Source organism: Oceanobacillus sp. FSL K6-0127 (assembly GCF_037983385.1).
GTDB lineage: Bacteria > Bacillota > Bacilli > Bacillales > Amphibacillaceae > Oceanobacillus > Oceanobacillus profundus.
Window position 1 is genome coordinate 4,152,343 of record NZ_CP150287.1, and the last position, 230,686, is coordinate 4,383,028.

Sequence of the window (230,686 nt, forward strand, 5' to 3'; positions counted from 1 at the left end):
CTGCCATTTTCATAGAGTCTAAATGTAACATCATATAAATTCGGTTGTTGCGGTGACCAATGCATTACTTTCCATTCATGTATCTCAGAAAGAAGATCCACTGCAAAACTCATTTTTGAACGATCTGGTGTTATCGAAAATTGCTTAACTCTTTCACCCGAAAAGCTGATTATTGTTTCCACATACCAATCCTCATTAAATGAACCATTCAATGTATAGTCAAAATTAACAGAATGTGTATCCACATCAGGAGTAATTTTTACATTATCAATACTAGCTTCCTCCAGGAATTCCAGCCAAACACTTTGCCAAATCCCTGTAGTCTGTACATACCAGCATCCGAAGTTTTCGTCTTTCCACCGCTGTTTTCCTCTTGGCTGATAGCAGCTCATACTGTCTTCCGCTTTAACAACAAGTTCATTCTTTTCATTATAATCAATCGCATCCGTAATATCGAAATTAAAAGAAGAATTACCACCAACATGATTTCCGATATATTTACCGTTTACCCATACCTTTGTTACATAATCCGATGCTTGAAATCTCAAAATTACCCGTTTTCCTATTTCTTCCTCTGGAATTTCAAACGTTCTTTGATACCAAACATAGGGATGAAAAGCTTCTTCTCCAATTCCGCTCGCTTTTGTTTCATACGTAAACGGTACTTGAATATCTGTTGTAAAGCTTGGCTCATTCGACCATTGCTGTTTCTCGCCAATATTTTTGTCATCAAATGCAAATTTCCATGTTCCATTCAGATTTAACCATGAATCTCTTTGAAATTGCGGACGTGGATATTCTGTCCTCTGATATGTTGCAGTTGTTTGTGTCATTTATATTCTCCTATTCTATGATTTAATATTGTTTTGATTGATAGCGTTTACCTAAAAGTTAATTCTCCAATTTAACGCGGGGGTATACATCGGTCTTCTCAGCCCATTCTTTCCAAGTTGCTTTCATCTTTTCCACGAGCTCGGGATAGTCATTCGCTACATTATTCATCTCTGTCCGGTCGTTATTCATGTTGAATAGCTCCCATTCTCTTTCTTTTATTTTCACAAGCTTCCACTCTCCCTGGCGAATTGCACAATGTTCTTCATGTTCAAAACACAATGTTCGGGTATCTGTTGTCTCTCCCTTGAAAACAGGCAGTAAACTTTCCCCTTCCATCGGCGGTATCTTATTTCCTTGATACTCATCTGGATACTGTGATCCGATAATATCAACAAAAGTTGCCATAAAGTCAATAAAGTGACCTGGACGATGATCAATCTCGCCGTTTCGCTCAACCTCTGCTGGCCAGTGAACAATCAATGGCGTACTAATTCCTCCTTCATGGGAATAATGCTTATACATTCGAAGCGGTGTACTGCATGCATTTGCCCAGCCAGACCCGTAGCTGTGATAGGTTTCTGGACCTCCCATGCGTTCCAAGTCTTCTTTTCGGTGCAAAATGTTTGAAGTTGTTTGCCAGTCATCAAATCCCCAAGGATCCCATTCCGCACATGCCCCATTATCCGAGCAAAACAGTATCAGCGTATTTTCAAGTTCATTATGTTCTCGAAGGTTTTCAATCACCCTGCCGACATTCTGGTCCATACGGTCAACCATGGCGGCATAAATCGCCATTCTTCTTACCAGATCTTTTTTACGATCTGGATCAATCGTTTCCCAAGCTGGATTGACACCGCTAATATTTCGATCTCGATCCCAATATTCTGACCGTGGTGGCAGCTGCATCTCTTCATCAACCTCTTGCAGCTGTTTCATTCGCTCCAATCGTTCTTCCCGTATTTTATCCCAGCCTTTTTCATATAATTTCTCATACTTCTTAATATCTTCTTTCGGTGCCTGAAGCGGAAAATGTGGTGCATTATATGCCAGGTACAGAAAATAAGGCTGTTCCTCACTTCGGGATTCATCTATAAAATCTAATGCGTGATCTGTAATCGCATCTGTAGCATAAAATTCTCCCTCGGAATAACTTCTTTGCGGTCGATTCTCAGGCAAGCGAACATAGTTCTTCTTGTCCCAAAAACTTGCAAAACCTCCCAATAAGCCATAAAAGTCATCAAACCCGCGTTCAATTGGCATATGTTTCCCAACATGCCACTTTCCAGATAAATAGGTGTGATAGCCACCTTCTCTTAACACTTCAGCAAGGGTGACAGATTGTTCTTTCAAATATCCGCGGTATCCTGGTGTTTCCCGATCCTCATCCATTAACCCTATACCAGCCTGATGTGGATATAATCCGGTTAAAAGAGAAGCTCGGCTCGGACAGCAGCGTGCTGAATTATAAAATTGAGTGAAGCGTAACCCATCCTTCGCCAGTTGATCCAGATTTGGTGTATTAATTTCACCCCCATAGCAGCCTAAATCAGAATATCCCAGGTCATCTGTCAAAATCAGTAATATATTTGGCTTGCTTTTTACCATTCCTACCCCTCCAAGTTTGAGGATTGTCACACTGTCTAAATAACCCTCAATTCTTTAATTCATTAAATCACTTGCTATCAAATTCTACTAATCTACCAGCCTTTAGTTATTTCTTTCACTAATCACAATCCCTTTACGAGATTATAAATATTAACTAACACAATAATTAAAATTGTGAAGTTAAAAACGCCCCAAATTGCCTTACTCGAAACCTTAAACAATAAAATATTTCCAATTAATCCTCCAGCAACACCTCCGATAATCATAAATGGAAGCATAGACAGGTCCATCCCCTGATATCTGGTAGTGAATGCTACCAATAATAACGATGCCAGCTGTGAAAAAAATATAATGAACGTCGAATTAATGACAACTTCCTTGCCAGTCATGGAAAATAATAAAACCAATACAGCTACGTTTAAAGGACCGCCTCCGATTCCTAGAAATGCTGAGAGCAAACCCAATATTAGCCCTGTTGAAAAGATAATGGCTTTATTTGCTATCAGATAACTTGGTGTATGGCTATTCCATTTGAAGGATGCATAGATAATAATCAACAGAAAAGCAAGTAATCCTGATTGTATGGCTCCTACAATATCAGCTAACTTCAGGTTAACTACGTAAAAATTAAATACTCCTTTACCAATTAGACCACCCACTATCGATCCAACAGCAATTAGTAAGCTAATCTTGAAATCTATCTTTACTTTGGTTGTTTTTATTCTTACCAGTGTTACAGTGGACATTGCCATAACGGTTGACGCGGATAAGACTCCGATTGTTTCCAAATCATAATGCCCAACATAATCTAGAACCGGCTTGATAATTATTCCTCCACCTAAGCCAGCCATTGCACCAATTACGGAGGAAATAAATCCAATTAAAAAGTATAGAATAATTATTTATATCATCTCCGTTTGGTAGAACAATCCTATTCAATCATTTTCTAAGACGAACCTCTCTCAGTTAGGGATTATTCTCTTGAGACCTTTCTTTGTCTATTTCACACATCACTTACACAGCGAAAACCTATATTCCCTGAAGAGCTGTCCATCGTATTTGAACTCCTTGCAGCTACACGATAGCGATTACAATAAGATTTATGACATAGATAAGATCCACCGCGCATGCTCTTCTGTGTTGAATGTTCGATGTCTTTATTAAACCAATCCGAGCACCATTCCCATACATTTCCGGACATATTATAAAGTCCATAATTATTTGGCGGAAATGACTTTGCTGGGGCTGTTCCTAAATAACCATCTTCTTTTGAATTATATTGTGGAAACTTTCCCTGCCAAATATTGCAGTAATGCTTTTCATCTGGAGTCAGCTCATCTCCCCATGGATATTTCTTCTGTTCAAGCCCTCCGCGAGCAGCAAATTCCCATTCAATCTCTGTCGGCAGACGCTTTCCTGCCCATTCGCAAAAGGTATTGGCATCATGCCAGGATACATGTAATACAGGATGATCCAACCGCTGCTCAATCGTTGATCCGCTCCCTTCAGGCTGATACCAAAAAGCATCTCTAACCGCATACCACCATGGCACGTTCTGTAATTGCTTTTCATTATTCAACTGTTCAAGCGTTAAAAATTCATGAAATACAAAGGACCAGCCAAACTTTTCTGCCACTGTCTGATAATTCGTCTCTTCAACGAACTGTTTAAATTCTTTGTTCGTAACGGTGTGATTATCGATATAGAACGGTTCTACCTTTACATTTCTTACTGGACCTTCTCTGTCAGAGGGGAAGCCTTCCTCATCATCCGTTCCCATCAAAAAATCACCACCGGATATATACACCATTTTGTCTTTAAATCTGATCTTTCCTCCCCAATAATCAGAGGGGGCTATGCTATGATTAGTTTGAGAAATATCTGTTCTGCTTACAGAGCAACATGAACAGGTTTTATTCGTATTCACTCGAATCTGTTCCCCCTTTAATTAAGTGGATTTGTGGGAAATAAGATTTTCTCGACTACCAAAAACCACTGCCTCATTCATCCTTGCTTTCAAAAGAGTCTATTAAGCTTGCAGCATCCGCGTTTAATTCTTCATATACACGTCCAGGTACATCAGCTTTATTTTTCTCCAGGTGCTTCAGAAAATCATTCAGATGTTTACTAGCCTTGTGCAGATCGCCCTTATCCTTATGATGCTGTGATTGCTTTAGTTTGTTATGCAGTTTCATATATAATGAATGACTGATATTACCTGTATCCCTGTTTAATTCGATTGACTTCTGTAAAGAATCCAGACTTGGCTCAATAGGCTTCACAAGGAAATTATCAAATTCAGCATTACTGAAATGACTTCTTACCCCGACACTACCATGAGAGAATGCTGTAACACTGTTATCGGTATAATCAATTTTTGGATTGTCCATATCTCCAACATATACTTTTATGTTCGCATCCTTCACAACTACTTTCATATGCTGCCATTCATCTTCTAACTCTGTCATTTCTGTACCTGCTAAATACTCCCAATTGTAATTTTGCTTTCCAAGATGGACGCCTTCTTCGTTCAAATATGCAACATAGCCCTGCATAAAATCAGGATTATTCTGTGCTCGTTCCATCCCATTTGCTGGATTATTTACTCGAAAGATAAGCCCGCCATCTCCAATTCCATCAACAAGTTTAATATCTGCTTCTACACTATAATTCTTCCAATCTTTTTCACCAATTACGGACTTCCCAAAAGTTCCAACGCTAGAAGTATAGGTTCCATCAGTTTCAATTTCTTCTTCTTCTTCTTCTTCAGTATTCTCATAGAATTCTATACTATGAAAATCAAATTCACCATTTACTGTTTCCACCGTAATTGAATGGTTACCAGCAGGAAGGGAGACGTTTTCCTTCACAACATCGGACCAATTATCCCATCCCCCTGTACGAGGAACATTGATAACTCCAGTAAGGTCTATCTCGTCATTAAGCCACAACCTTACCTGACCACCTTCCAAGTCCGTTGTTACACTCATTTTCATGTTAAAGTTACCACTCTCAGCCATGTTTACATTATATTTATACCATTCCCCTGTCTGATTCCAGCCAATATTATACGTCCCATCTGGATGATTCCTGATGTCGACACCATCCTGTCTGTACACACGTCCAATATTTTCAGGGTTATTATCATGATAAGCAATGCCTTCTCCACCTGTTATATAATCAACTGCCATCACCTTTCCTGGGAGACTTTTATATTCATCAAAGGTATGAAATATCATTTTTGAGAAATCAAACTCTCCTTGAACTGCCTCAACTTTGAGCGTATGCTTACCTTTTGGTAAATGGATGTCTTTTAATGTAATTGTTTCCCAATTATTCTTATCACCAGTGTTTGGAATATCAATAACATCAATCAAATCTGTATCATTCAATACTAGTTTTAACTGAGCATTATCCTGTATGGACGCAACAGCTAAATCAATACCATACTCACCCTCTTCGGCTATATCAACGTCATAGTTGAGCCATTCTTCTGCTTCAAAGCTTTCAACGGCAAATCCATCATCAGGAGTCGAACGAATGTCAACGCCATCATCGCGATACTCTCCACCACTATTTTCTTCCGTTTTATCATGATAAGCTATTCCTTCTCCACCAAGATTATAGTCTTCAGCCTCTATTAATCCAGGCAATGGCTTATGAATATCAAAGGAGCTGAAACTAAATCTTGAGAAATCAAACTCTCCATTAACAATCTCGACTGTGATTGTATGTTCCCCTTCTGGTAAGGTTATACCTTCTTTCGTTACAGGGGTCCAGTTATTCCACCCCCCTGTACTTGGAACATCAATCACTCCTGTTAAATCCGTTTCATCATCCAGCCACAACCTTACTTTCGCATCAGTAAATGTGGTTGAAGCATCTAGTCTTAAGTTATACAGCCCCGTTTCCTTTACATTTACATTGTATTTCAACCATTCACCCGTCTGATTCCATCCAACAGCAGTACCACCCTGAGGCTTATTCCGAATATCAACGGAATCCCCTCTTAGGACACCACCTATATTTTCAGGTGTTGTGTCATGATAGGCTACTCCTTCTCCACCAGAGTTGTAATAAGCGGCTTCTATTACTCCAGGCAATGGCTTATAATTATCAAAAACACTTGGTTCATCTGTATTTGTATCCACCTTCCAGAAACCATCATGTGGTGTCCATCCGTCATCATTACCATCATTAAAGTCATCAAAAAGCACAGATTCAACTTTGTGTTTACTAACTTTCATACTTGCAAAATCAAATTCTCCTTGGACAACTTCCACTTTTATTGTGTGATTACCTTCTGGCAAAGTAATCCCATCAATGGATAAGTTTTCCCATTGATTGCCGTCTCCTGTATTTGGTACATCAACGACACCTGATAAATCCGTCTCATCATCTAACCGTAGCCTGACTTGAGCATTCTTGTCAGATGCTACCCTCAAACTGACATCGTATTTTCCACTATCTTGTATATTGGCATTATATTTCAGCCATTCACCTTCCTGAAAAGAACTTATTTTAAAACCGCCTTCAGAATTAGCTTCAATGTCAACAGCATCCCGTCTGTACTCCTCATTAATTTCATTTGTACTTTCACGGAACCCTTTTCCATCACCACCAGAATTATAATGTACGGCTTCAATAGACCCTGGTAACGGTTTATATGCATCAAATGCATTACTACCGTCTACCTTATTACTCGAAGCAATAAAACCAAATTCTGCATGAACATCGGAAGTGGTATAACCAATTTTTCCACCGTTCAGTCCATCTATTTCCCTAGTCTGTTTTAGCATTCCATCAACATATATGTTAAATTCTCTGTTTGACTTTTCCACTCTTACTTGGTGAAGATTAGAGTAATCATAATCAGACGGAAGTTCAGAAGCCTCCCATTCTTGATCAACTCCATCCACCCGGAAAAATGTTTCCAGTCTATTTTTATCAGGGCTTAATACAGCTAATCCATAGTTATCTTCATCTTTATATGAAAATACAGCACCAAATCTTGGATTGGAACTCGAACCTTGTTCCTTCTTTTTCATGTTAAATTCTGCAGTATAGTTATCATTTGTCTCGTTTTTTGTAACCTGACGATGCCAATTTGTATCACCAAGGGATTCCTGCTCTAACCAATCATTTGAAATACTCCAGTTCCCTCCATTTACCGCTATCCAATCATTACCTACTTCATTACGCTTAAAGCGATCACTGAAATCCGGCATATCGGGATTTTGCTGTTTAAACGTTGTAGGTCCGAGTAATAGCATCTTATCACCGTTCCAAACGATTCTATCAAGGTTCGTTTCACGGCCTGGATTTGCATGACTATGATATACCATGTAATGTGTGTCAAGATCAGGTCCACGGACGATCGAATTATGACCAAGTCCAACATGGGAACCTTCTGTGTTAATTAATATAGGATTTTGTTTTGTTTCATTTGTAAATCCTTCTGTAGGTGAATTACTGCTACCATAATCAACCCGATACGCTTTATTCCAAATATGATTTCCCGTATAGGTCATAAAGTACTTTCCATTTCTTTTCAACAGTGTTGAACCCTCAGTCCAACCATCCATTGATGCTCCTGTATTTATAGCCTCTCCAAATGTATATGGGTCGTCCATAGGTCTTGCCATAATACTGTTGGTGCCAGTACTATAAAAATACCACTGGCCATCATCATCAATAAAAACACTTCCATCTATTCCCATCCCTAGATTGTCCGTCTGCTTAACAAATGGTCCAAGTGGACTAGAACTTTTATAAACGTAATGACCATTTCCACCTGGTGATGTATACATATAGAAAGCACCATTCCAATACGTTACCTCTGGTGCATATGCCGCTTTCGTACTAGGCTCTTCTGTAACTAGCCCACCATAATCCCAATCAATTAAATCCGTTGACGTCCAAACCTTCACTCCACTTTTATCATCCACAGTACTGACATAAAGATAATAGATGCCATTGTACTTTAAAATATATGGATCACCTTCCCCATAAAAATCCCCATGGTCCCACATCCAGGAATCAGGTATATCCAAGGGGTTACTGTATGAAAAAGACGGTTGCGGAGCACTCAACATAACGGCAAATACAGTTGCAAATAACAGTAAAATCAATTTTTTCATAGAAAGTTTCTCCTTATTCTAATAATGGATTCTATCTATGTTACGTTCTTTAAATGTAAGCAATTGCATAACTAAGTAAGCTCAACGTTTCTTAGCCAGTTTCTCTTTGTCTTAACCTTTAAGTCCTGTAAAGCTGATTCCTTTAATAATTTGTTTTTGAAAGATTAAGAACACGATAATAACTGGTATCGATGCAATAGCATTGGCTGTCATTGGCAGTACATAGGCTTGCGAATAGCTGGAATTAAATACTGGCAGACCTACTGGCAATGTATAGAGCTCCTCAGATAATATGGACAGGTATGGCCACAAGAAATTATTCCATGACCCAATAAATGTAAAGATAGCTATTGCGGCTAAAGCTGGTTTAGCTAGAGGTAAAGCGATTTTGTAAAACAGTTTAATATTTGAACATCCATCCATTTTTGCACTTTCGAATAATTCCTTTGGTATTCCATCAAAGAAGCTTTTTAATATGATGACACCTAATGGTGAAGCAATCATCGGTAAAATAAGCCCTGCATAGCTATCAATCAAGTTTAAACTTTTCGCTGTTTCATATAGCGGAATAATCGTTGCTTCTCCAGGTATCATTAAACCTACCAAGAAGAATATAAAAATAGTTCTTTTGAAACGAAATTTCATTTGAGATATTGCAAACGAAGCTAATGATGTCACAATTAACGTTAAAATCGTTGTAATCAGCGCGACGATAAAACTATTAAACGTCCAGCGAAGTATTAACGTGTCAGAAATTATATTCGTGTAGTTCGAGAATGTAAATGGTGGCAAAAACCATTCGATTGGATTAGTTGTGCTGTATCCATCTGGTTTCAAGGAAACAAAGATCATCCAAATGATCGGCAGAATGAACAGAACAGATACTGCAATCGCTACCGTAACTTTAACCGGATGAAAAGGATCGCGACTCCTGTTTAATGCTGCGGATCTTTTCTTTTTACTTTTCGGTCCTTCTCCATTTCTTTTCTCGACTGGTTTTTGTTCCGCTATATTTGGGATTGGATTAGGTTGTCCCATTTTAACTTTCCCCCGTTCTCTGTGGCCTTAGCTGGATTATCGACAAAATTAATAGAATAAAGAATAATGCAAAGGACATTGTAGCAGCATATCCTAAATTATTTTGTGTAAAGCCAGTTTCATAGATATATTGAATGAGAGGTCTAGTCGCACCACCTGGTCCACCGCCAGTGATTAGCATAATTTGTGCAAACACTTTAAATGAGGCAAGAACCTGCAGCAGCAAAATGACTTTGGAAATCGGCTTAAGCTGCGGCAATGTAATGTACCAAAACTGCTGCCAGCGGGTTGCCCCATCTATTTCACTTGCCTCGTATAATGATTCGGGTATGTCCTGTAGTGCGACAAGAAATAGAATCATATTCGTTCCTACCGTCCACCATAAGGTAACAACTACAATCGTAATCCAAGCAAGATATTTATCAGCCAGCCAAAAAGGCTCCCCTTCGATTCCTATGCTATGAAGAATGGTATTAACGAATCCGTTATATGGTTGCAGCATAAAAATTGCTAGAAAGGAAATAACGGCAACGGATAAGATACTTGGGATAAAATAAGCTCCCCTGAAAAAGGTCTGAATCTTCGTATTTAAGTTAGCGAGTAATGCCAGTCCTAGTGCAAGCACCATCATTGTTGGTGTTGTTAAAATAACAAACAGCGTTGTATTTCCAAGACTTCTCCAGAAATAAGAATCACTGAACATGACCTTAAAGTTTTCCAACCCAATAAAGTCCAATTTTCCAATTAATGACCAATCATAGAAGCTCATTTCCAGCCCTTTAATAACGGGAAAAATAGTAAAGATCATGTATACGATAAAAAAGGGAATTAGAAAGGGCACTGCCTTCATATCCTGTAACCATGACTTGTTTTTCATAAAATACCCCTTTTCTATTAAAAGTCAGAAGCTCCTAAAGTATATTAGGAGCTTAGACAGTTCAAATTATCCTCCTATTAACGCCTTTACTTCTTGTTCAATCAATTCAAATGCCTTCTCAGGAGATTCCTCATCTGTCCAGATCAGATCAAGATTGCGAATAAGTATATCCTGGATACCACGTGCATGTACGGTTTGATCTGGAAAATTAACATAGTTTGCTACTTCTGCGTAATCACTCCGATATGGAAGTTCCGCATATTCTTCTGATTCAACAACCGTTGTCTTTGCTGGAATATGTCCTGCTTCTGCCCAAACTACACCTTTATCTGTAGCGTAGTTCATAAATTCAATCGCAGCTTTTTGAACTTCCGGTTCCGCATCTTGACTAGCAGGGATTACGAAGGTGTGCGAATTGCCGAATGCAGCCTCTTTGCCAAATATATTTGGTGCAGGTATTGCTGTAAATTCTAATCCTTCCGTTGCTTCCCAAGTACCAGTTGCCCACACCCCAGTGGACATAGTTGCTGCATTGCCAGATTGGAAATCAGCATAGAAATCCGCTAAATTCAATGGAATAACTTCATGCTCGTACCATAAATCATGCATATAGTTTGCAGCTTCAATTGCTTTATCAACATCAAGTACATATTCAGGATTTTCTAAATCATCCGTTACAATATTTTCTCCACCTAATTGACTATAGAAGGAAAACCATAACCGATAGGAGTCTACACCAGCAGTAGAAAATGCCATCGGAAATTTATCTTTCGGTAATTCTTCTTTAAGCGTTGTCAAGAATTCAACAAACCCTTCTGGTGTCTGTTCCATTTTTACACTGCCATCTTCATTCAGAAGTCCTGCGTCACCGGCAAGCTGATTATTCACGAAAAAGATATGTGGATGTGTGTCGATTGGTATAGCAAAGTGTTGCCCATCAAAAACTGTCGAATCCAGAACGTTTGGATTGAATTCATCCCAGTTAACGCCAACTTCTTCACCATATGTGTCTAATTCCTGCACTAGTCCCTGATTAACCAATTCCGGAAGTACATTCGAATGGGAAATAGCCAAGTCCGGTCCTTTACCTGCGGAGACACTCGTGATCAATTTTGTATAATACTCTTCAAATTCTTGTTGAATATTGTTTATGAAAATCTCATCCTGACTTGCGTTAAATTCGTCAACAATTTCTTTCATAAACGCTGCATCCCCACCACCAAATAAGTTCCACATAACAACCTCTGTAGCACCCTCCGGCACCTTAACTTTCCCACCAGCATCATCTGAACCGCCACTGCATGCTGCAAGTGTGATGGCAGTAATAATTATTCCGATAAGCAACATTAACTTCTTTTTCATCATTGAACCTCCCCTTTATATTTAAGAATTGCAAATGAATAGATACTAACTTTTAGCTGCCTCCTTTCATCGATTACGGTTTTAATGTAAAGTTAAAACACGGCTCATGAATTCGCTTTCAAACAAAAGCAAAAAAATAAGAAACCGCCTAAGAAAAATACTATTATTGCATTAATTAAATTAATTAACTAACATAATAATAAACTCGATCTTTTCACTTGTCAATATCAATTATTCGAATAAACTCAAAATTAATTTATTAAGAATAATGTCTTAATATGTTGCTTATTGGTTTATAATATTCAAGATTCAGATAAGATCTATTAGATTAACGAGCATTATTAACAGGATTTTTGATGTCAAACACATATTATTACCGCAATTAAAGAACTGAATCCTGAACCTATCATCCTCCTATTCATTCTTTTATCTCCAGTCTCTGACTTTAAACATGGCTCTATAAGTGTTCATAGGTGTAACGTCCCTCCATATTTATATCTCATTATATTTCTTCTTGTTTTTTTAAAATAAATATAGTAACATTAACTTAATTAAATTAATTAACTATTATGCATTCTTATTATAATTGCAATATCTTAAGTACTTATCTCTTTTTTAAAGACCACGATACTACAGGAGGTTATTATGAATATAAGGAAACTAACAAAAGAATTCCAGGAGAAATTCAGCACTTTCCAAACACCAAGACCCTTCTTCGCCCCAGGAAGAATCAACCTAATCGGCGAACATACGGATTATAATGGCGGACATGTGCTGCCAGCTTCAATTTCTTTCGGAACATATGCGCTTGGCCTAAAGCGTCAGGATCGAAAGTTACGCTTTTACTCCGTGAATTTCCCTGATGCAGGGATAATGGAATGTGATCTGGATGATTTAATTTATCAGAAAGTACATGAATGGGCGAATTATCCAAAGGGTATGATTCTTTATCTGCAGAAAGCAGGATATCAATTCGACCATGGTATTGATGTTTTATTTTATGGAAACATCCCAAATAGTGCAGGGCTGTCTTCTTCTGCATCAATTGAAATGGCCATGGGTGTCTTATTAGATGGTTTGTTTGAACTGAATATTGACCGGATTGATTTGATTCGCATTGGACAGAAAGTGGAAAATAATTATATTGGTGTTAATAGTGGAATTATGGATCAGTTCGCGATTGGCATGGGAAAGCAGGATCATGCGATTCTCTTAAACTGCCAAACATTGAACTACCAATGTGCACCACTCATTTTAGGGGATCATGTTATCATCATCATGAACACGAATAAACAACGGACATTAGCAGGATCTAAATATAATGAACGCCGGACACAGTGTGAAGCAGCACTCTCTGATTTACAGACTGTACTGCCTATTCAAACACTTGGAAATGTAACAATTGATGCTTTTGAGAACAATCAACGGTTCATTAAAAATGAAATAAACCGGAAACGTGCGAGACATATTGTTTACGAGAATGCCAGAACAATAGAAGCCCTTGAAAGGTTAAAGCAAAATGACCTTATTGCATTTGGAAAACTCATGAACGCCTCCCATATCTCATTAAGAGATAACTATGAGGTTTCAGGAATTGAGCTTGACACGATTGTCGAAGCTGCTTGGAATCAGCCCGGGGTCCTTGGTGCACGTATGACAGGTGCAGGATTTGGCGGCTGTGCGATTGCAATTGTAGCGCGTGATGAAGTGGAGAAGTTCAAGAATATTGTAAGCGCAGTCTACACTGAAAAAATTGGCTATGCACCAACTTTCTATATGGCAGAAATCTGCGATGGAGCAAAAGAAGTCACAGAAGGAGCGTTAAAATGAGTGTATTAGTTTTAGGCGGTGCTGGTTACATTGGGTCACATGCCGTTTATCAATTGATTGATCGAGGGGAAGATGTCGTTGTCATTGATAATCTGCAAACAGGACATCAGGAAGCCGTCCATCCAAGCGCACAGTTTTATCAAGGCGACATTCGGAATGCAGCTTTCCTTCAAGACGTTTTTACCAAAGAAAGCATTGAGGCTGTTATCCATTTTGCTGCAAGCTCCCTTGTTGGGGAGTCAATGGAAAAACCACTCCACTATTTTGACAACAATGTTTATGGAACTCAAGTATTGCTAAAGACTATGGTCGAGCATGAGGTGAAGACTATTGTCTTCTCCTCCACTGCCGCAACTTATGGAGAGCCCGAATCCGTTCCAATTACGGAGACAATACCGACAAAGCCAACCAGCACGTACGGCGAAACAAAATTAACAATGGAAAAGCTGATGAAGTGGACAGAGCGAGCACATGGAATTAAGTATGTATCCTTGCGTTACTTTAATGTTGCTGGCGCCCGGCACTCAGGTGAAATTGGTGAAGACCATCGCCCGGAAACACATCTTGTTCCAATCATTATACAGACAGCACTTGGTCAGCGCGATTATATAACGATCTTCGGTGAGGATTATGATACACCGGACGGAACATGTATACGTGATTATGTTCATGTGGAGGATCTTATTGAAGCACATCTACTAGCACTTGATTATCTAAAGCTTGGCGGTAAAAGTGATGTTTTCAATCTCGGAAGCAACCAAGGCTTTTCTGTAAAAGAAATGATTGATACTGCACGTGAAGTAACCCGTAAGGAAATATATGCAAAGTCAGGAAGGAGACGTGCAGGTGATCCAAGCATACTGGTTGCCAGTTCAAATAAAGCCAAAAGTATGCTTGGCTGGGAACCGAGACGCACTTCTATCAAACAAATTATCAAGGATGCATGGAACTGGCATACATCTCATCCGAATGGATATGGAAAGGACGTGAAGAAGTGATTTTTCAGTATGTTAATGGACTTATTCAACAAGCAATTAAAGCAGAACTAATTGAACAGGCAGATAATATTTATGTTCGCAACCAAGTCATGAATCTATTAAATTTGGAGACTTTTCCTGAAGAGCCTGATTGTGTCACAGATAAATCGATTCCCGACATGCTTGAAAAAATAATCGAATATGCTATTGAACATGAAGTAATCGAGGACGTATTCGACGATAAAGAGATTCTCACAGCTAATATAATGAACTGCTTTGTAGCTCGTCCATCTGTTATTCATGCTGCTTTTAATGAAAAATATGAACAGTCACCGAAAGCTGCAACCGATTATTTTTATAACTTGAGCAAAAACAGCAACTACATTCAGATGAATCGGATTGAAAAAAACATTCACTTCAAATCGGACACAGCATACGGCGAACTAGACATCACGATTAACCTGTCCAAACCTGAAAAAGACCCCGTGCAAATCAAACGAGAACGTGAAATGAAACAAAAGCTGGATTATCCAAAATGTCTATTATGTGTGGATAATGAAGGATATACTGGTAGAACAGGGCATCCCGCACGTGCGAATCATCGTGTCATTCGCGTTCCACTGCTAGGAGAAAATTGGTACCTACAGTACTCTCCATATGTTTATTATAATGAGCACAGTATTTTGCTTTCAGAAGAACACCGGGACATGAAAATTGATAGGAAAGCTTTTGAACGCCTATTAACTTTTACAGAAATATTTCCCCATTACTTCATTGGATCAAATGCAGATTTACCGATTGTTGGAGGTTCCATATTAAGTCATGATCACTATCAGGCGGGACGCTATGATTTTCCAATGACGAATGCAGCGAGTGCTTTTGAATTTATCCTGGAAAAGTTTGATAATGTTTCTGCTTCTGTATTGAAATGGCCTTTATCCGTTATCCGTCTGAATAGTTCTAACAAGGATTTACTGCTTGACGCTGCTAATCATATTTTACAAATCTGGAAAAGTTATTCCGACGAACTTGCAGACGTGAAAGCATTTACTGGTGATACACCTCACAACACGATTACACCAATTGCTCGTTCTCGCGAAGACGTATATGAGCTTGATCTTGTATTACGAAACAACCGTACATCTGCTGAACATCCACTGGGGATTTTTCACCCACATGCAGATGTGCATCATATAAAAAAAGAAAATATCGGGCTGATTGAAGTTATGGGGCTCGCCGTTTTGCCAGCAAGATTGGAGATGGAACTGGCTGAAATCAGGCAGTTTTTAATTGGAAAATCCAGTGATGTAGCTGCATATCACCTGGAATGGGCTGATCAAATCCAAAGTGAGTACGGTGAGATTCTCGATTCTAGGATGGCTGATGAAATTTTAAAGAAAGAGCTTGGCAAAAAATTTGCCAAAGTTCTGGAAGATGCCGGTGTTTTCAAGGAACGGCGAGCATTTGAAAGATTTATCCATACATTAAATAAGCAGGTGGCACAATAATGAAGGTTGAAACAACTGATATTTTAGGAAAATGGAAAGAATACACACTAGTAAATGAACAAGGAATGTCTGTCAGTGTAATAAATTTTGGCGGAATCATTACAGAAATGCTTGTTCCCAATCGAAATGGAAAACTGGAAAATGTCGTAATTGGATTTAAAAATTATGCAGACTATGAAACGAACCCGAATTATTTCGGTGCTTTAATCGGTCGTGTTGCTGGAAGAATTCAAGGTGGGGAGTTTGTGCTTAATGGTAAAACCTATAGTTTAGATCACAATGATGGGGATAATCATCTTCACGGAGGTGCGTCAGGTTTCCATCAGGTAATCTGGAATGTTGATCCTTTTCAAACAAGTGACACAGTCGGGTTGAAGCTGACTCACAAAAGTTTAGATGGTGATGGAGGATATCCTGGCAATTTAGATGTAACTGTTACCTATATTTTGAATAACGATAACCAATTTACAATCGACTATGCTGCAACCAGTGATCAGGTCACTCCAATAACATTGACGAACCATTCTTATTTTAATTTAAGTGGAGACTTGAAAAACACCATTCATCATCACCACATAACGATAGATAGTGAAGAAATTGTCAAACTTGATGAGAAACTTATTCCAACAGGAAAATTAATGAATGTATTCAATACTTCCTTTGATTTTCGTGAAAGCCGGTCATTGCGCGAAGGATTCAATGACAAGTCTGAACAAAATACAGTTGCTGGAAATGGTTATGATCATTATTTTATTTTCAATAAGAAGAAAGAAAATGCTGTTACTGTAAGTGATGAGAAGTCTGGACGCTTGCTGATGATAAAAACAGATCAGCCAGGGATGGTTATGTATACCTCGAACATGCTCGAAGATGGGATGGAACTGAAAGAAGGCTTTTCAGAGAAGTATTTAGGAGTATGCTTTGAAACCCAAGCGTCACCTGCATCATTGCATTATCCAGGATTTCCGTCAGTTATTTTAAAAGCAGGAGAACAGTATAAAAAACAGACCGTATTTTCTTTCAGCGTAGTAAGATAACAAGGGTCTTACTGATACCCTGAGAAATGTTAATAAAAGAGGATAGTTCTCCATGTGTAACACGAAGGAATATCCTCTTTTTTAATGCCAGGAAACTATAAAATTTGAATGCTGTGGATAACTTAGTTACCTAAACGGACACGTCCAGCGCTTGCGCTTTTGTTCTTTTTTCATCAAACTGGATCAAACAATTCCACCAATAATAGCGAGACTGCCCCTAACAGTGTTGCATCTTCACCAAGTTTTGTTACTGTTACTTCGGTTTCTTTTGCAGCCGGACTGAGTACACGCTGTTCAATCGTTTGCTTAATTTTTGGCAAGATGAATTTTTCACTCTTCATCACCCCTCCACCGAGAACAATTTTCCTTGGGTTTATTAGATGTATTAAATTTGTTAAGCCGATACCAATAATCATTCCAGTTTCTTCAAGAATTTCAATATATGCCGTATTACCAGATTCGGCCAATTTGTATACTTCTTCGCCTGTAATTGTTTCTGTTTTCCCCTCTAGCTTTTTTCTGGTTCTCTCAGCAATAGCGACACCACTGGCGAAGGTCTGCAAACAACCGCGGCTTCCACATTCACAAATCTCTCCGTTAATATCTATCGTCATATGGCCTATCTCACCAGCAATATCCTGAGCACCGTGGTACAGCTTTCCATTAATAACAACACCTGAACCGACGCCTCTTCCAATATTTACAGCAACCATACTATCCGCATCGCCGTGTCCTCCAAACCATGACTCGCCAAGTGCCATTGCTCTGGCGTCATTTTCAACGTTGACCACTAAGTTAAATTCTTCCTCAAGTTTTTGCTTGATTGGAATATTTCTTAAATCCAGGTTTGGTGCTACAAGTGAGGTACCAGTTTCTATATCCACAACCCCATGCATTGCTACTCCAATCCCTAGAATTTTATCTTGATACGGTTTTGATGTTTGTAAAATCTTATGTATATTTTCTTTTAAAATACGGATAAACTGATCATTTGTAATTGGAATGTTTAGCTTACTAGAAACACGTTCAACGATCTTCCCAGATAAATCAGCAAGAATACACTCAACCGTTTCTGGACCAGCATCTACGCCAACAACATAGAAGGCATTATTATTAATATGAAGCATCGTCGGTTTTCGCCCACCCTTGGATTCGCCGAGATCACTCTCTCTAACTAATTCCTGTTCGATCAATTCTTTCACAATACTGCTTACCGTTGGTGGGGTGAGCTTTGTATCCTTAGCTATTTGAGCCCTGGAAATAGGTTCCGATGTTCTTATTTTATTGAGAATGATTGATTTATTGACTGATTTCATTAATTGGAATGTGCCCCGCTGCATGAATAGTCCTCCTATATCTCTTGATACTTGTAAATATATTATAACATGATTAATTAAATTAACTAATTAAACACAACCAATTGTAGAAAATATTCCTGCAAAGAGTACAAGATATGTCTAGAAATATGGAGTCCATTATGTCTGATGTTGAGATTGAAGAATAAAACTATCTAAAAATGATAAAACCATTGTACAAGTAAAGATTTGCAGGCATTTGCATTCCGAAGAGGTTATTCCAAAATCTATTACACCTTCATTATGCATCTTTTATACAACGAAAGCCGATGTTTCCTGATGAACGCTCAAGTGTATTAAGCTTTTGATTGTTTCTTTTATGAAGTGCATTTATTCACCTACTCTCTCCTTTAATTTAGCAGAATATTTAAACTCAGACAAGAATTCATTTACTAGTGGCAAGATAATCAAAAATGACACGTTATTAATCGAATAAGACAGAGAACCTATTAAAAAAATGTATAAAAAGAAGCGAGGGAAATATCCCTCGCTTCTCTCACCTACTTTACTTCAATTTCATCGCCTCAGCAATAATTTTAGGAAGATCCGTATTATCATGGAACCCAACAAATTTATGTGTTTGTGGACCATAAGCATAGACTGGAATATCAGCACCGGTATGATTAGTACTTGTCCATCCAATGCTTGCACGGTCGCTTACAATCGTATTAATAGCAAGCGGCGCATTATCAGCTTGTTGAATTTCATTAATTTCTTCTTCTGTTAACTCAAATCCAGTATGTGTTTTCAGAACTTCACTTACATTGGAGCGGTCTTCGTTTAATTGGGTTGCCATGTAATCACCTGTAGCTGTTACATCTGTTAATAGATCAGCATTTAAATCCATTGAACCATTCGAACCAGTTGTCATCCCACCAGTATCATGATCAGCTGCAACAATTACTTGTGTCTTTCCATCTTTCTTAGCAAAATCGATTGCTTCTTCAACTGCCTTTTCAAATGCAGCGACATCAGACATTGCCCAAGCTGCATCATTAGCATGACCTGCCCAGTCAATTTGACTTCCTTCAACTACTAAGAAAAATCCGTCTTTGTCTTCTTCCAAAACATCAATTGCAGATTCAGTCATTTCAGCAAGGCTAGGTTCTTCTGTTTCAGCACGATGAAGCTCTGGAGCAAGTGCATCATCTGCAAATAAGCCTAAAAGCTTTTCGCCTTTCTTAAGTGCAATTTGCTTATTGTCTAGTAATTGACTTCGTGTTTCTACCAATTCATATCCTTGCTCCTCAGCTTGCTCAATTAAATTAAGCTCTTCCTGATTTCCGCCTTGATCGATTGGTAAGAAATTGTTTTTCCCTCCGCCAAGGATAACATCTACTTCATTTTCAAGCATTTGTCTAGCAATCTCCGTTTCATTATTACGATCCTCGACATGTGATGCAAATGATGCTGGTGTAGCATGTGTAATCGTAGAAGTTGCTACAAGTCCAGTTGCCTTTCCGTTTTCTTGAGATGCTTCTAAAATAGTTTCAAGCTCGTTGCCCTCTGTATCCATTCCAATGACACCATTATTCGTTTTTTCACCTGTAGACATCGCAGTACCTGCAGCAGCAGAATCGGTAATATCAGAGTTAGCAGAATGTGTCATGAACATTCCTTTTAGATGATCATCCCATACTGCATCTTCCCCCTTGTACACGCGATAGTTACTTGCATAATCAGCACTAAAGCCGTCTGGAACCATGAAGATAACATTCTCTACCTTCTTATTTCCCTTTCCTTTTCTATCTACAGCATCCGGTTTTGCGTCTACCGTTCCTATACTTAATCCAGACAATACAAGGGACGTACTAAGTACAACAGCACCAATCTTCTTAAACATCCTACACTCTCCTCTCAAATTTTTATTACAATTTAAGCGTAAAGGAAAGATATCTAAATGAAGTTACATGCTAGTAAAAGTCTAGTAAACTTTTTTCACCCTAAATAACTACCTCTTTTTCATAGAGTTATCTGTAACCACTTGTCATTAACCGATAGAACTTGATATAGCTTCATTTAATCCCTTTCACTTAATCCATTATAATCCACCAAAAAAACACTATCACTAGAGAGAATTCCCCTATTAAGATAGTGTTTTTTGCCTATAATATATTCTATTCTTCTACCGTGATTGTTATCGTTTGCTCAACTACTTTGGTTTCATCTTCATCGTTAACGAAATCACCTGCAAGATTTTGACCATTCTCTCCATATACTTCTGTGACATGTGGACCATTATTATGATGGGATGGATCCATTGTAATAACAATATCATACTCGGTTAGATTTTTAATTCGACTGTCTTTTTCAGGATCATGAATATATAAAACTGTTGAGCCATCTGGATCCGTGTAGCTATACCCCTGAAATCCTGATGTAATATAATTTGGAATGTCTGCTCTTGCCAGAATAAATGTATCTTCTATAATGTTACTATTTATTTTTACTACAACATAGTCATCTTGTTTCTCGATTACTGGCTCTATCCATACCTTGGGGTTTCCATAATCCTCCGGCAAATCCCAGCTTGGTTCCGTAATCGAAAAATTATGTTGACCACCATCTATTGTGGCCGACTGTTGGAAGGATACTTTTTGATAGATTTCATTTGATTTCGCATAGTTTCGTACGAAGCTCCCACCCAGTTGGTTTAAATAATGATTTTTTATATCCCCATACTGATTTGCTGGCTCAAATTTCAATTCAATATGTACGATTCCTTCTACTTCGTCTGGAAGAATATATTCCAATTCAAACTCTCCATTTTCGTTAACCTCAGTTCGATCAATTCCTCCAACTAACAATCCATATTCTGATTCAATTGAAAGAACAAGTTTTGACTCAGGCAATAGATTGGTCATGCCTTTTACAGAAACGAGCTTATTATCGATCTGAAATTCCCCTTCCAGCCTTACCTCTGAATCTCCTTGATCTTCTGGAGCCACTTTTACTTGATTGACTTCAAAGGAAACCTCTTCCGTATTATCTACTGCTTCCTTTTCCACTTTCTCCGCCTTTGTACCTTCAGTTTCCCCAGCTTGTATACTTCCACTGCTTTGTATATCTGTTTCACTTTGTTCTTCATTATTACTACTACATGCTGCCAAAAATAAAATCATTAGTGCTAAAAACATAAATAATAAACGTTTACATCTAACCACGAAACTGATTCCTCCTAAATATAGTAAACAATCAATCCTAATGATACCGTTTGCCTTTTTGAATAACAACAGTACCAAGTACCTATAAGAAAAAAACTGGTGACAGTTCACTTTGTACTTTCATTATAGGGTCTTAACATTATGTTATCTGCTTCACAAATTAGACATAATTACTATAAAGATTTCCTTGAAAGTCTTTACATAAATGCGCTTTCATATATAATATAATTAAGTGATATATTTCACAAACAAAATCTAAAGGAGGAATAGCAATGGCTAACCTTGATACAGGTCTTACTTGTGTATATCAAACACAAGGTACGATTGCTCGTGAAAATATTCGTTCGAAATTTGTGGATTACCAAATTGCAGACATAAGCCTTCACCCGGATATACCGCTGCCTACTGAAGGCAATCATCCTATTTCCATAAAAATTGAAGGTACTTGGTACAAAGCAATTGCTTCTGTTGTAAGAACGCTGGCAAACGGTAATAGTAAAGCAGTGAAAGCATATATTCGTAACTTTAATCAGCAACTTCAAGAATGTAACGTACTAATTTCCTGGGATAATTATTTAAGCACTTCGAAAAAGAAAAAGCAACAAGACAAATCATTACCTCTAGCTATGAATTTATAAGAGCATACTACTTTATTAAAAGGCATTTTTAGGAACATTCTCGTAATCCATAAAGTAGTATCGCTATTCCTTATCCAATAATTTTAATCCTCATCTTCCGACCAAGGAATCGAATAATAAAGCTCTCCTAGATAATCATGATATCCCCAGCCAATTCATTTCTGAATTCCTCTGCAATAACTATACAACCGATTATGAAATGTCTTGAAAAGCGCTTCATCTTTTTCACATTCCATCACAACTTTCTGTAGTGGAATTGGCTTATCAGCAATTCATATCGCTTCGTCTAAGCTACTGTCATTGGCGTACACATCAATGACAATAATTTAGAATTAGCAAGGAAGTTTGGTGCTGATGTTTCCGTTGATGCTCTAAGTATTACGGAAACTTGTATGAATGGAATAAGTAGCTAAGAAGAGGTAGACGCCATCACAGGTCAGTGTAATGACGAAAAAGAAGCTGGTTTTATCTGGATTCCATAATCAGAAATCGTTTATTACGACACTCAGTATGCCCGTAGCTCGCTTCACTACACTACCAAGTTGCAAAAGGAAAATTGAAACCAGGGAAAAATGGTAACTCGAGAGATTAAGCTCTCTGAATGTGGAAGGAATTTTTGAAACCACAAGTAATTTTGCAACTTCTGGTACGTTTGTTGTAACGGATTACTCTTAAATAGCGTTAAAGCTGCTTGTGGTTTTATGCAAGCAGCTTGTTTTTCCAATAGTAATCTTATACCTAAATGATTTTGATTATAAAGATGATAAAAGTTCTGCAAAAAATGATTCACGTAACTATAGGACACCCTTATCTACTCAATCAAACAATTACCAAATTATCTGATCGTTCGCCAATTTGTTTAACAACTTCTTTACCTATCTCTAAAGAGGCTGTTGCTGCTGGTGATGGTGCATTACATACATGCAGGCTTTTCTTGCCTTGTATGATTTGGAAGTCATCAACCATTGATCCATCACTATTTAAAGCCTGTGCTCGGACTCCTGCTGGTCCTGGGACTAAGTCTTCACTCTTAATTTCAGGGATAAGCTGCTGTAAGTTTTCCACAAACTTTTTCTTGCTTACAGAACGAACCATTTCATTAATTCCTTCCTTCATATTTTGACTCGCTAATTTCCAAAAGCCTTTGTAGGTTAAAACTTCTGCAAGATCTTTTATGTTGATATCTGACTTTTTATAGCCTTCTCGTTTAAAGCTGAGTACTGCATTCGGTCCTGCTTCAACTTCTCCGTTTATCATTCTCGTAAAATGAACACCTAAAAAAGGAAAATCAGGATTCGGAACAGGGTAAATTAAATTTGTTACTAGATTTCTTTTTTCTGCTTTTAATTTATAATACTCTCCGCGAAACGGTACAATTTTCATATCAATATGATATCCTGCTAGTTTAGCAATTCGGTCACTTTGCAATCCTGCACAATTAATTAAAAATTTGGCTTTATAGCTTTGCTTGTTCGTATCTACTATCACTTCATGTTCAGATTCATTAATTGATAGTACAGTCTCGCCACAATTTATTTCACCATCATGCTGCTCTATAATCTCTGCATACTTGTTTGACACCATTTTATAATCTACAATTCCCGCAGTTGGAACTTGAATAGCTCCAATACCTTTAACATGTGGTTCTATTTCATGTAACTCTTCTTTATTTAGTTGTCTTATAGATAACCCATTCTGTAGTCCGCGTTCATATAGATTATTAAGTAATGGACGCTCCTTTTCATTTGTAGCAACAATTACTTTTCCACAAATATCATGATTAATATCGTATTTACGTGAAAACTCAACCATTGATTTGCTTCCTTGTTTTGCAAAGCGTGCTTTAAAACTACCTGGTTTATAATATATCCCTGAATGGATTACCCCACTATTATGACCTGTTTGATGTGTTGCCAGTTCTTTTTCTTTTTCAAGTACAAGTATTTTTTTGTTTGGATATTTTTCTGTTAAATTCATACCTACAGAAAGCCCTACAATACCACCGCCTACAATGATGTAGTCAAACATGTCCATTCCTCCTCGTATTCAATTCCGCGGTTCCGCTTGTCATCCACCTTGATGTACGACTAGTTGACTTCCAAAATCTGTTGTCGCCTTTATTTCAGGTTTCGGTACAAATCTATCTTAATGAAAGAATCGGCCACCCAACCTGTCCATCTATCTCTTAAAATTACGAGTCTATAAAATATCTTTTCTTAGCTGCAACTAAGTGATTCCACATAGCTGTCTGAGCTTTTAATTCATCTTGTTCTTCGATTGCCTTGTAGATATCGAAATGCTCCGATAAAATTATTTGCCCTTTTCCACTTTTAATACTTTTTTCACGTAGTATATTTACTCCTTGTATGAATGGGTCTGTAAAAAGTTCTACTGCTTTTAACAACATGGGATTTTTAGCCGCTGTTACGACCGAAATATGAAATTCATAATCTTCTTCTGCTGCAACCAAATCATTTGCATAAGCTTTCTCCATTTTAATATAAGCACTTTTTATCTTTTGTAAATCTGTCTCTGAACGTCTAATTGCAGCTAAATAAGCGGCTTGTCCTTCTAATCCCTGTCGGACCTCTATTAACTCAATAAGGTTTAAACCTTGACTATTTAAAAGTTTATCCAATTTGTTTAGTAATTTCGTATTCTCATCATTTATTAAAAAAACACCTTTACCTTGTAAAACTTCTACTAAACCTGCGGATTCCATCACACTTATTGCTTCTCTAACCGAGGTACGAGAAACAGAAAGGTTTTCAGCCATTTCTCGCTCCGAAGGTAATTTATCTCCTGGTTTAAGCTCATTATCTCGAATCAAAAGCTGAATTTGTTCTATAATATCCTGATATAATCGTTTTCTACGTATTGGCTTTAACATCATAACTAATCTCCCTTTTCCATAATATTATCTACTCTTTTTTAAAGGAACATCACTCCCTATTCTACTAGGTTCTCAATAAATATAATTTTTTATTAGCTATTCCATCCTTACCAACGATATTGGTTCGATTTTAATTTTATCACTTTTTATATACCGAATGAATTTACTGCACCAATAGGACATTTACCTTAAGATAACAAACCTTCTAAAGTTTATGGAGTTGTGTTATAACGAATGAAGTGCTCTAATCTTTTAACACCATCTTCAACAATGGATAATACTTATTATATGAATACTTCCTTATTTATTAAACTAGGAGGGATTTCTCCTTGCAAACCTTTAATTAAATTTTCCGCTGCTAACTTAGCCATTTTATACCTAGTTTCCAATGTTGCAGATCCAATATGTGGTAATGTTACGACATTTTTCATATAAAGGAGGGGATTATTTGGTTCCACGGGCTCTTTTTCATAAACATCAAGTCCTGCTGCACAAATTTCTCTTTTTTTTAAAGCCTCAACTAATGCATCTTCATCAACCATTTGTCCTCTAGCACCATTTACAAATATAGCTGTTTTTTTCATGAGAGAAAATTCCTGTTTTCCTATTAGTTGAACCGTTTCGGGCGATAATGGTGCCATTAGGCAAACAAAGTCTGATTGTTGCAATAACTTTTGTAACGATACATATTCTGCTTGTAATTGTTCTTCTGCATTAAGCTTCCTAGAGCGATTATGATATAGAATCTTCATTTTAAAACCAAAGTGAGCCCTTTCAGCAATAGCTTTTCCGATTCTTCCCATTCCAATAATTCCAAGCGTCTTATGATGAATATCTACACCATATAAATCCTCGCCAATTTTTCCCGTCCACTGACCAGACTTTACATACTGATCAAGTTCTGTGATTCTTCTAGCGGTTGCTAACAGTAAACCGAATATCGTATCGGCAGTAGAATCCGTCAAAACATCCGGAGTATTCGTTGCCATTATTCCACGTGCATTGACAGCTTCCATGTCTAAATTGTCATATCCTACAGAGATATTGCAAATGATTTCTAAGTTCGGTGCTTCATCCAAAAGTGTTCGATCTACTTTCAAACCCGATCCAATGATTCCATGTGCATCTTTTAACTCATGAATAAATTCTGGATTCTCTACGTTAGTAAGTTCAACTACTTGAAAATGTTTCTGTAATATTTTTAATAGGTCGCTATAGATTGGATTATAAACGATAATCTTTTTCATCTTGGTCACCCACATTCCTTAATTGGAGTACTTATTTTTCAACTAGACTACCTATGACATGATTTGTAAAATGCTTAAATGATTGGTTAATTAAAGATGTAACGGTAATCCCAACGTAGTCTGCCCCCCAATTTTTCCGCATAAGTGCACCACTTCTATCCTTTGTATGGATACCTACTTTTACTCCGTATGTTTTAGCAGTTTCATAGATATTGTCAATTGTTTTTAACACTTCTGGATGATCAATTGATCCTCCGTATCCTAATGAAACGGACAAATCTGTTGGTCCAATATAAACCATATCAATTTCTTTCACACTAAGAATCTCGTTTAAATGAACCATTGCTTTTTCTGATTCAATATGAATTCCAATCAATGTTTCTTGATTGGCTTTTTCCAAGTATTGTTGAATTGGAATATTGCCATAATCAGCTGCTCTCATCGAAAATGCAGCTCCTCTTTTCCCAAGAGGTGGATATTTCACCGCTTCAACAATTCTTTCTGCCTGTTCCTTAGAATCAACCTGTGGAACGTGTACTCCGTGCGCTCCACGATCCATTACTTTTAATAGTTCAGAAGGGTCGCTAGATGAAGTTCGAACCAAAGGAGTAATCCCTTTATTTTCTGCAGCAATTACCATGTTTTCAATATTTTCATAAGAATGCATTCCATGTTCATTATCGATCACAATGACATCAAACTGACTTAATGCAGCCATTTCTATGATTTGTGTGGAAGGAAATCCAACAAAAACACTAAGTACAGGATTTTCTGTTGGTTCACTCCATCGTCTTTTTAATTGATTATAAAACATGTATCCCTCTCCTCTCTATTCTTCATCTACTTTATAATTGTTTCTATATTCGTATCTTATATCGCATTCATGAGACTTAAATAACTCTTCTAAGGAACTCAGAATGGTTTTTCAACACCTTCTCATTCCATAATTTCTACAATTGCTTCAAAACAGTTATTGTTTTTATCACTTTTGATAAGCACTTAGTTTTTTACTTCCTCTTTTAACATGTTCCAACTTCTTAAAATTCCTCTTACTTCTTCTTTATCAGCTTCATTCAGTGGGCTCACTGGTTCTCTAGTGACACCTGCACGTAATCCCACTTCTTCCATTGCTTCTTTAATAACCACAACATTGTTTCCATCATGATGTTTTGCTCGTAAGTTTTCAAAGCCAATGACTTCATTCCATATGTTCCACACGGTTTCATCATCAGCATCACGAAGCGCAGTAAGCATCTTTTGGGAGCTGGATGGATAAATATTAATCAATCCAGATGTAAATCCTTTCGCTCCTGCATAATAAAAGTATGGTGCCCATTTTTCAGCCGTACCACAAATCCATGCAAGGTTATGTTCTTTAGGAACTTCACGAACCACTTGCGTAAAACGTGGTAAATCATTGATGGCATATTTCACACCTATAAATTTCTTAAGAGATGCTAATTCCTTAATAACATCATCACTTAGATTAGGATTTTTAAAATATATAATGGACGGAATATCTAATGCTTCCATAATTTTTTTGAAGTAAGAAATTGCACCTTCCGTCGTAATGAAGGGATGAATTGGTTGGTGAATCATGACACAATCTGCACCAGCTTCTTGTGCATCTTTTCCTAATTCGATTGCAGTTTCCACCGAGTAACCAACACCAGCAACCACTGTCGCTCTCCCATTAATTTGTTTTGTAACTTTTCTCGCTACTTCCTTTGCTTCATCAAGCGTTAGCGCATAAAACTCACCGGTATTCCCATTTGGAACAATGACCTCTGTATCATTCTCTAATAAAAATTCAATATTTTCTTCTACCCCTTGCCAATCAATTTCTTTCGTACCCTCATTAAAAGGTACAATATTAATTGCACAAATTGTCTCTAATTTTTTTGCAATACTTGTAAAATCCATGTTCAACACTCCTCTTATTATTTTTCATATATTTTGTATAGAACTAAATAAATGCTTATTTACACAATTGACTGGTTCTTTCTCTTGCAATACATTAATAATTTCTTTGGCAGCACCAGATGCCATTTGACCTAAGGATTCTTTGGTATGCGCTGCCATATGCGGTGTTACAATGATATTTTCTAAGTTCCATAGAGTATAATTATCTTCTGGAGGTTCATTCTCAAACACATCTATACCTGCTCCGCGTATTTCATTATATTTTATTGCTTTATATAGTGCTTTTTCATCAACCAAGCCACCTCTAGCACAATTGATTAGAGATGCAGTAGATTTCATTTTTTGCAATTCTTTTTCACCAATAATATGATGAAGTTCTGATGTATATGGTAAATGCAACGATACAAAATCGGATTGTTCTAAAATCGTATCTACGGAATCTACAAATACAACATTTTCTAAAGATCTTTCGTTTTGAATGTAAGGATCATAAACAATGACATTCATATCTAATCCTAAAGCACACTTTTTCGCCGTTAATTGACCAATATTTCCATACCCAATTAAACCTATTGTCTTATCCGTTAATTCATTCCCGATAAAATACTCTCGCACCTCAAAATGATTTTTACGAAGAGCTTTATCTGCTTTAAGAATGTTACGAGACAAAGCTATTATCATCCCGACAACATGCTCTGCTACAGCATTCGAATTTACTCTAGGAACATTACAAACATAAATACCTTTCTCAGCTGCAGCAATAATGTCAATATTGTCATATCCTACACCCGAACGAGCGATTACTTTTAATTTCTTCGCCTTTTCTATCAAAGAGCGCGAAATCACTTTGGTTCGAACTAATATCGCGTCACAATCAACGACAATTTCCTCTAGTACTTCATCCTTGGTCGATTCTGGTTGTATGATTTCAACATTAGCATTTTTTAAGACCTCCATTCCGCTACTAGAAATTGGCTGAACTACTAAAACTTTATACTGGGTCATCAAATTACCTCTTTTCTATTATCAATTGCTATATCCAGTCTTTTTTTTCTCCTTAATTGATTGAAAAAGACTAAAGCTAATATAGCAATTCCAATCGAATCCGTCATGATCCCCCCCTGAATTAATAATAATGAAGCACTAAATAGCAGTACACTTTCAATAATCTGATTTTTAACAAGAAAGAAACCGACAACAGATGTAGCAAGAGCAAATACCCCAATGATTGCTGATACTAATGCTAACCCAGACGCTAAATAATCATTGGATTGTAACAATAGTTCTGGAGAATAAACAAAGGCGAAAGGTACGATAAATCCGGCAATCCCTAATCTAAATCCCGTCCAACCTACTTTGGAAGGACTTTCTCCTGCGATACCTGCAGCCGCATAAGATGCAAGTGCAACCGGTGGTGTTATTGCTGACAAACAAGCAAAATAAAGCACAAAGAAATGAGCAACGATTGGTTCTACACCTAATTGAATTAAGGACGGCGCTGCAACGGTAGCACCCACGATGTAACAAGCAGCAGTAGGAAGTCCCATTCCCAAAACAATCGCTGTTACCATCGTTAGGAATAAAGTTAAGAATAACTGTTCATTTGCTAGGACTAAAATGACATTAGCCAGTTTTAATCCTACACCGGTAAGAGATACTACACCGATAATAAAACCAACAACAGCAGTTGCAATTGCAACCGTAAGACCACCTTTTGCTCCCTCTTCTAAAGTTTTTAATAACGTTTTGAAATCCATACGTGTGGACTTTCTTAGGTAAGAGACTAAGAAAGTTGCGACAATTGCAAAGAAAGCTGCATAGATTGGTGTGTAATCCATGAATAATAAAACCATTAGCAAAATAACCGGTAAAATTAAATGCCCTCTTTCTTTAAAAATTGGCTTAAATGCAGGCAACTGTTCCTTTGGTATCCCCTTTAACCCATTTTTCTTACCTTCATAATGGACCATAATCCAGATCGATAAAAAGTAGAGAATAGCCGGAATAATAGCAGCAATTAATACCGATGTATACGGGATACCTAACATTTCTGCCATTATAAAAGCAGCAGCCCCCATAATCGGAGGGGTAAACTGTCCACCAGTAGACGCAGTCGCTTCTACACCACCTGCAATACGCTTGGAGTACCCTATTTTTTTCATCAAGGGAATGGTGAATACCCCAGTTGTAGCAACATTAGCAGTTGCACTACCATTGATCATTCCTAAACCAGCACTACCAAGTATGGATACTTTTGCAGGTCCTCCTACCCTATGACCTGCAATCGCCATCGCACCATTTGTAAAAAACGACGATAGTCCAGTTCCATTCAAAAAAGCCCCAAACAATATAAATAAGAAGATGTAAGTTGCAGAAGTACCTAGAGCAATTCCGAAAATCCCCTCACTTCCAATATACATATGCTCAATTAACGTAGTAGCAGTATATCCACGATGAGCTAGCGCACCTGGCAAATAAGGACCTAAATAGGCATAGGCTAAAAATAGTAGCGATAAAATTACTAATTCTATTCCTACACTTCTACGGGTTGCTTCAAGAATAACAATCATGGTAATCGCCCCCATGATTAAATCAATTGTCGTTGAAGACATTCCTCTACTTGCAATAGTGTCAAACATAACAAATAAATACCCAACAGAAATTGCAGAGACGGTTGCAAATAAATAATCAAAAATCGTTGGTTTACCTTTATTCGATTTTTTTCTACCCGGGTATAGTAAGAACACAAGTACAAGTGCAAATAAAAGGTGTAGGGCTCTCTGCTTCGTACTTACCATTGGAACAACTGCAGTAAATAAATGGAATGAAGACATGGCAATAGCAATAGTAGCAATTAATAGTCCAGTTTTCCCTTTCATAATTCGTGATTTTGATTCGTTGTCTTGGTTTTTTGACAATTCATCAATATCTATTAATTCTATCGTTTTCTCACCTTTTTGCTCTTCAGATAGTTGTTTTGTCATGTAATCACCTCTTTTTAATTTGGTAATTCCTTCTATAGACAGTGGAGTAGCTTTTTCTACTACCCCACTGTTCATCATTTATTCATCAATTTCTAACCCTTGTTCTTCAAAGTATTTAATGGCACCTGGATGTAATGGGATAGTTTTACCATCTAAAGCATTCTCCAAGTTAATATTTTCTGCAGCGATATGAATGTCAACTAGATCTTGTTTATTTTCATACAATACTGTTAAGAACTCATAAACAAAGTCCTCAGACATTTCAGAGCTACCATGCAACCAGTTTGCTACTGCAAATGTTTCTACTGGTTCTGGTTGATTTGGATACGTATCTGCTGGAATAGTAAATGGATAATATGCAATATTTACTTCTTCCGCAAGCTTTTTTACTATTTCTTCATCAAATTCCAAAATTTCAAAGTCACCGCTACTCATCAAATCCAGCATATTAGAGCTACCTAATGATGCAATCATATTCGCACCATCGGCCTGTCTATTTCTTAATAACTCTACGGATTGTGATTCACTCGTATATTCTGGTGTAATATCTTCATAAGTAATATCTGCCACTTGTAATAATTCTTGTGCATTGATTTCCGTAGCACTTCCAGATGCACCTACAGCAATCCTTTTCCCTACAAAATCTTCTACTGATTTAATACCAGCATCTTTTCTTACTGCAAATTGCATTACATTTGGGAAAAGATACGTTATCTGTGTGATTTTATCCATTTGATTCCCTTCAAATTGACCAGTTCCTTCATAAGCTTCTTTCGCAACACCGGCTTGAGCAACCCCCATTTCCGCATTCCCTTTTTGAATATTTTCTAGGATAACCGGTGATCCCGGGGTAGACTGCGCATTTGCATCAATTTCTGGAAACTCTTCCCCAATTAATTGTGCCATTGCATTTGCAAGTAAGAAGAATGTACCACCACTTGTTGCGCCACCAATTGTGATAAATTGGGGATACTCGGAGGATCCACCTCCACTAGAACTTTCTGAAGTACTATTACCACAAGCAGCTAAAATTGTTGCTAAGCCTAAAATCATCACAACCAAAAATATTTTCATATTTCTCATCGATTAGCCCCCTTTTTTTATCTTCACTGAAATATTTCGTGAGCAAGGATATTTGTCCCAAGATTTTAAACACTATTTAATCTGATATATTAAACATACGAAATTAAAATACTTTCAATGGATGCTTCACATTGTTTCCCTAACATTTTTAACTCATTGAAGATAGCTTCTGTTAAAACTAATCCTTCACTTTGAACTTTTTCGCGCTTATTCTGTTCTATATCACCAGGCATAAATACTCGTTCCACTCCATCTGCTGCAGGACCTTTTACCGTTTGTTCAATACGGTCTTGCATTCGTTCCTTATACACATCAATATCCATAAAACTATTAATATCTATAACGATAAACATATGACCTAATGTTTGCGGTTCATCGCCATCATACATTAACGGAATCTGATCACCAAATAGGGATCCAGTTAATACCCCTGTCATAATATCGATCATAATGGCTAATCCAGAACCTTTAGCACCAAATGGAAGTAAATATCCGTCAAGCGCTTCTTGAGCATCGGTTGTTGGTTTTCCGTCTTTCGTAATCGCCCAGCCTTCCGGAATACTTTGATTATTTTTTGCAGCAAGATTAATCTTTCCACGAGCTACCGTACTTGTTGCCATATCTAGTACAACTGGGTGTTGGTTTGTTGGTGCCGCAATACAAATAGGGTTCGTACCTAAAGTTGGTCGTTTAGAGCCCCAAGCTACCATTAACGGAGAAGCGTTCGTCATTACAATACCAATACAACCTTGCTTAGCTGCCATTCTTGCAAAGTAGGAAGCAGTTCCAAAATGATTCGAATTTTGAACAGCACTAATTGCTGTACCACATTCCTTAGCTTTATCAATTGCTTTTTGCATGGCTACTTTCCCTGCATATTGTCCCCAACCGTTATTGGCATCGTACAAAATAGTTGCTTTGTTCTCTCTAACTACCGAAAGTTCTGTCTTTGGTTCAATTAAGCCTTTTTCCAAACGTTTCATGTAATCGGCTAATCGCGTTACCCCATGGGAGTCAACACCGATTTCATTAGCATCAACTAAACTATCAGCAATGATCTTTGCTTCCTTTTCTGGGATTGAATTTCCTAATAGGACTTTTTCACAATACTCTTTTAGTCTCGAAGAATCTACCGTATACATTTGAACAGCTCCTATGCACTATTTCATAATAATCATAAATCTCGGGAAAAATTTTATACCTCACCACACCTTGAGTAAGCGGTTACAAATCTGTTTTTTTAATACACTCAATCAATACTAATACATGATAATAATCCGACAACAAGTGTCAGGGGTATTCCAAAGCTCTGTCAATCCAAATCATAGAAATACCCTCTGCTTTAAAAATATTACCAAGATGTACCTATCGAGAATGAGAGAATGCACAAATAATCACAGTTCCTGACCACCATTTAATAAACATACTTATATATTTATTCGTAAAAATAAAGTGAATTATTTATGAGTTCAACCTACAAATCTAATTGAAGCGATAAATATTTGTATTCCAGATAATCTTCAATTCCATATTTACCGCCTTCGCGCCCAACACCCGAATCTTTCACACCTCCGAATGGTGCCTGCGCTACGGTAGGTGCTGGATCGTTAATTCCAACAATACCGTATTCAAGTCTTTCACTAACTCGGAAAATACGTGAGGCATCGTTCGTAAAAATATATGAAGCTAACCCGTAAACACTATTATTCGCTTTTTCAATGACCTCATCTTCTGTTTCAAATTCAAAAATTGGAGCTACTGGACCAAACGTTTCTTCATGAGAAATTTTCATTTCATGCGTAGCATTTGTTAATAGAGTAGGTTGATAGAAATAACCGTCCTTAAACTTTCCTTTGTTTAATCTTTCTCCTCCTACTACAACTTTTGCTCCTTTTTCAACAGCATCTTTAATTTGATCTTCAGCTTTTTCAATTGCTCGTTCATTGATCAGCGGGCCAATTGTCACACCAGAATCAAGACCGTTTCCAACCATTAATTCATTTATTTTTTGTGCAAAACGTTCGGAGAATTGTTCAGAAATACCTTTTTGAACATAAATTCTATTTGCGCAAACACAGGTTTGACCTGCATTTCGAAACTTACTTGCGATTGCTCCTTCAACTGCTGCGTCTATATTAGCGTCTTCAAAAACAATCAATGGTGCATGACCACCTAACTCCATGGAAACCTTCTTCATTGTATCTGCCGATTTGCGAACAAGCTGCTTGCCTACTTCTGTTGAACCAGTGAACGTAATCTTTCGAATAACAGGAGATTCCATCATGACATCAACAATATCATTTGCTGAACCATGCACTAAATTTATTACACCTTTCGGAACCTTTGCCTCATGAAACGCTTTTACTACTTCTATTGCCGTTAGCGGAGTTGCCGATGCTGGCTTCAGTACAACCGTGCATCCTGCAGCCAATGCAGGTGCAAGTTTTCTTGTTATCATAGCAATAGGGAAATTCCACGGTGTGATTGCTCCTACTACTCCAACTGGCTGACGAATTACCATAAGTCGTTTGTTCTCTGAAGATGAAGGTATTGTATCACCATATATCCGCTTTCCTTCCTCTGCATACCAATCGATATAATCAATTGCCATCGCAACCTCACCTTTTGCTTCTCCTAGCGGCTTCCCCATTTCCTTCGTAATTAATGAGGCAATTTGGTCTGCTCTTGAACGCAGGATAGTAGCCACTTCCATTAAATATTGATATCTCTTTTTAGCAATAAGTTTCGCCCATGATGGAAAAGCTGCTTTTGCGGATTCAATAGCTTTTTCCGTTTCATTACCTCCGCCTTTTGCTACACTTCCAATAACTTCACCTGTTGCTGGATTCACTACTTGGATAACCTCGCCTGTTTGGGATTCAATCCATTCACCCTCTATATAAAGCATAATACTCCCTCACTTCTTTGTTTTATTTCATTTTATTGTGTAAGCGTTTGTATTTTCACGTTTTTCTCTTGACCTGCTGTAAGAATCTCAGGATTTGTTAAAACTTCTATTAAAGCTGGTTTACCTGCAGACAATGCTCTTTCTAATGCAGGAATAAAATCTGCATTCTTTTCGACCCTTTCACCGTATCCACCAAAGTTTTCAGCTACTTTGGCGAAATTTGGGCTTGTCAATTCAGTTCCAACTACTCTACCTGGGTATTTATTTTCCTGATGTGAACGTATGGTTCCATATATACTATTATTCACTACAATTGCTATAACTGGAATATTATATCTCACTGCTGTTTCAAACTCTTGCATTGTCATCATATAGCCACCGTCGCCTGAAAAAGAAACTACGACTCTTTCAGATTTAGCAAATTTTGCACCAATAGCTGCTGGCAATCCATACCCCATTGCCCCTGACGTTGGTCCAATATAGGTATCTGCTTGATCGAAGCGATAATAACGTGATAGCCAAGTGAAAAAGTTTCCAGCATCATTCGTAATGATAGAGTCTTTCGGAAGTCTCTGAATCAAGTCATGCATCATCCCATCCATATCTACATAATCTTCGCTGTAATCTTCTTTTGTTGTTGAATAGGTATTATATTTTTTATTTATTTCGTTAAGGTTATAAGAACGTTGCTGATTTTTTATTGGTTCAATATTTTTTAATAGTTCCTTTGTAAATTCTTTTACATCAGAAACAATTGGCAATGTCGGTGTATACACTTTTCCTAGAACATCCGGTGAAATATCAACATGGATTAAACGAGTATTTTCATTTAAAAGAGTATAATTATTTGTAGCAAGTTGCGTAAACCTTGTCCCTAAAGCTAGAATTAAATCGCACTCTTTTATATAATCCAGCAAATAAGCTGGCGCTCCCATCCCTAATGATCCTACATAGTTTGGATGCGAATTTGGAAATGCAGTAAAACGTCTAAACGCAGTAACAACTGGTATTTGCAACGTCTCTGCAATTTGGATAAGTTCTGGTTGTGCCTTTGCTAAGTCTACTCCCCCACCTGCAATGATAATCGGTTTTTCCGCTTTTGATAATTCACTTACTGCTTGTTTAACAGATTCGGTATTCGGTTGAATAGAATTCACATGGTAAGGTGTATGTGTGACATCCCCTGTTAAATCCTCCAACATATCCTCAGGTAATGAAACTAACACAGGACCTGGTCTGCCTGAACGTGCTATATGAAAAGCTCTATGCAATAGTTCAGGAACTCTATCCGCTTGATCTATTTCTACTGTCCACTTACATAAATGACTGAAAAAAGGAACAAAATCAACTTCTTGGAATGCTTCTCTATTTTTAAAAGAGCGTTCAACTTGACCTATTAAGGCAACTAAAGGTGTGGAGTCTTGCTGGGCCGTGTGAATACCTATTGATAAATTAGTCGCTCCCGGCCCTCTTGTAGCCATACAAACTCCAACATCTCCCGAGGCTTTTGCATACGCTTCGGCCATAAAGGAGGCTCCTCCCTCCTGTCTTGCTGAAATATATTCAATATCTGAATGATCATAAAAAGCATCCATTACAGCTAAATAACTTTCACCAGGAACACCAAAAACTTTTCTAACTCCTTCTTTCCTTAAAACTTCCACTACACGTTGCCCACCTGTTCTTTTCATGAGTTTGTCCCCTTTATATTTTTTCAAAGTAATTAATTCAATTCATATGAATCCACTCATAGACTTCTTACAAATCTAATAACTGAGTCAATAAGTGTCTGAGTGGTCTAGCCACTTAAAAGATATCATGGTAACGTTTTCATGTCAATGACTATTTTAAATTTTTTATTTATTTTAAATAGATGGTTATTTAATTAAGAGTTAATGTATTCCGTTAGATAATTTGAGGATGTATTCGAAGACAAAGGTTATTTTTATTTACAATAAACAACCAAGATACTTACAAACTTCATGTAAGCAACTTGGTTGTTTTGATTTAACGACTTAATTTACTGCAGCTTCCCTCTACACTCCACAATTACCTCATCCATAACCTCCTCATCCTGGATTAAATATGCCTTTTCATGCAAATTAGACACAGGACAAATATGATTTGGTATAATTTGTACCTTATCCCCTACATTTACCTGTTCACTAAAGGATTTGTTATAAATAATCGCATGCTCGTCAAAAACGCTATCAATAAAAACATCTTCATATTCTTTTATTTTACCCAGACCAGTTGTCGCAGTAATGCCTTTTGTTCGCTTTTGTGCAGTAATTCCTTTAGCTCCTACATCCGTTATGACACGCTCACTTGTTGGTTTACTAATGATAGTGGTAAGAACTGTAGCAGCAGCTTTTTCAAAACTACCAAAAGCATTCGATTGGGATGCATCCATTAAAATGTAGGTGCCGGGTCTTATTTCCGTTACACCTTTTGGAATATCAAAGCCGAATAAAAATGGTGGTGTAGAACCGATACTTACCACTTCAGGTGGAACTCCTAATTCTGTACATATACCTGCAAAATGCAGCGTCCTATCTACACTAGCAGTATATAACTCCTTACAATGCCCCACATTTTCCGCTGCATACGTGTGGCCATCATGCGAAAAAACGCCTTTCAGATTTATATTGCTGCTATTTTTCACTGCGCTCACTAATTCTCTAAATGCTTCTTCTTCAATAACACCGGATCTATTTTCCCCTACTTCAATTTCAATTAATACTTGTGCTTTTTCCGCTGCACCTTCAAAAACTTTCTCTATTTCATTTACGTGATAAATGGAATCAATTCCAAAAGAAATAGCTATTGATTTCGACAGATCTCTGATTTTCTGGATTTTCTGTTCGCCTACAATCTCATTGGCAATAAAGATATTGTCTAGACCATGTGCAGCCATCACTTCTGCTTCTCCTACTTTTGCAACCGTAATACCAGAAGCACCATATTTTTCTTGCATTTTAGCTAGCTTAGGCATTTTATGTGTTTTGGTATGTGGGCGTAATTTTACATTTTGGTTATCCGCATAAACTTGCATGTCTTTCATATTTTTCATAAGAATAGCATAGTCAATCAAAAGTGCAGGTGTGTCTATTTCTTTATAATGCACCTATTTCCCCTCCCCGATCGCTGCCATCGCTTCTATCTCTACTAGACAGCCAAAATGTAAGGCATTGGTAGGTACAATAGCTCTCGCCGGTTTATGATCGCTGAAAAACTGCGCATATACCACATTAATTTCGTCCCAGTATGCAACATCTGGTGTGTAAACTCTGCAGAAAATAACATCCTCTCGCTGTAAGCCACGGGCCTTTAAAACTAATTCTAAATTAGCTAATGCTTGTTCGGCTTCTGCTTTTATACCACCTGTAGGAATCGTACCTGTTTTAGGATCCTTCGATAATTGTCCGGATATATAGAGTACCCCATTATGTTCCATCGCTGGAACGTAATGGGCCCCCTGCTGCTTCGAATAATCTGTATGGATTGGCTTCACTTTAACATCCCCCGCATCACCTTTTATTTACTTAACCGCCTTAATACCCGCTCCACATAAAGGAATAACCATCGTTTGATTTTCCACATTGCTTCCTTCTTGCGCGATATATGCAAGATATCCTGCATAAGTTGAAGCCGATGTTGGTTCGACGAAGAACCCTTGATGTGCTAGCGCTTTTCTTGCACTCTCAATCGTATTTTCTGGGGCAGCTATAATTTCTCCACCAGTTTCTTTTATGACCTGCAAGATTTGGTAATGTCTTGCTGGATTAGCAATTGCAATCCCTTCTGCTTGTGTTCCTACTGTTTCAATGGGTTCTATGTGCTCTGAACCTGCTTGGAATGCCTTAAGTAAAGGTGCACACCCTTCCGCTTGAATGGCAACAAATTTAGGGATACTAGGAATTAATCCTTTATCATATAAATCTTTAAAGCCATAGTACGCCCCTAACAACAGCGTGCCATTTCCAACTGGTACGACAATCACATCCGGAACATTCCCATTCATCTCCTCCCAAATTTCATATGCATAGGTTTTGGTTCCTTGATAGAAAAAAGGGTTGTAAACATGACTTGCATAAAAACTTCCACTTTCTTCTACTTCCTTTACTGCAGCTTCTGCCGTATCTTCTCTCGTTCCAGGGATTAAATGTAATTGTGCTCCATGCGCTTTAATTTGGGTTAATTTATTTGGTGACGTACTAGCTGGAACGAATATGTCACACTTTATACCGGCCTTGGATGCATAAGCAGCAATTGCTGTTCCTGCATTCCCGCTACTATCTGCTACAATTCGCTTTACATGTAACGCTTTCGCCGCTGTAATAAGCATGGATGCACCACGATCCTTGAATGAAAGGGTAGGCATCATATAATCCATTTTAAAGAAAACGTTATTAGAATCATCAGTTGAAACCATTGATGTAAAGCCTTCTCCTAACGTAACCTGCTGAGATTTACTGAACGGAAGTGCTTCCTCATAACGCCACAGAGAAGGTGTTCGTTGTTTAATTTTTTCAAGTGGAAAATCGACATCAAACGGAGTTATATCTAAAAGCCCTCCACATGGACATTTGTGAATAAACGTTTGTGGATCATGAGTTTCACCACATTGGCTGCACTTGTATTTCACCTTCATGCATGATCACTCCTACAACTTGTTATCATGTAATTTTTTATATATAATGAGTTGAAAATATATTATACATATAACTTTATCTATAAAATTAATGCAAGTCAATAAAAAATTATACGTTTTACAACGAAGGAGATTGTGATTTTAGTGTCGATAGAATTTTTTAACCCCTATATTACTGCAGCAAAAATGATTGCTAAAACGTTTGGAAGAAATTGTGAGGTTGTTGTTCACGACTTAACAACTCCTCAAAACTCTGTGATATTCGCTGTAAACAATCATGTTACTGGCAGAAAAGTTGGTCAATCATTTGATCATTTGATTCGAGAAGTACTCTTGTCTGGACAATTTAATGAAGATTTTGTGGCGGGTTACGAGACATCTGACCACAACAAAGAATCTATAAAATCTTCTACGTCTCTGATCCGAGATGGATCTGGAAAAGTCAAAGGAGCACTATGTATTAATTATCGTTTAAATTCTCTTTCCCATGTACAAGAGTTCGTTGAGGATATGATGACATTTGGAGAGGAAACTAAACCAACAGCTGAGGTTCAGAGAGACAATGTCGTCGAGATCGCTGATGAAATCATTGATTCCATTATTAAAGGTTATGATGTTGAACATCTTAAGAGGAAAGACAAAATACAGATTGTAAAATTCATGGATGAAAAGGGGATATTTCTGATTAAAGGAGCTATTGATAAAGTAGCTGAGAAATTGAATACGTCGAGGGTTACGATTTATAGTTATCTGGATGAGATTAAGAAGGGTGAGTGATTTTTTTGAACGCGATAATAGCTGCATCTTTCTCCAGTAAATGCTCTTAGCTTACCAAGGTTCTACTATCAAATTTCGATAATTAAATCCTATCTAAAAAAAGGATAGAGACACGACCCAGCGTATTTCTATCCTTTCTTTGAACATATTGAAGTAACACAGATATCCAACCTTATCTTGCAGTCCAGCTCCACTACTGGTTAGTTCATCAAATCTGGCAATATAGTAACGATCTGGGGAAAAACAACTAGAATCGCTACACATACAATCATTGCGATAATCATCGGAACGACGCCTCTGAAGATCGTCTGCAGCGGAATATTTCTTGCTACGCCCTTAATAACATATACACTTATTCCAAGCGGTGGTGTTAATGCACCGATGTTAATAACCATAATCATAATTACACCAAACCAAATCCCATTAAATCCTAATTCCGTAATAATCGGATAAAGGATAGGCAATGTGATCACGATTAAAGCTAAACTTTCAATAAAACACCCAAGTAAAAGCAATACAACAAGAATACCGATAAGGATAATATATGGGTTCAAATCAAGATTTCCAACATATGTGGTAAGCATGACAGGAATTCTGCTGATTGCCAAAAATTGGCCAAATAAATTAGCACCAATCAAAATAAAGAAAATAAACGCAGTTAATCGAACAGATTCATTTAGTGATCCTTTCAAACTTTCCCACGTAAGTTTTCTGGAAATTAAAGCAAACAAAAGCGCGCCAAACGCCCCCACTCCAGCTGCTTCAGTCGGAGTAAAAACACCTAAATAAATACCGCCAATACTAACTAAAAACAGCCCCATAAATGGCCAAATATTTTTAAGCGTATGTAACCTTTCAGCATTACTTGCTTTCCCCTCTCTCGGCGGTGCAATGGAAGGATCTTTACGAACAAGAACATAAATTGTAATGATAAAAATAACAATCTGTAAAATACCTGGAATGATACCCGAAATTAATAACGCACCAATTGGTTCTCTTGTCAGGATTCCGTATAAAATCAAAATAACACTCGGGGGAATTAAAATGCCAAGTGTTCCGCCTGCAGCAACACTTGAAGTCGATAACCCTGGTTTATATTTGTATTTTTTCATTTCCGGCAAGGCAATTTTTGCTACTGTTGCAGTCGTTGCATTTAGGGAGCCTGAAATAGATGAGAAAATAGCTGCTGTGCCAATTGTCGCCATCGCAAGGCCACCATGTAAGTGCCCAATCCAACTATCCACCATTCTATATAAGTCTTTCCCAATTCCTGTATATGATAAAATCATACCCATCAAAATAAATAATGGAATAACACTTAGTGAATAGTTGCTGGACGTATCAAATGGGGTTCTTCCCAATTGCGCAAAAGCAACATCCCAGCCTCTAATTAAAGTTGTTCCTAGCAAACTGACTATAATTAGGGAAATAGCCACTGGGATTTTCAAAAAAAATAAGATTAGAATCGCAATAATCCCTAAGAAACCAATAAGTTCTGGACTCATTTTCCACCCACCTTTGCAACGTATTTGATAGCTAATAATAATGCAGTTAAGGCAAATACAATTGATCCAATTCCTGACACTGCAGCGAATAAGTAGATTGGAAGGCCTAAGTCTCCTGTGACTGTACCAGAAGTAAGCAAGCGCTCAGCATACCAGAACAGACTTAAAGCCATTAGCACCATCACTGCCATAATAATTAAATTAATAAACCCCTCTACTATCCATTGAGCTTTTTCAGGGAATCGTTCCACCAAGAAGTCAATTGAAATATGTTCTTCTTTTAAATGGGTATAACCAATGCTCAAGAAAATAACCATGGATAGTCCAAGTTCTGTAAGTTCTACGGCTCCCGTTATTGGCTGACTGAACAGCCAGCGGCCAAGCACATCTGCGGTGACTAAGAATACCATAATAATTAAAACAGCTTGGGCAATATAAAGTAGTCCAGCATTTAATTTCGTTATAATCCTCTCCACCTTACTACTCCTCCCTCTCGCTCAGTTCCTCTTTCAATTCCATTGCCCGGTCATAGATTTCCTGAGCAGGATAGCCTTCTTCCGTTCTTTCTTTAATCCACTCATCAACCATTGGCTCCAATGCCTCTTGCCATGGGATTAATGCATCACCTTCTAGTTCAATCACTTCAGCACCACTTTCAATTGCCGTCTCAAGGCCAATTTTTCCGTCCACATCATAGACACTTCCAGCTTTTTTTGCTAACTCTTTACCTATTAAATTATCTAGTATTTGCTGATCCCCTTCGCTGAAATTTTCATACGTTTTCTGACTCATCACACTAAAAAATGGTGTCGCAGAGAAGTCGCCAATAGTAATGTAATTTGTTACTTCATGAAAGCTATAATTGTAAAGGGTTTCAAAAGGTACGACGGCTGCATCAATTACGCCTCTTTCCAACGATTCATAAACATCTCCCATTGGCATGGAAATTGGTGTAGCCCCTAATGCTTCTATAATTTTGTTTGCCATCGGGGATGGAGAACGGACACGCAGACCTTTCATATCGTCTGGTGTTTCAATTTTAAAATCTTTACTTATAATCTGAGCTGGTTCGGCAGAGAAAAGAAATAATGGGTACGTGTCTGCATGTTCTTCCTGCATTTCCGGAAACTCTTCATATAATGTCATTAGTATTTCCGATGCATGTTCGGCGGACTCCGCTAGAAAAGGCAGTTCCATAATTGTCACGAGCGGAAATCTTCCTGGTGAGTAACCATAAACACTTAATGCAATATCCGCTTCTCTTGTTACAGCCATATCATATTGCGACCCGGCATCACCTAATGTATTCGATGGATAAAATTCCATCGTAATTCTTCCGTCTGTCTGTTCATGCAGATCAGAAGCAAGACCATTAAAAATTTTTGTTTGAATAGGGTGATTCCCTGGCTGGAAGTGAGAAACAATTAAATTATGATTTTCCTCTACTGAATTTTCCGGTTTGAAAGCCAGTGTGCTATCACAGGAAGCTAGTGCCAATACAAAAAATAACAACACAATCAGCAGAACTCTATTCCTAATAAAACTGAATTGCATAAGTATTCTCCTCTCTTTCATGCACTAATAACTTTAATTTCTTCGTCTAAGCTTAAAATATAGTCAGACAAAAACCGCCTCGAAGGAAATCGCTTACATTATTAAATATTTAGTTATAATATATTAAATTATATATAATATTATATATAAAAACAATATAAATTTAATATTTTTATATAAATGGTAGGAAGTTTTAAACAGATTAGATTAGAGCATGATATAAAAATATTTTCAATGAGATTAAGGATACTTTGACACCAAACGCAATACTATCGCAACCATTCCATCTCACTATGACACCTAATCCAATATTATCGCAACATGCCATCTCACTATTACACCTAATCCAATACTATCGCAACCATTCCATCCCACTATGACACCTAATCCAATATTATCGCAACATGCCATCCCACTATGACGCCTAATCGCACCTTTCCATCTACTACTAGATAAACAATAAACACTTCCTTCTCACATGAGAAGGAAGTATAAAATTTGGATTTTAAATAAACAGTTTTTGTATTTCCTTATCTGGATTAACCCACGTATCATTTGTCCAACCGTTAAGGTCGTAATCATTCATTGCTCTTTCAACGAATGATTTGTATATATCTGTTTGGCCTGCTGTATTAGCCATCTTCAGTGCATCCAATCGTATTCCTTCGTTGTTGCCGGCATAGTTTATTTCATACAATTCATTACGTCCGCCAAATTCAGTTCCTGTTGCATCCCAAACCATTTTCAAAAGCTTTACTCTTTCTTCTGCGCTTACACCCGTTCCTTTATAATACTGATCGATGTAAGGGCGAAGCTCAGGGTTAAGAAAGTCTTTAGTGCTCGATGGAAGAGATATCAAACCACCTGCTACCACTTCGTTAAATGTATTTTTGATGATTGGCCATACGGTCGGTGCAAATGTACGATATGCAGTTGCATAGGTTGAATTCGGGAGTTTATAACCTTCTGGACCATCTTCTGGATCAAGTGCCATTGCTGTAGAAATAGCCCAAAACATATTGCGATAGGAGATGACCTCACCGATTCTTGCCTGTACACCGCGGAAGTTATTCGTTCCAGCGACTTCAGTTGCTTTAAGCAGCATGCCAACCATAAAGTCAAGCTTCACCGCAAAGCGCGTACAGCCTTGGAATGTGTAACGATTCAGCCAGCCTGTTTGTGGTCTAAACCCATTTGCTATTTCCACATTATTGTAAGTTAAAACGTCTTCCCATGGTATCAGAACATTATCTAAAATAATAATGGCATCGTTTTCGTCAAAACGGCTTGATAATGGATAATCATATGGGCTGCCTTGCTTTGCAGCCATTTCTTCGTAAGATTGACGACTGATTACTTTTACACCAGGCGCATTCATTGGCACAAAAAAGATTAATGCATGGCTTTGGTCACCTTCACCTAAATCTTGCGGGGAGTAGTTCGCAACAAAATTATAATGGGTAAGAGCTGCAGAAGTTCCAACCATCTTGGCACCGCTTACAATAATACCATTATCTCTTTCTCCTACAGCCCGTACGAATACATCTTTATTTTCATGAAGTGGCTTATGTCTGTCCAATTGTGGATTTACAATCGTATGGTTACAGAAAGGAACTTCTTCCTGCCCTTTTTTATACCATCTCCTTGCATTATCTTCAAATCCTTTATAGAAATCTGCATATGGACCAAGCGATCCTAAAAATGCTGCTTTATAATCCGGAGTACGTCCCATAAATCCATAGCTATATCTCGTCCACTCGGCCATTGCATCGCGCGCTTCAAGCAATTCTTTAGCACTTGTAGATGCTTTGAAAAACTTATGTGTACGAAAATCACCAACATCTGATTTCGTTGTGATCGTATCTTTTTTTTCAGGATCATGCATGGCATCATACAGCTGGGCTATCGATCTTGCGGCATTGCGATATGCTGGGTGGGTTGTTACATCATCAATTTTCTCACCGTTCAAATATACGTGACGACCATCGCGCAGACTTTCTAAATACTCCTTACCATTCATCATTGTTATATAACCTCCAAAATAATAGATATTATAATATGGTATAATTTTCCCTTAAGGTAAGATTATCAAGGAGGCAACTATCGTTCTACAACAATTAGTGTTTATCCTCTATGGATAAAACGAACAATTTCTGTTCAATTCCATTTTACTTTAAAATGATTTCTCCCTCTGCATCAAGAACTTGTAACGTGAGTAAAAGTTCATACGTTACAGCAGGCTGGCGAAGATCTTTTCCTAACATTTCTTCTAACCTTCTTATTCGATATCTTAACCCGCTCATCGAAAGACACAGCTCATCCATAGACTTTTCCAGATTTCCTCCGTTTGCGAGAAATACGTATAGCGTTTTAATTAATTCGGCGCTTTCATTTTTCTTCGCATAAATTGGTCCAAGAAGATGTTTTGCCTTTTGTATCACTGCCTGTTTATCTTTGGAATGTATGAGCAGACCTGCGACACTGATGTCTTTAAAAAACATGATTTCCTCTGATGCATCGGTCATTTTCAGCGCTGTCATCGCTTCTTTGTAATACTCACTCGCTTGTTGAATACTTTCAGACAAGGTGCTTGCCCCCATTCGAAAAACACTGGGCGGAAATTCCTTTTTTAAATAATCAAGCAGTGACTGGCAAACTTCCTTCATTGTCTTCTGGTTATGATCTTTTTGAATAAGAAGAACGAGTATGCCTGAACGCTGTCCAATTAACACATTAAACCGGTTTTTAAAGAAATGCTGTACACTTTCAATCACTTGATCATGTATAAACAATTCGTTTTCTGAACCAGCATTTCCATTATCATATTTCAATGCAGCAATACAATATGGAGCATTTAAATCTGTTTGTATATATTTTCCTCTTGTTAGAATTTCTTTTTCTGTGAGATGACCTCCGTCGATAATCTGATCGAGAAAGTGCCCTTTTATCCGTTCTACTGCTTCAAATGTTGTTTTCTCGTTTAAAATGTAAAGCGAACAGACAGAAGCAACTCTTTCTAAAATCATGAGGTCGACTTTAGTAACCGGTTGATTTACTTCGTATATAAACGAACAGAAACCAAAACACTTTCGCTGCAGCATAATTGACGTTGTAAGATATTGGTTTACTCCATCAGAAATTTCCCTTGTCTGATAATCCTTTTCCTTTTGTTGGATATGTACTGCTGACTTAAAATCCAAATAACCATTCGTGAAAAATTCAGAGGAAAATCCCGAACCTGCTAATGGTGACATGTCTGCATTTTCTATTAATATTGGTATACCGATCTCTTCATAGATCGCATCTGCAATCGTTTGTAGATCATTCCCGTTTGTAAATTCTTGTGTAAGACGCTCATGAATGGTAAACGTCTTTTCAAAATTATTCCGTTCCTCCAGCAATTTTTCATAGGTGATCTCAAGTTCCCGAACAATTGGTTCATCATGATAGTACTTTAATTCTTTTTCAATTGAACCGTTCCACTCAGGTATTGTTTTTCCAACATAATAGCAATTATCAGCGCCTATCGCTTTGCATGCCACTTCTTTAAATACAACCGTTTTTTTGCATATTTCGGAGTAGTAGCCACTTGCATAACCAACTAGGGTATAGCATACAGCAGCATCTGAATTGCCAAACTGCTCGATAAATTCCTCTGCTTCATAAGATCCAGACCAGAATCCCTCTACGTGAACACCTTCTATCTGCCCATCTTCATCATAATCCAGTTGTAAATCGACTCGTTTTACTTTTGTAAAACCTCTCATCATGTGTAATTCAGGTCCCTTTTTCAAGAGCTCTTCAATAGAAGATTGATTCTTTTTAAGCACATTTTTCGCATCATTTTTTCCAAGGTTCCATCCATAACGGATTAAAAACCCCTTCATCCTCTCTTCAGATATATTGTCCATCAGATCTTTGCGAAGAATCCCAAAGACAGCCGACGAGGTTAAAATTACCCGCTCATCATCTAAGTAGATTCTTCCCTCGTTATCTGTTTTATTTCGATCTATTTTCTGATCTACACTCATTTTCGTCACCTGCCTGATAACCAATATTCGCTAAGACGTATAGAAACAAAAGGGAGCTGCATTAGCCCCCTTATTAAAATGCAAGTGAAATATATTTCGTTTCAAGAAACTCTTCGATGCCATAGTAACCACCCTCACGACCAAGCCCGCTTTCTTTAAATCCGCCAAATGGGGCTTGTGGTGTGGACGGTGCTCCGTCATTCAATCCGACAATTCCATATTCGAGTGCTTCACTTATTCGGATAGCACGTCCAATATTCTCTGTAAATACATATGCAGCTAATCCAAATGGTGAATTATTTGCTCGCTCGATTACTTCTGCTTCATCTCTGAATGTTGTAACGGGAAGCAGTGGCCCAAATGTTTCTTCATACATACAAAGCATGTCATCTGTTGCATCCATAACAATTGCAGGTTCCACATATAATCCTTCTAAATTCTTTCCACCTAAGGTGACGTTCCCGCCTTTGCTTACTGCGTCTTTAACTTGTTCATTTACCTTATCTACTGCGCTTTGATCAATCAATGGGCCAATATCTGTCCCCTCTTCCAGACCATTTCCAATTTTAAGCTTAGACACAGCCACTGTCAGCTTTGCTTGAAAGTTATCTTTAATCGATTCATGCACATATACTCGGTTTGTACATACACAAGTTTGACCAGCATTACGGAACTTAGATGCGACTACGCCTGTCACTGCTTTATCTAAATCTGCGTCTTCCATCACAACAAATGGGGCATGGCCACCAAGCTCAAGGGAGATCTTTTTCATTGTATCGGCAGCGGCTTTCATCAATATTTTGCCTACCTCCGTTGAGCCAGTGAACGTTAATTTTCTAACTCTGCTATCTTCATTCCACACTTTCCCGATTTGACCTGAGCTGCCAGTTACTATATTAATAACACCTTTTGGAATACCAGCTTTTTCAGCTAACTCAACCAATTTAAATGCCGTTAAAGGGGTTTGAGTAGCAGGCTTAATAACTACGGTACACCCTGCTGCAAGTGCTGGTCCAACTTTACGGGTGATCATTGCGGCAGGGAAGTTCCATGGAGTAATCGCTGCGACAACGCCAACCGGCTGTTTCTGCACGAAAATACGTTTATTCGGATGGGATGCCGGAATAATATCGCCATATACCCGCTTTCCTTCCTCGGCATACCATGATATAAATCCATTTGCATAGTCTACTTCACCAATTGCTTCTTTTAGTGGTTTGCCTTGTTCCTCTGTCATGATTTTCCCTATCGTTTCTCTTTCTTTTTTTATCAGTTCATGCCATTTCACAAGGTAGCTGCTTCTGTCCTCTGCAGTTCTTGCAGCCCATTCTTTTAGTGCACCATACGCGGCATCCACCGCCTGCTTAGCCTCTTCTTTTCCGCCTTTAGGTACTGTTCCAATTGGTTCATTTGTTGCCGGATTAATTACATCAATCTGTTCTAAATCCTTTCCAAACCATTTCCCACCAACAAACATTTCATATTGCTGCATATTCTGATACCTCTCTCATTAGGATGATTAGTAGTGCGACTTACCTTATATTACTTTTTATACCGAGCATGAATGTTATTCTGCTTATAAGTAGGATTTGTAAATTCATGTAATTCCAATGATAATGCTAAATAACGTTTATCATACAAATCCGCAAAGTGTTCTTTTATTGTAGCAAATAGATCATCACAAAGTACCTTTTTATCTTCTTCTGTCCGGCCGCCGCCAAGCTTTAGGGTGGCATGTACAAATGCATCGTCTTCTGTTCCATCCGCTATGCGATAGTCATTTAATTCGATTGCCCTTGTACGGAGACCGCCGATTGGAATGATGGCAGAATAGGAGAGCAGGGAATCATTAACCTTCTTTAAAAGCCCCGGTATATCTGTTTCTTCTTTTAGATTGGCGGTGTATTCAATAATCAGATGTGGCATCGTTAGTCCCCCTTACCTTAATGAAGTTAACTTCAATTAATTTGTTTGAAAGGTTTCTTCCCCAACGATTGTATTGACAAGTCTGCCAATTCCTTCTACTTCTGTTATCACTTCATCGCCAACCTTCGTATCCACAGATCCTTTTGGCGTTCCAGTCAGAATAATATCTCCTGGATTTAATGTCATAAACCCGCTTAAGTATTCAATCAAATGAGGAACAGAGAAGATCATATCTGCGGTACTGCCCTGCTGCGTAATTTCGCCATTTACATAAGTAGTTAACTGCAAATTCATTGGGTCATCAATATCTTCTTTATCGACCAACCACGGTCCGATCGGTGTACATGTATCACGGTTTTTCACACGAAGGTTAGGTCGATAATAGTTTTCTAAATAATCTCGAAGCGCATAGTCATTCGCTACCGTATATCCACGAACATAATCATATGCCTCTTCTTTTTTGACATTTTTAGCCGTTTTGCCGATGACTACCGCTAATTCACACTCATAGTGCATAAATGTTACATCTCCCGGACGAACCGTTTCACCACGGTGGCCGATGAACGTGTTTGGTCCTTTTAAAAATACTAATGGCTCTTTTGGTGCTTCTTTAAACGAAAGTTCAGCAGCATGATCAGCAAAGTTTAAACCAAGCGTAAATACGGTTTTAGGTTCTACTGGTGGGAGCCACGTAACTTCTGATTCCTCGACAATCCGACCATCTTCTAATTGAATACCTTCTTCTGTATCCATTGCATTCTGAATTAAACCATTATACGCTACACGTGCGTGTCTCATACAATACCGCCTCCTACAACTACTTTCTCTTTTACAACCTTATTTGTTAATGTTCCTATACCGTCAATTTCAATTTTAACGCTGTCGTTTTCTTTTGCTAGCGGGGCATTTTCAGGCACACCTACTAATAATATATCCCCTTCATAAAGTGTCATGAAGTCTGTTACCTCTTCCAATAATCGTTCAACTGAACGGATTAAATTTGACGTTGTATTTTCCTGTTTCAATTCACCATTGATCAAGACGCGGATTCCGAGTTCATTCGGATTTCCGATAGCGTCACGGTCAAGTACCCATGGTCCTATTGGGCAGAATCCATCTCTTGCTTTTTCTTTATAGGCAGGACGATAAAAACTTTCATGTGGAATACTTACATCATTTACGATTGTATAACCAGCTACATAATCCAAAGCATTTTCTTTCTTAATTTTTTTAGCTGGCTTACCAATTACGACACCTAAAGCAGCTCCAATCGAAACTTCATCAAACCCTTCTGGTAAAGGAATTGCCGCATCATATCCGATATGTGTATTGATAGGTTTAATGTATAGTATAGGAGCTTTCGGTGGGGCTTTATATGGATCGTCGTTCATCGAAGACTCTAACTTGGCATACTCACCTTTATAATTTAATAGAGTTCCATAAACTGTTCCGGACACAGGTACATCTAGTGATAATTCATTTAGCGGACACTGTTTTCCATCGAATTCTATTCGATTCTGATCCGCTTGATAGATTCCTTCTTTTATCTGCTGAATCCCTTGATGTTTAAATTTCACCTTACTCATAATAACAGCACTCCTTTAACAATATTGGGTCCATAACGATGTTGCCTATGAAGAAAAAGAGACCAGTAGCTTACTGGTCTTGATTCAATTTCTTCCTATAAAGCTATCTATTTAAACCGAAGCTGTTTTTTCTAATTTTCCATATTCAACAAGTGTTTCGCGAATTTCTTCTTGCAGTGCCTCTGAAGGCAAGCCCATTGGTTTACGCAAAACTGGTTCAATCATGCCCATCATGCCAAGTGCTGCTTTAACTGGTGCAGGGTTTGTATCTTTAAACAGCACATCATTCAGGTTCATTAATTCAAAGTGAAGATCCTGTGCCCGTTTGATATCTCCTTCTTCCCAGGCATTATGCATTTCTGCTATCTTCTTAGGCTCCACGTTTGCTGTGGCACTGATGGACCCTGCCCCACCAATTGCCAGCATTGGGTAGCATAACAGTTCAATTCCTGAATACAATAGGAAGTCTCTGCCACAATTAAGCAATACTCGATTCACATGTTCAAAATCTTTATTCGATTCTTTCGCTCCCACAATATTAGGACAATCTTTTACCAAACGTGCCATCGTTCCTACTTCCATATTTTGTGCAGTACGTCCTGGTATATTGTAAATAATAATCGGAATCTCTACAGAATCAGCTACTGTTTTGAAATGATCGTACAATGCTTCCTGGTTTGGTTTGTTATAATAAGGAACAATTACCATTGCAGCATCTGCACCCATTTCTTCAGCTTTCTTTGTTAAGTACATTGTTTCATCATGGTTAGTGGACCCAGTTCCTGGGGCAAATGGAATTCGTCCATTTATTGTTTTGATTGCATTTTCCATTACTTGAACCCGTTCTTCAGTAGTAAGAGAGCTCGGTTCTCCAGAAGTACCGGTTACAGATATGGCATGTGTTCCATTTTCAATCTGGAATTCGATTAATTCAGACTGCTTTTCGAAATCAATATCTCCATTTGCTTTAAATGGCGTAATTACTGGTGCAATGGATCCTCTTAATCTCTTTTTAATAGCCTCGTATCGATTGCTCATTTTATAAAAACCTCCTGTTAGTTTGCTAAATATATAGTTAATTTATATTACTGTTGTGGGCTTTCTTTTTTCTAATGTTGGCTGTTTTGTTTCAACTCTTTCACCTGTATAAACGTTGAGGAATGTTGATGCCTCTTCAAACCAGCTATCTGGCGCTTCATGTCCCCAGAAAGTTTGACGCTGCGGATCATCTAAGTCCCATTCGACTGGATCAAAGTCAGAATCACCAGTGTAATAATCGCCATTATACAATTCGATACGGTGTCCGTCTGGATCTCTTAAATACAAGAAGAATGCGTTAGACAATCCATGACGTCCCGGTCCTCGTTCAATGGATGCAGAAAATCCTTTGGCAGCTAAGTAATCACAGCCATCAATCAAACTCATCGGGTCTTTTAACCAGAAACCAATATGATGAAGGCGTGGTCCTACACTATTCATAAACGCAGTGTCATGTACACCTGGTTTACGGTGTAACCATGCTGCCCAAATATTATCTTCACCTTTTGATGTCGTATATTCAGAGCAAGCAAAGCCAAGTTCTTTTATATAATAGTCATAAGCTTTTTGTACATCAGGAACTGCACAGTTGAAGTGATCGATTCGCTGTACTTTTGCACCTACGTGAATGTCAAAACGCTGCAGCATACGCTCCACTTTATCCATTTCAAAATAAAATTCTACAGGAATTCCTGAAATATCCTGAATCCGAATGGTACGACCAATTCCTTTTTGTGAACCTTTTTCCATCCATTTTACTTCTGTACCTTGGCTTTGAAAGAATAATTCCAGCTTTTCCAGATCATCTTCCGCATTAACGCGATAGCTAACTACTTCAACAGCCGCTTCGGCTTTCTTTTTTAGCCAAAGGCAATGGTGATTATGGTCTTCAATTGCTCGATAGAAAATATTCTCATCATCTGATTCTGTTTCAATTAAGCCAAGTGCATCATAAAACTCTCTCGATTTATCCAGGTCTGTAACATGAAGCACCGCACGCCCTGTACGTTTAATATCAAAGTTCATATTTAGATTCCCCTCTCTCTGTTTTGATCTTATTTTCCAAATTGCGGTATATGATGATCACCAATAGCTACATGGATAATTTTTTGTTCCGTATAGAATTCAAATGCATAGTGTCCGCCTTCACGTCCGATTCCACTGTCTTTTGAACCACCGAATGGCGTTCTTAGATCACGCACATTTTGGGAGTTTACCCATAACATGCCTGACTCAATGGCATGTGCTACCCGGTGACCGCGTTTGATATCGTTTGTCCATACATACCCAGCAAGTCCATATCTTACATCATTTGCTTTTTCAATTACTTCTGCTTCTTCTTTGAATGTCATTACTGCAATTACAGGTCCAAAGATCTCTTCTTGAACGACACGCATTTCATTGGAAGCATTCAACAAAATAGTTGGCGCTACGTAATTGCCTCGGCTTAATTCTGTAGGAATCTCACCACTAATTATTTCACAACCCTCTTCCTCAGCAATCTTAAGATAGTTTTTTACGTTGTTGTAATGCTCTGTTTTAATAAGTGGTCCAACTTGTGTATCGTCTTCCAACGGGTCACCAACTTTGATATTCCAGACTCGTGTTTTTAATTTTTCGATAAATTCATCTGCAATACTTTCGTGTAGATACAGTCTTGAGTTTGCCGTACAACGCTCCCCATTAAATGAGAATATCCCCCAAGTGGCTGCATCAAGTGCTCTATCAAGGTCAGCATCTTCAAATACGATAATCGGTGATTTGCCACCAAGCTCCATGGAGAAACGCTTCAACGCATCTGCGCCATTTTTCATAATCGTAGAACCTGTAGTTGTTTCCCCAGTGAAGGAAATAAGCTGTACATCAGGGTGTTTAACTAATGCATCTCCAGCCGTTTCACCAAAGCCATGTACAATATTGAAAACACCGTCAGGGAGTCCAGCTTGATCGATAATTTCTGCCATCCGGTTAGCTGTCAATGGAGACCATTCAGCAGGTTTCAAAATGACTGTATTACCTGTTGCTAATGCAGGTGCGATTTTCCAAGTTTCTAGCATAAATGGAGCATTCCACGGCGTGATCAATCCCGCAACACCAACTGCAGAATGTACTGTGTAGTTAATGAACTCATCGTCTACTTGGTACACTTCTCCATACATTTGAGATTTCACTGTATCTGCATAAAAACGGAAGTTATTTGCAGAACGTGATACTTGTTTTCTTGTTTGTGCAATCGGAAGACCAGTGTCTAATGATTCTAATAAAGCGATTTCATCTGTATGCTGTTCAATTAGATCACCTATTTTATATACATACTCCAAACGTTCAGCTTGTTTTAAATTTCCCCACTCACCTTTAAATGCTTTCTTGGCACTTTGAACAGCTTTGTCAATATCTGCTGCTTGACCTGATGCAATACTATTAATCTTCTCATTCGTAAAAGGACTGATATTGTCAAACGTTCCTTCATCTTCAGCATCAACGAATTCCCCGTTTATATATAGCTTAATATCATCTAGTTTGTTGGCTAGTTCTTCGTGTTTGCTTACTAATTCTTCATGTTTCACTGACACATGATCCACTCCTTCAATTGAATTTTCTTTCTATTACGATTATATACGAAATAATATATGATTTGAAGTGTTATTCTTTATTTCTTAAAATAAATTTACCGTCCCTCACAAATTTAACGCTTTCATTTCTTCTCATAATACTGTTATACAAAAAACATCAAGGATGGCACCCTATATAAACGTAGTGCCATTTGGCTGTCTTTTTCTTTCATGAAACGATTGAACTGTATTTAACTTATGCGATCTAACTGCTAATTCGATTACTTGAAAATCTGCATTCTCGCTTAGCAGCTGAATAATATGCTCATGTTCATCAATAGACTCTTTAGCTCTTTTTGGATTAAATGTTGACCCCGTCAAACGGATGGAATCCAGCTGCATCCATGTCTTTCGGATAGACTCAATCAAATACTGATTCGGACAGCTACCGTACGTTAAATCGTGAAACTTTCGATTTAGCTCTCCAAATTTCCCAAACTCAAACTCTGTTAACGCCTCCTTCATTTGCTGATTTAAGTCCTTCAAGGTTGTAATTTGATCCCCAGTAAGTGCTGCTTTGCTCAATGCTGTAGCATATCCCTCCATGACAGCCAACGTGGAAAGCGTATCCGTATATTTACTTTCATCAATCGGTGTTACAACTGGACCAATATTTTGCTGGTATTCAATTAAACCTTCTGCTTCTAACGAACGTACAGCCTCTCGAATTGGAATTGCACTTGTTGCTAATTCCTTGACCAGTTGATTAATAACAATCCGTTGCCCGGGGGCATAAAAACCTTCCATAATTCTTGATTTCATATAGTCGTATGCTTTTTGTTTTTTGCTTACTCGTTTAGTATTATTCATAGTGTCTTCATATTATATGAATTGGCGAATTTGGTCAAAGGTTCTCTTTAAGAGGTTGTTCAAAAAGTCCGGTAAAAATGACACATCGAATTTCTTCGTTGGTTTGCTTTTCCGTTCCTCACGTATTAATTGCATACGTTCCGGTACTCAAAGCTTCACCGCCTCGAACTTCTCGGTCCTTTTTATCCTCCTTATTGAACACGTACTTTAAGCGTATTCTTTTTGTCTGTAATCTCCGTATTTGCCACAATAGAAAGTTAATGGATTACCATCTGTTACTTTTACATCTTTTACGCTACCGATAAACAGTGTATGGTCACCAACTACAATTTCTTGTTCGACATCACAAACAACCGAAGCTAAAGATTCTTTAATAACTGGCACACCTTGAATGAAGCCAAAATCAACGCCGTCTTCTTTTTTCTTTTGTCCAGCAAAATTCATGGAGATGTCCTGCTGTTGATCCGAAAGAAAGTTTACTGCATATTGCCCTGAAGCCTTTATTTTTTTGAGCATATTTGCATGATTATCAATTGAAATCGTTATCAATTTTGGTTCTAGTGAAATAGACATAAATGCATTCGCTGTCATTCCATGAGCATCAGTGCCATCATTTGTTGTGATTACCGTTACACCTGTAGCGAATCTCCCCATTGCATTCCGAAATTCTCTGCTATCCATTAAAACTCCTCCTTTAAAATTATACCGAAAGACTCTCTGATACGTTGACCCTACGAATAAATTCAATTGAACAAACATCACCTAACTCGTAAGCCGGTTCATTCAATTTCAATACATTATCTGCTCTTGAATTAGAAAATTGATAAAACTCCCCATGTAAGGTTGTTGTTCCTTGTTTCACTTTCACTACATAAGTTCCAGGTCCCGGAAAAATAGATTTATCACTTGGCTGCACAACTATATTTCCATTGATTTTATACGGAAGAATGTTAACGCTCACCTCATAATTCGAGCCTACATAATAAGGCACCACATTCACATTCCCTTCCATGACCAATCTTCTTATAAGCGTAGAGCTTATTTTTTCCTGCAAGTAGGTTTTTTTAGGGATAACCGATAAACCAAACCCACTTTTTTTCGATTCTTTCTGGAGTAGTTGTGTATTTCCCTGCGCCTTAAAACCAAACGTGAAATCAAAACCGACAACGACGTGTTTCGTGTTTGAATTCAATATATATCTCTGGATGAAGTCAGCCGGAAGGAATGAAGCGAAAGTGCGATCAAATTCCATAACAAATAACTTATCAACTCCCATGGCTTCCATTTTTTTAATTTTTTCAGGTAATGTCATCAAGTACTTACGATTCTTATTCCCTTTTAAAACTTCATCTGGATGTGGGCTAAATGTCATCGCAGTAAATAAGACATTTTGCTTTCTCGCAAGTTCCTTGGCACGGTTTAATAATTCTTGATGACCTAAATGTACCCCATCGAAAAATCCGATTGCCATAATATGAGGTTTCTGAGATATTTGGTCATCCAAGTGAGTCAAGTTAATCACTTCCATTACAGAATTCTCCTTCCTGCTGCATTGTTTCTAGCCTACATTCATATTATTCAATTCCATTCATTACTTCTATGACATTTTTTGTTTAAAATACTTTTATTTTAAAACACTTTCTGTTTGTGTTCCTGATTTTGTTAATATGGATGGTTTCTTAATGTTTTGGCTTTCTAAAAACTCATCGACCATTGCTTTGTATGGTTCTTTATTATAATTGTCAAAGTAAGCCATACCCATTTTTACTGGGTCTCCAAAGAAGTAGTACTCATAATGTGTCTGACGGCTTCCAAATGAACTCATCGTCATGTCCCATGCAAGACGGAATAATTGAACACGTTCGAAACCTTCCACGTTTTTACCTTGCATTGCTCTGTTTAAGATTGGTCCAAGCTCCGCGCTAGCAAAATCATCATACGTCGGAATCCCCATTAATCCAGATGCACCCAGTATTCTTAAGATTTCTGCTAGACGCGGATATACGCGTGGGAACCAGTTTCTTGCAGCATTCAATGCTTCAAAGTCTGGTGTCATCATGCCCCATTTATCAATATTTGCATTGTGTTCAGCTCTGTACAGATGAGACTTCATATTTTCCAGCGTAAGCATGATTTCTGTCCCTTTGTCTTTTACATGCTGGAATCCGTCAATACCGATTGAATCCATCAGCTTAAGCACGACACCAAGCAGAAATTCCACTTTTGCAACATCTTTTGCAATAACCTGATGGGACATGTGCACAACAGCATTTGTTTCAGCAAATGCGCCATTACAAATCTCGGAATCTTCCAGAATGAAAATACGATCCCAAGGAACAAGTACGTTATCAAAGGAAACAATCGCATCGCCTTCTTCGAACTGGGAGGCTACTGGATGATCATACCCATTTTTACCATAATCAAATGATTCACGGCTTAGGTATTTCAATCCTGGCGTATTATTTGGTATTGCAAAAGCAAGTGAATAAGGATCATCTTTTGCTCCTGTTCTAACTACCGTCGATGGGAAAACGAAAATTTCATCTGTGATACCAGCTTGTGTTGCAAGTAACCGAATACCGTCAACAATAACTCCATCATCATTCTTCTCCACTACGTGTAAAGCAACATTAGCATCTTTTTGTTCCGCTTGAATTTTTGCACGGTTTACTTGCGGGTGGATCAATGTATGTGTAAGACTGATGTCATTTTCCCTAGCGTATTCTGCATATTTTCTAGCGTTCTCAGCAAATTGCGGATTTCCTTTGCCGTAATAGTCATATGCTTTTTCCATTGTCATAACTTCTGAATTTAAATAGTCTGGAGAGCGTCCCATTAAACCTTTTGTAATGCCCTGCCACTCCATAATCGCTTCTCGACGTTCGATTAAGTCTTCGATTGTTTCTGGTGCCATAAAGGTCTTCCCTACTTTATCACCGGTTGTTGGAGATGTATAAAGCATTTTTTCAGGTTTCTCATATTGTAAATCATACAATTTTGCCATGGATTGGACTGCACCCTTAAACGCTGGATGTGTTGTCACATCTTCTACTCGCTCCCCATGGATATATACGTTGTTATTTGCTTTCTTTAAATTGTCAATGTACTGCTGTCCTGTTTTAGCTGGCATTACTTTATCCTCCTTTAATTTCGATCTGATTTTCTTCCATTTTTTCAAAGTTGTTTTCTAGACCGTCAAAATGTATTCGTTTTCATAATGTGTTAAAAAAATAAAATGATTACATATCGTTGTGGTCAGAGATCAAACCTTGCATATGCTTTTAAAATATTTAAATAATTCAACCTTGTTTGTATAGTAACATGGAATCAAATATATGAAAAATATCTAAAATATATGATTATCATACATTTTAGATATTCTATTATATATAATTTGCTATAAGATGAATCTGGGATTAGATGAATTAATTTTTTGACTTTTTCGTTATTTGATACTATTATTTCTTTATACATACTTGGTTTACTATCATAAGAGATATCGAGGTGGAGAAAGATGGATATGAGACAACTGCGTTATTTCTATACAATTGCAACAGAGGGACAAATTACACGGGCAGCTAAAATACTTCATATGGCACAGCCTCCTCTTAGTCAAAGTTTAAAAGCATTAGAAAGTGAAATAGGTGTCCCGCTGTTTGAAAGAAATGGCAAGAAAATGGAACTTACTGAAGCTGGTGAAGTTTTATACAAGAAAGCAGATTATTTTTTTAAGTTTTTTGATGAAGCGCTTACAGAGGTAAAGGAAACAGGGGAAGGTCTAAAGGGACAATTGACTGTTGGCTGTGTAAAGACACTTTTTTCTCATGTACCGCAAAGAATAAAATCTTTTCGTGAAAAATATCCAAACGTCACCTTTGAATTAAGAGAAGGGGACTCTTATCTTCTTGCAGAACAGCTTAATAATCGAAACATTGATTTGGCAATCGTTAGGCTCCCTTTAGATATGGAACCTTATTCAAGCCTCTTTCTGCCAGAAGAAAACTATGTAGCTATTATGCCTGAGCAATGGGCAAAATCCTATGAATCCGAAACCATTACCATGAACGAACTTGCCAATTTACCTTTACTATTATTAAGAAGAATTAGTGGTGTTGGTCAATATGAGCTGATTATGGATAAATTTGAAAAACGAGGACTTACTCCCAATATCGTGACAGTTTGTCCAGATGTGGACATGATTCTCGAATTGGTCAATGTGGAAGTCGGAGCTTCGATTTTACCAGCATCCATACTCAAGAAACATTTTAATGCTGGAATAAAAGGGTTTGCCATTGAAGACGAGACGATTATTTCCAAGTCCGCAATCATTTGGCTAAAGGATCGTTATCTTTCCAAAAGCAAGCAACGCTTTATCGAATACTTTGAGGAATCTATCGAAAATTAAAAAAGGCCAATTCCTTCAGATTTGAAGTAATATAAAGAAATTGACCATAAATAAATGTCCCAGTCGAGGCTCTTTGGCCATAATCAAACCTCGAAGAACAACAAATGACTTCAATCCGGAATGTAGATTTTAACGCTTGTTTTAATGCTACAAAACTCAAATACTTTATAAAAAAGGAAAAAACTATCATTCTTCTTTTTTCAATAATACTGTAATAAACAGATTTGTTTAATAGTATTTAAGAATTTTCAGGAAACAGAGCATCCTATTTTACACCAATTTTTGGCATAAACTTAAAATAAAACATGGCCTAAAGATATTCCTACAATAATATATATCAGAAAAACACCTATTGCCCACTTAGCAGCATATTTTTGGACATCTCCTAAATTAACCTTTGTCATCTCTGTTAACAAGTACATTGCTCCAACCAGCGGACCAATGAAACCAAAAGAGGTTCCGTATAACGATGCAATAGCAATCTCCATTTCACTAACCCCATATATGGAAGCAGTCTCCGCTATTACAGGAATAATGCCAAAATAAAAAGCATCGGGGCCTATTAAAAAGAGTCCGGGAATACTAAGAACAGCAATTACAATTGGAAGAAAGGATCCAATTCCGTCTGGGATTATAGTGATTAAACTCTGCGCCATAGCTGCGGACATTTGTGTTTCTTTCAATATACCGGCAAAAACCCCGGCAGCAAGCATGATACTCGTAACAGATAATGCATTGGGAGCATGTTTTTGAACTCTTTCGCGTTGATCAATAATCGATGGATAGTTTATTAATAATGCGATAGCAGTCCCAAGAATAAATAACACTACTGGTGGCAGCCATTCCAAAAGCAATGCTGCCATGATAACAATCGTTAGAATAAAATTTAGCCATCTTAGTTTGGGACGCTTTATTACCACATTTTCTACAGCAGCAGACATCATACTTTCGGTTTGATCGTTCATGTTCAAATAAGGTTTGTGTATTCCGAGTCGAGCCCTTTCTTTCCGGCCAATAATATATGCAACCAAAACAATATATATCATGCTAACAATCATCCCAGGTACCATTGTCCTAAATAGACTTGTAGGATCTAAGTTCAAAACACTTGCAACCCGACCGACAGGGCCACCCCAAGGAACTAGTGTTGTAATACCAATTTGCAATACCGTTATAGATGCTAAAATAATAGGTTTTATCCCCAGTTTTATATAAATTGGAAGAAAGGCGCTCACAACTATAATAATCGTAGTGGAACCATCACCATCTAAGCCTACTATACCTGCTAATATAGCTGTCCCTACAATAACTTTTAATGGATCACCTTTTGCTATCTTTATAATTTTGTTTGTTAGTGGCTCAAACAATCCCGTGTCAATCATGATACCGAAATATAGAATTGCAAACAGGATCAGGAGTGCTGTTGGTGCTGTATTTAAAACACCATCCATCATCATCGGACCCAGTTGAAAACCAAAGCCTCCAATAATCCCGTAGATTACCGGTACGATAATCAGGCCAGTAAAAGGTGTCACACGTTTTGACATAATAAGATACAAAAATGTGATTACCATCAGAAAACCTAAAATAGCTAACATAATTGCCCTTCCCCCTTTATAAAAAAACATTGAAATCGTTTACAATTTTGTAGAGTCTTCATTACTATTTTGTTTTTATTAATAAGTTATTATCCAAGTAGCATGTGATCAATCATCCATTATCAATAGATTAACGAAATCATATATAGATATTTGGGATTATTCCAAAAAATAGAGTTAGATTAAATGTAATAGACTTATAATTTACCCTCTTAAAAAAGTCAATTGAATGAAGTGGTGGTTTGCCTAACGTTATCCACCACTCCCATTGTCACTTAAGCTAAAATAATATCCATATAATTTGTTTATAGCAATTTTTAAGTTTATTGCTTACTTTTTATTTTCGGTAGATATTCTGAGTTATTTTCACCTAATTCAGGTCCAATAGTTCCAATATCGCCAGGTGTTTCGGATAATTTTGGCACAACCCCCGGGACTCTGACACTCTTCCCATCCGGCAATTCAACTGTTTGAAGCATGTCTCGCGCCTGGTATTGTTCATCATTTACGATGTCTTCTATACTATAAATTGGTCCTACTGGTACACGGGCTTCATCAAGAATTTGCTGTACCTCTTTTTGAGTATGCTGCTTTGTCCAGTCTTCTATAATCTTATCAAGATAATCAACATTTTCTGCCCTGCCTTGATTACTCGCGTACACGGGATCTTCCGCAAGTTCAGGACGTCCCATTGCATTCGCAAAACGTTTAAATATACCGTCACTGTTCGCTGCAATCACGATATATTTCCCATCTCCACAAAGATACGTATTCGATGGTGCTATTCCTTCCAGCGTAGCTCCAGTTCTCTCTCGAATGATCCCTTTTAGGTCATATTCAGGAAGCACACCCTCTAATAGAGAAAAAACAGATTCAGTAAGTGCAACATCAACGTATTGACCTTTTCTTGATGGTACATTATCTCGGACTCTCAGTGCCATCAGTGTACCGAGTGCTGCGTATAAAGCAGCGATAGAATCCCCAATAGCTAAACCGACACGAACTGGTGGACGATCAGGAAAACCTGTTAGATAACGCAGGCCGCCCATTGACTCTGCAACACTGCCAAATCCTACTTTATCCCGATATGGACCGGTTTGACCATAACCGGATATTCGAGTCATAATAATGCTTGGATTTACTTGTTTTAAATCTTCATAACCGATTCCCCACCTTTCAAGTGTACCAGGGCGGAAATTTTCAATTACCACATCCACCTCTTTTGCTAATTCCCTTATCATTTCCTGTCCTGCTTCTTCACGGAGGTTAATCGTAATGGATTTTTTATTTCTTGCATGCACATACCACCATACAGATGTATCATGGTGCATGACTCGCCAGTTTCTTAAAGAGTCACCTTTTCCTGGATCCTCTACTTTTATTACTTCAGCACCAAATTCACCAAAGATCTTTCCAACAAAAGGAGCAGCTACAAAGTTTCCTAATTCTAATACTTTAATTCCTTCTAGTGGTTTTTTCATTATGCCCATCCTCTCTTAACTCGATAAACTTATTGAATACTTAATATTCAGATATTGTATACAAATAATTACACACTTGTTTGCTTTTTTACCATATCCTGAAACATCTGATCCGTATTTTTTAACTTATCTATATCTATTCCAGTCTCTATTCCCTGCCTTTCCAAAAAGTTTACTACTTGACTTGCCTGCACATTCCCTGGTGCTCCTGGTGCATATGGACACCCGCCCAATCCTGCCTGTGCTGTATCATAGATATAAACGCCTGATTGAATACCTGCTATAATATTGGCGAGCGCATATCCATAAGTGTCATGAAGATGCAGACTTAATGTCAGGTCAGGATACTTGTCTTTAATACGACTGCAATATTCATATATCATTTTTGGTGTTGCTTTTCCTATGGTGTCTCCCAAACCAACTTCATCCACGCCATTTTCAACCATTGTCGTAACGATTCGTTCAACTTCTTGATAAGGAACCTCTCCTGCATATGGACAAACAAAAGCAGTGGCAACTGCCCCCATTGTTTTTCGGTTATGACTTCTTGTTTTGCTTATTAAATCACTTACATGTACCAGCGATTCATTTGTCGTCCGATTCAAATTGGCTTCATTATGTCTCGTACTGGCTGAAAGGAAGAAAACCGCAGTATCAATATTGGTCTTCAAAAACCGTTCGAGACCCTTTATATTTGGAACCAAAGCATCGTATTGAATACCTGGAATTTTAGGAAGTCTCTTCGCCAGCTCATCAGCATCGCTAAGGGCTGGTACCCACTTTGGATGGACAAAGGAAGTAACTTCAATACGTCTAAATCCAGCATCAATAATCTCATTTAAACCACCAAGCTTATTCTCTGCTCCAATAAAAACGGATTCATTTTGAAGACCGTCTCTTAACGTAACGTCGCGAATGCTTACTTTTTCAGGGAAATTCACGTGTAAATCCACTCCTTTTGATTTATGATAATGAAGTAAATGAATCATTTACCAATTCATTTAGTTGTATCCATATTGTTCCAAGTAATAATTATAATCCTTTTGAATATGGTCTCTCATATGTTTTTCTGCAGATTTAGCATCTCTGTTTAAAATATCGAAGCAGATTGCTTCATGTTCAAAGAAGCCTTCTACCATTCTGCTTGTTTTTGTAAGAATAATGTTTCGGTAGAATAGAATCAAGGAATGAAGCTGATTCATCATTTTGATGAGAAAAGGATTTTCACTGCATTCCAAGATTAAATCATGGAAATTTCTACTTAACTTCTTCATATGCTCAAAATCTTCTGCTTCCATAATGTCCTTCATTTTCCTAAGCAGTTCATTTATTTCTGTTAACTGTATATTATTGCTGCGTTCAGCTGCAAGTGATGCAGCCAGAGGCTCTAAACTTAAACGACACTCATATAAATATTTAAAATCATCACTTGTAGGTCTGAAAACTCTCACTCCACCCCGGGGATGACTTGCTACAAGCGCCTCACTTTTCAATTGCTTTATAGCCTCACGTATGGGACTCCTGCTTACCCCTGTTTCTTCTGCAATTTGTTGCTCCACAACTCGTGTCCCAGGTCCCAGTTTTCCATTTACAATTTTGTCGTGCATATATTCATACACTTGAACTTGAAGTGTCTTGGATGTATCTAGTATGAATGTCAATTACCTCACCCTTTTCATAAAATTCAATTAGTGTATACAATCAACTGCAAATTTATAAATTAATCTTATATTTTATAATATTTCTCAGTATAGATTAAGTTGAGTTTCATTATAAACATGGAATAATCTACAGTCAATATTTTTTGAATACTCAGCCAGTTTTTGCGTGCTTTGCAGAGATGGGAGGAAGCATCAGCTCCCCCCTTCTATTTATTATCTTCCTGAAACCTATTACCCCATCTTACTTTCTTCAATTGATTCAAACTGAACAGGATTTACTGCTGCAGCTTCCGTATATGTCAGCGTTTTCCCAGTAATTCCAAAAATTATCGTCAGTATTGGGCATAACAAACAAAAGAAAGCAAATGGCAAATACGCTAGAGTCGGTACTCCTAAAACACTTGTTATAAAAACACCGCATACACTCCATGGAACTAGTGGATTAACTACGGTTCCGGCGTCCTCTGCAACTCTTGATAGATTTTTATTTGCTAAACCGAGTTTTTGATATTGCGACTGGAACGTTTCTGTTGTTAATAGAATAGATAGATATTGTTCCCCTACCAGCACATTGACTCCGATAGCATTGAGAGCAGAGCCAGTGATTACTGACTTCGCAGATCGTAACATTCTTTCCACGGCTTCAAATAGTCTTGGGACAATCCCTAACTTAAACAATAATCCTCCCATTCCTAATGCTAGCAAAATGATTGCAATCGTAAAAAACATACTTTCCATTCCGCCCCGTGTCAGTAAAGAATCGATTTGTTCAATACCTGTCTCTGACACATAGCCTCCATATAATATTCCCAGCAGCCCACCAATTGAAGGAACAGCATGAAAAAATGATATAAGAATAGCACTTACTGCACCAGCTGTAAGCGATAATAATGCTGGGGCCTTGAAGATAGAGAAAATAACTAAGACAGCAAGTGGAATGACCGCATTATACCAGTGAATCAGCCCTGTCCCCAAAAGCCCTTGCTGATATAACTCCATTTCACTGAAATTTACAGTTGAAATACTCGGTGATATAATTCCGAAAATCACCAGTCCAATCAGGAATGCCGGAACTGTTGTCCACATCATATTTCGTATATGGTCAAACAAATCAACCTTCAGAATACTGGAAGCCATATTCGTTGTATCTGAAATCGGAGACATCTTATCACCGAAAAATGCACCAGATACAATTGCTCCGGCTGTGATTGCCAGTGAAATATCAAGAGCCTGGGATATACCAATAAAAGCTAATCCGACTGTTGCCACCGTTGTTAAAGAGCTCCCCACACAAATTCCAACGACAGAGGTTACGATTAAAACAATGGCATAATAAAAACGTGGTGTCACTAATTCGAATCCAGCATAAATCAAAGTCGGAATAGTTCCACTATAAATCCATGCAGCTATTAAAATACCAATCATAAAGAAAAGAAAAACGGCCCCCATTCCAGATGTAGCCCCTTCTGAAAAACCTTCCTGTAATTTTTCATAAGGGATCTTTTTAATGATTCCATAAATAACTAACATTAACAATGAAATCGTTAAAGGTATATGTGGAGGAGCTTCAAAATAGATAATACTGACACTCATAATAGCGATGATAGCTGAGATTACGAGGATAGCCTCAGGCAACGACGGCATTTGCTCAGATTTAATTCGGAACATAATGAATCTCCTTCATTTTAATTTGTTGTTAGATTAACTGAGTTCTACTAGTAGCAGTTTTGGTTTTTCAAGCAATGCCTTGAACCTATTCGTAAAGGCTATTGCATTTCCTCCGTCTGTAACACGGTGGTCGAATGTGAGCGTCACGTTCATCATTGATCTGATAACGATCTCATCATTTTCGTTTACAACAGGCATTTTTTTCGTTTTATGAAAAGCCATTAATGCGACTTCTGGATAATTGATGATCGGCGTTGCACCGATACTTCCCATTGGTCCAACATTGCTGATCGTAAAGGTGCTTCCGGTCATTTCTTTCGGTGTCAGTCTATTTTCTCTTGCTTTCTTCATCAGTTCTTTCATTTCTTTGTTAATAATGCGGATTGACTTATTATCCGCATTTTTAACGACTGGAACAATTAACCCCTCTTCCGTATCCGTTGCAATGCCCATATGAACCCCTTTTTCCAATCTGATTTCTTCTTTTTTCTCATCAAGTTTGGCATTAAAGATTGGATGTTCTCTCAATGCTATCGTGAGCGCTTTAATAAAAAATGCTGCAACAGATACATCGGCATGAGGCTTAATCTCTTTTCTGAACTGCAGTAACTCAGTCATATCAATTTCTTCCATGTGATGAACATGTGGGATCGTAAAGATGGATGTTGTCATTTTTTTTGCGATTTGTTTGCGCCTGCCTTTAAACGGAATAATATCCGTTTCCTCTTTTTCACTGACCGACTGCTTTTCTGCTGTCCCTTGAAAAAATTGCTTTTTTAACTGTTTAACAGCAGGCTTGACTTTTGTTGCAGCGCTCTCTCTGTTTTGAGCAAACTGCTGAACATCTTCTATGGTAATACGTCCAGATTTCCCCGTTCCTTCTACAAATTCGATATCCACATCAAGTTCTCTCGCAATCTTCCTCGTAAATGGTGCTGCTTTTATTCGTGTTGGCCCGTTTATTTTTTCGGGTTTCGTTTGTTTTTTTGCATTATCACTCGCTGCAAATTGTATAGAATGATTTGATTCTTCTTTTTGTGTTTCTGCAGCCTCTTTTTTCTCAATAGAACCCTCTGCTTCAATCGTCAAAATCGTTGTTCCTACAGGGATAGTCGTTCCCTCAGCAATATATATTTTTTTAACAACCCCTTTGGCTGGCGCTGTTAACTCGGCAACCATTTTTTCTGTCTGCAATTCTACAATTGGCTGATCTTCCTCAACTTGATCTCCTTCCTGAATAAAATAAGCTAGTACATCCCCTTCTGTCATTCCTTCTCCAATATCATGTAATTTTACTTCTACCATTCACTCCACCTCCTTTAAAAATGAATCACTTTATAAATTGCATCCGTTACACGTGCTGGTGTCGGGATATTATGTTCTTCCAGAGCCCAAAAAGGCACATGAACATCCGCACCAGTGACACGCTCAATTGGTGATTTCATATATAAAAATGAAGTATCATTTACAATCGAAATAATGTCATTTCCTAATCCCCCGGTTGCTGGAGCTTCATGAACAACGACACAGCGCCCGGTTTTCTGCACAGATTCGGCTATAATAGCTTTATCAATCGGATACAACGTGCGTAAATCAATGACGTCACAGCTAATCCCTTTATCTGCTGCCTGTTCGGCTGCCTTCATTGCAACGGGTACCATTGCCCCCCAGGCAATCACCGTTGCATCGTCTCCTTCTCGCAAATACTTCCCTTTTCCAATTTCAATTTCATATTTTTCTTCTGGAACGTCTCCTCTGACAGCACGGTATAATCTTAGTGGCTCAAGAAATAGTACCGGATCTGGGTCCTCTATTGCCGAAATAAGAAGTCCTTTTGCATCATGTGGATTAGATGGACAAACGACTTTTATCCCTGGCATATGGGTGAATAATGCTTCCATACTATCCGAATGGATTTCTGGAGCACGTACTCCTGCTCCATATGGTGCACGAATCACAAGTGGTACGGTAAAGGCACCTTTGGTACGGTAGCGCATTCTCGTCGCATGTGTCATAATTTGTTCGTATGCAGGGTAAATAAAACCTAAAAACTGAATTTCTGCTACTGGCAACAGTCCGTTTATTGCCATCCCAATCGAGGATCCGATGATTCCTGCTTCACTCAATGGTGTATCAAAAACCCTCTTTTCTCCAAACTCTTCCTGCAAGCCATCCGTTGCCCGAAAGACACCGCCATTTTTTCCAACATCTTCCCCTAATACCACGACTTCTTCTTTTTCGTTAAGCATGGTACGCATTCCATCAGTGATAGCTTGAATAAGCGTCAATTGTTTCGTTTTCGCTATCGTTATCATCTCATCTCACCCCTCGCAAATGGTTCATATATTCTTCCTTTTGCTGTTCAATCGTCCATGTCGGTTTTTCGAACATGTAATCATAAATATCATTCACATCCGCTGGTGGCATCGTCTCCAACTCTTTTACTGCCCTATCAATTTCTTCCTTTACTTCCTCTTTTAACTGTTCTACGACTGTTTCATCCCAATAACCGTGCGCTTTCATAAATAATTCTAATCTTGTAACCGGATCATTTTGACGGTGTTTTTCATTTTCTTCTTTTTGATTACGGTACTTCGTCGGATCATCTGCAGTGGTATGGGCACCATACCTCCATGTTACGGCTTCAATTAAACTTGGTCCTTCCCCATTTCTCGCTCGTTCTAATGCTTTTTTTGTTTCAAAATAAGCTGCAAAAATGTCATTCCCATCAATTCGAATACCTGGGATTTCATAGGCAATTGACTTCTGAGCAATCGTCTTGGAATTCATTTGTCTCCAGATTGGAGTCGAAATGGCATATTGATTATTCTGATTAAAGAAGACAACAGGTGCTTGAAATACACTAGCAAAGTTTAATCCTTCATGAAAATCACCTTCTGAAGTTGCGCCATCTCCAAAATAAGCAATAACAGCTTGTGAAGAATTTTTATATTTATTTGCCATCGCTATTCCAGCTGCAAGTGGCAGCTGTGTTGCGATTGGAACAGAAGGTGGTAATATATTTTTTCCTTTAGGTGGAAGATTCCCTTCCACTCGTCCATTCCATGAAGATAAAATAGTATAAGATTTTCCAAAGCTAATACTTGCCGCATGATCTCGATATGTTGGCAACATCCAATCATCTTCATCGAGTGCTAGAGCACTTCCCACCTGTGCTGCTTCCTGCCCTTCAAAGCCTGGGTAAGTACCGAGCCTGCCCTGGCGCTGCAGGTTAATTGCCTTTTGGTCAAATGCCCGCATACAGATTAGCTGTCGGTAAAATTGCTGTGCTAATGCATGATCAATTTGATTAAGATATGATTTATCTATTAGTTCTCCATTTTGGTCCATGATTTGCACCATTGGAAATTCTTCCTGGATGTCTCTTTTCATGTCCATCACCTCTTTGACTCTTATTTTTAGATTCTATAAGTAAGCTTTTCGTTCACATAGGGTTTTAGATTATTTATATAAAATTAAATATTTATTCTCTTATATTCCATTTCGGTCTACGCTTGCGAGAATAAAAATTGTTTCGATTTCGCTGTTCATCCAATACGCTGCGTACTTTTCTATTTGCTGCTTCTACTGTTGTAATCGCATCCATTTCTGCTTGCTGATAAATATCATAAAGCGAACGGTAAATTGCTTTTGTCTTTACAAGTACTCGTTTAGAATTCGGACCATATAATTCATCCGCAACCTGAATTAGTCCTCCGGCATTAACAATATAATCCGGGGCATATAAAATTCCTTTTTCGTGAAGTGTTTTTGCGTGATTTAGAGTTTGGAGCTGATTGTTCGCTGAACCAACAATCGCTCTTACTTTTAGCTGACCAATGGTTTGGTCATTAATGATTGCCCCCATTGCACAAGGAATAAAGATATCTGCATTCGTACTATAAATAGCGTTACTCTCTACCTCATGGATTTCACCGTTTGTATCTTTTGCTTTTGTTTTAATCTGTCTCAACACATCTTGATTAAGGTCCGTGACATAGATTTGCGCTCCAGCTTCCAGTAATTGTTCGGCCACCTTATAACCGACTTTTCCTAATCCCTGAATGGCATATGTTCTGGTTCCTAAATCGTTATTTTTAAATAAGTATTCATTGGTTGCCTCTAAGGCATGAATCACTCCACGTGCGGTGGAAATAGAAGAATCTCCGCTGCCTCCATAAGCTTCTGGAATTCCGTTAATAAAATTGGTTTCCTTATATGCCTCCACAAAATCATCGGTTGTTGTTCCCATATCTGTACCTGTATAAAAACGTCCGTTCAAAGAATCAACAAATTGTCCGAATGCGCGGAATAGTGCAGGGGATTTATCTTTTTTGGGATCACCAATAATGACCGCCTTTCCTCCACCAAAATCAAGACCAGATGCTGCACACTTATAGGTCATTCCTTCTGACAATCGGAGAACATCCTCCAGTGCCTCATCAACACTTTCATATGGATACATCCTTGTTCCGCCCAATGCAGGACCGAGTGTCGTATCATGAATGGCTATAATTGCTTGAAGTCCCGTTGCCGGATCATTACAGAACATCACTTGTTCATGATTTGCTATTGTTTCAAATGTATTTTTCTCTATTGGTTTGACTATTTCAAGCTGTTTCAAGAAGACTACCTCCATTTATTTGTTTAACTGCAATTGTTCATTTAATTTGCTTTGCATCGTATTTTTTGGCAGAATTGCCTGCTTTACTTCCCCTTCACCAATGATACCGTTTTCATTTTTAGCAATAACCTTTGTTATCACTTGTTTTTCGGTAATACTTGTTACAACAGCTTCCATCTTAACTTTCGTACCTAGTGCTGATGGGGCGATATGCTTGAGTTTTACAGCTGCTCCTGCACTTTCTTCTTGTCCCCCCAGATAGGGAAGCAACAGATCTCTTGATACCCATTCCATATGATAGACCATGGAAGCGGTGGAATAAGCGGGATGTACTAATTCGTCGCCAAATTGTGCAAACATATCTTCCGTCACTACTATTTCAAGAACGGCCCAATCCCCAACTTTCAATCCTTCCTTCATTTCTTTCACCCTTTCCCCAAAGCCTTGAATGACAGCATATTTGTTTGAATAAGTCCATATAAGGTTAAAAAACATCTAACTTTTTACCATCTTTATTATTTTCAAAATATTACATTTCCAATTATATTCACCCGACAGTTAACTGTCAACCAAAAATAAATAATAAAATAAAAAATCTTAATCCATTTTTGATTGGATTAAGATTTGATATGCATCAAGACACCTTCCAGAGCCTTTTTAATATGGACACTCATTAGATTGGCTGCTTCTTCTTCATTCCCGTTAAGCATCCATTCATAAATTTGTTCATGGTCTTCAATAAAAGAAGGGTAAAACGATCCTCCGACCATACTCTTTCGCATATAATGCGTTTTTACTTTAATAACTTCAAGCAAATTAATCAGTTGGCCGTTGTTAGATGCTTCGGTAATAATTGTATGGAATTGCTGATCCAGCTGACCAAGTTCTGGAGAATCCGGTTTCACTTTTTTCGTTTCCTGTAAATTATGAGCTAAACTTTCCTTCACTTCATCGGTCAGATTCTTAATAGCAAGACGGATCGCTAACACTTCCAGACTTTCCCTGCACTGAAATATATCTACAACATCGTCAACTGTTGGCTCATACACCTTTACGAACCCATCATTATATATTAGTAAGCCATCCTGCGTTAACATACGAATCGCTTCTCTTACGGTTCCCCTGCTAGTCCCTAACGTACTTGCGACCTTAGCTTCTACGACACGTTCAGCAGGCTTTAAATTTCCTTCCATAATTGCTTCTTTAATCAAATGATAGGCTTGTAAATGCAAGGATTCTGACTTAATAATTTTACCCATCGTAACAGCTCCTTCTGCTAAACTACTCTGCATATATAAAATAGTTAATTGTAAGTGTTTACGTCTACTAATATAGCACAAAAATATGCTGGACGGATAGAAGTTGGATGTACACATTATCAGTTTATGATAAAAATTTGAGGACTACTGGAATTACAGACGCTACGTGATTGTATTCTATAAATCACCAAAAATGAGCTACATTCTCAGTAGCCCATTTTTTCACATTTTATCTATCGATTCCCCGATTCGAGATTTTAATTTCCCTCTCCACATCCAGTGTTAAAATGGTGTAGCGAACTAGCTTCTCTTGGATAATAGCAAACTAGCTTTTCTATTAAATTTCACCGACTGATTAGCCTTTTCATTTCTTTAGCTACAATTTTCGGATGAGCTGCCGCTGTTATCGCACTTCCAACAATAATGATATCTGGTTCCTCTTGAACAATTTCAGACAATGATTCCAAATTGATCCCCCCTGCAACCGCTATTTTAAAAGACGATTCCTTTACTAGAGAAAACAAATCAGTTGTAAAACCGCCTTCTGATTGCTTGTCTTTTCCAACATGGAGGCTAACGAGACTTACACCCAGCTGTTCAAGCTCTGTAATTCGGTCCTTTGAACGTACTTCGAGCAAATCAACCATTACCTGAGTCCCCATCTCTTCACCTGCCTGCAGCGTATCTTTTATCGTTAAGTCAGAAGCTAATGCCATAACTGTCATTATATCTGAGCCCGCTTTAAAGGCCTGGTATGCTTCATGCCTGCCCGCATCACATGTTTTCATATCGGAAAGAATCAGCTTATCTGGATAACGCGCTCGCATTTCCTTTACAATCGCCATGCCATATTCTTTGATAACACCCGTCCCTATTTCGATAATATCAATATATTCCTCTACTTCTTCTACCAGACGAAAACATTCATGTTCAGTAAGTCTGTCCAATGCTAATTGCAGTTTCATTATTTGTACCCCATTTCTATCGCTCGATACGTTCAATTTCACCGAGTTTGCCTTGAACATCTTCATAATATGGCAGTCCTTCATTATCGCCAACAACACTGACAACCATCGAACCGATTGTATTTGCAAACTGTAATGTTTTTTCAAGTGGCCACTTATTCAGGATTCCATAAAGCACACCCGCATTGAATCCATCTCCAGCTCCTACCGTATCAGCAACCTTGTTCGCTTTAACAGGAGGTGCTTCCACAATTTCCTCATTGTAATAGCCGACAGATCCATTTTCACCTTGCTTTACAGCTATATAGGAAATTCCCATCTCCTTCGTCTTTTCAATAATTGCTTTGGGATCCTTTTCACCAATAATAATATCCATCTCTTCATCCCCTGCTAACAAGATGTCAACATGGGGGAGGATTTCCGCTAACACACGACTTGCTTCTTCCTTGCTCCACATCCGAAGTCTTATATTTGGATCAAAAGAAATTAATAGATTGTTTTTCTTCGCTAGTTCGATTGCTTTATGGATAACGTCAATATGAATTTCACCAATTGCCGGATAAATCCCTGTTATATGGAGGATCTTTGCCTCTTCAAAATAGCCTTCATCTAAATCTTCCGGATGCATTGCTAATGTTGGAGATTTATCACGATAATAAAACGTTCGGACATTTCCATCTTCCATAATTTCTTTAAAATTTAACGATGTGGGATATCCATCCACTAATTTGACCTGTGACATATCTATTCCTTCGCCACGGGCAAAATTATAAATATATTTGCCAAATTCATCATTGCCTAATCTGCTAATATAACCAGCTTTCAGTCCTAAGCGCGAGCAGCCGATTGCTAGGTTCAGCTCTGCTCCACCAACCTTTTTCTCAAACATATTTACGTACTTCATTGGTCCTGTTGATTGCGGGCTAAATGCAATCATTGCTTCACCAATTGTAATCACATCATTCATTTTTAGCTGCCTCCTCTTGACATTTACCTTTCTAAAATGTCAATCCTTCCTTCTCTTGCAATGATCACATTATGAGCCATTTGTGGAAACAAACCTGTTTCGACGACTCCTGTGATCTGTTTCAATTTCTCATGCAGTGCTTGTGGATCTTCAATACTGGCAAACTTACAATCTACAATATAATTTCCGTTATCGGATACGAATGGTTGACCATCTCTTTTTCTCAATACTGGAGTACATCCAAATGCGGCGATTTGTTCTGTTGTCACCTCAAACCCAAATGGCAATACTTCAACTGGGAGGGGGAAGTCTCCTAATTTAGATACAGTCTTTGATGAATCCACAATAATAATAAGCCTATCAGCTGCTTGATCAACAATTTTTTCTCTGACAAGTGACCCGCCACCACCTTTTAAAAGGTGGAGGTTCGGATCCACTTCATCAGCTCCGTCAATTGCGATATCAATCTTTGTCGTATTAGAAAAATCAGTCAGTGGAATTCCTAATTGTTTCGCAAATCGTTCTGTTTTTAACGAAGAAGGTATACCTTTGATTGTAAGTCCTTCTTTAATACGTTCAGCAAGCTTTTCAAGCATGAAATTGACGGTGGAGCCGGAACCGAGTCCGACCGTCATCCCATCTTTTATATATTGTATAGATGCTTCAGCAGCCATCTGTTTATCTTCCATCATTATCTCTCCTAACAGGGCTTTAACTTTTGCTAAAATAATCCAGGATTAATCATTTTCGGTATAAAAAATGCGATTTCCGGGAAGAAGGCAACAAACAGCAACACGACCAAAATAATTGCAATGTACGGGATTACTGCTATAAACGACCTTTCAATGGACATGTTCCCAATCTTCGCAGCAAGCAATAAACATAGCCCATATGGTGGTGTAATCAATCCAATTGCCAATGTAATAACGACAATCAATCCCAAATGAACGGGCTCAATTCCAAACTGCAATGCTGTCGGAAGAATGACAGGTACAAATAAAATCATTGCTGGAATCGCATCCATAAACGTCCCAACAAACAAGAAAAATGCAATCACGATGATAATAAATAACCACTCTGTTCCAACATTATTCGTAAAGAACTCCTGTGCAAGCGTTCCGAGCTGGTAATAACTCATTAATTCTCCAAGCGCACTTGCTGCTGCTAGGGCAAACAAGGATAAGGAGCTTAATGCAAGGGTATCCATTAAAATACCTGGTAAATCTTTTACGCGTAATGTTTTATAGTAAAACATACATACAAGCAGTGTATATAATGAAGCAACTGCCGCAGCTTCTGTAGCAGTAAAGAAGCCTGTAATAATCCCTCCAATAATAATGATCGGAGTGAGCAGTGCTGGAATAGCCTCCACCAATAATTTCATAAATTTCTTAACCTCAACACGCGCATCCCTTGGGTAATTCCGTTTAATTGCCATGAAGTAAACGAAAACCATCATTCCTAAGCCAATTAGGATTCCTGGTATGATTCCACCAAGGAACAATGCTCCAATTGATGCATTGGTCAGACCTGCAAAAATAATCATTGGGATACTTGGCGGTATAACCACTCCAACTGTTGATGATGCTGCCGTTACCCCAACGGCCGTTTCCTTATCATAGCCTTTTCGGAGCATACTCGGAATCAGTATTTTTCCAACCCCAGCGGTGTCTGCCTGTGCTGCACCAGAAACACCGGCAAACATCATGGATACAAGGATATTGGCATGTGCAAGTCCTCCACGAATTGGTCCAACAATTGCTAAAGCAAGATTGATCAGTTTTTCAGAGATTTTACCGGAGTTCATTAAATTTGCAGCTAATATAAACAATGGAACCGCAAGCAGCACAAATGAATCCAGTCCATTAACCATGGACATTGGCACGGTAGCTTCAGGTGTGTAAGGGATTCCAAAAATACCGAGCAATGCGACTATCCCGATAACAAACGCTATTGGAACACCGATGAGCATTAATACAAGAAATAAACCAATTAATAAAAATCCCATCACTCACTTACCTCCTTCACTTTAGCTGCCTGGACATGATCAATTAGGTGGGACACGGAATAAATAATCATCGTTCCTGCCATTAATGGAATAGCAATCCAAACATATCCCATCTTCATTTCTGGTATCGTTGCCCATGTATAATTCCAAAATTCTGTTACAACTTGCAAACCGAGCAATAATATACAACTATTAAAAACTATTAGAACTAAATCATTGAATATACTTAAGGACATTCTTTTTTTCCCGTTCAATTTTCGGATTAAGAAATCAAAATTAAAATGTTCTCTGCGATTCACCATTACTGCAGCACCCATAAAGATTCCCCAAATAAAGGAATAATTCGCTACCTCTTCTGTCCAAATAACGGATATACCAAGGTGTCTGGTTACGATTTGCAGCATAATGATGAGAAAGAATATACATAGAAATGTGACACCGGTGATAATCTGTACTTTTTCAAGTACGTTTACGAAACGTTTCATGATAGGACCTCCTTCGATTATTTACTCTAGTTCTCTTATCTTTTGCAGTAATTCTTCCGCTTCAATTTCTTTTACAAAGTCATCCAGGATTGGCCGGGCAATTTCAATAAATGGCTCTCTATCAATCTCATTGATGATCGCTCCATCATCTATGGCCTTTTCCTTATATTCAATATCCTGTGCATTCGTTGCTTCACGTTCAGCAACTACAGATTGTTCAGCAGCATCTAAAATAATTTCTTGATATTCTTCTGGGAAGTTATCAAATTTTTCACCATTGAATAAGACAAGTCTTGTTGTATAATCATGAGCTGTTTCCGTTATATACTTACCATTGGAAGTAGTGTGATGTGCTTGTTGCACAAAAAATGGGTAAGCGTTTTCGGAAGAGTCAACAACATCCTGCTGCAAGCCTTGATACAACTCGCCCCATGAGATAGATGAAGGAATTGCACCAGTCTTCTGCCAGAAATCAGATATAACTCCAGATGTTTGCGTTCTTAGAGAAATTCCCTTCAAATCATCTACGGATTCCAAAGGAACTTTTCCATAGAAATGTCTAACCCCCGCTGACCAATAGCCTAATAGTTTAAAAGAGTTATTGGATTTTTCATTAATGATAGCTGCCATCTCTTCTCCAACTTCTCCATCTACTGCTCTTAACCAGTGATCATAGCTATTAAACAAATATGGGGCAGAAAAAATATCCACTTCTCGAATTCCCGTTTGTGTCATTAGACCTGGTGAAACAACAACAAGGTCAGCCGCCCCGAGCTGCAGCTTTTCAATTAGCTGTGATTCTTCCGTACCAATTGTACCGGCATGCACTTCTACCTCAATTTTCCCATCTGATTTTTCTTCAACAACTTCTTTAAACTTCAGCAAACCGACCTGGTATGGATTATCAGGCGATGTCTGATTATGAGCTGTAATCAATTTAATTTTTCCATCGTCCTCTGCCTCTACGTCATCCGTATTACAGCCAGCCAATAGAGCAGCAATGGATATAAAAATAATCATAATAAAAGTATAGTTACGATTTTTCATGTGATAAGCCTCCTTATAAATATTGATATTTATCTTTCAAGCTCATTTACCTTTTCTACATACGCTCTTGCCGTTTGTATTAAATGAAGGTAATCTTCATCTGTCTTTAGTTGTTTTGCATTTACAAGATTGCTTCCAATTCCAACTGCTGTACTTCCTTTGGAAAGGTATTCATTTATGTTTTCAAGTGTAATTCCACCAGTAACCATTGCCTTCACATGCGGTAATGGACCGAGGATATTTTTTACATAATTTGGTCCGAATGCATCTGCCGGGAAAATTTTAACCATTTGGGCACCGCTTTCATAAGCGGTCAAAATTTCTGTTGGCGTCAGGACTCCAGGTATATTTAAAATTCCATAGCGATTTGTTAACTTTAACGTTTCGAGATTCAGTGTTGGGGATACGATAAATTTCGCTCCCGCCATAATGACAGATCTTGCTGTTTCTGGATCAAGTACTGTTCCAGCACCGATATTTATTTTATCCCCTACTTGTTTGACAGCGGTATCAATTACTTGCAAAACATTTGGAGTTTCTGCAGTAATCTCGACTGAGTAGACCCCCCCTTCGTATAAAGCATTAAGAATCGGAACAATGTTGTTCACATCTGCTTTTCGAATAACAGCTACTATTTTATGTTGCTGAATTTGTTCTACTAAATTCATTTACGAACACTCCCTATTATTCTAGATTTGTATGTTTTTGATTTAAGCTTGCATGGCTGTTTCTATCTGGCTTATTTTCCAGAAGGTATACAACAATTGCATCAAGCAGCAAATGTGCCGACTGATCAAATTGATTTCCAAGCGGCTGGATGGTAGGTGGTTCAGAGTCCAGACGTTTCTTTGTTGCTGCTGGAATGGTAAGGAGATAATCACTTATGCTTCCTATCTTCGAATCTTTATTTGTTGTTACTAATGCAACTGTGGCATCAATCTCTTTTGCTTTCTCAGCATAATTTATAAGTGAACTGGTACTTCCTGATCCCGAGATAATGAGCAGTAAATCATCCGAACCGATACTTGGCGTTATCGTCTCACCAATAACATATACTGGATAGCCGCTATGCATTAATCGCATAGCTATTACTTTGCCAATTAGTCCTGATCGTCCTGTTCCCGCTATAAATATCCGACTGGCACGATCAATTTCCTCTGCAAGTTTCATTGATTCATTGAAATCGGTTTTTTCCAATACTTCCTTCACTTCTAATGCAACAGTGTTAATTATATTTTTCACGGCTGATCAACCTTTCTTTAACAAGATTCTCTTACGATTAGTTCTGGTTTAAAACGATATACTTTCGCATCGGCAGATACATTTTTGTCACGCATCAAATCAAAAAGAACTTCCGCTGCCTTTTTTCCCATTTCAAATGCCGGCTGGGCTATTGTTGTCAGTGCTGGATTATAAATGCCTGCAAAAGATACATCATCGACATTGATTAATGCCAAATCTTCTGGTATCCGCAGCTGTTCTTCTTTTGTGTACGTTAATATTTCAATTAACGTACGATCATTTATTGCAAGTATTGCAGTTGGAGGCACAGGCAAACACATCATTTGCTTTAATTTCCTGTGCATTTCCTCTATCTCTCCACTTTGAATATAATCTGGATTAAACTGGATGCCATAGTTCTCTAATGCCTTTTTATACCCTTCCATACGTTCAAATCTTGGCGTAACGTTTTGCGTTAATGGAGGAGAAACCACTCCTATACGCTCATGTCCCTTTTTTATAAATTCATCAACCGCTAAAAATGCTGCTTGTTCATTATCCAGTAAAATCGTATTAATGGTAATCCCAGAAATCAATCTATCCATAAAAACTACTGGGTAATTTTCTTCTATTATTCCTTTGTATAACTCAACGTTTTCTCCAGTAGGAAAGGCAATGATCCCATCCACCTGTTTTGCTCGAAGCATCTCAATGTACCGTTTTTCTTTAACCGGGTCATCATCTGCGTTACAAACAATAACGTGGAAATCTTTTTCATTACAAAAATCTTCAATAGCTCGGATAACTTGTGTGGAAAACACATGTAAAATATTCGCTACAATAACACCAATTGTTGTGGAAGATTTTTGCTTCAAACCCCTTGCCAAAATATTGGGACTGTACTTTAACTCAGCAATTGCCTTTTCAATCCGTTCTTTTGTTTGCTCCCCCATATAGTCGAAGCGCTGGTTCAGATATTGAGATACTGTACTTTTTGATACGTTTGCATGTTTTGCAACATCAGCTATTGTCGTCTTTTTCATCTGTTTGCTCCTAAAATTCATTACTAAATCGATTTAGTAAACCGATTTAGTAAAAGTATATAATAGTTGTAAGCGTTTTACAAGGGATTATTTTTATTTTATTAGAATATAATTAAATTGATCGGATAATCTTAATCCATGTGATTTCCATCACAGAAAAAACGAACAACCTCATTTATCATAAAGATAGATTGATAAATAGGAGGTCATATTATGAATTCATTTACAGTTGAGCATACACCAGCAGAAATCGTGAAGGTTTTTCCAAAAGCGAGTGATTTATTCAAGAAACGACGTATCGACTTTTGCTGTGGTGGGGATCGCCCATTAGGTACAGTATTTACTGAAAAAAACATGGATGAAGTAGCCGTTCTATCAGAATTGAATACAGCATTTGAAATCTGGAGTAAAGAAGATCATGAAGTTATCGATTGGGACCGGGTGCCACTTTCCGAATTAGTAGATCATATTGTCCACAAACACCATGCTTATTTAAATGAAGAACTTTCTCCATTAGGACAGTTTGTAACCAAAATTTTTCGTGTACATGGAGATGCTCATCCCCATCTTCAAGAACTGCACAGATTATATAATGATTTTAAAGTGGATATGGAAGCACATATGGTCAAAGAAGAAAATGAAGTATTTCCGTTGGTTAAGGAATATGAAAAAAATCCAAGTCAAGAGCTTGCAGAGCAGATTCATATAGCGAATGGTGGTTTAGAGGATGAGCACGAATCACAGGGGAACATTTTAAAAAGAATGCGAGAAATTACAAATGATTTCATCCCTCCGGCTGGAGCTTGCAATTCCTATCAAATAACGTATGCACGATTAGCTGAGTTAGAAACAGATACATTCCAGCACGTTCACTTAGAAAATAATGTACTGTTTAAACGGATTAAATCATAAAATTTGAGATCGGAAGTGATTGACTTCCGATCTCTTTTTTTTCATGTGTACCCAATAAAACTACTAGAAGTCATGTTTTTAGTCTACCCTTTAAAAGAGTGGCCGATAAACGTTTGAAGTTTAAAAAAGTGTTCTGCACTTCTGAAGAATTCTTTGAAGGTCATATTCATGTAGAGATCCAATTCTTTTGATCAATGATGATCGAGGTACCGCATGAATCTTTGTCGTGCGAGCAACTGAAAGGTGTCGTAATCAGGCTTCTTTCCAATAATGAATGATTACATCGAACTCATTTCTTGGTTCACTACTTGTTATAGGAGAAATAATTATGTCAATATCAATCGTGATATCCCGACCTACTATAACAATTGGTCGATGCTTAAATTGCTCCTGCATTTTAAAGTATACCTTTGCTAGCCATACATCACCCTGACTATATATCGGATTCATATTCCTCATCCTTTTCATTTAGCCAGAAATCATAGTTTTCATCTGCTACAAACACTTCATGCTTAGTAAAATACTTTTCATGAAGCTTTTTTAATACATGCTTTTTCGTTTCTTTCGGCAATTTTTCAATTTCCTCAATAATCTTCTCTTCCGCAGACACTTTATCCTTTTCCTCCTTACTAAAGTAAATTTTACACTTTTAATTGTACTGTAGTCATTATATTCCTGCAATGACTGAACGATAAAAGTTACCATATACGCTCACGGACAAAACAAGAAACACCCACAACCACTGATATCAGTAGTAATGAGTGTATTTTCATTTTATATTCCCTGTCAATAGTGTATTTATAAGTGCATTACCTTCACTTCATATACCTGTACTTCAACAAACTATTCAACATATTAATTTCCTGTATCAGCTTTTCGCCAACATTCGTTTCGGACACCTTTTTCCTCTCTAGCTCTTTATCTACTAATCGTCTTACAGACAGCACATCATTACCATTTCGCAAAACATCTTCCTTCGAGCTAAAATGCTGATGGGCAACCAATTGCATGCCGAACGAATTATATAGTAATGTATAACCCGCAATTCCTGTTGTTGGTTGATAAGCCTTTGAAAAGCCGCCGTCAATGACAATCATTTTACCATTTGCTTTGATCGGATTTTCTCCGTCAATCTCCTTCACTGGTGTATGGCCATTGATAATATGACCTTGATCTGGATCAAGATCAAATTCTTCTAAAATCCTTCTGCAAATCTCCTCCTTTTCTCGCAAATAATAATATGGGTTCTTTCTCTCTTTGTGTGTAGCCTTATCCTTAATAAAGTACCTTTCAAAGGTAGTCATTTCCCTTTTTCCAAAAAGGGAGGAATATTCTCCAGTCCATAAATACCAAACCATATCCGTTGCAAGGTCATCGGTTACCTCGCGGTTTGCAAAAGAATATCGCAAATATTGCTCGAAAATATCAAGTAGCTCACGACCTGCATATGCTTTATTTTCAATAACCATTTTTTCCATATTCCCGTTTTCATCTATCGGCATGCAGCCATGTATTAATAAATTCCCATTATATCTTAAATAAAGTGTGCCTTTTTTCATTAAAAATTCCATATGCCTTGCTAGTTTTTCTGAATGCTGGACAGAAAATAATAGCTTATCCATTACTTGTTTTTCTTCCTCCAATAATTCATCAGGCTGGTCTGGATTAATGGTTGCAAAACAAGTATTTTCCAAGGAATAGGTGTTTCCTTGAATCGTAATTTCATTGTTTTCATAATCGATTTTTTCTAGTAAAAGCCTTTTCGACATATTAAAGTAACTACGTCGTTTTATGATTGGCATCTCGAGTTTAAACTGAATCATTGCGATTGCTTGATGTATTTTGGTGATTTGTAATTGTTCTTCTGCGGATTGCTGTTTATTGGAATGTCTTTTTGGTCTGAATGCAGGATTGTCCTCATAGTACTTCTCTGCAAGATTCAAAAGTGGTCTAAGATTGATGCCATACACATCTTCAATAATATCCAAATTGTCATACCGCGCACAGATCCGGAGTATATTAGCTAGACAAACCTTCGACCCTGAAAAAGCACCAATCCATAGTACATCGTGATTTCCCCACTGTATATCCAGGGAATGATAATTGATAAGCGCTTCCATGATTTTATCTGGTTCAGGACCACGGTCATAAATGTCCCCCACTACATGAAGATGGTCGACAACTAACTGTTGCGTCGTATAGGCAAGACCTATAATGAGTTTATCCGCCTGACCAAGTGAAATTACTTTTTGGACAATCTTGGAATAGTAATGCTTTTTATTTGTATATTCATCAGTTTTGTAAAGCAACTCTTCTATGATATATACAAATTGCTTCGGTAATGCTTTACGTAACTTGGATCGAGTGTATTTAGAAGACGCATAGGGAATGAGCCGAATGATCTGATCAATCGTTTTGGAATACCATGCATTTAATTCTTGATTATTGTCAAATTGATCCCGTATTAATTGCAGTTTTTCTTCCGGATAATAGACTAATGTCGCGAATTCATTAATTTCTTCTTCCGATAATTCATGTTTAAAAATATCCCTGATTTTTTCCTTCACTTTACCGGAACCATTTCGTAATACATGCTGAAAGGCTTTGTACTCCCCATGTAAGTCACTTACAAAGTGCTCTGTTCCTTTTGGTAAATCGAGGATGGCCTCCAGATTAATAATCTCTGTAACTACTTTTTCTTCACTATCATATTTCTGTGCCAATAAGTCTAAGAATTTCTCCTTCAACATATCCATCCCCTCTTGAAGTCATTTTATGTAGATATAAGCTATTGCAACTACTATACCAAAAAGACTAGCAGAAATGAATTGCTAGTCTTTGGTTTATCCGTTTTATTTCGTTTATCTCTTAATTATAATGGATACCATTTCCCATCCACGCTGCTGCGGTTTCAAACAATGCTTCTGAAACGGTCGGATGCGGGAAAACCATACTTTCAATTTCCTCTACCGTACCTTCTAAATGCATAAACGCAGTACCTGCACTAATCATCTCTGTTACATGAGCACCAACCATCACAACACCAAGAATTTCACCGTATTTTTCATCTGCAATTATTTTCATGAAGCCATTGTTTTCATTGGCAGTAATTGCTTTTCCATTGGCAGCAAGATCGACTTTTTTAACTTTAACCTGATATCCTGCTTTTTTTGCTTCCGTTTCTGTTAAACCTACACTTGCAATTTCCGGGAATGAATAGACACAACGCGGGATAATTGCTTCTCCATGAACTTCCTGTCCTACGATATGTTTAACAGCCCTGATTCCTTCTTCACTTGCAGCATGCGCTAACTGGTAGCCTCCAACTAAATCACCAATCGCATAAATTCCAGAGATTGACGTTTCCATGGATTGATTTATATCTACAAATTTCCCTTCAAACGCAATAGGAAGGTCTTCGATTCCTGTTACGTTTGGTTCCCTTCCAACTGCAACTAAAACGTTATCTGTTTCAATCATTTGTTTCTTCGAATTTTTTTCCATCTCCACAATTGTTTTTCCGTTATTCGGTTTAAACCCGGTAATCTTCGTTCCTGTATGAATGGAGATGCCGCTTTTTTTCAATTGCTTTGTTAGAAATTTCGTTGCATCTTCGTCTTCATTCGGGATGATACTTTCAGCCATCTCGACAACTTCTACCTCTGTACCCAAGCGATTAAAAATACACCCAATTTCTAATCCAATTACACCTCCACCTACAATAACCAGCTTAGATGGGACCTCTTCAATATCAAAAATCGTGTCACTTGTATGGTAAGAAACTTCATCTAAACCAGGTAACGGAGGCACAAATGGTTTGGATCCAGTTGCAAGTATAATATTTTCTGCTAGAATGGTCTTATTTTCATTAGCTAAAGAAATAATTATTGTTTTATTTTCTGATACGACGCCATAGCCTTCGAAAACCTTAATTTTGTTTTGTTTCAGCAATCCTTTGATTCCATTTTTCAACGTGTTTACAACCGTATTTTTTCTTTTTACCATTGCTTCAATCGAATAGGAAACATCATTTACGGTGATGCCAAACGCTTGTGCATTCTTAATTTGATCTAGTACTTCCGCATGTTTTAATAGTGTCTTCGATGGGATACATCCTCTATTCAAACATGTCCCACCTAAATCTCTTCCCTCAACTAAAGCGACATTTAGTCCTTGCTTTGCTGCACGAATGGCTGCTACATAACCGCCAGGTCCACCACCAACGATTGCTACATCAAACTTTTGCATTGCTCCCAGCCCCCTATACCAATAATGTCCATGGATTTTCTAAACGTTCTTTTAGCTCTGTTAAGAAGGCTGCAGCAGGTGCACCATCAATTGCTCGGTGATCAAAAGAAAGACTTAATACCATCATTGGTCGCACTTCAACAACGTGATCAATCACTACGGCTTTCTCTACGATTCTGCCAACACCTAGAATTGCTGTTTCTGGTGCATTAATAATTGGAGTAAAGCCATCTATTGCATACATTCCTAAGTTACTTATCGTAAACGTACTTCCTCGCATTTCATCTGGTGTCAGTTTGTTATTTCTCGCTTTCGTCCCAAGCCCTTTACTTAGCGTTGTTAATTCTGCCAGACCTGCTTTGTCAACGTTTGGTACAGAAGGAACAATCAATCCATCTTCAACAGCAACTGCCAATCCTAGATTAATTGCTTGATTCATAACAATTTCATTATCAATAAGGGATGCATTCACTCTTGGATGATTTTTCAGTACACTTGCAGTAGCTTTCATAATAATTTCTGTATAGGATACCCGATAGCCAGTTTGCGCTTCGATTGTTGGCAGTAATGCCTTACGTACCTCGATGGCTTTTGACATATCGACATCTGTTGTTAACGTTACATGTGGAATAGAGCGTGCACTTTGTAACATCTTATCCGCAACAGCTTTACGAAGACCTTTTAATTTGATTCGTTCCAGCTCTCCTGTTTCTTGAGCTGAAGTATTTTGCTGACCTAACACATCTTGTTTAACGACCTTCCCTCTCGCACCTGTTCCCTGAATAGAATCAGGGTCAATGCCTTGGTCTGCTGCAATTTTCGCTGCTAGAGGGGTTACAAGTTTACTAGAATCCGTGTTTAGTGCTGCTATGACATCTTGTTCATGGATACGACCATTTGAACCTGTTCCTTGAATGATTTCTATGGACAGGTTATTTTCTCGAGCTACCCTTCTTGCTGCAGGAGTAGCCCGTACTTTACTGATTGATGCTCCACTCGTTGCAGCTTCCTCCTGTGAAACTGCTTTTTCTGCTGCAGTCTCTTCTTCCACCTGTTCCTCATTACTTGCTGCTGGCGGATTATCTGGTGCCTTATCATTTGCCTCCCCGATGAATGCGACAATCTCATTTACCGGAACTTCATCTTCCACATCATAATATTTTTTCAGCAAAATTCCTTCTTCATAGGACTCTACTTCTATATTGATTTTGTCCGTCATGATTTCAAATAAAGGTTCTCCTACTTCAACGGACTCTCCTTCTTCTTTAAACCATTCAAGTAAGGTACCAACTTCCATCGTACTACTTAATTTCGGCATAAATACTTCTTTTAACATGTCCGCTCCCCCTTACTTGGCCACAGCTTTTTTCGTTAACGTTTCTTTTACAGCATTTACAATATCCGGTACCTGCGGAATGGCGGCTTTTTCTAATTCTGGATTATATGGAATCGGTGTTTCTACACCGCCTAATCGCTTGATTGGTGCATCTAAATAGTCAAATGCTTCACTTTCAGCAATCATACTGGCAATTTCTCCTCCAAATCCACCACGTTTTACCGCTTCATGCACGACAACGAGATGCCCTGTTTTTGCAACTGATTCGATAATCGTTTCTGTATCTAATGGAACAAGGGTACGCGGATCAACAACTTCGACACTGATTCCTTCTTTTTCTAGCTCCGCTGCTGCTTCTAGTGCTTTATGAACCATAATAGCAGTAGCAACAATTGTAATATCTGTTCCTTCACGCTTCACTTCTGCTTTTCCTAATGGAATGCTGTATTCCTCTTCCGGCACTTCCGAGCTTGTTTTATATAATAGTTTATGTTCATAAAAAATAACTGGGTTATCATCATCCATGGCTGCTTTCAGTAACCCTTTCGCATCATATGCAGTTGATGGCTGTACTACCTTTAATCCCGGAATATGGGTAACCCAAGCTTCTAAACTTTGTGAATGCTGTGCTGCTGCTCCTGTTCCAGAGCCACTTGGTGTTCGAACAACCATTGGAACTTTTCCTTTTCCACCGTACATATAACGTAATTTCGCAGCTTGGTTTACAATCTGATCCAGTGCAATTGTGATAAAATCCGAAAACTGTAATTCCATAATCGGGCGCATTCCCGTTAATGCAGAACCTACTGCTGCACCTGCTATTCCTGCTTCACTAATCGGTGTATTACGGATACGTTCCGGACCAAATTCCTCAATCATTCCACGTGATACACCAAATGCTCCACCATAAACACCAATATCCTCACCCATTAAAAACACATCGTCGTTTTTACGCATTTCAATACTCATTGCTTCTCTGACAGCTTCTAAATAAGTTATCTCTCTCATTAAAATCCCCTCCTATGCATATACATCCGTTAATAATTCATCCAGTGACGGCATTGGACTATTCTGCGCAAATTCAACTGCATCATCCATCTCTTGCTTAGCTGCTTTCTTCAGTGTTTCTAACTCATCTTCCGTTGCAATTCCAGCTTCCACCAAGTCTTCCTTGAATCGTTTGATTGGATCCCGATTATCTCTCCAATCCTTTTCTTCATCACGTGTACGATATTTTTTTGCATCACTTTTCGAATGGCCCTTCCAGCGATATGTTTTTGCTTCTATTAATGTTGGTCCTTCTCCAAGACGCGCACGTTCTGTCGCCTCATAGGTAGCATTGATGACTTCGATAATATCGTTTCCATCAATAACAACGCCGGGAATACCATATGCAGCAGCACGATCTGCAATATTCTCCACATTTGTCATTTCACTTACGTTACCAGACATGCCATACTGATTATTTTCACAGAAAAACACGACCGGCAAATCCCAAATCGAAGCCATATTGATCGCTTCATGAAAACTTCCTTCATTCGACGCACCATCACCAAAGAAACAAACCGTTACATAGTCCAGCTTCTTCATATGTGCTGTAAGCGCCGAACCAACAGCTAAAGGTATTCCACCACCGACAATCCCCATTGCTCCAAGGTTACCTTTATCCAAGTCCGCAATGTGCATGGAACCGCCTTTTCCTTTACAATATCCAGTCGTTCTTCCGAATAATTCTGCCATCATCTTATCGACACGGCCGCCTTTTGCAATACTATGACCATGTCCTCTGTGTGTACTTGTAATTTTATCCTCATCGGAAAGCAATGCACATGCACCTGCAGCAGTTGCTTCCTGCCCAACAGCCAAGTGAGTTGTTCCATGAATCATTCCTTTTGCGAAGAATTGATCTACTTGTTCATCAAAGTAGCGAATTAACCACATTTGTTTGTAAAGCCCTTTCAATTTTTCATTTGATAGTTCTGGAACGAGTTTTAATGTTTTGGTTTGTTCCATTCTGTTCACTCTCCCTTTGTTTTTATGATAAAAATGTTCTTCCGCCGTCAATTAGCAGCACCTGTCCTTGTATATAATCGGACTCTTTAGAAGCCAGGAAATTTATCGCATTCGTTGTATCAGACAACGTTCCAATTTTTCTTACGGGTATTTTCTGTACTAATTTCTCCAAGCTCTCTTCTGTCGGGTATAGCCGATCAAGCATTTCGGTTTGAATTACCCTTGGTGCAACAAGATTAATTTTTATTCCTAAGTGACTGTACTTACTGGCAATAGATCTCATTAAGCCAAACGCTCCACCTTTTGATGCTGCATAATGAACACCACCGCCAGTTCCAGTAATAGCTGATCCTGATCCGATGATAATGATATTACCGCCTTTATGATGCAGCATTTCCGGGATTACAGCTTTTACAGCGTAGAATAATCCTGTTAAATTTACGGAAATTGTTTTTTTCCACGTCGGGAAGGTCAGCTCTTCAAAAGATTTAGATACCGTAATGCCTGCAGAATGTACAAGCGTATCTATTCTTCCAAACTGTTTGATCACCTTTTTTATTATTCCCTTCGTATTCTCCCAATCGGTTACATCATGCTGAAAAAAAGTTGCTTCTTTACCTTTTAAAGCTAATTCATTAACTAATGCTTCTCCAGCCTCTTTATTTAGATCTGTAAATATTACAGAATCTCCCCTAGCCGCTCTATTTTTCACATAATCCTTTCCAATTCCCGCCGCTCCGCCAATAACCAAGATTGCTTTTTTCTGCTCCATATATTCACCCCATTTTAATAGCCATTCTTAAGCTAGTGTTTTTCCACCATCTAATAGAATCGTTTGCCCATTCATATAGCTCGCCATCGGTGTTGTTAGCATTAATATGGTATTGGCAATTTCGCTTGCTGTTACTTTGCGCCCCAATGGAATAGAATCACTTGTGTCATATTTCCCAACACTTACAGCATTGACTCTAATGTTACTTGACGCTAACTCTCTGGATAGGGCCTTATTCATGGATTCTAATGCACTCTTACTAGCAGCATAGGCAGTATCACCATTCCCCCCATCTATCGCACTCGTTGAGGAGACGTTAACGATTACTCCATCATTCTGCTTTTCCATCAATGGAGTTATCATTTTTATTAATTGAAAAGGTACATCCAAATTAATAAACATTACGTTCTCCCATTCCTCAGGGGTTATATCTATAATTTCCTTTCCTGTATCCGTTTCCAAATTATTAATAATAATATCAATTTGATGTAAATCTGGTAATCCTTGAAGAAATGAACTATTTTCAAGATTCACTGGACCTATATCATTACTAGAAGATCCATCTTTATATTTTAAAATAAATATGCTTTCATCCTCTGGGGCCGTTCTGCTTAAAAACAATATCTTTGCCCCTGCTTCTGTATATAACCGAATAATTTCTTTGCCTACTTGATGATCGCCATCAAAAACAAATACTACCTTGTTCTGTAAATCAAATTGAATCATCTCCAACCTCCTTTACATTTGTTCTTAGTAGTTACATTTGTATAAAATATAACTTATAAATGGTATTTTGTCAACATTTATATTACATATGTTCTTATCGCAATCAAAAATACACCTCTCTGCAAATGGAAGAGAGGTGGTATTATTTATTTCCTAAATGAACCGTGTTCAATGAATTCCTTTAGCTATTATTTAATGGAAAAGTTCAACTACTTTATAAATGACGTAATGAATTAAATTACCTGCTTGGTCAATACTTGAAACCATGGTAGCTCCCTCAGGCATATTAAACTCTGCTTTCACCGCCATATCAGTATATATCACAGCTAAGTCTGTCGCCATGTAGAGTGACATAGCAATTACAATGGTTCCTGCAATAACGGAGTGAACAATATTTCCGCGCGCAGCACCTACGATAAATGCAACAATAAACGGAATCGTTGCCAAGTCTCCAAACGGAAGTAATGCGTTACCAGGTAAAATCACTGCTAATACGACTGTTATTGGAACAAGAATCAATGCTGTTGAAATTACTGCGGGATTACCTAGAGCCACAGCTGCATCAAGTCCAATATAAATCTCTCTATCTCCAAATCGCTTATTTAACCATTCCCGTGCTGATTCCGATACTGGCATTAGTCCTTCCATTAAAATTTTTACCATTCGCGGCATCAAAACCATTACCGCTGCCATGGACATACCGATTTCAATAATATCACCCACACTATATCCAGCTAATGCACCAATCCCTGCTCCAAGTACGAGTCCAATGAAAATCGATTCTCCTAAAATACCAAATCTTTTCTGAATTGAATCTGGATCTGCATCCCAATCCTTTAACCCAGGGATTTTTTGAAGCAGCTTTACGATTGGAATACCAATCGGGACGTAAGAAAGTGTTGTTGCAGTAGTTAACGACACACCTGGCATTTCATAATAATCAGCAACCATTGGAGCTAAGCGATCAGCCATCACTAGTGTGATAACTTGGAAGATAATCGCTGCGGCAAGGCTTATCCAAACGTTTCCAGTTAGTGCATAAACCATTGCTGCCATAAATGCATAGTGCCAAAAATTCCAAATATCAACATTCATCGTTTTGGTTGTTTTTGTAACCAGCATAACAACATTTACAGCTAACCCTAAAGGAATGATAAATGCTGAAAGCGGGGATGCCCAAGCAATAGATGAAGCTGCTGGCCAACCAATATCAATAACATTTAAGTTAACCCCTAATCGTTCTACCATCCCTTGTGCCGCAGGACCAAGGTTTAAAACAAGCAAATCTATCACTAAGAATATACCTACAAAAGCAACTCCAATAGTTAAACCCGAACGAAATGCTTTTCCAGGCTTTTGTCCAAAAAATAAGCCAAGCAAAAAGATTGCTACTGGTAGAATTACGGTAGCACCTAAATCTAAGAAACCTTGTATAAAATCTACGAATCCTTGCATGTTGTTTCCCCCTTGAGTGAAAAATATAATTCTACTTAATTTAAATTTGCTTACCAATCTTCATATGCTTTTTCATCAATACCTCCTTAGTTAAGCGGATTTCATTTGTTCTCATCGATTTATTATGTAAGTTAGAACTCCCTCCCAAAACGACCCTATTATTTGATATCGCTTACATTAACTGCATTACTAACCGGTATGAAAGTAAATCCACTATTAACAGTTGCTTAATAATTCTATCTTATCACCAATAATATCGGTTTTGTATTCGCTTTCATCACAACTTAATGTCATATCTTTGTATAATATCATGATTAACATTCGTAACCACCCAGAACAATTGATTAATTTATACATAAATTGAATCTAATTTTTTGTAGCAACAAATAAATGCATCCCTTTTCTATAATAAAAAGGGATGCATTTATTTTAATTATCTAATAAAGCTTGTGCAGTACGATCGTCTGTTATAAGAACATTTAAACATCCACCAACAAGAGCTGCTTCTATACTTTCCAGTTTATGTGAACCTTCAACAATACCAATTACTTCAGGTATTTTCTTTATCTCTTCTATATTTAAACCGATAAAACGATCATTTAAGGGGTGATCTATCTCCATTCCAACTTCATTAAAAAAGCAAGATCCGATATTACCTACTGCTCCTGCCTTTTTTAATGAAGTTAAATCACTTTCCTTTAAATATCCCATCACTTCTAAAGTTGAATCTTTAAATGGATTTCCTATCCCTACGACAGCCATATCAACTTTTCGGCCTTCTTCTAATACCATAGCGATATCTTTTGTATGAACGAGCATCTCTTTTAAATCGTCACTTTCAACCATTGCTGGTGCATAAAGATACATGCAGGATGTATTCATTTTTTGCGCTAAATTAAACGCAAGCTGATTGGAGTGTAAATGAACATAATTGTTACCCATTCCACCAATAATTGGTACAATACGAATATGAGCATTTCGTTCATATGGATATTCTTCAACCAAAGATAAAAGTGTACTTCCCCAAGAAATACCTATGTTTTTAATATTCTTTAGGTTTTTACTAATATAGGATGCTCCTGCTTTTCCAAGCTGCCTCTTAGCCATTTCCTGTGTAAAACCTGCAGTAGAGACAACAATAACTTCTTTTAATCCAAACTTCTTCTCAAGCTGCTGTTCTAAATCAATCGTATGAATTGTCTCGTCTTTGATATAGATTTCCACGATTCCTTCTTTTTTTGCAGCATTTAACAGTTTTGAAATGACAGGTCTGGAAACATTATGTTTTTTTGCGATTTGGGCTTGAGTCCAACCTTCAAAATAATATAACTTAGCTATCTTCACCATTAAACGTCGTTCTTCCCAATCTAACATACAACCGCTCTTTTCTTTGAAAAAATTATATTTGTTCTATCATATTACGTTTGTACATTATCATATAGAACAGATGAAACGCTGTCAATTATCTTCAGCTGTTTAAAATAGAGATGTACTAGAATTTGTTTTTGCATACTCAGATAGCAGCTCCTACAATATGAATTATGCAGAAATTTCTTCTGGTCAAAGACTACTATTAGTTTCTTTCGCAGTACAATTCTAATACTAGCGCACTAAAAAAGGTTAGCATCCTTATAATACTAACCTTCCAGTAATAATCTAGCAGTTTTTTCATCGGTTATTAATACATCAATTAAATCTTCTCTTAATGCCGCTTTAATAGCATTCACTTTTTCAACTCCAGCAGCTACTCCAACAACTAGGGGGATTTGCTTTAACTTATTTAGTTCAAGTGTAATTGTTTTTTCATTCCAGGAATTGTTTACTACTTCTCCATTTTCATTAATAAAGTTATAGCAAATATCACCAGCAATTTCATCAAAATCCAGATCATCTGTTATACCAGAATTAATATAGGATCGAACCATGGTTGAATGCTCTGGTGTTCCGCCTATTCCTACAATCGCAATGTCTGCCTTGCTTCCCAATTCCAATGTATTCTTTATAGACGGTTGTTTCAGAATTATTTCCCTCGTCTCTTTAGAATCAACAACAACTGGAGCGTGTAAAAGGTGATAGGTTGCTTTCAATGCCTCCGCAAGCTTAGCAACAATATGGTTTGCATGTATATCTACACGCTCGTCTCCCATTCCCCCAACTATAGGAACAAAGCATACATTTGGGAAATGCTGATTAGATGACATTGCGGTTGCAACCTCATATAAAGTTGTTCCGGAAGACACTCCAACAACCTGATCATCCCTGATCATTCTATGCAAATATTTACTTGCCGCCGTTCCCAACTGAATTTTAGAATTACTTTGTTCCGTATCAGGCACACAAATTGCCTCACGTAATCCGTATTGATTTTCTAGCTTTGTCTCTAAACTTGATACGGTACTATAATCCTCATCATGAATAATAATTTCAACAATACCTAATTCCTTTGATTTTGATAAATACTTCGATATTAATGACCGACTTACTCCAATTTTTTTTGCAATAGTTGATTGGGTTTCACCTGCTTCATAATATAGATTTGCAATCTTAACCATTAATCTCCGATCGTCTAGATAGGACATTTCCTACACCCTGTTCTTATTGAAAATTATTTAGATTACTGTCTTAGCTGAGAGGGAATTTGATAGATTAAATACTGCTCCAGATCCATACAGTTTAAAACGATATCAAAATTCCTCTGTATTACTTCTTTTCCAGTACCAAGTTTACATGTTTTTTACAAAAATTTCTAATTTTAACACTTACATTTTAACACTTACTATGAAACATTCTACCTTTATAATTGCTTCCTTTAGCTTACCTTTGCTTCTCGTTTCATTTGCTCTTCTACTCGTTTAACAGCATCTTGAACGACTAGCCTATGCTTCTTCTTCTCCCAATCAATAACCTTTATATTTTCACCAACATACTCTTTATACTTTGCAAATCTTGAAAGAACTGTAAGTCCTGATAAAATATTACATTCCTGAATGGTTCCTTTTTTATCTGTAACGACAATAGCTACCTTTCCAACGCGGAACATTTTTTTCGTCATCCCCACACCAAGGTACCCTTCACTATATTGTTGGGTAATCTTCTTTACTTTTTTCTGATAATATTTCACATGTAAAATTCCCGTAAACGCTTGAATAACAAGAACAACTACTAATAACATTAGGAATGCTAAGGGATCCATCTTTTCGCCTCCTGCTCTGATTGATGTTATTTATTCGATAGATTGAAACTGAGGTTGATGAACAATGGATGAAGAATTTAACCGTTCACCCATTGTTCTGATTAATGAACTGTCAGCTCTAAAGCTTCGATAATTCGTTCACTTAATATAATTGGCGAATTAGCAAAGTTACCGATTGTTGAGCCTGCAATATGTGGTGTAATCGTAATATTATCCAGTCCGTTGTAAGGATGATCGCTTGGCAATGGTTCAACATTATATACGTCCACGGCAGCACCAGCAATTTTTTTCTCGCTTAATGCTTCTGCCAAGTCCTGTTCGTTAACTAATCCAGAACGAGCCGTATTAATGAGCACTGCATTATTTTTCATCATGCTAAAATGTTCTTTATTAATCATGTTCTTTGTTTGTTCCGTTAGACGGTAGTGCATTGAAATAATGTCCGCTTCTTTCACTAATTCTTCTAGGGTTTCAACTTTTGTGTCTGGTGTATCACCTTGGTAATAATCATCGAAGAATAGAATTTCACTGCCAAAAGGGCGAAGTAATTCTGCAACCCGCCTGCCTATAGCACCGTATCCAATCAAACCTACTGTTGAGCCCTTTAGTTCGGGAGCAAGCACACCGTTTGGATAATGTTTTTCCCACACACCGTTTCTTAATTTATAGTTAGCTCTGGCAATATTACGGATTTCATTTAGAATCATACCAACAGCAAACTCGGATACACTTGTAGTGCTGCGCCCAGGTGTATTCAAAACCGTAATACCTTTTGATTCAGCATATTCCCTATTCACATTTTCAATACCCGCCCGAAGGACACCTAATACTTTTAAGTTTTTGCATTGGTCAATGACTGCTTTTCCAATCGGTGCAAACTGGGTAATGATAATATCATAGTCTTCCAGGCCATCTGTTAGTTCAGAAGGAAGCGCAATTGCTTCACTGCCTTCATACTCTAGTTTAATATTATCCTTCTGTAACGCTTCCAAATCTTTATGCTTCCATTCTTTGACGGTAATATCAATACCTAGCTCTTTTAAACTAATAAGACCTTCTTCCATCATTTGTTTATCTATAAATAAATCGGCTATTGCTAAACATTTCATTTTTTCACCCTCCGATTATTTTTCTCTACGCTTATGCATGCAGCAAAACAGAAATACGATAATTACCGCGTGTACTTGCTTTTTCATAGGCTTCTTGAATTCTGGATAATGGAATCTCTTCTTCTATTAAAGGACTTACATCAATTCGGCGCTCACTTAGCATTTTTGCTGCATTATTGAAATCCTCGAGGCTTGAGCCGTACGTACCAATAAGTTCACATTGCTTATAATGAATTTCATTGGAATCTACATTTAAATCCGGTGCTGGATAACCCGCTGCAAACAAAAGAACCTTCCCTTCATCATCTTTGATCATATTCAAAGCTTGCTCATTTGCAGAAGAAGTACCGACTGCAACAATCACGATATCTGCACCGCTGCCATTTGTTCGTTTTCTAACTTCCTCCACTGGATCAGTTTCACCAGCATCAATTAATTCTAAGTCCATTTGTTTAATCTTCTCTACTTTTTTGGGATTACGTTCCGAGACAATGACTCTTGCCCCCATTGCTTGAGCGACTGCTGCATTAAGCAATCCCATTGTACCGCCACCAATAACAACGACAGTGTCAAGTCCTGAGTTAATCCGCAGTTTTCGAATTCCTTTTAATACGGATGATAACGGTTCAACAAATCCTGCCTCAGAAGCAGATAAGTCATCACTAACTTTCATAACACTTTTGGATTTCCGGATAAAATAATTCGCAAAACCAAAAATCCCAAAATATTGATCAGAATAATTTTTCCCAAATTGTTTTATGCTTTTGCAAGAAGTGATGTCACCTTTCTTACACTTCTCACAATCCCCGCAGTAGTCATATAGCACACTGACCCGCTCTCCAACCTCTAAAGAGCTACTTACTTTTTCTCCCTTAGCGACAATTATCCCTGAGCATTCATGTCCACCAGCCATGGGGTATCCTTGATGTTCACGTTTCCCCTGCCATTGTTGATAATCGGTTGTACAAATATTACATGCTTCCTGCTTAATCAGCAGTTCATCATCTTTTAAATCAGGCAGCCTTCCTTCTCTTACTTCAGCTTTTCCGGCTTCTAGAAGAACTCCAAATCGAAATGAATCTGGCAGCATTTTAATCCTCCTTTCATCATCTTTTCTACAGTGTAAACGACATAAAGTAAGCAATAACAACTGCTAGTGGTCCAGTGATTACTCTGGAGAAAAGAATTGCTGGTGCTCCAACACTAATTGTTTCCGGCTTCGCTTCCCCCAGTGTTAAGCCAACCGGAATAAAGTCAGTTCCAACCTGTGCATTAATTGCAAATAATGCGGGAAGCGCAATGCTCATATCAATGTTACCGTTTGCAATTTCATTTCCAACTAATGTACCGATAATTGCACCGATAACAGCTCCTGGTGCAAGTAGTGGTGACAGGAATGGAAGCGCGGTTATAACACCTAAAATAATTAGCCCACCAATATTATTTGAAAGTGGTACAAATACATTTGCTAATATTTCTCCAATACCTGTATAGTTGATAATCCCGATTAACGTTGCAACGAACGCCATAAAGGGGATTATATTTTTAATGATTGTGTCGATGGTATCACGACCTGCTTGGTACATGATATTCATAAAGCTACCCGCACCCTTGGCTATCTTGTCAATGATTCCCATAACACCTTTATTACCCTCAATTTCATTGTTTGTACTGTTATCTTCTACTGGTTCAGCTGCAGCCGCTACAGTTTCTTTGTTTTTTTCAGCATTCTTTACTTCCGCTTCATCCAATTCTGTTTTTGGTACTGCAGCAACGGTTGTTTCACTATCAGCGAGCTCGACATCACCTACAGTTACACCAGAGACAAAAATATCTTCTGTCATAAATTTTGCAAGTGGTCCAGATGGACTCATTACTTTAACGTTAACAGTAGGTATTCTTAGTCTTGGATAAGTTCCGCACCGTGCTGTCCCACCACAATCAATAACCGCAACCAATGTTTGCTCTTTTGCTACTGGATTTTTAAATGAGTCAACTACCTCAGCACCTGCAAGTCTTGCAATCTCTCTTGCTACTGGATGGATTCCCCCTCCAGTAACACTGATGACATATTTTTTTTCATCGGTTGGTGTTAATTCTAATGGTCCACCCCAGCCATTTTTTCCTTTGGACACTATTACCGTCTTATGGTTAGCCATAAGATTTCCCCCTCTGCGTTTCTACTTTATTTCTCGTTAAGGATTCGTTCATAACCTTGTTTTTTAAACATATAGGCACTGATTCGTTCCGTTACAAGACCTCTCATTAAAATAACAAGTAAACCAGTTAATAAGAACATAAGACCTAATTGTGCTTGACTGCCGCCAGCGGTTGCATACCCTGTTGCGACTCCTAGCCAAATAAATAATTCAGCCGAGTTTGCATGTGGGAAAAGACCGGTAATTGGATGCACGAATGAAACCGCAGAATCATAGAATGCTGGTTTATATTTTTCTGGCATGAAACGTCCAACTGTATAACACATTGGGTTCGTAAAAAAGAATACAGCGATAAGTGGTACAAGGGTATAGCGTAATAAGGCATATTTGGTAATTTTTTGAAGGAATCGATTTATCTTCTCCTCACCAATCATTTTTGTTACCGCATTAACAGCTGTGATTAGCGTTACTAATAAAGGTATAATCCCCGTCATATAACCCATAAATACTTCTGCACCCGCCTGAAACATTCCAATAAAGCCATCAGCAATAGCGATCATAAAATCCATCTTAATTCCATCCTCTCTTATAACGTAATATAGAAGGAAATGCTCGTTTAGAGGTTGTTAACCCCGCACTATAAGGGCGTATCCACCTTATTTAACTTCAATTGAATCACCAATATTCAACTCTGGAAATTCACTAGGTGTTACTAAAACTGCCCCTGGTAAGATTTCTTCCGTTTCATCGTCTTTAAAATAAATCGAAACGTGACCAAGGCTTTCAAAATTTGGATTTGCTTCATCCCCGACTTTTTGTATCGTATATTCTTTATCACCAATCACAAGTGTTGTTCCTTCCTGCAGAGCATTTTTAGGTTGTTCTTCAAAACGGTGAATTACTGAGATATCTTTTAATTCAAGGGGAGCAGTTTCATTAAAAAGTACTAATAAGCTCTCCTCTTTAAAATCTGGTACTAGTGCTCCAATTTCCAGAACTTTCGTTTTCATCATGATTTTATCCTCCCTTTATGTGTTTGTTGACTTGTAACTTAATCATCTTCCTACACCAGGAACCCACTATTAATTTCACTTAGGCAGTAAAAAACTATTTAACACGAAACATATGATCCTGCAAAGCTCTTAATTTCCATACGGTTGTTGAAGGATCAAGTTCTACATCATCGTGTGTTAAAAATTGACCTTCTTTAATATCCCTTTTAGCAACAACATTACCACTAATTAGACCAATAGGAATGTGACCATTCACTTCCATATCTTGATGTGTTTCTAATACACCTCTAACAGAATAACCACCAATGCCATCTAGTGTTTCGCCCGCTTTAATATCTCGTTTTGCAACCGTTACAGTTTCTGAGATTGGAGCTCCAAGCGGATGAATAGAAGTATCATGATGTAAGACAGCCTTCGCAATTGTAACGGGTGTTTCTAAACTAGCTAAATGATATGGGCGATATAATGTATAATGGTTTCCATGACTTTTGTCTACTTTTAATAAATAGCGCAGTTCCTCATCAACAGGTTCTAGGTCACTTTTAACAATAACGAAAACCCCTGGTGCTAAACCGTTAACATATTCTACTACTCCTAAGCTGTTTAAAACGCCGCCATTTTCTTTCAAATCTAGTTTTTGTGCAACGTCATCTAGATTAGCATCGACGCCATGCATTCCTACTTTATCTGGCACTAAGCCGATTGCGTTACTTAATAAATTCATTTCAGCCATCGTTTTGGTTCCATCCTGGAATGCTGCTAGCATATGCGGACTCATGTTTTTAGCTTTTGCTTCTGCTGCGGCAGTATCTGGGTTAGCTGTCGTTTTTAATGCGTTATTTTTCCCTTTTCCAGCAACAACGACTTCCATTCCCATCGTTTTAGCAAATTCATATAATTCAACGATTGCAGCTGGCTCATCTCCAGCAGATCCTGAATAAACTAGTCCAGCAGATTGAAACAATGAATTCATATACGAACCTATTGTTATATCAACTTCTACATTTAATAAGACTAGATGTTTCCTAGAATTTAAAGCTTCCAGGGAAATATTTGCTCCAACTTCAGGTACTCCAGTAGCATCTACAATTACCTCCACATTGGATGACTGGATGACTTCTCGATAATCTGAAGATACCAATGTGTTTACTTTCTTATTTTCTTGAGACTGATAATAATCAACTGCCTTTTGAGCTCTTTCAACGTTTACATCCGAAACTCCACCGACGATCATTCCGGGAATGCGAGATATTTGGGTAATAAGTCCAAATCCCATTTGTCCCGCACCAATAACTCCTACTTTGATTGGGTTATTTTCTTGTTCTCTTAATTGAAGTTCATGATAAATTGACATTATAAATCCCCCTCAGAATCTTCTGAAATAAAAACGCATACTTAATAAACCTAGCTTTGATAATAAGTTCTTTCATAATTAACAATTGTTACATTACGTAAATAAAGTTTAATCTTGTAACATTTGTTACAATGTGTGTCATATGTTAGAATACGCTTTCATTATAGATTGGAAAAATTAGATTGTCAACTACAAAAATTGTCGGATTTTGCAGGAATTTATATTTTCATCGCAGGATAGCTTTATAAATGTAGGTTTAAAATAATAGGCGCCTGTTGTTAGTGGTTAAATTATTGCGATTTCAGATAGTTTTCCTGACACAAAAAGCCATCATTTATCTTAGATAAACGATAGCTATTATATCTAGAGCGTATATAGAATGGGGACACTCATAAAAACAACATTTCTAACAACCATGGGTCTAGAATATCAATCTACTTAATCTAAAAGTGTTTCCAATAAACGGTAACTCTCTAGTTTATTTCCATTTTCAATGTTTAATTTATCAAAATCTACATCTATTATTTTATTTCCTTTAATACCTACAGCTTTGCCAGTTTGCTTGTCCATTAATAATTCTATTGCTGCAATACCCAACCTGCTTGCAAGTACCCGATCAAAAGCCGATGGGTTTCCACCTCTTTGTAAAAATCCCAATGTAGATGTTCTTACAGAAATATTCAGCCTTTCTTCGATACCTTTTTGTAATTCCTGTATATCATGTAATTCTTCTGTTACGATAATCATATTGTTTCTTTTTCCATCATTTATTCTCATAGCTAATGTAGAACAGATTGAATCTAAATCCAATTTCCGCTCCGGTGTAGAAATGATCTCTCCCCCACCGGCTAAAGCTGAGAACAAAGCTAAGTCACCACAGTGTCTGCCCATCACCTCTACAATAGTTGTCTTATCATGAGAAAAGCTTGTGTCTTTAATCTTATGAATGCATTCTAGAATGGTATTTACAGTTGTATCAAAACCGATAGAATAATCTGTATAGACTATATCATTTTCAACTGTTGCAGGAATACCTATTACTTTTATACCTTGTTGTTGAATTTTCCTAGCCGCTTCAAAGGATTTATCATCTCCGATTATAACTAGAGCATTTATTCCGGATTTTTCCAATGTATCTTGTATTTTCATTTTCTCTGTTTCACTTAATTCCGTACTTCTTGATGTCTTTAAGATTGTACCGCCTGAATCAGTAATATTTTCCAAATCAGATGCAGTTAACGGATAAATAGATCCTTCTATCAACCCATTGTAACCATAATTAACTCCCATTACATCAATATTATGATAATTGGCCGCTTTAACGACTGCACTAATTGCAGTATTCATTCCAGGTGCATCTTCACCACTTGTTAATATCCCTATTTTCATCATTTGTAAACACATCCAAGTAATTTAATTGATTTCTGTTATTTATATATAATCAGATATTTTGTTTGTTGTCTATATAAATTAATCTAGCCCCTATGATATTCTATATGTTAATTACTCTCGCTATAACAGAAAATACTATACAAGATTCCTATAGGTACCCTGTATAGTAGTAATCCTTGATTTATTTCAACCAAAGATTCTTAAGAAGAAACCTTGATTGTGTTGTTAACCTTAAAAAAATACATTAACCTTTTATAGGTTACATATTATAAAATATTTTATTTTCCTATCGTAAATTCTTCAACATTTAATTCACTAGATACTTCCGTTTTTTCCGGGTTAAAAATCACTTTAACCGAGTCTATCTCTCTATTTATAACTTTCTGGAATGCTTCTGGGCCCTCTTCTAAAGATAACTTATGAGAAATCATTGGTTTCACATTAATTTGGCCAGTACTCATATAGTGAACAGTTGATGACCACTCTTTCCCAGGGAATGGTGCTGAGATTGCATTCCATGATCCATAAATGGTCAATTCATTACGAACAATTTTTTCAAAGTAGAAACGCTCAATGTTAATATCTGCATATGGAATTCCCATAAATACTACTTCTCCACCTTTTTTAGGTAAGGCAAATACTTGGGCAGATGTAATTGGTGAACCTGCAGATTCAACGGCTAAATCCACACCCCGACCATTTGTATACTCCATAATTTGCTCATGGGCGGGTTTTTCCAATGAATTGATTGCTACATCAGCACCAAGCTCTTTCGCAATTTGTAGTTTTTTGTCATCAATGTCAATTGCATATACTTTTTTCGCACCGAAAATTTTTGCCCATTGTACAGCTAGAAGTCCGATACTCCCAACACCCATTATAGCAACCTCTGCACCTGGCTGAATTTTAGTACGGTAAAATCCGTGTGCTACTACCGCAGAAGGTTCAACCAATGCAGCCGTATCATAATCAACATTATCTGGAAGGGGAACGATGTGGGTTGCAGGTAATTTTGTATATTCAGCATAAGCACCAGGGTGACGTGCACCAATTACACTAAGGTTTTCACAGCGTGCTGGTTCACCACTGAGGCAATATTCACATTCTCCACAAACAAATGCAGGGCATCCTGCGACACGATCACCAACTTTAATTCCTTTTACTCCTGGCCCAACCTCTGTTACTTCACCAGCAAACTCATGGCCAAACGTCATTCCCTCTACATATGGGCCGAGTTTTTTATATCTAGATGTATCGGATCCACATATTCCAACTGATTTTATTTTAATAATAACGTCGGTATCATTTTCGATTACTGGAATTGGTGTATTCTCTTCAAAACGAATATCTTGTACACCATAAAGATTTAACGCTCTCATCCCATTCACCTCAATATATCTAATAATTTGCAGACTCATTTTTTACTTCTTTTTTTTTGCTGAAAAACAGTTTGTATGCTGCGAATCCAACGATAATCGTGTTAAAAATTAATTGGTATTCAAAATAGAATTCACTTATCCCTCTTAGTGGGCCTAACATGAAGTCTAAAAGTGTATCTACCATACTAACCCTCATTTCTATGAAAAGTGATAAAGTGAAACTTCATTCAGTGGGATTCCCTTCCTCCCCACTGAATGTTAGTACCTCAAGGGTATGACCTAAAGGCCCTTGAACAGAATCGGGAATTTATGGGATGTTTCTCCCACAACCTTCACGTTTTAGTTTTCTCAAGCTTTGAGAAAAAATATTACAGTCCGTTAATGCGTGATAAAACGATTAAGTATTATACTTAACCGTTTAGCACGATATTTTTAATATGAAGCCTCTGAAACACCGCCACTGATAATTGCTACAGCACCACTTGCACCAATACGATTTGCACCAGCAGCGACAATGTTAACTGCATCTTCATACGTTTTAACTCCCCCAGCAGCTTTTACACCTATTTTGTCACCCGCTACGGAACGAAGTAATTTAACATCTTCAACTGTTGCTCCACCACCGTTAAAGCCAGTAGCTGTTTTTACAAAGTCAGCATCCGCTTCGATGATTATTTCCGTTACTTTCACTTTCTCTTCATCCGTTAATAATGCTGTTTCAATAATAACTTTGGTTGTTAATCCTTGAGATGCCTTAACAACTTCTGCAATATCATTTTTTACCACATCATATTCGCCTGACTTAAGAGCTCCCAAGTTAACTAACATATCGATTTCTTCAGCACCATTTTTAATTGCCTCTTTTGTTTCTTCCACTTTTACATGCGTTGTTGCACCACCAAGTGAGAATCCTATTGGTACTCCAACTTTAATATTGTGTGGAGATAACAGACTATGCGCGTACGATACATAAAATGGGTTCACAAAAACAGTTTTAAAGCCATATTCGATTGTTTCTTCACAGAATGCTTTAATATCCTCTTTACTTGCAGTTGGAGTTAATAATGTATAATCAATCATGTCAATTAGTTGTTGCTTATCCAATTTCATTCTCCCCCTCACCTTTGTTACAAGGTATAATGTAATTCAGACCTTTGCTGGAAGATTACTAGATTTTTAATCAATCCACAGGCGTTAACAAAACTTTAATTGCTTCTCCACTTTTAATCGCTTGATATGCTTCATCCCACTCGGTAATGTTAAACTCATGTGTTACTAAAGCCTTTGCATTTACTTTTCTATCATTCATTAATGCAAGTGATGGTTCCCAATCAGCTGATTTTTGGCTTCTGCTGCCCACAACCCGGATTTCTTTTTGAATAATTTTTTCAAGATCAAATTGAATTTCAGATTGTGCAAAAATACCTACTTGCGCATAATGACCTTTTTTGCGAAGAATATCCAGACCTTGTCTCGCAGCTGGTACAGCACCAGAGCATTCCAAGACTACATCAGCACCATAACCATTTGTTAACTTATGGACAAACTCTTTTAGATCTTCTTCTTGCGTATTAACGGTATAATCAATACCTACCTCAATTGCTTTATCCAGACGAACTTTATCATTTGTTAGTCCTGTAATGATTACCGTAGCACCACGACTTTTAGCTACCTGAGCCGCTAAAAGTCCAATTGGACCAGGTCCAATGACAACAACAAGATCTCCTGTATTAATTTCTGTTTTCTCAATTGCATGGTGTGTACATGCTAATGGTTCTGTCATTGCTGCTGACTGGTAGTCTACATTTTCCGGCAACTGATGGACACTTTCTTTACGGGCAACTAAATATTTGGCAAAACCACCATCTTGTTGTGAGCCTAGACCTTTTCTGTGGCTACAAAGGTTATAGTCACCTGAGTTACAGTATTCACATTCACCACAAATATAGAAAGTGGTTTCTGAAGTAACTCGATCACCTACTTTAAATTCCGTTACTCCTTCTCCAATCTCAACTACCTCACCAGAAAATTCATGGCCGAGTGTTACAGGTGTTGCAACCTTATAATGTCCTTCATACGTATGAATATCAGATCCACAGATACCCGCATATTTCACTTCAATTTTCACTTGATCTTTACCAGCTTGTGGTTCTTGTTTATCTTGAATTTCTAGGTTACCAAATCCGAGTTCTGTTTTTACTAATGCTTTCACTATGAATTCCTCCTGTTGCTTTTGTTTAACTCGATCAATTAATTAGTTGTATATAGCCTTTTGGTGAAAGGTTTCACAATCAAACACTTCATAACTTTAGAAAAAATGAATCTTTCTAGTTAAAAATCTCAAAGACTCTCCAGATAATCCAGTTTACTAAGTTACCACCTTGGTCGATACTTGAAACCATTGCTGAGCCTTCAGGTAAATTAATGCTTGCAGTTGAAGCCATGTCAGAGAAAAGCGGCGCAATATCTGTCGCCATATAAAGTGAAAGTGCAATCATAACCGAACCAACAATAACCGAGTGGATAATGTTCCCTCTAGCTGCACCTACTACGAATGCAACAACAAATGGAATTGTAGCTAAGTCACCAAATGGCAGTACAGCATTACCAGGTAATACAACTGCAATTAAAACTGTAATTGGTGTTAAAATAAGAGCGGTTGCGATTACAGATGGATGTCCTAACAGTACTGCTGCATCCAGCCCGATATTAATTTCTCGATCACCAAAACGTTTATTTAACCATTCACGTGCTGATTCTGAAACAGGCATTAACCCTTCCATCAAAATCTTAACCATACGTGGCATAAGGACCATTACAGCAGCCATTGATATACCAATGTTAATAACATCACCAACACTGTACCCTGCTAATGCTCCAATTGCTGCACCTAAAATCAGACCAATTACCATGGAATCTCCAAAGATACCAAAACGTTTTTGAATGGAATCTGGATCAGCATGTAAATTTTTCAATCCAGGGATTTTTTGTACTAATTTTACTAAATAAATAAAAGGTGCATAGGAAATTGTACTTCCTGTTGCAACGGAAACACCTGGCAATTCATAAAAATCACTAACCATTGGTTGTGTCCAGTCTGCAACTTTAAGACAAACAATTTGGAATATAACTGCTGCAATTAAACCTTGTACAATACTACCTGATACTGTATACACAACTGCTGCCATAAATGTATAATGCCAGTAGTTCCAAATATCAACATTCATTGTTTTCGTTGTCTTCGTTAAGAGCATAATAACGTTTACAACTAATCCCAGTGGAATAATAAATGCCGCTACAACAGATGCCCATGCAATTGATGATGTCGCCGGCCATCCTACATCAATAACATTTAAATCTACTCCTAAACGCTCAACCATCCCTTGTGCTGCTGGGCCTAAGTTTAGCGTTAACAAATCAATAACTAAGAAAATACCAACAAAAGCAACCCCGATTGTTAAACCTGAACGAATCGCTTTGCCGAGCTTCTGACCAAACACAAGACCTAAAATCATGATTGCTACTGGAAGAATAACAGTCGCGCCTAAACCTAAAAAACCTTGAATAAAATCTACGAATGCTTGCATTATGATACCCCCTAACAAATTCAACATAAATCTCGATATCACATTAAGAGCTTATCGAGATTTATGTTTTGCTGCTTATTTTTGAAGTTCTTCTAAAATTTGTTTTTTTGTATCTTCAACACCAATACCAGTTAAAAATGTACGTGCATTAATTACTGGGAATGGGTATTCTGTTTTCGTCATTGCAGTTGTAACTAATAGATCAGCTGTATCTACGTAAGCACCAACTTCAGCAATTTTGATTTGTTTTAAGTCAACTTTAATGTTGTTTTCTTTCGCTAATTCTTCAATTGCACTGTTTACAACTGTTGATGTTGCAATACCTGCTCCACATGCTACTAATACTGTTTTCGCCATTATCTCTCACCTCCTTCAAGTGCTACAAAATCTAGCTTTTCCTCCAAAAGACTTTTAACCTTTGTTTTGTCTTTTTGGTTTACTAGGTACTTCAATGTATCCTCTTCTTGAAAAACTTGCATTAACTTTTGGAGTAAAGAAAGCTGTGAATGCGCTTCATCCATTGCTAACATAAAAACTAGTTGTACAGGTGTAGTCTCACTATCGTCGCCCATAATCACAAAATCAACTGGGTTCTTTAGAACGGCGACACTAATCGTCTTTTTATTTACATGTTCCACATCTGTATGTGGTATCGCTACAGATACTCCTGCTGTTGGAAGCCCTGTTGCAAACTCACCTTCTCGTTTAATAATCGCAGGAACAAAGCTTTCTTTCACTAAACCTCTTTCCACTAGATTATTGCCAATTGTTGCTAATACCTCTTCTTTATTATCGCCTTCCACATCCAGTAGAATGACAGATTCATTGAAAAATAACTCACTCATTCTTTGCACTCCTATTCTTTTGCTTCTGTCTTACAAACTTCTGTCAGAACTATAAAATTTTATAATTTCATGAACCTCTTCAATAGAACTCGCATTGATTATTTTGTTTGTATCTTCTTCAGATCCTGCCAAATTCATTAATTGCATTAAAGCATGTATATGTTGCTTTTTATCCACTGCGGCAATAACGAAAATTAGATTAATCTTATAATCCTGGCTGTACTGAACACCATCTTTTAAACGTAATAAAGTCATACCAACCTCATTAACACCGTCTTCTGGAGCAGCGTGTGGGATTGCTATATTTGTACCTATTACGATGTACGGATCATCATTCGAGTGGTGAATCATCGCGTGCACATACTCTGGAAGTATTTTGCCTTTTTTAATTAATGGATCGGCACTTATACGTATCGCCTCTTCCCATGAATCAACTGAATCTCTTAACGTGATATTCTCTGGCACAATTAATTCATCCAAATCGATTTCCCGTTGTGCAGCATTCTGCCTTACCACTGCTGAATCATCGTCACGATTAAAATATTGCTCTAAATCTTCTATTAAAGCCTTTTCATTATTAATTGCAGTATGCTTCTTAATAATATCTACAATATGATAAACATTAATATCATTTGGAATATACCCATGAATCGCAAGCATCACTTGCTTTCTTAAACGATAACGTTCATCTTGCCCAAGAAATACTTTTGAGATAAATAACTTTTTCTCTGTTTCTAATTGGGTTGGTGAAAATACAATATCGTAATCTAACTTATAATCGAGAAATTCTCGTACGGACAAGGAATCCAAAAAAACAAATTCTGGAAATAATTCTTTCAGCTCATTAAACATTAATTTTGAAACCGATACACCTTGCGGACAAACCACAACTGCTTTTATTTTTTCTTCAATACTTTCACCTTGTCTGTTCATCCACCCACCAATAAGCATCGTAACATAAGTGGTTTCGCTTTCAGGAATGTCATCACCGATCAGCTCTGCAAGCGGTCCAATGGAACGCTTTACAAGATGATGCAATTCCTTAAACTCCTTGCTCAAAGACCCTTGAAAATTAATTGTATCTGTAAGATGATATTTTATTCGGTAATATGCAGGCTGAAGATGCTGTAAAAGCTTGTCTAATAACTGATTACGCTCCTGCAAATAAATACAAGCACTCTTCTCAAATTGTCTGAGCATATCGTTAATAGCTGGAACTAGATTTGGAATTGCTTCCTCATTAATGTATTCAGACCAATAAACATTTGTCGTCAAAAGATGCAATGTGATAAATAAGCGCTCTGTTACTGGGATTTCATTAAAATCATATAAAATTTCCTCAGTAGCCTGATACTCTTTCGTATCCGATAACTCCTCATAGCGAATGGAAAACGATTTTATCTCACAGCCTTTTTGTATCCTTCTTAATATTAGAATCAAAATGTATGGCATCGTTACCAATTTTTCGTCGGTAAATTTTAAGTTTAACTTATTCTCCACTTTCTCAATACGCCTTTTAAATTCATCTAACAAATCATTTTGAATGCCAGATAAATCCTCTAATCTATTTTTCCCATTACTCATTTGCAGTACTTGATGTGTAATATGGATGAGTAGTTTACGGACTTGAAACTCATTACCCTCAATCAAATATCCATGTTTCCTTGAATACCGAATTGTCAAATCGTATTCATCTAAGAATACTTGAGCTTGTTTCATGTCATTTAGAATCGTATTCTTGCTAACTTCCAGCTCGATTGTAAAATGATTTAATGACAGCTCTTCTTCGGAGCTTAGCAACATCAAAATAATTAATTGAACACGTTGCTCTTCCGTAAATATCGCTGAAGCCACAGCACCTTCATAACTACTATTAAGCTTTGAAAAAACAGCCTGATCAATCACAAATTGACCTTTCCTGGTTCTTTCTATTGTTGGAAGACTATTTATTTTTAACCATTCGTTAATCTTCGTGAAGCTATAGCCAAGCTGTCTTCTTGTTAATAAATGTTTCTCTTCTAATGTCATACTTGTAATACTTGGATTACTCATCAAATCATTTAAGACCCTTTTGTCGCGATCGCTCAGTACCACTCGTAATCCTCCTTTAGCTTTATATTACCATCTATTATACATAAATTGAATTCGTTTTCATCCCAAAAAACAGAACATTTAATGTACAACGTTGTGTTTTACACAGAAAATACAAATTTGTACATATATTATTCACAATTACGTACAATAAAATGCTTGTTTTTGAAAACGGTTCATTATACGATAGTTATGTGAAACATATAACATTTATAAATTAAAGGAGCGTTTACTAATGTCAACAAACATCGAGAACTTATCCATTAATACCGTTCGCACCCTATCAATCGACGCAATCGAAAAGGCTAACTCTGGACATCCTGGTTTACCAATGGGAGCTGCTCCAATGGCTTACACGCTATGGACAGATTTCATGAACCATAATCCAAAAAACGCTAAATGGTTTAACCGTGACCGTTTCGTCCTTTCAGCAGGTCATGGATCAATGCTTTTATACAGCCTACTTCATTTAGCTGGTTACAACGTTTCAATAGATGATTTGAAAGCGTTTCGCCAATGGGATTCAAAAACCCCAGGGCACCCAGAGGTACATCATACAGATGGAGTGGAGGCAACAACTGGTCCACTTGGTCAAGGTATCGCAATGTCTGTTGGTATGGCAATGGCTGAGGCACATTTAGCTGCTAAGTTTAATAAAGAAGACCTATCTGTCGTGGATCATTATACGTATGCGCTTGTAAGCGACGGAGATTTAATGGAAGGAATATCCCATGAGGCTGCTTCATTAGCCGGGCATTTAGGGTTAGGCAAATTAATTGCACTCTATGACTCTAACGATATTTCTTTAGATGGTGAGTTAAATAAATCTTTCTCTGAAAATACCGAGCAACGTTTCACAGCCTATGGATGGCAGGTTCTCCGTGTTGAAAATGGAAACGATATCAATGAAATCAGAAAAGCAATTAAGGAAGCACAAGCAAATACAACACAACCAACTTTAATTGAAATCAAAACTGTAATTGGTTATGGTTCACCAAATAAATCTGCATCTGCAGCATCACATGGTTCTCCGCTTGGTTCAGAGGAAACAAAGCTAACAAAAGAATTTTATCGTTGGGAACACGAAGCCTTCTATGTCCCGGAAGAGGTATATGCCGATTTCAATGAAAAAATTGGTAAAAACGGTAAAGAAAAAGAAGCTGCATGGAATCAATTGATTGAGATGTATACTGAAAAATATCCAGAACTAGCAAAAGAGCTTCAGCTGGCAATACATGATGCGCTTCCAGTAGATTGGGAGAAAGCATTACCAGTTTTTGAGGCTGGTCAGGATACGCTTGCTACAAGAGCATCTTCTGGTAAAGTTTTAAATGCTATTGCAAAAGCAGTACCTAACTTCTTTGGCGGAAGTGCTGACCTAGCAGGATCCAACAAGACAATGATAAATGGTGAAGGCGATTTCTCACGGGATAGTTACGAAGAAAGAAATATTTGGTTTGGTGTACGTGAGCATGCAATGGGAGCTGCTTTAAACGGAATGGCTCTGCATGGCGGATTAAAAGTATATGGTGGTACATTCTTTGTCTTTAATGACTATTTACGCCCAGCTATTCGCCTGGCATCCATTATGAAAACACCTGTAACTTATGTATTTACCCATGATTCTATTGCTGTTGGTGAAGATGGTCCAACACATGAACCAATTGAACATTTAGCAGCACTACGTGTCATTCCTGGACTATCCACGATTCGTCCTGCTGACGCTAACGAAACCGCTGCTGCATGGCGCCTAGCACTGGAATCAAAAGATCAGCCTACAGCACTTGTTTTAACAAGACAAGATTTACCAACATTGGAATCAACAAAAGAAAATGCCTATGAAGGTGTTAAAAAAGGTGCCTATATCGTAAGCAACTCAGAAAAAGAGACACCTGATGCACTATTATTAGCAACTGGATCTGAGGTTCAACTGGCGATTAATTCCCAGAAAGCACTGAAAGAAAAAGGAATTGATGTACGCGTTGTTAGCATGCCTTCATGGGATCGCTTCAACCAACAAGATGCAGCATATAAAAATGAAGTAATTCCTCCTCAAGTGAAAGCACGTGTTGCAATCGAAATGGGAACCACTTTCGGCTGGGAACGCTATACAGGTGAACAAGGAAGAATTCTTGGAATCGACACTTTCGGAGCATCTGCACCAGGTAATAAAGTGATTGAAGCGTATGGTTTTACAGTTGAAAATGTTGTTAAGCATGTTGAATCAGTATTGAACGTGGAAGTTATTTTATAATTTTTTTCACAAATAGGAGATGTTACAAGATGCAAAATGCAGACGAGTTAAAAAAGTTAGTTGGAGAAGAGGCAGCGAATTTAGTTAAAGACGGCATGAAAGTCGGCCTAGGATCTGGATCTACAGTGTACTGGATGGTGAAAAGATTAGGTGAACGTGTACAAGAAGGACTAAATATTACTGCTATCCCCACTTCTAACACGACAGCCAAATGGGCAGAAGAATTCGGTGTACCACTTACTGATTTCTCAAAGGTACAGCAATTGGACATAGCAATTGATGGTGCTGATGAAGTCGATGAAAACCTGCAGCTTATTAAAGGTGGCGGTGGAGCGTTACTGCGCGAAAAAGTTGTCGCAGCTGCTGCAAAAGAGTTTATTGTAATTGTTGATGAGTCTAAGCTTGTAACCCATCTGGGGGCATTTTCATTAGCTGTAGAGGTAACGCCTTTCGGTTGGGAACGAACATCAGCAACCATTGAAAAATTGGGTGGCAGACCAGCATTACGCCATAAAGATGAAGATGTGTTTATTACCGATAATGACAACTACATTCTGGACTGCTCCTTTGATGAAATTTTAGAACCCGAAGCATTGCAAAAGGATTTAAAAATGCTTGTAGGTGTTGTTGAAACAGGGTTGTTTGCAGGGATGGCTGATAAAGTTATTGTCGGAAGAGCGGACGGTGTTTTTAGTATAACTAAATAATCTTTCAGTAATTCTTCTCTAGTATTTATCCAACAGTTATCGTTTTAATGGCAAGAATCATACTGATAGCTTTAAAATTTATTTTCCTACACGGTTACATTTCAGTATATGTATTTATAAATAAGAAAAGCAGTGAACGATTATTAATCGTTCACTGCTTTTTAATATGCATTTATTCTATTATATTATACTCTTATACTTTCAAAAGCATCCACTGCTGCCTGTGCCACTTGAACATCGTGTTCTACAGAGCTGCCACTCACGCCAACAGCACCAATAACCTGATCATTTTCAACTAATGGAATGCCTCCCCCGAAGAGAACGATCCGCCCGTTATTCGTTGTGTTTAAACCATACAATTCAGCTTGAGGAATAGTAGCTTCAGCTAAATCTGATGTTGGCATCTTTAACGCAACAGAAGTCCAAGCTTTATTCTGCGCTATGTCAACACTAGCCAGCCATGCGTCATCCATACGATGTACTGCGATTAGATTTCCACCCTCATCAACAACGGATATAACCATTGAAACTCCAATATTTGCTGCTTCTTGTTCAGCACCCTCAATAAGTTTTTTTGCTAATTCAAGATTCATTTTACTCAACTAAAATTCCTCCCTCATATTAAATAACTATCCATTTCTCGTGATAGGAACGATATTTTAAATGTTTCACATGATTGCAGTTTCATTCTACATTAAACCAAAATATTAAACAAGTTGTAATTATTAGAATTAAACAAATAAATCATTATACCTAGCACAAACTCTCGGCAGGTAAAAAGACTTGATTCATGTAAACTACTGGTTATCTTGTAAAAACCTTAACAAAACTCGAATTAACGGTAACTCCTTCTTCCCTCCACGCAGCAACAATAGCTCCGCCAATAGGTTCCATTTTAGGAACTGTGAGTATTGATTCCAATTGATGTTGACGAATTTCTTTTTCGATTATTGCTTGGAAAAGGTCAAGTCGATTATAAATCCCACCTGTTAGCACAACCGGGACTCTATCCTTTTTTGAAAATCGCTTTGTTTGTAAACAAGCAATTGACTTGCCCATATGTACAGCGTTTTTTTGAATGATCCCTTGTGCAACTTGGTCACCATCATCAGCTGCTCTCATTACTATTTTGCTCAATGAAGCAACACGTTCTTTCTGGTTTTTTTCTTGATAAACAGCATGGATAATATCGGGTAACTTAGCCGCTTGGAAATATTCAAGTAGGAAATTACTAATTGCTGTTGGAGTCCCTAATCCATCATAGGCTAAGAAAGCTGCCTCTAAAGCATCACGTCCAAGTGCAAAACCGCTTCCCATCTCCCCACTTAAATATCCCCATCCCCCCACACGGTCAGATAAACCATCATGATTTATACTAAATGTAATGGAGCCTGTGCCAGCAATTTGTACAATTCCCGGTTTACCTAAAGTACCTGAATAGAGAGCATTAATAGCATCTATATTTACTGTTACATGCACATGATCTGGTAGTAAGTCGACAAGAATCTTTTGCACCATCTCTTTCGTTGTTGGATGGCCAACACCTGACATCCCTGCAAATACATGTTTTAATTGGAAAAAGCAAGAATCACACTGTTGTTTTAATAAAGTAAATAGATTCTGCAACTCTTTTTTCAAACTCCACTTATCTACACTATTTGGGTTGGTCGGACCTACTGTTGCTTCGGCAATTATTTCTCCATTCGACTTTGCTATGATACCCTTTGTTTTTGTACCACCACCATCAATTCCTAAAACGTACATAATAACTAGCCTCCACCAGTGTTTATAGTTGATTAGTTGATTATCTATTAGATTATATGTGAAGGGAAAATTGATTATTATAGACTCGTGTAGATTATCAATATTGTGGGACAGGGGCTGTTCTATAGAAAATACAAGGGTTACGCACTTAAGAAATTACAATCTAGGTGATGAGGTACCGAATATCCAAAAAGAAGCCTGGTTCAGGCACTCATTACAGACATAAATAACTTTATACGGCAGAAACCTTCGTAATCCATAAAAAAGGAAGCTAAGAATCTAATCTATTTAGACGTTAGCTCCTTTTGTTGTAGTTCATAAGGGAAAGTTATTTACTTCGAATGAAATCTACATTCACACAAATTTATATAAATAATACTCATTAACGGGCTCACCGTTTATCATGAGAGAATTGACTTTCTCTCCCTCTACAACGAATCCCATTTTTCGGTATAAATTAAATGCTTTTATATTTTCTTTTATAACTGTTAATTCTAATCTTGAAATCCCAACTTCTTTTGCCCACTCAAAAATTCGCTGAAATAATTTTGTAGCTATTCCTTGTCCTTGATATGCTTCGAGAATGCCTAAAACAAGGTATGCTGAATGCTTGTTTCTAATCAGTTTCCCACCGAATGCTGCAATAAAGCCAACCAATTTGTTATCAGCTTCAGCTACTAAAAAGACTGTATTTTTTTCAGTTAGAATCCGTTCGATTGATTTTCGTTGTTGCTCGATCGTCGTATCGCGTTCTCCTGGATCATGTAACATAAAGCCAGATGCATCGATTTCCTTACTTAGCTCAACAAAATTTTCTGCATCACTTTCCGCGATTGATCTAATGATCATCCTTATTCCCTCCTTTGTTCCTGACATTCTGCTAAAGATACCTTGATTACACCCATTTAATCCGAAACTTCTGGTTGCCCTTAATCCATGGAAGCAATGGTAAATCATCGTCAATGACTTTTCCAAGTACATTTACTCTTTCATCTGCTGGTAAATCGGCTAATGCAATTTGAATTTCTCCTTGATAACGCATATATTTCTTATTATCGATCGTAATGGATCCAGCTGATCGTTCCACACAGTTGCGGGGCTGAACAACTGCTTCTCCAAATTGCGCATAACCTCTCGATTCAACTGCACGGATACAGTCTCTCGCGTTATCTGCCCGGTTGGTGAATGGACTCACTGATTTGCTAAGGATTTCAGAGTCTGTCAGTTTATCTGGAACAGCTCGAACGACAATTTCATCTTGCTTATAGTCGCGAAATTGTTCTAATGACGCTTCACTTAATTCAACGTCACCTACCACAATTTTATCCACCCCTGCCAGTTTCTCTAATTCCAAAAAAGCAGTAAAAGGTGAGTGCTTGCGATGCTGTTCCAAGGTTGGCAGTTTTTCATATAGCGGACCCCTTAATTGCTTGTCCCCAGGAATGAATGCCATTACAGTAATCCCTGCCGATTTTAACAGCCTGTTTTTTTGGATAAAATCACTTAACCCGAGTCCTGTTTCTGGTCGTGGATAATAATTATGCCAAGCTTCCACTGCTTCAGTGTTTAGCCCCTTTGCTTTCATATCGTGTAACGAATCCGCTGTAATCGTACTTGCATTTAGTGCGATGCGCATTTTGTGAGACAAATTAATAATCGTTTGCTCGTCCACACCATAATCGATCCGAAGACCTGAAAGTCCCCAATTTAGTAATTCATCCGCATTTTCCCAATTAAACCCTAGTGCCTGTAATGAATTCGGCGAGATATCTGCCATCAATTCCATATCTAATTCAGTAGCTACTCTTCCAAGTTCCTGAAGCCGATCCTTATAGGCTGAATGATCATCCTCAGGAATATGAAGCGATGTAAAAATCGACTGAAATCCACTTTCTTTCATCTTACGAATACAGGGAGTCTGCTGTTCAATTGGCTCATTCCCTAGATAAACAGAAATTCCTAACACACTGATTCCCTCCATTTATTTTTTATGTAAGCAAAGATAGGAGGTTAAAGCAACCTCCTAATCTTAAAGCCTATTAAATACCATCTGCCATGCTTTCCTTAAAGCCAAATGCATACGTAAATAGGAATCCAAACGCATACGAAATGACGAGTCCGAGGAAATAGCTTATATATTGTCCGTTTGTTATAAGTGGGATTAGTGACAAACCAGAAACGCCAATTCCCGATGATGCTGTACTCATAACTGCTTGGAATGCTCCACCAACGGAAGCTCCCAGACAAGCTGTTAAAAACGGTCTTCCTAATGGTAATGTTACTCCATACATTAATGGTTCGCCAATTCCCAGGAACCCTACTGGTGCACTCCCTTTGATAATATTTCGCAGACGCGTATTCTTTGTTTTTACAAAAATCGCAATCGCAGCACCAACTTGTCCAGCTCCACCCATCGCTAAAATGGTTAACAATGCAGTCTCATTATAGACATTAATTAATTCAAGGTGAATCGGGGTTAAGCCGTGGTGTAAACCAACCATAACTAATGGCAGAAAAAATCCTGCTAGTACTGCTCCTGCTATCGCCCCACCTGTATCAATTAAAGCAGTTAGCCCCATCGTGATACCATCTGACAAAATACCAGCTACTGGCATAACGGCGTATAATGAAGCAAATCCAACAACAAGTAATGTGATCAAAGGTGTAAAGATAATATCTACTGCATCCCACATCACTTTACGAACATTTTTCTCAACAAATGTCATTAACCAGGCGGCGAAAATAACACCAAACAAACCACCTCTACCAGGAGTTAGGGCTTCACCATAAATCGTAATATCTGCGAGCAGCGGGCTAAATAAGAACATTCCTGCAATGGCGCCTAATACCGGTGTCCCGCCAAATTCTTTTGCCGTATTCCAACCAACCAATATTCCTAATGATGCAAAGACAACGCTTCCAAGCAAAAGTAAAATTTGCATCCATGTTTGCTCTCTGTCTACTCCTGCATTCACTGCAAAGTTAGCTGCTCCATTAAGAATCCCTGAAGCAACCAAACCTGGAATAAGTGGAATAAAAATATTTCCAAGCTTACGCAGAAAATTTTTAAATGGTGTTCGATTTTTTGCTTTGAGTTTTTGTTTATCAAGGGCTGCTTTTTCTTCAAATGTTAAATCATCTGGTGTTGCATCTTCACCGATACCAAACCCGGTTAGTTGACTCATCTCAGCAGCAACTTTATTTACGGTTCCAGGTCCAATAACGACCTGTAACGTTTCATCCTCAACAACTCCCATCACACCTTCTACACGCTTTAAGTCAGTCATATTCACTTTCGAATCGTCCTTTAATGACAAACGCAACCTTGTCATACAATGAGCGACTCGCTGAATATTGTCTTTTCCACCAACATGTTCTAATATATCTGTAGCCATTCTTTGTTCTTTCTTCATAATTGACCCCTCCTTTTTCTTACTTTGCTAATGCGCGTCGCACAAATCCGTCAGAGTTCTTAAGCTTGTTAATAGCATCTTCATAGGAGCATTGCAATAAAATCATAACGATTGCTATCTTCACCTGATGCTTCGATTTCTCAAAATAAGAGGCTGCAGTTTCATAATCGACTCCAGTAACTTCCATAATATTTCGTTTGGACCTTTCTTCTAATTTCTCATTTGTCGGCTTTAAATCTACCATAAAGTTTTGGTAAACCTTACCAATCCCTACCATCGATGCAGTAGAAATCATATTTAAGACCATCTTCTGAGAAGTGCCAGCCTTTAATCTGGTAGAACCAGTTAGTACCTCAGATCCCGTTAGAAGTTCAATCGCCACCGAAGCGTATTGACTCATTACTGCGTCTTTATTACAGGATATACTTACTGTACTCGCTTTTTTCGAATTCGCATATTGTAATGCTCCGATAACGTAAGGGGTACGCCCGCTTGCAGCAATTCCAATGACCGTATCATTTTCTGACAGTTGAATGCTCTTTAAATCGTTTGCTCCAAGTTCTGGATCGTCCTCAGCCCCCTCAGCCGCTTCATAAAGCGCTTTCATTCCACCCGCAATAATTCCTTGTACCATCTCTGGGGACGTACCAAATGTAGGAACACATTCTACAGCATCTAAAACTCCCAATCTACCACTTGTTCCTGCCCCAACGTAAATAAGTCTTCCGTTTTTGTTGAATGATTCAATTGCATATTTCGTAGCCTTCTCAATTTGTGGAAGTTGCTCCTTAATCGCCGTTAAAACCTGTTGATCTTCTTTATTCATCGTGCGCAAAATATCCAACGTAGTCATTTCATCTAAATGCATCGTATGTTGATTTCGCGCTTCCGTTGTTAATTTTTCAAGCATAATTTTTGCCTCCTCTACTTTCTTTCACCTCTATTTTACCTATTTATGAAATTAAAAGTCAATATAAATAATGAATTTTATGAAATTAAATTTCATTTCAAGTAAAAAAAGAAGCTATCTTCTTAATTTCACAACATGATCTCTCGCTTCTTGATATTCGTCCAGCACATTCTCACCAATACTATTAAAAATACTAATATATAAGCTATCTATAATTGTCAGCTGGGTCATTCTTGATGTGATGCTGCCAATCCGAAAATCCTGCTCTACATTCGGGGTTGCTAATCGAATATCTGCTTCTTTATACAATGGTGACTTGTTTATGTTTGTAATTGCTATCACCTTTGCTCCTTTTTTTTGCGACAGTCGCGCTAAGTCCAGAACATCTTTCGTTCTGCCGGACATACTAATCGCAACAAAAACATCCTCACTATTAAAATGCGGCACTTTTGATAGCATGTAATGAAAGTCTAAATTAAACTCCACTTGATATCCGAGTTTCGTAAATTTGTATAGTGCATCCATTGCAGCAATCGAAGATCCTCCGACACCATAAAAAATAATTTTTCGCGCATTTTTTAGGTACGTGACCGCATCATCGAGCTCTTTTTTATCTAAGGATTCCATTATCAGCTCAATCGCATTCTTGTTTACATGGACAACTTTCTGGAACATTTCGTATGGGGAATCCTTTTTCTGCAAAATTGAAAAGTCCGTGATATATCCTTCTTTTACAGCTAATTCCTGTGCTAAGGAAATTTTAAATGTCTTAAAGCTCCCTATCCCAATTGTTTTTGCGAACCGAATTACGCTTGCTTCACTTACATCTGCTTTATTCGCCAGTTCCTTCGTTGTCATGTTTGGGATTAGCTCTGCGTGATTTAATATGTACGCAGAAATTTTCTTCTCCGTTTTGGAAAATTGGTGAAGCCGTTCGTTTATTCTAGCTAGTAATGTGGTTGCCATGTCAACTTCTCCTGTTCTTATCCTTTTATGTTCATTAGTATAGCAAAAATTAAATAGGTGTACTAATTTAAAATCAGAATGTGTTAGCCGACGGGTGGGGCTGATGTGCCTTAGCTGAGAGGGATGGCGTCTTAGTTGCGGGGGATGGTGTCTTATTTTTACGAATGGTGTCTTAGCTGCGGGGGATGGCCGCTTATGGGATTAAAAATAGAAAAGAGACACGTGCACCCACGTGTCTCTTAAGCTTATACTTCCTTCATCACTGCTGCAATCAATGGGTGATTAGCATCCAGTTCTGAAATAGTTTGCAACGTTTTTTCATAACCTTGTTCAGCGATCATTTGCTGTAATTTTACTGCTTCTTCATCCTGAGCATTTTTGTATTGTAATGCAGCTACAATCACCTGAACGAGATAAGTTGGCACGTTTCCTGTTACATCCATATATAAACTTGCGGGACGAATGATACGATCTCGTGGACCTAGCTTACGAATTGGTCCACGTCCAACTCGTGTTACTTCGTCTGAGATATATGGATTCATAAAGCGACCGATAATCGTATCAATATAGTTTTGATGTTCGGTGCGGTCAAAATGATAGGTCTGAATCAGTGCTTCACCAGACTCATTTAAAGCTCCCTTAATGATCTCCTGTACTTTTTCATCATGCATTGCTTCATTGATGGTTGCATATTCAAGGGAGCGCCCAATATATGCAGGCACGACATGACCGGTATTCACCGTAAATAATTTCCGTTCAATGTATGGTGTTAAATCTCCCACATATGTGACACCATCAATTACAGGTACCTCACCTTTGAATGCTGGTTTTTCAACAACCCACTCAAAGTATGGTTCAACAGAGACTAATAATGGATCTTCATTCACTTGGTTTGGAACAATTCGGTCTACTGCAGCATTTGGAAATCCAAACACTTCATCAAATTGTTGTTGCTCGTCTGCTGTTACTTGTTTGTAAATATGTTCTTTAAGCAGTGAACTTCCACCAACCATATTTTCACAAGCAATGATATTTAAGGCCTTATTATTTGTCTTGATTCGTTTCTGTAATCCTTCTGCAATTAACTTTGCGATAATGGCCAAAATGTTTGGTCCGACAGCAGTTGTAATGAGATCTGCTTTCCCAATTGCTTCGATTACTTTATCTGGATCTGTAATGCTATTGATTCCGGAAACATTTTTTACCGTTAATGTTTCACTTTCTTCTGCTGCTAACACAACATTGTATTGCTGCTTCTCGTTTATTTCGTTAATAATGCCTTCATTAACATCGACAAACGTTGTATGATAATTCGCTTGATAGAGCAGAGCCCCGATAAAGCCTCTGCCGATGTTTCCAGCTCCAAAATGTACTGCTAGCATTTAGTTCACCTCATCAAAAATGCTTATGATTTCCTCTTTTGTCGTTGCGTTAACAATTGTTTGGATATTTTCTTCCTCAGAAAGTACAATCGCAATTTTTGATAGAACTTCCAAATGGTCATCACCTTTACCAGCAATACCAATCAAGATTTTCACCGTGTTTCCGTCACCAAAATCCACACCCTCTGGTACGATAACAACTGAAATCCCTGTTTCCTTTACTAATTCCTTTGCATCCTCTGTACCATGTGGGATAGCAACGCTATTTCCCATAAATGTAGAAGTTAGCTCTTCACGTTCAAGCATTTTTTCCACGTAAGTTGGCTCAACGTACCCATTATCGACTAGGATCTTACCTGTGAAACGAATTGCTTCCTCTTTGTTAGCTAATTTTGTATCTAACTGAATGTTATCTTTGCTTAAAATTTCTTTTGCCATGATAAAACTCACTCCTTAAATTAATTCTTTTTCATGTATAAATAGCTCTAGTTGTTCGGAAAGATACTGTTTTATCTTTGGTTCATCTCCGGATTCAAATAAAGAAATACTTGTCTGATCCTGGATAATCAAACTGCTTAGAAAGCTTAAGATCTCCAGGACTTCCTGATGGGTTATCTCAGGTGCCAGCATAACGATTACCGTATCCATTTTCATTTGGTTGTTATCCATTCCGCGGATAGCAAGCGGGTGGTTTAATTTATAAATGGAAAACGTCGGCTTGTGGATTGCATTGGAACGTGTATGGTAAAGTGCAATGGACGTAGCTGGAATTCCTAATCCACTTATCTGTTCCCTTAATTGCAGTTTTTTAAATACAATTTTTTCACTTTGTATGATTTTATTTTCTGCTAACGTCTTACAAACCAAACGTAATACCGAGTCTATTGTTAAATTATCCGTAACGTCATAAACTTGGAATGAATCTAGAAGATCCAGAGTTGCTCGTGAATAATTTTGCAGTGCTTCCATGCGAACAGTAAAATTACTGCTATCTGTCGTTACTCGTGGTTCTTTATAATTCATATGAACCGTAAGCTTTCTTTTCTTTATCTCCTTTTTCACCTGATGAATCTCGTTTTGAGTAAGCATCGGAGAAATGAGTAAATAATCGTGGTCAAATTCTTTTAACGGAATCGTCGACACAATGACATCATAAGCTTCCACGTTTAATTTATTTAAGTCAAAAATAGATGCATTTTCAACATGCTTAATCTCTGGTATACGCTGAACGAGCTTTGTCGCTAGCATTTTTGAAGTACCAATTCCACTCGAACAGATGACTAACGCTTGTAAATCTACTGCTTTTTCATTGTTTAACAATGCCGCTGCAAAATGAAGAACAAGGTATCCTATTTCATCATCCGGGAATTCCATATTTGGAAACGTATCCTTAACAGCTGCCGTAATCATATGAAATAACTCATCGTAATCCTGCTTGATTTCCTTAATCAATGGATTTTTTATTGTCATCCCTTGTTTTAACCGATAAATAGCTGGCTTCAGATGGGCAACTAAATCATTTAGCAGCTGTTTATTGTTCATCTGCGGTACATTGATTTGCTTACTGACTGAACGAATTAATTGATTAGCTGAAAAAACGATATCCTCATCAGGATACATGTCAATATAGTTCGAATCAGACCGCAATTTAGCTCCCATTAAATGCATCGTGATATAGCCAATTTCATCATCGGGGATGGCCATCCCAAGGGGGCCTTCTATATCACGTATCATTTTTTCAGCAACACGATATTCTTTTGTACCTTCCATTTGCATTAGCTGTGCTTGGTCAAATTGAATCGAATCACCCTTCTGCAGTCGCTCAATCGCTAACGCTAAATGAACAACCAACCCAATCAATGCACTATCTGCTAATTCGTACGGTAATTCTTCTCTTGCCTGTTCCACCCGTTGTCGAATCACAATTAAATGCTCTGGATTTACTAAACCTAATAGCCTATTGGAAATCGCAGAAAATTGATCCTGTGATTTCTTTTGAATATTATCCTTAATCAATGACACGAACTCAAATGGATCAATATGCTTTGAAATCAAGCTGCTTAATGCTGCACGTTTATTCGCCTCGTCACCGGCAATTTCCACTCCGTACCCTCTTTTTCGAATCAAAATAAGACGATAGGATGCTATTTCTTTCTCTAGTTGATCAAGATCATGACTGATAGTTGCTTCCGTTACTTTTAATTCTGTGCTTAGCGTAAACAGCTTTATTGGTTCCTTCATTTCAAGAAGGGAAGCCAAAATAATCGATTGTCTTTCTTCTGGTGTAAAGTCAAAGACAGTAACATTCGCTAATGCTGAGAGAAATTGCTTTCTATCCTGCTCCATGCCAACTAACCGAAGGCCAACACCGGATTTTTTTTCTAATATTAGGTTGTAGTGATTTGTAATATCTTCTGTGTTTTTTAAATCACGATGAATGGTTCGAGCACTAACTTCTAATTCCTTGGCAATATCTTTTACAGTTATACCCTCAGGATTTCCCAATAAAATTTCAAGGATTTTACGCTCACGATTAGAAATGTTCAGAAGCCTTCACCACCTCAACCTTGCTATTCGAAACTTCTCTTATTTTTTAAGACGTTCTACTAGCTCATCATATCTTGGGCTATTTAAGAAATTTTCTACGGAAATATGTTCAGCTGCTGGTACTTTCGCTTTTGCACGATCCGTTAGATCCTTATGCGTGACCACGATATCCGCATCATCTGGAATTTCATTAATCGCTTTATTCGTCACAAATATATCAATATCTGCTTTTTTAAATTTATTTTTTAATAAGGAAGCACCCATTGCACTGGAGCCCATTCCAGCATCACAAGCAAAGATAATTTTATCTACATCGGAAGCTTGCTTGCTTTCCACTGCTGCTCCTTCAACTTGCTCTTCAGTAGCTTGGTTTAATGATCCAGCAACTGAACTTTTCTTCCCTTTCATTGTTTCCATTTTACTGGTAGCTTCAGAAAGATCATCATTAGTAGCTTTGCCTGTTTTCAATATAATTGCTGCTACAGCAAATGAAACAGCAGCTGCAATGAGCACACCAAGGATAACACCGACGTAGCTATCTTGTGCTGTCATCGCCAATACGGCAAAAATACTACCAGGTGAAGCAGGAGCTCTTAGTCCTACATCAAACAATTGGAAGGTAAACACACCACTAACCCCACCAGCGATAGCTGCTAAAATTAATGCTGGTTTCATTAATACATACGGGAAGTAAATTTCATGAATCCCACCAAAGAATTGGATAATTGCCGCACCAGAAGCAGAGCTTTTGGAGGCACCTTTTCCAAAGATCATAAAGGCAAGCAGGATACCTAAACCAGGTCCTGGATTCGCTTCCAATAAGAATAGAATTGATTTTCCAAATTGTGAGGCTTGATCCGCTCCAATCGGACTTAAAATTCCATGATTGATTGCATTATTTAAAAATAGTATCTTTGCAGGTTCAATGATGATATTGGCAAGAGGCAATAAACCTGCATTGACAATAACTTCAACTCCAGCAGCTAAGGCTTTATTCAATGCGCCTACTAATGGTCCAATTCCAAGTAAAGCAACAATTGCTAAAAGCGCAGCAAGAATCCCTGCTGAGAAGTTGTTATAAAGCATCTCAAAACCTTGACGAATTCGATGCTGGAGCACCTGGTCAATTTTCTTCATTAAATACCCTGCGAGTGGTCCAACAACCATTGCTCCTAAGAACATTGGGATGTCTGCTCCTGCAATAACACCCATTGTCGCAGTAGCACCGACAACTCCACCACGTAAATCATAAACCATACGCCCACCAGTAAAACCAATTAAAAGTGGCAATAAGTAATAAAGCATTGGATCGACTAATGCTGCCAAATCTTCATTTGGCCACCAGCCATCCGGTATAAATAAAGCTGTAATAATTCCCCATGCAATAAAAGCACCAATATTCGGCATAATCATACCGCTCAAATAGCTTCCGAAACGTTGTACTTTGGCACGAATTCCTTTTTGTTCAGCCATTTAATATTCTCCTTTCAAAATTGCATCATTATTAATCGTAAGCGAGTATGGTAGGTTATTCAATTAAAAGAAAGTGGCAAATTGGCATAATTATTGTTGACATAATTTAATAAGGAGGGTGTGAAATGTAAAACTTGTCTACGGTTAAGATAAGGGCTTGAATTCAAGCTTGTTTTTCTTTTCTTACTGTACCCTGTTTATTTCTATCTTAATCAAGAATTAAGTTAGGAATTCAAATGCGATTGGTGGTGTCTTAGCTGCGAGGGAGGGTGTCTTAACTGCATGGGATGGTGCCTTATTTTTGCGAATGGTGTCTTAGCTGTACGGGATGGTGCCTTATTTTTGCGAATGGTGTCCTAACTGTGCGGGATGGTGCCTTATTTTTGCGAATGGTGTCTTAACTGCATGGGATGGTGCCTTATTTTTGCGGATGGTGTCCTAGCTGCGCGGGATGGTGCCTTATTTTTGTGAATGGTGTCTTAACTGAATGGGATGGTGACTTCGCTGCCAAGAATGGTGTCCTAACTGCTGCTATTTCGCCTGGTATGGTGCTAATGGAAAAGTAAAAGCGCTCAATGCGAGCGCTCGTTGAAATAATTATTTACTTTCTGCAACAGTCAATGCTGCTTCGTCAACAATGACTGTTACGTTTTCATGCTGTTTCAAAATAGAAGCCGGGAAGTCTTCAGACACTTCGCCATTCAGCAATTTTGCCATTGCATCTGCTTTTGCTTCACCAGAAACGAGTAACAGAATCTCTTTACTGTTCATGATTGTCTCGATTCCCATAGAAACTGCTTGTGTTGGTACGTCGTCAATTGAATTGAAGAATCGCGCATTGGCCTGAATCGTGGACTCATCTAAGTCAACAACATGTGTCCTGCTAGAAAAGGAAGTTCCTGGTTCATTAAAACCAATATGTCCATTTCCGCCAATCCCCAAAACCTGAACATCAATCCCACCTGCTTGTTCAATTGCTCGCTCATGTTCCATACATTCTTTTTCCAAATCCTGAGCAACACCATTTGGAACGTGAACACGATCCATTGCAATATCTACATGACGAAATAGCTTTTCATTCATAAAATAATAATAGCTATTTGAATCATCTTTATCTAATCCGACATACTCATCTAAATTAAAAGTAGTTACATTTTTAAACGATACTTCTTTTTGCTCAAACTTTTTAATTGTTCGTTGATAGAGACCTTCTGGTGTTGAACCAGTTGCTAAACCAAGTACTGGGTTCTCTAAGGTATTGATACGATTTACAATAAGTTCGGTTGCCTTTTCACTCATCTCATCGTAGTTTTTTACTTTGATAACGTTCACTTTCCAATCTCCTCCAAATGAAATACTTCTGCAGAACTTAGCAGTTCTTGTCAAATTTTGTATACACTTTGATAATAACATGGAATATCAACAAAGTGTTTATTGGAATGAAATTTCCCCACGGCAAATGGTAAATTTTATATCTAGTTCATCATCTACCAACAGAATATCAGCGTCTTTCCCAAGTGAAATACTGCCTTTTTGATCGTAAATTCCAATTTGCTTTGCCGGGTTAACGGAAGCCATTTCAACAATATTACGAATCGAAACATCGGTTAGCTTCAGCATTTGCTTTGCACCATCATGCATCTTCAAAATACTTCCCGCTAGTGTTCCATCTTCTAATACAGCTTTCCCGTTTTCTACTTTAACCGGTTGACCGCCAAGCTCATAATCGCCATCTGGTAGTCCTTTAGCACGCATCGCATCCGTAATTAAAATAATCCGCTCACTACCCATGTTATTATAAATTAATTGCAGCATATCTGGAGCAACATGAATTCCATCTGCAATTAATTCTGCTCGTAATTCATTCAGTTGAAATGCTGCACCGACCGCACCAATATCACGGTGATGGATTCCATTCATTGCATTACAAAGATGGGTTAACTGGCTAACACCATGTACTGTTGCTTTTTTTATTCCAGCAAATCCAGCATCTGTATGTCCTGCTGAAACATTCACACCAGACTGTACTAGGTGTTTAATAAACAGACCTTCTTCATCATGCTCTGGGGCCATCGTGATCGTTTTTATTTTCCCTCCAGATTGCTGTTGCCATTTCTTAAATTGTTCCAAATCTGGTTTAATAATATACTCTCTTGGTTGCGCGCCAGCCTTTGTTTTTTCTACAAAAGGCCCTTCTAAATGAACCCCTATCATCTCTGCTTGGCCTGGTTTGTTTGGATAACGTGCAACATTTTCCAATGCCTTAGAGATATGCTCTGGTGACTGCGTTATCGTCGTTGCGAGAAAGCTTGTCGTCCCTTCCATTGGTAAAAGCGATGCAATTTTATCTAACGCTTCTTCTGTTGCATCCATGGTGTCCGCTCCATTCGCACCGTGGATATGTCCATCGATAAATCCCGGGATAGCATTTAGGTCAGTTGCATCAATAATGTGAACATGTTGATCAAGATTATGTGGTAGATCCTTACCTTCATGAATGGACTGAATGCGATTATTTTCGATATAAATTCCACCATTTGGAATCACTTTATCCTCCAAATAGAGCCTTGCATTCTTTATAAATATCGACCGATTGCCTTCTACCATGTGTTTCCCCTCCACATATTTCTAATAACAACTATTTATCTTCAGCTGTAATGATAACCGTCTCTTTTGCTTTTGCAAGTTTTTCCGATGTAAAGCGATACGTTTTATTACCTTCTGCACTATTTGTAATTACAATTGGTGTGATAGTGTCCGATGCATGTTCACCAATATATTCCAGGTCTACTTCCATTAACAGCTGCCCAGCGATTACTTCATCTCCTACATTTACTTTTGTGGTAAATCCCTCTCCTTTTAATCCAACCGTTTCCAGTCCGATATGGATAAGAATCTCTACCCCACCTTCCGTAATAAGTCCAATCGCATGTTTTGTCTCAGCAAGCTGAATGATCTTTCCGTTAACTGGGGAATAAACCATTCCTTCTTCCGGAACAATTGCAATCCCTTCTCCCATCATTTTCTGATTAAAGACTGGATCAGGAACTTCTTCCATAGGTACAATTTTTCCGTTTAATGGTGCAACTATATTTTCTTCCTTTTTTTGCTTAAACAGTTTTTTAAACATAGTGTGAATTCCTTTCTATATAAATTAATCACTATCTTCTATTAAAGCATATCTTTGATTTCATGAACAAATCGACTTGTAATGTCTTTCGGTCTTGTAATTGCTCCACCAACAACGGTTGCATATACTCCAAGTTCAAAGGATTTCTTCAACATATCTGGTGTTATAATATTTCCTTCCGCAATTACTGGTTTTTCCACTGCTTGCAATACTTCTTTTAAAAAGGCAAAATCCTGATCATATAATTTCTTCCCTTTTGTATGCTTCGTATAGCCATGCAATGTTGTTCCAACGTAATCAAAGCCTAGTTTTTCAGCAATAATTGCTTCCTCAATGGTTGATATATCCGCCATTAATTCAACATGTGGTGCCTGTTCTCTCGCATAGTTAACTAATTCTTCTAATGACTCTTTCGGTCTTTCGCTAATGGTCGCGTCCATCGCAATAACTTCACAGCCACTTTCAATTAATTCGTCTACTTCTTTACTCGTGGCAGTAATATAGACATCTGATCCCTGATAATTCCGCTTTACAATTCCGATAATAGGAAGGGAGACTTCTTTCTTTATCTCAATAATATCTTCTTTTGAATTAGCTCGAATTCCCTTTGCTCCACCTTGAGCAGCAGCAAGCGCCATCTTGCTCATGATAAAGGATGAATGAAGTGGTTCATCTTCCAATGCTTGACACGATACAATTAAATTACTTGGTAATTTCAAAACGTTCAACTCCTATTATTTCTCTAGTTCTTCTTCGATTTCATTTTTTATAACTGATACCTGTGGACCGTAGATTACCTGTACTCCTTCACCTTTAACAATAACACCTTTACTTCCTGTTTGTTGTAAAGCTGCTTCATTTACCATTTCCCCATCTTTAACAGTGACACGCAATCTCGTTGCACAATTATCGACATCAACTAGGTTATCTCTTCCACCCAATGCTTGGATGATTGCTAGTGGTCGTTCTTCTCCAGAACCTTGAGCTGTTTGAACAGTAGTATCATCTTCTGCTTTCTTGTCTTCGCGTCCAGGCGTTTTAAAGTTAAACTTCTTAATTAAGAATGTGAACGTAAAGAAATATAAGAAGAACCAAATGATTCCGATTGGAATAACGTACATCCAGTTGGTTAGTGCCTGTCCTTGTAATACTCCAAATAGAATGAAGTCAATAAATCCTCCAGAGAATGTTTGCCCGATTGTTATTTGGAAAATATGAGCCAGCATAAATGCTAGACCATCAAAAATTGCATGCATCACATAAAGTAATGGAGCGATAAACAAGAATGAAAATTCTAATGGCTCTGTAATCCCTGTTAAGAAGGATGTCAATGCAGCTGAAAGCATTAACCCACCAACAACCTTTTTATGTTCAGGCTTTGCAGTACGATAAATCGCATATGCTGCACCTAATAAACCAAACATCATCGTAATAAATCGTCCAGACATAAAACGTGATGTACCTTCAAAGAATTTTGTCGTTGTCGGATCACCCAATTGTGCGAAGAATATATTTTGCGTTCCCTGGATTAATTGCCCTCCAATTTCTAACGCACCACCTAAACCGGTTTGCCAGAAAGGTAGATAGAAAATGTGATGCAACCCGAATGGTCCTAACATTCTTAGTATAAAACCATAGAAAAATGTACCGATATAACCAGTCGCATTAACAATATCACCAAAATTAAAGATGACATTTTGAATCATTGGCCATACATAATACATGACCGTTCCAAGAATGATTGCAGAAAAGGAAGTTATGATTGGAACAAACCGCGATCCTCCAAAGAAACCTAAGAATTGTGGAAGTTCAATTTTATTAAATCGATTGTGCAATAATCCTGCCATAATACCAACAATAATCCCGCCAAACACACCTGATTCTAATGTTTGAATCCCTAGTGTTACACCTTGTCCAACTGCGGAAAGGCTATCTGTAGCTAATTTATCAGAAATAATTAGGATAGCATTTATCGTTGCATTCATAACTAAATAACCAATTAAAGCAGCTAAGCCAGCTGTACCTTTATCTGATCTTGCCAGTCCAATGGCAACCCCTACTGCAAATATAACCGGTAAATTTGCAAACACAATATTACCCGCGGAACTCATTATTGTAAAAATCGCTTGGAGCAAGAATTGGTCCAAGATTGGATATGCATTAACTGTATTTGGATTGGATAAAGCACCCCCTATTCCTAGTAATAGACCTGCTGCAGGTAGGATAGCAATCGGTAACATAAATGATTTCCCAAATTGCTGCGCTTTACCGAAAAACTTTTTCATAAATATTACACCTCCAGAAAATTATTTTCACAAAAAATATTAACAAACGCTTTCATCTATGTCAATATAATATTTGATGGTATGATAAAATTACTTAGAGTTAAGAAAGGAGATGAATCTGTTGAATTTTGAGAATAGGATTCAAAAATACAATTCTTCATTAACTGATAATGATAAAAAAATCACCAGATATTTACTCGCCAATAAAGCTTCCATACGTGATAAAACCATTATCGACTTATCTGAAGAAATTCAAGTATCTCCAGCTAGTATAACCAGATTTTGCAAAAAAATTGATTTCAATACGTTCCAGCAAATGAAATTTTCCTTAATTGGAAACAGTACGGAAAGCAGAAAAAGCGATCACACCTTTGAAAAAGTTTACAATTATTACCAAACAATTATTAAATCAACACAGGAGTTCTTTAGCGAAGAACAAACAAGTAGAATCGTAAAACTCATTTTAAACAAAAATAAGGTGTTATTTTGTGGGATTGGAAACTCTGGTTTGATCGCACATGAATTCAACAGTAGAATATATCGAATGGGGATTGCTTCTGAATCTGTGACGGATGCACATGATTTATTAATGAAAAGCAGCCTGCTACAGGAAAACGACTTGCTCATTTGTTTTTCTAATTCTGGTAAAACGAAACCAGTTATCGACTCAGCAAAAATAGCAAAAAACAATAACGTTACAATTATCGTTGTAACGAATTTCGAGCAAACTGTATTAAGTGAGCTTGCTGACGAAGTTATACTTATATCAAGCTATAAATACATTGATGATCCTAAGTTCATTAATTCTCAGATACCCGGTCTCTTCCTGCTGGATTTATTAACCTACAAACTGCTTAACAATGAAGACCTAATGCATGCGCGGCAAAAAACATTAGATGCAATTCACAAATATAGTTAATCAGAATGCTAGTGCCGAAATTGAGCACTAGCATTCTGACTCATAAATGAATTTTTCTTTACTTAATATCACTATATCTCTGTTTTAACCCAATCCTTTTCCATCTGCAAATTTCGTAATTCATGCCATCGAAAGCTTCAAAACACCTACCAAAAATAATGAATAATTCATCTATCCCATCAATAAACTCTACAAATAATATTTTTTGGAGGGGTATAATGAACACAGATAATTTGCTGTTAACAGAGGATATGCTAGCCCGTTATTATGATTTGAACAAGTTAAAGAAAGAAATCGAATCTGAAATGAGTCATTTGAAAGCTTCTTTCCATACACATATGGATAAATATAGTGGACCTAATAAAAAGGGAGAGTTTACCGAAGGAGACTACAGACTTCTGCGACAGATTCGAAAAACAGAAAAGTTTAAAGAGATGGATACAGTTGAACGACTAGAAGAATTACAAATGCATGACCTCATTCAAGTAGTTAAAAAACCTGATGATGGAAAGGTAAACGCTGCAATCGAACTCGGACTGCTTAATGAAGCAGATTTAGATGGGTGTAGAGTAACGAGTTATTCTCAGGCTATTTCTGTGAAGAGGATGTAGAAAGATTAAAGAGAGGAGTGCTGAATTTAGTAGCTCTTCTTTTAGTATTGGATTACAAGGCAATAGTGGCAGGTCACAAAAGAACATTTGTTCTTTTGCTTTTTGATACTTAAAGGTATAATGATTACATGCAATAGTTGCTTTTTCTCATGGGAGGTCGGCGCACTTTTTGCCGTTATAGTGTCATGCGATATGCTATAACGAAGGGAGGTGTTGCCTATGTCTGTTTTCGAGACAATGGTTATCATGATTGCGTTCGCAACACTCGTTGTAGTAATCATCGACCATAAAAAATAGACCTCTCTGAGATTACCAGTCCGGCGAGGTCTATCCTTACTGCGCTGCCTCTCTTGAAGAGGAGCGACTCATTGCTGACCGGAGATATTAGCAGTATCTTCGGTCCTTATTATTTTATGAATAATTTATTCTTCTATGTATACTATACCATAAAAATCGGTTTTCGAACAGGAATATTTTAAAACAGCTAGTAAAGAGGATTCCAAAAACAGGTCTGAATCTTCCTTTCACTAATAGCTCAGTACCATTTTCCAGCATTAATGCTTTTAAACGATCCAAACACCCTCTTGGTAAGATGATGTAGTCTTTGTAATTTTCTGTACAATCAATTATTCTTGGTATCTTATATGTTGATAATCTCTTCGACTTGGCTTTAAAGAATTCAGGGTTAGTAAATGTTGCTAATTGTATTGTTTTATTTATCAATACTGGTGGCAAGCTACTTTTAGGTATATGGTTCCCATTACTGTTGATAACTTTTAATCTTTTAGGCATCTTCACAATATTAGTTTGTTCCTTTACCTTAGAAACGACTCCTTTATTTAGAGAGTTATTTTTAACAATATCCTCAATCTCTTCGCCACAGTTTTTTTCGATCTGGGATAAGAACTGCCATTGATTAGGATAAGCCTTATAAATTTCAACAACAAACACTATTTCCATGCTCCCATAGATGTTTTTCTAGAGGTAGCGCAATTAAATTATAGTGGATATATTAACCCTGTTTTCTCAAGAAACTAACTAGTCTATCACTATGATTTTGTCGATATTTCCCGGGAAATAACTATTAGACTCGATTTTTCTTAGTATCAACTTACCTCAAATCAGGCTAAAATAAAAACATTAAACAGAATTTTGCTTATAACCATAACTTTTTGGTTGAAATATGGCGAGAAGTAATCAAAAGCAGTGATGAAAAGGAAGTAACTCGAAAAACATTCCGTCTATCAGTGATTATTCCAATCATTCTTTATATTGGTAAAGATAATTGGACAAATCCATTGAAATTTAAGCGAACGTTGAATCAAGCAGTTTTATTTGGGGATAATGTTCTTAATTGTAAGTAACTCTTCCTAGGTAGAACGTTATAAAGAAAAAGAATTACTGGAGAAAAGTAGCAAGGAAACTTTTAGCGAAAGGAATGCCTATTGCTGAAATTGCTGAGATAAAGGAGCTAAGCATCTATGAAATTATTAATTTATAAAATTAGGATAAAAAATGTTGGATATCGCCCTTAATTCCTAAAAATTATGTATAACCCATTTCGACAGGTATTCACACATAGATAGGAGCCCTGAATCATTCAGCAGCTCCTATCTTCGGATTTGGCATATTTATCCTTAAATCCAAGTTTTATTTCTAGAAAATCAGTATAACGAAACGTCTTATTGTATCTTTTCGAGTAAGACACTTCTATGAAAATGTCAATCTTTCACTTCGATAAAAGAGAGCTTTTTCCGGAAAATCTGTAATAATCGCATTTACCCGGAGGTCTAATAACTGCTTCAATTCATCTTTTTCATTTACTGTCCAAACTCGAATTTTATCAAGCATTCCTTTCCACTCATACGGATCGGATAATGTCATCCTTTTTGATAGATGTAATGCCTCTAAATCAAATACATTCATGTAATCGAGTGGATGTGTAATTGGCTGGTCTAATAGCCATGCAATGTTCGTTTCCTTATCACGACTTTTCATACGTAATAATGTAGGTAAATGAAAAGAAGAATAAATTACATTTCTTCTATTCCCATATTGTTCTACTATTGAAAGAACCTTTTCTTCTATACCCTCATAATGAAATTGATATGTCTTTAATTCGATATTCAAATCAATTGGATAAGGCTCCAGCAGCTCTAATAGTTCTTTTAACGTTGGTACACGTTCCATTTCCCAGTTCGCTGGATCATAATCCTGAAAGTGCGTATACTTCACCCCAGCACTAAACTGTTTAATCTCATCTAAGGTTAAATCCTTTATAAATCCAGATCCATCTGTTGTTCGATCTAATGTTTCATCATGAATGACAACAATTTCACCATCTTTTGTCATATGGACATCAATTTCCAATCCATCGACACCAAGCTCAATTGCCTTCCTAAATCCAAGCAGTGTGTTTTCTGGAAACATACCCATACAACCACGATGACCGTAAATCTTTGTCTCACACATAGAAACACTTCCTTTACTAAATTATTAAATAATGGAGCAAGAGCGTATCTTCTCTCTCCCTATACTCATCCTCTATTGTTACCTTACCTTGACCCTTTACCGTATTAGCTTGTTGAATTACTGCATTAAATTGCGTTACTGCAGTTTCCTACACTTTATCTGCACTCTGCCAATAAATACCTTATTCCAGTATTTTGCAAACTACTCAAAAGTCAAATCATTACATTTTTTCTTATCCTGACTTAGAAATATCAACTAAATCAACTATACCATTTTCATAATCCCTATTCGTTATGACAATATTTATTTAATCATAAATAGATACAGAAAAATGCATTTTTACTGATTTCTAACAAATGATTAACGAATCATTTACATACGTAATAGTAAGTTAATGAAAATCAGTTTAATTAAAAACAAACACTATTTACTATTGGGATTAGATGTAAAAACAACCTTGAAATCTAGCCAAGTTTACTTAGTATTCAAAACCAGACGCAAGAGAAATCCAATTTTCCTCATTGTTTGACTGAACCGAGAAGGTTTTTTTAGCAATCGATACAGCCATTCCAAATTTAGCTTTTTCCAATTACGTGGTATTTGCTCCCTTTCACCAGCTAATAGCTCAAGGCTGTCTCCTACTCCGATAAACATACCTTTTTGAAACTGATTTTTATATGTAGCAATCCATTGTTCTTGTTTGGCTTTCTTTAATGATACAAAAATAAGATCGGGGTTTGCCTGTTTCATATTTGTTGCGATTTGTGAATCTTCAATCGAAATTGAACCATGATGATAGCCTGCAATACTTATCTCTGGAAACATTTTCTCTACTTCTAACACAGCCTTTTCATTTATATAATCTTTCCCACCTAAAAAGTAACAGCTTAAACCCTGCACTTGAGCAAATTTGATTAAATCAAGCATGACATCATAAGCTTCAATTCGTTCTTTGAACGGCTCTTTCTTATATTTTGCAGCACTGATAATTCCTTCTCCACCGGCAACAACATAGTCTGCTGACTGAACGATTTGTTTATAAATTCTATCCTTTTCCGCATGCATAAGTGTTGCCGTGTCAGCTAACACAACAAAAGTTTGTTGTTTTCTGTTCAATCGGGGATATAAATGATAATGTAAGAAATCTTTTTTTGTTGTATTTAATATTTCAATTTGTTCTATGTTCACCCTCGTCATCTATTAACAACCTTTCAAACTTTCCTTTTTTATTCCTGTCATTTTATCTATACATTTAAAATACCATAGTAGCAAACACCCTGGTAGGGGGAAAATTCAGACTAAATGGATTAATATTTAATTATTTCACAATCAATTAACATGTGATGTATAATTTTTATAGAATACATTGAATTTTTTAAAATCCAGATCGCACAGGAGAGAATTCTATTATGAAAATTATTGTTGTAGGCAGTGGTATTGTAGGGGCAAGTGCGGCATATCAATTAGTAAAAAATAATCATGATGTCATTTTGATTGATAAAAAGCATCAAGGAGCGGCAACTGCTGCAGGTGCAGGAATTGTCTGTCCTTGGGTTTCTTCACATGTGCAGGACGAAGATTGGTATCAGATCGCAAGAAGAGGAGCATCATTTTATTCGCACCTTATCGATCAATTAAAGAACGATGGAGAAGATAATGTGAGCTATAAAAAAATTGGAGCCCTTTGTGTGCGTTCAGACTTACATGAGTTAGATGCAATTGAAAAAGAAGTTAAAGCTAAATATGAAAACGCACCAGAAATTGGAGACATTAAGCGCTTGTCCGCTCAAGAAGCACGTGAATTATTCCCACCTTTAAACGAACAGTTAGAGGCTGTCTTTATTTCTGGTGCAGCACGGGTTGACGGAAGGTTACTACGAGATGCGATGGTACGTGCAGCTAAAATACATGGAGCAGAAGTCCTTCAAGGGGAAGCAACCCTTGTGAAAGAACAAGACGTCATTACTGGAGTAAAGTATCAAAACCAAACAATTCAGGCTGATGTTGTAATTGCTGCAGCAGGTGCGTGGACACCACAATTATTAGATCCAGTTGGTATTGATTTGAAAGTTGATGCCCAGCGTGGACAAATTGCTCATATTACGTTACCAAATGAGGATACATCCAATTGGCCAGTCGTATTACCAAAGTCGAGTCATTATATGTTAGCATTTGATGATGCTAGAGTTGTTGCCGGTGCAACAAGAGAAACAGGCTCTGGATTTGATTATAAAACGACAGCTGGCGGAATTCATGAGGTTCTATCAAATGCTTTAGACGTGGCACCTGGTCTTTCCAGTGGTACTGTTCAGGAAATGAGAATCGGATTTCGCCCCATGAGTCCAGACGGCTTACCTTTGTTAGGAATGCTTGATAAGGTAAAAGGCATTGTAATTGCAACCGGGCTAGGTGCATCCGGCTTAACGATGGGACCTTATGTTGGATCATTAGCTGCTTCAATAGCTGAAGGAAAAGATGTTGATTTAGATTTAACAGCCTATCAGCCTGAACGAAACTAATAATGTGCAGGGAATTTAGAGTTTAATAGAAATGGCGGTAAGAATCTTTCCTTATTTTTTAAAAGAAGAATAAGAAAATTGTTACTAATAATATCCTAAGTTTATATATAGAAATATTTTTGAACAACTATTGACGTGAATCCTAATATCAGGACTTCAACCATTTGATTGCAGACTTGTAGCTTCGTCTGTCCTATTTGTACTAAAAAAGTCGATTTATGTAAGTTTTAGTTTCACATTTATGATATGATAATTATTAAAATCATCAGTAAAAAATGGAGGCGTAACCCATTAAAAAAATACTAACATATGGAACTTTCGATTTGATTCATGCTGGTCATATCAATTTACTACGCCGCGCAAAGGATCTAGGAGATTATTTAGTTGTAGGAATTTCTACAGATGAATTTAATAAAGTAAAAAATAAACAGGCTTATCATACTTTTGACAATCGGAAAATGATTTTAGAATCGATTCGTTTCGTTGATAAGGTTATTCCAGAGTATTCATGGGATCAAAAAATCGATGATGTGAAACGTTATCATATTGATATTTTTGTAATGGGAGATGACTGGAAAGGACAGTTTGATTTTTTACAGGAATATTGTGAGGTTGTATATTTCCCAAGAACTGAAGGTATCTCAACATCAGAGATTAAAAGAAATATGAATAACAACCAATAGAAATATAAGAAATAATGTATCCTTTTCAGATGTTGAACGTCTAATACATATGGAAACTATTTATCCTTCACATTGTAATTAAAATTTAATTTACGAATTGCTACTTTCATAGTAAAATAAATTGTAGTATGTTTTTGGATGAGTAGTTAATAGAATTGTTATTTAAGGAGAAAACATAATGAGTAATAATCGAATTACCCAGACTCGAATCGTTAAAAGACATAAACGAAAAATACGTAAAAAAGTTTATTTTATCTTGCTACCAATTTTAATTGCCTTTCTTAGTGTACTAGGCTATGGTACTTATTTGTATATAAAAGCGGATACCGTAATGTCAGACTCCTATGTAGAGACGGAAAGAGAAAAATCCCCATTAAGGGATGCACTTGTGGATCCAAGTATTGATAATGTTTCGGTGCTAATCATGGGTATCGACTCAAATGATCATCGGGGGAATGCTGACAGTGCAAGAACAGATGCTTTAATGCTTGCCACTTTCAATAAAGATGAAAAGAGCGTTAATCTTCTGAGTATCCCGCGTGATTCATTAGTTTACATTCCAGAAGTTGGTTATGAGGATAAAATCAATCATGCACATTATTTCGGCGGAACTACTGGTGCGATTGAAACGGTTGAAAACTTACTCGATATTCCTGTCGATTATTATGTAAAAGTTAACTTCCATGCATTTGTAGATGTTGTCGATGCTTTAGGCGGGATATCCGTAGACGTACCATACGAATTCAAAGAATCCGATTCAATGGATAAGCGTGATTCAATTCACCTCATGCCGGGTGTTCAAGACGTTGGTGGAGAAGAAGCACTTGCACTTGCAAGAACAAGAAAGCTCGATAATGACATTGAGCGTGGTAAGAGACAACAGGAAATTATGAAAGCAGTAATCAATAAAGCAACGTCACTTAATTCTATTTTAAATTATGATGATTTGTTAGAAGCTGTTGGCGATAATATGACGACAAATATGACGTTTAGCGATATGAAAACATTTATTACGTACGGTACAAAAGGAAAGAACATCGAGATTAATACTTTATCATTAGAAGGATACGATTATCAGCCTGCAAATAAATATTATTGGGCACTTGATCAACCATCTTTAGAGGAAACAAAAGCTTTATTACAGGATCATCTAGAAATTAATTCATCCGTTGTAAATAATCAAGATTCAACGATTGAAAGTACTTCAGAGTCCTATTAAAAAAGAAGCATCTAATCTAGTGTTAGTAGATTAGATGCTTCTTTTATTTCATTCTGTTAGGCTTTCGCAGTTTTGTAAGCTGACGAATCCCCCGTAGTATTGGTTGGCGATTATGAATGGTTATCCCAGCTATTTCAGAAAACAGCTGGAATCCTATTAATATACATGCCAATACAGCTAATGATGATAATAGTGTCGCACTATTAAAGATTACAGCCATGATTCCAAAGAATACGCTAAAACCATAGATGATTAGAACGGAAGCACGATGTGAATACCCTCTTTTCATCAACTGATAATGGATATGTTTATTATCTGGTTTAGCAATCCCCTGATGATTCATCGTCCTTCTTATAATAGCCAGCAATGTATCAAAGACCGGAATGGCAATAACAATTATCGGTATGATAAAACTAAAGAACGCTACATTTTTAAATAACCCAAGCATCGATACAACTGCGATCGAATACCCAAGAAACAATGCTCCTGTGTCCCCCATAAAAATCTTAGACGGATGGAAGTTGAAGAAAAGAAAACCTAAAGAGCTTCCAATCAAAATAACACATAAAGCCACTACGATAAATCTGAAATCTGTTACAGCCATTATGAGAATGCTGATTAAAGCAATTATAGAAACCCCAGCAGCCAGTCCATCTAAACCATCAATTAAGTTAATCGCATTAGAGGCTGCCAAAATCCAAAAGATCGTCAAAGCAATTCCGACATATTCATTTAAAAACACAGTTCCAGTAAATGGCAAGGTCACCTTATCAATAATTAATCCAGATGAGACAACTACTACAGCAGCTGCAATCTGACCACATAATTTATAGGCCGCTCTTATTTCAAACATGTCATCAATTATTCCTGTTATCAGCATAATAAACGCACCAAGTATAATTGCATTCATCTCTGGGCTAGCAGGCTGTAAATACCAAAAACCTGCGGCTGTACCGATAAAAATACCAAGCCCACCCATACTCGGTTTAGGACCTTTATGCATTTTACGATTATTGTCTGGCTTATCAACGATATTAAATTTAAAGGATAGTTTTATAATTAAAGGTGTTACAAGTAATGCTGTCCCGCAGGAAATTAGAAATGCTATAAGCAATTCGCTTATGTTCCACATAAGTGTGCACCTACTTAGTAGTTTGATATAGTCTTATTTATTTTAACATAAAATATAGGAAAGTATATCTTTATATATAGAATACTGCACTCATACTGCACTATTAGAAGAACATAAAAAGTCTAGCTCTTACAAAAGAGCTAGACAAATAGAGTTATAGATTATTTGTATTGTACAATATTAAATTTAAATAATGGGTTGCCTAACGTATTATACATATTTTTGAGATTCGTTACCTGCTTTGCAGCCCAACCTATATCAGTTGCATATTGCCTGCCAAATTTTCCAGTAGCTTCCATTGCTGAAGGATTCCAACGCATTTTATAAAGTGTATTTTGCTTATTTGCATTATGAATATAGTCTTCACCTATAAACTTTGCCCCACCAACAATAGCTTTGTATGGAGTATCCCAATTTTCTTCATATGCTTTCTGAGAACCACAGGTTTCAGGACAAGAATCATATGCATTAATGCCAAACATGTTATAAACCTTTTTCCCGTTAACTTCAATACCTGTCGCTAACTTGGAAGTACCGTTTCCTGTTTCAAGCAATGCATGCGACACTAAGTATAACTCGTTTACATTATGTGCTTTACTTGCATCGACAAATGCTTGGCCCAAACCTTCTAAAATACCTTTTCCTTTTAAAAATGCATTTAACTCTGCTACAGTTGCTCCAGCTGTAGATGATAAATCTAAATGTTGAAATTCATCATTATTATCTGGATTTAAATATAACTCTGTATCAGATTGGGTTGCATTTCTCCAAGTTCCGTAAGATATCTCATACCAATTCCCTGTCTTACTAATTACATTTACTTCTGTTCCTTTTGAAAGAACACCATAAACATGTGAATTACTGCCCGGCTCAGATCGAACATTTAAATTAGCAGTAGTTGTTGCAATAGTTGCGTTAGGATCCACAAGAAGAGTATGAGCATATAAAATTTGATCGTTGTATCTTATTCGATACCAATCGGTACTTCCATCATATGCATCGCCTTTTACTGTTTCCAATATTGTAACCTTTGTTCCAGGTGCAAGCGTATATTTGTGAGTTGACGCAATCAGCTTAGGTAAAGTCCGAACCTTAACATTTCCGCCTGAATATATAGCACCTGATTGGCTAATTTCAAGATAGTTACCACTTATATATGCCGGTGAACTGCGATATAGATCCGTCTGAGGCGGTGGATTTGTGATAGCCATCTGAATATTTAAAGCTTCTTGTAAGGTTAAGTTGTAGCGTGTATAGTTAATAATTGTTTTGTTTGCAATAGCCTCATTAATCTTAGCTATAGTTACTTCATCAACTATTCCGTTCACTCTAAGTCCGTTATCACTTTGAAACTTTCTAACTTGCTTATCCATATAAGAACCATAAAGCGTTGTTACGGTAATATAACCATAACCCAATTGATTAAGTTTTTCTTTTAATTCAATCGTATCATTATGACGTTTTCCTTCTTGGAATGGACTATTATATATATTATCTAATTTCTTCAATGTAGCTTTGTCTGTCTTACCAGTTGCTGATAATCCATAGTAGGTTTGGAATTGCTTTACGCGTGTTTCAGTCCAGCTTCCGAAGTAATCTGTTTCTGATATTCCATCAAAGCCTACTCTATTTAGCTTTACTTTGATTCCAACGATATCATCATGTCGATCACCAAATTGAAAAGGTGTTTCGTTCACAAGCTCATCAAGTTTCTTCAGTGTGACATTATCCATGATTCCATTGACTCTCAGACCATTATCACGTTGAAGCTTCCTTACTTGCTTGTCCATAAAGGAGCCATATAGTGTGGTTTCTGTAATATAACCATAACCAACACGGTTCAATTTTTCCTTTAAACTAACTGTATCATTATGACGTTTTCCTTTTTGGAATGGACTATTGTATACTTCATCAAGCTTCTGGATTGTTGCTTCGTCTGTCTTGCCAGTTACCGATAAGCCATAATACGCTTGGAATTGCTTTACGCGTGTTTCAGTCCAGCTTCCGAAGTAATCTGTTTCTGATATTCCATCAAAGCCTACTCTGTTCAGCTTCACTTTGATTTCAACGATGTTATTATGACGATCACCTTTTTGGAAGTGCGTCTGTCCAGCTAGATCATTAAGTTTTTTCAGCGTGATGCTGTCCATGATTCCATTCACACGTAGACCGTTATCACGTTGGAACTTTCTTACCTGCGAATCCATGTAAGAACCATAGAGTGTTGTCACACTGATATAACCATAGCCTAGTTGGTTGAGCTTTTCTTTCAAAACAACCGTGTCATTATGACGTTTTCCTTCTTGAAATGGACTATTGTATACTTCATCAAGCTTCTGGATCGTTGCTGTATCTGTCTTACCAGTTACCGATAAGCCATAATACGCTTGGAATTGCTTTACACGTGTTTCAGTCCAGCTTCCGAAGTAATCTGTTTCTGATATTCCATCAAAGCCTACTCTGTTCAGCTTCACTTTGATTTCAACGATGTTATTATGACGATCACCTTTTTGGAAGTGCGTCTGTTCAGCTAGATCATTAAGTTTTTTCAGCGTGATGCTGTCCATGATTCCATTCACACGTAGACCGTTATCACGTTGGAACTTCCTTACCTGCGAATCCATGTAAGAACCATAGAGTGTTGTCACACTGATATAACCATAGCCTAGTTGGTTGAGCTTTTCTTTCAAAACAACCGTGTCATTATGACGTTTTCCTTCTTGAAATGGACTATTGTATACTTCATCAAGCTTCTGGATCGTTGCTGTATCTGACTTACCAGTTACCGATAGGCCATAATACGCTTGGAATTGCTTTACACGTGTTTCCATCCAGCTACCGAAGTAATTTGTTTCTGAAATCCCGTCAAAACCTACTCTATTTAGCTTTATCTTGATTTTAATGATATCATCATGGCGGTCACCTTTTTGGAATGGAGCTTCCGCAACTTGAACCGAAAAAGTTTCAAGTTGAATTGATTCACTTTCTTCTACTGAATCCTCTTCTACAGATTCTTCTTCCTTTACCTCAACGGGCTCATCTGCCTCTTCTGTTGCTGGCTTCTCTTCTTCAACAGGTTCATGCTTAGACAGTTCTTCTTCCGTATCTGAGTTTCCCTCTTCTGATGTTTCTGTTTCTACAAGATCTGCTTTTTCTGGACCATTTTCTATCTCTTCATTCTCTGATGGTTCATCTACTTCAGGTAAAGATTGCTCATCCTTATCTTCAGTTTGTTTTTCCTCTTGTAATTCGTTTGATACATCAAGCTCATCGGTCTTTTCTACATTTATCTGTTCTTTAACCTCATCAGATGTTGCACCTACGTATTGTGGACTAAAGTGGAAAAAGGAAAATAATAAGACAGCTAGAATTATAAACTTCTTTGTTTTCACTTTAGTTTCACCTCCTTTTTACTATTTAGATTACTATTCTAGTATCGACATATTTCTACTATTTTTCAAGCTGATTAATGTTATTTTTCATTAATAAAAGATGAGGCTCTATCGAAATAGAATCCTCATCTTCCAAAATTGTAATTATCTTCTTTTCAGTTTAAAAGAATTTGCAATAGCATCCGCTGTTAATTTCCCTAATGATTGTCGATAACTTGAACTCTTTAACAGAGAATTCTCGTTCTTATTATCGATAAACATATACTCTAACAAAATAGAAGGCATATTGCTATTACGTAAAACGTTAAAATTAGCTGTTTTCTTTCCTCGATCATTAACTGGTAGATTTTTTGCTAAATAATTGTGTATTTCAGACTGCCTGTTTCTTGTTTCCTTACTTACATTTCCATTGTGAATAAAAGATTCAAAGCCACCAGTTTTACCGTCAAAAGCATTAGTATGAAGACTTACGAAGTAATCAGCATTCCACTTATTTGCCATATTAGCTCTTTCTGTTAGTTCAATAAACTTATCAGTAGTGCGGGAAAGCATTATTTCTACTCCAATATACTGCTTTGTCAGAATTTCTGCAGTTTTTAATGCGATGTCTAATACGATATTTTTCTCATTAAGGCCAAATCCTTGTCCTCCAGAATCATGTCCACCATGACCTGGGTCTAAGAATATCTTCACAACATTATTATTAACTGATTTATTAATTTTTGCCAAGGTCACTTCATCGGCAATTCCATTTACTCGTAGGCCATTATCTTTTTGAAATTTCCTTACCTGTTTATCCATAAAGGAACCATAAAGCGTTGTTACGCTAATATAACCATAGCCAAGTTGATTCAACTTTTCCTTTAATTCCTTTGTGTCGCTGTGACGCTTACCTTTTTGGAACGGACTATTATACACTTCATCTAATTTCTTAATTGTTGCTGAATCTGCTTTTCCTGTCGCAGGAATTCCATAATAGGACTGAAACTGTTTAACACGTGTTTCCATCCAGTTTCCATAAAGAGTAGTCTCCGAAATTCCACCGAAGCCAATTCGGTTTAACTTCTTTTTGATACCCACGATATCATTATGACGGTCACCCTTTTGGAAAGGTGTCTTGCTTATTTCCGCATTCAGTTTTTTTAGTGTAACCTCGTCCATTATTCCATTAACTCGTAATCCATGATTCTTTTGAAACTTCCTTACTTGTTTGTCCATAAAGGAACCATAAAGTGTTGTAACCGTAATATAGCCATATCCTACACGATTCAATTTCTCTTTTAAAGTGGTTATATCATTATGGCGCTTTCCTTTTTGGAAGGGACTATTATACACTTCATCTAACTTTTTTAGTGTTGCATCATCAGCTTTTCCTGTTACAGATAGACTATAATAAGATTGAAACTGTTCAATACGCGTTTCCATCCAACTTCCAAAAAAAGTAGTTTCCGAAATTCCACCAAAACCAATTCGGTTTAACTTCTTTTTAATTTCTACGATTTCATTATGGTGATCGCCCTGTTGGAATGGAGCGTTAACAACTTCTGCATTCAGTTTTTCAAGCGTAATTTCGTCCATTATGCCATTGACTCGTAATCCATAATCCTTTTGAAACTTCCTTACTTGTTTGTCCATAAAGGAACCATAAAGTGTTGTAACCGTAATATAGCCATACCCTACACGATTCAATTTCTCTTTTAAAGTGGTTATATCCTTATGACGCTTTCCTTTTTGGAAAGGGCTGTTGTATACTTCGTCTAACTTATTTAAAGTTGCATCATCAGCCTTTCCTGTTATAGGTAATCCATAATAAGATTGAAATTGTTGAACTCGCGTTTCCATCCAGCTTCCAAAAAAAGTAGTTTCTGTAATGCCGCTGAAGCCAACTTTATTCAATTTCTTTTTGATACCCACAATATCATTATGACGATCGCCCTGTTGGAATGGAGCCACTGCAGCTTGAGCCGAAAAAGTTTCTAGTTGAATTTCTTCATTTTCATCTACTAGGTCTTCCTCTATAGAATCTTCTTCCTTGCTATCAATTGCTTCTTTTCTAGACTCCTCTTCAGCCGTAGTGTGTTCAGCCGATTCCTTGTCTTCATAGAAATTCTCTTCTGTTACTTCGACCTCTGGGATAGCTTCGTTAATATTATCTTCTTCGGAATTCTCACTTTTTAGGGTATCTTTATCTAAGCCAGTTTCCTCTTCTTCATTTTCCAATGGTTCTCCTATTTCAGATGAGGACCTATCTTCAATTTCATCCGGAAAACTAACTTTCTCTTCATTTTTTTCATCTCCTGAAGTTGTAGCACTATTTAACTGATCGTTATCTATATCTGAATTTGCTTCTGCAGTATGCGGACTAAAGTGGAAAAAAACAAATAATAAGAATCCTAGAATCATAACCTTATTTATTTTCACTTTAGTTTCACCTCCTTTAATTTAGATTACTTTTCTAATATCGACAATATATTACCTTTTTTTAATACTTTTTTCCTACTTATTTTAGTTGCACCTTACTAGACTTGATAACTTCATAACAATCAACAGACCAAAAAAAGAAAGCATGAATGTCCATATAATTTTAAATATAGACGATTAATGCTCTCTTCCACTATTAATTCATAATCTTTTTCAGATTATTTATCATACAACTCTTTTTTAGTTGATGTTTTTCCCAATTCATTCAAAATATGGTTATAATAATTACTCCTTAGGTATGCAACTTCTGAAATTAAAGCTGCTGTGGCTGGTCCATCATTTACTTCAAATAAGTAAAGTTCGCCATCTTTGTCAATACCAATATCCATACCTAGAGACATAATATGTGTACCTCTTAGTTCTTCGACCTTATATGGTAATGTTACTGCAATTTTTTTTAATTTTTTATTAATCAAAGTCCATTTTTCTTCTCCAAAGTTCGTTTTCAAAAATGGCTTTGGTTCACTTATTCCTCCGCCTTGGTTAACATTTGATATTACTTTTTGTCCTATGCCAATTCTTATATAACTTCTTGCACTGTGCCACTTACCATCTTCACCTTTTTCGACATGAACCCTACAATCGAATGGATCTCCATGTAATGTTCTAGATTGAACATACTTTTGAAGTATATAACTTTTCCCCTCTATCTCTTCTTCAAAGAAAGTAGCAATCTGATTTTCATTCATTTCTCGTTCATTTGTTTTAAACCCAACGGTATAATGATTACTATTTTTGTTTAAAATATATACTCCTCTTCCGCGAATTCCTTTTAATGGTTTTAGCACAATAGAAGAATATTCATTTAGATAATGAATGATATCTTTAGATGTTTTTACATTGTGAGTAGGAATTATTAGATGCGAAAATTCCTGATCATCTTTCAACATGTCTTGTAATTGTATCTTGCTTATGACATTTGAACGGTTATCTGATAAGAAAGTTTTATCCTTTAGGTAATTCATAATTTCACGATTTTCTTTTTTAAAACAGTAAGGAACTACATCAATAAAAGAAGGAATATCAACTATCCTTTCTTCCCAACTATTATTAATATATACCTTCCCTTTTACTTTGTTCTCTTCCATTATAATATCTTTTGGCCGCAAATAAATCATTTCAATGCCATATGCTTTGCTTATTAATGATGTAATTTTTGCTAATTTTGTTGGTTTATTAAAATTTGTCATGAAGCCAACTCTCATACTATTTCTCCTTCTTGAATTAGATGTATAAAATAACTGTCTTATTTTTTTCTAGTTAGTTGAAATAATATGAAACCCTGTTTTCTGAGGGATTTCCACATTTACTTGTAAATCATTTTCTAAAACACTTTGTACTTTTGATTTTTTCGATCCTTTTTTACACACTTCAATAAATCCATTCAAGTTTTGTTCATTACCATTTAATAACTTTATTTCGATTGTGTTGTCATCAATTTGCTGTATATATCCATGTAAACCTCTTCTCAATGCCTGTCTTTTAATGTAGCTCATATAGCCAACTTTTTTCAGTTTCCCAGTAACTGTAATATGCTTTATGAACTTGCTTCTTTCTGGTGCTGTCGCAATTTTGACTTCCTCAGCTGCCCATTGTTTTAGTGGTTCTATAACACTGAGATAATCAAAATAGAAAGAAGACCGCTTCATATTTTTAGTCTCTGGGAAGTAATAATCGATAATTGCAGATGGGACGTCTCTTGCTTTACCCTCTAAAGGATACAAATGAAAACCGATTTCGGCCGTTGCATTTACTTCGAGTACTACACCTTTTCTATTATCTTTTGGATCAACAATAATATCTACACCAGCATGTGGAATAGAAGGCAAGGCTTTTAAGGTATCGACAGCGATTTGTCTAACTTCTGTTGATAATTCATCAGTAGCTTCTATAGGGTCTCCACCAGAAGAAAGATTACTCTTATCTCTTAAAAACACTTTTTCATCCTTCTTAGGTATGCTTTTTAAATCATAACCAGCACTTTTCAATAAATTACGTACTTCAAAATCGACCTTTATTGGTTTTGGAGCTAAATACGGATTCTTTTTTCTTTCATTATTTTTTATTTTTATCAACTCTTCTACTGAATGAATCCCATCCCCATCGATATTAGCCGGAACACGATTTGTTGCTCCTATTACTTTGTCACCAACTACATAGATTCGATACTCTTTTCCTGGATAATATTTCTCAATCATCAATTCTGTATCTTTTAAAGTTGAACGTAATTCTGAAAGTACATCATTTAATTCCTGGATAGTATTAATGTTTGTATAAACACCTTTCCCCATACTTCCTTTAAGTGGCTTTACTACCACAGGAAAACCAACTTGCTCTGCATATTCAACCATTTCTTTATCATTACTTAATACAGTACCTAACGGTATCGGTACTCCAGCTTCATTCAGGAGATCTTTAGTAGTCTCTTTGTTTTGGCATATTCTAACCGTTTTATTAGATACAATGTCCCCTCTAGATCTGAAAAAATAATGTTTTCTTTCTTTTGAACTTAGTGAGTAAAACTTTCCCTGCGTACTGCTATTTAGTCTATCCATTTTACATAATTCAGTTTCGTCTTTATACCACTTAAGCTCTAACCCTCTTCTCCAACCTTCTAATGCAACTAGGTATGAACATAACTTAAAACCTGAGATGTCTTTTACAACATCATGATTTAGATGTGGAAATAGTTGTACTTCGCCTTTTTTCATAACTTTCTCCTTTTAATATCAAAGTTTTAGTTATACCAATTATTCTTTATCATTGAATAATCTATAAGGAAGACCATTTTTCCTTTCAAGCACTGATGCTACTTCATTGGTAAAAGGTCTTCCTTTAATACTAACACTTAGAAACTTTACATTATCTTCAATTATTTTGATACTCTTTTTCTTCTAATTCGAACATCATCAATTTTTACAGGATAATAACCTTCTTGTAAAGTTTGTCCTGTTTGTAACGGTGTTTTTGTAGTTTCTTCATTGTTTTGGGTACCATGATTTAATATTTCAAAGCCTATTTTAACAGGTGACTTTCTTGAACGTTCCTTAACACTAGATACTATAGCTCTTTTAGATGCACCACTATTAATGGCTTTTCTAAATTTATCTACATTTTCATTGTTCCCTGAGACTATTATTGATGTTGTTCCATTTGATAAATTTTTAACATAACCATGTAATTTAAACTTCTTTGCTTGATTTCGAATCCAAGTCTCATATGCTACATTCTGTATTTTTCCTTCAACAATAAATCTTGTTGCAGTAGTATTATCGGTTGGCATTGGTGGTATTATATATTCTTCTGCATATCCATTTTGAAAAGCCTCAAAGATATGATGGAAGTCAAAATAATATAGCTGACCATCTTTATTATGGTTTGCTTTTGTTTCAGGAAAGTAAAGATCAATAATTTCTTTTGGAATATCTCTTGATACACCTTCCATCGGAAATAGATGGCTATTGATACTAGCTTGTGTGTTTATTTCAATTATTGTTGCTGTATTACTTTCTTTATCTACAATAATATCTACACCGCTATGCTTTAATCCTGGTATTGCGGCCACCGCTTGAATTGTAATATCTTTGATTTCATCTGTAAGCTCATCTGTAACATCTACGGAATCACCACCAGAAGAGATGTTTGCTTTAGACTTAAGAAAGACTCTCTCTCCTTCTTTTGGAATACTATCCAGATTATAATCCTTTTCTGCCAACATATCGTGTAATTCTTTATCTATTTTAATTGCTCTACGGAAAAGTGCTGGGTTCTTATCTCTTTCAGAATTGTTTAGTTTGATCAATTGCTGTATTGTGCTTTTTCCGTCACCTACCACATTAGCTGGGGTTCTAATTATTGCACCTACTACCTTATCGCCAACAACATAGACACGGTGATCTACTCCTTTAAAAAATTTCTCAACAATAATTTCAGAGTAGTCTAAATCATATCTAACATAAGATAACGCATTTTTAAATTCGGTTTCATCCTTTATATTAGCGATAACTCCTGCTCCACCTGTTCCATCGCTTGGCTTTATAACAAGTGGGTAGTCAAGTGTCTTTGCATAAGATATTATTTCTTCATCCAGTACTTCTTTTTTAAAAATTCGTCCTTCAGGTGTGGGTACTCCTGCCTTTAGCAAATACTCTTTAGTCGTATGCTTATCCCTACAAATCTTCATTGTTGACACTGAAGTTAAATCTCCACGCGAAACTACAAAACGATGTTCTCGGTCTTTAGATGCCAATGAATAACGGATCTCAGATTTTCTTCTGTTTTCATTGATGAACTTGAGCTTTAGCCCTCTTCTCCATCCTTCCAACGCAATGCTATACATACTAACTGTATAGCCCCTTGCTTCTTCAGGAATTGAGGTTTCTAAGTGTGATAACCAATTCTTTATTTTCATCGGATTTAAAACCCTTCCTTCTTTGAGAATTTTTCTAATAACATAATTACACCTGTAACTTAAGAGATGTCCAAATTAGGAATATAATGTTGCATATGATTTCTCATCCGATCATAGACTTGTTGCGAGTCAAACTCTCCAACATCGGTTTTAATTGTTTTTTGTCTATCAACAATGTCTTTTAATAAATGAAGCTTATAGTCTTTTTTATCTCCACTATCTACATAAGTAAGAGTGTATTTAGGATTGCTGATTTTCGTCATTTTACTATTCTCTGGTTTCTCAACATCAACTGTCATATATGCTCCAATCTGCCTGTAAATTCCTTTTTGACCGGAGAAGAAATTACCTAAAGAATACGCAACAAAGGTTTCTTCACCTTTAGAGTTTACAATATAAGCAGGAGGTTGTAGCACATGTGGATGATGACCTATAATTATATCAGCACCTGTGTCAGATAAACTACTTGATGTCTCTACTTGAAAAGATGTTGGAAGCATTGCATATTCTTTACCAAAATGCATCGACAGTACAACAATATCTGCAAGACCTTGACCTTTGATTTTATTTATAATTCTTCGGATCCACTTAACTCCATAATCAGCAAAACTTCCTGCTAGATATTCCTTATCTTTAGGTCTCTTTACAGTTCCCATTGATTTTGTATATGCAAGGAAACATATTTTCAAGCCATTTCTGTGGAAAATTCGCAGTGTATTTCTATCATCATTGGATTTATAAGCGCCTACGTATGGCATCCCAATTTTTTCCCAATTTTCAATTGCTTTTAGAATACCTTCTTCTCCTTTATCCATCACGTGATTATTAGCCATATTTGCAATATCAACATTAAGATCTTTTAATGTATAGCCTATTTCAATAGGGCTATTAAAATGTGGGAAACTAGAAATTCCCAGTTCTGCTCCACCAATAATTGACTCTTGATTCGCTATAATTAAATGATCTTTTTTAAATAGTGGTTTAGCTGCTGCAAGCATTTCTGTAAAATTATAACTACCATCTTCCAATTTCGCTTTATTATATACCCGATCATGAAGTAAAATATCACCAGTTGCTCCAATTGTTACTTTTCTTGTATTATTTCCCATAATTACCTCCCCTTTATTGCCTTTTTAATTTCTTCTAAAACTCTTCACTAAAGTATATTTAACAAATTTGCTTAAGTATTGGATTTTAAACAGGCAAAATCATATTTACAGACATTTAGAAGTTTAGAAATAGCTACTTTTGCTTAATAGCTTCTTTAATTTTCCTAATTGGTTCAGTATATTTCCATGATGTACTACTCAAAATATGTTGATTATCCTTCTCAATTCTATCCTTTTGCTTCTTCAGTCTCTGCAAATCCTTATCCATCTTCCTTAAAGCATACTGGACAGATTTAATATTTGATGTGTTATATTGCTCTGATATTTCAAACCCAACCGTTACTGGATCTTCATAGCTCTCTTCATTAATTTTTAATACGTTAGAGCCTTGAGGATACTGTTCAATAATTTTTTTAAATCCGCTAACCGTTTCTTTATCTGTTCCAGCAACTACAATCTCAATTTCATCAAACACTTTGCTCTTTACATAGCCATGTAAACTATGGTCAAGTGCTTGCTGTTTCAACCAATTATGGAAATTATATCGTTGTACATCCCCATAGACCGTATATTTCCTAGAATAAAGTCTGCCTATCGGTGCAGGAGCTACCTCTACTTCAAGTGCTGCTCTATTTTCCAAAGGCTCCAAAACAGTTATTAAATCAAAATAAATCTTTGACTTATCTGTATTTGTTCCCTTTGTTTCAGGAAAATAGTAATCAATTATTGCTCCAGGAATATTTCTTGATTTCCCTTCAATTGGAAACAGTGCACCACCTATTTGTGCTGTTGGGTTCAACTCGATTACAACTACAGATTCAGCAACGTCTTCACCTTCATTTACAATGATATCGACACCAGCATGTGGAAAGCCAGGAATAGCTTTTAACGCATCAATTGCGACTTGCTTATACTCTTCTGACAATGTATCCGTTACATCAACCGGATCTCCACCAGATGATACATTTGTTTTTTCCCTCAAATAGATTATTTCACCTTTTTCTGGGATACTTTCCAGTGTGTAGCCGGCATCCATAATAAAATCTAGAATCTCATTATCGATATGAATTAAACAGCTATTTAGTCGCGCATTTTGCTTTCTCACCTTATTTTTCAGATCAATTAACTCTTCAATGGTGTGCTCCCCATCACCAGTAATATTTGCAGGAACTCGATTATATGCTGCTATTACCTTATCTCCTACAACGTAAACACGGTATTCTTTACCTACTACATACTGTTCAACAATTACTTCATCATAATCTAATTCATGACGAACATAATGAATTGCTTTTATTAACTGCTCTTCATCTCGGATATTTGTTACCACACCATTACCTAAACTTGCATTTGTTGGTTTTAATACAAGCGGGTAACCTAACTCATTACTGTATGCAATGATTTCTTCGTTCGTTGCGTCTGGTGCAAAGCCTTTTCCTTTTGGAACAGGAACACCTGCTTTTTCAAGATAAATCTTCGTGTCATCTTTTTCAGACCCTATTTCAACTGCTTCATTAGTAACAAGATCTCCTCGTGTTCTAAAAAAGTAATGTGTCTTTTTATCTGAGCTTAATGAAAACAATCTACCTGGAGGGTTAACCCCAAAAATAATCATATCTTTGAAATGATCCGAGTCCTTTGTATACCATTTGAGCTTCAAACCTCTTCGCCAGCCTTCCAGGGCAACTGCAAAAGCATCTAATCGAGTTTTTCGAGCATTTCTCACAATATCATTTGTAAGCTGTGGCAAACTAATTCCCAGCTGCTTCTCTTTCATTTCCATTTCCTCCTATGTAGCACCCTGTTAGTTTTTTAATTTTTTTGTGATTGATCCTACTAATCGAATTGGCATCGTTGCTTTCCAGGATAAACTACTATAGTACTTTCTGCGTTTCAATTCTGCTTTTTTTAGTTCACGTTCTGTAGCTTCAAGCTCTTGCTTATACATCTTTAGATCTTCAATTTGCGTTTTTAAATCTGTTTTAATTTCAAAGCCGACTTTAATCGGTTCGTAATAGTCATCTACCTGTATTTCAAAGACTTGCCCGCGTTCTTCGTCTTCCCAAAATCCATTTTTAAAATCATCTACCATTTCTGGATCAGTGCCACCCACGACAACCTCAATATCGCCTTCTTCAAGTGTCATGATATAACCGTGCAGAAAACGTTCAAAGGCTTGTTTTCGCAGCCCACGATGGTACCCAATATCGAGTACATCTCCACTTACTATATACTTTTTGGTATATAGTTTTTCTTGGGGACATGGAGTTACCGTAGTAACAAATGCATCTCTTGATTGCAACGGATCAAGCACATCATGGAAATCAAAAAATGTATTTACTTCAGCAGTATTTATTCCTTTAGTTTCTGGAAAATAATAATCAATGATTGCTTTTGGAATGTCTCTTGATTTACCTTGAATTGGATAGAGCAAACCACCTAGTTGCGCAGTTGGATTTAGCTCAATAATATAGACATTTGAATTATCCTGATGTACAATCAGATCAACCGCACCATGTTCAAGACCCGGAACAGCATGCAATGCCTTGACTGCCGCCTCTTTTACATATTCAGGCATCTCATCCAATGCATCGATTGGATCCCCACCTAACGAAATATTCGTTTTATCACTAAGCACAACATGTAATCCTTTTTCCGGAATTGTATCGAGTGTGTATCCTTTTCGCCCGATAAAATCTTCCACTTCTTCATTCACAAGAATTGGACAACTTACTAATCGAGGGTTAAGTCCTCTTTCCTCATTTTTAATTTCAATTAATGCTTTAATAGAATTTATTCCATCAGCCGTAATATTTGGTGGAATCCGGTTCATCGCTCCAACAACCTCATCACCAACAACATACATGCGGTACTCTTTACCTGGTATGTATTGTTCCACAATTACGTCTTGGTAACCAAGATTTCCACGTACATATTCCAATGAGTGCTCAAATTCACCACTGCTAGTAATATTAGAGATAACACCTCTGCCGAAGCTGCCATCAGTAGGTTTTATTACAACTGGAAAACCTAGATGGGATGCGTAATCTACTATTTCCTCATTTGAAGCTTCTTCTGTAAACTGCTTGCCTTCTGGCACAGATACCCCATTTTTGAGTAAGGCTTGCTTCGTCTTTTCTTTATCTCGTCCAATATCTACAGCTTCATTGGTTACTTTGTCACCTCGTGTGCGAAAGAAGTAATGTGTTCTATCTTTCGAACTTAAAGAAAATAATTGCCCAGGTTTATCTACAAACCATGTTTTCATCTCTTTAAATTTTTCAGAGTCTTTTACATGCCATCTAAGTGTTAGACCTCTTCTCCATCCTTCGAGCGCAACAACATATGCATCTAATAAGTTCCCATGTGCATCTGAAACAATTTCATTGGAAAGGTGTGACAACCATTCTGCACGATTCTCTTCCATCTGATTTCCTCCTACATTCCACCATTTCAATCTTGTAAATAAACATTCGTTTTTAAATTCGTATAATGAATAAATTCCTTGCCATTTATCAAATCATTGGTTAATCGACCTTGTGCCTCTATAAAATAATCTCCTAGCCATTTATCTGTCGGAATATCAAACTCATCGTAATTGCCTGGTTTTGGTGTGAATTCTCCAAACACCAATCCCTCATCAGACCTTAGAAAATCGATTCTTATAAAAGGAGAAGGTATTTCAGCACTAATCGCTGTGGCCATCTCAATTTCAGCATTTGTTACGCCTTGGCCTTTAAATAAGCTTTCATCATATTTTCCAGTTCCAATTCGTTCACCTGATGCTGTCCACCAGCAATGCTTTATTTCCGGGTAGCGTACAATTTCTAAGATGAGCGCTACTTTTCCATAAAAACAATAAAACTTAATATCGCGGGCAGGTATTTTTTTATCTTTGTCTTCAAGTATTAGTTCCTCGAAGAACCATTCATTATTGCTAACTCGACCGGATTCTATGTCTCTCTCCATATTTTTCCTTAAAACTTGCCAATTAGCAATTGTCTTTGATTGTTTGATATCTATTATATCATTATTATTATAAACGAGATATACACCGCGAGCACCTGCTCCATCATTAGGTTTGATTGCTATCCCATTCTTTTCAGGTATTTCTTCTAATGTGTACGTGCGCTCCGAAATCTCTGGTGTTCTTATATTTAATCGATTCATAAATCGGTATGCAACCTTTTTATCATCCAGCAGCATTTCTGGTAATGTTCCCAGCAGCTGATGCTCCCGCATGCGCATATTTAGACTGGCACGGTAAGAGGAAGCCGGTTTTAATGAAATCTCTTCCTCTGAAAGCCCTGACCTGATCATGAACTCTGGAATATCTTCTACTTTTAGCCCGGACAGGAGCTTTGGATAAACAAGCTGTTTATATGCCTTCTTCTCATGCATAAATAAACGAGCGGCTGCCTTTAATAGATGATTGTAATTTTCATCATACGATTGCTTTCGCTCCATGACATCTTCCATGAACGCTATTAATGTGCCTTCGTTCTTCTTTTCCTTTGCCATTCTCCATAAATGATTATAATCTAGCTTCTCAGATTCTAATTTAAGCGTGTTTATTATTTCCTTTGCAGCATATAATTCATGACGAATAGATTCAACCTCGTTTTCTAAATCCATTATTTGTGGATCTTGGCTTGCATGCAATACGTTACGAATCGAAGCTGTTTGTTTCCATGTCTTGCTTTTTTTTATTTGCTGTATCTGTTTTTCACTATTTTTAATATCAGCTTCTGCCTTTTTAATCGCTGCTTCTGTTTTAATCAATCGTTTGATTAATTCCTCATTTTTATGTTGTCTTTCTATCGAAACAGCGTTTTTTTCCATATCAAGCTGATTATCATTACCTTCGTTCATCCAATCATCCACCTTTGCCTTATTCCAGTTTAAATGGATTCTCATCCACCAACCAATTTTCTATAAAGGATGCAAATGACATTTGATTCCATGATTTTTCACTCATCCAGTTTTCAGTGGATAATGGAATCGATTTTAATTCTTTACGATGGTTTTCCAACAAGTTATCGCGGACTTCCTCACTAATTGGGTACCACTTTGCTTTTGTGTGCGTATATTCTTCGATATGCCTGGAGCACCTTCGAAGATTGTAACTTTTATCCCCCCTATTTCCAGGAGGCTGGTTAATAATAATTCGAACAACTTTTGCATCTAGATTCGGTACATATCGTTGCTTTTCCTCAAAGATAGCGGGATTGTTCACAATTAAAATGTCACAAGAAATCCGTTCTCCATATACGAGCATTTGTACAGAATCGCCATCAAGCAGTTCTCTGATAGAATGATTTATTTCTTTTGGCATTTTCAAATCATATTCCCCCATTTGAATCAGCCCTGTTCGCATACCCATTTCTTGTAATGCCTTTATTTGTAGAACGATATATTGATCTGGCTTTGATCGTAAGTCCGAGATGAAGACGATATCGAAATGTCGCTTTCCGAGTTGTTTTTCTTCCCTCTCTGGCCACATCGGCTCTGGCACGGGATACCGTCTTATTTCGGGTTGGATAGGCATGTAGAATGTGTCTGTTTGATTATGGTAAAACCGATAACTTTCAGCATACTCTTTGCGTGCCCCCATTAAAAATCCATTGTACCCAAAAGCAGAGCTTGCAGTTAGTGAACCAGATGATTGCATTGGAAATGATAATGGTCCTGTTTTTAAATCCACTACAGCTTCTTTACCGAAGACAGCAATTAAACGATTTTTAAATTCACTGTCTGCCGCGAATCGGACTCTATCCCAGTAACCAACCTTTTCAAGCACAGGTTCCCTCCTAAACATAATCGATGACATGTTTGAGAAAATATATCTCCCTGGCATACCTCTTCGATAGGGCTTAAGTTCTTCTGTCAGTCTTGCATGCTCAGAGGTGTTTGCAATGATATCTTTCTGTTCCATTAAGTGATTCATTTGTCTTTCAATCTTTTCTGGATGCGACCAATCATCTGCATCATTAATCGTTACAAATTCGCCTGTTGCCTGTTGTAAAGCAATGTTGCGAGCTATATAGGGCCCGCTATTCTTTGGTGTAGTGAGCTGTTTTACTCTTTCGTCCATTGTGGCATATTCCGCAATCACTTTTGCTGTATCATCTGTACTGCAATCATCTACAACCAATATTTCAAGGTTGTCCCACGTTTGGGCCAGCATGGATTCAACCGCTACACGAATTCCCGATTCAGAATTATAAGCAGGAATGATAATCGACACTTTCGGCCCATCTGCTGCATGCTTCCTTTGAATCGGGTTGGTTCTTAATCTATAATAAGCACCCGTGCCAGCATCAGGTGACAATGTTATCTCCTGTAATTCGTATAGACCTAAGCACTTATTGATCCACTCAACTCTACCTTCAATCGTTCTTTCTAAATTCGCTGCGGCTACATACAAATCTGCATGTTTATCTGAAACGAGCAGATTTGTAATAAGTCTCATTCCCTTTTCTTGTTCACCTAGGAGTTCATAGCTCTCTGCCTTTAGTATCGCCGCTTTTCTGAGAGTCTCTTGGTTATTCTCTTTATCCATTGAAATAGCAATATATTTAAGAGCCATGCTTGCACTATCTTTCGTAAGCTTATTCGCATACCATAAGGCTAGCTCCCAAGCGATTGCTTTTTTCAAATAATTATTATCGGTAGTTATGAGCAATTGTTGTAAATCGGCTAAAGCTTTTTCAATAAACCCTAAATCGTATAGATGCTTTTTGTATTTTTTCAGTTGATTTTCGGCATGTTTTCTTTTATATGCTTTGCTGTAGACCTGCTTGATATTCCTTCTGCCTAATGCATAGGCTGGAATCGATCTAATAAGGGATTTCCCTTCGCGTTTATACTTTGCCAGTTTTTTTATCAGGTGCTGTGCCTGCATAAATTCGCGCTTATATTCCATTAAACTCTGCTGCTTTGCTTTCTTTTTGGCTAATTTTTTTTCTAAGTCTGCTTCTAATTCAGCCAATTGATCAGCAAATGCCGTATTCTGTTCTTCGGGCTTATTCATTTCAGTTTGTTTTTTCATCATATACCCAGCTCTTCTCCCATACATGTTCACTGAAGTTGATTTCACCTGACGCTTCTGTATGATGTTCTATCAAGGCATTCTTGATTTCAAGTGTTTCGGGATACCAGGTTCCCGATTGGTCAAAGTATTGCTTTAAGTGTTTTAAACAATTAGAAATATGATAGCCTTCATGGCTTGGTAATTCGTTCACAATAACATCTAATGACTTTGCAAAAACAGTTGGTACGTACCTTTGATATGCTTCTAAAACAATCGGATTCAAAATAATTAGCTTATCTGTTTGTATTTGTTCACCATATACAAGCATTTGTAATCTATCTTCATCAAGCATATTGCGAATGGAATCATTTATTGTTTTAGATGGAGCAACATTGTATTGATTGATTTGCACGAGACCAATTCGTCCGTCATTTCTCGCATAAATTTCCTTAATGTAGCTGATTTGCTCCTCATTAATTATTCGAAAATCCGTCGCAATTACAAGATGAAAGAAGCGTTTGCCGTCCGTTTTTCCCTCTCGTTTCGGCCACATTGGCTCTGGAACTGGAAAAACTCTAGTTGTCATTGGAAAAGGATAACACAGTGTCTCTGCTGTATGATGGTAATACTCCAAAGCTTCTACATATTCTTTTCTTACACCCATGAAAAAGCCGTTATATCCAAATGCAGAGCTCCCTGTAAGCGATGTAACGGACTGTCTTGGTAATGATAGTGGACCTGTTTTCAAATCAACATAGCTATTTTTTCCAAATACTTTAATCAGTCTTCGCTTAAATTCACCATCTGCCGCGAATCGTACACTGTCCCAGTAGCCAACTTTTTCAAGAACTTGCTTGCGTCTGAACATAATAGAAGACATATTTGGGAAAATATACTTGCCTGGTGTACCTCGACGATATAATTTCAGCTCTTCTTCCGTTAACCTTGAATGCTCAGATGTATTTGCAATGATATGCTCATGGTCAAGCAAATGTTTTACCTGTATCTCTATTTTTTCCGCATGTGACCAATCATCTGCATCATTAATGGTGACAAAATCTCCAGTTGCATGGTCTAACGCAATATTTCGAGCAACATATGGTCCACTGTTTACCGGGGTTGAAAGGGCCTTTACGCGTGAATCCTTTTCTGCATATTCAGCGATAACTTTCGCTGTATTGTCTGGACTGCAGTCGTCAACAGCTAGAAGCTCAATATTTTGCCATGTTTGCGAAAGTATCGATTCAATAGCAACCCGTATACCTTCCTCAGCCTTAAATGCTGGCAGAATGACAGACACCTTTGGCCCATCCTCAATTTTCCGATCCAAAGCTATGGTTTGCAGGTCATCATATACTGGTGAGCGATCTGTTTGTGTAAATCCAATCGGTTGTAACTTATATAACTCCATTACTTTGTTGACCCATTCCATCCGTTTATCAAGAGCGTCTTCTAAATTAGCAGCTGCAAGATAAAGGTCTGCATGTCTCTGAGCAGAAAGCATGCCGTTAATAACTTCTTTGCCTTTTTCTATTTCATTGCACATTTCATGACATTCAGCTTGGACAATAGCAATTCGCCGTAATTGGTCCGCATCATTCTCGCCACTTTTAGCTGCTGCAATATATTCTAGTGCTTTTCCAGCACCTTCTTTTGTATATTGATTTGCGTGCCACAATGTTAGCTCCCAAGCGGCTAGGCGTTTTAGCTGTGGATCTTTTATGTTGGTATAATAATCTTCTAATGCGCCAAGCGCTTTTTCTGTAAACCCTAGATTGTACAGATGATACTTAATTTGTTTGAGCTTTTGTCTCTCGGCCTGTTTTCTTCCAGTTATTATTCGTTTTATTTGCTTCTTCTGCTCTTCTGTAAAAATGTCCGTCAGAGCCTTTCGCTGCTTTTCATTTAAAACGGTATATACAACCCAGTCAACAGGGGCTAAGACTACCTTTTTCATTACACGAATCACTTCTTGTCACCACCAAACGGTACCATTATTCTTTATTTTCTACAGGCTTCTTTGAAGAATCCTGTTTATTTACTGGTTTTCTTATTTGTTTTACAACTTTTTTATTTGCGTTTCCAGTTTTACTTATTCCAAGTGATTCCCGATATGCAGCGACAGCCTCTTCCGCTGTTCCGTCAAAACGAACCTGTCCACGCTCCATCCAGATCCCTCTAGTGCATACTTTTTCCACAAAGTTCATACTGTGCGAAACGATAATAACCGCTTTTGCATGAGACATCATGTCTTGGATTCGTTCACTTGCCTTTTGCTGAAATGCCATGTCACCAGTTGAGAGTGCTTCATCAATAATAAATATATCAGGCTTCAATATAGCAGCTATGCTAAAACCAAGCCTTGATTTCATACCAGATGAATATTGTTTGACTGGTTTATCAATGGATTTTTGCAGACCTGAAAATTCTACAATTTCATCGTATTTGGCTTGTACTCTTTTTTTAGGTATCCCTAGAAGCATCGCATTCAAGAAGATATTATCTCTTCCAGATAATTGTGCATTAAATCCTGTTCCATACCCTAAAAGGGAAGAGGTTTCCCCTTCTAGTTGAATATCGCCCCGGTCTGGCTTCAAGATATTTGTCAGCACTTTGCAAAGCGTGCTTTTTCCAGCGCCATTATGACCGATAATCCCAACTACTTCGCCTTCTTTTATATCAAAATTAACATCCTTTAACGCCCAGAATGTGCCTGTATTAAGTTCATAGGAAATACCCACATTTGTAGCCCGAACAATTGTTTTATCTTTAACCGAGCTCTCCGTTTTGTTTAACTCCAGGCTTCGTTTGCGTTTAGGTGGCATAGGAACCGTTGCTTTATAATGTGCAATAATCTCTTTCGGATCGCCAATTTCTTTTACCACGCCCTGATTAATCCACATTAATCGATCACAATTTCGCTGTGCGTATCTGAGACTATGGGTAACAATAATTACCATCTTCGCTTGTTTAACAAGCTCCTTCATTTTTAGAGCCGCTTTTTTACTAAAGCGTGCATCCCCTGTATTCAACGCCTCGTCAAGGATAAGCACCTCTGGCTCCAAATGAGCAGCTACACTGAATCCGAGTCTTGCTTTCATACCACTGGAATAATATTTCATTGGCTGGTCAATAAAATCACCGATATCTGAGAATTCATGGATATCATCAATATAATGATTAATCAATGATTTACTGACTCCGAGCATCATGCCATTTAAAAAAACGTTCTCTCTTCCTGTCAGTTCTTTATTGAAGCCCATTCCAAACGAGAACAATGCAGTTACCTTGCCGTCAACTTGCATTGTCCCTTTATCCTGCTGCAGAATTCCGGCAATGATTTTACTTAATGTCGTCTTACCAGCTCCATTCGAACCGATGATACCAAGGATTTCCCCTTGGTGACCTGTAAAATCGATATCCTTCAATGGCCAGACTTTTTCTTTCTTCTTTTTCTCTTTTTTAGCGAACATGCCAAAAACACGTGATTTTATATCATCCTGATAGCCACGGTCATTAAAGGAAACACCTATATCTTTAGCAACGATAACATTTTCTGGCGATTCGTGCGTATTATGTTTCATTTGATCCTGCATGTTTACCCCTCATTTATTATAAATATGGCAGTATTATAATGCCTTAATAATTTTATGTTCGTTTTTACTGTAATAATAGATCATAAATGTTCCTACAATAATTGCGATCAAGAAAAGAATTGCGAGTCCAATTAGGTTTGGCGTTTGATGGTTCATTAATATATCACGATAAGCAGTAACAATAATCGCTACTGGATTATACACAATTAACGGTTCAAGCCAACTAGGAATTTTTCCACTGCTTAATAAACGTCCACCTTCCCAGATGATTGGTGAAGCATAGAAGAACATACGCGTTATATAGGTCATCAAATTCTCAATATCTCGAACAAATATCGTAATGAATCCGAGAACAAGCCCTAATGCCAAATGTACGGTTAATTGGATAACAATAAGAAGTGGCAGGTAAAAGACATGCCAGGTCGGTACTATGCCATAAATAGCAAGGAATAGCGCTATTACAATCAACCCAAATGCAAAATTAAATAATTGGGTTAGTGTAAAAGATAACGGAAATAACGCTTTTGGCAAGGACACTTGATTAATGATTGAGCTATATCTCAAAATTGATTTTGAGGAGGAGTTGATGCTTGTACTTATCCAACGCCAAGCAACTAATCCAATAACTAAGAATAGCGGATAATTCTCTTCCCCACGCCCTAATACGACTACTACTAAGAAGTAGTACACCAATACATTCAGTAATGGATCCAGCAACCACCAAAAATATCCCAAGTAACTATTCCGGTGTTCTGCTTTCAAACCGGATTTGACTAAGTAAAATAATAAATCTTTTCTTTTCAGCATTTCTTGCATATAATTTTTCATTATTCATGACACCGCCTAATATTTAAAACCTAAAAGCTTCGGTTCATTTCTCTATTTATTATAATTATATTCATTTTCTTTTTCAGTGAAAAATTTTATTATAATTTGATTTAACGCATTATAAATTTATTATAATTATATTTGAATAAACGAAAGGCTACCGCTTCGTTCTCCATTTAATAAGATCCATAATGGACCTCACTACATAATGCGCAAAGTACCATATACTTTTCGGCAGGCTTTGCTTTTCAATTTTCCTGAAAACATACCAGTTTCGTTTTGCAGCTTTCCACTTATTACTTGAGATTGAATTGCCGACAAGGCGGTATTCGGCTAATATTTCGGGAAGTCCATAAGCAAGGAAACCCTTTTTCGTAATGGTTAACCAATAAACATAATCCTGCCTTGTTCGGATATTGACCATTGTCAAATGACCAACTTTATCTCTGTCAAGCATAACAGTTAAACAGCCAATAACACATCGTTTCATTAAGTCATCATAATTAACGGATTCTGGTGTACTACTGACCGCATTTGTCTTCGTTCCATCCTCCAGGATTCGAACATACGTTGTGAAAGAAAAAGCGATATCTTTCTCTTGCATAAAATGAAGCTGTTTTTCTAATTTTTCTGGTAACCAACGATCATCACTATCAAGAAAAGCAATATAGCGTCCTTTAGCATTCTCCATTGCTGTATTACGTGCTACAGCTGAACCGCTATTCTCTTCCAGAACAATTAACTTGATTCGATTATCACGCTTTCTATATTCTTCCACAATCGTCGTTGTATTATCAGTGGAACGATCATCCACAATCACCATTTCCCAATTAGCGTACGTCTGATCCAAAACAGAATCAATCGTATCTCCGATAAACCGCTCTGCATTATAAGCAGGGGTAATTACCGATATAAGTGGATCTTGTTTCATCTAATCACCGATTCCTTCTTCCCGCATACTTTTCTCTTCTAAATCAAGTAATTCATGGTACCAGGAGATTAATTTTTGCTCTTCTGTATACCAGTTCAATTCCTCTGCAACAGCTTTTTTCCCATTTTCCCCCATACGTTTTGCTTCTTCAGGGTTATTTTTAAGATAAGAAATTGCCTTTTTTATCGCTTCATCATCATATGGGTCAACAGCTATTCCACACTGATAGGTTTCCATAAATTTTTCCCAGACAGGAAAGTTTGAACAGATTATCGGCAGTCCTGCATTCATATACTCAAAGAACTTGGTTAGTTCTTTTTTCATATAATGCTCTGTTGGAGGAAAAAGAGCTATCCCTGCAAGCCAATTTGTCTGTAGGTAGCGATCCTCAATAACTTCTTTTTCGATAAACTGATCGATTCCTTCAATTTTTAAGTTTGCTTTCTTATCTCCGGCTGCTTCGTACATTTTTTCTGCCAGGTCACTTGGACATTTACCTACGAAATGCATCTCAATCTCTTCATCAATTACCGGTATGCGAGCGTGAAACATTGCACCTCGTACAATGGACACATTTCCAGTATACAGGACTTTATTCTCTGCGGGGGTTTCACGTTTGCTATTTAAAAACTTTTCATTAACTGTCGGGTAATTTAGCACACACGTCCCCGTCGGATAAATATCCTTATAGTATTTTTCCGCAAGACATAATTCAAAGTTACGAGCAAAAAAGCGTTCCATTAATCTATAAACTGTCGCAAACATTTTTCTAATCGGCATTGCCATATAATCTTTTTGCAGAATGCTTGTAATGTAATCTTCATGAATATCATAAATGACGACATTGTTTTTATTTTTTAATAGCCATGCTATTGGCAAAAGCTCTGGATCATGAAAATGATAGACATCTGCGTTTATTTTTTTTGCTTCCTTATATGCTGCGAATGCCCCAACTGTCATTCTTTTTAATCTGCTTTTATATTTTTTTAATGGTATATGTTTTATCGGTTTATCTGTATTTGAATCCTGGTCGCCTGATTGAGCGATTAACGTCACATCAAAGCCGGCTTTTTGCAATGACTTACATTCTTTATGATAGATCCTTGGATCATATGGGTGGTGTACAGTTGTTAACTGAACAACACGTTTTGGAGTATGCATACTCCTTCAACTCCTGTTCAACTTTTAATACGTTTTATTTAGTGTTTTCATAAATACGTCTTCATATTGTTTAACAATCGTCTGTGCGCGGAATGTATTCACACGCTCCAGTCCTTTTTGGATAGCCTGCTCACGCCTATCAACTGTCCAGGTTAATGTTTCATAAATTTTTTCTGCCAGTTGTTCTGCATTCCCAATTTCACACATTAGCCCGTATTCCCCATCATTTAATACTTCTTCAGCTCCAGGATAAGCCTTCGTTGAAACGACAGGTGTCCCTGTTGCTAGTGCCTCTGAAAGAACATGCCCAAAGCCTTCTCGCTTGGAGGATAGTACGAAAACATCAGCATGTGCGAAATAAACATATGGATTCTGTTGAAAACCAAGGAAGAACACTTTATCAGCAACATCCATTCTATCAGCAAGTCGCTTTAGTTCATCCTCCAGTTCACCTTCACCAAGAATAACAAGCTTCACATCCAAGCGTCGACTTACATCGGCAACCGCTTTAATCAATGTCTGTTGATCCTTATCCTGAACCAGCCTTCCTGCAGTGATGATTACTTTTTCACTCCCAGTAAAAATGGTTTCATGTTCCTGTGGAAGTATTCCCTCTTTCATATTAATTCGAATACGTTCGATATCAACTGGGTTGTAAATAACATTTATTTTTTCCCGTTTTACCTTATAACGTTTTACAATATTCTCTTTTACACCGTGCGAGAGTGCGATCACGCGACTGGAAAGCTTGTATAAAAGCCCGTATAATCTTAATTTAAAATCAGCAGCAGGACTACCTCCCAAGAAAGCTGCTTCCCGCACGATATTTTTCGCACCAGAAAAAGAAAGAAGGTTTCCTAAAATGGCTATCGTGTTATAATTCGGTATCGTACTGAATACGATAGCTGCTTTTTCTTCCCGAATTACTTTTGCTAACGGAAGAATCGCTGATCTTAATCGTTTCGTCTTCAATTTAATAAATTTCACATCTTGATCTAAATATTTTTCATAGCTTCCATCGTATTGTAACGTAACAAGTATTGGAATGAATTTCGATCTATCGATATTATTTATAATGTTCAATAATGTTCGAGCAGCTCCACCGCCACCCATTTGGTAAATAAAAAATAAAACACGTTTCTTCTCCACGAGATCGTCATCCTTTTTTAAGTAAAGAAAGTATAAGATTTGGCTGGAAACATTTCTTGTACTGGAACAGCCACGTCCAACTCGTACGTCGCTAATCGGGCGCTTCCGCTTTTGCTCTCTTTCATTAATAGACCGAAAATACACTGAACGAATTATACCATAGCGGCAACAATAAATAAATTGTCGAAATCATTACAATTAAGGTGTCTTATGTACAATTTAATGTTACATTGTCCTTTTCTTGTAAAGGTATTTTAATATAATGTAAATTGATGTTAAAGTTTATTACAAAAAAAGGATCTGGTATGATAAACGCAGATCCTTTTTGTGGCTGTTATCTATTAATGATCTAAACTTTTCAGTTTTTGCTCCATATATGCCTTAATTTCATTATGTAAATCTGGTCGATTTAAGGCAAAATCAATGGTCGCCTGTACAAATCCTAATTTTCCACCAATATCATAACGTTCACCAGTAAAGTTATATGCAAGTACTTGTTCCTTTTCGTTTAACTTATTTAAGGCGTCAGTTAACTGAATTTCGTTATTTTTCCCTGGCTCTTGTTTTGCAAGAATATCAAAAATTTCAGGTGAAAGTATATATCTTCCCATAATTGCCAAATTAGATGGAGCTTCATCTTGGCTTGGCTTTTCAATTAATGATTCAATCGCTCGGACGGAAGAACTATTATCATCTGTCGTTAAAGGCTTAACAATGCCGTATTTTGATACATCCTCCATTGGTACATCGTGTACACCGATTACGGAAGATTGATTTTTATCAAACACATCGATAAGCTGCTTTAAACATGGTACTTCTGATTCCACAATGTCATCTCCAAGCAAAACAGCAAATGGTTCATTTCCTACAAAGCTGTGTGCACATCCAATCGCATGACCTAAGCCTCTTGGTTCTTTTTGTCGGATATAATGGATATTGGCTAAATTCGAAATAGACTTGACCATTTCAAGCATTTCGAAGTCCCCTTTATGTGCTAACTTTTCTTCAAGCTCATAAGACTTATCAAAATGATCCTCTATTGCACGCTTTCCTCTACCAGAAATAATAATAATGTCTTCTATTCCAGATGCAACTGCTTCTTCTACAATATATTGAATCGTCGGTTTATCCACAATTGGAAGCATTTCCTTTGGTTGGGCTTTTGTTGCCGGAAGAAAACGAGTTCCCAATCCCGCCGCCGGAATTATAGCCTTGGTTACTTTCATCTTATGCGCTCCTTCTATTAGATTAAATAGCCGTATATTAAGGTTCATATTAGTTTTTCATTTGCTATTGTTAGTTTATCATATCGCCACTTACTATCCAATTTTTCAATAAAAAAATGCAATAAATAGTCAAAATCTGTATAATAGTAATTGCTATACAAGTTCAATATATAGATGTATAGTAATTTTGATAAGCATATTGAAAGATAGTAGTGCAATGGATGAATTGAGAATAAAAACATTCCCCAGTTTATTAACCAGAAATCACTACTTATTTTAAAGCTTCATATGAATTAAACCAAACAGATAAAGGAAGGCAACGATACCATGGAATTGTTTAAGAAATTACAAGCAAAAGAAGAGAAAATTGCAGTTATTGGTTTAGGATACGTTGGTCTACCACTGGCAATAGAACTAGCTAAGAAATTTGATGTTGTTGGCTTTGATGTAAATAAGGCTAAATTGGATAAATATTTAAGCGGAATTGATGTAACAGACGAAGTTGGCGACGAGGCACTCAAAGAAACGAGCCTAAAATTCACGAGTGAAGAGGAAGAATTACAATCTTGTAAATTTCATATTGTCGCTGTACCAACTCCAATCAATACCGACAAGACCCCTAATTTAAATCCGGTGATTGGTGCAAGTGAAACCGTTGGAAGGAATTTAACCAAAGGTTCCATCGTCGTTTATGAGTCAACGGTATACCCTGGAACAACAGAAGAAGTTTGTATTCCAATCCTTGAAGAAGTTTCTGGTCTGGAATTTGGAACTGATTTTAAAGTTGGTTATTCTCCAGAACGAATTAATCCTGGTGATAGAGTAAATACATTAACAAAAATCACGAAAATTGTTTCTGGTTCGGATGAATCTGCACTTCGTGAAATAGCTAACCTTTACGGATCTATTATTGAAGCCGGTGTCTTTGAAGCAGAATCCATTAAAGTTGCTGAGGCAGCTAAAGTAATTGAGAATTCGCAGCGAGATATCAATATTGCATTTATGAACGAGCTTTCAATGGTGTTCAATAAAATGGATATTAATACAAAAGCTGTCTTAGAAGCTGCAGGAACAAAGTGGAATTTCCTTAAATTCACACCTGGATTAGTTGGTGGACATTGCATTGGTGTCGATCCATATTATTTCACCTATAAAGCCGAACAACTAGGATATCATTCGCAAATCATTCTTTCTGGCAGAAAAATTAATGATGATATGGGTAAATACATTGCAAGCAATATCATTAAGAAAATGATAAAAGCAAAGCAAGAAATCGACGGTGCACGCGTAGCTATTTTTGGACTTACCTTTAAAGAGAATGTACCAGATGTCCGCAATACAAAGATCATTGATATTATTACGGAATTAGAGGAATACGGTGTGGAGACACTCGTTTATGACCCTATTGCTGAGAACGAAGAGGTTTATAATGAATTTAACATTCGCTTAGTAGAGCAAGAGGAATTAACAGAGTTGGATTGTGTAGTATTTGCTGTTCCTCACAAGGAATTCCAGGAATCTTATAGTTTAGATAACGTGGAAGAGCTTTACAAAAATGATTCAAAAGTGTTAATTGATATTAAAAGCATCTTTGACAGAAAAGAATCAGAAGCAAGAGGATATCATTACTGGAGTTTATAATTTGATATTAAGAAAATCGGGAACCTTTGCAATGAACAAGGTTCCCGATTTTTTAATTTCGATTGTATTATTATCTATTTTTCACATTAACTTCTTCCTGACCTAAGATTAAGTAATTTAATTCCTTTTCAGGTACTTTATTAAATTGCTTTCGTTTCATCAAATAAAATATAATCCCAAGAAAAATCCATGCTGCCAGGGCGATCCTTGATTCAATACCTAAATATGCAGGTGAACCCGGAACCAGTAAAAGCCCCAGAAACACAAGACTCGTAAGCGATCCAATAAAGGAAACAACTTTTTTGAATGGTGAAACTGTGTTTAATTGTTCATTGAAATTAGCATCTTTTTTCCATTTAAATAATTTAAATGCAGTGAAACAAGTGTAAAAATAAGCTATCGTTACCCCTACTGATGACATATCGACCACCCAAAGCAATGCCTCTCTGCCAAACCATGGTGCAAACATCGCCAAAATCACAACAAATATAATACCAATATACGGTGTTTTATATTTAGGATGCAATTTCGAAAAGGTTTCTGGTAATATCTTCGCTCGTGACATAGCAAATAATAAGCGACTCGAAGAAAGAATAAAACCAATTAACCCTGTGAATATTCCCATCGTCAATGCTACGACTAAAATAGCCAAACCACCTATTCCTAATAGACTTTGAACAGCTGTCCCGGTTCCCCAAATGTAATTGCCGGCAACTAAACCTTGCCACGGCTCTGCCATGGATGTCGCAATTATCATCAAGCTATATAGTAAGAAAGCAAAGAATATCGCATAAATAATTAAACTAAATGCTTTTTTAGAGGAAAAATTAAATTCCTCTGCTGTTTGTGGTACTGTGTCAAATCCAACATATGCCCATGGTGCAATTGCTACAATTGAAATAACAGCTGCGAATGCAGTTGTTTCTGCTGGGAAAAATGGTTGCATATTAGCTATTCCAGTACCTGGCTGTATCCCAACTAATAGTGTTAAAACAACAATACTTATAACCATCACACAACAAAAGATAAACTGGATTCTGCCAGACATCCCTGTTCCTTTTATATTGAAATAGCCAAATACAATAAGCGCAATCGTTGCAATTATAATTTCTGTCCCATACACACTCCAGCCTGCAACATCGTAAAGATATATATTTTCAATAAGCTTCGGCAACGTAAACTTAATCATTAATGCAAATGCTGATGCATTGAGTGCCACAATACAAAGGTACCCAAACGTTAAAAACCAGCCACATATAAATGCATGTGTACGTCCCAGACTAACATATGTATATGCAAACGCTCCTCCTGAAACAGGAAAGCTTTTGATTAAGAAACCGTAGCTGACAGCTATCAGCATCATTAATAAACCACCAATACCGAAACCGATGATTACTCCAAGTGGACCAGCTGTAGACATCCACGTTGCAGGCTGAACGAATGCCCCCCAGCCGATTGCTGATCCTAAAGCAATGGCCCATACCCAATGTGGTTTTAATGATTTCTCTAATGTGGTTCTTTCATTCATACTTTTTCTCCTTTATTCGATTTGAATTTTTATTATGGGTTTTATTTTACCATTATTTATTATTACTCCCTAATCAAAAGCGGGAAAAATCCAATTAAGTAAAAAAACGCAATACTTTCTCATCAGATTTCATGGAGGTGTTATATTTATTTTGAGGTTAAAATTTTAATTTAGTTTGTCTAATTTTAAGGGCGCTAAACAAGCTCCTTCCACCATTCTACATCACTATACATAGTTCCCTGTCTATCCCAATTTTCGATTTGCTCCGTGTAATTGCAGTTCAATAATTTAGAGAAAAAGACCTAACCCTCACCTGTCGTACAATGTCGATTAATAGTCTTAATTAACTAATTATTATTTATATTGCTATTATATTGGAAAATTTTGTTCCTATTGTAATAGAGCTGTGCTACTATAAAATTGTAATATTGTCAAAAAATTAAATATTTTATAGATGGGATTGATTCATATGAGGAATTAGTCGGTTATATAGAAAATATGATTAAAACGGGAATGGGAGGAAGTATGGTTGAAACAGAGATATATTAAGAAATTATTTAGTAGTTTATTAATCTTTACACTTATTCTTTCATTATTTAATCCATTACTTGTATCAGCTGAAACAAATGACAATGCGACAAAACAACTAAACGTTGATGATAGAATATCGCAACTAAAAAAGGCTGTTTCAAAGCAACAAGCAATCTTAAATCAGGAACCTGTTTTACACCAAGCTTTACAAAATTTATCTAGTGATAAAGAAACAGCTGTTATTGTTCAATTATCTGAAGCTCCTGTTGCACTAGAACAAGGAAAGAAAACAGTAGAAGGAAAAACGCTTAGCGGAGCACAGGCAATAACTGTAAAAAATAAAGTTATTAATGAACAAGCTAGATTTGAAAAACTATTAAAAGCAGACAACATTGACTATGAGAAAGGATTTACGTATACCCAAGCTTTTAATGGGATGTCACTGAAATTGAAAGCAGATGATATTGATAAACTATTAACAATAGATGGCGTTGTCAGTGTTGATCCTGATGAAGAGGTTCACGCTCTTGAACTTGCCGGGGATAATAACATAGGTCCGATGATGGTTGATACTGTTCCCCACCTTGAAGTTCCTGAACTTTGGGATTTAGGTCATGAAGGACAAGGTGTGAAAGTTGCCGTTCTGGATACTGGTATTGATTATAATCACCCTGACTTTCAAGAAATTTATAAAGGTGGCCATAACTTCATCGAACACACGGAAGATTATGCTCGTCCACGTGACGATGATGATCCATATGAGACTACTCCTGAAGACCGTCCAGATCACATGCCAGAATTCAGTGCAAATGGCAGTTCCTTTTATACATCACACGGGACACATGTTGCGGGTATCATTGCAGGAACAGGAAACAATGAATATGGCATAAAAGGAATAGCGCCAAAAATTGACCTGTATGCATATCGTGTACTAGGTGCATATGGAAGTGGATTTACGTCTGGTATCATTGCTGCAATTGATAAATCCGTCGAAGAAGACATGGATATTATCAATCTATCATTAGGTGGTGGCAGCAATAGTCAAACTGCTCCAGATGCAATTGCTATTAACAATGCCACATTAGCTGGGGTTACAGCAATTGTCGCAACAGGAAATAGTGGTCCAGGTCGTGGTTCAGTTGGAAATCCTGCATCTGCTGCGCTCGCAATTTCTGTAGGAAACTCCACATTACCAGAAGAAACGATTCAAGCAAACGTAGTTACCAGTGCTGGTGATTATGAGCAACAATATGATGCAGCATTAATGGGTTGGAATTTTGCTGAGGATCCTGCAGATGCATTATTGGGTACATATGATGTAGTACCTGTTCCAGGAGTTGGTGCAGCATCTGACTATGAAGGAATTGACGTGGAAGGAAAAGTTGCGTTGGTTGCGCGTGGGGAGATTCCATTTGTAGATAAGATAGATGTAGCCAAAAGTCTTGGAGCTATCGGTATCCTGATTCATAACAATATCGATGGTGAAGGACCTGCTAATGTATTGCTGGGAAGTTCATTTGGTTATATTCCAGCATTTGATATTTCAACTGCAGATGGCCAAGCGTTAAGAGAAGCAATCGCAGCATCAGCGGACAATATTGGCAAGGTTACGTTTAGTGATTACCAGGTTAACTCTACTGAAGGCGACCAAATAAATTCATCCAGTTCACGTGGACCATCCACGCCAGTGTTTGATATCAAGCCAGATGTTTCCGCACCAGGAACAAATATTATGGCTACAGTCCCTGCTTACGGAAAGGATTATCCAGATGCAGCGTACACACAAGCATATGACCGGAAAACGGGAACGAGTATGGCTGCACCTCAGATTGCAGGGATAGCAGCATTACTTTTATCAAAAAATCCCGATTGGACACCATATGATATTAAAGTTGCGTTATCAAATACAGCGAAGCAATTGGATACAGAGCAATACGATGTCTTTGCACAAGGGCCTGGCCGTGTACAACCTTTAGCCGCTGCAAATGCAGAAGCATTAGCATATGCATTAGACACTACTGCCTTCGATGAACAATCGCTTGATTACGAAAAAGGAACCATCACATTTGGAAGAGTAGCACCAGATCAAGAAAAAGAGTTAACGATAACAAAACAGATTGAAGTACGTGACTTAATTGGCAAATCCAGTGATTATGATGTAAGTGTTGACGTAACGAAAGCAGCAACTGGTGAATTAGCTGATGCGAGCGTTACCGTAAACAAACCATCTTTTACTTTAAATGGAACGGAAACACTTGATGTTACGTTATCAGTCCCAGCAGGCGAAGAATCTCCTGGAAATGAGCTGCTTGGATATATCCATATTACGAATGGGACAACAAATTTAGGATTACCTTTCGCTGTTGAATTTTCGACAGAAGTTCCAAGCGGACTATCATACTTCGAACTCATCGATTACGCAATTTCACCAAATGGTGATGGTCAGCATGATGAAACCGTCTTAGAATTCGGATTATCAGCTGATGAAGAGCTCATGTCCATCGAGCTATGGGATGCAGCCGATCCAAATGGCGGCATTTACGGAGATGGTTATATCGGTTATTTGGCCATGCAAGCATTGCCAGCTGGTGAATGGCAGCTTCCAATAAGTGAAACGTATTATGATTGGGAGACTGAGCAAGAAACGACCATCCCGGATGGCGTATACACCGTTGATTTCAATTCATGGGATATAGCAAATCAAAATATCACACTCCTTGCAGACGATGGACCACTTTTTGTGAAGACAGCTGCTCCTGAGATTGATTTCGATTCTGTAGATGAAGCAATTGATGGAAATAAATTTGTTGTAACAGGATCAATTGATGATAAATTTATTGATTTCAAGAGGACTGTTGAGAGAATTTTTGGATTACCTTATGATGTAAATGAAAAATTATCTGCTGAGTATGAGCTAACTGATGAGGGTGGTCATGTTTTAGAAAGCAATGATGTAATACTTGAACAAGATGGCACATTTAAAGTCCAGTTAACGAGCCTAACAAGTGGTAAAAACACACTAGCATTAACGGTTACTGACATTGTTGCAAATAGTACTCAGCAACAACTCGAACTGGATGTTACAGAAGAAGCAAAGGAAATCATGATTTCCTTAACACCTTCTACTAATGAGCCAACAGAAGAACCGGTTACGATTTCTGTAGATACCGATAGTGAAGCAGAATTGGTTGCGATGAAATGGCTGCAAGGTGATAAGACTGCGGAAGATTTTGCTGAATCAGGAAATACGATCGATTTAAATACAAAGGCTTTTGACGTTGAGGAGAATGGAACTTACACGGTTTACGTTAAAAATAGTGAGGGTGTTGAAGCTCTTGAATCCATTACGATAGAGAATATTACAGAGCCGATTGAAGAAGTAATTACAATTACCCTTTCTCCTTCTACTGCAGAACCGACAGAAGGACCGATTTCTATTGCTGTGGCTACGGATAGTGAAGCAGATCTCGTTACAATGAAGTGGCTGCAAGGTGACAAAGTCGTGGAAGATTTCGCTGAAGCTGGCAATCCTATCGATTTAAATACAAAAGCTTTTGATGTTCATGAAAATGATATCTATACCGTTTATGTAAAAAATAGTAATGGAGTTGAAGCTGTTCAAACGATTACAGTAGAAAATATTACAGATCCGGTTGAGGAATTTTCAATCACCCTCTCCCCTTCTACTACAGAACCGACAGAAGGACCGATCTCTATTGCTGTGGAGACTGACAGTGAAACAGAACTGGATGCAATAAAATGGTTACAAGGTGACAAAGCCGTGGAAGATTTTGCTGATGCTGGGAATCCCATCGATTTGAATACAAAGGCTTTTGATGTTCATGAAAACGGTATTTACACCGTTTATGTACAGAATCGTAACGGGGCTGAAGCTGTTCAAACCATTGTTGTTGGGAATATTATTGTACAAGGTGAGCTTAGCATTACGTTAATCCCTTCTACAACGGAACCAACGGAAGGACCAATGTCCATTTCCGTTATGACAAACAGTGAAACAGACCTTACTGCATTAAAATGGCTTCCAGGCGAACTTACAGAAGAAAACTTTGCGGATGCTGGAAACGCAATTGACCTGAACACGAAGACTTTCGATATTGCAGAAAATGGGACGTACACAGTATATGCAAAAAATAGTGATGAATTAGAAACCGTACAAACCATTGTAATCGAAAATATAATACAGCCTGGTGATGAAGTCATTACGATTTCATTAACGCCTTCAACAACTGCGTTAACAGAAGGGCCAGTTACGATTTCGATTGATACAGACAGTGCAGCAGATTTAGCAGTATTGAAATGGCTTGAGGGTGAACGTTCTATTGAAGATTTCACAAAATCAGGAAATGCGATTGATTTAACCAAAAAAGCATTTGATATTACGAAAAACGGGACATACACCGTTTATGTGAAAAATAGTAACGGAGCCGAAGCTGTTCAAACGATTACGGTGAAAAATATTACAGAACCTGTTGATGAGGAATTTACAATTACGCTTTCACCTTCTACTACAGAACCAACGGAAGGTCCTGTTACAATTTCAGTTGCAACAGATAGCGATTCAGATATAACGGCATTAAAATGGCATGCCGGTGAAAAGACAACGGAGGATTTTGCCAAGAACGGCCATGCAATTGACCTTAATACGAAAGCTTTTGAAGTTAGTGAAAATGGAACATACACCGTTTATGCAAAGAACCGTAATGATGTTGAAGCTGTCAAGACCATCCAGGTGGAGAATATTACAGATCCTGAACCTAAAGAAGAGACTGTTGTTGCAGCTCCTCAAATCGCGGATGGAATAGCTACTATTTCTAATGAAGCTATCGATCAATTAGCGGATGGTGGTAAACTTGTTATTGACCTAGACAAAACGGAATCCGTACGCATCGAAATAACAAAAGAACAAATTGCTGCTTTGAAAGCAAAGGAAGCAACATTGATTATTCAGAACCATCATATTGAAATGCAGATTCCATTGGTAAATTTACCGGATGAGAAAGATATTTCATTTAATCTTGAAAAACAGGATGATGTTGAAAAAGCAGTTAGTCCTGTATATGACCTAACAATCGAAGCAAACGAAGATGCAATCAATACATTTAAGGAACCAATAGCGCTTCTATTCAAGATTAATCCAGACAAAGTTAATAACGTCGATAAATTAAATGTATACTACTTGAATGAGGACACAAGGCAATGGGAAATAATTCCTGGTTCTGTATACCAAGACGGCAAGGTATCCGTTGGTGTAGATCACTTTAGTCAATTTGCTGTTTTTGAAGATACAGACGATGATAAAGGCAAAGACCCTGTAGATCCGAATCCAGTGGATAAAGATGACGATAAGGAAGAACCAAAAGATAAAGACCCAATTGACGACAATCGTTCAGATGTCGGTAAAAACACCGGAAACAAGTCTAACGGAGGGACGACTAAGAATATCGGTTATGCAAAGGGCGACTCAGGTGATGGTAAACAACTTCCAAGTACTGCTACAACGACTTACAATTATCTTGCAATTGGAGCGGTATTAATTATCATTGGCTTTGTAGCAATTTATGTGCAGCACAGAAGAAAAAGAAAATCAATGCTTTGACTAGAAACACCACATATAAAGAGGCTTCCTAATTAGGAAGCCTCTTTATTGTGACCGTTCTATTTTCCGTAAAATTTTCCTTAAAATGCTAACGATCGGACGTTTCCCACCCATAACAATTCCTGCAAGCTCGGCAAAAATATAGAGCAGTAAAATAACGAAGAGCGATATAATAAGGGATAAGGTTGGACTGGCATTGGAAAACAAGATTCCCATTACCCCAAATAACGCACTGAAAATATAAATAATGATGACTGCCTTCCGGTGACTGTATCCGGCTTGAATAAGCTGATAATGAAGATGTTTGTTATCCGCAGCCATAATACTTTCTTTGTTATAAGCTCGCCGTACAATCGCTACCAATGTATCAAAAATTGGCACTGCCAATATGATAACTGGAATTATAAAACTGAAAAACGTAACATTTTTAAACAATCCAAGCATTGAAAGAACCGCAATCATATATCCAAGAAAATTCGAACCGGTGTCACCCATATAAATTTTCGCTGGATAAAAATTATGATATAGAAATCCTAAGTTGGCCCCTATTAATGCGATACTTAAAAATGCAACGATTATCTGTGTATCAATTAATGCCATTACAAATATACTTGTCATGGCAATTGTTGTAACACCTGTAGCTAAACCATCCAAGCCATCAATCAGATTTATCGCATTTGCAATACCTACAACCCATAGTATTGTAATAAGCACACTTAAAAATCCGAACTCGACAACTCCAAATATCGGGATTGTAATTCGTTCGATAATTAGCCCGGAAGACACTAAAAGGAATGCCGCAGCCAATTGCCCTGTCAATTTTAAAATGGGCTTAATCGTGAACCGGTCATCGAGCGCACCTGTAATAAGAATAATAATGGAACCAATTAGAATTTCAGGTAAGTGCTGGTGATATGGCTGTAAATAAAGTGTCCCCAAAAGAGCACCAATAAATATCGCCAAACCACCTAGCCTAGGCGTTTCATTGATGTGTATTTTACGGCTGTTCGGTTTATCCATCGCACCGATTTTAATTGCAAACATTTTTACTGGATATGTAAGTAATAAAGCTGCAGTGAATGCGATAAGAAATGCAATTAATAAATCAATATAATTAAACATAGAATTCTCCTACTGTTCTTTGTTGCCAGTTCTTGATGTAGTACGTGAATTTTTCCCCTTTAAATACCTTTAATTGCTTTAAATTATATCGAAAGTTGGTAGCAATTAGCAAATTATAATGAGATTTGCAAGCAGATTTCTCGTTAATCCGACAATTGGTGCACTTATCGGTGACATACATTGCAATTTATGCTACTATTATTGGGTATTTCAAAATACTCTGATTAAAAGGTTACAATTAAAGGTGGTGTTCTAATTTTGAGTCCGTATTTGTTTACTGCTGCTGCGATTATTGCTGTCATCGGTATCTTAATTGTCTTCAAAATTAACCTGGATAAGATTAAAGCAGATCCAGAGCAAGTAGCTAAGGCGCAGACAAATTTTTTCATTGGAGCTGCTATCAGCGAGAGTGTTCCTCTTATTATGATTATTTATGCCATCATTCATGCAGTACCATTATCTATTGAAGACCTTTATGTTCCAGCATTCATTATTATTATCTTGATGGCATTTGCGATGTTCTTTATTTTCCTGCAGCGAAAAGTAGATGTTGAAGAAGATCGAAGACAAGCAGTGAACCAGTTTTCTATAATTGCTATTGCACTTATCAATGCGGTTCCAATCATTGCTTTAGTTCTGATGTTTATAAATGTTGCTTAAGCTCCTAACACGAGGAGCTTTTTCTCTTTCATTCCCACAGGCAAAACTTTATAATATAAACAAATCGATTGCTTTTGAGGCAGGTGGTTTTATGTTTGAACAAATTACCATTGAAAAAGTGTGCATATTAGCAGGAAAAATCATGTTAGTCAGTGGAGCCGAAACATATCGTGTCGAGGATACTATGGACCGTATTTCCACTGCCTTTGGTGTTAAAAATCCACAGAGCTATGCAACACCAACTGGTATTAGCTTTTCATTAGATATAGCAGGAACTTCTAATTTCCTTCGTGTGACGAATCGGTCTACTGATTTACATAAAATTGCAGAGGTAAATAATATTTCACGAAAGATTACAGCAGGAGAATTAGATATTAAGGAAGCATATGAACAGCTGGAAAAAATTGATCAGGCAAAATTAACATTCCCTGCCTGGGCACAAATCCTTGCTGCAGCACTTGTGAGTGGATGCTTCGCCATTATGTTCGGCGGTACTTGGAATGATTTTATTCCTAGCTGTATAGCTGGAGCATTTGGCTTTGCAGGAATGCTTGGGTTTGAGCGAGTAATAGAAATTCGCTTCCTTGCTGAATTTTTCGGTGCTTTTTTAATTGGCTTATCTGCCCTATTATTTCTATACTGCGGATTCGGGAATGCTCTAGATAAGACCATTATCGGTGCCGTCATGCCGCTTGTGCCAGGTTTACATATAACGAATGCAATCCGTGACTTGATGGCTGGCCATCTTGTTTCTGGCCTTTCTAAAGGTGTGGAGGCTTTACTGACAGCATTTGCTATCGGCGCAGGTGTTGCACTTATTATTGCATTTGTTTAAAACAGAGTATTCATTTTGGAGGTTGAAACATGATTATTATGCAGCAGCTTATTACAAGCTTTATAGCCTCTGCCGGTTTTGGGATATTGTTTAATGCTCCACGGAATGCGCTCGTCCAATGCGGGCTAGTCGGTATGTTTGGCTGGATTCTTTATTATGTTTTGGTTGAGGCAGGAATGGATGCCGTACCAGCTACGACTTTTGCCGCAATGCTTGTTGCTGTTTTAAGCCATACATGTGCTAAGATTTTTAAAAAGCCGATTATTATCTTTACCGTATCTGGGGTTATCCCGCTCGTTCCCGGTGGTATCGCCTATAATGCGATGCGCAACTTTGTGGAAAATGATTATTATACAGGTGTTCAGCTTTCTGCTCAGGTCATGCTGCTTTCGGGAGGAATAGCAATTGGTCTGATGTTTTCAGGCGTTATCAATCAGTTAGTAAATAAATCTCGGATGCTATTCAAATAATAGCAGTGTATGGCATTTAAGAAGTTCTCGATTTAAGTATCCATTATTTGATTAATATTTTATTTCCTATAAAATAGATGTATATATATAGTAAAAGCGAGGGAACGAAAACATGAGTAATGAATTGCAGCCAAAATCGGTTATCGTAATATTTGGAGTAACAGGTGATCTAGCGAAACGAAAATTGTTCCCTTCGATATATCGCCTTTATCAGAGTGGTAAAATTAGTGAAAATTTCGCTGTTGTTGGATTGGCCCGCCGGCCTTGGACAGATGAAGTTTTACGCGAAAATGTATCGAATTCCATTAAAGAGGCAGTTTCTCCAAAGGAAGATCTTGAGGAATTTGTATCCCACTTCTATTATCAATCATTCGATGTGACTGATGATTCTTCCTACAGTGGATTAAATGCATTAATAAAGGAATTAGAAGGTGCATATGAAACAGAGGAGAACCGTATCTTTTATCTAGCAATGGCACCAGAGTTCTTTGGAACAATTGCTAATAAATTACAAGAATACGGATTAAAGGATTCTGCTGGTTGGTCACGACTTGTGATTGAAAAACCATTTGGAATAGATATAAAATCTGCCAGAAAGTTAAATAAGCAGTTACGCGCAGCTTTCGATGAAGATCAGATTTATCGGATTGACCACTATTTAGGTAAAGAAATGGTTCAAAATATTGAAGTTATCCGTTTTGCTAATGGAATTTTTGAACATTTATGGAACAACCGCTTTATTTCAAACGTCCAAGTTACCTCAAGTGAGACATTAGGCGTAGAAGAAAGAGCACGCTACTATGACACTTCTGGAGCTACTAGAGATATGGTCCAGAATCATATGCTGCAAATGGTTGCTTTACTAGCAATGGAGCCTCCAATTAAGCTAACAACGGATGAAATTCGGTCTGAAAAAATAAAAGTACTTCGTGCACTTCGTCCAATCAATCCAAAAGAAATAGACAATTTCTTTGTACGTGGACAATATGGCGTTGGAAAAATCGGTGGGGAGACAGTTCCAGCATATGTTGATGAGGCTGATGAGCTGGAAAATTCCAATACAGAGACTTTTGTAGCTGGAAAGCTGCTCATTGATAACTACCGTTGGGCTGGTGTACCATTCTATATTCGTACTGGTAAACGTTTAGCGGAAAAGTCAACGAAAATTGTAATTGAATTCAACGACATCCCGATGAATTTATATTATAAAAAGGACAAAGATAGACACCCTAACCTGCTGATTATTAATATTCAGCCTAACGAAGGGATTACGCTTTGTTTAAATGCGAAGAAATCAGGATCGGGTTCCCTTGCAGAGCCAATTCAACTTGCCTATAATCATAATCCAGTTCCAGGAATTAACACACCAGAAGCTTACGAAAAGCTGCTTTATGATTGCATGATTGGTGATGCGACAAACTTTACACATTGGGATGAGGTTGCACTATCTTGGAAGTTCGTTGACACGATTATTAATGAATGGTCAAACAAGACTGCTGATTTCCCTAACTACCGCTCAGGTTCCATGGGGCCTGAAGCAGCAGATGAGTTACTTGCAAAAGACGGCTTTCATTGGTGGTCTATTTAACTAAGTATAAAAAATACTGCTATCGCAATAGCAGTATTTTTTATACTTCAATTTAATTGCTCTATCAAGCTCGCTATTAACTCTATATCCCCAAACTATCGCTCATACTCAAAAGCCCTGAAGATTCTTTTCTGAAATTAAACGTATTGTCTACCCTCCGGTCTTGATGCCGAAAGAATAAGGACTAAAGCTGTAATGATATGCATAATCATTCCAACAATCGGAATCCAGCCGAAGATTGATGTGATAATTCCAAATACGCTACCAAATCCAGATCCATTATCCTTTTTCGCAAGGATTAAGGTAATAATATGGAGAATCAGCATGACAAATAGTGGTGTCCATGCATTTGAAAGAATGTATAATCCTCCAAGTATAGGAATTCCTAATAGTGCTTCAAATATTCCAGTAATCCATTTAAAAATACGTGATATCGACATATGGATTACCACCTCCTTATCATACAATCAGTTTATAATATAAAAAGCTCTTACTATATTTCCCGTTTTTATAAAATTGACACATCATCGCTGTGCATCAGAATCTAATCGTGTGCCGATTATAAATAACTTCATTTTTATATACGTTTTAACACAGCAAACGTTTCACTTTTTATCGCTTCTAGCTTTACTCATTCTATAAGCAGCCATGGTACATTTCTCGTTAATACATGTCACTTCCAAAACCAAACAAAATTCGCCTATTGTAATGTACGATAACTTGACTCGTTCGTTTATACTGTGCATCAATTGAATTTTCTGAGGCATTTACATAAATTCCTGTATCATCAAAAAATCCAATATAGGTCCTATCAGCCCGTTGTTCATAAAATTTAACCTGATGGAAAGCTATCCAGACACAATCTTTATTTTTAGTCGATGATGTTGGAAACATAAATACGCCTCGTGTTGGAGAAATGGGGACTGGTAATTTGGAGGTTGTGGACAGGATTTTCCTTACTGCTTGTTTTCTCCCTTTTAAATCGGCACCATAAAGAAGACAACTATTGTCAATGATCTGCTCTGGACTTTTAATGGAAAACTTATCTTCGTTGCCTTCTAATACTTTCGATCGGTAATATGAAGATGCAGTACGCATAATTGCTTTTGTGTCAGAAGATATAATATATAGCCTTTCCATCCTTCCACCGCCTATTTTTAACTTATTTACCATAATATAACTATATAGTATGGACTAAGGCTATTTTACTAGAAATATCAAAAGATTTCACTAAAAACGAAACGCTTTCACCATAATTAAAATTACTTGCGTCCTCTGTTTTTGTTTTTAATCTTAATTGAAAGGGTATTGTTAAGTATAAAGTGAAAGAAGGAGGCAAATAAATGACCAACAACAAAAAGAAACAAAAAATACAACTTGATGATCGTGAAACAGAAAAAGGCTCGCAATTGCAATCGAATGATATGAAAGAAGCGCAAGGGAATGAAAAGAAAGAAGATAATAAAGAAAAATAAAAAATTGGCCAATGCTGAACAACTGTACAACATGTATGATATACTCGCTGTAGCGAACACTTTATTTTATACGTTAAAGCGAGGGATTTTAAATGGATATCGCAGCTATGTCTATGGCAATGAATAATCATCAAGTTCGTACAGATGCAAGCTTAGCAATTATGGATAACATTAAGAATGTTGCTGAACAGCAAGGTTTACAGCTTATGGAAATGTTACAGGATTCCACTCCTCCACATCCAACATTAGGAAACCAGATTGATGTAAAGCTTTAAAGTGAACGACCAGGATTTAAATTTATTACACGCTGTTTCTCAGAAGCATAGAGTCGAACAATTTGCTCAATAAGCCTAAACTGGTCATCAGCTTCAATTGAAATAAACTAAAAAAGCAGAACTCCTTTGTGGTTAGTTCTGCTTTTTAATTGCTTAAGTAACGAGGTTGTTTTGTAATTCAGCTACCCAATTATCACAAAATTCATAAAAGGGGTAAGCAAAATTGGCTTTTCTCAGAACCTAGCTCAAGATTCTTTCTTTATCTATCCTCATCACGTAAATTGTCATTCGGTGCTTCATTCTGATTACCATCTTCCATCATGCCATCCTGTTGATCAGTGTTTTCTTCTTGTGCAGGATCCATTTCATTCATATCTCCCTCTTCATTCAGTGGAGCTTCTTCATTAACAGGATCCTGATCGTCATTCCCCATGCCACATGCTGTGACTAAGGATAATGCTAAAACAGGTGCACCTAATCTGATAAGCAATTTGCTTTTCATCATTAATTCCTCCTTTGAGATGTTCACTATCGCCATTAGCTTAACCATTTTTAAAGAAGACATACGAATTAATGATGAAATTATTGATAAAAATCCCATTTTCATGGTGCAGACGAATCAGTTATGGTTTTACTGTTATATTTTTTTCAAACAAATGAAAAGGGTGCTCACTTTATTTAATTGCAAAGGTAATTTCTGCTTCACAAGCCAGCTCGCCATCCACGGTGGCGATGCCTTTTCCTTTACCAACTGGGCCTTTCATTCGTAGAATTTCTACGTCCAGTTTTAACTGATCACCTGGTTTTACTTGGCGTTTAAATCGGCATTTATCAACTCCTGCAAGGAAGCCAATCTTGCCTTTGTTTCCTTCAATGTTTAATACTGCAATTGCACCAACCTGTGCTAGCGCCTCGACAATTAAAACCCCTGGCATGACCGGGTAATCCGGGAAATGACCTTGAAAAAATGGCTCATTAATACTCACATTTTTAAGACCAACAACGCGTTTTCCTTCTTCCATTTCAGTTACTTTATCAACCAATAAAAACGGATATCGATGGGGGATAATTTCTTTAATTTGTTCTATGTTCAACATGCTATCTTGCTCCTTTATCACTTATAGGCTTTATATTATTTCATTATAACAGTTGATATGTTTGAAACAAAGCGATAAAAGGTACTTAGAATATATAAGAATTCTTAAATAATCACTTTCAGAAAGGAGAATAAGCTGTGCTTTGGACTATTATTGGCTTGCTTATCATCTTTTGGTTACTTGGATTTTCATTTGAAATAGCAGGCGGACTTGTTCATATACTGCTCGTTATAGCGTTGATTCTTTTAATTTTTAGACTTGTGACAGGCAGGAAAATCACCTAACATGAAACAAAGGCTATCGCAAACCTTTATGCGATAGCCTTTGTTCTTACATATATAGGTACTAGTTAATTATTCTGCCTTTGTAACGATATCAATGATATGCTGCCACGTTTCTTTTTTTAGTGCATCCGTGGGAACACCATCACCAATAATTCCATAGCCAATCATCAATCCAGCAACTAATGCAGCAGCAGCAAGAATTAAAACAATGATAATCCGTAGCCAAATTGGAAAAATACGACGACGCGGTCTTCTATTTTCCAATCTTTCTGCCTTTTGTTTTAGCTTTTGCTGTTTTCTAGACTGTTTATCTGAAGCTGAACTAGCTTTAGGAGACTCTTTCGGTGCTTTCGTCTTCTTGGTTGCATGGTTTTCTTCTTTCAGAGCTCTTCTAGAAGTTTTTTCAGATTGATTTGTTGACATAGTTTGTTGCTCCTTATTCCCCTACATATCAAAACGCTTTTTCTTATTTAAAGTGTAACATAATCATGTATGATCACCTAATAAAGTGAAACTTCAATCAGTGGGAGGTTCCTTTCTTTCTCCACTGATTGTTAGTAACAGAATCAGAAATTTATGAGCTGTTCCCCACATTCAAATCTTATTTTTCTCATTTGGGTATTACAGCCCTTTAATGCGTGGTAAAAGGGTTAATCTTATTTTAGGATCTTAGCTGATTAACGAGTCCCATCATCTGGTCACCCATTGAAATGGTTCTAGCATTAAATTGGTAGGAACGCTGTGTCATCATCAAATCGGTAATTTGCTTCGATAAATCCACATTTGACTGCTCGAGTGCGCCACCTTGAATCATATCTTCATTTGCACCTGTTTCCACGATTATTTCATCCATCTCATATCCGAGATTATCAAGATCAGGAAGACGAAACATGTTCTCCCCTACTGCTTCGAGTACATTTGGTCGAACCGCTTCTACAACTGCTAACTGTGCTTCAACGGCATTTTGCCCGCCTCTTGTTACTACAATTTGACCGTTCTCCCGAATTGCAATGGAATCAAATCCTTCTGCAAGAACAATAGGACCATCTTGACCAACTACTGGATGACCGTCACCTGTCGTTAACATGACTGCCTGATTGTTGTTTACCGGGCTAAGAAAGAAAGAACCATCTCGGGTATAATAAGTCTCATTCTGACCATTCTGATCCATTTGGATTTCAAACAAGTAGTTTTCTCGTTTTAATGCAGCATCAAGAGCTCTTCCTGTTTCTAAAATGGAACCCAGCGCTAAATTGTTACTCACTGTACCAATTTTAGCTCCAGAACCAATCCGTATACCATCTGGAGTTAGACGACCTTCAGCATTGGCTGCTGCAGATAAATTATTGATTTGATTAAAAAGCAGTGAAGAAAATTCAGCTTGGCGACTTTTGTAACCTGTTGTTTGACTATTTGCCATATTATTACCGATAATATCTAGTTTTTGCTGCAGCTGGTTCATCGTTACAGCTGCTTGATTCATTATTTGAGACATGTTAATACCTCCTTAACCCCTACCCAATTCGACCGATTTCGGAAACTGCTTTTCCCATACTTTCATCATAAGCTCTTAGTACACGCTGATTCGTTTCGAACATCCGGTAAGCATTCATCATATCTGTCATGGTTTGCAGTGTATCTACATTTGATTGCTCAAGAAAACCTTGATGAATTGAAAAAGTTGCTCCTTCTGGAATCTGTTCTGCATCACCAGTGAAAAGATCATTTCCTTCTTTCGCCATTCCGTTGACATCTGCTGTGTATGAAATACCAAGCTGTACTGCTTGCTCAGGTGTTTGTAAGACGCCTTCTGATGAAACCTCAAATTCCATTCCATTCGTTTCAATTGGATTACCAGCATTGTCAAGTACGTAGTATCCTTGATTCGTTACAAGTAAACCCTCGCCATCAACGGTAAAATTTCCATTGCGCGTATAGCGAACTTCTCCAGCCTCGTTTTGCACCGTAAAAAACAAGGAACCCGTATCATCGGGCATCGTTCCATCTACAAGCGCGATGTCGGTAGCTATACCAGTCTCTCTAATATCACCTTGGACAAAATTGGGGATTGTTTCTTGTACATAAACACCAGTGTTAATTGAACCAATCGGTTTCTGAATAGGAAATTGCAATCCTCCCTGTGTCGTAGAAAGACGTTCCTGCGATCCCATTTCCTTTAGCAATAACTCAGGAAAGGCACGTAAGGTTGTCTGATCTGCTTTATAACCTGGTGTATTCGCATTTGCAATATTATTCGCTAAAGCTTCCTGTTGCCTTTGCTGTGATATCATTCCACTTGCTGCTGTATAAAAGCCTCGTAACATGTTTCATTCCTCCTCCACAGGGCACTGCTTTTCCATTTGAGTAAATTACAAGAGGGTGTTCAAAAAGTCCGGTAAAAATGACATACCAAATTTCTAGTTCCATTTTGAACTCGCACGTGTAAGATATGTACTAAGAGATAATAATCCTTCTCTTTATATCAAATTAACCAATTTTGCTGCGTTCTATTTTATCGATATTCTCAAGCATGATTCCCGTTCCTTTAGCAACACAATCCATCGGGTCTTCAGCAATAAATACAGGGACCTTCAATTCTTCCGCTAAGAGCTGATCGATACCATGTAATAATGCTCCACCACCGGTTAGAATAACTCCACGATCAATAATATCTGCAGATAATTCAGGAGGAGTACGTTCAAGCACTGTTTTCGCTGCTTGTACAATAAGGGATACAGACTCACTTAGTGCCTCCTGGATTTCTGCTGAACCTACTGTAATCGTACGTGGTAATCCAGTCACCATATCACGGCCCCTGATTTCCATTTCTTCATCACGTGACCCTTTAAAGACGGTAGCAACATTAATCTTAATATCCTCTGCCGTACGTTCACCAATTAAAAGCTTATATTTCTTTTTAATGTACTGAAGAATATCAATATCAAACTTATCACCGGCCATTTTGATGGATTCCGATGTTACAATTCCACCCATGGAAAGAACAGCTACATCTGTTGTTCCACCACCAATGTCTACAACCATATTACCGCTCGGTTGAAAGATTTCCATTCCAGCGCCAATCGCTGCTACTTTCGGCTCTTCTTCCAAATAGACTTTTTTCCCGCCAGACTTCTCAGCCGCTTCCTTAATCGCCTTTTGCTCCACTTTTGTAATGTTCGTTGGGCAGCAAATAAGCATTCTTGGCTTCGAAAGCAATCCTTTCACATTAATTTTATTTATAAAATGCTTTAACATAGCTTCTGTTACATCAAAGTCAGCAATAACTCCATCTTTCAATGGACGAGTGGCTTCAATATTTCCTGGTGTACGTCCAACCATACGTCGTGCTTCTTCACCAACTTCTAATACTTTTCCAGTATTTCGGTCCATTGCTACAACAGATGGTTCATTTAATACAATTCCTTTTCCTTTTACATGAATCAAAACATTGGCAGTTCCAAGGTCGATTCCAATATCTCTAGAAAACATGAATCTAGATCCTCCTAGCGTTACTATCTTGCATGGTCATTTTGACACAATGCTACTAGTATAATATTTTACCACAAATTTCAACAATTAACTGCTCTTTGTGAAATTTTTTTGTGTATAAAAATAGGCAAGTTTGTAGAAGGATGCAGAAAAAGCTGTAAGTGCATGTCATGGTTGATTTTTCCACTGTTTAGAGAAGGGATAGGAGGTGTAAATAGAGAGCAAATAATAGAAGATCCCGGATGGATTATCCGGGCGTATACTAGTTAAAACAAATTTTTTGATGTCGTGTTTTACAAAAGTACATCAAATTTCCTACGCTCATTCAACCAGCTGGTTTTTCCTCTGGCACTTTTTTTCCATCAATTTTATACTTTTGCCTTGTCGCTTCTCCCCCCCGTAAATGTCGAATTGCTTTATGATATTCTAGAATTTCCTTTACTTGATTTGCCAGCTCTGGATTTATCTCCGGCAATCGTTCTGTTAAATCTTTATGAACTGTGCTTTTGGAAACACCAAATTCCTTTGCAATCGTTCGGACTGTTTTTCTTGTCTCCACGACATGCCTTCCTATCCTGATCGTTCTCTCTTTGATGTAATCATGCACACCGTTCGCCTCCCTAAGTTGATTACTTCCGAGGTGTAGGTACTGAGACATGGCGTTACAACGAGATATCGATATTAATGAAAAGATAACACTAAGTAGAATATGGAGTATGTACCAACAATTTTATGAATAAACAACGGTTATCAGATAATATTCCATGAGGAGCGTGTAGTAAAAGGAAGATTTCTAAATCACACAAGCTCTCACCTCAGACAGTTCGTTTGCATGGTTTGTAACATCTTATTAGCGGAGTTCATGCTTTATGATTAAAATTATTAGGATAAATGAAAGGGACAAGATGTATTTTCGAAAAAAATTTGCTGTTATGCTCTGATGAGGCATATAGAATGGTATCCACTCGAATAAATTTGAGGTTATTCCCTATAAACTGCAATTACTTAGAAGCGAAGTGATAACTGCAACTGCTATGACTATGAACAAAAAAGATACCTCGCTCAAAAGAACAAAGTATCACTGCCACTAGTATACTGCACTATAATTTTTTCATCGCATCTAACGGTAGCTTACTGAAAAAATAATCACTACGTTTTCCGATAAAATGATTGTAGGATTTCATCAATAATCCTTTATCCCGCTTTGCTTTTCCTAAATAATAAAGCTGAAACGGTGTTTTGCTTGGTATTTCACTTAAAATATCGATTGCTTTTTCATTGTTGCCTTTTGCTAATTCGATATGGGCTTGTTCTCCTTTATCTGCTGTACGAATGTTCTCTACCATCTTGTAATGTGCAGATAGAAACGGAATATTATAATTTTCGAGTATATTAATCATATAATATAAATTATTATCCTCGGAAATTTTTAGTGCTTGATCCAAATGATATATTCCACTTTCATACGCGTCATGCGTATAGGATAATCCTAAATACGTATGTACATGTGCGTGAAGTTGTGGACTATCAAGCATATTTAATGCACGATAGGCGTATTTCCTAGCCATGATTAATTCATTTCGCATAATATGGTACACTACATTGATTTTGTATAATCTTATTTTAAAAAAGACAACTAGCAGCCTTTCCTCAATTTCTGAAAAGTATTGTTGATGTGTAACCATTAAATTCCCGATTTTATCAAATTGATTGAGATGCTGGTATGCTTTTTCTTGAATCAATTCAATTAAAAATAATAACTCCGGCTCTTTGGTAGAATAGCGACCCCTAAAGTACGCCAATTGATCCAGCGTTTCTATCGGACTAATCTTAAAGCAACGCTGATCAACCATAATACGATAAATCCCACCCCATAGTCGATTTGACGGGTTGTCCGACTCTAGGTTTTTTTGGATTAATAATTCAAGCTCTTGTATAAATCCGTATATATACAAATATTCCATGCCTTTTTTTTGGATATTCTGTGATTTTGAATGCAAACAAATATTTTTCATCGATTCTTTTGCTGACGCTGCATCCTTTTCCAAGTTTAATATATTCATCATTTCTGTTATTGTAAGCTCCGAATACGGAGTCATAAACTTTGCAATAACCAACCTTATTCCTCCTTTTCCTAAAACAGGAAAACGTTTATTAGTTTTTTGCCCAAAAAAATTATTTCTAAAAACAATAATATTTTATCACAATTTATAGTATTGAAAATATAATATCGTTCGACAATTTACGCATAAATATACAGCTTTTAAATAATCGATTTTCATCTTTAAAGAAAAAAATACTCCAGAAACGTTTTTCCGGAGTATTTTCGTCTTATTCATTTTCAGTTTCTAATTGTTCATCTGTTCCTTCTTCAGAGTCATCAGCTTCATCACTTGGAGTATCTTCAGGATTCTCTTCTACTTCCCCATCCGTATCTGTTACTTGATCCGATTCATCTGCTTGCTCTTCTTCATTCACATTAGAATCTTCTTCTTCTACTGTAGCTTCTTCTTCATTTACTGCAGCGTCTTCTTTAGCTTCCTCTGTAATACTTTCAAGGCTGCTTACAGGCTGATTGAAAAAGCTTTCTGGATTCACTTCTTTTCCATCTTTTCTGATTTCAAAGTGGACGTGCGTTCCGTTATCTTTACCAAAAATATTTTTACCAGCAGTACCAAGTTTTTCACCTTGTTTTACTTCTGCACCAGCAGAAACACTAACCTCTTCTAAACTGGCATAATACGTTTTTACATCCTCGCCATGTAATAGAATAACAACGTTCCCTAAGAGTGGATCCTCTTTTACTTCCTCAACAGTACCAGATAAAGCTGCTACAACATCAAATGTTTCTGCATCAGCTGATGTGATATCAACTCCCGTACTTTGATAGAACCTGTTATTGTAGAGCACCAGAGCATTCTCTCGATCTTCTTGTTCTGCGCTGTAATCAAAAAATTTAGTTACGATTTCTGCTTGATCTGAGTTTTCTAATGGCATTTGAATCAGTTCCTGCTGCTCAATTACCGGCTCTGCACCCTCCTCATTTGGGATTGGGCTGTATTCCTCACCTAGGTTCTCGGTTTCTGTCGTATCTGTGATTTGATTATCTAAATTCTGATACCACACAACCACCGACAATAAAACAGCTGCAATCGTCAAGTATAAAGCTGGGAAAAACCACTTCTTGCGATAAATGCGACTCCATTTATTTTTTGGACCGCCTTTAAATTCTTCACTCATAATTTATCACCTCAGCAACCATTGTGAGCAGAAAAGTAAGAATATATACATCACTCCCAAAAAAATTTATAGATTTTATGGATTTTTTTTTAGAATTGAGGAAAGGTAAGAAATTACTCGGGTAAATGTGAGTTCGGTACAGAGGTTATGCGAGACCGGTGAAAGAGGGAGTATGATCATTCGGTAACTCATAAGAAGGATGAGCGACCCAAAAGTGTAAATGCATGCTCATTCGGTAACTCATAGGAGGGATGAGTGACCCAAAAGTGTAAATGCATGCTCATTCGGTAACTCATAAGAAGGATGAGTGACCCAATAATGTAAATGCATGCTCATTCGGTAACTCATCATGGGTATGGATATCTGAACCCCAGTATATGTTCAACTGATCAAGGTGAACGCTCATAGAATTTTAGATACAGAATCAAACATTTCATTTACCTCACAATAAAAACCCTCGTCTATTTCGAGACGAGGGTTGGTGCTGTTTCATTTATTGTACTAATATCAACATCCTGATAATAATGTTGGACGATTTCTTCATAGGTCTTGCCTTCTTTAGCCATTCCATCTGCACCGTATTGGCTCATTCCAACACCATGACCAAAGCCTTCTGTTGTAAAAATAAGATGACCGTTGTTTTGCGTTACCGTAAAGTCACTCGATTTAAGGTCAAGTCCTTCTCTAACTTCCCTGCCTGTAAACTTATTATCTTCTATTACAATGTTACTGACCCGCCCACTTTCAGTTCGTTCCATTTCGATATATAAAGGAGCCCCCTCTGGAAGGTCAATTGCAAGTGCTTCTTCCACTTGTGCAATTGTATATGTTTCTCGACCAAGGTATTCTGGTGAATCAAGGTCCCACGGACTCTCAACGCTTCTTAAGTAGGAAACCTCATTTTCCCAATATTCCTCAGAGTTTTCTGTATACCCATTGCTCGTAGAAAAAAAAGCTGCATTGATTGGTGCATCATTATAAGTTAAAATCTGGCCCTCTGTTTCCTGAACCGCTCGTTTTATTTTGTTCATATTATCAGCGTATTTTTTGCCCCATAATTGCTTCAGCTCTTGCTCATTTTTAAAAACTTGATGATTCACCGTATCGGTTACGTCATAGTTACCTTCTGCATTACCATGTAATAGATGATTAACTGTAAATGTTCGGGCTGCGAGAGCCTGTGCTTTTAATGCCTCTAATTCAAATGTAGCTGGCATCTCTGAAGCAACAACTCCAGCTACATAATCTTCCAGTGGCAGATCCTCCACTGTATCTTTCGCCTGTCGCATTACTGCTACAGAAATTGGTGATTGATCTAATTCCACCGTTGCTTCTGTTTCTTTCTCCTGTGTCGCAATAGATTGCTGCTTTCCGTCACCAAACATCGCTACGATAACCGCAGGGATAACAAGTATGAATAACAATAGCCCGGATAATACAATCGCAGTAGGGATCTTCCATGTCGATTGGTTCCGATTATCGAAATACCGTGTTTTTCGATTTTTTAAAGGAATAATTTTTTTGAGTGGTGCTGGTTGTGTTTTCGTATACTCCAATTTCCGTTGCTGTTTTTTCATTATTTGCTTTTCCAAGGACGATTTCTTTTTTTTCAAGGATTTTGGTACAGAATTGGAATAATATGTGTGTTTTCTTTTGTTCACAGCTCTCCCCCTTTGCAATTATTAAAGTAGAGTTCTATTCTAGTTGCTCTACTAGTGCTTGTTCTAAAAGGAAAATAAAAGTAATTCCCCTTTTTCTGAGCAGCCTCTACTAATAAATCTATACACTGCAAAGCTAAAATAGACCTTTAATTTTATAATGCTGGAGAAAGCTATGAATGGATTAATGAACAGGTAACGTTTCGGGTTTAACTTTAATGGATTTTTTATGATCGATTGTCTCATCATACAAATGACAGGCTACGAAGTGCTCCTGTTCTATCTCCTGCCATACTGGTTTCACTTGTGAGCATACTTCCATTGCCGCTGGACAGCGCGTTCTGAAGACACACCCACTTGGTGGATTGGTCGGGCTCGGTAGCTCGCCTTCTAAAATGATGCGTTCCCGTTTCTCTTCAATATCAGGATCCGGAATTGGAATAGCTGACAGCAATGCTTGTGTATATGGATGGAGCGGTTTTTCATAGAGCTGATTGCTTTCTGTCAGCTCTACCATATTTCCTAAATACATAACTCCAATGCGGTCTGAAAACTGCTTTACCATCGACAGGTCATGAGCAATAAATAAAAAGGTAAGCCCCTTTTCCAGCTGAAGCTCCTTTAACAAATTGACAACTTGTGCTTGAACAGATACATCTAAAGCGGAAATCGGTTCATCTGCAATAATAAAATCCGGGTTCAGTGCCAAGGCACGTGCAATTCCGATTCGTTGACGTTGTCCCCCACTAAATTCATGTGGATAGCGGTTGGCATGATCCCGATTCAAACCAACCTCTTCTAATAGCTGGTACACTCGCTCCAATTGCGCTTTTTTGTTTTTGTATAGTCCATGAACCTCCATTGGCTCTGAGATCACTTCCCTTACCGTCGACCTTGGATTTAAAGATGCATAAGGATCCTGAAAAATCATCTGCATTCTCCGGTAAAATTGAAATCGCTCTTTTTCAGATAATGCATGGACATTCTCATTATCAAAAATAACGTCTCCAGCTGTTTTATTATATAGCCCAAGGATTGTACGGCCAATTGTCGATTTTCCGCAGCCAGATTCCCCAACTAAGCCAAAGGTTTCTCCTTTATTTACATGAAAGCTCACATCATTTACAGCCTGCAGCATTGTACCTTTACCCATGTCAAAATATTTTTTAAGGTTTTTGACTTCCAATATTTTTTCTTTCATGTTAATTGCTCTCCTTCCAGTAACGTCTTGCCGCACATAGTTCTTTTTCATATTTTGTTCCAGCCAGGGTAATGATTTCAATTCCTTTGCCTGTTTGTGGAGAGTGCAGCATCTTACCGAGTCCATAATAGATACCGACATGATGCAGTCTTCCCTTTCCTTCTTCATAAGCAAAAAACAGTAAGTCACCAGCCTGTAATTGATTATATTTAACTGGTACACCCGCATTTGCCTGATCCCCGGCATCACGCGCTATTTGATAGCCATTCGCCTTATAAGCGGTATATGCCAGACCTGAGCAATCATAGCCGAAGGAACTCATCCCTCCCCAGAAATAATCAAGTGTTTGGAACGGTTCGACCGCTTTAACAATATCATCACCATTTCCTTTAGCGATTCCATTGTCTGATGGAAAAATATGTAGTGCTTCTGTAGGCAAAACTAAAATCCCGTGTGGCGTTATCACTTTTGTTCGTACATTATCCATCGATTTAACAGGCAGCATTGTCATATAGCTAAGCTTCATTACTTTTGTTCCAGCGTCTGATTCAAGCCAAGCTTTATCTTGTTTTACAGCTACCATATGCTCAGTAAGCCACTCATTTTTTGATACTTTTTTCAATTGCCTAAATGGTATCCAGCCTGGGTAGCCACGTTCATCTTTATGTGACGGCTGTGAAGGGATAACCACATGAGCCCACTCTTCTTTAACTGCTGTAATTTGTACAGGCTCTCCGTATAAAGCCTGCGTTTGCACACGGTCTTCATTACAAAGCGCAAGGCTATCCTCATAGGACAGTTGATTGATCCATTCGTCGATATCTGTAGGGTTTGATATACCTGTCTCATCGATATCTCTCGCAGATTGCGGTTCTGTCCAGACAGTAGCTACTTGAACAGCAATAACCCACATTTCATCAGAAAATTGTTCAAACGTTTGATTAACCATAAGTAAACTCCTTTCTTTTTGAGAATGGCACAAGCGAACAATTGTGGGTGGGTATTCCCTGCGTGGTTGCTCGGCCCTTTTCTCATGCTTCGTTCTCTCTGTCACGAGACGAGGTCACGTTTCTTCCATTTATAATAGCTATCACCATAGTGGATGTTTATCTGCACGCGATATTACACGTTTTCTACAAGAAATTTTTCATCAATCGCTTGGATCCCAAGACCTATTGCATTTCCCAATATGATTTGGTTATTTTTATAGCTGATTCCTCCAATTGCAATGTCACTTACTAACATTAGAGGAGCATCTAAGTCATAGCGTGTTACGTTAGGATGGCTTGCCGCGAAATGTGCTGCTGCTGTAATACCAACTTTTGTTTCAATCATGCTTCCGACCATGCATTCTACTCCATAAGCCTCAGCAAGTGTAGCAATTTTGATGGCTTGATGGATTCCCCCCGACTTCATCAATTTAATATTGATTAAATCTGCTGCCCCCATTTCGAGAACACGTTTTGCGTCATCCACTGAGAATACACTTTCATCCGCCATAATTAACGTATCTGTATTTTCCGTCACATATTTCAATCCTTCTAAATCACGTGCGATAACTGGCTGTTCAATTAAGTCAATTCCTAGCCCGAGTTCCTCCATGTGTCTAATTGCTCGAACAGCTTCTTTTGCTTGCCAGCCTTGGTTTGCATCTAGACGAATTTGGATGCCTGAACCAATTTCATTTCGAATCGTTTGAATTCGCTTAATATCTGTTGCAATTTGATCTTTGCCTACTTTAATTTTTAAAATGGAAAATCCATTTTGACTATATTTTTTTGCATCCCGAGCCATTTCCTCTGGCGTGTTCACGCTCACCGTATAGTCTGTTTCAATCGATTCTTGAACGCCTCCAATAAATTGATAGAGTGGAAGATTTGCCTGCTTTGCGATACAGTCATAAAGTGCCATATCCATTGCGGCCTTTGCACTCGTATTACGTAACACACTGTTTTCTATTTTCCGAAAAATTATTTCTCGCATTTGAAGGGGGTTGTCGATGAGTAATGGTTTAAAAATAGAATGTATCGCATAATCAATACTTGCTAGACTCTCACCTGTGATAACATGTGTTGGTGGTGCTTCTCCCCAACCGACAATCCCATCTGCACAAGTTACTTTCACAATAATCGTCTCAGCGACTGTTACGGTGCGTAACGCCGTTTTAAAAGGTGTATGTAATGGAATTGCTCCTCGGTATGTTTCGATTGATTTTATTTGCAATTCGCTCGCCTCCACTTCGTTCTGTTAATCGAAGCTTATTTCACTCCTGGTTCGATTCGTAACCGTTTTTCGATTGTTGAAAGTTTAGCCCATACTCCTAGTGGTACAGAAAAATGAGGGAAACAGTGTCCAATCTTAAATCCACTCATTACAGGTCCATGAAAATCTGAAAAATAATCTGTAAATACTTCATCCAGTGTCAGGGACGGGTTAACCTTCGAATTCACCTCCGAAAAATCTCCGAGCACTATACCATGCGCACCACAAAGCTTGCCAGCTAGCCTTAATTGATTCAGCATCCCATCAATACGATAAGGCTCTTCGCCAATATCCTCTAATAGCAAAAGCTTGCCTGTTGTCTCCACTTCATACGGGGTACCAAGTGTACTGACGAGTAAAGACAGATTTCCTCCGACCATCTGCCCAACCGTTTCTCCGGCTGCATAAACCTTAAGCGGCGAAATAACCTCTGAATAATCTAATTGTGTTGGGGTAAATAATTGCCTGAACAGCTGTGCTGAAAATTGATCAAAATCGCTTTTTCCAATATCCGATGCAAGCATTGGACCATGAAAAGTGATGAGCCCTGTTTGTTGATAAATCGCTGTATGTAAATACGTAATATCGCTATACCCCCAGATTATTTTGGGGTTTTGCCTAATCAATTCATAATCAATGCAATCTGCTAGCCTACCAGTTCCGTAGCCACCGCGCGCAAAAATAATTGCCTTTACTTCCGTATCTATAATCATGTCGTGCAAATCGCTAAGTCGTTCTTCATCTGTTCCAGCTAAAAACCCTCGTGTTTGCTTAATATTTCTTCCTAGCTTTACACGAAGACCCATCTCGTTAAAAAATGCAATTGCTCGTTGTAACTTTTCCTGATCTGGAGGTCCTGCAGGTGCAGTAACACCAATTGTATCGCCCTTTTGGAGCCGTATTGGATGAATCATTGAATCCCACCTTTCATTATGTATACGTACTATTTGAAACGAAAAATACTATATACTTATATGAAAATGGGAGAGACCCACATACAATGTAAGTGAGTCACCTTCCCCGCATCTAGATTCAGCGCTAAAGCTGCAGTGAGAATTATCTCACCTCCGTACGCCGCTAGCCGATCGCTTACGCTATTGTTCCTTAATTTTTATCTGCATATTTCAAATCAAAGTATCCTACTGGATGACGAAGGATTCCTTCTACCCCGTCCGCTTGTAATACAACCGTATTGTAATAACGAAGCGGCACTGCAATCATTTCCTCGGCAAGCAGTCTTTCTGCCTCATATAGGTATTCGTAGCGTTTTTCTTCATCTGTTTCTGATTTACCATTCGCAATCAATTCATCATATTCGGCATTAGACCAACCTGTTCGGTTCATATAGGAGTCCGTAATAAAGCTTTCCAGGAAGTTAACCGGGTCACTGTAATCATTGATAAAGGAACTACGTGAGAATTGCAGCTCCAGGTTTTGCTGTGCTTCGGCAAATACGTTCCACTCTTGGTTTTCTAATGTCACATCAATACCAAGATTATCGCTAAGCATACCTTGAACGGTTTCTGCTACTGCTTTATTCAAATCAGTTGTGTTATACGATAATACAATTGGCGGGAGCTCTTCATAGCCCTCCTCTGCCATACCTTCCTCTAATAACTGTGTTGCTAAATCTGGGTCAAATGTTACAAGATCACCATTTTCTTCACGGAAGTCCCCACCAGAAGGTGTAGTGAATCCTGGTGAAACAAATCCATATGCAGGATCAACACCAGTTTTCACAACATAGTCAGCAATATCCTGTCTGTTGATCGCATAGGCAATTGCTTGCCTAATTTTCTTGTTTTGGAATGGCTCTTCAGTAATATTAAAACGGAAGAATTCTAGACCCCCATAGTTTCCAATATATACATTGTCCCCATCAATTAATTGATCCGATAGCTCTGGTGGAATGGTCGCAGTATCCAATTCACCCGTTTCAAACATTTGATATTGCGTATTTGTATCATTGACCATTGCAAAATGAACCTTATCTAATTTTACTGCTTCTGCATCCCAATATTCTGGGTTTTTAGCAAATACCATTTCTGTACCGTGTGTCCATGACTCCAGCATGAACGGACCATTCGCTACAAATGTATCTGCTTCTGCATGCCAGCTTGGGTTTTCTTCAGCGACCCGATGATTGATCGGGAAAAACGCTGGGTTTGTTAATAGGTCAAGGAAGAACCCAGTCGGTGCTTCAAGTACAACTTCTAATGTCTTTTCATCAGCTGCAGTTACAGCAACATCGTCTGCACTACCCTCACCTGTGTTAAATGCTTCTCCACCTTTAATAAAGTAACCAAGAAATGCTGCAGATGAAGCATTCTCCGGATCAAGCATATACTTCCACGCATATACAAAGTCTTCGGCTACAACTGGATCACCATTCGACCAGTTCGCATCCTCTCTTAGATGGAACGTATACGTTAGCCCGTCCTCAGAAATATCCCATGATTCTGCAACACCTTCTGCCGCTACAGATTCCTCGTTCAGCCTTGTTAAGCCTTCCATCAGATTGTTTAATGGATCCCATGAAACTGCATCAAAGCCTATAGACGGATCTAATGACGAAGGCTCTACACCATTATTCAAACGAAGAATTTTCTCACCCGGATTCTCTTCTACTGCCTCAGCATCATTTGAATCTGTTTCTGTTTCTCCTGTATCACTCTCTTCTGGTTCTTGTCCTGCATCTTCATTTGCAGTACATGCTGCTAAGACGACAACTGTTGTCAATGCAAGCAAAAATAATAGTAACCTCTTCATGCCTTTTCCCCCTTTTTATAATAGTGATTTGGACTGCATGGACTTTCGTTTCATCCATAACAGCCCCTTCCAGCTCCACAACGCTAAAGCCCTATCGAGTCTTCCGAAGCACTTGCGAGTTAGAGCCTTACTGCAGTTAATAGCTGTTTAGCCCGTTCATCCTGTAGCCAGCAGTTTACATGATGTGATTCTGATAGCTCCTTACTCGCGGGATAAACTTTATCACACACCTCCATCGCAAATGGACACCTGGCAGTGAATGGACACCCTGCAGGAGGTGAGAATAAATCTGGTGGTGTTCCATCGATTGGAGTAAGCTTTTCTCCTTTTAAGTCGAGACGTGGAACAGAATTCAATAAACCTCGTGTATAAGGATGCTGTGGCTTGTAGAAAATTTCCCGCTTCGTTCCCGTTTCAATGATCTTACCGGCATACATTACTGCGATTCGATCTGCAATCTTTGCGACAACACCAAGATCATGTGTTATTAAAATAATCGATACACCTGTTGCAATTTGAATTTTTTCAAAAAGCTCGAGAATTTGTGCTTGAATTGTTACATCAAGTGCGGTAGTTGGTTCATCTGCAATGAGAAGATCCGGCTCGCAAATTAACGCAATTGCAATTACAATTCGCTGGCGCATTCCACCGCTAAATTGATGCGGATACTGCTTTAGGCGTTCTTCTGGATTCGAGATACCTACAAGATCCATCATCTCAATAGCTTTCCTCTTTGCTTCGTTACTCGATACTCCGTGATGCGCAATCACTCCTTCCATTAGCTGTGTGCCAATGGTTAAGGTTGGATTAAGTGCGGTCATAGGATCTTGAAATATCATAGAAATATCCACACCGCGAATAGAACGCATTTGTTTTTCCGAGTATTTAACAAGATTCTTTCCTTTAAATTTAATTGAACCATCTGTAATCTTCCCCGGCGGGTTTGGGATCAAGCGCATGATTGCATTAGATGTAACACTTTTCCCACAGCCTGACTCACCTACAATTGCCAGTGTTTCTCCTTTATTCAAATGAAAATCAACTCCGCGGACGGCTTTTACGGTTCCACCATAAGTAGTAAACGTCACGTGGAGGTTATTAACTTCTAAAATTTTTCCCATGGTGTCCCCTACTTTCTTAATTTCGGATCAAGTGCATCCTGCAATCCATCCCCTAGTACATTAAAGGCAAACATCGTAAAGGATATAAAAAATGCCGGGAAGAACAATGTCCACCAGTTACCAGAAAGAATAGCTCCTAATGAGTCGTTTGCCATTACCCCCCAGCTTGCAAATGGAGACTGAATCCCAAGTCCAATAAAACTTAAAAATGCTTCCGCAAAGATCGCTGAAGGGACTGTTAATGTCATCTGTACGATAATCGGCCCCATCGTATTTGGTAATAAATTTTTCCGAATGATTCTTGAAGACTTCGTACCGAATGATTTGGAAGCGAGAACAAATTCATAATTCTTGATTTGCAGAACCTGCCCTCGCACAATTCGGGCCATCCCGACCCATCCGGTTACCGTAAGTGCAATAATAATTGTCGAGAGACTCGGGCCTAATACGACGAGTAGTAATATGACGACTAATAAATACGGTAATCCATATAAAATTTCAATGATGCGCATCATGACATTATCTGTACGTCCGCCTTTATAGCCAGAAATACCTCCCCAAATAATGCCAATGGTGACATCGATGAGGGCAGCCATTAATCCAACGAACAAGGAGATTCGTGCACCATACCATGTTCTAGTAAAAACGTCTCTTCCAGCATTATCCGTCCCAAACCAGTGCTCTGCAGAAGGTGGCTGATACTGGTTTGGCAGATCTTGTTGATTGACCTCATAAGGTGATAGTATTGGGCCAAATATAGCCATTACTGCCAGCAATATTAAAAATAAAAGTCCCAACATTGCAAGTTTATTCTTCAGTAGTCGTCTCCATGCATCCTTCCAGTAGGATAGCGATGGTCTAGCAACAACCTCCGCGGCACCTTCATCTTTTTCTTTCCACTTAAACCATTCATCCGGGACTTGAGAAGGAGAGTGTGCTGACTTTACTTCATTCACAGACTTCATATTACTCCCCTCCCTTTCGATGGAACTTAATGCGTGGATCTAATATTCCATAAGCGATATCCACAAGGAACAGCATGATGATTAAAAATGCACTATAAAATACAGTTGTCCCCATAATTACGGGATAATCACGTTGGTTAATACTTTCAACGAAATACTTACCCATCCCTGGTATGGCAAAAATCTGTTCAATAACAAAGGTTCCAGTTAAAATTCCTGCCAGCAGAGTTCCCATGATTGTTACAACCGGCATTAACGCATTACGAAGTGCGTGTTTAAATACGATTTTCCAAGGAGACAATCCTTTTGCCTTTGCCATTTTTATGTAATCCTGAGTTAACACTTCCAACATTGTCGAACGGGTAAGTCTAGCAATAATTGCCATCGGCCCCGTTGCAAGTGCAGCAATTGGCAGAATCATATGCGCTGGGCTTGACCAAGTTGCAGTAGGTAACAATTCCCACGTTACAGCTATCTGTTGAATAAGTAACGTTGCTAAAATAAAGTTTGGTATGGATATACCGAGAACAGCAATCCCCATCGCTAAATAATCAATCACACCATTATGTCGTAAAGCAGCAAGGATTCCTAAAATAATCCCAGAGATAACAGCAACAATAATGGTTAAAATTCCAAGCTCAAATGAGATCGGAAACCCTCTAGCCAATAAATCATTAACCGATTGATTTGGCTGTTTTATGGATGGCCCAAAATCAAACGTCACGATCGACTTTAAGTAAAGCAAATATTGAATGGGATAAGGCTCATCTAAATTATAATGTGCTTCTAAATTAGCCCGAATTGTTTCATTTGATGATTGATCACTATTAAATGGTGAGCCTGGTATACTAACCATTAAAATAAAGGTTAATGTAATAATTACCCACAAAGTTACGAGCATTATTAGGAATCGTTTTAATATGTATTTCAGCACGACCTAGCACCCCCGTATGATTCTTTTTTCATGTTGCATCATCTATTCAATTATCGTTTCTTAGTTAACCGAACAAAATACAACGCTTACATTTTATGAAAACTTTGACTGTAAAGCGAGCTCAATCATGACCAGCATTGCTTGATAGGCTTCCAGAATATCATCTGCTTTGAAACCTACAATTGTTGTACCGGGTTCAATCCATGTTTTGGGCATTAAATTTGCCCATTCAGCCTGTCCGTAGTTATTAAATTCAATACGAAGTAATGGCTTCTCTGGTGGGACTAGGGCTTTTACTTGGTTACGGTTCTTTAGTGCCTCATTTACCTTTACTTTTAAAAGTGCCTCTGCTTTTTTTGGTGTCATGCTTTTGACAGCGGATCTTGAAATGGTTTCTTTAACTGCGACAGTGGTTACATTGGGGTTAAGCTCCTTCGCCTCCTTTACTGCTTGATCATCACCAGATACAAATAAAAGCGGGATACCGTAATAGCCAGCAACATAGGCATTGAGCCCCATTTCTCCAATTGCATGATCATTGATGAAAATATTCCGTACAGCATGAATCATGGAATGGGATAACACACCAAACTGACTAGCGCGAGCATGATAGCCTATAAACATTGCTCCATCATATGTATCATCTAAACCTTGTACCATTGAAAAAGGCTTTGCATCACCCGTAATTAGCGATGCTTCGGGATGAAGCTCATCAATAAGTATATTGTTCATTTTTGAATGACTATCATTGACCAGCACTTCTTTACAACCATATGTAAACGCCGTCTCAACAACTTTATTTACTTCTTTGGTCATTATTTTTCGTGAACGTTCGTAATTATGCTCGCTTGGAGTTAGGAAAGTATAATCAGGTATACCTGTAATCCCTTCCATGTCAACAGATAGGTATAATTTCATATCTTCTTCTCCTTGCTATGAATTTTATTATTTGTTTTTTCTCAATTTTAACACACCGTTAACAAAAAGAGAAGTTTGAATTTTCCGTTCTATAACTTTTATATATACCCGAGAATGAATATTTCAGTTATCGTTCTACTGCGCACGCAAAAAAACAGGCGTATCATTCGATTACACCTGTTTTCCCTTAAATTACTATAAAATTGCTTATTAGTCATTAGACAAACTTCATACATATATAAATATTATTACACGTATCGCTTAAAATTCAGCTGCTATTTTTGCATTTGATAAATCAAGTACAGGTTGTACAGATTCTTTAGTTTCATCAATACGCTCTATATCTGCACCTAATGCTGCCAATTTTCCAACGATATCTACATAGCCTCTATCCAAATGTTTTAGCTCTGTTACACGTGTATGGCCATTTCCAACTAAACCAGCTAAAATTAGAGCTGCTGCTGCACGAAGATCTGTTGCAGCTACCTCTGCACCTTGAAGATCAGACAATCCTTCAATAATTACGCTGCGTCCTTCAATCTTCATATTTGCATTCATCCGTCTAAATTCTTCTACATGCATAAAACGGTTTTCAAAAACGGTCTCCGTAATGACACTTGTGCCTTTTGCACGAAGCATCAATGCCATCATTTGTGACTGCATGTCTGTTGGGAACCCTGGATGTGGCAATGTTTTAATATCTGTAGCTTTTAAATCATCAGATCCAATAACGCGAATCCCTTCATCTTCTTCCATAACTTTTACATTCATTTCTTCCAATTTGGAAATAACGGAACGTAAATGTTCACTTTCTGCATTTTCGATTAAAACATTTCCACCAGTAATTGCAGCTGCAACCATGAATGTACCTGCTTCAATACGATCAGGAATAATGGAATGTTCTACTCCACATAGCTTTTCCACACCATGAATACGAATTGTTTCCGTACCAGCACCAACAATTCGTGCACCCATTTTATTCAAGTAATTTGCCAAATCTACAATTTCTGGCTCTTTTGCACAGTTTTCAAGGACTGTTTTGCCTTCTGCGAGGGCAGCTGCCATCATAATGTTCTCAGTTGCTCCAACACTTGGCATATCTAAATAAATCTTTGCACCTTGAAGACGGCCGTCTACTTTTGCTTCTACAAAGCCATTACCAACATGAATCTCGGCCCCCATAGCTTCAAAGCCCTTTAAATGTAAATCAATTGGTCTTGAACCAATCGCACATCCACCTGGCATTGCAACTTTCGCGTGTCCATAACGGGCCAATAATGGTCCCAAAACAAGTACAGAAGCACGCATTTTTCGTACATATTCAAATGGTGCTTCTGTTTCCAAACGCTTTGAAGCATCCACATATACCGTGTTGCTCTCAGCATCAAAATCAACATCGGCATTCATATTTCTTAAAACTTCATTAATTGTATATACGTCAGCTAAAACGGGGACTTCTTTAATAACGCTTTTTCCTTCACTAGCAATTAGACTTGCTGCTATCACAGGAAGTACTGCATTTTTAGCACCTTCAACGCGAACAGCGCCACTCAGTTTCTGTCCACCTCTTACGATGATTTTCTCCATGTTTATAAATCTCCTTCAGATCCAATTTCACTATATTAATATTCATGTATTAGGATAGGTGTTCCTATCGTATATTTCAGTTCTTCTTTTTCGTTCGTTGCTATAGCTAATTGTAAGTTCAACGGGGCATCATCAATGATGAAATTTTCTTTCCATAAGTCTGTATACCCGTATACAATTTTTTTATGTGTTGAATTTTTTACTGTGTCGAATTGTGTCTTAATATGTCGTAAATCAAAATAACTTATGATTTCCTCTACAAGAACATCAGACTCCATTATACCACTAAAATCTGTAGTCAGACAAGCAAATGTTTTTGACGTTTCTGTTAAATATTTCTCCACTATCTCACGCTTTTTGGAAAGGTAATTTCCCTCAATTTCCTCGTTCCATTTCGTGCCTTCTATTATTACAATGATTTCTGATTTAATCGTAGTGTCCTTGGGAATAACAATTGTATAGGATACTTGCAAAGCATTGTGTTTAGCGTCTTCCCTAAGCAAATATTTTATAGCATTTCCATCTTCGCTTCTAGTGACAAAACTACCATTTTTCATTTTATCTAATTGCCGTTCTGCTTGTTCTGCTGTTACACTCTCTTTCATTGTAACCTGCCAGCTTTCAATTGGAATCCCATTGCTTATTGTAAAGTTTGCTAAATCAATCATTTCGTCAGATTCCATCCCGTGGACTACTGGTTTAGCAGTGATTAATAAAAATAGCACTAATAAAATTGATAGTTTTCTCATAATAAAATCCCCCTGTATTAAACGAATAGCATTAGTTTAGACAGAGAGACTACATCGCATACCTTACAAATAACGACAAGTTTTTGACCAAATATCTTAGTTTGCACACATCTGATAATGGATTAATACCCTTATAAAAAGATTATCATGCAACGAACTTCATACACAATCTTGAACGAGATATAAACGCATTAGAAAAGATAGATTAGATCGCTAGACCATCTTAAAATATCAAGGAGAAATTGACTTACTCCAGTTCCAATTACAATTGCAAGGAACAGTAGAAAGATTCTTCCTTCCGTTGTTCTTCCCTTCTTAATTATTGGTTCAAAATTCATTGCTAGAATGATTCGCCATGAAATATAAATGAAGAGCAGATGTGAAATGATACTAAATAAAGCCATTTGTCCAATTGAAAACATATTGACCACCTTTGTTTAGTTGCTAATTGTTACATTGCCATGATTAAAAAGAAATGTCAATGCTTTTATACGCTCAATTACTATATCATTTTTTGGAGATAATTCAGTTATTCCGATGCTTTATCCCGCCATTTCCCGGGAAATATCGACAGGAGTGAATGGAAATAATAGAATGGATTTTGTATCGGGCATTAGTAAGAACAGCGTGACCTGTTTACTTATCTGCGCTGTAAAATAGAGGATTGGATATCGTGTTTCTTTGGAATCGTTCACACGTAAAAAATCTCTTACAACATTTCGTTATAAGAGATTCTCATACATTTAACTGCCTACATTTAGGCGATTGGTTGCGCGTTTGAGTGCTAATTCAGCCCGTATTTTATCGATATTATCGGCTTTTGCTTGAAGACGACGTTCCGCACGTTCTTTCGCTTCCTTTGCGCGTTGTACATCAATTTCTGCAGCTTTTTCAGCAGATTGAGCAAGAATCGTCACTTTATCTGGTTGGACCTCCATAAATCCACCATTTACCGCTAAATGTTTCGTCTCTGATCCTGTCTTGAGACGAACAGCGCTGATTTGTAATGGAGCTACAAGAGGTATGTGTCCAGGTAAGATACCGATTTCTCCAGTTTCTGCCTTACAGACAACCATATCAAAACTACCCTCTAAAACCGGACCACTAGGAGTAACAACACTCACTTCCAGTGTTTTCAATGTAACCCCTCCTAAGACTTGGTAGAAGAAAGCTGTGATAATTCATCAGAGTTTCTTCAGAAATATCATTTCTACAGTATTCTCCTACCTATTATCTATTATTCCATGCCTTTTGCTTTTTCAAGTACTTCTTCAATACGTCCCACAAGACGGAATGCATCCTCTGGTAGGTGATCATACTTACCTTCTAAGATCTCACTGAATCCAGCTACAGTTTCTTTAACAGGCACATAAGAACCTTTTTGTCCTGTAAATTGTTCTGCAACGTGGAAGTTTTGAGAAAGGAAGAATTGGATACGACGTGCTCTTGAAACGACTAATTTATCTTCATCGCCAAGCTCATCCATACCTAGAATCGCAATAATATCCTGCAGCTCACGATAACGCTGTAGTGTTTGTTGTACTTCTGTTGCTACGCGATAATGCTCTTCTCCAACAATCTCTGGATCTAGTGCACGTGAAGTAGATGCTAAAGGATCCACAGCAGGGTATATACCTTGTTCAGATAGACCACGGTCTAGGTTTGTCGTTGCATCCAAGTGTGCAAACGTTGTTGCCGGAGCCGGATCCGTGTAGTCATCGGCAGGTACATAGATCGCCTGAATCGATGTTACGGAACCTTTATCTGTTGATGTAATACGTTCTTGCAATTGTCCCATTTCCGTTGCTAGTGTTGGTTGGTAACCAACAGCAGATGGCATACGTCCAAGTAGTGCTGAAACCTCAGATCCTGCCTGTGTGAAACGGAAGATGTTATCAATGAATAGCAATACATCTTGTCCTTGCTCATCACGGAAGTATTCAGCCATCGTAAGACCTGTTAATGCTACACGCATACGTGCACCAGGTGGTTCGTTCATTTGTCCGAATACCATCGCTGTTTTAGCAATAACACCAGAGTCTTTCATTTCATAGTAGAGGTCATTTCCTTCACGAGTACGCTCTCCAACTCCTGCGAATACAGAAATACCACCATGTTCTTGAGCAATGTTATTAATTAATTCCTGGATTAAAACGGTTTTACCTACACCAGCACCACCAAATAGACCAATTTTTCCACCTTTAATATATGGAGCTAATAAGTCTACTACTTTGATACCTGTTTCTAGAATTTCAGTTTCTGTAGACAAGTTTTCAAACTTAGGTGCTTCACGGTGAATTGGGTCTAAGCGTAATCCGTCTGCTAACGGTTCATCCAAGTCAATTTTTTCACCTAAAACATTAAATACACGTCCTAATGTTACATCTCCTACTGGAACGGAAATAGGTCTTCCAAGGTTTTCTACTGTTGCGCCACGTTTAACACCGTCAGTTGATGACATTGCAATTGTGCGAACACTGTTATCTCCTAAATGAAGAGCTACTTCTAATGTAAGATCTGTATTTTCGTCTTGGACAACTAAAGCGTTATATATTTCTGGGAGTGTGCCGTCTTCAAATCTAACGTCAACGACCGGTCCCATTACTTGTGTAACGTGTCCTTTACTCATCGCTTTTCCTCCTAACTTACTTAAAGCCTGTTAAAGAAGCTTATTCAAGCGCTGCTACTCCACCACTGATTTCTGTGATTTCCTGTGTAATCGCCGCTTGACGTGCACGGTTATATGTCAATGATAAGTCATCAATAAGGTCACCAGCATTATCTGTTGCACTTCTCATTGCAGTCATACTTGCCGCATGTTCACTTGCTTTTCCATCCAATAAAGCACCGAATATTAAGCTTTCGGCATACTGTGGTAAAAGAACTTCCAGAATTTGTTCTTGATCCGGATCATATTCATAATCATTGTTAATGGCAGAGTGTGCGTCCAAATTCTCGATTGGCAGCAATTTTTTTGCAGTTACCTTTTGAGAGATTGCACTAACATAATGATTGTAAATAATGTTAAGTTCATCGATTTCTCCGTCACTATACATTTGCACTGTCTCAGAAGCTAATTCTTTGATATCTGCGAATGTAGGGTGGTCTGCCATTCCAAGAATACTATTTGACATGGGCAGATCACGTTTCTTACAGAAGTCGTATCCTTTGCGCCCTACAGCAATGACTGTATATTCGTCTTTACTTTCATGACGCTTTTCAATTGTTTGAACCAAGTTTCGCAGTATATTACTGTTATAAGCACCAACCAATCCACGGTCAGAGGTTATAACTAAATAGGCTGTTTTTTTCACTTCACGTTTAATCAACATCGGATGAGATACATCTGTATTGCTATTAGCGATACTAGCTACAACTTCCTGGAGTTTATCTGCGTAAGGAACGAACCCTTTTGCATTCTGCTCTGCTTTACTCATTTTTGAAGCGGATACCATTTGCATTGCACCAGTAATTTTCTTTGTTTTCTTTGTTGAATCTATTCGAGCTTTTAAATCTCTAAGTGATGCCAAGCTTTTTCACCACACTTTCCTGACAGAGGTTGAGCCGGAAAAGGCTGTGTCATGTCAACTCTTTCCGGTCCATTATTCTCTTTTCGAAATCTATTGACAAAGGGAAACACTTTTTCAGGTGTTTGTACCTTCGTTTACTTAATTTGTCGTTGGTAAGAATGTTTTCTTGAATGCTTCAATAGCAGATTTCATATCGCTATCATCTGGCAAGTTACCTGTTTCACGGATGGTAGTCAATAATTCATTGCGATTGCTTTCAAGCCATACATTCATTTCACTCTCGAAACGAAGTACATCTTCTACTGAAATATCATCTAAGAATCCTCTTGTTAGTGCATAAAGAATCATTACTTGTTTCTCAACAACCATTGGCTTATGCAAACCTTGCTTCAGAACTTCTACCGTTCTTTGTCCACGATTTAATTTAGCCTGTGTTGATTTATCCAGATCTGATCCAAATTGTGAGAAGGCTTCTAGCTCACGGAATGACGCAAGATCAAGACGTAATGTACCAGCAACTTTCTTCATTGCTTTAATTTGTGCTGACCCACCAACACGGGATACAGATAAACCGGCGTTAATTGCTGGTCTTACACCTGAGAAGAACAAGTCAGATTGCAAGAAAATTTGTCCATCTGTAATTGAAATTACGTTCGTTGGAATATATGCAGCGATGTCGCCTGCCTGCGTCTCAACGAATGGTAATGCAGTTAAAGAACCGCCACCACGTGCATCACTTAATTTAGCAGCACGCTCTAGTAAACGTGAATGCAAGTAGAATACATCCCCTGGGAACGCTTCACGACCCGGAGGACGACGAAGCAGCAAGGAAAGCTCACGGTATGCTACTGCTTGTTTTGACAAGTCATCATATACAACAAGTACGTGTTTCCCGTTGTACATAAATTCTTCACCCATTGCTACACCTGCATATGGTGCAAGGTATAATAATGGTGCAGGATCAGAAGCTCCTGCTGTTACAACGATTGTGTAATCTAATGCGCCGTACTTACGGAACGTTTCTACAGTATTTCGAACAGTCGATTCCTTTTGTCCAATTGCAACATAAATACAAATCATATCTTGGTCGCTTTGGTTCAAAATGGTATCAACGGCTACTGTTGTTTTTCCTGTCTGACGGTCACCAATGATAAGCTCACGTTGTCCACGACCGATTGGCACCAATGCATCAATCGCTTTGATTCCCGTTTGCAATGGCTCATCAACTGATTTACGATCCATTACTCCTGGAGCCTGCGCTTCAATTGGACGGGTTTTAGAAGTTTCAAGTGTACCTTTCCCATCAATTGGCTGTCCTAGTGGGTTTACAACACGTCCCAATAATTCTTCTCCAACTGGTACTTGCATGATACGTCCTGTTCGACGAACTTCATCGCCTTCTTTAATCCCTGTGTAAGGCCCTAGAATAACGATACCAACGTTGCTTTCTTCTAAGTTTTGCGCTAGTCCCATAACACCGTTTGAGAATTCAAGCAACTCTCCAGCCATTGCGTTATCAAGTCCGTGTGCACGTGCAATCCCGTCCCCGATTTCAATAACTGTTCCAACGTCACTAACTTCGATATCTGTATCGAAATTTTCAATTTGCTGTTTAATTAGTGTACTGATTTCTTCAGCATTTATGCTCATACCATTTCACCCCTATCATCTTTGTTCATAATAAGCATGTATAAAATTCAATTCCATGTTAGAAGACCATGTCAAGTATGTATGCTTAACTTTGGTCTGTACGTTGCCTGTTCACATTAATTAGTAGAAACAATGCGTTTTGAAATACGATCTAATTTTCCACTAATTGTTCCATCATAGATTGTGTTTCCAACGCGAATTTTAATTCCACCAATAATGGAAGGATCTACAATGTTTTTCAAATTGATTGCAGTTTTACCGATTCGTTTTGCGAATGTTTGCTGCAACTCAGTTTTTTCAACATCTGTTAATTCACGTACAGAATAAACCGTTGCATCCGCGATACCCTTAGCATCATTCACTAATTGAATGAAACTTACGATAATGTTGGAAAGAGCTTTAATGCGTCGGCGTTCAACAAGCAGTTTGATTGTATTGATAATATCTGCTTGTATACCTTGAAACACTTTCGTAATCAGTTGTTTCTTTTCCACATTATCAATTTTGGGATGCATTAAGAAAGTTTCCAATTGTTTATTTTTGTTAAATACTTCTTGAACGACTCTGAATTCCTTCACGAGTTGATCCAGTGTATTCTTTTCAAGTCCGAGTTGGTAAAGAGCGTCTGCATAACGTTTAGCTACAACAACTTCACTCATCGCTCTTCTCCTACCTCTTTAATGTAATCATTGATCAATTTCTCTTGATCTTGTGCACTTATTTCCTTTTCAATCACTTTACTTGCAATAAGTACGGATAAGGATGCAACTTTATCTTGAAGTGCTTGTAATGCTTTTTCCTTCTCATTTTGAATATCAGCTTGAGCTGCTAGGATTAAGCGGTCTGCCTCTTTACGTGCAGCTTCAACAATATCCTGTTCTTGCTTTGCTCCAGCTGCCTTTGCGTCCTCAATTAATTTTTGAGCTTCTTCTCTTACTTGGTTTAGCTGTGCCGCAGCATCCTTTGAAGCTTTTTCAGCCTCAAGACGACTTTTTTCTGCTGCTTCAATTTCTCCAGCTACATACTCCTCACGCTCTTGCATTTTGTTCATGAGGGGTCCCCAAGCGAATTTTTTTAGTAATGCTAGCAACACAAGGAAGAAGAATAATTGGACAAACATGTCTCCTACTCTTAGTCCTCCAACACTAGCTCCAATTGTCATAAAGTCAATGTATGAATGCACTGATTTCACTCCTTTCAATGTGACTTCACATCTATTTACCTATAGTGATTCATTTTATTTTCATATCACCTGAAAGTTACATAAAGGAATGGCGAAGATTCTATGGTAACGAACTTCGCCATTATGTTTTAAATAAAATACAAATACAATTACATGAAGATAGCCATAAATGCGATAACTGCTGCGATGATTGGAATCGCCTCAACAAGTGCTACCCCGATAAACATCGTACCTTGCAATGCACCTCTAAGTTCTGGTTGACGTGCGATTCCCTCTACTGTTTTACTAACGATCATTCCGTTACCAAGACCTGCACCTAGTGCTGCCAGGCCGATTGCGATTGCTGCTGCTAATGCTTCCATTGAAAATTTCCTCCTTTTATTTAAACCTAATATTATTTTTTATTTAATGGTCACTGCTCACTTTATGAGACATATACACCATTGTTAACATAACAAATACATAAGATTGAATTGCACCTATAAACACACTAAAGCCCATCCATGCCAGCATTGGTATTGCTGCTCCTAATGCTCCCAAGAAGCCTGACATTGCCATACCTACAAGTAAGGTTAATAATACTTCCCCTGCATAAATGTTACCAAATAGACGAAGACCTAATGTTAATGTGTTAGTAAACTCCTCTATAATTTTAAATGGCAGCATTAAAGGTACTGGGCTGACATACCCTTTGAAATATGCTTTTGTTCCTTGTGTTTTAATGCCATAGAAATGGGTTAATACGATAACCATAGCGGATAGTGTTAATGTTAATGTTGCATCTGCGGTTGGTGATTTCCACCATAAGTCATGACCGACCACTCCGACAGTCGCTACACCTACTAGGTTACTAACAAGGATGTAAAAAATCAGCGTTAATCCTAATGGAAGAAACACCTTCCCTGTTTTCCAGTCCATTGTGTCACTAATAATTCCTTTTACAAATTCAACTACCCATTCCATAAAGTTTTGCATCCCGGTTGGCTTCATCTGCAGTTTGCGACTTGCCCACACACAGAAAACAAACACAATTAGCGATACAACTGCAATCATGAGGACATTGGACATGTTAAAGTCGAGCCAGGAAATCCCAAAGACGTCATTAACTATTGGAGCTGTATGATCCAAAATTCTCCCCCCTTTACACTACATACTTATAAATCCGTTCATACTATGCCTGTTAAACTAGTTTACTTAATATGTTTTCTTTGAAAAATGAATCGAAAAGCAACATCAATTCCTATTATGATGTATGAAGATACAAGACCAAAAACTAGGGCAATAATATGAAAGATTTCATTAAATCGAAGTGCGATCAAAACGGAAAGCATTGTTGCAGCAAGCCTTGAGAATGTTCCCAATCCTCCGCGTACCTTTCCAGTTTCAATAACCGCTTTTCCCAGTGCTTTTGTTTTATGCTGCAGTAACCATAAATTGTAGAAGCTTACAGCGCTTCCTAACAATAAACCGTTAAAAATTCGAGGATACGATGAGAACCCTGCACCAATTACGATAATTGCAAGAAGAAAGAGCATCCATTTACGCTGCCTCGTTACCATCAAATCATATTCAGACATCATGTACTCTACTCTCCTAAACAATCAAACGATATTGTGGATGTTCTCATTACAAAATAAAGGCTGAAAAAACACGTGCATCCGCTTCCAAACATAATTGTTTACTATTAAACGGTTGTTATTTTCAGTCATTATTTTAAAATATTGGTCCTGTTTCACAGCCAAAAACACGGAAATGCTTATGTAACAGAAGTTGCTTTAAGGGAAATTAAGTCTGCCATTTTTCATGTCGAATGATACTAAAAATCGTCGTATCAGCTAACAAGATAGTTGCAGTTTATATAAAAATACACCTTCCCCCACAGTTAGCAAGTTTACAACAGCTTGACCACCATTGTCAATTAGGACACTAAGATAAATTGCAATTTTTAAATCATCCATAAAATACTGTCGTTGAAACAATATGTGACATTTTCTTATCTATAAATTTACAATTAAGTGACCCAACTTTCATTATAAATGAAAGTTGGGTCGTGTAATGTGACATCTTTGTGAACTCACTTGATTTTTTTGAGTTTTTTTGTCTCTTGTGAACAATGAATTATTCTATATATACAATAGATGGACTGCTTTCATATGTTCCGTCCTTGAGAAATACAGTTACTACCGCTAAATAATAACCTGTATCACCAGCATCTTTTTTACTTATTTCACCTTGATGTTCTCCTGTTTTTACATTTTCCATTTCTAAGAGTCGTCTCTTGAATACAAGACTTTCAGGATCGTATAGGTCAACTTCTACCCGTCTCGCAGGTTCTGTTAGATATATCCGATATTCATATGCTTCTTCAGAGAGAGTTTTCATCGCAAACTCAAATCCTGCTGTTTTGGGTTGATTCGCAGCTTGGTTCACAAAAATATATGGTAAGTTGTATTGGTTATCTTGAGATCTCAGTGTGATCCAGCCTTGATGTACACCTTGATCCATTCGAGCTGCTGTTATACTAAGCTCAATTGGGATTGTCTTTCTCTGATTGGCTTCGATCCTAAATGACATTGGCAGCTTCCAATTAACACCATTCTGTTGCTTTGGATAATCAAAGGTAAATGTCTGTGCAACATCTGTCATGTTCTCAATTGTTAATGAAAATTCACTTGTTTCTCTATACCCATTTATTAGTCCAAAGTTGAGTTGTGGATTGTGAATGATTGTTGTCGATTCAATTGCTTTTTCCGGTTGGATTTCTCCCGTTCCTTGAATCGTGGGAGCTAAAACATTACCTTCACCGATTACATGCGCGGTTGTTTTAAGTGCTCCGAAGATTTGCTGGGTCGACCAATCTGGGTGCGCCTCTTTGATTAATGCAATAGCACCAGTAACATGCGGTGCAGCCATACTAGTGCCATCAAGTGGCTCATAACCTCCTGGAACAGTGCTCATAATATTCGTCCCTGGTGCAACTACGTCTGGCTTAATATTCCAATTAACTGTAACTGGTCCTCTTGAGCTAAATGGAGCTATTGTTCGTTCTTCATGTTCGTATGCAGTTTCCAAATAAATACTTTCCCCTTCATTCTGCTCTTTCAGCCATACACCATCTTCCATGGCTATCGATACGACTGGTATATTTATTGGATCTTCTTTATTTTGAACAGAACCTCGAAACATTCCTTTCTCTTTATTATAGATTACAACCGCTACTGCGCCTTTTTCTTCAGCACGTTTTGCCATTTCATAGAACGGTGTTTCTCCACGTTTTATAAATGCGATACGCCCATTCAACTTTCCATTCTCTTCTGCCATATCAGCAATTGGATAGTCTTTTGTCAAATTCCATGGAGAAGAACCTACCATTTCAGTAAGCGGGATTGTACGATCGGCCATCGGTTCATAGAGTAGAGGGGTTTCTGTTGGTGCAGTTGATGCACCGACTGATAAAGCTTTGTCTGCAGTTGCTGGTGATCCTACAGTCCAATCTTGTGGGCCGCTATTACCATTTGCTATAACTACCGCTACACCTAGTTCTGTAGCTCTGTTAACTGCTACACTCGTTGGAAAGTCAGGAACATTAACGTTATTCCCAAGCGATAAATTAATAATATCTACCCCATCTTCAATCGCCTTCTCCATTGCAGCTATTACTTGCACAGATGTTCCTGCCCCCCCAGGACCAAGCGCTCGATATGCGTAAATTTCTGCATCTGGAGCGACTCCTTTCAATTCTCCGTCGGCCGCAATAATCCCTGCAACATGAGTACCGTGTGATGTCGGTATACCTTGTTCTGGAATTGTCTCCATTGGGTCTTCATCAAGGTCAACAAGGTCATATCCCCCACTATAATTTTTTTGCAAATCTGGATGGCTGTGGTCAATCCCAGTATCTATAACCCCAACCTTTACACCTTCACCGGTAAATGAAGTCGTATTTAGATCAGATGGGATTACCCCATTACCCTTTTCACGATTTCCATCCCAAGGAAGTGCTTTATATTGCTGTACCGAGTGAATACGTTGAACAAAAGGCAGCGATTCTATCTTCTGCAGATTTGCAGGAGCTCCCTGGATTGCAATGCCATTAAACAATTGGTGATAAACTGCAATAACCTCGATAAATGGATGATATATTTCCAAATACTCTTTATGTATCTCTGGATCCCCTTCTACTTCGATGATGATCGATTCCATTTCTTTTTCCGCATGAAGTTCTTGAGGGTATGGAATAAATAGAAGTAGAAGCAATAAAAAGATGCTAAAAATTCTCATAGGCGCCCACTCCCTTTTTTTAGCAATAGCTTTTGAAATAAATTACGTTCTTATACATTCGTTTCGATTACGCCGGATTTTTCTACCTTGCTTTTTCAGAAGAACTAATGGTATACTATTTTTTAGAAAACTTGGAATTCACCATGCCTTTGGATGAATACCTTGGTTGTACTTATGCAGCTAGGGAAGTTTTCCATCAAAATTCAATACGCATATTCCTTCGGGGTCGGGTGAAATTCCCAACCGACGGTGATGAAGCATAGCTTCTAAGTCCGTGACCCGTGCGGTTTTTATAAGATAGTTGATCAAAAAAGAGGGTAAAAAGGACCGAGAATTTCCAGGCGGCGTAGCCCCCGTACCCTCACGTATGCAATTAATACGTGAGGGTACGGGCTTGCACAACATGTGATGACTTCGACGTTCGACACAGGACGTGTTGGTAGTTAGTTGAAGGCCCCCTGTTCTCAAAATGTCATTTTTACCGGAAATTTTTGAACTACCTTTAACCTATAAACCAAGCGGTGGATCTGGTGCAAAACCAGAACCGACAGTTAAAGTCTGGATGGGAGAAGGAATTTTAGGTAGGCACGCTATTTGTAATGCTTTAGGCGAGTGCTGTTATTTGTATACTTTTTGTACAATTAACAGGATGCGATTTCGTTGTATTACATTATTTTTTCCATCGCTTACTATTAAAATTCTAATCACAAGCCTCTGAGGAAACTCAGGGGCTTTTTTCATTTCCTGCAGCTCCAGCGGCAAAGGACTGGCGAAACTTGCTAGCCTCCATACATCGCTGACCGAGCGCTGCCCCTTTTGTTGTTTACAAAGGATGCGATCTCTTTATGAAAGGAAGTGAGTTATATGTTTACAGGTTTAATCGAGGAAAAAGGTGTTGTAAAGAAAATGCTGAAGATTTCCAATCAAGCTGTCCAAATGACTATAGGATCCAGCAAGGTAATTGAGGACGTTTCTATTGGTGACAGTATTGCTGTTAATGGCATTTGCCTTACAGTGACAAGTTATAGTTCCAATAGCTTCCAAGTGGATGCTATGCCAGAAACGATAAAATCCACCTCTTTGCAAGCTTTAAAAACTGGTTCTGAGGTAAATCTAGAACGAGCAATGGCAGCAAATGGAAGGTTTGGCGGGCACTTTGTATCTGGCCATGTTGATGGTACAGGTCAAATTGTCCAGGTGTACCGAAAAGAAAATGCTATTTATTACGACATCGAAATATCTGAATCTCTTATTCCATTTTTAATGCATAAAGGTTCCATTACAGTTGATGGAATCAGTTTGACGCTTTTCCAAGTAAATCAGAATCGATTCACTATTTCCCTTATTCCCCACACCGCCTCCGAAACAATTCTTGGCGAAAAAGGCAAAGGGGATATCGTGAATATCGAGTGTGACATGCTAGCGAAGTATGTACGAAATATGCTCGATAATCAATATAAGAAGCACGGTGAAGAAATCAACCAAGATTTTCTTGAACAAAACGGATTCATATAGGAGGAATATTCATAATGCATACTATTGAAGAGGCAATTGCTGATTTGAAACTTGGAAAACCAATTATTGTTGTTGATGACGAAGATCGGGAAAATGAAGGTGACCTTGTTGCTTTATCTGAAAAAGCGACACCTGAATTGATTAATTTTATGATTACACATGGGAAAGGTCTCGTATGTGTTTCTCTTCCAGCAGAGCACGTGGAGAATATCGGACTATCACCGATGGTCAATCAGAATACGGATCCATATGGTACTGCTTTTACAGTATCTGTTGACCACAAAGATACTACTACTGGAATTAGTGCAGCAGAAAGAGCGAACACCATTCTGGCTTTAACAGATCCTCACGCACATATTTGTGATTTCAAACAGCCAGGTCATATGTTTCCGCTTATCGCAAAGGAAGGCGGCGTGTTAACTCGCCCTGGTCATACAGAAGCAGCTGTTGATTTAGCACTTCTAAGTGGTGCCTTCCCATCAGGTGTCATCTGTGAAATCATTAAAGATGACGGTACAATGGCACGACTAGCAGACCTTGAAATTATGGCTGGAAAATTTGACTTAAAAGTCATCTCAATAGCAGATTTAATTACCTATCGTAAAACAAATAATACAATGATTATTCATTCATAAAGGAGACAGAAAAAATGGGAAAAACATATGAAGGAAATGTAGTTGGTACAGATTTAAAAATCGGGATTGTAGTTGCCCGATTTAACGAATTTATTACGTCTAAATTATTGGATGGTGCACGTGATGCTCTGAAAAGACATGGTGTTGCTGAAGATAACATTGATATTGCATGGGTTCCAGGTGCGTTTGAGATCCCCTTAATTGCTCAGAAAATGGCAGCTCTTAATAAATATGATGCTATTATCACGTTAGGAACGGTAATTCGCGGCTCTACTCCACATTTTGATTATGTGTGTAATGAAGTAGCGAAAGGTGTTGCGAATGTATCGTTTCAAACGAGCAAGCCAATTATATTTGGCGTCCTTACAACTGAATCAATTGAACAGGCAATTGAACGTGCTGGGACAAAGGCTGGAAATAAAGGTGCTGAATCAGCTATTTCCGCTATTGAAATGGCGAATATGGTAAAACTGCTAGAAAATTAATTCAAAAACGGAGAGTGCAAGTTAAAGTTGCATTCTCCGTTTGTTGTCTATTTATTACACTGTAGCAGTACTTATTTTGTACCGAATAAACGGTCCCCAGCATCTCCAAGTCCAGGGACAATGTAGCCATGATCGTCCAATTTCTCATCCATAGCCGCTAAATAAATGTCAACGTCTGGGTGATCTCTCTTAATAACCTCAACGCCCTCTGGTGCAGCAATTATACACATGAGACGAATGTTTTTTGCACCACGCTTCTTCAATGAATGGATGGCATCATTTGCTGACCCACCAGTTGCCAGCATCGGGTCAATTACAATCAGCTCACGCTCATTAATATCCGAAGGTAATTTAATATAGTATTCAACAGGCTTTAATGTTTCTGGATCACGGTATAGACCAACATGTCCAACTTTTGCTGCCGGAATAAGCTTACGTACGCCATCAACCATCCCGATTCCAGCACGAAGAATTGGAACAAGTCCTATTTTCTTTCCTGCCAATGTTTTCGATTTGGCAATAGTTACGGGTGTCTCCACTTCTACTTCTTGTAACGGCAGGTCTCTTGTAATTTCAAAAGCCATTAGCATCGCAACTTCATCAACAAGTTCGCGGAATTCTTTTGTTCCTGTGTTCTTATCTCTTATGTACGTTAATTTATGTTGAATTAACGGATGATCAAATACAAAAACATTTCCCATTGTAGATCACTCCTTCAGAATTAGTTATATCCCTAAAATTGTACTGAAAAACAAGCGAGCTTTCAAGTTTAGTTTTATTCTTGTTATAAAAACGTAACAAAGGATACTCCGAAAATCGGAATATCCTCGTCTACTACTTATGCATATTGTGTATATAATGGAAATTTCTCTGTTAAAGCAGCCACTCGTTTTGCAGCCTCTTCTAATACTGCTTCATCTTCATAATTTTTTAATGTCAATGAAATAATGGCAGCAATTTCTTTCATCTCTTCTTCACCAAAACCTCTCGATGTGACAGCAGCGGTACCAATACGGACTCCACTTGTTACAAATGGACTCTCCGTATCAAATGGAATTGTATTTTTATTTGTTGTAATGCCAATATCATCTAGAGCCTTTTCAGCAACTTTTCCAGTCAGGTTAAGTGGTGTTACATCCAATAAGAGCAAATGATTATCTGTTCCGCCTGAAACGATGCGAATTCCTTCTTCAGTCAATGCTTCACCAAGAACTTTTGCATTGTTAATAATGTTATTCGCATATTCTTTAAATTCATCGGATAATGCTTCCTTAAAGGATACCGCTTTTGCTGCGATAATATGCATCAATGGTCCACCTTGGATACCCGGGAAGATAGATTTATCGATTTGCTTCGCATATTCTTCTTTACATAAAATCATTCCACCACGCGGTCCACGCAATGTTTTATGTGTTGTAGTCGTAACAAAGTCAGCATATGGAACAGGATTTTGATGAAGCCCAGCAGCTACAAGGCCCGCAATATGTGCCATATCCACCATTAGATAAGCATCTACCTCGTCAGCGATTTCACGGAATTTCGCAAAATCAATATGACGTGAATATGCACTTGCACCAGCTACAATTAACTTCGGCTTTACTTCTTTTGCTTTTGCTAAAACAGCATCATAATCTATTTTTTCGGTCTCTTTATCGACACCATAGTCAACGAAATTGTAAAGCTTTCCACTGAAGTTTACAGGACTTCCATGTGTCAAATGTCCACCATGATTCAAATTCATTCCAAGTACTGTATCACCAGGCTCTAAAATAGAGAAATACACACCCATATTCGCCTGTGCACCAGAATGAGGCTGAACATTAACATGATCCGCACCGAAAAGCTCTTTTGCACGGTCACGAGCTAAATCTTCTGCAACGTCAACATACTCACAACCACCATAATATCGTTTATTTGGATACCCTTCCGCATATTTATTCGTTAACACAGAGCCCATTGCTTCCATTACAGCTTCAGACACGAAGTTTTCAGATGCGATCAGTTCGATCTTATCCTGCTGACGCTTTTTCTCCGCTTGAATTGCTTCATATATTTCTACATCTGCTTGTTTAACATGTTCCATAAGTAAAGCCTCCTATGTATAAGAATATTTTAAAGCTATATAAAAGTTGTTCAAAAAGTCCGGTAAAAATGACACGTTGAGAACAGGGGACCTTCAACTAACTACCGACACGTCCTGTGTCGAACGTCGAAGTCACCACATTCTGTGGAAGCTCGTTGGCTTGAACTTCTTGGTCCTTTTTATCCTCCTTTTAAACTATATTATAAGGAGATTGATTCTCCCATTAATAACTTATTTGCAGCTATCATTCAATCTTGTATTCTCATAATTTGCTCGGTGACCACCAATTAGTTTTGGACGAGTTCTTGCGGCAGTAATACGCGCATTCCCAATGAATTTCTCGTTAAATCGAAGTGGAACAGCTACATGCTTTAAATGCATCCCAATCATCGTTTCTCCAATATCTATTCCCGCATGCGCGTGCACTGTTTCAACCACAACTGGATCTTCCATATGCTTATATGCATATGAAGCCATCGATCCACCAGCTGCAGGAATTGGGATAACGGAAACTTCTTCCAACTGATAGGCAGTGGCAGCTTCTCTTTCAACTACAAGTGCTCGATTCAAATGCTCACAGCATTGAAATACAAGACGAATGCCAGTTTGTTGCTGTAATACTTGTAACGCTTTAAAAATAACTGCTGCAATCTGTTCGCTTCCAGATGTTCCAATATGCTTACCGGCAACTTCACTTGTAGAGCATCCAACTACAAATAATTCATCACGTCGCAAATAACCCGTTTTCATCCATTGCACAACAATTGAGGTCATATCTTGCTGTATATTTTCATATGCCATTTATTCTTCACCTTCCATTGATTTATGTCAAGCATCAAAGGACCCAAGTTTACGTCCTAAAAATGTACACCTAATTCTAATTGTACAAAGAATAGTACCGTATGACCATTGTTAAGCGAATAGATGTTAGAAAACCTTAAATTGGTTAATTTGCTTGTTTAAACTTTGAGCTTGCTCTTCCATCTTTTGAGCTAGCTGGTCTACTTGTTCCATCGTGGAAACTTGCTCCTGAATAGCGGCATTCACTTCCTCTGTTCCTGCAGATGTTTCCTCAGCGATCGCAGCAACCTCTTGTGACTGCCTTACCGTATCCTGAATCGATTCTAATTGCTTATCGACAAGACTTGTAATCATATCAATTTCCGATGCCACATCATTTACCGAACCAGACATTTGCTCAATTGTTCTGTTCGTGCCTTCTCCATTTTCTGCTTCTTTTTTTGCGTACATAACATTATCGTTTATTTTTCTTACAACTAAATTCACATCTTCTTGAATCGCTTCTATCAAACTAGAAATGCGCTGTACTGCTTGAGCACTTTGATCAGCTAACTTGCGGATTTCCTCGGCAACAACAGCAAATCCCCTTCCATGCTCCCCGGCACGTGCTGCTTCAATGGATGCATTCAATGCTAACAGATTCGTTTGTTCTGCGATTTCACCAACCATTGTGATAATCGATTCAACTTGTATCGCATTTTGCTTTAAGTGATCAACGTCTTTTAAAGAAAGTTCTTGATCTTGTGCTAATTTTTGTATACCTTTTACGAGCTGGTTCACGACAATTTTACTTTCATTGAGTGTCTCAAGCATTGCACTTGATTTAACTTTCGATTGTTCTGCTTTTTCCTGCACTTTTTTGGCTAGCTCAGTAGCAACTTCTACAGCCTCTGCCGTATTCTGGATTGCTTCTGAGGAATTTTCCGCACCTTTGGAAATTTCATAGACCGAAGTACCTATAGCAGCGGAATGCTGTGCCGCTGAATGAGATGCTTCTTTCATCTGAATAACAGTCTCATTCGTACTTTCAAAATGCTTATCAATGTTATGTACCATTGCGTTTAGGTTATTTAGCATAGTATCGACAGCTATGGAAAGATCACGAATTTCATCATGTGACTTCGGAATATGTACTTCTTGATTTAAGTTTCCTTTCGCCGCTTCGGACGCAACCTTCTCTAAACTTTCCATCGGCTTTGTAATTACTCGCGCTGCAAAGAATGCCAGAATACCAGACCAAATAACTCCAAGCAGCAAAATAATAATCGTATACCACTCGATTGTAATAGACCAATAGGCTTGTACATAATCATATAATACATAAATGAATAGCGCACTAAATGTATATGTTATAATGGCCAATATGGTCGTAAAGATTACGAGTTTCAAACGTAAACTAAACTTATAGCTTTTCTCCATGCCGTTCTCCTCCGACTACTACTGTATTTTTTTAATCAGCAGGTCAATATATTTTTCTAGTTCTTTCAACGTCTCCCGATAAATTTCCAAGCTTCCACCAAATGGGTCAGAAATATCATACGTGATCAAATTCGCTTCAAGCCCCCGAATCATTGCCAATTCATGCCTTAGATACTCCTGAAGTTGTTGCTGAAGCTCTATTCTGTCCATTTCACCCTTATTTTGTTGGATAAATAGGGCACGTTTTACTTCTAGATCTGCATACGCCTTTTGCAATTCCTGCCATACTTGTTTATCGGCTTCTGAAACATATTCTTTTAGCGTATAAAAATTATTCTGATAATCGGGAAAGTCAATAATCAATGATTGTTTGTGCCCGGTAGTCATTGTTAACACAACGTCCGCCCAATCAAGTAATTCTTTCGTCACTGGTTGTGATTTGTGTTCGCACTGGATTCCACGTTCTTGCAAGGATTGAATCGCAAACCCATTGGCATGTAGATTGTTGCTCGCAAAAACCCCAGCGGATTGCGTGCTTGCTTCGGGCATTTTTTCCTTTAATAAAGCTTCCGCCATTGGACTTCTGCACGTATTTCCAGTACAGACAAATAATATATTCATGAAACGCCCTCCATCTTGGAACTCTACGACAAATATACCATATTTCCAATTAACTTGTTAGATAAAATAATTTACTTTTCCTTTCCAATTAAAGCTCTTCATTAGAATACTGGGTATTCATTAAAAGGATTCTTACCAAAGCGTTCTTACCCTACTTAAGAACTCTTAACTATTAACTTTAGAGCACAAGCTTCCTGAGTGAATAGCTTAGTTGTACTTATCCAAGTAAGATTGTTTTTGTCAAAAAAAGACTCCAGCACCCAGCCGGAATCTCCTATTAGCTAAATAACATATATAATCCAAAACAACATAAGATACTGCCACCAAGTAGTTCGCTGTATACACCAAGATAGCTCTGTACTTTTCTGCCAAGCAGCATTCCGAGACACGCAAGAAAAGCACTACTAATGCCAAATAGGATTAAAGTTAGAATTACATGAACACCTGATAACCCAAGACCCAGTCCTACAGTAAAGCTATCTAAACTAACCGTAAATGCGATTAAAAGCAGACTTAGCCCAATTGGACGCATTCTCTTCTGCACCTCATGGCTAAATGCGGAGAAAAACATTTGCGCACCTATACCAAACAATAAAGCACCACTTGCTAGAGTTGTTAAATTTCCAATTTGTTCTGAAATCACTTTTCCAAGCATTATTCCGAAAAACGGCATGATGATATGGAAAACACCGATGGTCATGCTAACAAGAGCGATTCGTTTTAAACGTAATTTTACGAGACCTATCCCAAGGCTAATCGAAAATGCATCCATACCAAGCGCAATGGAAACAACGAGTAATGATGCGATTTCACCAGAAAAAAACATTCACAAATCCCCCTTGGACATGCTTGTTAACTATATGCATGTCCAACAGAAGATATGAATGTCTTTCACTAAAATTCCTGTTCTATATGAAGGTTTATTAGGTTAGAACTATGGTCACCAACGAGCTTTAGACTACATCTAACGTATGATTTCACTAGCTGCTTTCTTCAGGCGATTCATAACCGCTTGGCCGATTCCTTCTTCGGAAAATGCCTCACAAATAATAACATCTGCATCCCCTTGTTTAAAAGCTCGCAGACCATCATACAAGTTAGATGCAATCTCATGTAAATTTGCTCCCAGGTTGCGAATTTCCACGCGGTGCAGTTGCCTTGCTATTTGCTCACTAGCTAATACTCCAACCCGATTCCCTTTTATTTGCTGCTCATCAATCGTTGCTTGCATTCGTGCTGCCGTACCAGCTACAAGCAATAAAGGTACCTCTGGTGAATAATGCTTGTATTTCATCCCTGGCGATTTCGGCTTTTCCTTTTCATTTGCAAGACCAGGATCGATCATAACAGTCCCCACAACCGCTTCGAGCTGCTGTTTCGTCACTCCGCCAGGACGTAAAATAATGGGGATATCCTGTGTGCAATCAATTACTGTCGATTCCAAACCCACACCGGTTGGTCCACCATCTATTAACCCAGCAATTTTCCCTTGAAGATCTTCCCACACGTGTTCAGCGTTTGTCGGACTTGGCTTACCAGAGAGATTGGCACTTGGTGCTGCCACTGGTATGTCAGCTAACTGTAAAAGCTGCTGTGCTACTGGGTGATCAGGTATCCGAACTCCGACTGTAGATAACCCCGCAGTAACATTTTCCGCACATGCTCCATTACTCGGAAGAACAAATGTAAGTGGACCAGGAGTAAATGCATCGATTAGTTTTTCAGCGTAAGTCGGTAAGTTATCCACAAGTCGTCTCAATTGTTCCACAGTTGCGACATGTGCAATTAATGGATTATCTTGCGGACGTCCTTTCGCCTTGAAAATTTCCGCAACAGCTGCTTCATTGGTTGCATCAGCCCCTAATCCATAAACTGTTTCTGTAGGAAACGCAACGGTATTACCTTCTTTTATTAGTGTAGCAGCTTCAGCAATAGACTGCTTATTATAGCTTTCATCATTTTGTATATTCCAGCGTTTTGTTTCTATCATTTTGCTACCTCATTTCTTAATTCTATTCTAGAGGATTGAGGCACATAACGCAAAATGTGGATAACGTAAATTTGGAAGTGACACTTATACACATCCAAATGAATGTTACCCACAAATACACATACTTATAAACATTTTCCCAACACATTATTCACAAGAGACTGTGGATAATGTGTATAATCATTAAGAAACATTATATGCCCACCAACTTCCACCTTTTACAGGATATTTTTCCTCTGATAGACTTTGAGTTTGTGGATAAAACTGCAGGGCCTCTAACAGCAAGTCTACTACAGGCTGATGGCTATGAACATAAACACTTTTTGCATTACGATCCTTTGCAAGTACTAAGATGGCCTCCAATAAAAACGGGAGCTTTCCAGCTTCTGATTGCGTAATATACAGCTGCTTCAGCCAGTAAATGCCTTCTTCTACTTGGTCTAGAATAAAACATCCTTCAATTGTATTATTCAATTCAACCACATAACCATTTTCAAATACCCTATTTTTATTCACATCTGGATTCTTGTTAAAAAATGCTTCCAATTGTTCATAGGACACGTCTCTCGCAAGAATGAGTTTCAATAGTCTCACCTCTACAAATAAATTTTTAATAGAATTATGATTTACCTTTTCTTCCATTCTATGCATTTACTAGAGAGACTATGACCAGCCAAACCATTCAAATAAGAAAAATTTAATTTCCGTTTCTTCTTCTTCAACCTCTTCCTCTACTACGGTATCTGCGTCTGCTGCCTCCGCTACCGTTGTGCCTCCTGAAAAGTCGAGAAAGCAGAGAGGCGGGAATAATACACACCACCAGTTTGAGCCGTTTCCTTCTCCTAACGTTATTAAAATTGCTTCGTATTCACCAGCTGGATATAAAAAGGAACCGTAAAGCTTCGCTGGAAATGTTATATTTTTTCCATATTCGACACTGTAATCATTCTCTGTTCCTTGTTCATCAATTGTGCTTTTGACTATTTGTTCCAATTCTGGAATACGAGATTCAATTAATGCACGCGCTTCATCGATATCCGTAATGTGCTGTACCCATTCTGTGACCACTTCATTAACACGGTCGCGGACTTCAAGTTTTAGCGCTTGGTCTTGCTCATTATCACTATTTGCAAGTATTCGCAAACGAATTGCTTCATCTGGAATTACTTGATAATCTTCTTCATTCTTTAGTTCCTTGCTTACTCCATTTAATGGCAACGAAAAATATAATACAAAACATATAAGTACAAAAAATACTAGCTTTTTCATTTCGTAATTCTCCTCTCCAACTCCTTAATTGCCAGTATGGACAGGTCAAAATGATTTTAAACTAGTATTCTAGCAAATTCTTATATTTATTTTATCTTTGCTGAGACAATCCGATTCTTGCCATTAATATCCTGAATTGTATTAATGGTGCTTTCTGAAAAGGTTTCTTGAATAAGTGCATAAACTGCTTCACTTTGTTCATACCCAATTTCAAACGCTAATTGTGCTGGTCTTTTTGTAGCCTGTGGTGCCTGAGCAATTATTGTTTGATAAGCGGCTAGTCCATCGGCATCAGCAAACAGCGCTAGTTCCGGGTCAAATCTTTTCACTGTATCCGATAGCTCAGGAGCTTCTGATTTTGCAATATACGGTGGATTGGACACTAAGATGTCTACCTGGATGTCTTTTTCAATTGCAGGCTGTAAAAAATCCCCTTGCAGAAAATGAACATCTGCTCCTAGCTGCTTGGCATTTTGTTCAGCAACTTCTAACGCGTTTTTTGAAATATCTGTAGCGTACACAATCGAATTCGGTATTTCTAATGCTAGTGTAATTGCGATAATGCCACTTCCTGTACCAATATCAATAATCGTCAGTGGGTCTCCCCCCGATGTGTCAGTAGATTGAATAATATGCTGAACGAGCTCTTCTGTCTCTGGTCTTGGAATTAGTACATGTTCATTCACGATAAATTCTCTGCCATAGAATATTTCATGGCCTATTAAATGCTGGACAGGGATACCAGTTTTTGCATGTTTTTCAACAGCTGCTTTGAATTTATCCACAATCTCAATTGGAACAGGATCTCGCATCAGCATGTAAAATTGCTGCCGATCTACTCCTAAATAATATTGTAAAAGTATCTCTGCAACTCTAGATTCACGGTGATGTTTTTCTAAAAAAAGAGAAGCCCAGCGCAGGACTTCGAATTGTTTTTGTTCGTGTGTCATCTTATTCACCAATTTGTTCTAGTTTTTTAGTTTGTTCTTCCATTACAAGTGCATCGATGAATTCGTCTAACTTTCCTTGCATGATTTGATCAAGTTTTTGGATCGTCAAACCGATACGGTGGTCTGTTACACGGTTTTGCGGGAAATTGTACGTACGAATACGCTCAGAACGATCTCCCGTTCCAACTGCGGATTTTCTGTTTTCATCATATTCTGCTTGTGCTTCTTGTTGGAATTTATCATAAACACGGGCGCGAAGCACTTTCATCGCTTTTTCTTTATTCTTAATTTGCGATTTTTCATCTTGAATGGAAACAACAATACCTGTCGGCTCATGCGTCAATCGAACAGCAGACATTGTTGTGTTTACACTTTGTCCACCAGGTCCACTGGATGCAAATGTATCAACACGAATATCTTTTTCATGAATCTCAACCTCTACTTCTTCAGCCTCTGGAAGTACAGCAACAGTCGCGGTAGATGTATGAATTCGACCTCCAGATTCCGTCTCTGGTACCCGCTGCACCCGATGTGCTCCATTTTCATATTTCAGCTTGGAATAAACATCGTTCCCATTTATCATAAAGATTATTTCTTTATAACCACCGACACCAGTAGAGCTCGCTTCCATTACTTCAATTTTCCAGCCTTGGCTCTCTGCATAACGAGAATACATCCGATATAAATCTCCAGCAAATAACGCAGCTTCATCCCCGCCTGCTGCACCTCGAATTTCCATAAATACGTTTTTATCATCGTTTGGATCTTTTGGCAGGAGGAGGATTTTCATTTTACCCTCTAAATCTGCTTTTGATTCACTTAGCTCATCAATTTCCATTTTTACCATTTCATACATTTCTTCATCCAATTTATCATCAAGCATTACCTTGGCATCTTGGAGTTGGGACGTCACATCTTTATATTCACGATAAGCTTGAACAACATCTTCTAGACCTGATTGTTCCTTGGAATACTCACGCAACTTATTTGTATCACTAATAATATCCGGATCACTTAGCATCTCATTCAATTTATTATAACGATCTTCTAATGTTTGTAAACGATCTAACATTCACGTACACCTCTTTCTGATTAACAGTCTAATTATATTATAACCATGGAACATGGTCAATTAGTGGCGGGTGGTTTTAGGACGTGATAGACGTACTCGGGCATTGGGTGGCGTCTTATTTGCGGGAATGGTGTGTTTTCTTAATTTGTTCACAGTTTTGTTTGTTGACGCTGCAGTTAAACCTTGGTAGATTGTTGTTAGAAGTTGAATTTTTATAAAACTAATAAAAATGGGGCTGGATAATTAATGATTCCAAAGTATTTAAAAGTAGGCTTTTGGCTTGTTTGTATTTTTACATTAATAGCTTGTGGATCAAATAATCAAGTGGATGAAGGTGACGGAGAACTACTATCATTAGATGTTGAATTTGAATTGCCAGAGCAGGCAGAAGTTGGAGAAACAGTTGAATTAAAAGCTACTGTTACATATGGTAATGAAATGGTTACCGACGCTGATGAAGTCGTATTTGAACATTGGTTAACAGGAAATGAAGACGACAGTACAATGTTGGAGTCAACCAATCATGAGGACGGTACATATACAGCAAAAGTAACATTTGAAGAAGATGGTGTTTATGAAATCTATGCCCATACAACAGCACGAGATTTGCACACGATGCCGAAGAAGTCCATTACTGTAGGTGATGGACAAGCAGAATCAAACAATGTTTCTGAACATGATCACAATCATCATGCAGAAGGTTTTGTCATCCATTTAATGGAGCTAAATGAAGTTAAGCTTGCCGAGGAAGTGGATTTTGTTGTCCATTTACAAATGGATGAAGTACCCTTCGAGAATGCTACTGTTCGCTATGAAATATGGAACACGGAAAATGAAGACGAAAGAAAGTGGATTGACGCATCTGAAACGAAGGCAGGGGAATACACAGGTGCACATACGTTTGATGAAGCCGGAGCATATACAATTAACATTCATGTCAAAGATGATGAGAATTTGCATGAGCATCAAGACTTTACTTTTGAAGTAGTTAAATAACAAAAGATTTATGATTAAGAGCTGACCGTAATACGATCAGCTCTTTTTTATGTTCCTTATAGGTAACAGTAGCCCTTGCACTGTGGAGCAACAAGCCTTTAGGTGAATGACTTAGATGCACTTATGCAGTTAGAAAAGTTTTAATCTATCTGCCCAAACAAAAAGCACCGATTTGGTAGTGACCCCTAAAAGTTAGAGTTTTCATTATGCAGCTGTTTGGCTGGTTTGAGTTCGGTATTGCACTGGACTTAAACCAGCCAATTTCGTTTTAATTCGTTCGTTATTGTAGTAATAAATATATTTCTCTATCTTTCGTTTCAGTTCATGATAAGACATTAATGCTTCACCGTGATACATTTCTTGTTTCATAATCCCAAAGAAATTCTCCATCGCAGCGTTATCTGCACATGTGGCTTTTCTAGACATGCTTTGAAAGATTCTGCTTTTATTCAACGTTTTGACCCACTTTATATGTTGGTAATGCCAGCCTTGATCAGAATGAATGGTTGTACGATATTTGGCCTTACTCTTGATTATTTCTATTGCTTGGTTAAGTGGCTTGACCGCAAAATCTA

200 protein-coding genes and 2 pseudogenes (2 of these 202 running past the window's edge) are annotated in these 230,686 nt (G+C 37.7%); 28 read left to right on the top strand and 174 right to left on the bottom strand.

Annotated features, from left to right (window positions below):
• The 8 genes from MHH64_RS20265 to MHH64_RS20300 all read right to left on the bottom strand — a co-directional run.
• Positions 1-833 carry the 5' portion of a sugar-binding domain-containing protein gene (locus tag MHH64_RS20265; RefSeq protein WP_340002348.1) on the bottom strand. It extends 937 nt beyond the left edge of the window, so 833 of the gene's 1,770 nt are visible here — the first part of the coding sequence; it begins with the start codon at positions 831-833; its stop codon lies beyond the left edge, outside the window.
• Between the two features lie 58 nt (positions 834-891).
• Entirely contained in the window at positions 892-2,439 is a 1,548-nt protein-coding gene (locus MHH64_RS20270; protein ID WP_340002349.1) for an arylsulfatase, read from the bottom strand.
• 122 nt (positions 2,440-2,561) lie between these two features.
• A complete protein-coding gene (locus MHH64_RS20275; protein WP_340003295.1) occupies positions 2,562-3,341 on the bottom strand; it encodes a sulfite exporter TauE/SafE family protein in 780 nt (259 codons plus the stop codon).
• Between the two features lie 101 nt (positions 3,342-3,442).
• Positions 3,443-4,318, bottom strand: coding sequence for a formylglycine-generating enzyme family protein (locus tag MHH64_RS20280; protein ID WP_240033828.1), 876 nt, complete (start codon positions 4,316-4,318; stop codon positions 3,443-3,445).
• 121 nt (positions 4,319-4,439) lie between these two features.
• A complete protein-coding gene (locus MHH64_RS20285) occupies positions 4,440-8,579 on the bottom strand; it encodes a carbohydrate-binding protein (protein ID WP_340002350.1) in 4,140 nt (1,379 codons plus the stop codon).
• 111 nt (positions 8,580-8,690) lie between these two features.
• A complete protein-coding gene (locus MHH64_RS20290) occupies positions 8,691-9,617 on the bottom strand; it encodes a carbohydrate ABC transporter permease (protein ID WP_095308252.1) in 927 nt (308 codons plus the stop codon).
• Position 9,618: 1 nt separating this feature from the next.
• Positions 9,619-10,494, bottom strand: a complete 876-nt coding sequence (locus MHH64_RS20295) for a sugar ABC transporter permease (RefSeq protein WP_095308251.1) — start codon at positions 10,492-10,494, stop codon at positions 9,619-9,621.
• Between the two features lie 66 nt (positions 10,495-10,560).
• Positions 10,561-11,856, bottom strand: coding sequence for an extracellular solute-binding protein (locus MHH64_RS20300; protein ID WP_095308248.1), 1,296 nt, complete (start codon positions 11,854-11,856; stop codon positions 10,561-10,563).
• Positions 11,857-12,501: 645 nt separating this feature from the next.
• On the opposite strand from MHH64_RS20300, the gene MHH64_RS20305 reads away from it, so the two are divergent.
• From MHH64_RS20305 to MHH64_RS20320, 4 genes are read left to right on the top strand one after another with little or no spacing between them, the layout of a single operon-like run.
• The gene (locus MHH64_RS20305; protein WP_340002351.1) at positions 12,502-13,686 is read left to right on the top strand and encodes a galactokinase; all 1,185 of its coding nucleotides are present in this window, start codon (positions 12,502-12,504) and stop codon (positions 13,684-13,686) included.
• Complete coding sequence (galE, locus tag MHH64_RS20310; RefSeq protein ID WP_095308244.1) at positions 13,683-14,684, top strand: UDP-glucose 4-epimerase GalE; 1,002 nt, start codon at positions 13,683-13,685, stop codon at positions 14,682-14,684. Before MHH64_RS20305 ends, galE begins: the two co-directional genes overlap by 4 nt.
• On the top strand, positions 14,681-16,171 hold the full coding sequence (gene galT / locus MHH64_RS20315; protein WP_095308242.1) for a UDP-glucose--hexose-1-phosphate uridylyltransferase: 1,491 nt from the start codon (positions 14,681-14,683) through the stop codon (positions 16,169-16,171). The genes galE and galT overlap by 4 nt, the downstream gene beginning before the upstream one ends.
• A complete protein-coding gene (locus tag MHH64_RS20320) occupies positions 16,171-17,208 on the top strand; it encodes an aldose epimerase family protein (protein WP_340002352.1) in 1,038 nt (345 codons plus the stop codon). The genes galT and MHH64_RS20320 overlap by 1 nt, the downstream gene beginning before the upstream one ends.
• Positions 17,209-17,381: 173 nt before the next feature.
• Here the strand turns inward: MHH64_RS20320 and MHH64_RS20325 are convergent, their stop codons facing one another.
• The 3 genes from MHH64_RS20325 to MHH64_RS20335 form a co-directional block, all read right to left on the bottom strand.
• Complete coding sequence (locus MHH64_RS20325; RefSeq protein ID WP_340002353.1) at positions 17,382-18,548, bottom strand: ROK family transcriptional regulator; 1,167 nt, start codon at positions 18,546-18,548, stop codon at positions 17,382-17,384.
• Between the two features lie 520 nt (positions 18,549-19,068).
• Positions 19,069-20,406, bottom strand: a complete 1,338-nt coding sequence (locus MHH64_RS20330) for an alkaline phosphatase (RefSeq protein WP_340002354.1) — start codon at positions 20,404-20,406, stop codon at positions 19,069-19,071.
• Positions 20,407-20,680: 274 nt separating this feature from the next.
• Positions 20,681-21,727 (bottom strand): hypothetical protein, encoded by a 1,047-nt coding sequence (locus MHH64_RS20335; protein ID WP_340002355.1) that lies wholly within the window; start codon positions 21,725-21,727, stop codon positions 20,681-20,683.
• A 272-nt stretch (positions 21,728-21,999) separates the two neighbouring features.
• Here MHH64_RS20335 and MHH64_RS20340 point away from each other — a divergent pair, with 272 nt between their 5' ends.
• Positions 22,000-22,365: a riboflavin kinase gene (locus MHH64_RS20340; RefSeq protein WP_340002356.1), complete on the top strand. Its 366-nt coding sequence runs from the start codon at positions 22,000-22,002 to the stop codon at positions 22,363-22,365.
• A gap of 819 nt (positions 22,366-23,184) precedes the next feature.
• Here MHH64_RS20340 and lhgO read toward each other — a convergent pair.
• The 14 genes from lhgO to thrC form a co-directional block, all read right to left on the bottom strand.
• Positions 23,185-24,393, bottom strand: a complete 1,209-nt coding sequence (gene lhgO / locus MHH64_RS20345) for an L-2-hydroxyglutarate oxidase (RefSeq protein WP_118889976.1) — start codon at positions 24,391-24,393, stop codon at positions 23,185-23,187.
• Positions 24,394-24,556: 163 nt separating this feature from the next.
• The gene (locus MHH64_RS20350; protein WP_095308224.1) at positions 24,557-25,258 is read right to left on the bottom strand and encodes a FadR/GntR family transcriptional regulator; all 702 of its coding nucleotides are present in this window, start codon (positions 25,256-25,258) and stop codon (positions 24,557-24,559) included.
• Between the two features lie 284 nt (positions 25,259-25,542).
• The gene (locus MHH64_RS20355) at positions 25,543-26,505 is read right to left on the bottom strand and encodes a D-glycerate dehydrogenase (RefSeq protein ID WP_095308222.1); all 963 of its coding nucleotides are present in this window, start codon (positions 26,503-26,505) and stop codon (positions 25,543-25,545) included.
• A 31-nt stretch (positions 26,506-26,536) separates the two neighbouring features.
• Complete coding sequence (locus MHH64_RS20360) at positions 26,537-27,319, bottom strand: aldolase/citrate lyase family protein (protein ID WP_095308220.1); 783 nt, start codon at positions 27,317-27,319, stop codon at positions 26,537-26,539.
• 185 nt (positions 27,320-27,504) lie between these two features.
• Positions 27,505-28,428 carry a dihydrodipicolinate synthase family protein gene (locus MHH64_RS20365; RefSeq protein WP_095308219.1) on the bottom strand — a complete coding sequence of 308 codons (924 nt, stop codon included), beginning with the start codon at positions 28,426-28,428 and terminating at the stop codon, positions 27,505-27,507.
• A 24-nt stretch (positions 28,429-28,452) separates the two neighbouring features.
• Entirely contained in the window at positions 28,453-29,433 is a 981-nt protein-coding gene (locus tag MHH64_RS20370) for a hydroxyacid dehydrogenase (protein ID WP_095308217.1), read from the bottom strand.
• Positions 29,433-31,412, bottom strand: coding sequence for a TRAP transporter permease (locus tag MHH64_RS20375; RefSeq protein WP_095308215.1), 1,980 nt, complete (start codon positions 31,410-31,412; stop codon positions 29,433-29,435). The genes MHH64_RS20370 and MHH64_RS20375 overlap by 1 nt, the downstream gene beginning before the upstream one ends.
• A gap of 78 nt (positions 31,413-31,490) precedes the next feature.
• Positions 31,491-32,495 (bottom strand): TAXI family TRAP transporter solute-binding subunit, encoded by a 1,005-nt coding sequence (locus tag MHH64_RS20380; RefSeq protein ID WP_340002357.1) that lies wholly within the window; start codon positions 32,493-32,495, stop codon positions 31,491-31,493.
• Positions 32,496-32,584: 89 nt separating this feature from the next.
• A complete protein-coding gene (locus MHH64_RS20385) occupies positions 32,585-33,637 on the bottom strand; it encodes an Ldh family oxidoreductase (RefSeq protein ID WP_095308210.1) in 1,053 nt (350 codons plus the stop codon).
• Between the two features lie 332 nt (positions 33,638-33,969).
• Positions 33,970-35,403 (bottom strand): NAD-dependent succinate-semialdehyde dehydrogenase, encoded by a 1,434-nt coding sequence (locus MHH64_RS20390; RefSeq protein ID WP_340002358.1) that lies wholly within the window; start codon positions 35,401-35,403, stop codon positions 33,970-33,972.
• A gap of 32 nt (positions 35,404-35,435) precedes the next feature.
• Positions 35,436-37,094 carry a thiamine pyrophosphate-dependent enzyme gene (locus MHH64_RS20395; protein ID WP_095308205.1) on the bottom strand — a complete coding sequence of 553 codons (1,659 nt, stop codon included), beginning with the start codon at positions 37,092-37,094 and terminating at the stop codon, positions 35,436-35,438.
• A 329-nt stretch (positions 37,095-37,423) separates the two neighbouring features.
• Positions 37,424-38,530: a D-TA family PLP-dependent enzyme gene (locus MHH64_RS20400; protein ID WP_303450643.1), complete on the bottom strand. Its 1,107-nt coding sequence runs from the start codon at positions 38,528-38,530 to the stop codon at positions 37,424-37,426.
• Positions 38,531-38,917 carry a RidA family protein gene (locus MHH64_RS20405; RefSeq protein ID WP_303450646.1) on the bottom strand — a complete coding sequence of 129 codons (387 nt, stop codon included), beginning with the start codon at positions 38,915-38,917 and terminating at the stop codon, positions 38,531-38,533. It lies immediately after the preceding gene.
• A 27-nt stretch (positions 38,918-38,944) separates the two neighbouring features.
• Entirely contained in the window at positions 38,945-40,057 is a 1,113-nt protein-coding gene (gene thrC, locus MHH64_RS20410) for a threonine synthase (protein WP_340002359.1), read from the bottom strand.
• 144 nt (positions 40,058-40,201) lie between these two features.
• On the opposite strand from thrC, the gene MHH64_RS20415 reads away from it, so the two are divergent.
• Positions 40,202-40,834 (top strand): PAS domain-containing protein, encoded by a 633-nt coding sequence (locus MHH64_RS20415; RefSeq protein WP_303450651.1) that lies wholly within the window; start codon positions 40,202-40,204, stop codon positions 40,832-40,834.
• Positions 40,835-41,034: 200 nt separating this feature from the next.
• Here MHH64_RS20415 and MHH64_RS20420 read toward each other — a convergent pair whose 3' ends face one another.
• From MHH64_RS20420 to hpaB, 16 genes are all read right to left on the bottom strand, one after another.
• Positions 41,035-42,339 (bottom strand): TRAP transporter large permease, encoded by a 1,305-nt coding sequence (locus MHH64_RS20420; protein ID WP_303450654.1) that lies wholly within the window; start codon positions 42,337-42,339, stop codon positions 41,035-41,037.
• Positions 42,336-42,815 carry a TRAP transporter small permease gene (locus MHH64_RS20425; RefSeq protein ID WP_095308135.1) on the bottom strand — a complete coding sequence of 160 codons (480 nt, stop codon included), beginning with the start codon at positions 42,813-42,815 and terminating at the stop codon, positions 42,336-42,338. The genes MHH64_RS20420 and MHH64_RS20425 overlap by 4 nt, the downstream gene beginning before the upstream one ends.
• 4 nt (positions 42,816-42,819) lie before the next feature.
• Positions 42,820-43,893, bottom strand: a complete 1,074-nt coding sequence (locus tag MHH64_RS20430) for a TRAP transporter substrate-binding protein (RefSeq protein ID WP_340002360.1) — start codon at positions 43,891-43,893, stop codon at positions 42,820-42,822.
• A gap of 505 nt (positions 43,894-44,398) precedes the next feature.
• Positions 44,399-45,916 (bottom strand): 4-hydroxyphenylacetate 3-hydroxylase N-terminal domain-containing protein, encoded by a 1,518-nt coding sequence (locus MHH64_RS20435; protein ID WP_340002361.1) that lies wholly within the window; start codon positions 45,914-45,916, stop codon positions 44,399-44,401.
• 145 nt (positions 45,917-46,061) lie between these two features.
• The gene (locus MHH64_RS20440; RefSeq protein ID WP_340002362.1) at positions 46,062-47,924 is read right to left on the bottom strand and encodes a XylR N-terminal domain-containing protein; all 1,863 of its coding nucleotides are present in this window, start codon (positions 47,922-47,924) and stop codon (positions 46,062-46,064) included.
• A gap of 73 nt (positions 47,925-47,997) precedes the next feature.
• Complete coding sequence (locus MHH64_RS20445) at positions 47,998-49,416, bottom strand: NAD-dependent succinate-semialdehyde dehydrogenase (RefSeq protein ID WP_251661102.1); 1,419 nt, start codon at positions 49,414-49,416, stop codon at positions 47,998-48,000.
• Between the two features lie 50 nt (positions 49,417-49,466).
• Positions 49,467-49,850 carry a 5-carboxymethyl-2-hydroxymuconate Delta-isomerase gene (locus tag MHH64_RS20450; RefSeq protein ID WP_303449817.1) on the bottom strand — a complete coding sequence of 128 codons (384 nt, stop codon included), beginning with the start codon at positions 49,848-49,850 and terminating at the stop codon, positions 49,467-49,469.
• Between the two features lie 36 nt (positions 49,851-49,886).
• On the bottom strand, positions 49,887-50,648 hold the full coding sequence (locus MHH64_RS20455) for a fumarylacetoacetate hydrolase family protein (protein WP_095308110.1): 762 nt from the start codon (positions 50,646-50,648) through the stop codon (positions 49,887-49,889).
• A complete protein-coding gene (locus MHH64_RS20460) occupies positions 50,645-51,436 on the bottom strand; it encodes a fumarylacetoacetate hydrolase family protein (RefSeq protein WP_118888590.1) in 792 nt (263 codons plus the stop codon). Before MHH64_RS20460 ends, MHH64_RS20455 begins: the two co-directional genes overlap by 4 nt.
• A 111-nt stretch (positions 51,437-51,547) precedes the next feature.
• Positions 51,548-52,474 carry a 2,4-dihydroxyhept-2-ene-1,7-dioic acid aldolase gene (hpaI, locus tag MHH64_RS20465; protein WP_095308106.1) on the bottom strand — a complete coding sequence of 309 codons (927 nt, stop codon included), beginning with the start codon at positions 52,472-52,474 and terminating at the stop codon, positions 51,548-51,550.
• A gap of 42 nt (positions 52,475-52,516) precedes the next feature.
• Positions 52,517-53,500, bottom strand: a complete 984-nt coding sequence (hpaD, locus tag MHH64_RS20470; RefSeq protein ID WP_095308104.1) for a 3,4-dihydroxyphenylacetate 2,3-dioxygenase — start codon at positions 53,498-53,500, stop codon at positions 52,517-52,519.
• Positions 53,501-53,529: 29 nt separating this feature from the next.
• Positions 53,530-55,047 carry a 5-carboxymethyl-2-hydroxymuconate semialdehyde dehydrogenase gene (hpaE, locus tag MHH64_RS20475; RefSeq protein WP_240033707.1) on the bottom strand — a complete coding sequence of 506 codons (1,518 nt, stop codon included), beginning with the start codon at positions 55,045-55,047 and terminating at the stop codon, positions 53,530-53,532.
• 171 nt (positions 55,048-55,218) lie between these two features.
• A complete protein-coding gene (locus MHH64_RS20480; RefSeq protein WP_095308102.1) occupies positions 55,219-55,896 on the bottom strand; it encodes a GntR family transcriptional regulator in 678 nt (225 codons plus the stop codon).
• 207 nt (positions 55,897-56,103) lie between these two features.
• Positions 56,104-56,577, bottom strand: a complete 474-nt coding sequence (locus MHH64_RS20485; protein ID WP_095308100.1) for a flavin reductase family protein — start codon at positions 56,575-56,577, stop codon at positions 56,104-56,106.
• 19 nt (positions 56,578-56,596) lie between these two features.
• Positions 56,597-57,424 carry an FAD synthetase family protein gene (locus MHH64_RS20490; RefSeq protein ID WP_340002363.1) on the bottom strand — a complete coding sequence of 276 codons (828 nt, stop codon included), beginning with the start codon at positions 57,422-57,424 and terminating at the stop codon, positions 56,597-56,599.
• Between the two features lie 96 nt (positions 57,425-57,520).
• Positions 57,521-59,026 (bottom strand): 4-hydroxyphenylacetate 3-monooxygenase, oxygenase component, encoded by a 1,506-nt coding sequence (gene hpaB, locus MHH64_RS20495; RefSeq protein ID WP_340002364.1) that lies wholly within the window; start codon positions 59,024-59,026, stop codon positions 57,521-57,523.
• A gap of 384 nt (positions 59,027-59,410) precedes the next feature.
• Between hpaB and MHH64_RS20500 the strand changes: the two genes are divergently transcribed.
• On the top strand, positions 59,411-60,301 hold the full coding sequence (locus MHH64_RS20500; protein WP_340002365.1) for a LysR family transcriptional regulator: 891 nt from the start codon (positions 59,411-59,413) through the stop codon (positions 60,299-60,301).
• A 293-nt stretch (positions 60,302-60,594) separates the two neighbouring features.
• On the opposite strand, the gene MHH64_RS20505 is transcribed toward MHH64_RS20500, so the two are convergent.
• The 20 genes from MHH64_RS20505 to MHH64_RS20600 all read right to left on the bottom strand — a co-directional run bounded on the left by MHH64_RS20505 (position 60,595) and on the right by MHH64_RS20600 (position 80,328).
• Positions 60,595-61,899: a citrate:proton symporter gene (locus MHH64_RS20505; protein WP_340002366.1), complete on the bottom strand. Its 1,305-nt coding sequence runs from the start codon at positions 61,897-61,899 to the stop codon at positions 60,595-60,597.
• 323 nt (positions 61,900-62,222) lie between these two features.
• Positions 62,223-63,380 carry a CoA transferase gene (locus MHH64_RS20510; protein ID WP_251661113.1) on the bottom strand — a complete coding sequence of 386 codons (1,158 nt, stop codon included), beginning with the start codon at positions 63,378-63,380 and terminating at the stop codon, positions 62,223-62,225.
• 68 nt (positions 63,381-63,448) lie between these two features.
• Positions 63,449-64,321, bottom strand: a complete 873-nt coding sequence (locus tag MHH64_RS20515; protein WP_340002367.1) for a hydroxymethylglutaryl-CoA lyase — start codon at positions 64,319-64,321, stop codon at positions 63,449-63,451.
• 60 nt (positions 64,322-64,381) lie between these two features.
• Positions 64,382-65,041: a GntR family transcriptional regulator gene (locus tag MHH64_RS20520; RefSeq protein WP_340002368.1), complete on the bottom strand. Its 660-nt coding sequence runs from the start codon at positions 65,039-65,041 to the stop codon at positions 64,382-64,384.
• A 231-nt stretch (positions 65,042-65,272) separates the two neighbouring features.
• Positions 65,273-66,709 carry a Na+/H+ antiporter NhaC gene (gene nhaC / locus MHH64_RS20525; RefSeq protein ID WP_340002369.1) on the bottom strand — a complete coding sequence of 479 codons (1,437 nt, stop codon included), beginning with the start codon at positions 66,707-66,709 and terminating at the stop codon, positions 65,273-65,275.
• 33 nt (positions 66,710-66,742) lie between these two features.
• Positions 66,743-68,014, bottom strand: a complete 1,272-nt coding sequence (locus MHH64_RS20530) for a dihydrolipoamide acetyltransferase family protein (RefSeq protein WP_251661121.1) — start codon at positions 68,012-68,014, stop codon at positions 66,743-66,745.
• A gap of 14 nt (positions 68,015-68,028) precedes the next feature.
• A complete protein-coding gene (locus tag MHH64_RS20535; protein WP_095308077.1) occupies positions 68,029-69,024 on the bottom strand; it encodes an alpha-ketoacid dehydrogenase subunit beta in 996 nt (331 codons plus the stop codon).
• 1 nt (position 69,025) lies between these two features.
• Positions 69,026-70,102: a pyruvate dehydrogenase (acetyl-transferring) E1 component subunit alpha gene (gene pdhA, locus MHH64_RS20540; RefSeq protein WP_251661123.1), complete on the bottom strand. Its 1,077-nt coding sequence runs from the start codon at positions 70,100-70,102 to the stop codon at positions 69,026-69,028.
• Between the two features lie 91 nt (positions 70,103-70,193).
• Positions 70,194-71,333, bottom strand: coding sequence for an amino acid dehydrogenase (locus MHH64_RS20545; RefSeq protein WP_187393114.1), 1,140 nt, complete (start codon positions 71,331-71,333; stop codon positions 70,194-70,196).
• 15 nt (positions 71,334-71,348) lie between these two features.
• Complete coding sequence (locus tag MHH64_RS20550; RefSeq protein WP_095308127.1) at positions 71,349-71,753, bottom strand: thioesterase; 405 nt, start codon at positions 71,751-71,753, stop codon at positions 71,349-71,351.
• A 197-nt stretch (positions 71,754-71,950) separates the two neighbouring features.
• Positions 71,951-72,592, bottom strand: a complete 642-nt coding sequence (locus MHH64_RS20555) for a GntR family transcriptional regulator (protein ID WP_158586192.1) — start codon at positions 72,590-72,592, stop codon at positions 71,951-71,953.
• A 344-nt stretch (positions 72,593-72,936) separates the two neighbouring features.
• On the bottom strand, positions 72,937-73,557 hold the full coding sequence (gene hxlA / locus MHH64_RS20560) for a 3-hexulose-6-phosphate synthase (RefSeq protein WP_251661127.1): 621 nt from the start codon (positions 73,555-73,557) through the stop codon (positions 72,937-72,939).
• 16 nt (positions 73,558-73,573) lie between these two features.
• Positions 73,574-74,524: a sugar kinase gene (locus MHH64_RS20565; protein ID WP_095308069.1), complete on the bottom strand. Its 951-nt coding sequence runs from the start codon at positions 74,522-74,524 to the stop codon at positions 73,574-73,576.
• Positions 74,525-74,547: 23 nt separating this feature from the next.
• A complete protein-coding gene (gene rpiA, locus MHH64_RS20570) occupies positions 74,548-75,213 on the bottom strand; it encodes a ribose-5-phosphate isomerase RpiA (protein WP_340002370.1) in 666 nt (221 codons plus the stop codon).
• 32 nt (positions 75,214-75,245) lie between these two features.
• Positions 75,246-76,532 carry a TRAP transporter large permease gene (locus MHH64_RS20575; protein ID WP_095308065.1) on the bottom strand — a complete coding sequence of 429 codons (1,287 nt, stop codon included), beginning with the start codon at positions 76,530-76,532 and terminating at the stop codon, positions 75,246-75,248.
• A complete protein-coding gene (locus MHH64_RS20580) occupies positions 76,532-77,017 on the bottom strand; it encodes a TRAP transporter small permease (RefSeq protein WP_303449855.1) in 486 nt (161 codons plus the stop codon). Before MHH64_RS20580 ends, MHH64_RS20575 begins: the two co-directional genes overlap by 1 nt.
• Positions 77,018-77,038: 21 nt before the next feature.
• Positions 77,039-78,064: a TRAP transporter substrate-binding protein gene (locus MHH64_RS20585; protein WP_340002371.1), complete on the bottom strand. Its 1,026-nt coding sequence runs from the start codon at positions 78,062-78,064 to the stop codon at positions 77,039-77,041.
• Between the two features lie 29 nt (positions 78,065-78,093).
• Complete coding sequence (locus MHH64_RS20590; protein WP_095308060.1) at positions 78,094-78,732, bottom strand: bifunctional 4-hydroxy-2-oxoglutarate aldolase/2-dehydro-3-deoxy-phosphogluconate aldolase; 639 nt, start codon at positions 78,730-78,732, stop codon at positions 78,094-78,096.
• A gap of 16 nt (positions 78,733-78,748) precedes the next feature.
• Positions 78,749-79,306 carry a 6-phospho-3-hexuloisomerase gene (gene hxlB / locus MHH64_RS20595; protein WP_095308058.1) on the bottom strand — a complete coding sequence of 186 codons (558 nt, stop codon included), beginning with the start codon at positions 79,304-79,306 and terminating at the stop codon, positions 78,749-78,751.
• A 17-nt stretch (positions 79,307-79,323) separates the two neighbouring features.
• A complete protein-coding gene (locus MHH64_RS20600) occupies positions 79,324-80,328 on the bottom strand; it encodes a substrate-binding domain-containing protein (protein WP_340002372.1) in 1,005 nt (334 codons plus the stop codon).
• Between the two features lie 213 nt (positions 80,329-80,541).
• Between MHH64_RS20600 and ric the strand changes: the two genes are divergently transcribed.
• Positions 80,542-81,240, top strand: coding sequence for an iron-sulfur cluster repair di-iron protein (ric, locus tag MHH64_RS20605; protein ID WP_251661136.1), 699 nt, complete (start codon positions 80,542-80,544; stop codon positions 81,238-81,240).
• A 252-nt stretch (positions 81,241-81,492) separates the two neighbouring features.
• On the opposite strand, the gene MHH64_RS20610 is transcribed toward ric, so the two are convergent.
• From MHH64_RS20610 to MHH64_RS20745, 28 genes are all read right to left on the bottom strand, one after another.
• A complete protein-coding gene (locus MHH64_RS20610; RefSeq protein ID WP_340002373.1) occupies positions 81,493-81,690 on the bottom strand; it encodes a type II toxin-antitoxin system PemK/MazF family toxin in 198 nt (65 codons plus the stop codon).
• The gene (locus tag MHH64_RS20615) at positions 81,674-81,850 is read right to left on the bottom strand and encodes a hypothetical protein (RefSeq protein WP_158586190.1); all 177 of its coding nucleotides are present in this window, start codon (positions 81,848-81,850) and stop codon (positions 81,674-81,676) included. Before MHH64_RS20615 ends, MHH64_RS20610 begins: the two co-directional genes overlap by 17 nt.
• 205 nt (positions 81,851-82,055) lie before the next feature.
• Positions 82,056-83,987, bottom strand: coding sequence for a fructose-1,6-bisphosphatase (locus MHH64_RS20620; RefSeq protein WP_340003296.1), 1,932 nt, complete (start codon positions 83,985-83,987; stop codon positions 82,056-82,058).
• A gap of 121 nt (positions 83,988-84,108) precedes the next feature.
• Entirely contained in the window at positions 84,109-85,488 is a 1,380-nt protein-coding gene (gene lpdA / locus MHH64_RS20625) for a dihydrolipoyl dehydrogenase (protein WP_340002374.1), read from the bottom strand.
• Between the two features lie 13 nt (positions 85,489-85,501).
• Positions 85,502-86,824 (bottom strand): dihydrolipoamide acetyltransferase family protein, encoded by a 1,323-nt coding sequence (locus tag MHH64_RS20630; protein WP_251661142.1) that lies wholly within the window; start codon positions 86,822-86,824, stop codon positions 85,502-85,504.
• A 12-nt stretch (positions 86,825-86,836) separates the two neighbouring features.
• A complete protein-coding gene (locus MHH64_RS20635; RefSeq protein ID WP_095308045.1) occupies positions 86,837-87,832 on the bottom strand; it encodes an alpha-ketoacid dehydrogenase subunit beta in 996 nt (331 codons plus the stop codon).
• A gap of 12 nt (positions 87,833-87,844) precedes the next feature.
• Positions 87,845-88,837: a thiamine pyrophosphate-dependent dehydrogenase E1 component subunit alpha gene (locus tag MHH64_RS20640; RefSeq protein ID WP_095308043.1), complete on the bottom strand. Its 993-nt coding sequence runs from the start codon at positions 88,835-88,837 to the stop codon at positions 87,845-87,847.
• Positions 88,838-88,859: 22 nt separating this feature from the next.
• On the bottom strand, positions 88,860-89,609 hold the full coding sequence (locus tag MHH64_RS20645) for an SDR family NAD(P)-dependent oxidoreductase (RefSeq protein ID WP_340002375.1): 750 nt from the start codon (positions 89,607-89,609) through the stop codon (positions 88,860-88,862).
• Positions 89,610-89,636: 27 nt separating this feature from the next.
• Positions 89,637-90,335, bottom strand: coding sequence for an SDR family oxidoreductase (locus MHH64_RS20650; RefSeq protein WP_340002377.1), 699 nt, complete (start codon positions 90,333-90,335; stop codon positions 89,637-89,639).
• Positions 90,336-90,527: 192 nt separating this feature from the next.
• Entirely contained in the window at positions 90,528-91,790 is a 1,263-nt protein-coding gene (locus MHH64_RS20655; RefSeq protein WP_095308037.1) for a PTS galactitol transporter subunit IIC, read from the bottom strand.
• 429 nt (positions 91,791-92,219) lie between these two features.
• Positions 92,220-93,164 (bottom strand): sugar-binding transcriptional regulator, encoded by a 945-nt coding sequence (locus MHH64_RS20660; RefSeq protein ID WP_095308035.1) that lies wholly within the window; start codon positions 93,162-93,164, stop codon positions 92,220-92,222.
• 263 nt (positions 93,165-93,427) lie between these two features.
• A complete protein-coding gene (locus MHH64_RS20665; RefSeq protein WP_095308033.1) occupies positions 93,428-94,369 on the bottom strand; it encodes a sugar-binding transcriptional regulator in 942 nt (313 codons plus the stop codon).
• 230 nt (positions 94,370-94,599) lie between these two features.
• Complete coding sequence (locus MHH64_RS20670) at positions 94,600-94,983, bottom strand: transcriptional regulator GutM (protein WP_095308031.1); 384 nt, start codon at positions 94,981-94,983, stop codon at positions 94,600-94,602.
• Positions 94,984-95,084: 101 nt separating this feature from the next.
• Positions 95,085-96,092: a 2-hydroxyacid dehydrogenase gene (locus MHH64_RS20675; protein WP_340002379.1), complete on the bottom strand. Its 1,008-nt coding sequence runs from the start codon at positions 96,090-96,092 to the stop codon at positions 95,085-95,087.
• Positions 96,093-96,123: 31 nt separating this feature from the next.
• Positions 96,124-97,182 (bottom strand): zinc-binding dehydrogenase, encoded by a 1,059-nt coding sequence (locus MHH64_RS20680; RefSeq protein ID WP_340002380.1) that lies wholly within the window; start codon positions 97,180-97,182, stop codon positions 96,124-96,126.
• A 25-nt stretch (positions 97,183-97,207) separates the two neighbouring features.
• Positions 97,208-98,251 carry a PTS glucitol/sorbitol transporter subunit IIB gene (locus tag MHH64_RS20685; protein WP_303449876.1) on the bottom strand — a complete coding sequence of 348 codons (1,044 nt, stop codon included), beginning with the start codon at positions 98,249-98,251 and terminating at the stop codon, positions 97,208-97,210.
• Between the two features lie 26 nt (positions 98,252-98,277).
• The gene (locus MHH64_RS20690; RefSeq protein WP_095308023.1) at positions 98,278-98,820 is read right to left on the bottom strand and encodes a PTS glucitol/sorbitol transporter subunit IIC; all 543 of its coding nucleotides are present in this window, start codon (positions 98,818-98,820) and stop codon (positions 98,278-98,280) included.
• Between the two features lie 87 nt (positions 98,821-98,907).
• Positions 98,908-99,264, bottom strand: coding sequence for a PTS glucitol/sorbitol transporter subunit IIA (locus MHH64_RS20695; RefSeq protein ID WP_095308021.1), 357 nt, complete (start codon positions 99,262-99,264; stop codon positions 98,908-98,910).
• 94 nt (positions 99,265-99,358) lie between these two features.
• Positions 99,359-100,618, bottom strand: a complete 1,260-nt coding sequence (locus tag MHH64_RS20700; RefSeq protein ID WP_095308020.1) for an SAF domain-containing protein — start codon at positions 100,616-100,618, stop codon at positions 99,359-99,361.
• Positions 100,619-101,056: 438 nt separating this feature from the next.
• Positions 101,057-102,010: an ATP-dependent 6-phosphofructokinase gene (locus MHH64_RS20705; RefSeq protein ID WP_340002381.1), complete on the bottom strand. Its 954-nt coding sequence runs from the start codon at positions 102,008-102,010 to the stop codon at positions 101,057-101,059.
• Positions 102,011-102,288: 278 nt separating this feature from the next.
• Complete coding sequence (locus MHH64_RS20710; RefSeq protein ID WP_095308121.1) at positions 102,289-103,389, bottom strand: galactitol-1-phosphate 5-dehydrogenase; 1,101 nt, start codon at positions 103,387-103,389, stop codon at positions 102,289-102,291.
• Positions 103,390-103,408: 19 nt separating this feature from the next.
• Positions 103,409-103,573 (bottom strand): hypothetical protein, encoded by a 165-nt coding sequence (locus tag MHH64_RS20715; protein ID WP_168927271.1) that lies wholly within the window; start codon positions 103,571-103,573, stop codon positions 103,409-103,411.
• 248 nt (positions 103,574-103,821) lie between these two features.
• Positions 103,822-104,493, bottom strand: a complete 672-nt coding sequence (gene deoC / locus MHH64_RS20720; protein ID WP_303449884.1) for a deoxyribose-phosphate aldolase — start codon at positions 104,491-104,493, stop codon at positions 103,822-103,824.
• 76 nt (positions 104,494-104,569) lie between these two features.
• Positions 104,570-105,601, bottom strand: coding sequence for a zinc-binding dehydrogenase (locus MHH64_RS20725; RefSeq protein ID WP_251661460.1), 1,032 nt, complete (start codon positions 105,599-105,601; stop codon positions 104,570-104,572).
• Positions 105,602-105,716: 115 nt separating this feature from the next.
• Positions 105,717-106,976: a PTS galactitol transporter subunit IIC gene (locus tag MHH64_RS20730; protein ID WP_118888571.1), complete on the bottom strand. Its 1,260-nt coding sequence runs from the start codon at positions 106,974-106,976 to the stop codon at positions 105,717-105,719.
• A gap of 75 nt (positions 106,977-107,051) precedes the next feature.
• Complete coding sequence (locus MHH64_RS20735; protein WP_095308012.1) at positions 107,052-107,333, bottom strand: PTS sugar transporter subunit IIB; 282 nt, start codon at positions 107,331-107,333, stop codon at positions 107,052-107,054.
• Positions 107,333-107,821: a PTS sugar transporter subunit IIA gene (locus tag MHH64_RS20740; RefSeq protein ID WP_095308010.1), complete on the bottom strand. Its 489-nt coding sequence runs from the start codon at positions 107,819-107,821 to the stop codon at positions 107,333-107,335. The genes MHH64_RS20735 and MHH64_RS20740 overlap by 1 nt, the downstream gene beginning before the upstream one ends.
• A 30-nt stretch (positions 107,822-107,851) precedes the next feature.
• Positions 107,852-109,915 (bottom strand): BglG family transcription antiterminator, encoded by a 2,064-nt coding sequence (locus MHH64_RS20745; protein ID WP_340002382.1) that lies wholly within the window; start codon positions 109,913-109,915, stop codon positions 107,852-107,854.
• A 232-nt stretch (positions 109,916-110,147) separates the two neighbouring features.
• Between MHH64_RS20745 and tkt the strand changes: the two genes are divergently transcribed.
• Both tkt and rpiA (MHH64_RS20755) read left to right on the top strand, forming a co-directional pair.
• On the top strand, positions 110,148-112,166 hold the full coding sequence (tkt, locus tag MHH64_RS20750) for a transketolase (protein ID WP_340002383.1): 2,019 nt from the start codon (positions 110,148-110,150) through the stop codon (positions 112,164-112,166).
• Positions 112,167-112,195: 29 nt separating this feature from the next.
• The gene (gene rpiA, locus MHH64_RS20755) at positions 112,196-112,873 is read left to right on the top strand and encodes a ribose-5-phosphate isomerase RpiA (protein ID WP_340002384.1); all 678 of its coding nucleotides are present in this window, start codon (positions 112,196-112,198) and stop codon (positions 112,871-112,873) included.
• Positions 112,874-113,058: 185 nt separating this feature from the next.
• Here rpiA (MHH64_RS20755) and MHH64_RS20760 read toward each other — a convergent pair whose 3' ends face one another.
• The 16 genes from MHH64_RS20760 to ptsG form a co-directional block, all read right to left on the bottom strand.
• The gene (locus MHH64_RS20760) at positions 113,059-113,475 is read right to left on the bottom strand and encodes a heme-binding protein (RefSeq protein ID WP_095308001.1); all 417 of its coding nucleotides are present in this window, start codon (positions 113,473-113,475) and stop codon (positions 113,059-113,061) included.
• 202 nt (positions 113,476-113,677) lie between these two features.
• Positions 113,678-114,637 (bottom strand): BadF/BadG/BcrA/BcrD ATPase family protein, encoded by a 960-nt coding sequence (locus MHH64_RS20765; RefSeq protein WP_340002385.1) that lies wholly within the window; start codon positions 114,635-114,637, stop codon positions 113,678-113,680.
• A gap of 354 nt (positions 114,638-114,991) precedes the next feature.
• Complete coding sequence (locus MHH64_RS20770; protein ID WP_340002386.1) at positions 114,992-115,486, bottom strand: GNAT family N-acetyltransferase; 495 nt, start codon at positions 115,484-115,486, stop codon at positions 114,992-114,994.
• Between the two features lie 46 nt (positions 115,487-115,532).
• Positions 115,533-116,603: a MupG family TIM beta-alpha barrel fold protein gene (locus MHH64_RS20775; protein WP_340002387.1), complete on the bottom strand. Its 1,071-nt coding sequence runs from the start codon at positions 116,601-116,603 to the stop codon at positions 115,533-115,535.
• A 73-nt stretch (positions 116,604-116,676) separates the two neighbouring features.
• Positions 116,677-118,050: a PTS transporter subunit EIIC gene (locus MHH64_RS20780; protein ID WP_118888555.1), complete on the bottom strand. Its 1,374-nt coding sequence runs from the start codon at positions 118,048-118,050 to the stop codon at positions 116,677-116,679.
• 19 nt (positions 118,051-118,069) lie between these two features.
• Positions 118,070-118,960, bottom strand: a complete 891-nt coding sequence (gene murQ, locus MHH64_RS20785; RefSeq protein WP_118888554.1) for an N-acetylmuramic acid 6-phosphate etherase — start codon at positions 118,958-118,960, stop codon at positions 118,070-118,072.
• A 114-nt stretch (positions 118,961-119,074) separates the two neighbouring features.
• Positions 119,075-119,926, bottom strand: a complete 852-nt coding sequence (locus MHH64_RS20790) for a MurR/RpiR family transcriptional regulator (protein WP_095307991.1) — start codon at positions 119,924-119,926, stop codon at positions 119,075-119,077.
• Positions 119,927-120,171: 245 nt separating this feature from the next.
• The gene (locus MHH64_RS20795) at positions 120,172-121,308 is read right to left on the bottom strand and encodes a mannitol-1-phosphate 5-dehydrogenase (protein WP_340002388.1); all 1,137 of its coding nucleotides are present in this window, start codon (positions 121,306-121,308) and stop codon (positions 120,172-120,174) included.
• On the bottom strand, positions 121,309-121,746 hold the full coding sequence (locus MHH64_RS20800) for a PTS sugar transporter subunit IIA (RefSeq protein ID WP_095307987.1): 438 nt from the start codon (positions 121,744-121,746) through the stop codon (positions 121,309-121,311).
• Between the two features lie 15 nt (positions 121,747-121,761).
• The gene (locus tag MHH64_RS20805) at positions 121,762-123,855 is read right to left on the bottom strand and encodes a BglG family transcription antiterminator (RefSeq protein ID WP_340003297.1); all 2,094 of its coding nucleotides are present in this window, start codon (positions 123,853-123,855) and stop codon (positions 121,762-121,764) included.
• 39 nt (positions 123,856-123,894) lie between these two features.
• Complete coding sequence (locus MHH64_RS20810) at positions 123,895-125,328, bottom strand: PTS mannitol transporter subunit IICB (RefSeq protein ID WP_095307983.1); 1,434 nt, start codon at positions 125,326-125,328, stop codon at positions 123,895-123,897.
• A gap of 597 nt (positions 125,329-125,925) precedes the next feature.
• Positions 125,926-126,660, bottom strand: coding sequence for a glucosamine-6-phosphate deaminase (gene nagB / locus MHH64_RS20815; RefSeq protein ID WP_118888552.1), 735 nt, complete (start codon positions 126,658-126,660; stop codon positions 125,926-125,928).
• 99 nt (positions 126,661-126,759) lie between these two features.
• Complete coding sequence (gene nagA / locus MHH64_RS20820; RefSeq protein ID WP_340002390.1) at positions 126,760-127,935, bottom strand: N-acetylglucosamine-6-phosphate deacetylase; 1,176 nt, start codon at positions 127,933-127,935, stop codon at positions 126,760-126,762.
• 31 nt (positions 127,936-127,966) lie between these two features.
• On the bottom strand, positions 127,967-128,458 hold the full coding sequence (locus tag MHH64_RS20825) for a PTS glucose transporter subunit IIA (protein WP_118888550.1): 492 nt from the start codon (positions 128,456-128,458) through the stop codon (positions 127,967-127,969).
• 41 nt (positions 128,459-128,499) lie between these two features.
• On the bottom strand, positions 128,500-129,177 hold the full coding sequence (locus MHH64_RS20830) for an N-acetylmannosamine-6-phosphate 2-epimerase (RefSeq protein WP_095307975.1): 678 nt from the start codon (positions 129,175-129,177) through the stop codon (positions 128,500-128,502).
• Between the two features lie 15 nt (positions 129,178-129,192).
• Positions 129,193-130,743 (bottom strand): glucose-specific PTS transporter subunit IIBC, encoded by a 1,551-nt coding sequence (ptsG, locus tag MHH64_RS20835; protein WP_095307973.1) that lies wholly within the window; start codon positions 130,741-130,743, stop codon positions 129,193-129,195.
• A 121-nt stretch (positions 130,744-130,864) separates the two neighbouring features.
• Here ptsG and MHH64_RS20840 point away from each other — a divergent pair, with 121 nt between their 5' ends.
• Both MHH64_RS20840 and MHH64_RS20845 read left to right on the top strand, forming a co-directional pair.
• Positions 130,865-131,662, top strand: a complete 798-nt coding sequence (locus tag MHH64_RS20840) for a MurR/RpiR family transcriptional regulator (protein WP_251661489.1) — start codon at positions 130,865-130,867, stop codon at positions 131,660-131,662.
• A 218-nt stretch (positions 131,663-131,880) separates the two neighbouring features.
• Complete coding sequence (locus MHH64_RS20845; protein WP_095307969.1) at positions 131,881-132,273, top strand: hypothetical protein; 393 nt, start codon at positions 131,881-131,883, stop codon at positions 132,271-132,273.
• A 411-nt stretch (positions 132,274-132,684) separates the two neighbouring features.
• Here MHH64_RS20845 and MHH64_RS20850 read toward each other — a convergent pair whose 3' ends face one another.
• From MHH64_RS20850 to MHH64_RS20860, 3 genes are all read right to left on the bottom strand, one after another.
• The gene (locus tag MHH64_RS20850; protein ID WP_340002392.1) at positions 132,685-133,224 is read right to left on the bottom strand and encodes a hypothetical protein; all 540 of its coding nucleotides are present in this window, start codon (positions 133,222-133,224) and stop codon (positions 132,685-132,687) included.
• A 759-nt stretch (positions 133,225-133,983) separates the two neighbouring features.
• Positions 133,984-134,745: a glycerophosphodiester phosphodiesterase gene (locus MHH64_RS20855; RefSeq protein ID WP_095307964.1), complete on the bottom strand. Its 762-nt coding sequence runs from the start codon at positions 134,743-134,745 to the stop codon at positions 133,984-133,986.
• Positions 134,746-135,219: 474 nt separating this feature from the next.
• The gene (locus MHH64_RS20860; RefSeq protein ID WP_340002393.1) at positions 135,220-135,942 is read right to left on the bottom strand and encodes a WecB/TagA/CpsF family glycosyltransferase; all 723 of its coding nucleotides are present in this window, start codon (positions 135,940-135,942) and stop codon (positions 135,220-135,222) included.
• Positions 135,943-136,151: 209 nt separating this feature from the next.
• Here MHH64_RS20860 and MHH64_RS20865 point away from each other — a divergent pair, with 209 nt between their 5' ends.
• The 3 genes from MHH64_RS20865 (at position 136,152) to MHH64_RS20875 (ending at position 139,166) form a co-directional block, all read left to right on the top strand.
• The gene (locus MHH64_RS20865) at positions 136,152-137,264 is read left to right on the top strand and encodes an FAD-dependent oxidoreductase (protein WP_340003298.1); all 1,113 of its coding nucleotides are present in this window, start codon (positions 136,152-136,154) and stop codon (positions 137,262-137,264) included.
• Between the two features lie 290 nt (positions 137,265-137,554).
• Positions 137,555-137,947: a glycerol-3-phosphate cytidylyltransferase gene (tagD, locus tag MHH64_RS20870; protein ID WP_095307956.1), complete on the top strand. Its 393-nt coding sequence runs from the start codon at positions 137,555-137,557 to the stop codon at positions 137,945-137,947.
• Between the two features lie 178 nt (positions 137,948-138,125).
• A complete protein-coding gene (locus MHH64_RS20875; RefSeq protein WP_340002394.1) occupies positions 138,126-139,166 on the top strand; it encodes an LCP family protein in 1,041 nt (346 codons plus the stop codon).
• Between the two features lie 43 nt (positions 139,167-139,209).
• On the opposite strand, the gene MHH64_RS20880 is transcribed toward MHH64_RS20875, so the two are convergent.
• The 18 genes from MHH64_RS20880 to galU all read right to left on the bottom strand — a co-directional run bounded on the left by MHH64_RS20880 (position 139,210) and on the right by galU (position 167,615).
• Complete coding sequence (locus tag MHH64_RS20880; RefSeq protein ID WP_095307952.1) at positions 139,210-140,298, bottom strand: MraY family glycosyltransferase; 1,089 nt, start codon at positions 140,296-140,298, stop codon at positions 139,210-139,212.
• Between the two features lie 161 nt (positions 140,299-140,459).
• Positions 140,460-143,690, bottom strand: a complete 3,231-nt coding sequence (locus MHH64_RS20885) for a peptidoglycan-binding protein (protein ID WP_340002395.1) — start codon at positions 143,688-143,690, stop codon at positions 140,460-140,462.
• A 144-nt stretch (positions 143,691-143,834) separates the two neighbouring features.
• Positions 143,835-146,111 (bottom strand): peptidoglycan-binding protein, encoded by a 2,277-nt coding sequence (locus MHH64_RS20890; RefSeq protein WP_251661595.1) that lies wholly within the window; start codon positions 146,109-146,111, stop codon positions 143,835-143,837.
• Positions 146,112-146,329: 218 nt separating this feature from the next.
• Complete coding sequence (locus MHH64_RS20895) at positions 146,330-147,376, bottom strand: YheC/YheD family protein (RefSeq protein ID WP_251661596.1); 1,047 nt, start codon at positions 147,374-147,376, stop codon at positions 146,330-146,332.
• A gap of 51 nt (positions 147,377-147,427) precedes the next feature.
• The gene (locus MHH64_RS20900) at positions 147,428-148,882 is read right to left on the bottom strand and encodes an acylphosphatase (protein ID WP_251661598.1); all 1,455 of its coding nucleotides are present in this window, start codon (positions 148,880-148,882) and stop codon (positions 147,428-147,430) included.
• Positions 148,883-149,043: 161 nt separating this feature from the next.
• A complete protein-coding gene (locus tag MHH64_RS20905; protein WP_251661600.1) occupies positions 149,044-150,582 on the bottom strand; it encodes an acylphosphatase in 1,539 nt (512 codons plus the stop codon).
• A 59-nt stretch (positions 150,583-150,641) separates the two neighbouring features.
• Positions 150,642-151,691: a CapA family protein gene (locus tag MHH64_RS20910; protein ID WP_251661602.1), complete on the bottom strand. Its 1,050-nt coding sequence runs from the start codon at positions 151,689-151,691 to the stop codon at positions 150,642-150,644.
• 133 nt (positions 151,692-151,824) lie between these two features.
• Positions 151,825-153,468: an acylphosphatase gene (locus tag MHH64_RS20915; RefSeq protein WP_251661604.1), complete on the bottom strand. Its 1,644-nt coding sequence runs from the start codon at positions 153,466-153,468 to the stop codon at positions 151,825-151,827.
• 27 nt (positions 153,469-153,495) lie between these two features.
• Positions 153,496-155,118, bottom strand: a complete 1,623-nt coding sequence (locus MHH64_RS20920; RefSeq protein ID WP_340002396.1) for an acylphosphatase — start codon at positions 155,116-155,118, stop codon at positions 153,496-153,498.
• A gap of 26 nt (positions 155,119-155,144) precedes the next feature.
• The gene (locus MHH64_RS20925) at positions 155,145-156,563 is read right to left on the bottom strand and encodes an ATP-grasp fold amidoligase family protein (RefSeq protein WP_340002397.1); all 1,419 of its coding nucleotides are present in this window, start codon (positions 156,561-156,563) and stop codon (positions 155,145-155,147) included.
• A 19-nt stretch (positions 156,564-156,582) separates the two neighbouring features.
• The gene (locus tag MHH64_RS20930; RefSeq protein ID WP_340002398.1) at positions 156,583-158,745 is read right to left on the bottom strand and encodes a glycosyltransferase family A protein; all 2,163 of its coding nucleotides are present in this window, start codon (positions 158,743-158,745) and stop codon (positions 156,583-156,585) included.
• Positions 158,726-160,681, bottom strand: a complete 1,956-nt coding sequence (locus MHH64_RS20935) for a glycosyltransferase family 2 protein (RefSeq protein ID WP_340002399.1) — start codon at positions 160,679-160,681, stop codon at positions 158,726-158,728. Before MHH64_RS20935 ends, MHH64_RS20930 begins: the two co-directional genes overlap by 20 nt.
• A gap of 37 nt (positions 160,682-160,718) precedes the next feature.
• On the bottom strand, positions 160,719-162,320 hold the full coding sequence (locus MHH64_RS20940; RefSeq protein ID WP_251661612.1) for an ATP-binding cassette domain-containing protein: 1,602 nt from the start codon (positions 162,318-162,320) through the stop codon (positions 160,719-160,721).
• Between the two features lie 33 nt (positions 162,321-162,353).
• Entirely contained in the window at positions 162,354-163,148 is a 795-nt protein-coding gene (locus MHH64_RS20945; protein ID WP_251661614.1) for an ABC transporter permease, read from the bottom strand.
• A gap of 157 nt (positions 163,149-163,305) precedes the next feature.
• Positions 163,306-164,079 carry a glycosyltransferase family 2 protein gene (locus MHH64_RS20950; protein WP_251661616.1) on the bottom strand — a complete coding sequence of 258 codons (774 nt, stop codon included), beginning with the start codon at positions 164,077-164,079 and terminating at the stop codon, positions 163,306-163,308.
• On the bottom strand, positions 164,080-165,240 hold the full coding sequence (locus MHH64_RS20955) for a glycosyltransferase (protein ID WP_251661618.1): 1,161 nt from the start codon (positions 165,238-165,240) through the stop codon (positions 164,080-164,082).
• A 24-nt stretch (positions 165,241-165,264) separates the two neighbouring features.
• Positions 165,265-166,389: a glycosyltransferase gene (locus tag MHH64_RS20960; protein ID WP_251661620.1), complete on the bottom strand. Its 1,125-nt coding sequence runs from the start codon at positions 166,387-166,389 to the stop codon at positions 165,265-165,267.
• A 341-nt stretch (positions 166,390-166,730) separates the two neighbouring features.
• Complete coding sequence (galU, locus tag MHH64_RS20965) at positions 166,731-167,615, bottom strand: UTP--glucose-1-phosphate uridylyltransferase GalU (RefSeq protein WP_095307880.1); 885 nt, start codon at positions 167,613-167,615, stop codon at positions 166,731-166,733.
• Positions 167,616-167,942: 327 nt separating this feature from the next.
• Between galU and MHH64_RS20970 the strand changes: the two genes are divergently transcribed.
• Positions 167,943-169,256 (top strand): nucleotide sugar dehydrogenase, encoded by a 1,314-nt coding sequence (locus MHH64_RS20970; protein WP_340002401.1) that lies wholly within the window; start codon positions 167,943-167,945, stop codon positions 169,254-169,256.
• Between the two features lie 70 nt (positions 169,257-169,326).
• Here the strand turns inward: MHH64_RS20970 and MHH64_RS20975 are convergent, their stop codons facing one another.
• Positions 169,327-170,784, bottom strand: a complete 1,458-nt coding sequence (locus MHH64_RS20975; protein ID WP_118888520.1) for an APC family permease — start codon at positions 170,782-170,784, stop codon at positions 169,327-169,329.
• A gap of 529 nt (positions 170,785-171,313) precedes the next feature.
• Here MHH64_RS20975 and MHH64_RS20980 point away from each other — a divergent pair.
• Positions 171,314-176,932: a S8 family serine peptidase gene (locus MHH64_RS20980; RefSeq protein ID WP_340002404.1), complete on the top strand. Its 5,619-nt coding sequence runs from the start codon at positions 171,314-171,316 to the stop codon at positions 176,930-176,932.
• Between the two features lie 45 nt (positions 176,933-176,977).
• On the opposite strand, the gene MHH64_RS20985 is transcribed toward MHH64_RS20980, so the two are convergent.
• Complete coding sequence (locus MHH64_RS20985) at positions 176,978-178,054, bottom strand: MraY family glycosyltransferase (protein ID WP_095307871.1); 1,077 nt, start codon at positions 178,052-178,054, stop codon at positions 176,978-176,980.
• Between the two features lie 258 nt (positions 178,055-178,312).
• On the opposite strand from MHH64_RS20985, the gene MHH64_RS20990 reads away from it, so the two are divergent.
• From MHH64_RS20990 to zwf, 4 genes are all read left to right on the top strand, one after another.
• A complete protein-coding gene (locus MHH64_RS20990; protein WP_095307870.1) occupies positions 178,313-178,714 on the top strand; it encodes a hypothetical protein in 402 nt (133 codons plus the stop codon).
• 91 nt (positions 178,715-178,805) lie between these two features.
• Positions 178,806-179,549 carry a threonine/serine exporter family protein gene (locus tag MHH64_RS20995; RefSeq protein WP_095307928.1) on the top strand — a complete coding sequence of 248 codons (744 nt, stop codon included), beginning with the start codon at positions 178,806-178,808 and terminating at the stop codon, positions 179,547-179,549.
• A gap of 29 nt (positions 179,550-179,578) precedes the next feature.
• On the top strand, positions 179,579-180,019 hold the full coding sequence (locus MHH64_RS21000; protein ID WP_095307869.1) for a threonine/serine exporter family protein: 441 nt from the start codon (positions 179,579-179,581) through the stop codon (positions 180,017-180,019).
• A gap of 112 nt (positions 180,020-180,131) precedes the next feature.
• The gene (gene zwf, locus MHH64_RS21005) at positions 180,132-181,607 is read left to right on the top strand and encodes a glucose-6-phosphate dehydrogenase (RefSeq protein WP_251660270.1); all 1,476 of its coding nucleotides are present in this window, start codon (positions 180,132-180,134) and stop codon (positions 181,605-181,607) included.
• Positions 181,608-181,744: 137 nt separating this feature from the next.
• Here zwf and MHH64_RS21010 read toward each other — a convergent pair whose 3' ends face one another.
• Together MHH64_RS21010 and MHH64_RS21015 are read right to left on the bottom strand one after the other, a co-directional pair.
• On the bottom strand, positions 181,745-182,047 hold the full coding sequence (locus tag MHH64_RS21010) for a hypothetical protein (protein WP_095307867.1): 303 nt from the start codon (positions 182,045-182,047) through the stop codon (positions 181,745-181,747).
• 223 nt (positions 182,048-182,270) lie between these two features.
• Entirely contained in the window at positions 182,271-182,747 is a 477-nt protein-coding gene (locus MHH64_RS21015; protein WP_095307866.1) for a competence protein ComK, read from the bottom strand.
• Positions 182,748-182,950: 203 nt separating this feature from the next.
• On the opposite strand from MHH64_RS21015, the gene MHH64_RS21020 reads away from it, so the two are divergent.
• Positions 182,951-183,082: a hypothetical protein gene (locus MHH64_RS21020; RefSeq protein WP_262366375.1), complete on the top strand. Its 132-nt coding sequence runs from the start codon at positions 182,951-182,953 to the stop codon at positions 183,080-183,082.
• Positions 183,083-183,174: 92 nt separating this feature from the next.
• Positions 183,175-183,357: a YjfB family protein gene (locus tag MHH64_RS21025; RefSeq protein WP_095307865.1), complete on the top strand. Its 183-nt coding sequence runs from the start codon at positions 183,175-183,177 to the stop codon at positions 183,355-183,357.
• Positions 183,358-183,616: 259 nt separating this feature from the next.
• On the opposite strand, the gene MHH64_RS21030 is transcribed toward MHH64_RS21025, so the two are convergent.
• Both MHH64_RS21030 and fabZ read right to left on the bottom strand, forming a co-directional pair.
• On the bottom strand, positions 183,617-183,862 hold the full coding sequence (locus tag MHH64_RS21030; RefSeq protein ID WP_339316069.1) for a hypothetical protein: 246 nt from the start codon (positions 183,860-183,862) through the stop codon (positions 183,617-183,619).
• A 169-nt stretch (positions 183,863-184,031) separates the two neighbouring features.
• Positions 184,032-184,454 carry a 3-hydroxyacyl-ACP dehydratase FabZ gene (gene fabZ / locus MHH64_RS21035; RefSeq protein ID WP_095307863.1) on the bottom strand — a complete coding sequence of 141 codons (423 nt, stop codon included), beginning with the start codon at positions 184,452-184,454 and terminating at the stop codon, positions 184,032-184,034.
• A 137-nt stretch (positions 184,455-184,591) separates the two neighbouring features.
• Here fabZ and MHH64_RS21040 point away from each other — a divergent pair, with 137 nt between their 5' ends.
• Positions 184,592-184,738 (top strand): lmo0937 family membrane protein, encoded by a 147-nt coding sequence (locus tag MHH64_RS21040; RefSeq protein WP_118888516.1) that lies wholly within the window; start codon positions 184,592-184,594, stop codon positions 184,736-184,738.
• Between the two features lie 69 nt (positions 184,739-184,807).
• On the opposite strand, the gene MHH64_RS21045 is transcribed toward MHH64_RS21040, so the two are convergent.
• The 30 genes from MHH64_RS21045 to MHH64_RS21190 form a co-directional block, all read right to left on the bottom strand.
• Positions 184,808-185,161: a DNA-directed RNA polymerase subunit beta gene (locus tag MHH64_RS21045; RefSeq protein WP_118888515.1), complete on the bottom strand. Its 354-nt coding sequence runs from the start codon at positions 185,159-185,161 to the stop codon at positions 184,808-184,810.
• Between the two features lie 238 nt (positions 185,162-185,399).
• Entirely contained in the window at positions 185,400-186,233 is an 834-nt protein-coding gene (locus MHH64_RS21050; RefSeq protein ID WP_251660265.1) for a flagellar hook-basal body protein, read from the bottom strand.
• A gap of 19 nt (positions 186,234-186,252) precedes the next feature.
• Positions 186,253-187,062 (bottom strand): flagellar hook-basal body protein, encoded by an 810-nt coding sequence (locus MHH64_RS21055; protein ID WP_118888514.1) that lies wholly within the window; start codon positions 187,060-187,062, stop codon positions 186,253-186,255.
• 163 nt (positions 187,063-187,225) lie between these two features.
• The gene (locus tag MHH64_RS21060; protein WP_095307859.1) at positions 187,226-188,227 is read right to left on the bottom strand and encodes a rod shape-determining protein; all 1,002 of its coding nucleotides are present in this window, start codon (positions 188,225-188,227) and stop codon (positions 187,226-187,228) included.
• Positions 188,228-188,552: 325 nt separating this feature from the next.
• Positions 188,553-188,834 carry a sporulation transcriptional regulator SpoIIID gene (gene spoIIID, locus MHH64_RS21065; RefSeq protein WP_095307858.1) on the bottom strand — a complete coding sequence of 94 codons (282 nt, stop codon included), beginning with the start codon at positions 188,832-188,834 and terminating at the stop codon, positions 188,553-188,555.
• A 493-nt stretch (positions 188,835-189,327) separates the two neighbouring features.
• Positions 189,328-190,344 carry an AimR family lysis-lysogeny pheromone receptor gene (locus tag MHH64_RS21070; RefSeq protein ID WP_095307857.1) on the bottom strand — a complete coding sequence of 339 codons (1,017 nt, stop codon included), beginning with the start codon at positions 190,342-190,344 and terminating at the stop codon, positions 189,328-189,330.
• Positions 190,345-190,558: 214 nt separating this feature from the next.
• Complete coding sequence (locus MHH64_RS21075) at positions 190,559-191,467, bottom strand: M23 family metallopeptidase (RefSeq protein WP_340002406.1); 909 nt, start codon at positions 191,465-191,467, stop codon at positions 190,559-190,561.
• A 461-nt stretch (positions 191,468-191,928) separates the two neighbouring features.
• The gene (gene spoIID / locus MHH64_RS21080) at positions 191,929-193,128 is read right to left on the bottom strand and encodes a stage II sporulation protein D (protein ID WP_340002407.1); all 1,200 of its coding nucleotides are present in this window, start codon (positions 193,126-193,128) and stop codon (positions 191,929-191,931) included.
• Between the two features lie 181 nt (positions 193,129-193,309).
• Positions 193,310-194,326 (bottom strand): oligopeptide/dipeptide ABC transporter ATP-binding protein, encoded by a 1,017-nt coding sequence (locus MHH64_RS21085; RefSeq protein WP_095307855.1) that lies wholly within the window; start codon positions 194,324-194,326, stop codon positions 193,310-193,312.
• Position 194,327: 1 nt separating this feature from the next.
• Positions 194,328-195,275, bottom strand: coding sequence for a C40 family peptidase (locus MHH64_RS21090; protein ID WP_340002408.1), 948 nt, complete (start codon positions 195,273-195,275; stop codon positions 194,328-194,330).
• Between the two features lie 173 nt (positions 195,276-195,448).
• Complete coding sequence (locus tag MHH64_RS21095; RefSeq protein ID WP_095307853.1) at positions 195,449-196,549, bottom strand: dipeptide epimerase; 1,101 nt, start codon at positions 196,547-196,549, stop codon at positions 195,449-195,451.
• A gap of 35 nt (positions 196,550-196,584) precedes the next feature.
• Entirely contained in the window at positions 196,585-197,502 is a 918-nt protein-coding gene (locus MHH64_RS21100; RefSeq protein WP_118888512.1) for an LD-carboxypeptidase, read from the bottom strand.
• Between the two features lie 190 nt (positions 197,503-197,692).
• Positions 197,693-199,357 carry a peptide ABC transporter substrate-binding protein gene (locus MHH64_RS21105; protein ID WP_303448349.1) on the bottom strand — a complete coding sequence of 555 codons (1,665 nt, stop codon included), beginning with the start codon at positions 199,355-199,357 and terminating at the stop codon, positions 197,693-197,695.
• 119 nt (positions 199,358-199,476) lie between these two features.
• Entirely contained in the window at positions 199,477-200,478 is a 1,002-nt protein-coding gene (locus MHH64_RS21110) for an ABC transporter ATP-binding protein (RefSeq protein ID WP_118888511.1), read from the bottom strand.
• An 8-nt stretch (positions 200,479-200,486) separates the two neighbouring features.
• Positions 200,487-201,443, bottom strand: a complete 957-nt coding sequence (locus MHH64_RS21115) for an ABC transporter permease (RefSeq protein WP_095307849.1) — start codon at positions 201,441-201,443, stop codon at positions 200,487-200,489.
• A gap of 1 nt (position 201,444) precedes the next feature.
• A complete protein-coding gene (locus tag MHH64_RS21120; RefSeq protein ID WP_095307848.1) occupies positions 201,445-202,377 on the bottom strand; it encodes an ABC transporter permease in 933 nt (310 codons plus the stop codon).
• Between the two features lie 93 nt (positions 202,378-202,470).
• On the bottom strand, positions 202,471-203,295 hold the full coding sequence (locus tag MHH64_RS21125) for a M55 family metallopeptidase (protein ID WP_118888509.1): 825 nt from the start codon (positions 203,293-203,295) through the stop codon (positions 202,471-202,473).
• 261 nt (positions 203,296-203,556) lie between these two features.
• Entirely contained in the window at positions 203,557-204,882 is a 1,326-nt protein-coding gene (gene murA / locus MHH64_RS21130; protein WP_095307846.1) for a UDP-N-acetylglucosamine 1-carboxyvinyltransferase, read from the bottom strand.
• Positions 204,883-204,917: 35 nt separating this feature from the next.
• The gene (locus MHH64_RS21135) at positions 204,918-205,631 is read right to left on the bottom strand and encodes a YwmB family TATA-box binding protein (RefSeq protein WP_095307845.1); all 714 of its coding nucleotides are present in this window, start codon (positions 205,629-205,631) and stop codon (positions 204,918-204,920) included.
• A gap of 191 nt (positions 205,632-205,822) precedes the next feature.
• Positions 205,823-206,053 carry a DUF1146 family protein gene (locus MHH64_RS21140; RefSeq protein ID WP_095307844.1) on the bottom strand — a complete coding sequence of 77 codons (231 nt, stop codon included), beginning with the start codon at positions 206,051-206,053 and terminating at the stop codon, positions 205,823-205,825.
• Positions 206,054-206,374: 321 nt separating this feature from the next.
• Positions 206,375-206,770 (bottom strand): F0F1 ATP synthase subunit epsilon, encoded by a 396-nt coding sequence (locus tag MHH64_RS21145; protein ID WP_095307843.1) that lies wholly within the window; start codon positions 206,768-206,770, stop codon positions 206,375-206,377.
• A 98-nt stretch (positions 206,771-206,868) separates the two neighbouring features.
• A complete protein-coding gene (gene atpD, locus MHH64_RS21150) occupies positions 206,869-208,260 on the bottom strand; it encodes a F0F1 ATP synthase subunit beta (protein ID WP_095307842.1) in 1,392 nt (463 codons plus the stop codon).
• Between the two features lie 40 nt (positions 208,261-208,300).
• The gene (gene atpG, locus MHH64_RS21155; RefSeq protein ID WP_095307841.1) at positions 208,301-209,161 is read right to left on the bottom strand and encodes an ATP synthase F1 subunit gamma; all 861 of its coding nucleotides are present in this window, start codon (positions 209,159-209,161) and stop codon (positions 208,301-208,303) included.
• A 138-nt stretch (positions 209,162-209,299) separates the two neighbouring features.
• Positions 209,300-210,811 (bottom strand): F0F1 ATP synthase subunit alpha, encoded by a 1,512-nt coding sequence (gene atpA / locus MHH64_RS21160; RefSeq protein WP_095307840.1) that lies wholly within the window; start codon positions 210,809-210,811, stop codon positions 209,300-209,302.
• A 116-nt stretch (positions 210,812-210,927) separates the two neighbouring features.
• Complete coding sequence (locus MHH64_RS21165) at positions 210,928-211,470, bottom strand: F0F1 ATP synthase subunit delta (protein ID WP_095307839.1); 543 nt, start codon at positions 211,468-211,470, stop codon at positions 210,928-210,930.
• Positions 211,467-211,994, bottom strand: coding sequence for a F0F1 ATP synthase subunit B (gene atpF / locus MHH64_RS21170; protein ID WP_340002409.1), 528 nt, complete (start codon positions 211,992-211,994; stop codon positions 211,467-211,469). The genes MHH64_RS21165 and atpF overlap by 4 nt, the downstream gene beginning before the upstream one ends.
• Positions 211,995-212,143: 149 nt before the next feature.
• Positions 212,144-212,356, bottom strand: a complete 213-nt coding sequence (gene atpE, locus MHH64_RS21175; RefSeq protein ID WP_010648360.1) for a F0F1 ATP synthase subunit C — start codon at positions 212,354-212,356, stop codon at positions 212,144-212,146.
• A 43-nt stretch (positions 212,357-212,399) separates the two neighbouring features.
• A complete protein-coding gene (atpB, locus tag MHH64_RS21180; protein WP_095307836.1) occupies positions 212,400-213,122 on the bottom strand; it encodes a F0F1 ATP synthase subunit A in 723 nt (240 codons plus the stop codon).
• 62 nt (positions 213,123-213,184) lie between these two features.
• A complete protein-coding gene (locus MHH64_RS21185; RefSeq protein WP_340002410.1) occupies positions 213,185-213,574 on the bottom strand; it encodes an ATP synthase subunit I in 390 nt (129 codons plus the stop codon).
• A gap of 538 nt (positions 213,575-214,112) precedes the next feature.
• Positions 214,113-216,275: a S8 family serine peptidase gene (locus MHH64_RS21190; RefSeq protein ID WP_340002411.1), complete on the bottom strand. Its 2,163-nt coding sequence runs from the start codon at positions 216,273-216,275 to the stop codon at positions 214,113-214,115.
• A gap of 864 nt (positions 216,276-217,139) precedes the next feature.
• Here MHH64_RS21190 and ribE (MHH64_RS21195) point away from each other — a divergent pair.
• The 3 genes and pseudogenes from ribE (MHH64_RS21195) (at position 217,140) to ribE (MHH64_RS21205) (ending at position 218,910) form a co-directional block, all read left to right on the top strand.
• Positions 217,140-217,790, top strand: coding sequence for a riboflavin synthase (ribE, locus tag MHH64_RS21195; RefSeq protein ID WP_251660254.1), 651 nt, complete (start codon positions 217,140-217,142; stop codon positions 217,788-217,790).
• Positions 217,791-217,804: 14 nt separating this feature from the next.
• A pseudogene (gene ribB / locus MHH64_RS21200) lies at positions 217,805-218,392 on the top strand (3,4-dihydroxy-2-butanone-4-phosphate synthase); the annotation flags it as partial.
• 47 nt (positions 218,393-218,439) lie between these two features.
• Complete coding sequence (ribE, locus tag MHH64_RS21205; protein ID WP_095307831.1) at positions 218,440-218,910, top strand: 6,7-dimethyl-8-ribityllumazine synthase; 471 nt, start codon at positions 218,440-218,442, stop codon at positions 218,908-218,910.
• Positions 218,911-218,981: 71 nt separating this feature from the next.
• Here the strand turns inward: ribE (MHH64_RS21205) and upp are convergent, their stop codons facing one another.
• From upp to prfA, 11 genes are all read right to left on the bottom strand, one after another.
• On the bottom strand, positions 218,982-219,611 hold the full coding sequence (gene upp / locus MHH64_RS21210; protein WP_095307830.1) for a uracil phosphoribosyltransferase: 630 nt from the start codon (positions 219,609-219,611) through the stop codon (positions 218,982-218,984).
• A gap of 137 nt (positions 219,612-219,748) precedes the next feature.
• Positions 219,749-220,993: a serine hydroxymethyltransferase gene (glyA, locus tag MHH64_RS21215; RefSeq protein WP_095307829.1), complete on the bottom strand. Its 1,245-nt coding sequence runs from the start codon at positions 220,991-220,993 to the stop codon at positions 219,749-219,751.
• A gap of 231 nt (positions 220,994-221,224) precedes the next feature.
• Positions 221,225-221,794, bottom strand: a complete 570-nt coding sequence (locus MHH64_RS21220; protein ID WP_095307828.1) for a TIGR01440 family protein — start codon at positions 221,792-221,794, stop codon at positions 221,225-221,227.
• 126 nt (positions 221,795-221,920) lie between these two features.
• Positions 221,921-223,213 carry a HAMP domain-containing methyl-accepting chemotaxis protein gene (locus MHH64_RS21225; RefSeq protein WP_095307827.1) on the bottom strand — a complete coding sequence of 431 codons (1,293 nt, stop codon included), beginning with the start codon at positions 223,211-223,213 and terminating at the stop codon, positions 221,921-221,923.
• An 18-nt stretch (positions 223,214-223,231) separates the two neighbouring features.
• The gene (locus tag MHH64_RS21230; RefSeq protein WP_251660250.1) at positions 223,232-223,834 is read right to left on the bottom strand and encodes a low molecular weight protein arginine phosphatase; all 603 of its coding nucleotides are present in this window, start codon (positions 223,832-223,834) and stop codon (positions 223,232-223,234) included.
• A 277-nt stretch (positions 223,835-224,111) separates the two neighbouring features.
• Entirely contained in the window at positions 224,112-224,660 is a 549-nt protein-coding gene (locus MHH64_RS21235) for a manganese efflux pump MntP family protein (protein WP_095307825.1), read from the bottom strand.
• A 138-nt stretch (positions 224,661-224,798) separates the two neighbouring features.
• Positions 224,799-225,824: an L-threonylcarbamoyladenylate synthase gene (locus tag MHH64_RS21240; protein ID WP_095307824.1), complete on the bottom strand. Its 1,026-nt coding sequence runs from the start codon at positions 225,822-225,824 to the stop codon at positions 224,799-224,801.
• A gap of 183 nt (positions 225,825-226,007) precedes the next feature.
• Entirely contained in the window at positions 226,008-226,409 is a 402-nt protein-coding gene (locus tag MHH64_RS21245) for a hypothetical protein (RefSeq protein ID WP_340002412.1), read from the bottom strand.
• A gap of 78 nt (positions 226,410-226,487) precedes the next feature.
• Positions 226,488-227,093: a stage II sporulation protein R gene (gene spoIIR, locus MHH64_RS21250; RefSeq protein WP_095307822.1), complete on the bottom strand. Its 606-nt coding sequence runs from the start codon at positions 227,091-227,093 to the stop codon at positions 226,488-226,490.
• Between the two features lie 86 nt (positions 227,094-227,179).
• Entirely contained in the window at positions 227,180-228,043 is an 864-nt protein-coding gene (gene prmC, locus MHH64_RS21255) for a peptide chain release factor N(5)-glutamine methyltransferase (RefSeq protein ID WP_340002413.1), read from the bottom strand.
• A gap of 1 nt (position 228,044) precedes the next feature.
• On the bottom strand, positions 228,045-229,115 hold the full coding sequence (gene prfA / locus MHH64_RS21260; RefSeq protein WP_095307820.1) for a peptide chain release factor 1: 1,071 nt from the start codon (positions 229,113-229,115) through the stop codon (positions 228,045-228,047).
• 246 nt (positions 229,116-229,361) lie between these two features.
• Between prfA and MHH64_RS21265 the strand changes: the two genes are divergently transcribed.
• Positions 229,362-230,111, top strand: a complete 750-nt coding sequence (locus MHH64_RS21265; protein WP_251660246.1) for a FixH family protein — start codon at positions 229,362-229,364, stop codon at positions 230,109-230,111.
• Positions 230,112-230,315: 204 nt separating this feature from the next.
• Here the strand turns inward: MHH64_RS21265 and MHH64_RS21270 are convergent.
• Positions 230,316-230,686: pseudogene (locus MHH64_RS21270) on the bottom strand (IS3 family transposase); its annotated part runs 496 nt beyond the window's last position; the annotation flags it as partial.

Excerpts from the sequence above, each read along its gene's own strand:
- MHH64_RS20270 (WP_340002349.1), bottom strand. The coding sequence starts at position 2,439 with ATGGTAAAAAGCAAGCCAAATATATTACTGATTTTGACAGATGACCTG.
- MHH64_RS20285 (WP_340002350.1), bottom strand. The coding sequence starts at position 8,579 with ATGAAAAAATTGATTTTACTGTTATTTGCAACTGTATTTGCCGTTATG.
- MHH64_RS20290 (WP_095308252.1), bottom strand. The coding sequence starts at position 9,617 with ATGGGACAACCTAATCCAATCCCAAATATAGCGGAACAAAAACCAGTC.
- MHH64_RS20295 (WP_095308251.1), bottom strand. The coding sequence starts at position 10,494 with ATGAAAAACAAGTCATGGTTACAGGATATGAAGGCAGTGCCCTTTCTA.
- MHH64_RS20300 (WP_095308248.1), bottom strand. The coding sequence starts at position 11,856 with ATGAAAAAGAAGTTAATGTTGCTTATCGGAATAATTATTACTGCCATC.
- MHH64_RS20305 (WP_340002351.1), top strand. The coding sequence starts at position 12,502 with ATGAATATAAGGAAACTAACAAAAGAATTCCAGGAGAAATTCAGCACT.
- galE (WP_095308244.1), top strand. The coding sequence starts at position 13,683 with ATGAGTGTATTAGTTTTAGGCGGTGCTGGTTACATTGGGTCACATGCC.
- MHH64_RS20320 (WP_340002352.1), top strand. The coding sequence starts at position 16,171 with ATGAAGGTTGAAACAACTGATATTTTAGGAAAATGGAAAGAATACACA.
- MHH64_RS20325 (WP_340002353.1), bottom strand. The coding sequence starts at position 18,548 with ATGCAGCGGGGCACATTCCAATTAATGAAATCAGTCAATAAATCAATC.
- MHH64_RS20330 (WP_340002354.1), bottom strand. The coding sequence starts at position 20,406 with ATGTTTAAGAAGATTGGTGCTGTTGTACTTAGTACGTCCCTTGTATTG.
- MHH64_RS20340 (WP_340002356.1), top strand. The coding sequence starts at position 22,000 with ATGGCTAACCTTGATACAGGTCTTACTTGTGTATATCAAACACAAGGT.
- lhgO (WP_118889976.1), bottom strand. The coding sequence starts at position 24,393 with ATGTTTGACTACATCATTGTAGGCGGTGGTATTGTAGGGCTTTCTGTA.
- MHH64_RS20350 (WP_095308224.1), bottom strand. The coding sequence starts at position 25,258 with ATGATGTTAAAGCCAATACGTAGAAAACGATTATATCAGGATATTATA.
- MHH64_RS20355 (WP_095308222.1), bottom strand. The coding sequence starts at position 26,505 with ATGAAAAAGATTATCGTTTATAATCCAATCTATAGCGACCTATTAAAA.
- MHH64_RS20360 (WP_095308220.1), bottom strand. The coding sequence starts at position 27,319 with ATGTTTTATAATCAATTAAAAAGACGATGGAGTGAACCAACAGAAAAT.
- MHH64_RS20365 (WP_095308219.1), bottom strand. The coding sequence starts at position 28,428 with ATGGATTTTACAAGTATTGCAAAAAAATTAGAGACAATTTGTGCAATT.
- MHH64_RS20370 (WP_095308217.1), bottom strand. The coding sequence starts at position 29,433 with ATGACCCAGTATAAAGTTTTAGTAGTTCAGCCAATTTCTAGTAGCGGA.
- MHH64_RS20375 (WP_095308215.1), bottom strand. The coding sequence starts at position 31,412 with ATGACAAAACAACTATCTGAAGAGCAAAAAGGTGAGAAAACGATAGAA.
- MHH64_RS20380 (WP_340002357.1), bottom strand. The coding sequence starts at position 32,495 with ATGAGAAATATGAAAATATTTTTGGTTGTGATGATTTTAGGCTTAGCA.
- MHH64_RS20385 (WP_095308210.1), bottom strand. The coding sequence starts at position 33,637 with ATGTATACGGTAGATTCTTCGAGACTAAAAGAGTATTGTGAAAAAGTC.
- MHH64_RS20390 (WP_340002358.1), bottom strand. The coding sequence starts at position 35,403 with ATGCTTTATATAGAGGGTGAATGGATTGAATCCCAAACAGGCGAGGTT.
- MHH64_RS20395 (WP_095308205.1), bottom strand. The coding sequence starts at position 37,094 with ATGAAAAGAACAGGTGGGCAACGTGTAGTGGAAGTTTTAAGGAAAGAA.
- thrC (WP_340002359.1), bottom strand. The coding sequence starts at position 40,057 with ATGAAGGTGAAATACAAGTGCAGCCAATGTGGTGAAACTCATGATCCA.
- MHH64_RS20420 (WP_303450654.1), bottom strand. The coding sequence starts at position 42,339 with ATGAGTCCAGAACTTATTGGTTTCTTAGGGATTATTGCGATTCTAATC.
- MHH64_RS20430 (WP_340002360.1), bottom strand. The coding sequence starts at position 43,893 with ATGCAATTCAGTTTTATTAGGAATAGAGTTCTGCTGATTGTGTTGTTA.
- MHH64_RS20435 (WP_340002361.1), bottom strand. The coding sequence starts at position 45,916 with ATGATGAATGGTAAGGAGTATTTAGAAAGTCTGCGCGATGGTCGTCAC.
- MHH64_RS20440 (WP_340002362.1), bottom strand. The coding sequence starts at position 47,924 with ATGAGTGTAGATCAGAAAATAGATCGAAATAAAACAGATAACGAGGGA.
- MHH64_RS20445 (WP_251661102.1), bottom strand. The coding sequence starts at position 49,416 with ATGCAGCAATATGAAATGTTTGTTGGTGGGAAATGGTTTGGAAAGGAT.
- MHH64_RS20450 (WP_303449817.1), bottom strand. The coding sequence starts at position 49,850 with ATGCCACATCTGATTATTGAATACACCGCCAATCTAAAAGAAGAAACA.
- MHH64_RS20455 (WP_095308110.1), bottom strand. The coding sequence starts at position 50,648 with ATGAGACACGCACGTGTAGCGTATAATGGTTTAATTCAGAATGCAATG.
- MHH64_RS20460 (WP_118888590.1), bottom strand. The coding sequence starts at position 51,436 with ATGAGTAAGGTGAAATTTAAACATCAAGGGATTCAGCAGATAAAAGAA.
- hpaI (WP_095308106.1), bottom strand. The coding sequence starts at position 52,474 with ATGAGCAATCGATACGAGGCTATTAAAAAGAGATTAAGAGGATCCATT.
- hpaD (WP_095308104.1), bottom strand. The coding sequence starts at position 53,500 with ATGAACTTTGATATTAAACGTACAGGGCGTGCGGTGCTTCATGTTACA.
- MHH64_RS20480 (WP_095308102.1), bottom strand. The coding sequence starts at position 55,896 with ATGAATAATACTAAACGAGTAAGCAAAAAACAAAAAGCATACGACTAT.
- MHH64_RS20485 (WP_095308100.1), bottom strand. The coding sequence starts at position 56,577 with ATGGATAGCAGAGAATTTCGGAATGCAATGGGGAGATTCGCTACAGGT.
- MHH64_RS20490 (WP_340002363.1), bottom strand. The coding sequence starts at position 57,424 with ATGGAAGTGATTAACTTGACTCACTTGGATGACCAAATATCTCAGAAA.
- hpaB (WP_340002364.1), bottom strand. The coding sequence starts at position 59,026 with ATGCCAGCTAAAACAGGACAGCAGTACATTGACAATTTAAAGAAAGCA.
- MHH64_RS20500 (WP_340002365.1), top strand. The coding sequence starts at position 59,411 with ATGGATATGAGACAACTGCGTTATTTCTATACAATTGCAACAGAGGGA.
- MHH64_RS20505 (WP_340002366.1), bottom strand. The coding sequence starts at position 61,899 with ATGTTAGCTATTTTAGGTTTTCTGATGGTAATCACATTTTTGTATCTT.
- MHH64_RS20510 (WP_251661113.1), bottom strand. The coding sequence starts at position 63,380 with ATGAAAAAACCACTAGAAGGAATTAAAGTATTAGAATTAGGAAACTTT.
- nhaC (WP_340002369.1), bottom strand. The coding sequence starts at position 66,709 with ATGTTCCGAATTAAATCTGAGCAAATGCCGTCGTTGCCTGAGGCTATC.
- MHH64_RS20530 (WP_251661121.1), bottom strand. The coding sequence starts at position 68,014 with ATGGTAGAAGTAAAATTACATGATATTGGAGAAGGAATGACAGAAGGG.
- MHH64_RS20535 (WP_095308077.1), bottom strand. The coding sequence starts at position 69,024 with ATGATAACGATAGCGAAAACGAAACAATTGACGCTTATTCAAGCTATC.
- pdhA (WP_251661123.1), bottom strand. The coding sequence starts at position 70,102 with ATGAAAAGAGACATCCAGGAAGAATTTCCAATGGTGCAAATCATGGAC.
- MHH64_RS20550 (WP_095308127.1), bottom strand. The coding sequence starts at position 71,753 with ATGAAGGAAGGATTGAAAGTTGGGGATTGGGCCGTTCTTGAAATAGTA.
- MHH64_RS20555 (WP_158586192.1), bottom strand. The coding sequence starts at position 72,592 with ATGGGTAAAATTATTAAGTCAGAATCCTTGCATTTACAAGCCTATCAT.
- hxlA (WP_251661127.1), bottom strand. The coding sequence starts at position 73,557 with ATGAAACTGCAATTAGCATTGGACAGACTTACTGAACATGAATGTTTT.
- MHH64_RS20565 (WP_095308069.1), bottom strand. The coding sequence starts at position 74,524 with ATGAATGATGTGATTACAATTGGTGAAGCAATGATTGCATTTAGCCCG.
- rpiA (WP_340002370.1), bottom strand. The coding sequence starts at position 75,213 with ATGGAAGATAAACAGATGGCTGCTGAAGCATCTATACAATATATAAAA.
- MHH64_RS20575 (WP_095308065.1), bottom strand. The coding sequence starts at position 76,532 with ATGGGATTTTTATTAATTGGTTTATTTCTTGTATTAATGCTCATCGGT.
- MHH64_RS20580 (WP_303449855.1), bottom strand. The coding sequence starts at position 77,017 with ATGAAACGTTTCGTAAACGTACTTGAAAAAGTACAGATTATCACCGGT.
- MHH64_RS20585 (WP_340002371.1), bottom strand. The coding sequence starts at position 78,064 with ATGAAAAATCGTAACTATACTTTTATTATGATTATTTTTATATCCATT.
- MHH64_RS20590 (WP_095308060.1), bottom strand. The coding sequence starts at position 78,732 with ATGAATTTAGTAGAACAAATTCAGCAACATAAAATAGTAGCTGTTATT.
- MHH64_RS20600 (WP_340002372.1), bottom strand. The coding sequence starts at position 80,328 with ATGAAAAAGACGACAATAGCTGATGTTGCAAAACATGCAAACGTATCA.
- ric (WP_251661136.1), top strand. The coding sequence starts at position 80,542 with ATGAATTCATTTACAGTTGAGCATACACCAGCAGAAATCGTGAAGGTT.
- MHH64_RS20610 (WP_340002373.1), bottom strand. The coding sequence starts at position 81,690 with ATGAATCCGATATATAGTCAGGGTGATGTATGGCTAGCAAAGGTATAC.
- lpdA (WP_340002374.1), bottom strand. The coding sequence starts at position 85,488 with ATGCAAAAGTTTGATGTAGCAATCGTTGGTGGTGGACCTGGCGGTTAT.
- MHH64_RS20630 (WP_251661142.1), bottom strand. The coding sequence starts at position 86,824 with ATGTTAAAAGAAGTATTTATGCCGAAATTAAGTAGTACGATGGAAGTT.
- MHH64_RS20635 (WP_095308045.1), bottom strand. The coding sequence starts at position 87,832 with ATGAGAGAGATAACTTATTTAGAAGCTGTCAGAGAAGCAATGAGTATT.
- MHH64_RS20640 (WP_095308043.1), bottom strand. The coding sequence starts at position 88,837 with ATGGAACAAACCAAAACATTAAAACTCGTTCCAGAACTATCAAATGAA.
- MHH64_RS20645 (WP_340002375.1), bottom strand. The coding sequence starts at position 89,609 with ATGGAGCAGAAAAAAGCAATCTTGGTTATTGGCGGAGCGGCGGGAATT.
- MHH64_RS20650 (WP_340002377.1), bottom strand. The coding sequence starts at position 90,335 with ATGATTCAATTTGATTTACAGAACAAGGTAGTATTTGTTTTTGATGGC.
- MHH64_RS20655 (WP_095308037.1), bottom strand. The coding sequence starts at position 91,790 with ATGCAAGGATTCGTAGATTTTATACAAGGTTTCTTAGATTTAGGTGCT.
- MHH64_RS20660 (WP_095308035.1), bottom strand. The coding sequence starts at position 93,164 with ATGTTAGATTGGGAAGAACGACGTTTAATGGTGAAGATAGCTAAGTTA.
- MHH64_RS20665 (WP_095308033.1), bottom strand. The coding sequence starts at position 94,369 with ATGTCCTATCTAGACGATCGGAGATTAATGGTTAAGATTGCAAATCTA.
- MHH64_RS20670 (WP_095308031.1), bottom strand. The coding sequence starts at position 94,983 with ATGGATCCCTTAGCATTCCTAATGTTATTAGTAGTTGTTCTTGTTATT.
- MHH64_RS20675 (WP_340002379.1), bottom strand. The coding sequence starts at position 96,092 with ATGAAATGTTTAGCAATAGCCGATTTATTTATAGATAAACAAATGATG.
- MHH64_RS20680 (WP_340002380.1), bottom strand. The coding sequence starts at position 97,182 with ATGCTGCCAGATTCATTTCGATTTGGAGTTCTTCTAGAAGCCGGAAAA.
- MHH64_RS20685 (WP_303449876.1), bottom strand. The coding sequence starts at position 98,251 with ATGGCTAACCATAAGACGGTAATAGTGTCCAAAGGAAAAAATGGCTGG.
- MHH64_RS20690 (WP_095308023.1), bottom strand. The coding sequence starts at position 98,820 with ATGGATTTTATGATCGCTATTGCTGATGGCTTTATTGGAATGTTTCAG.
- MHH64_RS20695 (WP_095308021.1), bottom strand. The coding sequence starts at position 99,264 with ATGATGAAAACGAAAGTTCTGGAAATTGGAGCACTAGTACCAGATTTT.
- MHH64_RS20700 (WP_095308020.1), bottom strand. The coding sequence starts at position 100,618 with ATGTCAATTTATCATGAACTTCAATTAAGAGAACAAGAAAATAACCCA.
- MHH64_RS20705 (WP_340002381.1), bottom strand. The coding sequence starts at position 102,010 with ATGATGAAAATAGGGATATTAACAAGTGGTGAAGATGCACCTGGAATG.
- MHH64_RS20710 (WP_095308121.1), bottom strand. The coding sequence starts at position 103,389 with ATGAGAGCGTTAAATCTTTATGGTGTACAAGATATTCGTTTTGAAGAG.
- MHH64_RS20715 (WP_168927271.1), bottom strand. The coding sequence starts at position 103,573 with ATGGTAGATACACTTTTAGACTTCATGTTAGGCCCACTAAGAGGGATA.
- MHH64_RS20730 (WP_118888571.1), bottom strand. The coding sequence starts at position 106,976 with ATGCAAGCATTCGTAGATTTTATTCAAGGTTTTTTAGGTTTAGGCGCG.
- MHH64_RS20735 (WP_095308012.1), bottom strand. The coding sequence starts at position 107,333 with ATGGCGAAAACAGTATTAGTAGCATGTGGAGCAGGTATTGCAACATCA.
- MHH64_RS20740 (WP_095308010.1), bottom strand. The coding sequence starts at position 107,821 with ATGAGTGAGTTATTTTTCAATGAATCTGTCATTCTACTGGATGTGGAA.
- tkt (WP_340002383.1), top strand. The coding sequence starts at position 110,148 with ATGTCAACAAACATCGAGAACTTATCCATTAATACCGTTCGCACCCTA.
- rpiA (WP_340002384.1), top strand. The coding sequence starts at position 112,196 with ATGCAAAATGCAGACGAGTTAAAAAAGTTAGTTGGAGAAGAGGCAGCG.
- MHH64_RS20765 (WP_340002385.1), bottom strand. The coding sequence starts at position 114,637 with ATGTACGTTTTAGGAATTGATGGTGGTGGTACAAAAACAAAGGGTATC.
- MHH64_RS20770 (WP_340002386.1), bottom strand. The coding sequence starts at position 115,486 with ATGATCATTAGATCAATCGCGGAAAGTGATGCAGAAAATTTTGTTGAG.
- MHH64_RS20780 (WP_118888555.1), bottom strand. The coding sequence starts at position 118,050 with ATGAAGAAAGAACAAAGAATGGCTACAGATATATTAGAACATGTTGGT.
- murQ (WP_118888554.1), bottom strand. The coding sequence starts at position 118,960 with ATGCTTGAAAAATTAACAACGGAAGCGCGAAATCAACATACGATGCAT.
- MHH64_RS20790 (WP_095307991.1), bottom strand. The coding sequence starts at position 119,926 with ATGGCAACCACATTACTAGCTAGAATAAACGAACGGCTTCACCAATTT.
- MHH64_RS20795 (WP_340002388.1), bottom strand. The coding sequence starts at position 121,308 with ATGCTAGCAGTACATTTTGGAGCTGGAAACATCGGCAGAGGCTTTATC.
- MHH64_RS20800 (WP_095307987.1), bottom strand. The coding sequence starts at position 121,746 with ATGGCAAAAGAAATTTTAAGCAAAGATAACATTCAGTTAGATACAAAA.
- MHH64_RS20810 (WP_095307983.1), bottom strand. The coding sequence starts at position 125,328 with ATGGCTGAACAAAAAGGAATTCGTGCCAAAGTACAACGTTTCGGAAGC.
- nagA (WP_340002390.1), bottom strand. The coding sequence starts at position 127,935 with ATGGTAGAAGGCAATCGGTCGATATTTATAAAGAATGCAAGGCTCTAT.
- MHH64_RS20825 (WP_118888550.1), bottom strand. The coding sequence starts at position 128,458 with ATGTTTAAAAAACTGTTTAAGCAAAAAAAGGAAGAAAATATAGTTGCA.
- ptsG (WP_095307973.1), bottom strand. The coding sequence starts at position 130,743 with ATGAAAAAGTTTTTCGGTAAAGCGCAGCAATTTGGGAAATCATTTATG.
- MHH64_RS20845 (WP_095307969.1), top strand. The coding sequence starts at position 131,881 with ATGAACACAGATAATTTGCTGTTAACAGAGGATATGCTAGCCCGTTAT.
- MHH64_RS20855 (WP_095307964.1), bottom strand. The coding sequence starts at position 134,745 with ATGTGTGAGACAAAGATTTACGGTCATCGTGGTTGTATGGGTATGTTT.
- MHH64_RS20860 (WP_340002393.1), bottom strand. The coding sequence starts at position 135,942 with ATGACGAGGGTGAACATAGAACAAATTGAAATATTAAATACAACAAAA.
- MHH64_RS20875 (WP_340002394.1), top strand. The coding sequence starts at position 138,126 with ATGAGTAATAATCGAATTACCCAGACTCGAATCGTTAAAAGACATAAA.
- MHH64_RS20880 (WP_095307952.1), bottom strand. The coding sequence starts at position 140,298 with ATGTGGAACATAAGCGAATTGCTTATAGCATTTCTAATTTCCTGCGGG.
- MHH64_RS20895 (WP_251661596.1), bottom strand. The coding sequence starts at position 147,376 with ATGAGAGTTGGCTTCATGACAAATTTTAATAAACCAACAAAATTAGCA.
- MHH64_RS20900 (WP_251661598.1), bottom strand. The coding sequence starts at position 148,882 with ATGAAAAAAGGCGAAGTACAACTATTTCCACATCTAAATCATGATGTT.
- MHH64_RS20905 (WP_251661600.1), bottom strand. The coding sequence starts at position 150,582 with ATGAAAATAAAGAATTGGTTATCACACTTAGAAACCTCAATTCCTGAA.
- MHH64_RS20910 (WP_251661602.1), bottom strand. The coding sequence starts at position 151,691 with ATGGGAAATAATACAAGAAAAGTAACAATTGGAGCAACTGGTGATATT.
- MHH64_RS20915 (WP_251661604.1), bottom strand. The coding sequence starts at position 153,468 with ATGAAAGAGAAGCAGCTGGGAATTAGTTTGCCACAGCTTACAAATGAT.
- MHH64_RS20920 (WP_340002396.1), bottom strand. The coding sequence starts at position 155,118 with ATGGAAGAGAATCGTGCAGAATGGTTGTCACACCTTTCCAATGAAATT.
- MHH64_RS20925 (WP_340002397.1), bottom strand. The coding sequence starts at position 156,563 with ATGAACGAAGGTAATGATAATCAGCTTGATATGGAAAAAAACGCTGTT.
- MHH64_RS20930 (WP_340002398.1), bottom strand. The coding sequence starts at position 158,745 with ATGATGAAAAAACAAACTGAAATGAATAAGCCCGAAGAACAGAATACG.
- MHH64_RS20935 (WP_340002399.1), bottom strand. The coding sequence starts at position 160,681 with ATGAAAAAGGTAGTCTTAGCCCCTGTTGACTGGGTTGTATATACCGTT.
- MHH64_RS20940 (WP_251661612.1), bottom strand. The coding sequence starts at position 162,320 with ATGCAGGATCAAATGAAACATAATACGCACGAATCGCCAGAAAATGTT.
- MHH64_RS20945 (WP_251661614.1), bottom strand. The coding sequence starts at position 163,148 with ATGAAAAATTATATGCAAGAAATGCTGAAAAGAAAAGATTTATTATTT.
- MHH64_RS20950 (WP_251661616.1), bottom strand. The coding sequence starts at position 164,079 with ATGAAACAAGATCCACTTATATCGGTAATTACCCCTGCTTATAATGCA.
- MHH64_RS20955 (WP_251661618.1), bottom strand. The coding sequence starts at position 165,240 with ATGCATACTCCAAAACGTGTTGTTCAGTTAACAACTGTACACCACCCA.
- galU (WP_095307880.1), bottom strand. The coding sequence starts at position 167,615 with ATGAAAGTAACCAAGGCTATAATTCCGGCGGCGGGATTGGGAACTCGT.
- MHH64_RS20970 (WP_340002401.1), top strand. The coding sequence starts at position 167,943 with ATGGAATTGTTTAAGAAATTACAAGCAAAAGAAGAGAAAATTGCAGTT.
- MHH64_RS20975 (WP_118888520.1), bottom strand. The coding sequence starts at position 170,784 with ATGAATGAAAGAACCACATTAGAGAAATCATTAAAACCACATTGGGTA.
- MHH64_RS20985 (WP_095307871.1), bottom strand. The coding sequence starts at position 178,054 with ATGTTTAATTATATTGATTTATTAATTGCATTTCTTATCGCATTCACT.
- MHH64_RS20995 (WP_095307928.1), top strand. The coding sequence starts at position 178,806 with ATGTTTGAACAAATTACCATTGAAAAAGTGTGCATATTAGCAGGAAAA.
- MHH64_RS21000 (WP_095307869.1), top strand. The coding sequence starts at position 179,579 with ATGATTATTATGCAGCAGCTTATTACAAGCTTTATAGCCTCTGCCGGT.
- zwf (WP_251660270.1), top strand. The coding sequence starts at position 180,132 with ATGAGTAATGAATTGCAGCCAAAATCGGTTATCGTAATATTTGGAGTA.
- MHH64_RS21010 (WP_095307867.1), bottom strand. The coding sequence starts at position 182,047 with ATGTCGATATCACGTATTTTTAAATGGATTACTGGAATATTTGAAGCA.
- MHH64_RS21015 (WP_095307866.1), bottom strand. The coding sequence starts at position 182,747 with ATGGAAAGGCTATATATTATATCTTCTGACACAAAAGCAATTATGCGT.
- MHH64_RS21020 (WP_262366375.1), top strand. The coding sequence starts at position 182,951 with ATGACCAACAACAAAAAGAAACAAAAAATACAACTTGATGATCGTGAA.
- MHH64_RS21025 (WP_095307865.1), top strand. The coding sequence starts at position 183,175 with ATGGATATCGCAGCTATGTCTATGGCAATGAATAATCATCAAGTTCGT.
- MHH64_RS21030 (WP_339316069.1), bottom strand. The coding sequence starts at position 183,862 with ATGATGAAAAGCAAATTGCTTATCAGATTAGGTGCACCTGTTTTAGCA.
- fabZ (WP_095307863.1), bottom strand. The coding sequence starts at position 184,454 with ATGTTGAACATAGAACAAATTAAAGAAATTATCCCCCATCGATATCCG.
- MHH64_RS21045 (WP_118888515.1), bottom strand. The coding sequence starts at position 185,161 with ATGTCAACAAATCAATCTGAAAAAACTTCTAGAAGAGCTCTGAAAGAA.
- MHH64_RS21050 (WP_251660265.1), bottom strand. The coding sequence starts at position 186,233 with ATGTCTCAAATAATGAATCAAGCAGCTGTAACGATGAACCAGCTGCAG.
- MHH64_RS21055 (WP_118888514.1), bottom strand. The coding sequence starts at position 187,062 with ATGTTACGAGGCTTTTATACAGCAGCAAGTGGAATGATATCACAGCAA.
- MHH64_RS21060 (WP_095307859.1), bottom strand. The coding sequence starts at position 188,227 with ATGTTTTCTAGAGATATTGGAATCGACCTTGGAACTGCCAATGTTTTG.
- MHH64_RS21075 (WP_340002406.1), bottom strand. The coding sequence starts at position 191,467 with ATGAGTGAAGAATTTAAAGGCGGTCCAAAAAATAAATGGAGTCGCATT.
- MHH64_RS21085 (WP_095307855.1), bottom strand. The coding sequence starts at position 194,326 with ATGAAAGAAAAAATATTGGAAGTCAAAAACCTTAAAAAATATTTTGAC.
- MHH64_RS21090 (WP_340002408.1), bottom strand. The coding sequence starts at position 195,275 with ATGGTTAATCAAACGTTTGAACAATTTTCTGATGAAATGTGGGTTATT.
- MHH64_RS21100 (WP_118888512.1), bottom strand. The coding sequence starts at position 197,502 with ATGATTCATCCAATACGGCTCCAAAAGGGCGATACAATTGGTGTTACT.
- MHH64_RS21105 (WP_303448349.1), bottom strand. The coding sequence starts at position 199,357 with ATGAAGAGGTTACTATTATTTTTGCTTGCATTGACAACAGTTGTCGTC.
- MHH64_RS21110 (WP_118888511.1), bottom strand. The coding sequence starts at position 200,478 with ATGGGAAAAATTTTAGAAGTTAATAACCTCCACGTGACGTTTACTACT.
- MHH64_RS21115 (WP_095307849.1), bottom strand. The coding sequence starts at position 201,443 with ATGAAGTCTGTGAATGAAGTAAAGTCAGCACACTCTCCTTCTCAAGTC.
- MHH64_RS21125 (WP_118888509.1), bottom strand. The coding sequence starts at position 203,295 with ATGAAATTATACCTATCTGTTGACATGGAAGGGATTACAGGTATACCT.
- murA (WP_095307846.1), bottom strand. The coding sequence starts at position 204,882 with ATGGAGAAAATCATCGTAAGAGGTGGACAGAAACTGAGTGGCGCTGTT.
- MHH64_RS21135 (WP_095307845.1), bottom strand. The coding sequence starts at position 205,631 with ATGAGAAAACTATCAATTTTATTAGTGCTATTTTTATTAATCACTGCT.
- MHH64_RS21140 (WP_095307844.1), bottom strand. The coding sequence starts at position 206,053 with ATGTTTTCAATTGGACAAATGGCTTTATTTAGTATCATTTCACATCTG.
- atpD (WP_095307842.1), bottom strand. The coding sequence starts at position 208,260 with ATGAGTAAAGGACACGTTACACAAGTAATGGGACCGGTCGTTGACGTT.
- atpA (WP_095307840.1), bottom strand. The coding sequence starts at position 210,811 with ATGAGCATAAATGCTGAAGAAATCAGTACACTAATTAAACAGCAAATT.
- MHH64_RS21165 (WP_095307839.1), bottom strand. The coding sequence starts at position 211,470 with ATGAGTGAAGTTGTTGTAGCTAAACGTTATGCAGACGCTCTTTACCAA.
- atpE (WP_010648360.1), bottom strand. The coding sequence starts at position 212,356 with ATGGAAGCATTAGCAGCAGCAATCGCAATCGGCCTGGCAGCACTAGGT.
- MHH64_RS21185 (WP_340002410.1), bottom strand. The coding sequence starts at position 213,574 with ATGATGTCTGAATATGATTTGATGGTAACGAGGCAGCGTAAATGGATG.
- MHH64_RS21190 (WP_340002411.1), bottom strand. The coding sequence starts at position 216,275 with ATGAGAATTTTTAGCATCTTTTTATTGCTTCTACTTCTATTTATTCCA.
- ribE (WP_251660254.1), top strand. The coding sequence starts at position 217,140 with ATGTTTACAGGTTTAATCGAGGAAAAAGGTGTTGTAAAGAAAATGCTG.
- ribE (WP_095307831.1), top strand. The coding sequence starts at position 218,440 with ATGGGAAAAACATATGAAGGAAATGTAGTTGGTACAGATTTAAAAATC.
- upp (WP_095307830.1), bottom strand. The coding sequence starts at position 219,611 with ATGGGAAATGTTTTTGTATTTGATCATCCGTTAATTCAACATAAATTA.
- glyA (WP_095307829.1), bottom strand. The coding sequence starts at position 220,993 with ATGGAACATGTTAAACAAGCAGATGTAGAAATATATGAAGCAATTCAA.
- MHH64_RS21220 (WP_095307828.1), bottom strand. The coding sequence starts at position 221,794 with ATGGCATATGAAAATATACAGCAAGATATGACCTCAATTGTTGTGCAA.
- MHH64_RS21225 (WP_095307827.1), bottom strand. The coding sequence starts at position 223,213 with ATGGAGAAAAGCTATAAGTTTAGTTTACGTTTGAAACTCGTAATCTTT.
- MHH64_RS21230 (WP_251660250.1), bottom strand. The coding sequence starts at position 223,834 with ATGAATATATTATTTGTCTGTACTGGAAATACGTGCAGAAGTCCAATG.
- MHH64_RS21235 (WP_095307825.1), bottom strand. The coding sequence starts at position 224,660 with ATGTTTTTTTCTGGTGAAATCGCATCATTACTCGTTGTTTCCATTGCG.
- MHH64_RS21240 (WP_095307824.1), bottom strand. The coding sequence starts at position 225,824 with ATGATAGAAACAAAACGCTGGAATATACAAAATGATGAAAGCTATAAT.
- spoIIR (WP_095307822.1), bottom strand. The coding sequence starts at position 227,093 with ATGAAAAAGCTAGTATTTTTTGTACTTATATGTTTTGTATTATATTTT.
- prmC (WP_340002413.1), bottom strand. The coding sequence starts at position 228,043 with ATGACACACGAACAAAAACAATTCGAAGTCCTGCGCTGGGCTTCTCTT.
- prfA (WP_095307820.1), bottom strand. The coding sequence starts at position 229,115 with ATGTTAGATCGTTTACAAACATTAGAAGATCGTTATAATAAATTGAAT.
- MHH64_RS21265 (WP_251660246.1), top strand. The coding sequence starts at position 229,362 with ATGATTCCAAAGTATTTAAAAGTAGGCTTTTGGCTTGTTTGTATTTTT.